This is a genomic window from Bradyrhizobium sp. McL0615, assembly GCF_049993905.1.
In the GTDB taxonomy this organism is placed as follows: domain Bacteria; phylum Pseudomonadota; class Alphaproteobacteria; order Rhizobiales; family Xanthobacteraceae; genus Bradyrhizobium.
On record NZ_CP188254.1, the window covers coordinates 2,868,066 to 3,096,241 of the forward strand.

General features: G+C 63.0%; 197 protein-coding genes and 1 pseudogene (2 of these 198 cut by a window edge). 121 read left to right on the forward strand and 77 right to left on the reverse strand.

Annotated features, from left to right (window positions below; genetic code table 11):
- On the reverse strand, nucleotides 1–979 hold the 5' portion of the coding sequence (locus ACPPVP_RS13665) for a DJ-1/PfpI family protein (RefSeq protein WP_426534999.1). It extends 173 nt beyond the left edge of the window; only the first 979 of its 1,152 coding nucleotides appear in the window; the start codon lies at nucleotides 977–979; the stop codon falls past the left edge of the window.
- 878 nt (nucleotides 980–1,857) lie between these two features.
- A complete protein-coding gene (locus ACPPVP_RS13670) occupies nucleotides 1,858–2,319 on the reverse strand; it encodes an Lrp/AsnC family transcriptional regulator (protein WP_426535001.1) in 462 nt (153 codons plus the stop codon).
- A 137-nt stretch (nucleotides 2,320–2,456) separates the two neighbouring features.
- On the opposite strand from ACPPVP_RS13670, the gene ACPPVP_RS13675 reads away from it, so the two are divergent.
- Nucleotides 2,457–4,823 (forward strand): transketolase, encoded by a 2,367-nt coding sequence (locus ACPPVP_RS13675; protein ID WP_426535003.1) that lies wholly within the window; start codon nucleotides 2,457–2,459, stop codon nucleotides 4,821–4,823.
- A gap of 328 nt (nucleotides 4,824–5,151) precedes the next feature.
- Complete coding sequence (locus ACPPVP_RS13680; RefSeq protein ID WP_426535005.1) at nucleotides 5,152–6,582, forward strand: aldehyde dehydrogenase family protein; 1,431 nt, start codon at nucleotides 5,152–5,154, stop codon at nucleotides 6,580–6,582.
- Here the strand turns inward: ACPPVP_RS13680 and ACPPVP_RS13685 are convergent.
- Nucleotides 6,567–6,743, reverse strand: coding sequence for a hypothetical protein (locus tag ACPPVP_RS13685; RefSeq protein WP_426535007.1), 177 nt, complete (start codon nucleotides 6,741–6,743; stop codon nucleotides 6,567–6,569). The two genes, ACPPVP_RS13680 and ACPPVP_RS13685, sit on opposite strands and share 16 nt — an antisense overlap.
- Between ACPPVP_RS13685 and bla the strand changes: the two genes are divergently transcribed.
- Nucleotides 6,727–7,617: a subclass B3 metallo-beta-lactamase gene (bla, locus tag ACPPVP_RS13690; protein ID WP_426535009.1), complete on the forward strand. Its 891-nt coding sequence runs from the start codon at nucleotides 6,727–6,729 to the stop codon at nucleotides 7,615–7,617. The two genes, ACPPVP_RS13685 and bla, sit on opposite strands and share 17 nt — an antisense overlap.
- A gap of 22 nt (nucleotides 7,618–7,639) precedes the next feature.
- Here the strand turns inward: bla and ACPPVP_RS13695 are convergent, their stop codons facing one another.
- On the reverse strand, nucleotides 7,640–8,608 hold the full coding sequence (locus tag ACPPVP_RS13695) for an SMP-30/gluconolactonase/LRE family protein (protein ID WP_426535011.1): 969 nt from the start codon (nucleotides 8,606–8,608) through the stop codon (nucleotides 7,640–7,642).
- Between the two features lie 93 nt (nucleotides 8,609–8,701).
- Here ACPPVP_RS13695 and ACPPVP_RS13700 point away from each other — a divergent pair, with 93 nt between their 5' ends.
- On the forward strand, nucleotides 8,702–9,526 hold the full coding sequence (locus ACPPVP_RS13700; RefSeq protein WP_426535013.1) for an NAD-dependent epimerase/dehydratase family protein: 825 nt from the start codon (nucleotides 8,702–8,704) through the stop codon (nucleotides 9,524–9,526).
- Between the two features lie 9 nt (nucleotides 9,527–9,535).
- On the opposite strand, the gene ACPPVP_RS13705 is transcribed toward ACPPVP_RS13700, so the two are convergent.
- Nucleotides 9,536–10,216 carry a GntR family transcriptional regulator gene (locus ACPPVP_RS13705; RefSeq protein WP_426535015.1) on the reverse strand — a complete coding sequence of 227 codons (681 nt, stop codon included), beginning with the start codon at nucleotides 10,214–10,216 and terminating at the stop codon, nucleotides 9,536–9,538.
- Nucleotides 10,213–11,220: a Gfo/Idh/MocA family protein gene (locus tag ACPPVP_RS13710; protein WP_426535017.1), complete on the reverse strand. Its 1,008-nt coding sequence runs from the start codon at nucleotides 11,218–11,220 to the stop codon at nucleotides 10,213–10,215. Before ACPPVP_RS13710 ends, ACPPVP_RS13705 begins: the two co-directional genes overlap by 4 nt.
- A 167-nt stretch (nucleotides 11,221–11,387) precedes the next feature.
- On the opposite strand from ACPPVP_RS13710, the gene ACPPVP_RS13715 reads away from it, so the two are divergent.
- The 4 genes from ACPPVP_RS13715 (at nucleotide 11,388) to ACPPVP_RS13730 (ending at nucleotide 16,320) form a co-directional block, all read left to right on the forward strand.
- Entirely contained in the window at nucleotides 11,388–13,094 is a 1,707-nt protein-coding gene (locus ACPPVP_RS13715; RefSeq protein WP_426535019.1) for an IlvD/Edd family dehydratase, read from the forward strand.
- A 150-nt stretch (nucleotides 13,095–13,244) separates the two neighbouring features.
- Nucleotides 13,245–14,246 (forward strand): TRAP transporter substrate-binding protein, encoded by a 1,002-nt coding sequence (locus tag ACPPVP_RS13720; RefSeq protein ID WP_426535021.1) that lies wholly within the window; start codon nucleotides 13,245–13,247, stop codon nucleotides 14,244–14,246.
- Nucleotides 14,247–14,398: 152 nt separating this feature from the next.
- A complete protein-coding gene (locus ACPPVP_RS13725) occupies nucleotides 14,399–14,983 on the forward strand; it encodes a TRAP transporter small permease (protein ID WP_426535023.1) in 585 nt (194 codons plus the stop codon).
- A 23-nt stretch (nucleotides 14,984–15,006) separates the two neighbouring features.
- Nucleotides 15,007–16,320 (forward strand): TRAP transporter large permease, encoded by a 1,314-nt coding sequence (locus tag ACPPVP_RS13730; protein WP_426537830.1) that lies wholly within the window; start codon nucleotides 15,007–15,009, stop codon nucleotides 16,318–16,320.
- Between the two features lie 140 nt (nucleotides 16,321–16,460).
- Here ACPPVP_RS13730 and ACPPVP_RS13735 read toward each other — a convergent pair whose 3' ends face one another.
- Nucleotides 16,461–17,042: a histidine phosphatase family protein gene (locus ACPPVP_RS13735; protein WP_426535025.1), complete on the reverse strand. Its 582-nt coding sequence runs from the start codon at nucleotides 17,040–17,042 to the stop codon at nucleotides 16,461–16,463.
- On the reverse strand, nucleotides 17,039–17,836 hold the full coding sequence (locus ACPPVP_RS13740) for an enoyl-CoA hydratase/isomerase family protein (protein ID WP_426535027.1): 798 nt from the start codon (nucleotides 17,834–17,836) through the stop codon (nucleotides 17,039–17,041). Before ACPPVP_RS13740 ends, ACPPVP_RS13735 begins: the two co-directional genes overlap by 4 nt.
- Before the next feature lie 267 nt (nucleotides 17,837–18,103).
- On the opposite strand from ACPPVP_RS13740, the gene ACPPVP_RS13745 reads away from it, so the two are divergent.
- On the forward strand, nucleotides 18,104–19,324 hold the full coding sequence (locus tag ACPPVP_RS13745; protein WP_426535029.1) for an NAD(P)/FAD-dependent oxidoreductase: 1,221 nt from the start codon (nucleotides 18,104–18,106) through the stop codon (nucleotides 19,322–19,324).
- Between the two features lie 117 nt (nucleotides 19,325–19,441).
- Nucleotides 19,442–20,428, forward strand: a complete 987-nt coding sequence (locus tag ACPPVP_RS13750; RefSeq protein WP_426535031.1) for a sialic acid TRAP transporter substrate-binding protein SiaP — start codon at nucleotides 19,442–19,444, stop codon at nucleotides 20,426–20,428.
- 61 nt (nucleotides 20,429–20,489) lie between these two features.
- On the opposite strand, the gene ACPPVP_RS13755 is transcribed toward ACPPVP_RS13750, so the two are convergent.
- Together ACPPVP_RS13755 and ACPPVP_RS13760 are read right to left on the reverse strand one after the other, a co-directional pair.
- Entirely contained in the window at nucleotides 20,490–21,398 is a 909-nt protein-coding gene (locus ACPPVP_RS13755) for a ribokinase (protein WP_426535033.1), read from the reverse strand.
- 2 nt (nucleotides 21,399–21,400) lie between these two features.
- A complete protein-coding gene (locus ACPPVP_RS13760) occupies nucleotides 21,401–22,312 on the reverse strand; it encodes a sugar kinase (RefSeq protein ID WP_426535035.1) in 912 nt (303 codons plus the stop codon).
- A 240-nt stretch (nucleotides 22,313–22,552) separates the two neighbouring features.
- On the opposite strand from ACPPVP_RS13760, the gene ACPPVP_RS13765 reads away from it, so the two are divergent.
- The 15 genes from ACPPVP_RS13765 (at nucleotide 22,553) to ACPPVP_RS13835 (ending at nucleotide 36,739) form a co-directional block, all read left to right on the forward strand.
- The gene (locus ACPPVP_RS13765; protein ID WP_426535037.1) at nucleotides 22,553–23,812 is read left to right on the forward strand and encodes a Glu/Leu/Phe/Val family dehydrogenase; all 1,260 of its coding nucleotides are present in this window, start codon (nucleotides 22,553–22,555) and stop codon (nucleotides 23,810–23,812) included.
- Nucleotides 23,809–24,651: a VOC family protein gene (locus ACPPVP_RS13770; protein WP_426535039.1), complete on the forward strand. Its 843-nt coding sequence runs from the start codon at nucleotides 23,809–23,811 to the stop codon at nucleotides 24,649–24,651. Before ACPPVP_RS13765 ends, ACPPVP_RS13770 begins: the two co-directional genes overlap by 4 nt.
- Before the next feature lie 223 nt (nucleotides 24,652–24,874).
- The gene (locus ACPPVP_RS13775) at nucleotides 24,875–25,582 is read left to right on the forward strand and encodes a TetR/AcrR family transcriptional regulator (protein WP_426535041.1); all 708 of its coding nucleotides are present in this window, start codon (nucleotides 24,875–24,877) and stop codon (nucleotides 25,580–25,582) included.
- Nucleotides 25,583–25,789: 207 nt separating this feature from the next.
- Nucleotides 25,790–26,599, forward strand: a complete 810-nt coding sequence (locus ACPPVP_RS13780) for an ABC transporter permease (RefSeq protein ID WP_426535043.1) — start codon at nucleotides 25,790–25,792, stop codon at nucleotides 26,597–26,599.
- 58 nt (nucleotides 26,600–26,657) lie between these two features.
- On the forward strand, nucleotides 26,658–27,656 hold the full coding sequence (locus ACPPVP_RS13785; protein ID WP_426535045.1) for an ABC transporter substrate-binding protein: 999 nt from the start codon (nucleotides 26,658–26,660) through the stop codon (nucleotides 27,654–27,656).
- A gap of 160 nt (nucleotides 27,657–27,816) precedes the next feature.
- Entirely contained in the window at nucleotides 27,817–28,665 is an 849-nt protein-coding gene (locus ACPPVP_RS13790; RefSeq protein ID WP_426535047.1) for an ABC transporter ATP-binding protein, read from the forward strand.
- Nucleotides 28,666–28,676: 11 nt separating this feature from the next.
- Nucleotides 28,677–30,080, forward strand: coding sequence for a hypothetical protein (locus ACPPVP_RS13795; RefSeq protein ID WP_426535049.1), 1,404 nt, complete (start codon nucleotides 28,677–28,679; stop codon nucleotides 30,078–30,080).
- Nucleotides 30,077–31,228, forward strand: coding sequence for a Gfo/Idh/MocA family protein (locus tag ACPPVP_RS13800; protein ID WP_426535051.1), 1,152 nt, complete (start codon nucleotides 30,077–30,079; stop codon nucleotides 31,226–31,228). Before ACPPVP_RS13795 ends, ACPPVP_RS13800 begins: the two co-directional genes overlap by 4 nt.
- Before the next feature lie 13 nt (nucleotides 31,229–31,241).
- Entirely contained in the window at nucleotides 31,242–32,435 is a 1,194-nt protein-coding gene (locus ACPPVP_RS13805) for a dihydrodipicolinate synthase family protein (protein WP_426535053.1), read from the forward strand.
- Nucleotides 32,435–33,298: a sugar phosphate isomerase/epimerase family protein gene (locus tag ACPPVP_RS13810; RefSeq protein ID WP_426535055.1), complete on the forward strand. Its 864-nt coding sequence runs from the start codon at nucleotides 32,435–32,437 to the stop codon at nucleotides 33,296–33,298. The genes ACPPVP_RS13805 and ACPPVP_RS13810 overlap by 1 nt, the downstream gene beginning before the upstream one ends.
- 230 nt (nucleotides 33,299–33,528) lie before the next feature.
- A complete protein-coding gene (locus ACPPVP_RS13815; protein WP_426535057.1) occupies nucleotides 33,529–33,831 on the forward strand; it encodes a hypothetical protein in 303 nt (100 codons plus the stop codon).
- Nucleotides 33,832–33,988: 157 nt separating this feature from the next.
- Nucleotides 33,989–34,381 (forward strand): hypothetical protein, encoded by a 393-nt coding sequence (locus ACPPVP_RS13820; protein WP_426535059.1) that lies wholly within the window; start codon nucleotides 33,989–33,991, stop codon nucleotides 34,379–34,381.
- A gap of 114 nt (nucleotides 34,382–34,495) precedes the next feature.
- Entirely contained in the window at nucleotides 34,496–34,996 is a 501-nt protein-coding gene (locus ACPPVP_RS13825; RefSeq protein ID WP_426535061.1) for a hypothetical protein, read from the forward strand.
- A gap of 81 nt (nucleotides 34,997–35,077) precedes the next feature.
- The gene (locus tag ACPPVP_RS13830; RefSeq protein ID WP_426535063.1) at nucleotides 35,078–35,851 is read left to right on the forward strand and encodes an MBOAT family O-acyltransferase; all 774 of its coding nucleotides are present in this window, start codon (nucleotides 35,078–35,080) and stop codon (nucleotides 35,849–35,851) included.
- Between the two features lie 12 nt (nucleotides 35,852–35,863).
- Nucleotides 35,864–36,739, forward strand: coding sequence for a hypothetical protein (locus ACPPVP_RS13835; RefSeq protein WP_426535065.1), 876 nt, complete (start codon nucleotides 35,864–35,866; stop codon nucleotides 36,737–36,739).
- A 51-nt stretch (nucleotides 36,740–36,790) separates the two neighbouring features.
- Here the strand turns inward: ACPPVP_RS13835 and ACPPVP_RS13840 are convergent, their stop codons facing one another.
- Together ACPPVP_RS13840 and ACPPVP_RS13845 are read right to left on the reverse strand one after the other, a co-directional pair.
- The gene (locus ACPPVP_RS13840; protein WP_426537832.1) at nucleotides 36,791–37,177 is read right to left on the reverse strand and encodes a c-type cytochrome; all 387 of its coding nucleotides are present in this window, start codon (nucleotides 37,175–37,177) and stop codon (nucleotides 36,791–36,793) included.
- A 134-nt stretch (nucleotides 37,178–37,311) separates the two neighbouring features.
- Nucleotides 37,312–38,544 carry a cytochrome P450 gene (locus ACPPVP_RS13845; RefSeq protein ID WP_426535067.1) on the reverse strand — a complete coding sequence of 411 codons (1,233 nt, stop codon included), beginning with the start codon at nucleotides 38,542–38,544 and terminating at the stop codon, nucleotides 37,312–37,314.
- Between the two features lie 305 nt (nucleotides 38,545–38,849).
- Between ACPPVP_RS13845 and ACPPVP_RS13850 the strand changes: the two genes are divergently transcribed.
- The 4 genes from ACPPVP_RS13850 (at nucleotide 38,850) to cnbZ (ending at nucleotide 44,821) form a co-directional block, all read left to right on the forward strand.
- A complete protein-coding gene (locus ACPPVP_RS13850) occupies nucleotides 38,850–39,551 on the forward strand; it encodes a TetR/AcrR family transcriptional regulator (protein WP_426535069.1) in 702 nt (233 codons plus the stop codon).
- A 1-nt stretch (nucleotide 39,552) separates the two neighbouring features.
- Nucleotides 39,553–40,746, forward strand: coding sequence for an efflux RND transporter periplasmic adaptor subunit (locus ACPPVP_RS13855; protein WP_426535071.1), 1,194 nt, complete (start codon nucleotides 39,553–39,555; stop codon nucleotides 40,744–40,746).
- Between the two features lie 100 nt (nucleotides 40,747–40,846).
- On the forward strand, nucleotides 40,847–43,942 hold the full coding sequence (locus ACPPVP_RS13860) for a multidrug efflux RND transporter permease subunit (RefSeq protein WP_426535073.1): 3,096 nt from the start codon (nucleotides 40,847–40,849) through the stop codon (nucleotides 43,940–43,942).
- A 135-nt stretch (nucleotides 43,943–44,077) separates the two neighbouring features.
- Entirely contained in the window at nucleotides 44,078–44,821 is a 744-nt protein-coding gene (gene cnbZ, locus ACPPVP_RS13865) for a 2-amino-5-chloromuconate deaminase CnbZ (RefSeq protein WP_426535075.1), read from the forward strand.
- A gap of 155 nt (nucleotides 44,822–44,976) precedes the next feature.
- Here the strand turns inward: cnbZ and ACPPVP_RS13870 are convergent, their stop codons facing one another.
- The 12 genes from ACPPVP_RS13870 to ACPPVP_RS13925 all read right to left on the reverse strand — a co-directional run bounded on the left by ACPPVP_RS13870 (nucleotide 44,977) and on the right by ACPPVP_RS13925 (nucleotide 58,762).
- Nucleotides 44,977–45,864: an ABC transporter permease gene (locus ACPPVP_RS13870; RefSeq protein ID WP_426535077.1), complete on the reverse strand. Its 888-nt coding sequence runs from the start codon at nucleotides 45,862–45,864 to the stop codon at nucleotides 44,977–44,979.
- Nucleotides 45,865–45,867: 3 nt separating this feature from the next.
- Nucleotides 45,868–46,809, reverse strand: a complete 942-nt coding sequence (locus tag ACPPVP_RS13875; protein ID WP_426535079.1) for an ABC transporter permease — start codon at nucleotides 46,807–46,809, stop codon at nucleotides 45,868–45,870.
- Nucleotides 46,810–46,834: 25 nt separating this feature from the next.
- The gene (locus ACPPVP_RS13880) at nucleotides 46,835–48,349 is read right to left on the reverse strand and encodes an ABC transporter substrate-binding protein (protein ID WP_426535081.1); all 1,515 of its coding nucleotides are present in this window, start codon (nucleotides 48,347–48,349) and stop codon (nucleotides 46,835–46,837) included.
- Between the two features lie 12 nt (nucleotides 48,350–48,361).
- Nucleotides 48,362–49,474 carry an ABC transporter ATP-binding protein gene (locus ACPPVP_RS13885; RefSeq protein ID WP_426535083.1) on the reverse strand — a complete coding sequence of 371 codons (1,113 nt, stop codon included), beginning with the start codon at nucleotides 49,472–49,474 and terminating at the stop codon, nucleotides 48,362–48,364.
- Nucleotides 49,471–50,460, reverse strand: a complete 990-nt coding sequence (locus tag ACPPVP_RS13890) for an ABC transporter ATP-binding protein (RefSeq protein WP_426535085.1) — start codon at nucleotides 50,458–50,460, stop codon at nucleotides 49,471–49,473. The genes ACPPVP_RS13885 and ACPPVP_RS13890 overlap by 4 nt, the downstream gene beginning before the upstream one ends.
- Complete coding sequence (locus ACPPVP_RS13895) at nucleotides 50,457–51,167, reverse strand: DUF1028 domain-containing protein (protein WP_426535087.1); 711 nt, start codon at nucleotides 51,165–51,167, stop codon at nucleotides 50,457–50,459. The genes ACPPVP_RS13890 and ACPPVP_RS13895 overlap by 4 nt, the downstream gene beginning before the upstream one ends.
- A 16-nt stretch (nucleotides 51,168–51,183) precedes the next feature.
- Nucleotides 51,184–52,989: a gamma-glutamyltransferase family protein gene (locus tag ACPPVP_RS13900; RefSeq protein WP_426535089.1), complete on the reverse strand. Its 1,806-nt coding sequence runs from the start codon at nucleotides 52,987–52,989 to the stop codon at nucleotides 51,184–51,186.
- Between the two features lie 103 nt (nucleotides 52,990–53,092).
- Nucleotides 53,093–54,091 (reverse strand): ABC transporter ATP-binding protein, encoded by a 999-nt coding sequence (locus tag ACPPVP_RS13905; RefSeq protein ID WP_426535091.1) that lies wholly within the window; start codon nucleotides 54,089–54,091, stop codon nucleotides 53,093–53,095.
- Complete coding sequence (locus tag ACPPVP_RS13910; protein WP_426535093.1) at nucleotides 54,088–55,086, reverse strand: ABC transporter ATP-binding protein; 999 nt, start codon at nucleotides 55,084–55,086, stop codon at nucleotides 54,088–54,090. Before ACPPVP_RS13910 ends, ACPPVP_RS13905 begins: the two co-directional genes overlap by 4 nt.
- Nucleotides 55,083–56,054, reverse strand: coding sequence for an ABC transporter permease (locus ACPPVP_RS13915; RefSeq protein ID WP_426535095.1), 972 nt, complete (start codon nucleotides 56,052–56,054; stop codon nucleotides 55,083–55,085). The genes ACPPVP_RS13910 and ACPPVP_RS13915 overlap by 4 nt, the downstream gene beginning before the upstream one ends.
- A 13-nt stretch (nucleotides 56,055–56,067) precedes the next feature.
- Nucleotides 56,068–57,048, reverse strand: coding sequence for an ABC transporter permease (locus tag ACPPVP_RS13920; protein WP_426535097.1), 981 nt, complete (start codon nucleotides 57,046–57,048; stop codon nucleotides 56,068–56,070).
- Nucleotides 57,049–57,154: 106 nt separating this feature from the next.
- Complete coding sequence (locus ACPPVP_RS13925) at nucleotides 57,155–58,762, reverse strand: ABC transporter substrate-binding protein (protein ID WP_426535099.1); 1,608 nt, start codon at nucleotides 58,760–58,762, stop codon at nucleotides 57,155–57,157.
- A gap of 198 nt (nucleotides 58,763–58,960) precedes the next feature.
- Here ACPPVP_RS13925 and ACPPVP_RS13930 point away from each other — a divergent pair, with 198 nt between their 5' ends.
- From ACPPVP_RS13930 to ACPPVP_RS13960, 7 genes are all read left to right on the forward strand, one after another.
- Entirely contained in the window at nucleotides 58,961–60,214 is a 1,254-nt protein-coding gene (locus ACPPVP_RS13930) for an NAD(P)/FAD-dependent oxidoreductase (RefSeq protein ID WP_426535101.1), read from the forward strand.
- Nucleotides 60,215–60,312: 98 nt separating this feature from the next.
- Nucleotides 60,313–60,567, forward strand: a complete 255-nt coding sequence (locus ACPPVP_RS13935) for a DUF6489 family protein (RefSeq protein WP_426535103.1) — start codon at nucleotides 60,313–60,315, stop codon at nucleotides 60,565–60,567.
- 21 nt (nucleotides 60,568–60,588) lie between these two features.
- Complete coding sequence (locus ACPPVP_RS13940) at nucleotides 60,589–61,365, forward strand: esterase/lipase family protein (protein WP_426535105.1); 777 nt, start codon at nucleotides 60,589–60,591, stop codon at nucleotides 61,363–61,365.
- 154 nt (nucleotides 61,366–61,519) lie between these two features.
- Nucleotides 61,520–63,067 carry a WS/DGAT/MGAT family O-acyltransferase gene (locus ACPPVP_RS13945; RefSeq protein ID WP_426535107.1) on the forward strand — a complete coding sequence of 516 codons (1,548 nt, stop codon included), beginning with the start codon at nucleotides 61,520–61,522 and terminating at the stop codon, nucleotides 63,065–63,067.
- A gap of 9 nt (nucleotides 63,068–63,076) precedes the next feature.
- A complete protein-coding gene (locus ACPPVP_RS13950) occupies nucleotides 63,077–64,072 on the forward strand; it encodes an alpha/beta fold hydrolase (protein WP_426535109.1) in 996 nt (331 codons plus the stop codon).
- Between the two features lie 159 nt (nucleotides 64,073–64,231).
- The gene (locus ACPPVP_RS13955) at nucleotides 64,232–67,468 is read left to right on the forward strand and encodes a bifunctional cytochrome P450/NADPH--P450 reductase (protein WP_426535111.1); all 3,237 of its coding nucleotides are present in this window, start codon (nucleotides 64,232–64,234) and stop codon (nucleotides 67,466–67,468) included.
- Nucleotides 67,469–67,607: 139 nt separating this feature from the next.
- Nucleotides 67,608–68,282, forward strand: a complete 675-nt coding sequence (locus ACPPVP_RS13960) for a spermidine synthase (RefSeq protein ID WP_426535113.1) — start codon at nucleotides 67,608–67,610, stop codon at nucleotides 68,280–68,282.
- Here the strand turns inward: ACPPVP_RS13960 and ACPPVP_RS13965 are convergent.
- Nucleotides 68,279–69,193, reverse strand: a complete 915-nt coding sequence (locus tag ACPPVP_RS13965) for an alpha/beta fold hydrolase (protein WP_426535115.1) — start codon at nucleotides 69,191–69,193, stop codon at nucleotides 68,279–68,281. The two genes, ACPPVP_RS13960 and ACPPVP_RS13965, sit on opposite strands and share 4 nt — an antisense overlap.
- 165 nt (nucleotides 69,194–69,358) lie before the next feature.
- Here ACPPVP_RS13965 and ACPPVP_RS13970 point away from each other — a divergent pair, with 165 nt between their 5' ends.
- The 16 genes from ACPPVP_RS13970 to ACPPVP_RS14045 all read left to right on the forward strand — a co-directional run bounded on the left by ACPPVP_RS13970 (nucleotide 69,359) and on the right by ACPPVP_RS14045 (nucleotide 83,850).
- The gene (locus tag ACPPVP_RS13970; RefSeq protein ID WP_426535117.1) at nucleotides 69,359–69,739 is read left to right on the forward strand and encodes a hypothetical protein; all 381 of its coding nucleotides are present in this window, start codon (nucleotides 69,359–69,361) and stop codon (nucleotides 69,737–69,739) included.
- Nucleotides 69,736–70,818: a PHA/PHB synthase family protein gene (locus tag ACPPVP_RS13975; RefSeq protein ID WP_426535119.1), complete on the forward strand. Its 1,083-nt coding sequence runs from the start codon at nucleotides 69,736–69,738 to the stop codon at nucleotides 70,816–70,818. The genes ACPPVP_RS13970 and ACPPVP_RS13975 overlap by 4 nt, the downstream gene beginning before the upstream one ends.
- Complete coding sequence (locus tag ACPPVP_RS13980; protein ID WP_426535121.1) at nucleotides 70,815–71,408, forward strand: N-acetyltransferase family protein; 594 nt, start codon at nucleotides 70,815–70,817, stop codon at nucleotides 71,406–71,408. The genes ACPPVP_RS13975 and ACPPVP_RS13980 overlap by 4 nt, the downstream gene beginning before the upstream one ends.
- Nucleotides 71,409–71,696: 288 nt before the next feature.
- On the forward strand, nucleotides 71,697–72,173 hold the full coding sequence (locus ACPPVP_RS13985) for a phasin (protein ID WP_426535124.1): 477 nt from the start codon (nucleotides 71,697–71,699) through the stop codon (nucleotides 72,171–72,173).
- A 254-nt stretch (nucleotides 72,174–72,427) separates the two neighbouring features.
- Complete coding sequence (locus ACPPVP_RS13990; RefSeq protein WP_426535126.1) at nucleotides 72,428–73,714, forward strand: DUF445 domain-containing protein; 1,287 nt, start codon at nucleotides 72,428–72,430, stop codon at nucleotides 73,712–73,714.
- A gap of 190 nt (nucleotides 73,715–73,904) precedes the next feature.
- On the forward strand, nucleotides 73,905–74,675 hold the full coding sequence (locus tag ACPPVP_RS13995) for an esterase/lipase family protein (protein WP_426535128.1): 771 nt from the start codon (nucleotides 73,905–73,907) through the stop codon (nucleotides 74,673–74,675).
- A gap of 205 nt (nucleotides 74,676–74,880) precedes the next feature.
- Nucleotides 74,881–75,750 (forward strand): phenylacetic acid degradation operon negative regulatory protein PaaX, encoded by an 870-nt coding sequence (gene paaX, locus ACPPVP_RS14000; RefSeq protein ID WP_426535130.1) that lies wholly within the window; start codon nucleotides 74,881–74,883, stop codon nucleotides 75,748–75,750.
- A gap of 76 nt (nucleotides 75,751–75,826) precedes the next feature.
- A complete protein-coding gene (gene paaA / locus ACPPVP_RS14005) occupies nucleotides 75,827–76,819 on the forward strand; it encodes a 1,2-phenylacetyl-CoA epoxidase subunit PaaA (protein ID WP_426535132.1) in 993 nt (330 codons plus the stop codon).
- Between the two features lie 11 nt (nucleotides 76,820–76,830).
- Nucleotides 76,831–77,118: a 1,2-phenylacetyl-CoA epoxidase subunit PaaB gene (paaB, locus tag ACPPVP_RS14010; RefSeq protein ID WP_027539035.1), complete on the forward strand. Its 288-nt coding sequence runs from the start codon at nucleotides 76,831–76,833 to the stop codon at nucleotides 77,116–77,118.
- A gap of 110 nt (nucleotides 77,119–77,228) precedes the next feature.
- Complete coding sequence (gene paaC, locus ACPPVP_RS14015; protein WP_426535136.1) at nucleotides 77,229–78,005, forward strand: 1,2-phenylacetyl-CoA epoxidase subunit PaaC; 777 nt, start codon at nucleotides 77,229–77,231, stop codon at nucleotides 78,003–78,005.
- The gene (gene paaD, locus ACPPVP_RS14020) at nucleotides 77,999–78,499 is read left to right on the forward strand and encodes a 1,2-phenylacetyl-CoA epoxidase subunit PaaD (RefSeq protein ID WP_426535138.1); all 501 of its coding nucleotides are present in this window, start codon (nucleotides 77,999–78,001) and stop codon (nucleotides 78,497–78,499) included. The genes paaC and paaD overlap by 7 nt, the downstream gene beginning before the upstream one ends.
- A 103-nt stretch (nucleotides 78,500–78,602) precedes the next feature.
- Nucleotides 78,603–79,682, forward strand: a complete 1,080-nt coding sequence (paaE, locus tag ACPPVP_RS14025; protein WP_426535140.1) for a 1,2-phenylacetyl-CoA epoxidase subunit PaaE — start codon at nucleotides 78,603–78,605, stop codon at nucleotides 79,680–79,682.
- Between the two features lie 234 nt (nucleotides 79,683–79,916).
- Nucleotides 79,917–80,375 (forward strand): hydroxyphenylacetyl-CoA thioesterase PaaI, encoded by a 459-nt coding sequence (gene paaI, locus ACPPVP_RS14030; protein ID WP_426535142.1) that lies wholly within the window; start codon nucleotides 79,917–79,919, stop codon nucleotides 80,373–80,375.
- 18 nt (nucleotides 80,376–80,393) lie between these two features.
- Nucleotides 80,394–81,725, forward strand: coding sequence for a phenylacetate--CoA ligase PaaK (gene paaK, locus ACPPVP_RS14035; protein ID WP_426535144.1), 1,332 nt, complete (start codon nucleotides 80,394–80,396; stop codon nucleotides 81,723–81,725).
- A gap of 33 nt (nucleotides 81,726–81,758) precedes the next feature.
- Nucleotides 81,759–82,781, forward strand: coding sequence for a quinone oxidoreductase family protein (locus ACPPVP_RS14040; protein ID WP_426535146.1), 1,023 nt, complete (start codon nucleotides 81,759–81,761; stop codon nucleotides 82,779–82,781).
- A gap of 13 nt (nucleotides 82,782–82,794) precedes the next feature.
- The gene (locus ACPPVP_RS14045; protein WP_426535148.1) at nucleotides 82,795–83,850 is read left to right on the forward strand and encodes a YeeE/YedE family protein; all 1,056 of its coding nucleotides are present in this window, start codon (nucleotides 82,795–82,797) and stop codon (nucleotides 83,848–83,850) included.
- Here ACPPVP_RS14045 and ACPPVP_RS14050 read toward each other — a convergent pair.
- From ACPPVP_RS14050 to ACPPVP_RS14065, 4 genes are all read right to left on the reverse strand, one after another.
- Nucleotides 83,847–85,067: an alpha/beta fold hydrolase gene (locus tag ACPPVP_RS14050; RefSeq protein ID WP_426535150.1), complete on the reverse strand. Its 1,221-nt coding sequence runs from the start codon at nucleotides 85,065–85,067 to the stop codon at nucleotides 83,847–83,849. The genes ACPPVP_RS14045 and ACPPVP_RS14050 overlap by 4 nt on opposite strands.
- A 204-nt stretch (nucleotides 85,068–85,271) precedes the next feature.
- Nucleotides 85,272–85,937: a sulfite oxidase-like oxidoreductase gene (locus ACPPVP_RS14055; protein ID WP_426535152.1), complete on the reverse strand. Its 666-nt coding sequence runs from the start codon at nucleotides 85,935–85,937 to the stop codon at nucleotides 85,272–85,274.
- 12 nt (nucleotides 85,938–85,949) lie between these two features.
- On the reverse strand, nucleotides 85,950–87,272 hold the full coding sequence (locus ACPPVP_RS14060) for an MFS transporter (RefSeq protein ID WP_426535154.1): 1,323 nt from the start codon (nucleotides 87,270–87,272) through the stop codon (nucleotides 85,950–85,952).
- 150 nt (nucleotides 87,273–87,422) lie between these two features.
- Nucleotides 87,423–88,844, reverse strand: coding sequence for an amidase (locus ACPPVP_RS14065; RefSeq protein ID WP_426535156.1), 1,422 nt, complete (start codon nucleotides 88,842–88,844; stop codon nucleotides 87,423–87,425).
- A 106-nt stretch (nucleotides 88,845–88,950) separates the two neighbouring features.
- On the opposite strand from ACPPVP_RS14065, the gene ACPPVP_RS14070 reads away from it, so the two are divergent.
- Together ACPPVP_RS14070 and ACPPVP_RS14075 are read left to right on the forward strand one after the other, a co-directional pair.
- Entirely contained in the window at nucleotides 88,951–89,802 is an 852-nt protein-coding gene (locus ACPPVP_RS14070) for an alpha/beta hydrolase (protein ID WP_426535158.1), read from the forward strand.
- 114 nt (nucleotides 89,803–89,916) lie between these two features.
- Complete coding sequence (locus ACPPVP_RS14075) at nucleotides 89,917–90,600, forward strand: hypothetical protein (RefSeq protein ID WP_426535160.1); 684 nt, start codon at nucleotides 89,917–89,919, stop codon at nucleotides 90,598–90,600.
- Between the two features lie 43 nt (nucleotides 90,601–90,643).
- Here ACPPVP_RS14075 and ACPPVP_RS14080 read toward each other — a convergent pair whose 3' ends face one another.
- Nucleotides 90,644–91,420, reverse strand: coding sequence for an SDR family oxidoreductase (locus ACPPVP_RS14080; protein WP_426535162.1), 777 nt, complete (start codon nucleotides 91,418–91,420; stop codon nucleotides 90,644–90,646).
- A 176-nt stretch (nucleotides 91,421–91,596) separates the two neighbouring features.
- Here ACPPVP_RS14080 and ACPPVP_RS14085 point away from each other — a divergent pair, with 176 nt between their 5' ends.
- The gene (locus ACPPVP_RS14085; protein ID WP_426535164.1) at nucleotides 91,597–92,676 is read left to right on the forward strand and encodes a tartrate dehydrogenase; all 1,080 of its coding nucleotides are present in this window, start codon (nucleotides 91,597–91,599) and stop codon (nucleotides 92,674–92,676) included.
- 172 nt (nucleotides 92,677–92,848) lie between these two features.
- Nucleotides 92,849–93,772 carry an alpha/beta fold hydrolase gene (locus ACPPVP_RS14090; protein ID WP_426535166.1) on the forward strand — a complete coding sequence of 308 codons (924 nt, stop codon included), beginning with the start codon at nucleotides 92,849–92,851 and terminating at the stop codon, nucleotides 93,770–93,772.
- 51 nt (nucleotides 93,773–93,823) lie between these two features.
- Here the strand turns inward: ACPPVP_RS14090 and ACPPVP_RS14095 are convergent, their stop codons facing one another.
- The 5 genes from ACPPVP_RS14095 to ACPPVP_RS14115 are packed head-to-tail and all read right to left on the reverse strand — an operon-like array spanning nucleotide 93,824 to nucleotide 97,350.
- A complete protein-coding gene (locus ACPPVP_RS14095) occupies nucleotides 93,824–93,964 on the reverse strand; it encodes a suppressor of fused domain protein (protein ID WP_426535168.1) in 141 nt (46 codons plus the stop codon).
- A gap of 36 nt (nucleotides 93,965–94,000) precedes the next feature.
- Complete coding sequence (locus ACPPVP_RS14100; protein ID WP_426535170.1) at nucleotides 94,001–94,135, reverse strand: hypothetical protein; 135 nt, start codon at nucleotides 94,133–94,135, stop codon at nucleotides 94,001–94,003.
- Between the two features lie 51 nt (nucleotides 94,136–94,186).
- On the reverse strand, nucleotides 94,187–95,101 hold the full coding sequence (locus tag ACPPVP_RS14105) for an NAD(P)-dependent oxidoreductase (RefSeq protein WP_426535172.1): 915 nt from the start codon (nucleotides 95,099–95,101) through the stop codon (nucleotides 94,187–94,189).
- A 38-nt stretch (nucleotides 95,102–95,139) separates the two neighbouring features.
- Entirely contained in the window at nucleotides 95,140–96,390 is a 1,251-nt protein-coding gene (locus tag ACPPVP_RS14110) for a Zn-dependent hydrolase (RefSeq protein ID WP_426535174.1), read from the reverse strand.
- 42 nt (nucleotides 96,391–96,432) lie between these two features.
- On the reverse strand, nucleotides 96,433–97,350 hold the full coding sequence (locus ACPPVP_RS14115) for a LysR family transcriptional regulator (protein WP_426535176.1): 918 nt from the start codon (nucleotides 97,348–97,350) through the stop codon (nucleotides 96,433–96,435).
- 120 nt (nucleotides 97,351–97,470) lie between these two features.
- Here ACPPVP_RS14115 and ACPPVP_RS14120 point away from each other — a divergent pair, with 120 nt between their 5' ends.
- The 6 genes from ACPPVP_RS14120 to ACPPVP_RS14145 all read left to right on the forward strand — a co-directional run bounded on the left by ACPPVP_RS14120 (nucleotide 97,471) and on the right by ACPPVP_RS14145 (nucleotide 103,086).
- Complete coding sequence (locus ACPPVP_RS14120) at nucleotides 97,471–98,292, forward strand: putative hydro-lyase (protein WP_426535178.1); 822 nt, start codon at nucleotides 97,471–97,473, stop codon at nucleotides 98,290–98,292.
- 82 nt (nucleotides 98,293–98,374) lie between these two features.
- Nucleotides 98,375–99,619, forward strand: a complete 1,245-nt coding sequence (locus ACPPVP_RS14125) for an ABC transporter substrate-binding protein (protein WP_426535180.1) — start codon at nucleotides 98,375–98,377, stop codon at nucleotides 99,617–99,619.
- A 234-nt stretch (nucleotides 99,620–99,853) separates the two neighbouring features.
- Nucleotides 99,854–100,687, forward strand: a complete 834-nt coding sequence (locus ACPPVP_RS14130; protein WP_249129557.1) for a branched-chain amino acid ABC transporter permease — start codon at nucleotides 99,854–99,856, stop codon at nucleotides 100,685–100,687.
- Nucleotides 100,687–101,667, forward strand: a complete 981-nt coding sequence (locus tag ACPPVP_RS14135) for a branched-chain amino acid ABC transporter permease (protein WP_426535182.1) — start codon at nucleotides 100,687–100,689, stop codon at nucleotides 101,665–101,667. The genes ACPPVP_RS14130 and ACPPVP_RS14135 overlap by 1 nt, the downstream gene beginning before the upstream one ends.
- Nucleotides 101,664–102,398, forward strand: a complete 735-nt coding sequence (locus tag ACPPVP_RS14140) for an ABC transporter ATP-binding protein (RefSeq protein ID WP_426535184.1) — start codon at nucleotides 101,664–101,666, stop codon at nucleotides 102,396–102,398. The genes ACPPVP_RS14135 and ACPPVP_RS14140 overlap by 4 nt, the downstream gene beginning before the upstream one ends.
- Nucleotides 102,382–103,086, forward strand: coding sequence for an ABC transporter ATP-binding protein (locus tag ACPPVP_RS14145; RefSeq protein ID WP_426535186.1), 705 nt, complete (start codon nucleotides 102,382–102,384; stop codon nucleotides 103,084–103,086). Before ACPPVP_RS14140 ends, ACPPVP_RS14145 begins: the two co-directional genes overlap by 17 nt.
- Nucleotides 103,087–103,196: 110 nt before the next feature.
- On the opposite strand, the gene ACPPVP_RS14150 is transcribed toward ACPPVP_RS14145, so the two are convergent.
- A complete protein-coding gene (locus tag ACPPVP_RS14150; RefSeq protein ID WP_426535188.1) occupies nucleotides 103,197–103,787 on the reverse strand; it encodes a hypothetical protein in 591 nt (196 codons plus the stop codon).
- Nucleotides 103,788–103,794: 7 nt separating this feature from the next.
- On the reverse strand, nucleotides 103,795–104,457 hold the full coding sequence (locus ACPPVP_RS14155) for an aldolase (RefSeq protein ID WP_426535190.1): 663 nt from the start codon (nucleotides 104,455–104,457) through the stop codon (nucleotides 103,795–103,797).
- Between the two features lie 120 nt (nucleotides 104,458–104,577).
- On the opposite strand from ACPPVP_RS14155, the gene ltnD reads away from it, so the two are divergent.
- The 11 genes from ltnD (at nucleotide 104,578) to ACPPVP_RS14210 (ending at nucleotide 122,054) form a co-directional block, all read left to right on the forward strand.
- Nucleotides 104,578–105,492, forward strand: coding sequence for an L-threonate dehydrogenase (ltnD, locus tag ACPPVP_RS14160; protein ID WP_426535192.1), 915 nt, complete (start codon nucleotides 104,578–104,580; stop codon nucleotides 105,490–105,492).
- A gap of 11 nt (nucleotides 105,493–105,503) precedes the next feature.
- The gene (locus ACPPVP_RS14165; RefSeq protein ID WP_426535194.1) at nucleotides 105,504–105,812 is read left to right on the forward strand and encodes a hypothetical protein; all 309 of its coding nucleotides are present in this window, start codon (nucleotides 105,504–105,506) and stop codon (nucleotides 105,810–105,812) included.
- Between the two features lie 42 nt (nucleotides 105,813–105,854).
- Nucleotides 105,855–106,637, forward strand: a complete 783-nt coding sequence (gene otnI / locus ACPPVP_RS14170; protein WP_426535196.1) for a 2-oxo-tetronate isomerase — start codon at nucleotides 105,855–105,857, stop codon at nucleotides 106,635–106,637.
- On the forward strand, nucleotides 106,634–107,911 hold the full coding sequence (gene otnK, locus ACPPVP_RS14175; RefSeq protein ID WP_426535198.1) for a 3-oxo-tetronate kinase: 1,278 nt from the start codon (nucleotides 106,634–106,636) through the stop codon (nucleotides 107,909–107,911). Before otnI ends, otnK begins: the two co-directional genes overlap by 4 nt.
- Before the next feature lie 176 nt (nucleotides 107,912–108,087).
- A complete protein-coding gene (locus tag ACPPVP_RS14180; protein ID WP_426535200.1) occupies nucleotides 108,088–109,779 on the forward strand; it encodes a methyl-accepting chemotaxis protein in 1,692 nt (563 codons plus the stop codon).
- A 231-nt stretch (nucleotides 109,780–110,010) separates the two neighbouring features.
- Entirely contained in the window at nucleotides 110,011–112,041 is a 2,031-nt protein-coding gene (locus ACPPVP_RS14185; protein ID WP_426535202.1) for a methyl-accepting chemotaxis protein, read from the forward strand.
- Between the two features lie 255 nt (nucleotides 112,042–112,296).
- On the forward strand, nucleotides 112,297–113,997 hold the full coding sequence (locus tag ACPPVP_RS14190) for a methyl-accepting chemotaxis protein (RefSeq protein WP_426535204.1): 1,701 nt from the start codon (nucleotides 112,297–112,299) through the stop codon (nucleotides 113,995–113,997).
- A gap of 794 nt (nucleotides 113,998–114,791) precedes the next feature.
- Nucleotides 114,792–115,517, forward strand: a complete 726-nt coding sequence (locus tag ACPPVP_RS14195; RefSeq protein WP_426535206.1) for a helix-turn-helix domain-containing protein — start codon at nucleotides 114,792–114,794, stop codon at nucleotides 115,515–115,517.
- A 255-nt stretch (nucleotides 115,518–115,772) separates the two neighbouring features.
- Complete coding sequence (locus ACPPVP_RS14200) at nucleotides 115,773–117,524, forward strand: methyl-accepting chemotaxis protein (RefSeq protein ID WP_426535208.1); 1,752 nt, start codon at nucleotides 115,773–115,775, stop codon at nucleotides 117,522–117,524.
- Between the two features lie 161 nt (nucleotides 117,525–117,685).
- Nucleotides 117,686–120,865, forward strand: a complete 3,180-nt coding sequence (locus tag ACPPVP_RS14205; protein ID WP_426535210.1) for an efflux RND transporter permease subunit — start codon at nucleotides 117,686–117,688, stop codon at nucleotides 120,863–120,865.
- Nucleotides 120,855–122,054 (forward strand): efflux RND transporter periplasmic adaptor subunit, encoded by a 1,200-nt coding sequence (locus ACPPVP_RS14210; protein WP_426535212.1) that lies wholly within the window; start codon nucleotides 120,855–120,857, stop codon nucleotides 122,052–122,054. Before ACPPVP_RS14205 ends, ACPPVP_RS14210 begins: the two co-directional genes overlap by 11 nt.
- A 49-nt stretch (nucleotides 122,055–122,103) precedes the next feature.
- Here the strand turns inward: ACPPVP_RS14210 and ACPPVP_RS14215 are convergent, their stop codons facing one another.
- The 3 genes from ACPPVP_RS14215 to ACPPVP_RS14225 all read right to left on the reverse strand — a co-directional run bounded on the left by ACPPVP_RS14215 (nucleotide 122,104) and on the right by ACPPVP_RS14225 (nucleotide 126,577).
- A complete protein-coding gene (locus tag ACPPVP_RS14215) occupies nucleotides 122,104–123,639 on the reverse strand; it encodes a L,D-transpeptidase (RefSeq protein WP_426535214.1) in 1,536 nt (511 codons plus the stop codon).
- A gap of 114 nt (nucleotides 123,640–123,753) precedes the next feature.
- Complete coding sequence (locus ACPPVP_RS14220; protein WP_426535216.1) at nucleotides 123,754–125,274, reverse strand: acetyl-CoA acetyltransferase; 1,521 nt, start codon at nucleotides 125,272–125,274, stop codon at nucleotides 123,754–123,756.
- 169 nt (nucleotides 125,275–125,443) lie between these two features.
- Nucleotides 125,444–126,577 (reverse strand): nitronate monooxygenase, encoded by a 1,134-nt coding sequence (locus ACPPVP_RS14225; protein ID WP_426535218.1) that lies wholly within the window; start codon nucleotides 126,575–126,577, stop codon nucleotides 125,444–125,446.
- A gap of 347 nt (nucleotides 126,578–126,924) precedes the next feature.
- Here ACPPVP_RS14225 and ACPPVP_RS14230 point away from each other — a divergent pair, with 347 nt between their 5' ends.
- Nucleotides 126,925–128,583 carry a flavin-containing monooxygenase gene (locus ACPPVP_RS14230; protein ID WP_426535219.1) on the forward strand — a complete coding sequence of 553 codons (1,659 nt, stop codon included), beginning with the start codon at nucleotides 126,925–126,927 and terminating at the stop codon, nucleotides 128,581–128,583.
- 99 nt (nucleotides 128,584–128,682) lie between these two features.
- On the opposite strand, the gene ACPPVP_RS14235 is transcribed toward ACPPVP_RS14230, so the two are convergent.
- From ACPPVP_RS14235 to ACPPVP_RS14260, 6 genes are all read right to left on the reverse strand, one after another.
- Nucleotides 128,683–129,834 carry an aminotransferase class V-fold PLP-dependent enzyme gene (locus ACPPVP_RS14235; RefSeq protein ID WP_426535220.1) on the reverse strand — a complete coding sequence of 384 codons (1,152 nt, stop codon included), beginning with the start codon at nucleotides 129,832–129,834 and terminating at the stop codon, nucleotides 128,683–128,685.
- Nucleotides 129,835–130,047: 213 nt separating this feature from the next.
- Nucleotides 130,048–130,743, reverse strand: coding sequence for an ABC transporter ATP-binding protein (locus ACPPVP_RS14240; protein WP_426537835.1), 696 nt, complete (start codon nucleotides 130,741–130,743; stop codon nucleotides 130,048–130,050).
- Complete coding sequence (locus tag ACPPVP_RS14245) at nucleotides 130,743–131,510, reverse strand: ABC transporter ATP-binding protein (protein WP_426535222.1); 768 nt, start codon at nucleotides 131,508–131,510, stop codon at nucleotides 130,743–130,745. Before ACPPVP_RS14245 ends, ACPPVP_RS14240 begins: the two co-directional genes overlap by 1 nt.
- Complete coding sequence (locus ACPPVP_RS14250; protein WP_426535224.1) at nucleotides 131,507–132,817, reverse strand: branched-chain amino acid ABC transporter permease; 1,311 nt, start codon at nucleotides 132,815–132,817, stop codon at nucleotides 131,507–131,509. Before ACPPVP_RS14250 ends, ACPPVP_RS14245 begins: the two co-directional genes overlap by 4 nt.
- Complete coding sequence (locus ACPPVP_RS14255; RefSeq protein ID WP_426535225.1) at nucleotides 132,814–133,761, reverse strand: branched-chain amino acid ABC transporter permease; 948 nt, start codon at nucleotides 133,759–133,761, stop codon at nucleotides 132,814–132,816. Before ACPPVP_RS14255 ends, ACPPVP_RS14250 begins: the two co-directional genes overlap by 4 nt.
- A 65-nt stretch (nucleotides 133,762–133,826) precedes the next feature.
- Entirely contained in the window at nucleotides 133,827–135,074 is a 1,248-nt protein-coding gene (locus ACPPVP_RS14260) for a branched-chain amino acid ABC transporter substrate-binding protein (protein WP_426535227.1), read from the reverse strand.
- 233 nt (nucleotides 135,075–135,307) lie between these two features.
- Here ACPPVP_RS14260 and yghU point away from each other — a divergent pair, with 233 nt between their 5' ends.
- Together yghU and ACPPVP_RS14270 are read left to right on the forward strand one after the other, a co-directional pair.
- Nucleotides 135,308–136,186 (forward strand): glutathione-dependent disulfide-bond oxidoreductase, encoded by an 879-nt coding sequence (gene yghU / locus ACPPVP_RS14265; RefSeq protein ID WP_426537837.1) that lies wholly within the window; start codon nucleotides 135,308–135,310, stop codon nucleotides 136,184–136,186.
- A 183-nt stretch (nucleotides 136,187–136,369) separates the two neighbouring features.
- Complete coding sequence (locus ACPPVP_RS14270; RefSeq protein WP_426535229.1) at nucleotides 136,370–137,128, forward strand: alpha/beta fold hydrolase; 759 nt, start codon at nucleotides 136,370–136,372, stop codon at nucleotides 137,126–137,128.
- Between the two features lie 81 nt (nucleotides 137,129–137,209).
- On the opposite strand, the gene ACPPVP_RS14275 is transcribed toward ACPPVP_RS14270, so the two are convergent.
- The 4 genes from ACPPVP_RS14275 to ACPPVP_RS14290 all read right to left on the reverse strand — a co-directional run bounded on the left by ACPPVP_RS14275 (nucleotide 137,210) and on the right by ACPPVP_RS14290 (nucleotide 141,401).
- Nucleotides 137,210–137,830, reverse strand: a complete 621-nt coding sequence (locus tag ACPPVP_RS14275) for a flavin reductase family protein (RefSeq protein WP_426535231.1) — start codon at nucleotides 137,828–137,830, stop codon at nucleotides 137,210–137,212.
- Nucleotides 137,831–138,009: 179 nt separating this feature from the next.
- On the reverse strand, nucleotides 138,010–139,284 hold the full coding sequence (locus ACPPVP_RS14280; RefSeq protein ID WP_426535233.1) for an acyl-CoA dehydrogenase family protein: 1,275 nt from the start codon (nucleotides 139,282–139,284) through the stop codon (nucleotides 138,010–138,012).
- 268 nt (nucleotides 139,285–139,552) lie between these two features.
- Nucleotides 139,553–140,887, reverse strand: coding sequence for an amidohydrolase (locus ACPPVP_RS14285; RefSeq protein WP_426535235.1), 1,335 nt, complete (start codon nucleotides 140,885–140,887; stop codon nucleotides 139,553–139,555).
- 133 nt (nucleotides 140,888–141,020) lie between these two features.
- The gene (locus tag ACPPVP_RS14290; protein WP_426535237.1) at nucleotides 141,021–141,401 is read right to left on the reverse strand and encodes a VOC family protein; all 381 of its coding nucleotides are present in this window, start codon (nucleotides 141,399–141,401) and stop codon (nucleotides 141,021–141,023) included.
- A 322-nt stretch (nucleotides 141,402–141,723) separates the two neighbouring features.
- Here ACPPVP_RS14290 and htpX point away from each other — a divergent pair, with 322 nt between their 5' ends.
- Nucleotides 141,724–142,665, forward strand: coding sequence for a zinc metalloprotease HtpX (htpX, locus tag ACPPVP_RS14295; RefSeq protein WP_426535239.1), 942 nt, complete (start codon nucleotides 141,724–141,726; stop codon nucleotides 142,663–142,665).
- Nucleotides 142,666–142,913: 248 nt separating this feature from the next.
- Here the strand turns inward: htpX and ACPPVP_RS14300 are convergent, their stop codons facing one another.
- Nucleotides 142,914–143,693, reverse strand: coding sequence for an SDR family NAD(P)-dependent oxidoreductase (locus tag ACPPVP_RS14300; RefSeq protein ID WP_426535241.1), 780 nt, complete (start codon nucleotides 143,691–143,693; stop codon nucleotides 142,914–142,916).
- A 166-nt stretch (nucleotides 143,694–143,859) separates the two neighbouring features.
- Between ACPPVP_RS14300 and ACPPVP_RS14305 the strand changes: the two genes are divergently transcribed.
- The 3 genes from ACPPVP_RS14305 to ACPPVP_RS14315 are packed head-to-tail and all read left to right on the forward strand — an operon-like array spanning nucleotide 143,860 to nucleotide 146,011.
- Nucleotides 143,860–144,651, forward strand: coding sequence for an enoyl-CoA hydratase/isomerase (locus tag ACPPVP_RS14305; RefSeq protein ID WP_426535243.1), 792 nt, complete (start codon nucleotides 143,860–143,862; stop codon nucleotides 144,649–144,651).
- The gene (locus ACPPVP_RS14310; protein ID WP_426535245.1) at nucleotides 144,648–145,634 is read left to right on the forward strand and encodes a phosphotransferase family protein; all 987 of its coding nucleotides are present in this window, start codon (nucleotides 144,648–144,650) and stop codon (nucleotides 145,632–145,634) included. The genes ACPPVP_RS14305 and ACPPVP_RS14310 overlap by 4 nt, the downstream gene beginning before the upstream one ends.
- 2 nt (nucleotides 145,635–145,636) lie before the next feature.
- Nucleotides 145,637–146,011 carry a DUF6285 domain-containing protein gene (locus ACPPVP_RS14315; RefSeq protein WP_426535247.1) on the forward strand — a complete coding sequence of 125 codons (375 nt, stop codon included), beginning with the start codon at nucleotides 145,637–145,639 and terminating at the stop codon, nucleotides 146,009–146,011.
- 181 nt (nucleotides 146,012–146,192) lie between these two features.
- On the opposite strand, the gene ACPPVP_RS14320 is transcribed toward ACPPVP_RS14315, so the two are convergent.
- Complete coding sequence (locus ACPPVP_RS14320; protein ID WP_426535249.1) at nucleotides 146,193–146,972, reverse strand: enoyl-CoA hydratase-related protein; 780 nt, start codon at nucleotides 146,970–146,972, stop codon at nucleotides 146,193–146,195.
- Nucleotides 146,973–147,195: 223 nt separating this feature from the next.
- Here ACPPVP_RS14320 and ACPPVP_RS14325 point away from each other — a divergent pair, with 223 nt between their 5' ends.
- Nucleotides 147,196–148,470: an acyl-CoA dehydrogenase family protein gene (locus ACPPVP_RS14325; protein WP_426535251.1), complete on the forward strand. Its 1,275-nt coding sequence runs from the start codon at nucleotides 147,196–147,198 to the stop codon at nucleotides 148,468–148,470.
- Nucleotides 148,471–148,584: 114 nt separating this feature from the next.
- On the opposite strand, the gene ACPPVP_RS14330 is transcribed toward ACPPVP_RS14325, so the two are convergent.
- Nucleotides 148,585–150,165 (reverse strand): fatty acid--CoA ligase, encoded by a 1,581-nt coding sequence (locus tag ACPPVP_RS14330; RefSeq protein ID WP_426535253.1) that lies wholly within the window; start codon nucleotides 150,163–150,165, stop codon nucleotides 148,585–148,587.
- A gap of 223 nt (nucleotides 150,166–150,388) precedes the next feature.
- Complete coding sequence (locus ACPPVP_RS14335) at nucleotides 150,389–151,261, reverse strand: SDR family oxidoreductase (RefSeq protein WP_426535255.1); 873 nt, start codon at nucleotides 151,259–151,261, stop codon at nucleotides 150,389–150,391.
- Between the two features lie 99 nt (nucleotides 151,262–151,360).
- Here ACPPVP_RS14335 and ACPPVP_RS14340 point away from each other — a divergent pair, with 99 nt between their 5' ends.
- From ACPPVP_RS14340 to ppc, 3 genes are all read left to right on the forward strand, one after another.
- Nucleotides 151,361–152,173 carry a crotonase/enoyl-CoA hydratase family protein gene (locus tag ACPPVP_RS14340; RefSeq protein ID WP_426535257.1) on the forward strand — a complete coding sequence of 271 codons (813 nt, stop codon included), beginning with the start codon at nucleotides 151,361–151,363 and terminating at the stop codon, nucleotides 152,171–152,173.
- 136 nt (nucleotides 152,174–152,309) lie between these two features.
- A complete protein-coding gene (locus ACPPVP_RS14345) occupies nucleotides 152,310–153,854 on the forward strand; it encodes an acyl-CoA synthetase (RefSeq protein ID WP_426535259.1) in 1,545 nt (514 codons plus the stop codon).
- A gap of 234 nt (nucleotides 153,855–154,088) precedes the next feature.
- Nucleotides 154,089–156,881: a phosphoenolpyruvate carboxylase gene (gene ppc, locus ACPPVP_RS14350; RefSeq protein ID WP_426537839.1), complete on the forward strand. Its 2,793-nt coding sequence runs from the start codon at nucleotides 154,089–154,091 to the stop codon at nucleotides 156,879–156,881.
- Between the two features lie 124 nt (nucleotides 156,882–157,005).
- On the opposite strand, the gene ACPPVP_RS14355 is transcribed toward ppc, so the two are convergent.
- From ACPPVP_RS14355 to ACPPVP_RS14370, 4 genes are all read right to left on the reverse strand, one after another.
- A complete protein-coding gene (locus ACPPVP_RS14355) occupies nucleotides 157,006–158,169 on the reverse strand; it encodes an SMP-30/gluconolactonase/LRE family protein (RefSeq protein ID WP_426535261.1) in 1,164 nt (387 codons plus the stop codon).
- 200 nt (nucleotides 158,170–158,369) lie between these two features.
- Nucleotides 158,370–159,284 (reverse strand): SDR family oxidoreductase, encoded by a 915-nt coding sequence (locus ACPPVP_RS14360; RefSeq protein WP_426535263.1) that lies wholly within the window; start codon nucleotides 159,282–159,284, stop codon nucleotides 158,370–158,372.
- Between the two features lie 107 nt (nucleotides 159,285–159,391).
- A complete protein-coding gene (locus tag ACPPVP_RS14365) occupies nucleotides 159,392–160,531 on the reverse strand; it encodes a thiolase C-terminal domain-containing protein (protein ID WP_426535265.1) in 1,140 nt (379 codons plus the stop codon).
- Between the two features lie 5 nt (nucleotides 160,532–160,536).
- The gene (locus ACPPVP_RS14370) at nucleotides 160,537–160,950 is read right to left on the reverse strand and encodes a Zn-ribbon domain-containing OB-fold protein (protein ID WP_426535267.1); all 414 of its coding nucleotides are present in this window, start codon (nucleotides 160,948–160,950) and stop codon (nucleotides 160,537–160,539) included.
- 204 nt (nucleotides 160,951–161,154) lie between these two features.
- Between ACPPVP_RS14370 and ACPPVP_RS14375 the strand changes: the two genes are divergently transcribed.
- The 6 genes from ACPPVP_RS14375 to alkB all read left to right on the forward strand — a co-directional run bounded on the left by ACPPVP_RS14375 (nucleotide 161,155) and on the right by alkB (nucleotide 166,445).
- A complete protein-coding gene (locus ACPPVP_RS14375) occupies nucleotides 161,155–162,495 on the forward strand; it encodes an acyclic terpene utilization AtuA family protein (protein ID WP_426537841.1) in 1,341 nt (446 codons plus the stop codon).
- A gap of 2 nt (nucleotides 162,496–162,497) precedes the next feature.
- A complete protein-coding gene (locus ACPPVP_RS14380) occupies nucleotides 162,498–162,818 on the forward strand; it encodes an AtuA-related protein (protein ID WP_426535269.1) in 321 nt (106 codons plus the stop codon).
- A 21-nt stretch (nucleotides 162,819–162,839) separates the two neighbouring features.
- Entirely contained in the window at nucleotides 162,840–164,192 is a 1,353-nt protein-coding gene (locus tag ACPPVP_RS14385; protein ID WP_426535271.1) for an amidase, read from the forward strand.
- Complete coding sequence (locus ACPPVP_RS14390; RefSeq protein ID WP_426535272.1) at nucleotides 164,185–164,871, forward strand: DUF2848 domain-containing protein; 687 nt, start codon at nucleotides 164,185–164,187, stop codon at nucleotides 164,869–164,871. Before ACPPVP_RS14385 ends, ACPPVP_RS14390 begins: the two co-directional genes overlap by 8 nt.
- Before the next feature lie 164 nt (nucleotides 164,872–165,035).
- The gene (locus tag ACPPVP_RS14395) at nucleotides 165,036–165,779 is read left to right on the forward strand and encodes a 2OG-Fe(II) oxygenase (RefSeq protein WP_426535274.1); all 744 of its coding nucleotides are present in this window, start codon (nucleotides 165,036–165,038) and stop codon (nucleotides 165,777–165,779) included.
- 12 nt (nucleotides 165,780–165,791) lie between these two features.
- Nucleotides 165,792–166,445, forward strand: coding sequence for a DNA oxidative demethylase AlkB (gene alkB / locus ACPPVP_RS14400; RefSeq protein WP_426537843.1), 654 nt, complete (start codon nucleotides 165,792–165,794; stop codon nucleotides 166,443–166,445).
- Nucleotides 166,446–166,486: 41 nt separating this feature from the next.
- On the opposite strand, the gene ACPPVP_RS14405 is transcribed toward alkB, so the two are convergent.
- Nucleotides 166,487–168,670 (reverse strand): hypothetical protein, encoded by a 2,184-nt coding sequence (locus ACPPVP_RS14405; protein WP_426535276.1) that lies wholly within the window; start codon nucleotides 168,668–168,670, stop codon nucleotides 166,487–166,489.
- Between the two features lie 142 nt (nucleotides 168,671–168,812).
- On the opposite strand from ACPPVP_RS14405, the pseudogene ACPPVP_RS14410 reads away from it, so the two are divergent.
- A pseudogene (locus tag ACPPVP_RS14410) lies at nucleotides 168,813–169,071 on the forward strand (MFS transporter); the annotation flags it as partial.
- On the opposite strand, the gene ACPPVP_RS14415 reads toward ACPPVP_RS14410, so the two are convergent.
- From ACPPVP_RS14415 to hpaH, 7 genes are all read right to left on the reverse strand, one after another.
- Entirely contained in the window at nucleotides 169,068–170,696 is a 1,629-nt protein-coding gene (locus tag ACPPVP_RS14415) for a thiamine pyrophosphate-dependent enzyme (RefSeq protein ID WP_426535278.1), read from the reverse strand. The pseudogene ACPPVP_RS14410 and the gene ACPPVP_RS14415 sit on opposite strands and share 4 nt — an antisense overlap.
- A gap of 28 nt (nucleotides 170,697–170,724) precedes the next feature.
- Nucleotides 170,725–171,594, reverse strand: a complete 870-nt coding sequence (locus tag ACPPVP_RS14420) for a fumarylacetoacetate hydrolase family protein (RefSeq protein WP_426535280.1) — start codon at nucleotides 171,592–171,594, stop codon at nucleotides 170,725–170,727.
- An 11-nt stretch (nucleotides 171,595–171,605) separates the two neighbouring features.
- A complete protein-coding gene (gene modA / locus ACPPVP_RS14425; RefSeq protein ID WP_426535282.1) occupies nucleotides 171,606–172,370 on the reverse strand; it encodes a molybdate ABC transporter substrate-binding protein in 765 nt (254 codons plus the stop codon).
- A 32-nt stretch (nucleotides 172,371–172,402) separates the two neighbouring features.
- Nucleotides 172,403–173,386: a 3,4-dihydroxyphenylacetate 2,3-dioxygenase gene (gene hpaD / locus ACPPVP_RS14430; protein ID WP_426535284.1), complete on the reverse strand. Its 984-nt coding sequence runs from the start codon at nucleotides 173,384–173,386 to the stop codon at nucleotides 172,403–172,405.
- A gap of 114 nt (nucleotides 173,387–173,500) precedes the next feature.
- Complete coding sequence (hpaE, locus tag ACPPVP_RS14435) at nucleotides 173,501–175,051, reverse strand: 5-carboxymethyl-2-hydroxymuconate semialdehyde dehydrogenase (protein ID WP_426535286.1); 1,551 nt, start codon at nucleotides 175,049–175,051, stop codon at nucleotides 173,501–173,503.
- A gap of 15 nt (nucleotides 175,052–175,066) precedes the next feature.
- A complete protein-coding gene (locus ACPPVP_RS14440) occupies nucleotides 175,067–175,477 on the reverse strand; it encodes a 5-carboxymethyl-2-hydroxymuconate Delta-isomerase (protein ID WP_426535288.1) in 411 nt (136 codons plus the stop codon).
- Between the two features lie 34 nt (nucleotides 175,478–175,511).
- On the reverse strand, nucleotides 175,512–176,318 hold the full coding sequence (hpaH, locus tag ACPPVP_RS14445) for a 2-oxo-hept-4-ene-1,7-dioate hydratase (RefSeq protein ID WP_426535290.1): 807 nt from the start codon (nucleotides 176,316–176,318) through the stop codon (nucleotides 175,512–175,514).
- A gap of 135 nt (nucleotides 176,319–176,453) precedes the next feature.
- Between hpaH and hpaR the strand changes: the two genes are divergently transcribed.
- From hpaR to ACPPVP_RS14505, 12 genes are all read left to right on the forward strand, one after another.
- Entirely contained in the window at nucleotides 176,454–176,990 is a 537-nt protein-coding gene (gene hpaR, locus ACPPVP_RS14450) for a homoprotocatechuate degradation operon regulator HpaR (RefSeq protein WP_426535292.1), read from the forward strand.
- A gap of 295 nt (nucleotides 176,991–177,285) precedes the next feature.
- Entirely contained in the window at nucleotides 177,286–178,434 is a 1,149-nt protein-coding gene (locus tag ACPPVP_RS14455) for an ABC transporter substrate-binding protein (RefSeq protein ID WP_426535294.1), read from the forward strand.
- Nucleotides 178,435–178,510: 76 nt separating this feature from the next.
- A complete protein-coding gene (locus ACPPVP_RS14460) occupies nucleotides 178,511–179,386 on the forward strand; it encodes a branched-chain amino acid ABC transporter permease (protein ID WP_426535296.1) in 876 nt (291 codons plus the stop codon).
- Entirely contained in the window at nucleotides 179,383–181,158 is a 1,776-nt protein-coding gene (locus tag ACPPVP_RS14465; RefSeq protein WP_426535298.1) for an ABC transporter permease subunit, read from the forward strand. The genes ACPPVP_RS14460 and ACPPVP_RS14465 overlap by 4 nt, the downstream gene beginning before the upstream one ends.
- Nucleotides 181,159–181,887, forward strand: coding sequence for an ABC transporter ATP-binding protein (locus ACPPVP_RS14470; protein ID WP_426535300.1), 729 nt, complete (start codon nucleotides 181,159–181,161; stop codon nucleotides 181,885–181,887). It begins immediately after the preceding gene.
- Between the two features lie 19 nt (nucleotides 181,888–181,906).
- Entirely contained in the window at nucleotides 181,907–182,992 is a 1,086-nt protein-coding gene (locus ACPPVP_RS14475; RefSeq protein ID WP_426535302.1) for a malate/lactate/ureidoglycolate dehydrogenase, read from the forward strand.
- Nucleotides 182,993–183,035: 43 nt separating this feature from the next.
- Nucleotides 183,036–183,815, forward strand: a complete 780-nt coding sequence (locus ACPPVP_RS14480) for an HpcH/HpaI aldolase family protein (RefSeq protein ID WP_426535304.1) — start codon at nucleotides 183,036–183,038, stop codon at nucleotides 183,813–183,815.
- Between the two features lie 187 nt (nucleotides 183,816–184,002).
- Nucleotides 184,003–185,526 carry a UxaA family hydrolase gene (locus ACPPVP_RS14485; RefSeq protein ID WP_426535306.1) on the forward strand — a complete coding sequence of 508 codons (1,524 nt, stop codon included), beginning with the start codon at nucleotides 184,003–184,005 and terminating at the stop codon, nucleotides 185,524–185,526.
- Nucleotides 185,527–185,738: 212 nt separating this feature from the next.
- The gene (locus ACPPVP_RS14490; protein WP_426535308.1) at nucleotides 185,739–189,008 is read left to right on the forward strand and encodes a DUF2126 domain-containing protein; all 3,270 of its coding nucleotides are present in this window, start codon (nucleotides 185,739–185,741) and stop codon (nucleotides 189,006–189,008) included.
- Between the two features lie 29 nt (nucleotides 189,009–189,037).
- On the forward strand, nucleotides 189,038–191,548 hold the full coding sequence (locus tag ACPPVP_RS14495; protein WP_426535310.1) for a circularly permuted type 2 ATP-grasp protein: 2,511 nt from the start codon (nucleotides 189,038–189,040) through the stop codon (nucleotides 191,546–191,548).
- Nucleotides 191,545–192,423, forward strand: a complete 879-nt coding sequence (locus ACPPVP_RS14500) for a transglutaminase family protein (RefSeq protein ID WP_426535312.1) — start codon at nucleotides 191,545–191,547, stop codon at nucleotides 192,421–192,423. Before ACPPVP_RS14495 ends, ACPPVP_RS14500 begins: the two co-directional genes overlap by 4 nt.
- A gap of 123 nt (nucleotides 192,424–192,546) precedes the next feature.
- Entirely contained in the window at nucleotides 192,547–193,341 is a 795-nt protein-coding gene (locus ACPPVP_RS14505; protein ID WP_426535314.1) for a transporter substrate-binding domain-containing protein, read from the forward strand.
- A gap of 103 nt (nucleotides 193,342–193,444) precedes the next feature.
- Here ACPPVP_RS14505 and ACPPVP_RS14510 read toward each other — a convergent pair whose 3' ends face one another.
- Entirely contained in the window at nucleotides 193,445–195,151 is a 1,707-nt protein-coding gene (locus tag ACPPVP_RS14510; RefSeq protein WP_426535316.1) for a methyl-accepting chemotaxis protein, read from the reverse strand.
- A 442-nt stretch (nucleotides 195,152–195,593) separates the two neighbouring features.
- On the opposite strand from ACPPVP_RS14510, the gene ACPPVP_RS14515 reads away from it, so the two are divergent.
- The 7 genes from ACPPVP_RS14515 to ACPPVP_RS14545 all read left to right on the forward strand — a co-directional run bounded on the left by ACPPVP_RS14515 (nucleotide 195,594) and on the right by ACPPVP_RS14545 (nucleotide 206,194).
- The gene (locus ACPPVP_RS14515) at nucleotides 195,594–196,193 is read left to right on the forward strand and encodes a hypothetical protein (RefSeq protein ID WP_426535318.1); all 600 of its coding nucleotides are present in this window, start codon (nucleotides 195,594–195,596) and stop codon (nucleotides 196,191–196,193) included.
- A 128-nt stretch (nucleotides 196,194–196,321) separates the two neighbouring features.
- Nucleotides 196,322–197,704 carry an ethanolamine ammonia-lyase subunit EutB gene (locus ACPPVP_RS14520; RefSeq protein WP_426535320.1) on the forward strand — a complete coding sequence of 461 codons (1,383 nt, stop codon included), beginning with the start codon at nucleotides 196,322–196,324 and terminating at the stop codon, nucleotides 197,702–197,704.
- A 149-nt stretch (nucleotides 197,705–197,853) separates the two neighbouring features.
- A complete protein-coding gene (locus ACPPVP_RS14525; protein ID WP_426535322.1) occupies nucleotides 197,854–199,443 on the forward strand; it encodes a B12-binding domain-containing radical SAM protein in 1,590 nt (529 codons plus the stop codon).
- 6 nt (nucleotides 199,444–199,449) lie between these two features.
- A complete protein-coding gene (eutC, locus tag ACPPVP_RS14530) occupies nucleotides 199,450–200,223 on the forward strand; it encodes an ethanolamine ammonia-lyase subunit EutC (protein ID WP_426535323.1) in 774 nt (257 codons plus the stop codon).
- A gap of 80 nt (nucleotides 200,224–200,303) precedes the next feature.
- On the forward strand, nucleotides 200,304–202,322 hold the full coding sequence (locus tag ACPPVP_RS14535; protein ID WP_426535325.1) for an acyltransferase family protein: 2,019 nt from the start codon (nucleotides 200,304–200,306) through the stop codon (nucleotides 202,320–202,322).
- A 360-nt stretch (nucleotides 202,323–202,682) separates the two neighbouring features.
- On the forward strand, nucleotides 202,683–205,061 hold the full coding sequence (locus tag ACPPVP_RS14540) for an efflux RND transporter permease subunit (protein ID WP_426535327.1): 2,379 nt from the start codon (nucleotides 202,683–202,685) through the stop codon (nucleotides 205,059–205,061).
- 74 nt (nucleotides 205,062–205,135) lie between these two features.
- A complete protein-coding gene (locus ACPPVP_RS14545; RefSeq protein ID WP_426535329.1) occupies nucleotides 205,136–206,194 on the forward strand; it encodes a hypothetical protein in 1,059 nt (352 codons plus the stop codon).
- Between the two features lie 58 nt (nucleotides 206,195–206,252).
- Here ACPPVP_RS14545 and ACPPVP_RS14550 read toward each other — a convergent pair whose 3' ends face one another.
- Nucleotides 206,253–206,756 (reverse strand): hypothetical protein, encoded by a 504-nt coding sequence (locus ACPPVP_RS14550; RefSeq protein WP_426535330.1) that lies wholly within the window; start codon nucleotides 206,754–206,756, stop codon nucleotides 206,253–206,255.
- 437 nt (nucleotides 206,757–207,193) lie between these two features.
- Between ACPPVP_RS14550 and ACPPVP_RS14555 the strand changes: the two genes are divergently transcribed.
- The 6 genes from ACPPVP_RS14555 to ACPPVP_RS14580 all read left to right on the forward strand — a co-directional run bounded on the left by ACPPVP_RS14555 (nucleotide 207,194) and on the right by ACPPVP_RS14580 (nucleotide 213,503).
- Nucleotides 207,194–207,433, forward strand: coding sequence for a cysteine rich repeat-containing protein (locus ACPPVP_RS14555; protein WP_426535332.1), 240 nt, complete (start codon nucleotides 207,194–207,196; stop codon nucleotides 207,431–207,433).
- Nucleotides 207,434–207,623: 190 nt separating this feature from the next.
- Complete coding sequence (gene hpnC, locus ACPPVP_RS14560) at nucleotides 207,624–208,502, forward strand: squalene synthase HpnC (RefSeq protein ID WP_426537845.1); 879 nt, start codon at nucleotides 207,624–207,626, stop codon at nucleotides 208,500–208,502.
- Complete coding sequence (gene hpnD, locus ACPPVP_RS14565) at nucleotides 208,499–209,338, forward strand: presqualene diphosphate synthase HpnD (protein ID WP_426535334.1); 840 nt, start codon at nucleotides 208,499–208,501, stop codon at nucleotides 209,336–209,338. The genes hpnC and hpnD overlap by 4 nt, the downstream gene beginning before the upstream one ends.
- A complete protein-coding gene (gene hpnE, locus ACPPVP_RS14570; protein WP_426535336.1) occupies nucleotides 209,338–210,591 on the forward strand; it encodes a hydroxysqualene dehydroxylase HpnE in 1,254 nt (417 codons plus the stop codon). The genes hpnD and hpnE overlap by 1 nt, the downstream gene beginning before the upstream one ends.
- 168 nt (nucleotides 210,592–210,759) lie before the next feature.
- Entirely contained in the window at nucleotides 210,760–212,757 is a 1,998-nt protein-coding gene (shc, locus tag ACPPVP_RS14575) for a squalene--hopene cyclase (RefSeq protein WP_426535338.1), read from the forward strand.
- 26 nt (nucleotides 212,758–212,783) lie between these two features.
- Nucleotides 212,784–213,503, forward strand: a complete 720-nt coding sequence (locus tag ACPPVP_RS14580; protein WP_426537847.1) for a phosphorylase — start codon at nucleotides 212,784–212,786, stop codon at nucleotides 213,501–213,503.
- A 78-nt stretch (nucleotides 213,504–213,581) separates the two neighbouring features.
- Here the strand turns inward: ACPPVP_RS14580 and hpnH are convergent, their stop codons facing one another.
- Both hpnH and ispH read right to left on the reverse strand, forming a co-directional pair.
- Entirely contained in the window at nucleotides 213,582–214,751 is a 1,170-nt protein-coding gene (gene hpnH / locus ACPPVP_RS14585; RefSeq protein ID WP_426535340.1) for an adenosyl-hopene transferase HpnH, read from the reverse strand.
- Between the two features lie 65 nt (nucleotides 214,752–214,816).
- Nucleotides 214,817–215,743: a 4-hydroxy-3-methylbut-2-enyl diphosphate reductase gene (ispH, locus tag ACPPVP_RS14590; RefSeq protein WP_426535342.1), complete on the reverse strand. Its 927-nt coding sequence runs from the start codon at nucleotides 215,741–215,743 to the stop codon at nucleotides 214,817–214,819.
- 445 nt (nucleotides 215,744–216,188) lie between these two features.
- Between ispH and ACPPVP_RS14595 the strand changes: the two genes are divergently transcribed.
- Complete coding sequence (locus tag ACPPVP_RS14595) at nucleotides 216,189–218,777, forward strand: MMPL family transporter (protein WP_426535344.1); 2,589 nt, start codon at nucleotides 216,189–216,191, stop codon at nucleotides 218,775–218,777.
- Here ACPPVP_RS14595 and ACPPVP_RS14600 read toward each other — a convergent pair.
- Complete coding sequence (locus ACPPVP_RS14600; RefSeq protein WP_426535346.1) at nucleotides 218,745–219,431, reverse strand: DUF2147 domain-containing protein; 687 nt, start codon at nucleotides 219,429–219,431, stop codon at nucleotides 218,745–218,747. The two genes, ACPPVP_RS14595 and ACPPVP_RS14600, sit on opposite strands and share 33 nt — an antisense overlap.
- Before the next feature lie 102 nt (nucleotides 219,432–219,533).
- Here ACPPVP_RS14600 and hpnO point away from each other — a divergent pair, with 102 nt between their 5' ends.
- From hpnO to ACPPVP_RS14615, 3 genes are all read left to right on the forward strand, one after another.
- The gene (gene hpnO / locus ACPPVP_RS14605) at nucleotides 219,534–220,925 is read left to right on the forward strand and encodes an aminobacteriohopanetriol synthase HpnO (RefSeq protein ID WP_426535348.1); all 1,392 of its coding nucleotides are present in this window, start codon (nucleotides 219,534–219,536) and stop codon (nucleotides 220,923–220,925) included.
- A gap of 111 nt (nucleotides 220,926–221,036) precedes the next feature.
- Nucleotides 221,037–221,444, forward strand: coding sequence for a GFA family protein (locus ACPPVP_RS14610; RefSeq protein WP_426535350.1), 408 nt, complete (start codon nucleotides 221,037–221,039; stop codon nucleotides 221,442–221,444).
- Between the two features lie 299 nt (nucleotides 221,445–221,743).
- Entirely contained in the window at nucleotides 221,744–221,986 is a 243-nt protein-coding gene (locus ACPPVP_RS14615) for a hypothetical protein (protein ID WP_426535352.1), read from the forward strand.
- 67 nt (nucleotides 221,987–222,053) lie between these two features.
- On the opposite strand, the gene ACPPVP_RS14620 is transcribed toward ACPPVP_RS14615, so the two are convergent.
- From ACPPVP_RS14620 to ACPPVP_RS14635, 4 genes are all read right to left on the reverse strand, one after another.
- Nucleotides 222,054–222,812 (reverse strand): anti-sigma factor family protein, encoded by a 759-nt coding sequence (locus ACPPVP_RS14620; RefSeq protein WP_426535354.1) that lies wholly within the window; start codon nucleotides 222,810–222,812, stop codon nucleotides 222,054–222,056.
- Nucleotides 222,809–223,369, reverse strand: coding sequence for a sigma-70 family RNA polymerase sigma factor (locus ACPPVP_RS14625; protein ID WP_426535356.1), 561 nt, complete (start codon nucleotides 223,367–223,369; stop codon nucleotides 222,809–222,811). The genes ACPPVP_RS14620 and ACPPVP_RS14625 overlap by 4 nt, the downstream gene beginning before the upstream one ends.
- A gap of 91 nt (nucleotides 223,370–223,460) precedes the next feature.
- Entirely contained in the window at nucleotides 223,461–223,784 is a 324-nt protein-coding gene (locus ACPPVP_RS14630) for a cupredoxin domain-containing protein (protein ID WP_426535358.1), read from the reverse strand.
- A 14-nt stretch (nucleotides 223,785–223,798) separates the two neighbouring features.
- Complete coding sequence (locus ACPPVP_RS14635) at nucleotides 223,799–224,737, reverse strand: metallophosphoesterase family protein (protein WP_426535360.1); 939 nt, start codon at nucleotides 224,735–224,737, stop codon at nucleotides 223,799–223,801.
- Nucleotides 224,738–224,924: 187 nt separating this feature from the next.
- Here ACPPVP_RS14635 and ACPPVP_RS14640 point away from each other — a divergent pair, with 187 nt between their 5' ends.
- Nucleotides 224,925–225,656, forward strand: a complete 732-nt coding sequence (locus ACPPVP_RS14640; RefSeq protein WP_426535362.1) for a hypothetical protein — start codon at nucleotides 224,925–224,927, stop codon at nucleotides 225,654–225,656.
- Between the two features lie 38 nt (nucleotides 225,657–225,694).
- Here the strand turns inward: ACPPVP_RS14640 and ACPPVP_RS14645 are convergent, their stop codons facing one another.
- Together ACPPVP_RS14645 and ACPPVP_RS14650 are read right to left on the reverse strand one after the other, a co-directional pair.
- A complete protein-coding gene (locus ACPPVP_RS14645; RefSeq protein WP_426535364.1) occupies nucleotides 225,695–226,597 on the reverse strand; it encodes an alpha/beta fold hydrolase in 903 nt (300 codons plus the stop codon).
- A gap of 8 nt (nucleotides 226,598–226,605) precedes the next feature.
- Nucleotides 226,606–228,176: the 3' portion of a GMC family oxidoreductase gene (locus ACPPVP_RS14650; RefSeq protein WP_426535366.1), read on the reverse strand. Its footprint extends 49 nt past the window's final position; 1,571 of the gene's 1,620 nt are visible here — the last part of the coding sequence; its start codon lies beyond the right edge, outside the window — the gene reads right to left on this strand; its stop codon occupies nucleotides 226,606–226,608.

The following is a 228,176-nucleotide window of genomic DNA, read 5'->3' on the forward strand; positions in this document are numbered from 1 at the left end:
CGGGCAGGATGCGAATGCCGTTGCGGCTTTGCAGGGCGTCTGCTGTGTTCGCAAACGTCACCGCCTGCGAGCGATAGGTCCGCGACCACGCATCGGTGACGAGCGCCAGTGAAACTTCGTCGACGCCCTCCTTGAGTTCGATGCCGAGCCGCTCGTGCGCCCAGAACGCGGCCGTGTTGCGGATTGCGGTCAGCGCAAACGGGCGCGTGAACTTGAACGCGTCGCTCTCGTGCCGCGCGTCCCAGTCGGCGAGGCCGATGTCCCGGCCGACCGCGCGGGCCTTGTCCCGTCCGGCGATGGCCTCGACCAGCGTCAGCGACATCGGCATCGACGCCGAAATGCCGGTCGTGGTCGCGACGCCGTCATCGACCACCAGTCGCCGGTCTTCGATGTAGCGCATCGTCGGATGCTTCTCGCGTAACTCCTTGACGGAATACCAGTGCGTGGTCGCCCGCTTGCCGTGCAGCAGCCCGGCGTCGCCGACCACCTTGGCGCCGGCGCAGATGCCGACGATGATCGCACCTTTGCCCGACTGGTTCCTGATCCATTGCAGCGCGGCGGGATCGTCGTCGCGGGTCATGGCGGGAACGATGACGTAGTCGGCGCCGTCGGGATGCCGCGCATCGAACTCGGCGATGGTCGCCTGCGGTTCGACCTTCAGCGTCGGAAACAGAGTTACGGGACCGGGCTGGGTTGCGAGCGTGACGACATCGGCGACGTCGGCGCGCGTGAGGATGCCGTAGGGCATCAGGTAATCGGTGGTTTCGGTGGCATTGTTGATGCCGATGATGGCGATCAGCGGGCGCTGCCGCTTCGGCGGCTTCAGCGCCGCGATCGTCGCATCGCGCTCGTCTTGCGCAATCGCCGGGGGAGCGGCGACGGAAGGCGCCGCCGGCAGCGAAAGGATCCAGGCCCCTGCGATCACGACGAAAAGCACGATCGCGCCGAGCGCGCTCCACAAGATACGTCGCGAATTCATGGTTGATTGCTCGATGTTGATCGGAATCGAGTCTACTGCCGTTATGTTCTGATCGAAATGACGCAAATCCCGCGAAAACGGTCATGCGGCGAGAGCGATCGGTAGGGTGGGCAAAGGAGCGTTAGCGACGTGCCCACCATCTATCAACGGCGTTCGTTTTGGTAGGCACGCTTCGCTTTGCCCACCCTACGGACCTGCGCTCGCAATGACGATGTGAAAGCAATGTATGCGATCAATTGGCACGACGGGCAAATCACTTCTGATTTTCAGAAATCGTGTCAAGCCGGGGAATCGAAAATATTCCGCTTTCGTTCTCACGCAAATCAGCCGCATAACTCCGCGTGTCTCACGGCAGATGAGGGGCGCTCGCGATCGTCACGAACGTGCGGTGAGATGCGGTGGACGCTGAAGGCGCGCTAGACGTACGCGCCGGATGCGTACGGTGAAGTCGTGTGGTTCGGGCGCCGCGGTGCTGGCGTTAAGCGCGCGATAAGAAGCGCGGGCGACGGAGGCAAAAGAGCCGTTCTCCGGGAAGAGCACGAAGTAAGCCGTAAAGCCATTGCGCAGGGAAGGCCGGAGTGTTTCCCGCTGCCCTGTATGCTCGTGTGCCGTTTTGTTTGCGCAAATTGCACGCGAGACCGCGGGTGCAGCAAGCACCCGGTCTTCCCTGCGCCCTCTATTTCGAAGGGGGCCAAACGAAAATGCAAACCTCGGGCGCAATGCGCCGCGAGAAGGCCACCCCGCATTCAGTTGTCATCGTCCGCGAAGGCGGACGATCCAGTATTCCAGAGAAAGTAATGATTGAATCGATAGGCCGCGGCGTACTGGATCCCCCGCATGCGCGGGGGATGACAGCCGTTGGCGCTGCGCAAGGTCTGCTACACCGGCAGCGCGATCGAATACTTCACCTGGCTCAGCGCAAAACTCGACTCGATCGAGGCAATACCGTCGAGCCGCGTCAGCTTGTTCTTCAGGAACGCTTCGTAGGAGGAGAGGTCGGCGGCGACCACGCGCAGGAGATAATCGCGGTTGCCGGTCATCAGATAGCACTCCAGCACCTCGTCCCATTTCGAGATCGCTTTCGCAAACCGGTTGAGGTCCTCTTCCTTCTGCCGCGCCAGCTTGATCGAGATGAAGACGCTGACATGGAGCCCCAGCGATTTCTGGTCGACGGTTGCGATGTAGCGCGTGATGACGCCGCGCTCTTCCAGAAGCTTGACCCGGCGATGGCAAGGCGACACCGACAGGCCGACCTTCTCGGAAAGCTCCTGCATGGTCATGCGGCTGTCGGACTGCAGCAAAGCGAGGATCTTGCGGTCGATGGCGTCGAGTGCCGGCATTGGTATGAACTCATGGTTTGGTGGATAATCGTGGTATTTTATCCCAATATTTGGCTGTATGTCGCGAGGATTTGAGATTTTTGGCACCGGCATGCCCGCTAAAATCTGTTCATACTGACCCTGTCCGGAGCATCGCCATGCCCATCGAGCCCGCACGTCTCGAATTGCTGTCCGCGCTGGCGCGCAAAGTCCTCTGGCTGTCGTCGTGGACGATCCATCACGCCAACCATATCCGGCCCAATGTAGACGGGCTGAAGGTCGGCGGCCATCAGGCCTCATCGGCCTCGCTCGCCAACATCATGTCGGCGCTGTACTTCTCGGTGCTGCGGCCGCAGGACCGCGTCGCGGTGAAGCCGCATGCAAGCCCGGTGTTTCACGCCATCCAGTATCTGTTCGGGCACCAGACCCGCGAGAAGCTGGAAAATTTCCGCGGCTACAAGGGCGCGCAATCCTATCCTTCGCGCACCAAGGATGCCGACGACGTCGATTTCTCCACCGGCTCGGTCGGTCTCGGCGTCGCGCAAACCCTGTTCTCCTCGCTGGTGCAGGATTACGTCACCGCGCATGGCTGGATGAAAAATCGTCCCGAGGGGCGGATGATTGCGCTGGTCGGCGACGCCGAGATGGACGAGGGCAATATCTTCGAGGCGTTGCTCGAAGGCTGGAAGCACGGGCTGCGCAACACCTGGTGGGTGGTCGACTATAACAGACAGAGCCTCGATGCCGTGGTGCGGGAAGGGCTGTGGGCGAAGTTCGAGTCCATGTTCCGCAATTTCGGCTGGGAGGTGGTGATCGTGAAATACGGCCGCCTGATGCAGGCGGCGTTCGCCGAGCCGGGCGGCGAAGCTTTGCGGCGCTGGATCGATAATTGCCCGAACCAGATGTATGCGGCGCTGTGCTTCCAGGGCGGCGCCGCCTTCCGCAAACATCTGCAGGACGACATCGGCGATCAGGGGCAGGTGTCGCAACTGATCGACCGCCGCAGTGACGACGAGCTGCTGGCGCTGATGTCCAATCTGGGCGGACACGACATGGCGAGCATGATCGAAGCCTTTGAGGCGATCGATCACGATCGCCCGGTCTGCTTCATCGCCTACACCATCAAGGGCGTCGGCCTGCCGATGCAGGGCCACAAGGACAATCACGCCGGCTTGATGACGGTTACGCAGATGGAGAAATGGCGCGGCGCGCAGAACATCCGCCCTGGCCATGAATGGGAAATGTTCGAAGGCCTGTCGCAGGCGCCGGCCGAACTCGAAGCATTTCTGGCGGCGGCGCCCTTCAATCAGGAAGGCCGCCGTCGTCTCACCGCTGATGTCATCGACGTTCCGCAACAGCTCGCCTTCAAGGCGGCGGCGCAGATGTCGACCCAGCAAGGTTTTGGGCTGGTGCTCAATGAACTCGCGCGCGGTGACAGCGAACTGGCTTCGCGCATCGTCACCGCGTCGCCCGATGTCACCGTGTCGACCAATCTCGGCGCCTGGGTCAACCGCCGCGGCCTGTTTGCCAAGGCCGAAAACCACGATCTGTTCCGACAGGAGAAAATCCCGTCGACCTTCAACTGGGATTATTCGCCCAGGGGGCAGCACCTCGAACTCGGTATTGCCGAGATGAACCTGTTCATCATGCTCTCGGCGCTCGGGCTGTCGCATGCGATCAACGGCGAGCGGCTGCTGCCGGTCGGCACGCTGTACGATCCCTTTATCGAGCGCGGCCTCGATGCGATGAACTATGCCTGCTACCAGGATGCGCGCTTCATGGTGGTGGCAACGCCGTCGGGCATCACGCTGGCGCCGGAAGGCGGCGCGCACCAGTCGATCGCCACGCCGCTGATCGGCATGGCGCAGGATGGGCTGGCCTCGTTCGAACCGGCCTTTGTCGATGAACTTGCCGTGATCATGGGCTGGGGCTTTCGCCACATGCAGCGCGAAGCCGGCGAGGGCGGTTCGGTCTATCTGCGCCTTTCGACCCGCACGCTGGACCAGCCGCAGCGCATCATGGCGCCGGAGTTGCAACGCGACATCACCGAGGGCGCTTACTGGCTGCGCGAGCCGGGGCCGAACTGCGACATCGTGATCGCCTATACCGGCGCGGTGGCGCCGGAGGCGATCGAGGCGGTGGGATTCATCGGCGAAAGCCACCGCGATGTCGGCCTGCTGGCGGTAACCTCGGCCGACCGGCTGCATGCGGGGTGGTCCGCGGCGCGGAATTTGCGGCGCGAGCGCCGTGGCATCCAGTATCTCAGCCATGTCGAAAAACTGCTGGCGCAGCTCACCCGCGACTGCGGCATCGTGACCGTGATCGACGGCCATCCGGCCGCGCTTGGCTGGCTCGGCAGCGTGCGCGGCCACCGCCTCGAAGCGCTCGGCGTCGAACAGTTCGGCCAGACCGGAACTATTGGCGACCTCTACCGCCACTACGGCATCGACGCCAACGCCATCATCGATGCGGCCGAAAGCCTCACGGTGGGAGCACCGGTGCGGCACCGCAAGATGGCGGTGTAAGGGGTGTTTGGGTGTAGCGGGAGCGGGCGGTGCTAGCCGGATGTCGTCCCTGCGAACGCAGGGACCCATAACCACAGGGAGCAGTTGTTAAAGGAAGTGTCTGCCCGCGTGCCCCCAAGACAGGACACGGCGTATGGGTCCCTGCGTTCGCAGGGACGACGATGCAATGAGGTACACCTTGCCACCGTCGCATCCCTGATCTTATATCCAGCGCCTGCCGCATCCCGGCACCCCGCATATGGCGGGTTCAACTGCCCCGGCTTTCGTGCAAGGATGCCTGCCGAACGCTACCGTTCCCCCTCATTACTCCCTGATAAAGAGGTTTCCGATGGTCAATCGCATGCAATTCTACATCGACGGCGCCTGGGTCGATCCTGTCGTCAAGAAGTCCACCCCCGTCATCAATCCGGCGACCGAAGACGCGTTGTATGAAGTTGCGCTCGGCTCCAAGGCCGACCTCGACAAGGCCGTGGCCGCCGCCAAGCGCGCCTTCGTGACCTATTCGCAGACCAGCCGCGAGGAGCGCATCGCTCTGCTGGAGAAAGTCATCGAGATCTACAAGGGCCGCATGAAGGAGATCGGCGCCGCCGTATCCGACGAAATGGGCGCGCCGCTGCCAATGGCCGAACGGCTGCAGGCCGGTGCCGGTCTTGGCCACATCGCCTCCACTTTGGAAGTCCTCAAGAACTATCATTTCGAAGAGACAGTCGGTTCGGCCGTCGTCGTGCGCGAGCCGGTCGGCGTCATCGGCATGATCACGCCGTGGAACTGGCCGCTCAACCAGATCGCTTGCAAGGTCGCGCCCGCGCTCGCCGCCGGCTGCACCATGATCCTCAAGCCGTCGGAATTCACCCCGAGCTCGGCGTTGATCTTCGCCGAAATCCTCCATGAAGCGGGTGTGCCGAAGGGGGTGTTCAACCTCGTCAACGGCCTCGGCCCCGAAGTCGGCGCTGCGATGAGCGAGCATCCCGACATCGACATGATCTCGTTCACCGGCTCGACCCGCGCCGGCGTCGACGTCGCCAAGCGTGCGGCTCCGACCGTGAAGCGCGTCAGCCAGGAACTCGGCGGCAAGTCGCCGAACGTCATCCTCGAAGGCGCCGACCTCACCAAGGCCGTCACCGGCGGCGTGATGCACATGTTCAACAACTCCGGACAGTCCTGCAACGCGCCGTCGCGGATGATCGTCCCGCTGTCGAAGATGAAAGAAGTCGCTGCGATCGCGAAGGGCGTCGCCGACAAGACCAAGGCGGGCGATCCCCGCGCCGAAGGCACCACCATCGGCCCGGTCGTGTCGCGTATCCAGTGGGACAAGATCCAGGCGCTGATCAAGAAGGGCATCGACGAAGGCGCGACGCTCGTGGCCGGCGGTCCCGGTCTCCCCGAGGGCGTCAACAAGGGCTTCTACGTGCGCCCGACCATCTTCGCCGACGTCACCAACGACATGACGATCGCCCGCGAGGAAATCTTCGGACCCGTGCTCACCATCCTCGGCGCCAAGGATGAAGCTGACGCCGTAAAGATCGCCAACGACACGCCCTATGGTCTTGCCGGTTACGTCACCGGCGATACGGTGGAAAGCGCGCGACGCGTCGGCAAGCAGATCCGCGCCGGCAACGTCAACCTGCAGGGCGTGCCGAACGACCGCACCGCGCCGTTCGGCGGCTACAAGCAGTCCGGCAACGGCCGCGAGTGGGGCAAATACGGCCTCGAGGAATATCTCGAGGTCAAGGCGGTCGCCGGCTACAACGCCGCGTAAATCGCTGCGGCGCTCGCGCCGTTCATGAAAGATGCCGGCTGTCGAAGGACGGCCGGCATTTTTTTGACCAAAATCATCGTCAGGCTAGCCCTCACGTCGATGCCGACGCGGCGACGACGCAACAAGAAAAGATGGAGGATGCCTGTGAAGAAAATCGTCATTGCACTGGTCGCGCTATTGCCGCTTGCCGGCGCAGCACAGGCCCAGACTCCCAAAGATCTGATCGAGGCCCTCAAGGTAAAATGGAACACGCCGACCGAGCCGTTCAAGATGATCGGCAACGTCTATTATGTCGGAACCGACGGCCTGGCGTCCTACCTGATCACGTCGCCGCAGGGCCATATCCTGGTGGATACGGTGATGCCGGAAGCAACGTCGCAGATCAAAGGGAACATCGAGAAACTCGGCTTCAAGGTCACCGACATCAAATACCTCGTCAACACCCACGCGCATATCGATCACACCGGCGGCCTTGCCGAAATGAAACAGGCCAGCGGCGCCCAGATGGTTGCGGGCGAGGCCGACAAGCCGCTGCTCGAAGGCGGTTATTATCCGGGCGCGCAGGAAGACACCGCGCTGGCGTTTCCGCCGGTGAAGGTCGATCGCACGGTGCGCGAAGGCGACAAGGTCACCGTGGGTGATGTGACGCTGACCGCGCATGAAACGCCCGGCCATTCGCCTGGCTGCACGAGTTGGGAATTCTCGGTGAAGGATGGCGACGCCACGCGTTCCGTGCTGATCTTCTGCAGCGGCACCGTGGCGCTGAACCGGCTCGTCGCCAACCCGACCTATTCCGGGATCGTTACCGATTACAGGAAGACGTTCGCGCGCGCCAAGGACATGAAAGTGGATGTGCTGCTGGCGCCGCATCCGGAAATGTACAGGATGCAGGACAAGCGTGCCATGCTCTCGGATGGCGCGCCCAATCCGTTCGTCAATCCCGGCGAGTTCACCGCCTACGCCGCGACGCTGGAAAAGGTGTTTGAAGACGCGCTCGCCAAGCAGACCGCCGACGCACAGGAAAAGAAGGGGTGAATTGGCGCTGAGGCGCGCGGACTTATCCGCCCGGCGCGCCTTGCGTGTTCACATACAGCGCGTAGATCGACTGGCTCGCGGCCATGAACAGGCGGTTGCGCTTCACGCCGCCGAAGCAGAGGTTGGCGCAGCGCTCGGGCAGGGCGATGCGGCCGATCATGACGCCGTCGGGCGCGAACACCACGACACCGTCTAGTTCGGGATCGCCCATGCCCCAGCCGCACCACAGATTGCCGTCGATGTCGACGCGAAAACCGTCCGGCGTGCCTGGTCCGGCATCGACAAACACGCGCTTGTTGGAAAGCTTGTCGCCGGAAGGCGAGACGTCATAGGCGAGAATCTTGCGGGTCGGCACGCCGCGGGACTCGATGACATAGAGAATCTTCTCGTCGGGCGAGAAGGCGAGTCCGTTCGGTCCCAGCACGCCCTCGGCGACGACAGTTGCTTTGCCGGTCGCGCCGTCGATCCGGTACACGTTCATGTCGAGCTCGGGCTCGGCCTTGTAGCCCTCGTAATTGCCGAGCAGGCCGAACACCGGATCGGTGAACCAGACCGAGCCGTCGGACTTCACGACGACGTCGTTCGGCGAGTTCAGCCGCTTGCCGTCGAAGGAGTCCATCAGCACCGTGATCGACCCGTCATATTCGGTGCGGGTGACGCGGCGGCCGCCATGCTCGCAGGTGACCAGCCGTCCTTGCCGGTCGCGGGTGTTGCCGTTGGCAAAATTCGACGGCTTGCGGAAGATGCTGACGTGGCCTGTCTCCTCCTCCCACTTGAGGATGCGCTGGTTCGGGATGTCGCTGCAGAGCAGATAGCGCCCGTCGCCGAACCACACCGGGCCCTCGGCCCAGCGCAGGCCGGTGGTCAGCCGCTCCACGGCTGAAAGCTTCAGCCAGTATTTCTCGAAACGGGGATCGAGGGCATGGATGGCCGGATCGGGATAATAGGTGGCTGGGCGCCAGCCGGCTGAATGCGATGCTGCATCGGACATTTGCTGTTCTCGTTGTTGCGTTCCCTGAGCGTTTGAGTTTGCTATCATTCCCGGCTAATGACCGCAAATCGGTCGAGAGATAAGAGGAACGAAATGCCACGCATATTGATGACCGGCGCCGCCGGCGGGATCGGCACATCCTTGCGCAAGCTGCTGCCGCCGATCTATCCGGACCTGGTGCTGAGCGATCTGAAGGCGCCGGCCGATCTGGCTAAGGACGAGAAGTTCAAGGCGGCCGATCTCGCCGACATGTCGCAGGTCGAGGCGATCTGCGAAGGCGTTGACGGCATCCTGCATTTCGGCGGCTATTCGGTCGAGGGCTCCTGGGACGACATCCTGCAGGCCAACATCATCGGTGGCTACAATCTGTTCGAGGCCGCGCGCAAGAAGGGTGTCAAGCGCGTGGTATTCGCCTCGTCGAACCACGCGGTCGGCTTCTATCCGCGGCACCACCGGATCGGCACCGACGTCACCGTGCGCCCCGACAGCCGCTATGGCGTCAGCAAGGTCTTTGGCGAGGCGGTCGGCGCGCTCTATGCCGACAAGCATGGGCTTGGCGTGACCTGCATCCGGATCGGCAATTTCGGCGAGATGCCGCTCGACCACCGCCGCCTGTCGATCTGGCTGAAGCCGGAAGATCTGGTGCAGCTCTGCCGCATCGGGCTCGATCATCCCGGCATCCATTACGAGATATTCTACGGCGCCTCCTACAACGAGCGCGCCTGGTGGGACAACCATCGCGCCTACGAGCTCGGTTATCGCCCGACCGGCCGCGGCGAAGATTTCCGCGAACACGCGACGGCCGAGCAGGCCAAGCTCAAACCGGACCCGGTCGGCGACTTCTATCAGGGCGGCACGTTCTGCAGCATGGAGTTCGACGGCGATGAAGAAAGGATCGTGGACTGGAGCAAGCGCTAGCGCTTGCCCTCATCCCCCAGCGATCCGCCCCAGATAATCCGACTTGCTGAACTGCATGTGATCGACGCAGAGCTGCGCCAGCGCCCAGCTGTCGCGGCCCTTCAACAGCTCGATCATCAGTTCGTGCTGGCGGCGGGATAGCGCGAGCCCCTCTGTGTCCGCGAGATTCTTGGCGCGCATCGGCAGCGTCAGGTTCATGTAGTCCTGCAGCGACTGAACGAGATAGGGGTTGCCGCAGGCCGAGAACAGCGCGACGTGAAAGGCGTCGTTGGCCTCATGGATGCCGCGCAAATCCTGCGCGTCGGCCTTCGCGCAATATTGCCGCTGCAATTCGCTGAGCTGCTCGATCAGGCCGGGCGAGGCGGGCAGGGCAATCATCAGCGCCGCCTGCCGCGTCAGCATTTCCCGCACCTCGTAGATCTGGCGCACTTCCTCGGCCGAATAGAACCGCACCGTGGCGCCGATGTTTTTCTCGCGCAGCACGATGCCCTGGCGTTCGAGCTGGAACAGCGCCTGCCGCACGAAATGCCGGCTGGCGCCGTAGCGCGTCATCAGCGTGTCCTCGACCAGCCGCGAACCCGGCGCGAAGCGGCCGAAGATGATGTCCTCTTCCAGCCGGCGGATGACCTCCGCCTGCTCCTCTTCGCGGGTCGGCGTGGAAGTCTCGGTCAGCGATTCCTGCGGCTTCATCGCGAGGCCTCCCAGCCCGACAGCCGATAGCAATCCTCGACCAGGCGCAAGGTCTCAAGATTGTCCGCCGATGCCGTCTCGAAGGGCTTATTGTCGCGGAGCGCGTTGACGAAATGCGCGATCGTCCGGTTATAGGAACCCTGATATTCGGCGGCGAGATCGTAGCTGCTCTCGCCGGGCGACGCGCCCGAGCATGTTAGCGATGGCCCGTCGAGTTTGAGTGTTCCCTTGTCGCCGAGAATCTCCAGCCGGTCGACCTGCGCGGCCGGATGCCCGTGGGCGGCAAAACTTGCAAAGATCACAACGCCCGCGCCGTTGCCGGTCGCAAGCTGGATTACCGCGCCGTCTTCGCCGACGAGGAGATCACTGGAACGGGAAAGTTGCGCCGCGGTCACTTGCAGCGGCCCGAGCAGCATGCGCAGCGTGTCGAGATGATGGATCAGGACCTCCGCGACCAGCATGCGCCGTTCGCGGCGCATGAAAGGCTGCCGTTCCAGCGCCGGACAAAGTCCATCCGGCCCCGGCAATACGCCCGATGTCAGCAGCGTCAGTTGCGCTTGCTTGACGTTACCGATGCGTCCCTCGCGCAGCCATGCCGCAGCATCCCGGTAATAACCGCGAAAGCGCCAGTTCTCGTGCACCATCAGGCGCGTCACCCCATCGACCTCGGCGGCGAGGTCGGTCGCCTCCTGCAGGTTGGGCGCGAGTGGCTTCTGGCAAAGCACCGGCAATCGCTTCGCAGCGGCGAGCCGCACCAACGGCGCGTGCATCTCGCGGGGCGCTGCGATATCGATGGCGTCGAGCTCGCATTCCGCCAGCATTGCCTCGGCGCTGGCGAAGGTCCGCGGGATTTCAGACTCGCTCGCGCGCCGCGCGGCATTTTCGCTGGAGGGATCGGCGACCGCCACGACGCGGGCTTGATCTGATAGGCTCGCCCAGGCGATGAGATGATGACGGCTCACCATGCCGGCGCCGATCAGCCCAATGCGCAACGGTTGGTTCATGAGTGCGCGGTTCCGGTCATGGCCGGAAATCAGCACGCACCTGTCTTATTGTCAATAATATTGCTTTATCGCCGCCCGAATTTCGCTGTTTGGTGCGGGATAATCAAATATTGACAATAATCCAGTGGGCTCCTTAAGTGCCCACCTACAACGACAAGGAAGAAAAAATGGCCGACGGACTTCGCAAGGGACTGGCAAGTTATGGCGACGCTGGCTTCTCGCTGTTCCTGCGCAAGGCCTTCATCAAGGCGATGGGCTATTCCGACGACGCGCTCAATCGCCCGATCGTCGGCATCACCAATACCTACAGCGACTACAATCCCTGCCATGGCAATGTGCCGCAGATCATCGAGGCGGTGAAGCGCGGCGTCATGCTGAGCGGCGCGATGCCGATGGTGTTTCCGACCATCTCGATCGCCGAAAGCTTCTCGCATCCGACCTCGATGTATCTGCGCAATCTGATGGCGATGGATACCGAGGAGATGATCCGTGCGCAGCCGATGGACGCCGTGGTCGTGATCGGCGGGTGCGACAAGACCTTGCCGGCGCAGATCATGGCAGCCGTCTCCGCCGATCTGCCGACCGTCGTCATTCCTGTCGGGCCGATGGTGGTCGGACATCACAAGGGCGAAGTGCTGGGAGCGTGTACGGATTGCCGGCGGCTGTGGGGTAAATATCGCGCCGGCGAAATTGACGACGTTGAAATCGAAGCCGTCAACGGCCGGCTCGCGCCTTCGGTCGGCACCTGCATGGTGATGGGCACGGCCTCGACCATGGCGTGCATCACCGAGACGCTGGGGCTCTCGCTGCCGATGAGCGCGACCATCCCGGCGCCGCATGCCGAGCGCTTTCGCTCGGCGGAGGCCAGCGGCAGGGTGGCGGCCGTGATGGCCAAGGCGAAGGGACCAAAGCCGAGCGAATTGCTGACAGCCAGTTCGTTCCGCAACGCGCAAGTGGTGCTGCAGGCGATCGGCGGCTCGACCAACGGGCTCATTCATCTGACCGCAATCGCCAACCGCACCCAACACCGCATCGATCTCGAAGCGTTCGACGGGCTCGGCCGCGAAGTGCCCGTGCTGATCGACTTGAAACCTTCGGGCGAGCATTACATGGAGCATTTCCATCATGCCGGCGGCGTGCCCAAGCTGATGGCGCAGCTCGGCGATCTCATCGACCTCGATGCCAAGACCATCACCGGCCAAACGCTGCGCGATGTCGTTGCCGACGCCGAGGAGGTGCCGGGACAGGACGCCATCCGTCCGCGCGACAATCCGATCAAGGCAGAAGGCGCGATGGCGGTATTGCATGGCAACCTCGCGCCGCGCGGCGCCGTCATCAAGCACTCGGCGGCGAGCCCGAAGCTGCTGCAGCACACCGGCCGCGCCGTGGTGTTCGAATCCGTCGAGGACATGACGTTGCGGGTCGACGACCCCGATCTCGATGTCAACGCTGCTGATGTGCTGGTGCTGCGCAATGCCGGCCCCAAGGGTGCGCCCGGCATGCCGGAGGCGGGCTATCTGCCGATCCCGAAGAAGCTTGCGCGCGGCGGCGTCAAGGACATGGTGCGGATATCGGACGCGCGCATGAGCGGCACCGCGTTCGGCACCATCGTGTTGCACATCACGCCGGAATCCGCCGTGGGCGGCCCGCTGGCGCTGGTCAGGAACGGCGACATGATCCGCCTCGATGTCGCGAAGCGCAGTATCGAGCTCCTGGTCGATGCTGCCGAGCTGGAGAAGCGCCGTGCAGCGCTGTCGCCCGCCGTCACGCCTGAATGGGCCAGGCGCGGTTACGCGCACCTGTTCAACGAGACGATTTTGCAGGCCGATGAGGGCTGCGACTTCGATTTCATGCGCGGGCAGGGCAAGGATTAGCGCCGGATGCGAGCTATGAATTATCGACAATTATCCTCCGCTGGGCCGCGGTATAGGCTGAGCCGGCGGAAAATTACGATACTTTATTGACAATCTCGCTACCCGGGTGGTTTGATTGGTGAAAATCAAACCAAACGGGGGAAGTGCGTCATGGGGAATCCAGGGAAATCAATGCTCGCGGCGATCGCCGCAGTGGCAGTCATGTTCGCCACCAGCGCAGGTGCTCAGGAAGCAAAACGTTACCGCTTTGCTTACGATCAGCCCCGCAACACCGGCTATTCCGTTGCAGGCGACCTGTTTGCCGACAAGCTCAAGGAATTGAGCAAGGGCACGATGTTGATCGATCAGTATCCTGGCGCACAGCTCGGACAGGAGCCGCAGCTGTTGCAACTAATCAAGGCCGGCGACATCGATTTTGCGATCATTTCCTCGGCCAACACCGCGACGATTTCGCCGCAGGCCGGCGTGATGTCGCTGCATTTTCTGTTCCGCGACGAAAATCATGTGATCAAGGGGCTGGCCGACCCCAAGGTGTTCGAAGCGCTCAAGACCATGATCGACGAGACCACGCAGGGCCTGCACGTCATCGCGACCGGCTCGCAAGGCGTCCGCCACATGTACTCGAAGAAAGAAATCCGTAACGTCGGCGACATCAAGGGGCTGAAAATCCGCGTGCAGGCCACGGCCACCGAGGATCTGATGTTTCCAGCCTACGGCGCGCAGACCGTTCACATGCCGTTCGGCAGCGTCTACACCTCTTTGCAGACCGGTGTGATGGATGTCGCCGAAAACAGCATCAACGTCTATCTCGTCAACAAGCATTACGAAGTGGCGCCGGTGCTTAACCTCACCGAGCATGAAGCCAACAACGCGCTCGTCTTCATCAGCGACAAGCTGTGGCAGAGCCTTTCCGCCGAGCAGAAGAAGTGGGTGTTGGCGGCGGGCGATGAAATCAGCCAGAAGGAGCCGGGGAAGGCCTTCGAACTGGAGCGGTCCGCGGCGACCAAGCTGAAATCGATCGGGGTCAAGATCGTCACCGACATCGACAAGAAGAGCTTTACGACGATCGCCGATCCCTATCTCGACAAGCTCGCCAAGGATCTCGGTCCGCATGCCGAGAAGATCAAGAATCTGATCCGGGCGGTGAACTAGGCGCTCCCCCGCGTCGTCCCTGCGAACGCAGGGACCCACACGCCGCGGCCTTTCGGTGGAGCGTTTGGTCAGCCGGCTTTTGCAAACAATGAACCCCTGTGGCTATGGGTCCCTGCGTTCGCAGGGACGACGACAGAGAGTGTGAAGTCAAAATGTCCATCGCCGACAAACTGGTGCTGCAGCGGCAGCGTCATCTGAAATGGCAGGCGTTCGACCGGCTGGAACTGGCGTTGATGATTGTCTGCGGCGTGCTGTGTTTCGGCTTCTCGCTGTTTGTGACCTGCGACATCGTCACTCGGACCATCGGTCATCCCTGGCTTTGGCTGCAGGAGGCAACCTCCACGCTTTTCATCTACGCCATCTTCATCGGCTCCGCCGTCGCCACCCGCCGCAACGATCACCTGTATCTGACCGCGATTTCCGAGGCGATGCATGGCACGCCGCGCCTGATCGTCGAGATCATTATTCGTATCGCGGTGCTCGCAGTAGCCTTTGTCCTGATCTGGTTCGGTTACCTCAACTATCTGCGGGGATTCGGTAGCTTCCGCCTGCCGTCGGGCACGCCGATCGCCTCGCTCTACGCCGCGATCCCGTTGTCCGGCGTACTGATCGCACTGTTCACGGTCGAGCAACTGGTCAATGGTATCCGCAACGGATTTGACCATCCCGAACCGCCAGAGATCGACCGCGATATCCCGCCGGTCGCGACCGCCGCCCAGACGAGGGCGCAGCCGTGAGTCCGCCTCTCATCCTCGGCGTAATGACGTTCTGTTTCCTGTTCTTCGGCTATCTCGGCGTCCCCGTGCCGTTCTCGCTGATGGCGGGCGTGTTCGTCGGCGCGATACTGGCCGACGTGTCGCTGGCGGCCATCATTCAGAAAGTGTTCGACGGCGTGGATTCCGAAGCGCTGCTGGCGATACCCTTCTTCCTGCTGGTCGGGGAGTTGATGAGTTCGGCCAATGTCGTGGTACGAATAGCCAATCTCTCGCTATCGCTAGTCGGGCACATCAGGGGCGGGCTGTCGCAGGTCGTCGTCGTGTTCTCGATGTTCTTCTCGGAAATGTCGGGCTCGACCACCGCCGACGTCGCGGTCATGAGCCGCGCGCTCGGCGGCCCGATGAAGAGGGAGGGATATAGCCCCGCCTTCATCGCGGCCATCATCGCCTCCGCCTCCACCATTGCCGCGCTGGTGCCGCCGAGCATCACCGCGGTGGTCTATGGTGCGGTCGGCAATGTCTCGATCGCCGGACTGTTCATGGCCGGTGTGGTGCCCGGTTTGATGATCGGCTTCGGCCTGATGATCTATTGCTATTTCTTCGGCCCCACCGGCATGCAAAAGCCGCGTGCGCCGCTGCGCCAGGTGATATTCGCGGCCGGAGATGCCGCGCTGCCGCTGATGATTCCTGCGATTTTGTTGGGCGGCATCCTCACCGGATATTTCACACCGACGGAAGCCGGCGTCGTTGCCGTGATCTGGATCATCGTCGTGGTAATCCCGGCGCTCAACCGCGGGCATATCAAGAACATTCCCTATGATTTCTGTCTGGCAGGGCTGATCTTCTCATTGCCGCTGATCACCATCGGCGCCGCCAACGCCTTCGGCTGGATGCTCGCCTATCTGCACGGCGCCTCCGTGATCGCCGAATGGATCACTTCGTTGGCCGGAAACGATCCGCATCTGATGATGCTGTTGCTGGTGCTGCTGTTCACCGTGGTCGGCGATTTTATCGAGCCGGTGCCGACCATCATCATCTTCATGCCGCTGGTGAACACGCTGACCCAGGCCGGCGACATCAACGCCGTGCATATGGGCGTCGTGCTGATCGCGACCCTGGCATTCGGGCTGATCACGCCGCCATATGGGTTGGTGCTGTTGATGGCCGCGAAATTCGTCGGTGTCCCGTTCTCCAAGGCGCTGCGGGCGGCGCTGCCGATCTATGTGGTGTTCCTGGTCACCATAACTTTCACCATCTATTTTCCGAAGGTGGTGCTGTGGCTGCCAAAGCAGGTGATCCCTGAATCGGTCGGCTGTTTCAAGGCGCCAGGAGGCACGGGCTATATCTGCCCGAATTGATCGTCGTCCCTGCGAACGCAGGGACTCATCCCGCGTTGTGCTCTCGGTTGAAACGAGATGGCTGACGCCTTGCGAAACAATTGCTGCCGCGGCGTATGGGTTCCTGCGTTCGCAGGGACGACACCGAAGGCGCGGCGACGTTAACTCACCTCATCAATGCTCCAAACATCGCTCGCTCGGTCAAACCTGAACGGCGTGCCGTGGCGGTTGTCGAGCCACCGGCGGCAGAGCGTTTCCGATAGCGACTGCATCACGCCATCGTGGCAGACGAACAGGATCGATGCCTGAGGATGCCGGTCGAGCCATTCGCTGATGCAGCGCAACGACCGCGCCGAGACGGAGGCCCAGGGCTCGCCGTCCGGCGGGAGGATGGTTGCGAGGTCGTCCATCGCGGTGATGCCATGCTCCTTCATCACCTCGGCGACCGAGCGTCCCTCGAGGCTGCCGAAATCGCATTCGATGATTCCGTCGTCGATGGCGAGTGGCGCCGGGGATGACGCGGCGACGATTTCCGCGGTCTTCAACGCGCGAATGAGCGGGCTGGCGACGATATGGTCGAGCCGGGTGTTCTGCAGGCGGAGGGCGGCTGCATGCGCCTGCAAAATGCCTTCGTCGTTGAGCGGTACATTCGTGCGGCCCTGAAACCGCCCTTGCGCGTTCCAGTCGGTGACGCCATGGCGAAGGCAGAGGAAGGAGCGCGACGGCGCCGCCAATTGTGTCACTTCGGCTTGCTGGTGAACTTCTTCACCGCGACCCGAAAATCTTCGGTGAGCATGGCGTCGATGATCCCCTTTTCCTCGGCATCGAGTTGCTGCCGGGTCGGCGTGACTGCGGCCTGATAGACCAGCGACTTGGTGCCTGCGATCGCTGCCGGCGGGTTCTGCGCAAGCCGCTCGGCGAATTTGCGCGTCTCTGCCTTCAGCTCGGCTGCCGGAACGACGCGGGCGACCAGGCCCCATTGATGGGCCTGCTGCGCGGTAAAACTGTCCTCCGCCAGGAATATCTGCAGCGCGCGGCGGGTGCCGACGGTGCCGACCATGCCGACCGTGCTGCCGCCGTCCGGCGAGACGCCGATCTTGGCATAGGCCGGCGTGAAGCGGGCGTCATCGGCGGCAATGCAGAGATCAGTGACGAAGGCCAGCCCCATGCCGGCACCGGCGGCAGAGCCGTGGACGCTGGAGAGGACGATCTTCGGCATCCGCCGCACCGTCTCGATAAAGGCGTGGTAGTGCTTCAGCAACTCACCGACCACGGGTGCGATGGTATCGCTGGCGGCGGCGGCTCCAATGGTCTGCAGATCGCCGCCGGCCGAGAAGGCGCGGCCTTCGCCCTCGATGACAAGCACGCGGATAGCGTCGTTGCCCTCGACCTCCGCGCCGAGCTGCTCGAGCTTTTGCGCGATCGACAGATTGATCGAATTGAAGGCCGCGGGCCGGTTCAGGGTGATGGTGGCAATCGGACCCTCGATCCGGAGCAGGGCGGGGGCGCTGGCAGCGGTATCATCTGACGTTGGCATGGCTGGGCCTCGGCTCGGAACGGAGGCCAGCATTTAAATAACAGAAGGCAGGGGGTGACAATCCCCGTGGGCTTGCAAAATATCCGGCAATCCTTCCTTGCGGGCGTTGGCGCTCTTGCGTCTGTTCGCGCCATGAGGTCAGATAGGGCCTGTCATCGTTCGGAACGGACACGAGCGCCGCTTCCAAAGGACGAGACAGGCAAGCCAAAATCAGTGGAGCGGAAACGACATGGGTCATTCCCGTGCGCTCGAACGTAGGATGTTCCCATGACGGCAGGACCGGTTGTCATCATTGGCGCGGGCCACGCAGGCTTCCAGCTTGCGATGTCGCTGCGCCAGCACGGCTTTTCCGAACGCATCGCGCTGTTGAACGATGAAGGCCATCTGCCCTACCAGCGGCCGCCGCTATCCAAGGCCTATCTGAAGGGGACCGGCGGACCCGACAGCCTGATGTTCCGCCCGGAAAAATTCTATTCCGACCAGAACATCGATCTGATCTCCGATCGCGCGGTGTCGATCGACCGCGCCGCACGCAAGGTGTTGCTCGCCTCCGGTACTTCGCTCGATTACGGCCACCTGGTGCTGGCGACCGGCGCGCGCAATCGCCTGCTCGATATTCCCAACGCCAACCTCGACAGTGTGCGCTATCTGCGGACGCTCGACGAGAGCCAGTCGTTGCGCGACGACATCGCTCCGGGTCAGCGCGTCGTCGTGATCGGCGCCGGATTCATCGGCCTCGAATTCGCGGCGACGGCGCGTGCCAAGGGCCTCGAAGTCGACGTCATAGAGCTCGCGCCGCGGGTGATGGCGCGTGCGGTGACCGCAGAAATCTCGGAACACTTTCAAGCGCGGCACGGCGCGGCCGGTATCCGGATTCATCTCGGCGTGCAGGTCACCAGCATCGAGAACGACGGCAGCAAGGTCACCGGTGTAAGCCTCAGCGACGGGCGGCATATCAAGGCCGATCTGATCGTCGTCGGCGTCGGCGTCCTGCCAAACGTCGAACTGGCAGCGGAGGCAGGGCTGAAGGTCGCGGCCGGCATCGTGGTCGACGAGCATTTGCTGACCTCCGATCCTGATATCTCGGCGATCGGCGATTGCGCGCTGTATGCGAGCCCACGGTTCGGCGGCTCGCTGCGGCTGGAATCCGTGCAGAACGCCACCGACCACGCGCGCTGCGTCGCGGTCCGGCTGACCGGCGACGCCAAGCCCTACGACGGCTTGCCCTGGTTCTGGAGCGATCAGGGCCCCGACAAGCTGCAGATGGTGGGACTGACCACCGGCTATGACAGCGTGGTGGTGCGTGGCGATCGTGCCGCGGGCGCGTTCTCCGCGTTCTGCTACAAGTCTGGACGGCTCGTCGGCATCGAGTCCGTCAACCGCGCCGGCGACCACATGTTCGGACGGCGGCTGCTTGCCGCTCACGGGTCGATCACGCCCGAGCAGGCGGCCGACAGCGGCTTCGATCTCAAGAGTGCCCTGACTTAGAACCTACCCCGACTTAAATCGGGCCAACCGCGGCGCCAGTCTGCTTGCGTCTGCCGATCATTTCGGCAACGTTGGCGCTGGTGAAGAGGTCTCCGGCAGTCAGATTTCGGAGGGTATATGTCCGTTTGGACGTGCTATCTCAGGTTGATAGGCGCCACCATCATGGCCCTGGCTATTGGTGGCCCGGCTTCAGCGCAGATCAAGCTGAAATGGGCGCATGTCTACGAGGTCACCGAACCCTACCACACCGAGGCATTGTGGGCCGCCAGCGAGATCAGGAAGCGCACCGGCGGCAAATACGACATCGAGGTGTTTCCGGCTTCCCAGCTCGGCAACGAGAACCAGATCAATAAAGCGCTCGGCCTCGGCGCCATCGATATCGTCTACGTCGGCATCAACTTCGTTGCGGCGACCTACGAGCCGCTTGGCATCACCGGCGCGCCGTTCATGCTGCGCGACTTCGATCACTGGAAAGCGTATCGCGGCAGCAGGCTTTTTGCCGAGCTGGCCAGGGGCTACGAGGACAAGACCGGGCACAAGATCGCAGCGCTCACCTATTACGGCCAGCGCCATGTCACCGCCAACAGGCGCATCAATAAGCCCGAGGACATGCGGGGCATGAAGCTGCGCGTGCCGCCGGCGCCGCTGTTTCTGATGTTCACCAAATCCGTCGGCGCCGACGCAACGCCGATCGCCTTTTCCGATGTCTACACGGCGCTCCAGCAGGGGCTGGTCGACGGCCAGGAAAATCCGCTACCCACGATCATGGCCAAGAAATTCTACGAGGTGCAGAGCCACATCGTGCTGACCGGCCACATCACCGAGTCGATGGTGACGGTGATCGGCAGTCACGTCTGGAACAAGCTGACGCCGGACGACCAAAAGGTCTTTGCGGATACGTTGAAGGAAGCAGCCTCAAAGGCGACGGAGTCGATCGAGGCGTCCGAGAGGATTTTGGCCGGCGAGTTCAGGAAGCTCGGCGTGACCGTGGTCGAGCCTGATCGCGAGGCGTTCCGAAAGGCGGCGATCCCGCTGCACAATGATGCATCCGTCGGGGCCGGCTGGACCAGGGCGCAATACGACGAGCTGCAGGCGTTGAAGTAGGCATGGCGTTTTTGAGCGAAGTCGACACCGGTTCGCGTAAAGAAAACGCGTCAGAAAAAATCTAGAGCAACGCCGCCACTTCGGCTGCCGTCGGCATCGACGGCGCGGCGCCCATCCGCTGCACGCAGATCGATGCGGCGGCATTGGCATATTCGAGCGCGTCGCGGATCGGCTTTCCATTGGCAAGCTGGGCTGCGAGGGCGCCGACGAAGCAGTCGCCGGCGCCGGTGGTGTCCACCGCCTTCACGGCGCGCCCCGCAATCAGCAAGGGCTCGCCGCCGACCAGCGCGAGCACGCCGCGCTTGCCCAGCGTGACGCAAATGATTTTTTCAGCGCCGATTGGCAGACGTCGCGCCGCTTCAATGAAACGGGCAGGGGCGTCAGTATCGGCGAGCGTGGTGCCCGTGAGAAACCCCAATTCGGTCTCGTTGAGGATCAGGATGTCGACCAGTTCGAGCAATTCCGGGCCGCAAGCCATCGCCGGCGCCGGATTGAGGATGGTGGTCGCGCCTGCCGCGCGCGCCCGCCTGAAGAAGGCGCCGATGGTCGCTTGCGGAATTTCGAACTGGCTCACGGCGACGTCGCCCTTGGCGAGCACGGGGGCGGCGACGTCCTCGCCGCTGACCAGCGCGTTGGCGCCGGGCACGACCACGATGGTGTTGTCGGCGTCGGCGACGGTGATCACGGCGGTCCCGGTATGGATATAAGCGGTGTCCTTGACGAGCGCGAGGTCGACGCCTTGCGCAGCGAGGAACGTCCGTAATTGCTGGCCGAAGGCATCTGTGCCCAGCCGGCCGATCAGCGCGGTCGATGCACCCAGCTTCGCCGCGGCGACCGCCTGGTTTGCGCCCTTGCCGCCAGCAAAATAATGCACGGCCTGGCCTGCGACAGTTTCACCGACCTTGGGATGCCTGGTGGCCGTCGCCACCACATCCATGTTGATGCTGCCGGCGACAAAGACGCGTCCCATATCTAGTCCCAAAATTCCTTCTTGCGCCCGATCTGGAATTCCTGCTTGACGGCATCGATATCGGCAAGCGTCGGCAATCCAGCCTCGTTGCCGAGGCGCTGGATCTTGTAGGTCGAGGCCGCGCGCGCAAACTCGAAATGGTCCTGCCAGCTTTTCGACGGATTGTTGAGGTACGAAAACACGTAAGCGCCATGAAATACGTCACCGGCGCCGTTGGTATCGATCACGCGCTCGCCTGCGATTGGCAGCGCTGGCAGCTTGCGGACCGCGCCGGTCTCGTCATACCAGAGCAGGCCTTGCTCTCCCATGGTGACGCCGCCGACCCGGCAGCCGCGGCTCTTGAGATAATCGAGCATGGCATCCGGCGTCTTGTCCATCTGCTCGCACAGCCGCTCGGCAACGATGGCGACGTCGATGAATTCAAGCAGTTCATGGGTATTGGTCCGCAGGCCGCCGCCGTCGAGCGACGTCAGGATGCCGTCCTCGCGGCACAGCCTGGCGTAGTGGATTGCAGCATCCGGCTGGTGGCCGTCGACATGCAGCGCGCGGCAACCCTTTAAATTGAGGATCGGGAACGGGTGGATATGCTCGTCGTCGCGGCAGCGCACGATGGCGCGCTTGCCGTCCTTCGGCATGATGAAGGACAGCGAGGAGGCGTTGACCTTGCGCGGATGGATCGAGATTCCATACTTCGCGCTCATGTCCTGAAACATGCGGCCGAGCCAGTCGTTGGCGACGGTCGCGATCAGGTCGGGCACGATCCCGAGCTTGGCGCAGCAGAATGCCGCCGTGACGGCGTTGCCGCCAAAGGAAACCGCATAGGCGGAGGCCACGTGCTTTTCGTCGCCGGTCGGCATGTGGTCGGTGATGAAGGTAACGTCGATATAGGTCTGTCCAATGAAGAGAGCCTGCATTCGTTTTCCGTCATGAGCTTAAGGGGTGGTCCCGGCCCGGCGCACACACATTAGCACCGGTTATCGGATGCATTCGCTGAAATTATTCGCACCCGTGCCGTCTTTGCAGCTTGAGATGGGAGTATGAGGAGAATACGACCGTCCTTGGGGCCTTGTCCTTAGAGGTCTTGGGCATCTTGCCGTATAACGGCTGACGGCTGCCCGGGTTTCCCGGCGGTGGCGACAAAAGTGGAGGGAATGATGACCGTTTATTCCGGTCCGGTGTTCGACATGGCGGTTAACCAGTTTGGCGTCATCGCCAACCATCTCGAAATCCCGATGGACGAGCGCGACCGAATCCTGATGCCGAAGCGGGCCATCACCGTTTCCTGTCCAATTCATCGCGACGACGGCACGGTCGCGGTGTTCGAGGGCTACCGGGTGCAGCATCACCTCACCCTCGGCCCGACCAAGGGCGGCACGCGATTCGCGCCCTCCGTCGACATCGGCGAGGTCGCAGCCCTTGCGATCTGGATGAGCTGGAAATGCGCGCTGGTCGGGTTGCCCTATGGCGGCGCCAAGGGCGGCGTCAATGTCGATCTCTCCACCATCTCCAGGCGCGAACTGGAGGCGCTATCGCGCCGCTACATGCAGGAGATGATTCCCTTCGTCGGCCCACATACCGACGTCATGGCGCCCGACATGGGCACCAATGAGCAGGTGATGGCCTGGTTCATGGACACCTATTCGATGTACCAGGGCCGCACCGTGACCGAGATCGTTACCGGCAAGCCGGTATCGTCGGGCGGCACGCTCGGCCGGCGCGAAGCGACGGGGCGCGGCGTCGCCTATCTCGCCAGGCGCGTGCTGAAGGAGCTGTCGATCAATCCGGGCACCGCGACCGCCGTCATCCAGGGCTTTGGCAATGTCGGCTCCTATGCGGCGCTGGAGCTGCATCAATATGGCTTGAAGATTATCGCCGTCAGCGATCACACCGGAGCGCTGCACGATCCGGCCGGGCTGGATATTCCCGCGCTGATGCGGCACGCGGGCACGCATGGCAGCATCGCCGGCTTCTCCAACCAGATGACGTTCGACCCCGAACAAATCCTGACGCTGCCCTGCGACGTGCTGGTGCCGGCGGCGATGGAGCGGGTGATCGACGCCAAGATCGCGGAAAATCTCAAATGCCGCGTGCTGGCCGAGGGCGCGAATGGCCCGACCACGCCGGATGCCGATCTGGTGCTGGAGAAGCGCCAGGGCGAAGTGTTTTTGATCCCCGACATTCTCTGCAATTCCGGCGGCGTCGTGGTCAGCTACTTCGAATGGGTGCAGGATTTGCAGCAATTGTTCTGGGAGGAAGAGGAGGTGACGCGGCGCGAATACGCCATCCTCGATCGCGCTTTCGACACCATGGTGCAGCGGGCCAACGCCGACAAGATCCCGCATCGAACCGCGGCGATGGCGATCGGCGTGGAAAAGGTCCGCGCCGCCAAGAACACGCGAGGCCTGTTCCCGTGATCACCAGCCTCGACCACGTCGTCGTTCTCACCGGCGACATCAACGCGGCCTCCGCCGCTTACCAGACCTTGTTTGCCCGCGCGCCGGCTTGGCAGTACAGCGGCGATGGCGCCGATCGCGTCCTGTTCACGCTCGACAATACGACGCTGGAATTGGTGGCGCCGAACAGTGATGGCGCCAATGCGGACCGCATTCGCGCGGTGCTGACCGCACAGGGCGAGGGGCTCGCAAGCATATGCTTCCGGACCAGCGACATCGCCAAGATGTATCGCCGGCTGGACCGGCTGACGCTGAAGCCCGATGCCGTTGCCGAGGTCGAAAGCCGCGATGCGATCTCGGGCGCGACGCTGTCATGGAAGCGCACGCGAACGGCGACGGAGGCTTCGCGCGGCGTCCGCCTGTTCTTCCTCGAGCGCGACAAGGAGCGTCCGCTGTCGGTGCGAACCACGGCCGGATCGATCACGGCGATGGACCATGTCGTGGTCTCGACATCAGACCCCGAACGGGCCGCCGCCCTTTATGGCGCCCGGCTCGGCCTCGACATGGCGCTTGATCGCTCGCATCCGGATTGGGGCCGGTTGATGTTCTTCCGCTGCGGCGACGTGATTGTCGAGGTCACGCACCGGCCGGGCAAGCTAGCTGACACGTCGCAGGATCGGCTGAGCGGGATCTGCTGGCGTGTGGCCGACATCGACGCCACCCATGCCCGGCTGGCGCAGGCCGGCGTCGACGTGTCGGAAGTCCGCACCGGTCGCAAGCCGGGGACGCGGGTGATGACGGTGCGCAGCAGCACGTGCAGCGTCCCGACGCTGCTGGTGCAGCCGTCGGCTGCGCCGTGATCTTTCCCTTCTCCCCTTGCGGGAGAAGGTGGATCGACGGCGCGAAGCGACGGCGAGACGGATGAGGGGTCTGTCTCCGCGGATAGCAACCCCTCATCCGCCTTCGCTTTCGCGAAGGCACCTTCTCCCACAAGGGGAGAAGGGGGAAGGGCAGTCCCGCCTCATTCTCAAACGCTTCCCTGCGTGCTACAGCTTGTCGCGTACAGGCATTGAGCGAGCTGATTTGGCAAAGGCAAAACGCGTTCAGAAATGGCAGCGCGACCCTGAGGGGATGCGGATCCGCATTCTCGAGTCCGCCAAGCAGGAGTTCGCCGCCCATGGCCTGGCCGGCGCGCGCGTCGATCGCATTGCGGCAAACGCCGGCGCCAACAAGCGCATGCTGTATTACCACGTCGGCAACAAGGAAGACCTCTACCTCGCGGTGCTCGAAGGCGCCTATGAAAAAATCCGTTTCGAGGAGCGCGGGCTCGATCTTGAACATCTCGATCCGCCCGACGCGATCGAACGGCTGATCGACTTCACCTGGAACTACTTCCTGCGTAACCCCGAATTTCTGGCGCTGCTGAATACGGAAAATCTCGCCAAAGCACGCCATCTGAAGCGCTCGACCAAGGTCAAATCGATGCATTCGCCGTTCGTCGAGATGATCCGCACGGTGGTGACGCGCGGCGTCGAAAGCGGCGATTTTCGCGTCGCGGTCGATCCGGTGCAGCTGTACATTTCCATTGCGGGGTTATGCTTCTTCTATCTCTCCAACAGCGCCACGCTTTCGGTGATCTTCGGTCGCGACCTCCTGAAGAAGGATGCGCGGGATGAACGCCTCGCCCACATGGTCGCACTGGTGCTGGCGGCGTTGACGGGGAAATCGACGGCGGATTTCGGCAAGACTGAGTTGCCGGGCGTGCGGTCCCCGGCGCATCAGCCGGTGTAGGCTGTCGTTCCTGCGAACGCAGGAACCCATACGTCGCGGCCCCACGGTTTTCGGACGGTAGTCGTTGATTCCGCTGCAACAATGAGCCCCGGGGTTATCGGTTCCTGCGTTCGCAGGAACGACAAAATACCGCACGAAAACCCGCTTGCCAGTATTTATCCAACGGGTTAATTTCTCCCCCGAAAAGACGATCACAGGGAGCGGGACGTGGCCGAGTTGAAGCGCGAGAGCGGCTTGTCGAAAGCGCTGAATGCTGCGTGGGTGCGGCCGTTTCTTTTCCTGCTGTTCATCGTGGTGATGTGGGACCTCACCATCCGCCTGTTCCAGATCCCGGCCTACCAGATCCCTGCGCCCGGCGATGTCGTGGCGGTGCTGCGGACGGAGTGGCCGGAATTGTTGCGGCAGGCCTGGCCGACCACCTACGCCACCATCTGCGGCTTCCTGCTGTCGGCGGTGTTCGGTATTCCCGTCGCGATGCTGATCGCGGGGTCGAAGACGGTGGAAAGCTACGTTTATCCGCTGCTGGTATTCTCGCAGTCCGTGCCAAAGATCGCGATCGCGCCGCTGTTCGTCGTGTGGTTCGGCTTCGGCATCATTCCAAAAGTGATCTCGGCGTTCCTGCTTGGCTTCTTTCCCGTGGTCGTGTCCGCCGTGCAGGGTTTCAAGTCGGTCGATCCCGACATGGTCGATCTTGCCCGCGCCATGCAGGGCAGCCGCTTCCGGGTATTTTGCGCCGTCAACCTGCCGCACGCGATGCCCGCGATCTTCTCCGGACTGAAGGTCTCCATCACGCTCGCGGTGGTCGGCGCCGTGGTCGGCGAGTTCGTCGGCTCCAATTCCGGTATCGGCTATGTGATGCAGCGCTCGATCGGGACGTTCGACCTGCCGACGATGTTTGCCGCGCTGGTGATCCTGGCGCTGCTCGGCGTGGTGCTGTTCTGGGTGGTCGACCGCATCGAGCGCCTCGTGATCCCCTGGCACGTCAGTCAGCGCGACGACATCATTTTTGCTTCGTAAATCCAACCATCAAGCGGCCTGTCCAAGGGCCCGCACCAACACCAACGGGAGGAAGACAATGATACGAACGATGACGGCGATTTCTGCCGCCTTGATCTGGACCGCGCTTTCGGTGCTTCCGGCATCGGCCGCCGACAAGGTCGTGCTGATGCTGAACTGGTACGTCTATGGCGAGCACGCGCCGTTCTATTACGGCAAGGCCAAGGGCATCTATGCCGCCGAGGGCATCGATCTCGAAATCCAGGAAGGCCGCGGCTCGGCGGCGACCACGCAGGCGGTTGCGGCCAAGACCGCCAATTTCGGCTATGTCGACGTGCCGACCATGATGCGCGCCGCCGTGAAGGGCGCCCCGATCACAGCTACCGGCGTGCTGCTGCAGACCAGCCCGATGTCGGCGATGGGTTTTGTCGAAAAGAACATCAAGAAGCCCGAGGACATCAAGGGCAAGACGGTGGCGATCACGCCGGCCGACTCGATGACCCAGATCTGGCCGCTGTTTTTGAAGAAGACCGGACTGAAGGAAAGCGACTTCCAGACCGTGGCGGGTGACGGCCAGACCAAGCTGAACGCCGTCATCAACGGCCAGGCGGATCTGCTGCTCGGTTATGTCATGGACCAGTCGATGAAGATCAAGGACGCCACCGGCAAGGACGTCAACGCGATCAAGTTCGCCGACTACGGCATCAACATGGTGTGCTCGGGCATCGTCGCCAACACCGAGTTCGTCAAGGCCAATGCCGATTTGGTCAAGCGCTTCATGTCGGCCACGACGAAAGCGGTCGAAGCGGCAGAGAAGGACGCCAAGGGCGCGGCGCAGTCGATCCTCGATGCCAACCCGAAGGGCGGCAAGATCGAAACGTTGACGCAAGGCTTTGAGCTGACGATCCCGCTCTACCGGACGCCGGAAACCAAGAACAAGCGGCCGTTCCAGGTCACCGACCAGAACATGACCGACACGGTCAATCTGATGGTCGAATATGGCGGGCTGGACGCGAAGGCCAAGGACAATCCCAAGGCGTTTTACACCAACGACTACCTGCCGCAGGGCGGTTCGTGAGCGGACGCGTGACAAATCTATCGTCGTCCCCGCGCACGCGGGGACCCATAACCCCCGGCCTTGGTTGTTGCAGCAGGTCTCCATCCCCGTGCCCTTACGAAAGGGCACGGCGTATGGGTCCCTGCGTTCGCAGGGACGACGGGTGGAGTGGAGCTCTGCAATGAATCCCGCGACCAAGCAAACCGAGACCAATCAGCCGGGTGCGCATCTGCGCCTGGTGTCGGATCGCGCCGGCGGCGCCGCGTCGGGCATCACGCTGTCCGGCGTCTCAAAAACCTATCGTTCGCGCGACGGCGACGTGCCGTCGTTGCGGCCGCTGGATTTCCACATCAACGAGGGTGAGTTCTTTGTCGTGGTCGGCCCGTCCGGCTGCGGCAAGTCTACGCTTCTGAAAATGATCTCCGGGCTATTGGCGCCCTCGACCGGCGAGATCCTGGTCGAAGGCGAGCAGGTGACGAAGCCGCACGGCAATGTCGGCATCGTGTTCCAGAACGCGCTGCTGCTGCCCTGGCGCAACATCCTGTCCAACGTGATGTTGCCGATCGACATGAAGAAGCTGTCGCGCGAAAAATATCTGCCGCGGGCGAAAGCGCTGCTGAAGCTGGTCGGCCTCGAAGGGTTCGAGAAGAAACTGCCATGGCAATTGTCCGGCGGCATGCAGCAACGCGCCTCGATCTGCCGGGCGCTGGTGCACGACCCCAAGATCATGCTGATGGACGAGCCGTTCGGCGCGCTCGACGCCATGACGCGCGAGAAGATGAATGTCGAGCTGATGCGGATCCAGCGCGAGACCGGCAAGACCGTGCTGCTGATCACGCATTCGATTCCCGAGGCCGTGTTCCTCGCCGACCGCGTGCTGGTCATGACCGAGCGGCCTGGCGCGATCGCGGCGATCTACGACGTACCGCTGCCGCGCCCGCGCTCGCTGGACGCGATGGCCGACCCCGCCTTCACCGAACTGGTGCAGCGGATTCGCAAACATTTTTTCACCCAAAGCGCGCTGGATTGAAAGCTGGCCTGATGCCGTATCGTTTGGCCGTACGAGACATCTCCTTCTTTGAACGACCGGTCACTTTCGCCCGGCCGTTCCGGTTCGGTGCGGTCGTCATCAACGCGACGCCGCAGGCTTTCGTGCGCGTCGAGATCGAGGTCGAAGGCAAGGACAGGGCGACCGGAGCCAGCGCCGAATTCCTGGTGCCAAAATGGTTCGACAAGCGCCCGCATCTGGCGCCAGAGGAGACGGTCACGGAATTACGTCGCTCGCTGCTGATCGCGCGCGAACTCTATCTGGCGCATTCCGGCTTCGAGACCGCATTCGGCCTGCACGCGGCCTGTATCGGCGCGCAGATCGAGGCCTGCGCCAGAGAAGATATCCCGCCGCTGGCAGCAGGCTATGGACCCGCCGAAATCGACAAAGCCGTCCTGGACGCGCTGCTGCGCTGTACGGGGGCCAACTTCTTTGATGGCATGGCGGCCAATGTCGCGGGCATCGATCCGCGCCTGTCGCGTGATCTGACGGAAGCCGACGTGTCGCAGTTTCTCGCAGGCCGCAAGCGGTTGGAGCGGGTAGCGATCCGGCACACGGTCGGCATGGATGACAAGGTCGAAGGCGAGGGTGGTGTCGCCGACATCAGAGAAAACGCCGGCGCGCGCTATTTCAAGCTCAAGCTCAACGGTGATCCCCAACATGACGCGGATCGCCTGATCCAAATCGGTAGGGAACTCGCCACGCTGCCCCATGATTACCGCGTCACGCTCGACGCCAATGAACAATATGCCGATCTTGCAGGCCTGAGCGCGTTGGTCGATCGGCTCGATCGTGACGCTGCGCTGCGGCCGATCGCGCAAAAGCTCCTGTACATCGAACAACCGATGCCGCGCGACATCACGCGCCAATCGCCGCTCGGAGGGCTGGCACGGCGCGATTTCATCGTCGACGAAGCCGACGACTCCTACGACGCCTTCCCGGTGGCGCGGGCGCTCGGCTATCGCGGCATTTCCTCGAAATCCTGCAAGGGCGTCTACAAGTCGGTGATCAATGCAACCCGCGCGGCCAAGTGGAGCGCGAGCGGCGAAAAGTGCTTCATCGCCGGCGAGGACCTGACCTGCCAGGCGGGCCTCGCCGTGCAGCAGGATCTCGCGCTCGGCGCGCTGATCGGCGTCACTCACGCGGAGCGCAACGGCCATCACTACGTAGACGGCTTTGGCGACACGCCGGCCGCCGAAGCGGAGGCGTTTCTATCTGCGCATCCTGATCTTTATGTCCGCGATGCCAGCAAAATCCGGCTCGCGATCCACGACGGCGATCTCCTGACGGGATCGCTAACGGCACCCGGCTTCGCCAGTTCGGTTCATCCGGACTGGTCCACGATGCAGCCGCTTGCGCGGCCCACAGTAAAAATTCCCCTGGAGAAAGCAGTATGACGACCAAACGCCTCGGCCTGATCATGAACGGTGTGACCGGCCGGATGGGGCTCAACCAGCATTTGATCCGCTCCATCATCGCGATCCGCGACCAGGGCGGCGTGCTGCTCGCAAACGGCGACCGCATGCGGCCCGATCCGATCCTGATCGGCCGCGATGCGGACAAGGTGGAACGCCTTGCCAAGCGTTTCAACGTCGAGCGCTGGTCGACCGATCTCGACACGGCGCTGGCCGACAAGAACGATACGATCTTCTTCGATGCCGCGACCACGCAGGCGCGTCCCTCGCTGCTGACCAAGGCGATCAATGCCGGCAAGCACGTCTATTGCGAAAAGCCGATCGCGACCAATCTGGACGAGGCGGTCGCGGTGCTGCGGCTCGCCAATGCCAAGGGCGTCAAGCACGGCACGGTGCAGGACAAGCTGTTCCTGCCGGGCCTGAAGAAGCTCGCCTTCCTGCGCGATTCCGGTTTCTTCGGCCGCATGCTCTCGGTGCGCGGCGAGTTCGGCTACTGGGTTTTCGAAGGCGGCTGGCAGGAGGCGCAGCGGCCGTCGTGGAATTACCGCAGCGAGGACGGCGGCGGCATCATCCTCGACATGGTCTGCCACTGGCGCTACGTGCTCGACAATCTCTTTGGCGAGGTCGAAAGCATCTCCTGCCTCGGTACGACAGATATTCCCGAGCGTTTCGACGAGAAGGGCAAGAAGTACACGGCGACCGCCGATGACTCCGCCTACGCGACCTTCCGCCTCAAGGGCGGCGTGATCGCGCATATCAATATGAGCTGGGTGACGCGGGTCTACCGCGACGATCTCGTCACCTTCCAGGTCGACGGCACGCACGGCTCCGCGGTGGCGGGCCTGACCGATTGCGTGATCCAGGCCCGGCAGGCGACGCCACGTCCGGTCTGGAATCCGGACGAAAAGCGCACCCATGATTTCTACGCCGACTGGCAGAAGGTTCCGGAAAATGTCGTCTACGACAACGGCTTCAAGGAGCAGTGGGAGATGTTCATCCGCCACGTCTGCGAGGATGCTCCCTATAAATACACGCTGCTGGAAGGCGCCAAGGGCGTGCAGCTTGCCGAATGTGCGCTGCAGAGCTGGCGCGAGCGCCGCTGGATCGATGTTGCCCCGATCAAGGTGTGAGGAGGCCTAACCAATGAACAAGCCTGTCCTGCCGATGTCGTCGCTGTCTGTGAGGCTGCCGACGGCTGATCGTTCGATCGAGACCTATCGCCTGGCGGCGTCGCGGACGTTTCCGGCGAAGCTAGACGGCACGCTCAACCGCGTGGCGTTTTCCGCCGCCCATGTGGTGGCGGATCCGCTTGCCGATAACGACCCGTGGCTGTCATCCGCGATCGACTGGGACCGCACCATCGCATTCCGCGAGCATGTCTGGGATCTCGGCCTCGGCGTTGCCGAGGCGATGGACACCGCGCAGCGCGGCATGGGGTTGGACTGGCCGACCTCGCTGGAACTGATTCAGCGCTCGGTGAGGGCGGCGAAGGCAAAGGGCAATGCGCTGGTGTTCTCCGGCGCCGGCACCGATCACCTCGCGGTTGAAGATGCAAAGTCGATCGATGACGTCATCCGCGCCTATGAGGAGCAGATCGCGTCGGTCGAGAAGGCCGGCGGCCGCATCATCCTGATGGCCTCGCGCGCGCTGGCAAAGCTCGGTCGTAGCGCTGACGATTATGCAAAAGTCTATAACCGCGTGCTCGGCCAGGTCCGCGAGCCCGTGATCATCCATTGGCTCGGCGACATGTTCGACCCGGCGCTGGCCGGTTACTGGGGCACGGCCGACCTCGACAAGGCGATGGACACGGCGGTTGCCATCATCAACGCCAATGCGGCCAAGGTCGACGGCGTCAAAGTCTCGCTGCTCGACAAACAACGCGAGATCGACATGCGCCGCCGGCTGGACAAGAACGTCAAGATGTATACCGGCGACGATTTCAACTATGCCGAACTGATTGCCGGCGACGACCAGGGCATTTCCCACGCGCTGCTCGGCATCTTCGATGCCATCGCACCCGCGGCGTCCTACGCGCTGTCGCGGCTGGCGGCCGGCGACGAGATGGGCTTCCACGATGTGCTAGGGCTGACGGTGCCGCTGTCGCGCCATATCTTCCGGGCGCCGACGCGGTTCTACAAGACCGGCATCGTGTTCATGGCCTGGCTCAATGGCCATCAGGACCATTTCACCATGGTCGGCGGGCAGGAGAGCACGCGCTCGACGCTGCATCTGGCCGAACTTTTTCGGCTGGCCGACAAGGCCGGGCTTCTGTCCAACCCTGAACTGGCGACGCGGCGCATGAAGACGATGCTGGCAACGCGCGGCATCGAACCTTGATGCGCGATTTTTCTTCCGATCATCGCTGGCTGTCTCTGAACACGGCAACCGTCCGCAAGCAGGGCGATCTGGTCGCCATCATCGAGGCCTGCGCGCGCCATGGCATCCGCGCCATCGATCCGTGGCGCGACCAGGTCGCTTCCGTAGGCCTCGACCGCGCCGCGCGCGCGTTGCGCGACGCCGGGCTCGAACTGTCGGGCTATTGCCGCGGCGGCATGTTCACGGCGGATGCGGCGCGCCGGATCGAAGCGCGCGACGACAATCGTCGCGCCGTCGACGAAGCCAAGGCGCTGGGCGCGCCCTGTATCGTGCTGGTCGTCGGTGGCCTGCCGCAATATTCGCGGCCGGGAAGTGCTGCTTCGAAAGATATCGCGGCCGCGCGCACACAGGTCCATGATGCCATCGCCGAGACGCTGGAATACGCGAAGCAGGCGAACATGCCGCTTGCGATCGAACCGCTGCATCCGGCCTATGCCGCCGACCGCGCCTGCGTGAATACGACGAAGCAGGCGCTGGACATCTGCGACGAGCTCGATCCCCAACGCACCGGCGCGCTCGGCGTGGCGCTCGACGTCTATCACATCTGGTGGGACCCGGAATTGATGCCGCAGATCGCGCGCGCGGGGAAAGATCGTTTGCTGGCGTTTCACGTCTGTGACTGGCTGGTGCCTACGAAAGACATCCTCAACGACCGCGGCATGATGGGCGATGGCGTCATCGACATCACATCTGTGCGATCAGCGGTCGAGGCGCAGGGCTTTGCCGGCTATTCCGAGATCGAAATCTTCTCGAACGACTGGTGGTCAAGGCCGATGGATGACGTTTTGCGGACCTGCATCGAACGACATCGGACCGTAGTCTAGCCGATTCCGGCCGGAGTCGCGCGTGGGTGTGCCAACGGCGGACGATGTTGTTTCGTCGCTGAACGGGTGTCCGCTTTTTGATAGCTTAACATGAAGCGACAGATTTCGGGTTCCAGATTTAACCTTTGTCCACGCTATTTAGCTTAACAATGGGTTAGCGTTGCCCTCCGCAGGCTCCGGCATTAGCTAAGTCGTACGGAGAACGTCTCCGAAAAGCGATGAGCGGCAACATGAAAATCCTTTACGCAATTGCGACCCTCGCCCTGCTGTCGACTTCGATGTCGACATCGGCGCAGGCATGGCAGATCGTGGAACGCTGCACCTACAGCAAGTTTTACGGCAGGGTGTGCACGACCTCCTACCTGGATGATCCGGTGCGCAACACGACGCAGGATCAGGAAGACGAAAAGGCAAGGCGCGCCAGCATCGAGAAGTGGGAAGCGTTCTGCAAGCCGACGCGCACCTATGACGATGAAGGTGTCACCCGCCTGGTTTACGCCCGCAAGGGCTGCGAGTTCGGCCGCAGCGAATAACTGCATCTTCGCTCGTCGCGACCCGCGAGGAGCACGCTCAAAGACCGCTAAATCTTTATCGACCAAATTGCGGCACGGTTAGTCACGCCGCTTTACACCGCCTCAATGCTTGTCCGTCATTCCTGACACGCGGCATTCATTTCAAGAGGCAGGCTCCATGCGCGTCTTCATCGCAATTTCGATTGTCGTCGCTTCGGTATCGTCGGCGTCCGCGCAATTTGCGATGGATCATGGCCGCGCGGCGGATGCCGCCCAGGCCGCCCAAGCCGCGCAGGCCGCCTCGGCGGCGCGGGCTGCCGCGGATGCCAAGGCCGCTGCCCCCGGCGCGCCGCTGCTTCCCAGCCAGCAAACCAATTTCTACATCGGCGGCGCCGGTATCGTGAAGGTCGTTTCCCGGACCGCGGAAGAGCTGAAGGTTGATGAAGCCGCCCAGTCCGCCTGGCGCGAGCGCTGCCAGCCGACCGTGGTCGAAGACCGCGACGGCCTGCGTCGCGTGAAATATGCCGAACGGGACTGCGATCTTTCCCGCTTCAACACCGCCGGGAATTAGACCTCCCGCGCGTTAGGCCCGAATCGAACGGCAGGCCGCGACCCGGCTGCCCGTTTTCGGCTAGGCCCTCCCAAGTCGAAATGCTAGAGGTTCCCCAACTACCGTTGGGGCGGCATGACTTTCACTTCCTGGCAGTTCGGCGTCTTCGCAGCGATCGTATTCGCGGCCTATTACCTGCCGGCCCTGCGAGCGTTTCAGGTTCAGCTGCTGGTCTTCGCCAGCCTGTTCTTTTACGGGTATGGCCAGCCGGAACTGCTGGCGGTCGCGGTTTTCGGAACGTACTTCTTCTTGATCCTGGCGTTGCGAAACCGGCAGGTCTGGCTTCCGGTCGGCGTCGCCTTCAATCTCGCGCTGCTCGCGTTCTTCAAATACAAGCTGCTGTTCATCGATCCGGCGTCCCCCAGCCTGGTGGACTTCGCGCCGCTTGATTTCCTGCTGAAACTACCGCTGCCGATCGGCATTTCATTTTTTGTCTTCCACAACATCAGCCTGCTGGTCGATCTGACCCGGCAGAAGGCGGCGCCGCCAACGCTGAGCGGCGTCTTCCTCTACATCATCTTCTTTCCGCAGCTCGTGTCGGGCCCGATCACGCGCGCGGAAATGTTCATGCCGTAGATCAGGCCGAAGTATTTCGCGGACATTCCGGTCGTCGAGGTTGCGAAATGGATCCTGACCGGGTTCTTCTTCAAGCTCTACGTGGCGAACAACCTCAATGAAATGACGTCTTACATGAGCTTCCCGCTCTACGAGACGCTGCAGACCCAGGATCGCCGGCTGCTGGTTTTCCTCAATAGCTATCAGATCTATGCGGACTTCTTCGGCTACTCCGCGATTGCGATCGGGCTTGGTCTTCTGTTCGGCTACCGACTGCCGATCAACTTCGATCTTCCTTACATCTCGACCTCGTTCTCCGAGTTCTGGACCCGCTGGCATATCTCGCTGTCGACCTGGCTGCGGACCTATCTTTACGTTCCGCTCGGCGGCAATCGCCATGGCCTGTGGCGGACCTATTTGAACCTGATGATCGTGATGGGATTGGGCGGCCTCTGGCACGGCGCCGGCCTCAGCTACCTGATGTGGGGGCTGCTGCACGGCCTGCTGCTGGTGCTTGAACGCCCCTTGCTGTCGCGACTGGCTTCGATCGACTCTGCGGCGTTTCGAGCGGCGCGGATGACCGTGGTCTTTGTCTGCGTCACCATGCTCTGGATTTTCTTCAAGCTGCCGAACTTCGATCATGCGGTCGGCTATCTCACGGGAATGTTTACGCCAAGCACGAATCCCAACCCGACCAAACTGTTCTACAGCCTGGCGCTGCTCTACTCGCTGCCGGTCATGATTCAGCACCTTGGTTTGCGTTCGCTGTTCGAGGGAAGGCTTCGCTGGGCGGAGCCGTATCTCTACGGCTCAATGGCCGCGCTGATGTATCTGGAGGCCGGCCCCGAAACGTCGTTCATCTACTTTCAGTTCTAGGGCGAGGGAAAAATGTCCGCCGTTCGGTGGTTGATAAAAGGCGGTGCGGCGGCGGCGATTGTCCTGATCGCCTGCGGCTTCGCCACCGTGCGTTTCGGCAGCGGGCTGCAAATGCCGGCGACGACGACGCGGGACGGCACGCTGATCACGCTGAGCCGATACCTGCGCGAGCCGGTGCCTGAGATTGTTCTGGTGGGAAGCTCGCTCACGTTCCGACTCAAGGAGGAATATTTTACGACGCGTGGCTTGCGAAATCTGGCGCTTGCGGGAGGCTCTCCGGTCACCGGACTGGAGATCGTTGCCAGCCAACCGCGGCTTCCGCAATACATTCTGGTCGAGGCGAATGTCCTCAACCGCTCTACCGATACCGCGCTGGTCGAACGTTACTCGCGCGGCGGCACTGAGCCGTTTTTCTTTCGTCCCGTGCGGGCCGCGGTAGCCGCCTATGAGCAGCGGCTTCACGCGCCGCTGACGCATGAGCAGGTCGTGCTCGACCTGCGCCGGTTGGTCGGTCAGCCGCCAAGCGATTTCGACAACCGGATCTATGTGGATCGCACGCTGCAGCAGTTCAATGCGGAAGATCCGACAGATGCCACTCGGCTCAACGCGAAACGAATTGAGGCGTTGATCCGGATGGTGGAAGAGCGCGGCGCGCAGGTGTTGCTGTTCGAACTACCTTATGCCGAACCAATTGAAGGCTCGCGGTTCGCAGCGACCACGCGGGAGATTGTTCGCGCGGCATTTCCGGATTCGAAGCGATGGTTGTCCATCGAGGTGAACCGAAGCGAGCTGCGCTGGGCGGACGGCGTTCATCTCGACGAACGCTCTGCGGTGATCGCAACGCAGGCGATGGAACGCGCTTTGGCATCGGCGCGGGGGGCGAATTGATGTCGGCGGCTAGCCGCCTTGTCTTCGCCGAATACGTCCGCGGCCGCGGCGTCATCGCGATTGAGCAAGGTAGGCGATGATCTGTTTTCTGTCGTCGCTCGATGCGAGGCCGCCATACGGCTTCATGCTGTTGCCGGGTACCACCTCATCGGGGTTTGCCATGAAGCGATCGAGCTTCTCCTCATCCCAGACGAAGCCCGCCTCCTTCATGGCGCTGGAAAACCTGTAATCAGGCAGCGAGCCTGCTTTCCGTCCGACAACCTTGTGCAGATTGGGGCCCAGCCGATTGTCGCCCTCTTTGACCATGTGACAGGTTCGACAGGCATTGTTGAACGCCTGTTGCCCCGAGAGGTCCTCGGTACCTTGCGACACCTGAGGCAGAGCGGAAGGCGCTGGAAGCATGAATGCCATTGCACTTAATGCCCCCACCAGGAGCATCCGGTTACGGCGCCGTGCAGATACGTCTCGCTCCGCAACGGGGACGACTCGCATGATCTCACTCCCTTGTGCTCCGCCGCCCGGCAATATCAACGCGCAAACGCAGAAATCGTTCGCCTGAAGTCGCCCTCAGCCTAGCCGACCTCGCAAGGCACGCTCAAAAAGCCGCGGAAACGCACCCGGCCGCCGCGCACCTGCTCGCCGGCGAGCGCGTAGTCCGGAAAGCGCGCGAGGAAGCGCGAGATCGCGATCGCGCCCTCGAGCCGCGCCAGCGCCATGCCGGCGCATTGATGCGCGCCGGTGCCGAACGCCAGATGCCGGTTCGGCGTGCGGCCGATATCGAAACGCTCGGGATCAGCAAACTGCGTGGGATCGCGATTGGCGGCGCCGATGCACAGCGTCACCGGCGTGCCCGGCGGCATCGCGATGCCGCCGAGTTCAAACGGCTCGACGGTCATGCGATTGCCGAGCTGGTTGGAGCTCTCGAACCGCAGCATTTCCTCGACCGCGGTCTTGATCAGCGCGGGATCATCGATCAACCGCCGTTTCTCGTTTGCGTTGTTCGACAGCGCCACCAGGCCGTTGCCGATCAGATTGGTGGTGGTCTCGTGGCCGGCATTGAGCAGGAAGATGCAGTTGTGCAGCAGTTCCTTCTCGGTCAGCCGCTCGCCATTGTCTTCGCCCTGAATCAGTCGCGTGAGCACGTCGCGGTCGGGATTACCGGGCTTGGCCCGCCGCCGCGCCACCAGCCCTTCGAGGTACGACAGGAAGTCCTCCACCGCCTTGTTGCCGCGGGCGAAGGCGTCCGGGCCGATCACCGGCTCCAGCGCGCCGAGGATGGCGAGCGACCAGTCCCGCAAGGGCTCGCGCTCGTCCGCGGGAACATCGAGCAGGTTGCCGATTACCTCGATCGGGATTGCGGCGGCGAAATCGTCGATCAGGTCCACCTTGCCCTTGACCTTGCTCTTGGCGGCGATGGCGTCGAGCAGGCGGTCGACCAGCCGGATCAGATCGGGTTCCATGCCGGCGATCGTGCGCGGCGAGAGCGCGCCCATAATCAGGCGGCGGACGCGGGTATGGGCGGGAGGATCGTTGAACACGAGGCTCGTGGTGTGATGCTCGAAGAGCAGGGAGGCGCCGTATTTCGGCGAGAACTCCTTCTTCTTGTCCGACGAGAAGGTTTTGGTGTTCTTGTAGGCGGCAACCAGGTCGTCGTAGCGGGTCAGGAAATACGAGCCGTTCGGCAGCCGCTTGACCGGATCGATCTCACGCAGCGCGCGATAGGTCGGGTAGGGGTTGGCATAGAACTCCGGCGTCAGCTGTTCGAGGTCGAACGTGGCCGCCAGTTCCCGCGCATCCAAATTCATGGGCCGCCATACTCTTTGGGAAGATTATGCAAGCGACATCAGAATTAGTCGCGTTTGCAACTATCTTAAATGCCTTGCCCAAGGCGTCAAGCCGGAGTGCAGCCTCCAGCTCCGCACCCTCAGCGGCGCGCGGGGGTTGCGGCCGACCGGGGATAAGCTGGCAAGGTGAGCGCTCGATTTCTGGAAAAGCCGTGCTCAAACAAGGCGATGAAGCTGTGCCTTTGACGTCACCCCGCGACAGAATCTACTTGGTGCGCTGCAATAGATCCTTGACTTCGTCAAGGTGAGTGATTACTCACGCCCTCATGTCTACCTTGCGCATGACCAGTGATTTACGGCGGCAATTGATCCTGAGCGCCGCAAAGCGATGCTTTGCCCGCAACGGCTTTGCCGGCACCACCACCAAGAGCGTGGCGGCGGCCGCGGCTATTTCGGAAGGGCTGTTGTTCAAGCACTTCCCCTCCAAGGCCGCGCTCTATGCCGAGATCCTCGCGGAGGAGTGCGAGGCCGATCCGGATTTCGCGCACCTGCTCGGCCAGGAGCCCTCAACTGCCACACTGGTGGAACTGGTCAAGGGCATGGTTGGTCATTTCATGGAAGTATCCGACGGGTCGGATCAGGAGGAAGCGCAGCGGCTTCGGCTGATGACGACGAGCCATCTCGACGACGGCGAGTTCGCCCGTCTGCTCTACGACAAGATCGGCGGCCTGATCGGGCCGGTGTTCACGGCGTCGATCGAAAGCGCGATCGCTTCCGGTGACGCGGCGCGAGTCGGCAGCGATCCGCTTAACCTGTTCTGGTTCGCCCACCACACCGTGCTGATGGCGGCGCTCTCGCGGCTTCCGGCCGTACCCTGTCTTTCCTACGGCAATGCCGCCGATCTGGAGCGGCAGCTCTCTCAATTCATCCTGCGCGGCATCGGACTTACCGAGGCCGCAATTGCTTCTCATCTGGGCGGCGAGCTGTCACCGAATTCGGGACAATCGGTAACTGCAGAAAGTGCATGACATGAATATCGTGACTGAACCCAAACTTTCGGGCAAACCGATTGCGGACAAGCCGCACAAGCGGCCAGTGCGACTGGTGCGCTGGTTCCTTATTGTTGGGCTGCTGCTTGCTGCCGTCGTAAGCGGCTTGGGATTCTTCAAGTTCGTCTTTCTGCCCAATCTGTTCAAAGAGATCTTCAGCAAGCCGCCGCCGCCGGCCAGCGTCAATATCGCCACGGCCAAGTCGGAAACCATTCCGAACCTCCTGACCGCGGTCGGCGATCTCGCCGCCGTGCATCAGGTCAACGTGACCTCTGATGTGAACGGCCGCATCACCGATATTCACTTCACCGCCGGCGCCAGCGTGAAGCAGGGCACACCGCTGATTCAGCTGTTCGACGCTCCGGAGCAAGGGGACCTTGCCAACTTCAAGGCCCAGCAGCGGGTGGCGCAGATATCGCTGGACCGCGCCAAGCAGCTGGCCGAGCGCCAGTTCGGACCGCAGGCGACGGTGGATAATGCGCAGGCTGCGTACGATCAGGCCAGCGCCGGCATCGCCAAGACGGAAGCCATCATCTCTCAGAAGCTGGTGCGGGCGCCGTTCGACGGCGAGCTCGGCGTTCGCAAGGTCGAGGTCGGACAATACCTGACCGCGGGCACGCAGATCGTCTCGTTGACCGATCTGTCGGTGCTGTATGCCAACTTCACCGTGACGGAAAAGGATTCCGCCCAGCTCAAGGTCGGCCAGGTCGTTCGTATCGGGGTCGACGCCTATCCGGGCCGCACCTTCGAGGGCAAGATCACCACCATCGAGCCGCAGATCGCGACCGAGACGCGCAACATCCGCGTGCAGGCGACGATGCAGAATCCGGACAAGATCCTCAAGCCCGGCATGTTCGCGACCACCACCGTTGTCCTGCCGGACAAGCCGCCGGTCATCACCGTGCCCGAAACCGCCGTCGACTACACGCTCTATGGCGACTCGGTCTACCTCCTCACTGAGAAGAAGGAAGAGGATGGCAAGACCAAGCTCACGGTGACGCGGACCTTCGTGCAGACCGGCAACCGTGTCGAGGGCCGCGCGGAAATCCTGAAAGGGTTGAAGGATGGCGACCGCGTCGTGGCCGTGGGCCAGCTCAAGCTGCAATCGGGGTCAGCGGTGACGATCTCGAACGACCCGGTGCCGCCGATTCCGGCGAAGCCGCCGCGCTATTGACATGTGACGCGGCCCCACAGGGACCGCGCTGACGAAAGACGGGCGGCGGTCTTCGAGACCGCGCCCGGAAAAATGCTGAACTCAGCGGGATAATTTTGCGATGGCCTTAACCGATATTTTCATCAAGCGCCCGGTCCTGTCGGTCGTCGTCAGCCTGTTGATCCTGCTGATCGGTCTGCGGGCCGCCAGCGTATTGCCGATCCGGCAATATCCGAAGCTGTCGAACACGGTGGTCAACGTCACCACCGTTTATCCGGGCGCATCGGCCAACCTGATTCAAGGCTTCATCACCACGCCCATCGAGCAGGCGGTCGCCTCCGCCGAAGGCGTCGACTACATCACTTCGTCCTCCGTGCAGGGCACCAGCACGATCCAGGTCTACGTCAAGCTGAACTTCGATCCGAACCAGGCGCTGACCGAAGTTCTCGCCAAGGTGAACTCGGTCAGGTACCTGATCCCCAAGGAATCCAACGACCCGATCGTGACCAAGACCACCGGCCAGACCACGGCCGTGATGTATCTCGGGTTTTCCAGCGACGAGCTCTCCGGATCTGCGATCTCGGATTATCTGACGCGCGTGGTGCAGCCGGTGCTGTCGACGGTCGACGGCGTGGCGTCGGCCGATATTCTCGGCGGGCAGACGTTCGCGATGCGGCTGTGGCTTGATCCGGTGCGGATGGCGGGCCGCGGCGTGTCGCCAAACGACGTCTCGGCGGCGATTGCCGCCAACAACTTCCAGGCCGCGGCCGGTCAGACCAAGGGCTACTTCATCGTCTCGAACATCCAGACCAACACGGACCTGCGAAACCTCGATGAATTCAAGAAGATGATCGTCAAGTCCAAGGAAGGCGGCTTCGTGCGGATCGAGGATGTCGCAACCGTCGAACTTGCCGCCCAAAGCTCGGATGCGAGCGTCGCCTTCAGCGGCGAGCGCGCGATCTTCATCGGCGTGCAGGCGACGCCGCAAGGCAACCCGCTGACGCTGGTCAAGGGCGTCCGCGCGCTGTTTCCGGAGCTCGAGCGCAACCTGCCGCCGTCGATGAAGATGAAGGTGGCTTATGATTCCACCAAATTCATTCAGTCGTCGATCGACGAGGTGAAGAACACGCTGATTGAGGCGGTGGGGATCGTGGTGGTCGTGATCTTCCTGTTCCTGGCCTCGTTCCGCTCGGTCATCATTCCGGTCGTCACGATTCCGCTGTCGCTGATCGGCGTCTGCAGTTTGATGCTGGCGCTGGGCTTCAGCTTCAACCTGCTGACGCTGCTGGCGATGGTGCTGGCGATCGGGCTCGTGGTCGACGACGCGATCGTGGTGGTTGAGAATATCCATCGACATCTGGAGGAAGGAAAAACGCCGGTGCAGGCGTCGCTGCAGGGCGCGCGCGAAATCGTCGGTCCCGTGATCTCGATGACGATCACGCTGGCGGCGGTCTACGCGCCGATCGGCTTCCTCGGCGGCCTGACCGGTTCGCTGTTCCGCGAATTTGCCTTTACGCTGGCAGGCTCGGTGATCGTATCCGGCGTGATCGCGCTGACGCTGTCACCGATGATGTGCTCGGTGCTGCTCAAGAGCGCGGATGAGGGGCGGTTCGCCAAACTCGTCAACCGGGTGTTCGGCGCGATGACGCGCTGGTATGGCCGTCAGCTCGACCGCTCGCTCGACTATCGTCCGGTGACCTTCCTGTTCGCGGTGACGATGCTCGGTATGGTCGGCTTCCTCTACATGAACACGGCCAAGGAACTGGCGCCCGAAGAAGACCAGGGCATCGTGTTCTCGGTGACCAAGGCGCCGAAATACGCCAACATCGACTATGTCGACTTCTATGGCGAAAAGCTCGACAAGGCGTTTGCCAAATTCCCGGAAACCGACCTGCGCTTCGTCCTGAACGGTATCAACGGCCCGCAGGGCGGTATTGCCGGCATGCTGCTCAAGCCATGGGACGAGCGTACGCGCTCCTCGATCAAGCTGAAGCCGCTGGTGCAGGCTGAGATCAGCAAGATCGAAGGCGTCCAGGCGTTTGCGTTCAATCTGCCGCCGCTGCCGGGCGGACCCGGCGGTCTGCCGGTGCAGATGGTGATCAATTCGACGTCCGGATTCCAGGCCGTCTACGATCAGATGGCCAAACTCAAAGACGCTGCGCGCAAGAGCGGCCTGTTTATCGTGTCCGACTCCGACCTCGACTTCAACCAGCCGGTGGTGCGCATCTCCGTAGACCGTTCCAAGGCCAGCGATCTCGGCATCAACATGGCGCAGGTCGGCGCCACGCTGCAGACGCTGCTGGGCGGCAATTACGTCAACCGCTTCAACCTCGAGGGACGGTCCTATCAAGTGATCCCGCAGGTGCCGCGCGGCATGCGGCTGTCGCCGGAATCGCTCGGCGGCTACTATGTCCCGACCAACACCGGGCAGCTGGTGCCGCTGTCGACCATCGTGTCGATCGAGACCGCTACCGATCCGAACTCGCTGACCCACTACAACCAGCTTAACTCCGCGACCTTCTCGGCGGTGCCGATGCCGGGCGTGACGGTAGGTCAGGCGGTGGACTTCCTGGAGGGCGAAGCGAAAAAGCTGCCCGCCGGCTTCGGTCATGACTACCTGGCCGACTCCCGGCAATATGTGCAGGAAGGCAACCAGCTTGCGATCACCTTCGGCTTCGCGCTGGTCATCATCTTCCTGGTGCTGGCGGCGCAGTTCGAAAGCTTGCGCGATCCGCTGGTCATCATGATCAGCGTTCCCATGGCGATCGTTGGCGCCTTGATCCCGCTGTTCTTCGGCGTGGCGACCATCAACATCTACACCCAGGTCGGGTTGCTGACGCTGGTCGGTCTCATCACCAAGCACGGCATCCTGATGGTTGAGTTCGCCAACGAGTTGCAGCTCAAGGAAGGTCTCGACAAGCGTTCGGCGATCGAAATGGCGGCCCGCATCCGGTTGCGTCCGATCCTGATGACGACGGCGGCGATGGTCACCGGCCTGATTCCGCTGCTGACGGCGAGCGGCGCAGGCGCGGCCAGCCGCTTCTCGATCGGTCTTGTGGTGGTCGCGGGCATGTCGATCGGCACGCTGTTCACGCTGTTCGTGCTGCCGGCGGTGTATGTCTGGATGGCCACCGACCACCAGGCGAAGGCGGGCTCGGAGCGGACCAAGGAGATCGACGATTTCGATCTCGGGAGGACGGGGCTCAAGCCGACCTGAGCCTTTCGCGCGCTGGACGAAGTTACGGGCGACGGCAGCGGACATCGCTGCCGTCGCTTTTTTGCGCCGGGCATCATGCGGCCTCGCGACGGCTCCGGCTCTCCATGCTAGAAGCAAGAAAAACAGGGAGCCAACATGACGAGCGACTTTCCCGTCGGCAACTACCGCTTCATCCCGGCCGTGTTTCAGTATTCCGGCGGGGTGGCCGCCAACCCCGGCTATGAGATCGAGCGGGTGCGGTTCGACAAATGGGTGCCGCTGGCCGAAGGCTTTGCGCAAATCGCAAACTACATTCAGGCGGCGGGCAGGCCGCTGACGTCGTTCTGCGCCTGCGAACTGCGCTCGCCGGCCGCCTTCACCGACGAAGGATTTCGAAATTTCAACCTGCACTACGTCAAGACGCTGGCGGAGTGGGGCGTCTATGACGGCAAAACCAATCCGGTGGCCCGCAGCAATGTCTGTCCGGAGATCGATCCGCCGGCCGAGCCTTCATTTTATGCGTTTTCATTCACGAGGCCGAGCCAGGGCACGACGCCGAGTTTTGTCATCGCAGGCAGCGGTGAATCGCAGGAGGGCAACGCCAGCTATGCGGAGCGCACGGTGCGCTATCGAGATGTCAGCCCCGAGGGCATTGCAGAGAAGGTCCGCTACGTCGCGGGTGTGATGGAGCGGCGCATGGGTGAATTCGGGTTCGGCTGGAAGGATGCGACGGCGGCGCAGACCTACACCATCCACGATTTCCACCACGTCTTTGCCGATGCGCTGGTTCGCCGCGGCGCCGCGCGGGCCGGATTGACCTGGCACTTTGCCCGGCCGCCGGTGATCGATCTGGAATATGAGATGGATTGCCGGCGGGTAATGCGGGAATTGGTGATTTAGAATTCTGCGCGTGCGCTCCCTCGCCCCGCGCTTGCGGGGAGAGGGGCTCTCTCCGCGAATGCTGCGGATAGTTGATGGACCGGTACCCCCTCACCCGGATCGCGAAGGGCGATCCGACCTCTCCCCGCAAGTGGGGCGAGGTTAAGGAAGCACCATCACCTCTCCCTCGGATCCAGCGCATCGCGCAGGCCGTCGCCGACCAGGTTGAACGACAGCACCACCAAGAAAATCGCCAGCCCCGGCCAGACCGCCATCCAGGGCGCGTTGGTCAGGAAGCGTTGCGCGGCGTTGAGCATGCTGCCCCAGGATGGCGCCGGCGGCTGCTGGCCGAGGCCGAGGAAGGATAGCGCGGCTTCGGCAATGATGGCGGCTGCGATCGACAGCGTTGCCTGCACCAGTAGCGCCGGCATGATGTTGGGCAGGATGTGAAACAGCGCGATGCGCCAGCGCGGATTGCCCATGGCGCGCGCGGCCTCGACATAATCCTCGACCTTGACGCTCATCACCTGGCCTCGCGTGAGCCGTACGAAGATCGGCGTCGCCGATATGCCGATCGCAATCATGGCGTTGCCCAGGCTTGGCCCCAGGAACGCGGCCAGCGCGATGGCCAGGATCAGGAACGGGCAGGCCAGCATCGCGTCCGTCATGCGGCTGATCAGGGCGTCGATAAAACCGCCGCGATAACCCGACAGGAGGCCGAGCGGAACGCCGATGGAAAGTGCGATCCCGACCGAGATCGCGCCGGCCAGCAGCGAAGCCCGCGCGCCGTAGATCACGCGGGCAAGAATGTCGCGGCCGAGCTCGTCGGTGCCGAACCAGTGCAGCACGGAAGGCGGCTTGCGCACCAGCGACCAGCTCGTCGCGATCGGCTCATAGGGCGAGATCAACGGCGCAAACGCCGCGAGCAGGATGAAAGTTGCGATCACGACCAGGCCCGCGACCGCGCCCTTGCGCTTGAACAGCCGGCGCAGCGCGCGCCGCGCCGGGCTCTCCAGTTCGTCGGAAGCGGTCAGCTTGATCGTGCCGAGGGCCGCGTCGGTCATGGCCTAGGCCCTCAGCCGCGGATTGACGAGGACATAGGCGATGTCGGCGATTAGATTGAGCGTGATGTAGATCGTCGCTGTCGTCAGCACGACGCCTTGCACGACCGCATAATCGCGGTTGAAAACCGCATCGACGATCAGCTTGCCAAAGCCCGGAATCGAGAAAATCTGTTCGGTCAGCACCGCGCCCGACAGCAGCGTGCCCAGTTCGAGCGCGCCCAGGGTAATGATCGGCGTCAGCGCGTTGCGCATGGCGTGCTTGAGAATGACGGAACGTTCGGAGAGGCCCTTGGCGCGGGCGGTGCGGACGTAGTCGCTTTCAAGCACCTGCAGCATGGCGCTGCGGGTATGCCGCATCAGGATCGCTGCGATCGCATTGCCCAGCACGAAGGCCGGCATGATGGTGGAGGCGATGCTGGCGCGCCAGTTCTCGGTCAGCGGCACATAGCCCGATGCCGGCAGCCAGCCGAGTTTGATCGAGAACAGGAAGATCAGCATGATCCCGAGCCAGAAGTTAGGCGTCGAGATGCCCCACAGCGCAAAGAAATTCGCGCCATAATCCCAGGCCGTGCCCTTCTTGACTGCTGATATGATGCCCGCGGGGATGCCGATCAGGAAGGCGATGATGATCGCCATCGACGCCAGTTGCATCGTCACCGGCAGTTTCTGCCCGATCAACTCGCGCACCGGCACCTTGTTGCGCAAGGACTCGCCGAAATCGCCCGAAAGTACGCCCTTGACCCAGTAGACATATTGCACGGGCACAGGCTGATCGAGCCGGTACTGCTGGCGGATCTGCGCGATCACGTCAGGGTCGCGTTCCTCGCCCGCCATGACCAGCGCCGGATCACCGGGCAGCAATTGCTGCAGTGAAAAAATCAGGATCGAGACAAAGAATAGCGTCGGGATCAACTGGACCACACGCCGTGCGAGGAAGTTCAGCATGGCGCGACTCCGGGTGCCGCAGCGCTCACTTCAGCTTCAGCCCGACCACGCGCACCAGCCCGTCCGGCATCTGCTTGTAACCTTCGAGCTTCGTCGTATGCGCGATCAGGATACGGCGGTGATAGATGTAGAGCAGCGGTTTCTCTTCGAGCACGGCCTTCGTCAGCTTTTCATAGATCGCCTTGCGCTGCGCCGGATCGGTCACAAGACGGCCGTCATCGAGCGCCTTGTCGGCCTCCGGATTGGACCAGGCACTGTAATTTTGCGGCGCCTCGGTCTTCTGGAAGATGTAGGAATTGCCGTCCGGATCGATCCGGCCGCTCCAGGCCAGCAGATAGGCCTGGTACTCTCCAGCTTCAGCCTGCTTCAACGATGTCGCGAACTCGGTGACCCTGAGCTTCATGTCGAAACCGGCCTCCGCCGCCATCGCCTGGATCACCTGGGATGCCGCTTCGGTTTCCGCGCCTTTCGACACCATGAAGTCGACGCTGACCGGCGGCGTGACGCCCGCTTCCTTCAACAGCGCCTTGGCTTTGGCGACGTCACGCTTCGGTACCGGAAAAGCCTTTTGGTAATAGGGATGATCGGGATTGACCCACTGGTTTCCGGGTTTGAATTCGCCGTTGGACACCACCTGGCTGATCGCGTCGCGGTCGAGCGAGAGGTCGAGCGCCTGCCGCACCTTGGCAGACTGGCTGAGCGGCCCCTTCGCCTTGTCCTTGCCGATGTTCAACGTCACGCCCTGATAGCCCAACTCGATCGCGCTGGATAATTTCAGCTTCGAATCCGACTGCACCTCCTTGAGGTCGGTCGCGAGCAGGCGCTCGATCAGGTCGAGGCCGCCGGATTTCAGGTTGGCAAGGCGTACCGTTGCATCCACCAGCGGCAGATAGACGATGCGGTCGATGTGGATATTGTCCTTGTTCCAGTAATCGGCGAATTTCTCGAACACCATGCGGTCCTGCTGCACGCGCTCGACGAATTTGTAGGGACCGGCGCAGACCGGGCGCAGCCCGAACTTGTCGCCGGCCTCCTTCGCGGCCTTGGGCGACACCATCATCCCCGCGCGATCGGTGAGCTGCGCGACCAGCGGCGAGTAGGGCGCCTTCAATGTCAGCTTGATGGTGAGGGGATCGACGACATCGATATGGTCGACGGCGGCGAGCTCCGGCTTTCGGAACGAGCCGGGAAATGTCAGATGCCGCTCCAGCGAAAATTTCGCAGCTTCCGCATTGAAGGCCTCGCCGTCGTGAAACTTGACGCCCGGCCTGAGCTTGATGGTGACTTCCTTGCCGTCGGCCGAGGTTTCGTGACTCAGCGCGAGCTGCGGCACGATGTTGAGCTTTTCGTCGATGTCGAACAGCTTGTCGCAGAAGGCTGCGAACACGATGCGGCCCACATAAGTGCGCGCCATGGTTGGATCGAGGATATCGGGATCCTCGGCCAGTCCGATCCGGAGTGTGGTCTGGGCCTGAACGGTTGCGCTGAGCGGCAGCAGCAGCAGCGCCGCTGCGGTGACTGCCAAACGAAAGATTTTCATTGCTGCCATCCTCTATCCACCGGCCGCTGGCCGTGTCCCTGATACATTAACCCCACCGCGGGCTGCACCTTCCGTGCCACTGCTGAAAGCCGCGACCAATTTTTCCAGTACCGGCGAAAAGCCGCCATCGGCGGGAACGATATTTTCGGGCGCCGGCAATTCCGCCGTGCGGTGACAGGCGGTGGCATGGCCCGTGCCGTCGGCGAGCAGCGGCGGAATCTCGGTGCGGCAACGTTCGATGACGTAGGGGCAGCGGGTATGGAAGCGGCAGCCGGCCGGCGGGTTGAGCGCACTCGGCATCTCGCCCTCCAGCACGATGCGGCTGCGCTTGGCCTGCGGCTTGGGGACGGGAATCGCCGACAGCAGCGCGCGGCTATAGGGATGCCGGGGTGCGGCAAACAGCGCGTCGGCGGCCGCGGTCTCGACGATGCCACCGAGATTCATCACGGCGACGCGGTCGGCGATGTGTTTTACGACAGCGAGATCATGCGAGACGAAGATGTAGGCGAGGCCGAGCCGGTCCTGCAGGTCGCGCAGCAAATTGAGGATTTGGGACCGGATCGAGACGTCGAGGGCCGACACCGGCTCGTCGCAGATGACCAGTTTCGGCTCCACCGCGAGCGCCCGCGCAATCGCGATGCGCTGGCGCTGGCCGCCGGAAAATTCATGCGGATAGCGGCGGGCGAAGCGTGGCTCGAGCCCGACCAGCCGCAGCAGTTCTTCAACCCGCTCGCGCCGGCGCGCTGCCGGCACTAGATCGTGCAGCGCCAGTGGTTCGGTGAGGATCTGGCTGACGGTCATCCGCGGGTTCAGGGACGCATAGGGGTCCTGGAAAATGATCTGCGCGTCGCGGCGGAAAGCGCGCAACGCATTGGCGTCGAGCGCGCCGAGGTCGCGGCCTTCGAAGCGCACCGTTCCGGCATCCGGCTCGATCAACCGCAGCACCAGCCGGCTCACGGTGGACTTGCCGCAGCCGGATTCGCCGACCAGCGCGAGCGTCTTGCCGGCCTCGACGGTGAAGCTGACGCCATCGACCGCTTTGACATACGCGGTCGGCCGGCCAAACACCGAACGCGCTGCGGCGAAATGCTTCACCAGACCGTCGACTTCGAGAAGGGCCGTCATGACACCAGCCGCTCCAGCGGCGCGCGGATGCAGCGCGATGTGTGGCCGGGACTGACTATCGCAAGCGGCGGTGGCGCGACGATGCACGTCTCAATCACAAACGGACAACGCGCGGCAAAGCGGCAGCCGGGCGGCGGGTTCGCCATGTTGGGCACCATGCCCTCGATGGTCGCCAGATGCGCGGTGCGGCGGTCGAGCCGCGGGATCGAGCCGAGCAGGCCGACGGTGTAGGGATGCTGCGGATTGGAGAAGAGCTCGTCGACCGGTGCGCGCTCCACGATCTCGCCGGCATACATCACCGCGACCTCGTCGCAGACTTCGGCGACCACGCCGAGATCGTGGGTAATCAGGATGATCGCGGCCCCGCTTGCAGCCTTCAATTCGCGCATCAGGTCGAGGATCTGCGCCTGCAGGGTGACGTCGAGCGCGGTGGTCGGCTCGTCCGCGATCAACAGGCGGGGGTCGCAGGCCAGCGCCATCGCGATCATCACGCGCTGGCGCATGCCGCCGGAAAGCTTGTGCGGATACTCGTCGATCCGCTTGTCGGGCGAGGAAATGTGGACGCGGCGCAGCAGCTCGATGGCGCGCTCGCGTGCCTGCCGCCGTGAACCGCCGCGGTGGCGCAAAATCGTCTCTACGATCTGATCGCCGATGGTAAAGCTCGGGTTCAGCGAAGTCATCGGCTCCTGGAAAATCATCGCCAGCCGGTTACCGCGCAGGTCGCGCAGGGTTTCGTCGGGCACGTCCAGCAGGTCGAAGCCGTCGAAGCGGATCGAGCCGGAGACCTCGGCGGAATGCTTTGACAACAAGCCCATGATGGCGAGCGAGGTCACGCTCTTGCCGCAACCGGACTCGCCGACCAGGCCAAGCGTCGCGCCGTTGGCGACGCTGAGATCGACGCTGTCGACCGCATGCGTCGTTCGGCCGTCATCGCCATGGAACACGACGCGCAGGCCCTCGATTTCGATCAGCGGGCTAGCCGTCATGTCTTGCGCGCCGTGGCCGCCTCAATGGTGGCGTCGATGACGGCACGGTCGGTGATCCCGGCTGGATTGCTGCGCGTCGGCATGAATTGGCGGAAATGCACCCAGCGCTCGCGGCTGACCTGCTCCAGCCGCTCGAGTTCGGCAAGCGGATCGGTATGGTCGTCGACGCGCAGGTCGAGATCGGACCACTCTTCCTCGCCCTGGATCACCAGCGCCGCCGATTGCTTGCCGCGCTTGTCGCCGCCTGCGGCTTCGCCGGCCTTCATCGCCACGATCAGCCGCTGCGCAAAGGGCAGGGCGGCGCTGTCGGAAAAGGCTCGCGCCGTATCTGACAGTACCGCCTCGCCGGCCAGCATGTTGCCGGCGAGCGAGAAGCCGTCGCCCTGGATGTTTCCGCACCAGTCGATGCACTCGCGCCCCGTATGCGCGGCGATGCGCCCCTTGATGTCCATGACATGCAATTGCCGGCTCTCGCGGCCGGCGTCCGTGGCGATCATCGTATCGATCACCTCACGCGGCGATTTGCCTTCGCGAAGCAGCTTTACGCCGTCGATGCCGTAATAGGGGTTGACCAGCGCCTGGGTCGCGACGCCGCCAAGGCCGGGGGCTATATGCGGCACGCGCGCGCCGACCGCGAAAAATCTGGTCGCGACGGCGATGCCGATTTGGCCGGTTAACGAATCGCGGGCGATGATCGACCAGGTCATCTTGTCTCTTCTCTGACTATCGTCCGGCCGCGTAGCCCTGCATGCCCCGCGGATTGGCGGCGGCGCGGCGGCGGCGGCCAACTTTGGAGGCTGCCGTCAGGCGGCCTTCCGACCAGTCGGGGCCGATCTCGACGACGTGGCCGCGGCCCTTGAGGGTCTCGACAGTCGCCTTCGGCACGCGGTTCTCGACAACCAGCACACCCGGGCGTGCGGTGCGCGGCCAGAATGAGATCGGGAAGTGTTCGGAATGCCACGCCGGTGCGTCGATCGCTTCCTGCAGGTTCAGTTTGGCATGGACATGGCGCAGGAAGAATTGCGTGGTCCATTGATCCTGCTGGTCCCCGCCCGGTGATCCCCAGGCCATGTACGGTTCGCCGTCGCGATAGCACATGGTGGGCGAGAGCGTGGTGCGCGGGCGTTTTCCCGGCGCGAGCGCCGCCGGATGATCTTCCTCCAGCCAGAACATCTGCGCGCGGCTGCCGAGGCAGAAGCCGAGTTCCGGAATGACCGGCGAGGATTGCAGCCAGCCGCCCGACGGCGTCGCCGAGATCATGTTGCCGGCCTGATCGATAATGTCGAAATGCACGGTGTCGCCGCGCACTTCGCCGAAGCGGCCGACCGTCGGCTCGCCCGCGCCCATGGCGCCGACCGCCTCGCGATGACCTTCTGCACGGCGCAGCTTTACCACTGAGCCGAAGCCCTCCACCGAACCGGGGAGGAAATCGAGCGAGGCCTTGTCCTTCGAAATCAACTTGCGGCGTTCGTCATTGTAGGCGTCCGACAGCAATGTCTCGATCGGGATGTCGGTGAATTTCGGATCGCCATAAAACTTCTCGCGATCGGCGAAGGCGAGTTTTGCGCATTCGATCTGCAGGTGGATGAATTCAGGGCCGGCGGGATCGAGCCCGTCGAGCTCAAAGCCCTTCAATAGCGCGAGCTGCTGCAGCATCACCGGACCCTGGCTCCAGACGCCGGGCTTGCAAACGGTGTAGCGGCCGTAGTCGTAGGTCAGCGGGGCCTCGACAGTCGGTTGCCAGCGCGCCATGTCATCGGCCGAAAGCACGCCGCGGTGCGGCGAACCGCTGACGTCCATCACTTCCTGTGTGCGGCAGAACTTGTCGATCGCTTCCGCCACGAAGCCGTGCGACCAGGATTTTCGCGCGTGCTCGATTTGCGCGACGCGGTCGGAGCCGGCGCTTTCGGCTTCCTTCAGGATGCGCGCGTAGGTTTCCGAGAGCTGCTTGTTGGTGAACAGCGTGCCCGGCCTCGGCACTTCGTTGTTCGGCAGATAGACGGCGGCCGATGTCTTCCAGTGATTGCGGAACAGTTTTTCGACGACCTGGATCGTCGCGGCCGCGCGCTCGACCAGCGGATAGCCGTCGCGGGCATAGGCAATCGCGGGCTCCAGCACATCGCGCAGCCGCATCGTGCCGTAATCACGCAGCAGCAGCATCCAGGATTCGAACGTGCCGGGGACGCAGGCGGCGAGGAGGCCGGTGCCGGGCACCATTTCCAGGCCTTCGCTCTTGTAGTGCGCGATGGTCGCCTTCGCAGGCGCGGGGCCCTGGCCGCAGATCACCTCGGTGCGGCCGCGTTTGGTGTCATGCACGATGATCGGCACATCGCCGCCGGGTCCATTCAGATGCGGCTCCACCACCTGCAGCGTGAAGGCGGTGGCTACGCCAGCATCGAAGGCGTTGCCGCCTTTTTCCAGGATGCCCATGCCGACGGCGGTGGCGATCCAGTGCGTCGAGGTGACGACGCCGAAGGTGCCTTCGATTTCCGGCCGGGTGGTGAACGGATCGGGGTTGATGTTGCTCATGGGAATCCAATGCCGTGCTGGGATCGCGATGCGGGCGCACTTGACCACAGGTGCGGCTGGATGCCAACCGCTGGGATGCCACGCATTGCACCCATCTTTGTGATCATACCAAGGCTGCGGTCTCAACCGGATGGTTGACCGCATGGCAGGCGACGCCGTCGATCAGGGCGGGGGCTTCCTTCCGGCAGAGATCGAACGCCAGCGGGCAGCGCGGGTTGAAGGCGCAGCCGGGCGGCGGATCGATCGGGTTGGGGATTTCGCCCTTGACCGGGATCCGCTGGCGGCCGGACATCGCCAGATCCGGAACCGCGCCCAGCAGCATCTTGGTGTAGGGCATGCGGGGATTGGCGAACAGCTCGCGCCCTTCCGCAATCTCGACGATGCGGCCGAGATACATCACCCCGATGCGGGTCGCCATATGGCGGACTACGGCGAGGTTATGGCTGATGAAGAGATAGGTCAGGCCGAACTTGTCCTGCAGGTCGCGCATCAAATTGAGGATCTGCGCCTGCACGGAAACGTCCAGCGCCGAGGTCGGCTCGTCGCAGACGATGAATTCGGCTTCAGATGCCAGCGCGCGGGCGATCGCGATGCGCTGGCGCTGGCCGCCGGAAAACTCGTGCGGGTATTTCAGGCCGTCGTCGGGATGCAGGCCGACGACGCTCAACAGTTCACCGACGCGCGCGCGGATGTCGCGCTCGCCCTGGATCAGGTCGAAGGCGCGGATCGGTTCGGAGACGATGGCATCGACCCGAAAACGCGGATTGAGGCTCGCATAGGGATCCTGAAAGATCATCTGGATGCGGCGGCGGAGCCGCTGCCGCGCCTGGGCCTGCCGCGCATTCGTCATCGAGATGCCGTCGATGATCACTTCACCCGAACTTGGCGGCAGCAGTCCCACCACCATCCGCGCCACGGTGGTCTTGCCCGAACCGGACTCGCCGACGAGGGCGAAGGTTTCGCCCTTTTTGATATCGAAGGTCACGCCGTCGACGGCTTTGAGGAATTCGAGATGGCCGCCTTCCAGCACGCGGTTGAGCCACGGCTTTGAGACGTCGAACACGCGGCGTAGATTTCTCACATCGATAAAGGAGGCCGTCATGCCGCGGTCTCCTTCGCGGTCTGATTTGGCGCGGTATCGAAGAGATGGCAGGCCACCGCGTGCGAGCCGTGCTTGAGCGGTTCCGGCCGATCGATGCGGCAGCGGTCGAACGCAAAGGCGCAGCGCGGATTGAACGAGCAGCCCGGCGGGATCGCCGACAGCCGCGGCATCGAGCCGGGAATCTGCACCAGCCGCTTGTCTTCGCCGCCGAGCGTCGGGATCGCGCCCATCAATCCCTTGGCATAGGGATGCAGCGGGTTCTGCACCACGTCCTGCACCGGGCCGATCTCGGCAATTCGTCCCGAATACATCACCGCGACGCGGTCGGAGGTCTCGGCGATCACGCCCATGTCGTGGGTGACCAGCATCACCGCGGTGCCGTGATCGCGCCCGAGGCGCTTGATCAGCGAAATGATCTGCGCCTGCACCGAGACGTCGAGTGCGGTGGTCGGCTCGTCGGCGATGATCAGTTCCGGTTCGGCACAGATCGCCAGCGCGATCACGACGCGCTGACGCATGCCGCCGGAGAATTCGTGCGGATAGGCGTCGATGCGTTTTTCCGGCGCGGGGATTCCGACCTCGGCCAGCAGGTCGATGGCGCGCTTGCGCGCCGCGGTCTCCGACAGATTCATGTGGGTCCGGATCGTCTCCACGATCTGGTCGCCGATCCGGTAGAGCGGATTAAGGCTGGTCAGCGGATCCTGAAAAATCATGCCGATCCGTTTGCCCCTGATACGACGGATTTCTTCCGGCGGCAGATGGTCGATCCGCGTCCCCGACAAATAGATCTCCCCGCCCGCGATGCGGCCGGGCGGATCGATCAGCCCGATCACGGCTAGTCCCGTGACGGATTTGCCGGCGCCGGACTCACCAACCACGCCGAGCACTTCGCCCTTGGCGATGTCGAAGGAAACGCCGTTGATCGCGTGCAGCGTGCTGCGGCGGGTGAGGAATTCCACCTCGAGGTTACGCACGGAAAGGACAGGTACGGTCATCGGAGCTTCGGATTGAGCGCGTCGCGCAGCCAGTCGCCGAGCAGGTTGATGGAGAGGATCAGCCCCGCCAGCCCGATGCCGGGGAAGGCGACGATCCACCATTCGCCGGCGAACAGATAATTGTTGCCGATCCGGATCAGGGTGCCGAGCGAGGGCATGGTGTCGGGCATGCCGGCGCCGAGGAACGACAGCGTCGCCTCGGTGATGATGGCGAGCGCGAGGTTGATGGTCGCGATCACCAGGATCGGGCCCGTCGTATTCGGCAGCACATGCCGGAAGATGATCTTGGACGCGGGCAGGCCGATCAACTGCGCGGCCGCGACATAGTCCTTGTTCTTCTCGACCATGACCGAGCCGCGCACGGTGCGGGCATATTGCACCCAGAAGCTCAGCCCGATCGCGACCACCAGCACCGCCAGCGTACTCATGGCGTCCAGCCGGTTGCCGAATACGGACTTGGCGACGCCGTTGACCAGTAGCGCGATCAGGATCGCGGGGAAGGTGAGCTGCACGTCGGCGATGCGCATGATCAATCCGTCGACCGCACCGCCGACATAGCCCGCGATCAGCCCGAGCGTGATGCCGAGCGCGCCGGCAAAGATGACGCCGAGCACGCCGACGACGAGCGAAATCCGCAAACCGTAGAGAATGGCGGAAAACACGTCGCGGCCCTGTTCATCGGTGCCGAGCAGGAACGGGCTCTGGCCGTCGGCGGTCCACAGCGGTGAGATCCGCGAATTCATCAATTGCAGCTGCGCCGGATCGAACGGGTTCTGCACCGCGAGCTGGGAAGCAAAGATCGCCAGCAGGAAGAACAGCAGCGTCACCGCGGCCGCCACCATGGTCATTCGGGAGCGGCGGAACGAATAGAAAATATCGCTGTCGAGCGCGCGCTTCAGCCAGCCCGTACCGGCGCGCGTTCGCGGCGCGCTCGGCTCTACTCGGTGGGGGACGACGGCGTCGGACATTGGGCGTCTCGCTTTAGGCCGGACGGCTGATGGTCGAGCGCAGGCGCGGATCGACGATGGTGTAGAGGATATCGACCACCAGATTGATGGTGACGAAAATCAGCGACACCATCAGCAGGTAGGCCGCCATGATCGGGATATCGACATTTTGCACCGCCTGCACGAACAACAACCCCATCCCCGGCCACTGGAAGACGGTTTCGGTGATGATGGCAAATGCAATTACCGAGCCAAACTGCAGGCCCGCGACGGTGATGACGGGCACCAGCGTGTTCTTCAGCGCATGACCGAAATGGACCGCGCGCGTGGTCAGGCCGCGGGCGCGGGCGAAGCGGATGTAATCGGTGCGGAGCACCTCGAGCATTTCGGCGCGCACCAGCCGCATGATCAGGGTCATCTGGAACAGCCCCAGCGTGATCGAGGGCATGATCAGCGCCTTGAGGCCGGAAAGCGTCAGCAGGCCGGTGGTCCACCAGCCGATCCGCACCACGTCACCGCGCCCGAACGAGGGCAGCCAGCCCAGCGTCACCGAGAACAAATAGATCAGCAGAATGCCGATCAGGAACGTCGGCAGCGAAATTCCGATCAGCGATACCGCCTGGAAGAATTTGGTGAGAAGGGTGTCACGTCGCAACGCCGAATAGACCCCCATCAGGATGCCGAACACCATGGCGAACACGGTGGCGCAGGCGGCGAGCTCCAGCGTCGCCGGCATCCGCTCCATCAACAGGTTCGAAACCGGCTGGCGGAATTGATAGGAGACGCCGAACTTGAATTGCGCGGCATTAACGAAGTAGCGGGCGAACTGCACCGGCACGGGATCGTCTAGGCCGAGCGACTTGCGCACCGCCTCGCGCTCGGCGGCCGGCGTATCCAGGGAGACGATCTGGTTCACGGGGTCGCCGGCGAAGCGGAACATCGAGAACGCGATGACGCCGACCGCGATCATGACGCCGACGGCCTGGATAGCGCGGCGAAGAGTGAAAGCGAGCATGTATTCCTTTCACTGCAAACTGGATACGGCGGCGGACGTCGTTGTCGCATCTTAAAAAGAAAGTCCCGGAAGCCGCGAAGCCGCCGGGACCCGTGTTGAAGCCTGACTAGTCCTGTTTGGTCGCCCAGTAGAGCAGGACCTGGTTGTCGGCGCGCTGGCTCAGCTTGACTTTTTTCGACACGCCCCACGCCAGCGCCTGCTGGTGCAGCGGGATGTATCCAAAGTCCTTGGCGCCGACTTCGTAGGCCTGCTTGATCAGGATGTCGCGCTTGTTCGTGTCGGATTCCTGCAGCACCTGGTCGGCGAGTTCATCGAGCTTCTTGTTGCAGTAGCCAGCGAGGTTAGCCTCGCCGCGGCTGGATTTCGGATCGTCGCGGCAGCCCATGATGTCGTACAGGACGTTGTGGGAATCGAGCGTACCGGGCGTCCAGCCGAGCAGGTAGAACGAAGTCTGGTAACCGCCAGGCTTCAGCACCTTGGCGAAATACTGCGCCTTGGGCTGGGCCAGCAACGTCACCTTGACGCCGATGCGGGCGAGCATGCCGACCACGGCCTGACAGATCGCGGAGTCGTTGACATAGCGATCATTCGGGCAGTCCATCGTGACTTCGAACCCGTCCGGATAGCCGGCTTCGGTCAGGAGCTTCTTGGCGCCGTCGGGATCGAATTTCGGACGCGTGAAGTCACCGGACAGCTTGAACAATTGCGGCGCGATCATCAGTGCCGAGGGCGTCGACAGGCCGCGCATGACGCGGGTCTTGATCAGTTCGATATCGACGGCCTTGAAGAAGGCCTCGCGCACCTTGACATCCTTGAACGGGTTCTTGCCCTTGATGTTGGAATAAAGCAGTTCGTCGCGCACCTGGTCCATGCCGAGGAAGATGGTGCGAAGTTCCGGCCCTTTCAGCACCTGGGCATTCGGGCTGGAGTCCACCCGCGAAATATCCTGGATCGGAACCGGCTCGATGACGTCGACTTCACCCGAGAGCAAGGCGGCGACGCGCGTGGCGTCCGAGCCGATCGGGGTGAAGATGATTTCCTTGAGGTTATGCTCCGCCTTGCGCCACCAATTCGGGTTGGCCTTGTAGACGGTCTTGACGCCGGGCTGATGGCTCTCGACGGTAAAGGGGCCGGTGCCGTTGGCGTTGAGCGAGGCAAAGCTCGGCGTCGTTGCTGCGGCGGGCGTGGGCTCGACGGCGTTGTTCGCCTCGGCCCACTTCTTGTCCATGATGTACCAGGTATCCCATTGCGAATTGAGAATGGGATTGGGCGTTGGCAGGACGAAGTCCACCGTGTAGTCGTCGACCTTGACGACCTTGGTGCCGCTGGGAATGCGGGTCTGCAGGTTCGAGCCCTTCTTCTGGACGCGTTCCGCCGAGAAAATCACATCGTCCGCAGTGAAGGGGTCGCCGTTCTGGAATTTCACGCCCTTGCGCAAATGGAACCGCCAGCGGGTCGGCTCCGGTATTTCCCAGCTTTCCGCCAGCGCGGGGATGATCTTCAGGTCCCTGTCGCGTGCCACCAGGCCTTCGAAGACATGTCCGAGATGGGCGTGGGTGGTGCTTTCGTTCAGCGTGTAGGGGTCGAGTGACTTGAGGTCGCCCTGGTTGGCGTAACGCAGGGTCTGGGCCGACGCCGGCGCCATTGCCAAGGCTGTGGTCAAGGCGATGATTGAAGCCGTGGCCGTTACAAGCAAACTCCGACGTACCGACATTTGTTCGATTTCCCCGCTGTGATCAGCCATTTCCGCGAACTAGCGGCGGATATTGCCGAGCCATGTTGCCAGAGTCCAGCCACCGCGCAAGCATCATTATCCCGCATTGCATGCCGGTTTGCGCGGCGGTGCGGTATTGACTAGTTTCACCCTAAGCCGTGCGCGCAAGCACGCGACATTGAACTTTCGGAGTGCCAGATGGCGGAACTGAAGGCCGACGTACTCGTCCTGGGTGCGGGCATGGTCGGCGTGAGCGCCGCCTTGCACCTGCAGAAACGCGGCCGGGGCGTCGTTCTGATCGACCGGCACGAGTTGGCCGGCGAGGAAACCAGTCACGGCAATGGCGGACTGATCGAATGCGCCTCGGTCTTTCCCTACATGTTTCCGCGTGATCTCGGCCAGATCCTGCGCTACGCGTTCCTTCGCGCGCCGCAGGTGCGTTACCACTTCAAGGATTTGCCGGCCTTCCTGCCGTGGCTGGTACGCTATTTCCTCGCCTCGTCACCCGAGCGTGCACTGCACAGCGCGATGGCCGAATTGCCGTTGATCCAGCGCAGCCTGATCGAGCATGAGGCGCTGATCGCGGAAGCCAACGTGCCGGAGCTGTTGCGGCGGAACGGCTGGATCAAGCTGTTTCGCTCCGAGGCGACGCTGGCGGGCGCCGTGAGGGAGCTGGAGCGCGCCAGGCAGTATGGAGTCGCGGGCGAGATCCTGGACACGGCGGGCATAACTGCCCGCGAGCCGCATCTGACCGGTGATTTCAGCGGTGCCATCCATTTTCCGGCGCCGGGCTTCGTGCCGGATCCCGGCGGCCTGGCCAAAGCCTATTCGGCGCTGTTCGGCCGCAAAGGCGGGCGATACCTTGTCGGTGACGCACGAACGCTCGAACAGTCCGGCGGACGGTGGCGGGTGGCGACGCTGGAAGGCACGATCACCGCGCGCGACGTCGTGGTGGCGATGGGACCGTGGTCCGATCAGATTTTTGCGCCGCTCGGCTATTCGATCCCGCTTCAGGTCAAGCGTGGTTACCATTTGCACCTCAAGCCGCGCGGCAATGCGGTCTTGAACCATCCCGTGCTGGACACCGATCTCGGCTATCTCCTGGCGCCGATGAACCGCGGCATTCGCCTGACGACCGGCGCCGAGTTTGCTCACCGCGACGCGCCGCCGACGCCGGTCCAGGTCGAGCGAGCCCTGCCGCGGGCGCACCGGCTGTTCCCGCTGGGAGAGGCGGTTGACGCCGCACCGTGGAAGGGCGCGCGCCCCTGTTTGCCCGATATGTTGCCGGTGATCGGCAAGGCCCCCCGTCATAGCGGGCTATGGTTCGATTTCGGCCACCAGCACCACGGCCTGACGCTCGGACCCGCCACCGGCCGCCTGCTGGCGGAAATGATGACCGGCGAGACCCCGTTTGCCGATGTCAGGCCTTTTGCCGTCGAACGTTTTGGTTGACCATACCAGGCGATTGACGGGGGTGGGGGCGCGGTCTTGTCCTTGCGCGACGCGGGACATCGTGGCGATACTGTCACAAGCCAGCAAGAGGAGCGGTCATGAAAGTTAACGTCGAAGTGGATTGCACGCCGCTGGAGGCCAGGCAGTTTTTCGGCCTTCCGGACGTGCAGCCGATGCAGACGGCGGTGATGGACAAGATGCAGCAGCAGATGATGGCCAACATCGAAAAGGTTTCTCCGGAGTCGCTGATCCAGAGCTGGTTCACGTTCGATCCCAAGATCGCCGAGCGGTTCCAGGACATGTTCGTGACCATGGCCGGCCTTGGCGGCATGGGTCAGAAGGACAGGAAGTAAGTGGCTGTCGCGGAGGACGGGATGGCGGAAGAGCAAAAGCTACGCCCGCCGAGCCTGTTCCTGATGCTGGCCGAGGCGAGGGGACTGTTTGAGCTGAACTCGAGCCTCCTGCTGTCGCCGCTATTGTTGCGCGCCCCCAAGGGCGACGGGCATCCGGTGCTGACGCTGCCGGGTTTTCTCGCCAGCGATCTTTCGATGGCGCCGATGCGGCGCTACCTCAAGGAGCTCGGCTACGACGCCCATGCGTGGAACATGGGCCGCAATCTCGGCGGCGTCGCTTCCAAGCGCGTCGCGTTGCGCGATCTCCTGCAGCGCATTCACGACCAGAGCGGCCGCAAGGTCAGCCTGATCGGCTGGAGTCTCGGCGGTGTCTATGCGCGCGATCTCGCTTTGCAGGCGCCGGACATGGTGCGCTCCGTGATCACGCTCGGCAGTCCGTTTGCCAACGACATCCGGGCGACCAACGCCACGCGGCTCTATGAGGCGCTGTCGGGGGAGGCCGTCGACGACAATCCGGAGATCCGGGAGGCGATCGCCGGTGACCTGCCGGTGCCGGCGACCTCGATCTATTCGCGTACCGACGGCATCGTGAACTGGCACACCAGCCTGTTGCGTCCCTCCAGCACGGCCGAAAACATCGAGGTGTACTTCGCCAGCCATATCGGGCTCGGCGTCAACCCCGCAGCATTATGGGCGGTGGCCGACCGTCTGGCGCAGCCCGAAGGGGAATTTAAGCATTTTGACCGATCAGGACCTTTTGTCATTGCCTACGGCCCCCCTGAAAATGCACAATCCTGAGCAACGCCCTGAGCTTAGGGCGTGAACCCGAAAGATCCCGCCCTGCAATTGATGCGGGATGGTGAGAGGTTTTCGGATATGCTCCAATAACAAATACATTCTAGACGCCAGAAGCGCCGCCAAGGCGTCGCGTTTTCTACTGCGGGAGGAATATATGGCGGACGCCAAGAAACTGTCTTCGATGGACGCGTCGTTTCTGTATCTGGAAACGCCGGAGATGCCGATGCATGTCGGCAGCATGGCGATCTTCCGCCTGCCGGAGAATTACAACGGCAACTTCTTCGAGGACTTCAAGGCGATGATCGCCTCGCGGTTGCATATCGCGCCGATCCTCAAAGCCCGCCTGGAAAAGGCGCCGCTCGACATCGATCATCCGTCCTGGGTCGAGGACGACCAGTTCGACATCGACCGGCACATCTTCCGCGGCAGCCTGCCGGCGCCGTATGACCGCGCCACGCTGGAACGCATCGTCGGCTGGATGCATGCCAAGCTGCTCAACCGCGCCCGGCCGCTGTGGGAGTTCTATGTCTTCGAGGGCATGAAGGACAACGAGATCGGGCTTTATTCCAAGATGCATCACGCCTGCATCGACGGCGGCGCCGGTGCTGCGCTGACCAACATGATCTATGACGTCACCCCGGTGCCGCGCGTGGTCGAGCAACCCATACCGCAGGCCAAGGGCGGCAACGAGCCGCGCGACATCGCCGCCAACCTGATCGATTCCTACCAGCAGCTCTGGCGCCAACCCTTCGACGGCTCGTCGACGCCTAAGACCCTCGACCTGCCGCGTTCCGGCAAGAGCGATCTCGGATCGATCCTGTTCGACAACGCGATGTTCCAGATCGAGAGCGCGGTAAAGTTCGCCGGCAGCATTCCGGCGATGCTCAAGAGCGTCTCCGACGTGGTCGGCAAGATCTCCGATCCGAAGTCGCGCGACAGCATCGCCAGCATGGTTTCGCCGCCGACGATTTTGAACAAGGCGATTTCGTCGGAACGCAGCTTTGCCGGCACCTCGATCTCGCTGTCGCGGGCCAAGGCGGTCGCCAAGGCATCTGGCGGCAAGCTCAACGACGTGGTGCTGGCGCTATCCTCGGGCGTGGTCCGGCGCTATCTGCTGGAGCGCGGCGCTCTACCCGCCAAGTCGATGACGGCAGCGGTGCCGATCTCGCTGCGCGAGGAGGGCAACACCGAGGCCAACAACCAGGTGTTCGGCATGATCTGCTCGATCGCCACCAATATCGAGGACCCGAAGGCGCGGCTGGAGGCGATCATCGCGCAATCCACCAAGTCCAAGGAGATGTCGCATCCGTTGCGGGCGTTCATGCCGCAGGTCTCCAATATCTCGATGCTGGGTGCGCCGATCCTGGTGCAGATCCTGGCGCTGCTCTACAGCCGCTCGGACCTGTCGAACGTGTTGCCGCCGTCCGCCAACATCACGGTGTCCAACGTGCCGGGGCCGCGGCAGACGCTGTACGCGGCGGGCGCGGAATTGCTGCACATCTTCCCGGTGTCGATCTCGACCCACGGGATCGCGCTCAACATCACCGTGCAGAGCTATCGCGACCAGCTCGATTTCGGCTTCATCGCCGGCGCCAACATCATTCCGCATGTCCAGGTGATGTGCGACATGCTGCCGGTCGAATTTGAAGCGCTGGAGGCGGCGTTCGCGCCGCCGCCGAGCATGACCAGCGCCGCTGAATAGGGTTTTGTGATGATTGAAATGCCGCCGCTGCAGTTCGCCCAGGTGAACGGTATTCGCATGGGCTATTACGAGGCGGGGTCGGCCTCCGACAAGCCACCGGTCATCCTGTGCCACGGCTGGCCGGAAATCGCGTTCTCCTGGCGTCACCAGATCAAAGCCTTGAGCGAGGCAGGCATCCGGGTGATTGCGCCAGACCAGCGCGGCTATGGCGCGACCGACCGGCCCGAGCCGGTCGAGGCCTACGATATGGAGCACCTGACCGGCGACCTCGTCGGTCTGCTCGATCATCTCAAGATCGACAAGGCGATCTTCGTCGGCCACGACTGGGGCGGCTTCATCGTCTGGCAGATGCCGCTGCGGCATCCGTCACGCGTTGCCGGCGTCGTCGGCGTCAACACCCCGCATTGGGATCGCGCGCCGGCCGATCCGATCGAGCTGTTTCGCCAGCGTTTCGGCGACAAGATGTACATTGTGCAATTCCAGGACCCCGGCCGCGAACCGGACAGGATTTTCGGAGGCCGCGTTGAGCAGACTTTCGATGCGTTCATGCGCAAGCCGGTGGCACGCCCCGAAGGGACGCCGGAGGAACAGCCGATCGCCGGCGTCGGCGCCTCGCCGCGGCTCAATCTCGCGTTTCCGCAGATGATCGCGAATTACGACGCCAAGCACGATCCGCGCACGCCGATCCTGTCGCCGGAGGAAAAGAAGGTGTTCGTCGATACCTTCACCAAAACCGGATTCACCGGTGGCATCAACTGGTACCGCAACTTTACGCGCAATTGGCAGCGCTCGAAGGGGCTCGATCATCACGTACACGTCCCGTCGCTGATGATCATGGCCGAGAACGATGCGGTGCTGCCGCCATCGGCCGCCGACGGCATGGAGAAGCTCGTCCCCGATCTGGAGAAATATCTGGTGCGCGGCAGCGGCCATTGGACGCAGCAGGAAAAGCCGGACGAGGTCAGCGCCAAGCTGATCGAATGGCGTAAGAAAAGATTTGGGTAGAAAGCTAACGCGTCGTCATTGCGAGGAGCGAAGTGACGAAGCAATCCATTCTTTCTTTTCGCCGAGCGATGGATTGCTTCCGCCTTCGCTCCTTGAGCTACGGCGGACAAGTCGCTTCGCTCGCAATGACGGTTTAGGCAGGCAGGAGATACTTCGACAATGGCGTCCCCCAATAAACTGAATCCGATACCGCATCCGCCGAAGAAGCCTGTCGTCGGCAATATGCTGTCGCTGGATCCGAATGCGCCGGTGCAGCATCTGGTGCGGCTGACCAAGGAGCTGGGGCCGATCTTCTGGCTCGACATGATGGGCGCGCCGCTCGTCATCGTTGCCGGCCACGATCTGATCGACGAACTCTCCGACGAAAAGCGCTTCGACAAGGCGGTGCGCGGTTCGCTGCGCCGCGTCCGCGCCGTCGGCGGCGACGGGCTGTTTACCGCCGATACCAGCGAGCCGAACTGGAGCAAGGCGCACAACATCCTGCTGCAGCCGTTCGGTAACCGCGCGATGACGTCCTATCATCCGAGCATGGTGGATATCGCCGAGCAGCTCGTGAAGAAATGGGAGCGGCTCAACGGCGACGAGGAGATCGACGTCGTCCACGATATGACCGCGCTGACGCTCGACACCATCGGGTTGTGCGGCTTCGACTATCGCTTCAATTCGTTCTATCGCCGCGATTATCACCCGTTCGTGGAATCGCTGGTGCGGTCGCTCGAGACCATCATGATGACGCGCGGTATTCCGCTGGAAGGCCTGTGGCTGCAGAAGCGGCGCAAGACGCTCGCCGAGGACGTCGCCTTCATGAACAAGATGGTCGACGAGATCATCGCCGAGCGCCGCGGCAATGCCGAGGCGGCCGAGGGCAAGAAGGATATGCTCGGTGCCATGATGACCGGCGTCGATCGCGCCACCGGCGAGCAGCTCGACGACGTCAACATCCGCTACCAGATCAACACATTCCTGATCGCGGGCCACGAGACCACCAGTGGATTGTTGTCGTGCACGATCTATGCGCTGCTCAAGCACCCCGACGTGCTCAAGAAGGCCTATGAGGAAGTCGACCGCGTGCTCGGGCCTGACATCAACGCAAGGCCGACCTATCAGCAGGTTACGCAGCTCACCTACATCACGCAGATCCTGAAGGAGGCGCTGCGGCTGTGGCCGCCGGCACCGGCCTACGGCATCGCGCCGCTGCAGGACGAGACGATCGGCGGCAAGTACAAACTAAGGAAGAACACGTTCGTTACAGTGCTCGTGATGGCGTTGCATCGCGATCCCAGCGTCTGGGGACCGAACCCGGATGCCTTCGATCCCGAGAATTTCAGCCGCGAGGCCGAGGCCAAGCGGCCGGTCAACGCCTGGAAGCCGTTCGGCAACGGCCAGCGCGCCTGCATCGGACGCGGCTTTGCGATGCATGAAGCGGCACTCGCCATCGGCATGATCCTGCAGCGCTTCAAGCTGATCGATATCAATCGCTACCAGATGCACCTGAAGGAAACGCTGACGATCAAGCCCGACGGCTTCAAGATCAAGGTTCGGCCGCGCGCCGACAAGGACCGTGGCGCGTTCGCCGGTCGGGCGGCCGTGGCTGCCGCCGCCTCGAACGCGGCAGCACCGCAGGCGCGGACCCGTCCGGGGCACAACACGCCGCTGTTGGTGCTCTACGGCTCTAACCTCGGCACGGCGGAAGAACTGGCAACACGGGTAGCCGACCTCGCCGAGGTCAACGGCTTTGCGACCAAGCTCGGCGCGCTCGACGATTATGTCGGCAAGCTGCCGGAAGAGGGCGGGCTGCTGATCTTCTGCGCCTCCTACAATGGCGCAGCCCCTGATAATGCCACGCAGTTCGTCAAATGGCTGGACAGCGGCCTGCCAAAGGATGCGCTCGCCAAGGTGCGCTATGCCGTGTTCGGTTGCGGCAACAGCGACTGGGCCGCCACCTATCAATCCGTGCCGCGCATGATCGACGAGCAGTTGGCGGCGCACGGCGCGCGCAGTCTCTATGGCCGCGGCGAGGGCGATGCGCGCAGCGATCTCGACGGCCAGTTCGAAAAATGGTTCGCAGCGGCCGCGCCCGCCGCGATGAAGGAGTTAGGCGTCGATTCCAGTTTCGCCCGCAGCGCCGACGACGCGCCGCTCTATTCGATCGAGCCGGTGGCGCCCTCCGCCGTCAACGTGCTCGTTGCGCAGGGTGGCGTTTCACCGATGAAAGTGTCGGTCAATTCCGAGCTGCAGAGCAAAAGCGGCGCCAATCCTTCCGACCGCTCGACCCGGCACATCGAGGTGCAGTTGCCACCCGGCATCACCTATCGTGTCGGCGACCATCTCAGCGTCGTCCCGCGCAACGATCCCGCGCTGGTGGATTCCGTCGCGCGCCGTTTCGGTTTCCTGCCGGCCGATCAGATCCGGCTGCAGGTCGCGGAAGGCCGCCGCGCGCAATTGCCGGTGGGCGATGTCGTGTCGGTCGGGCGATTGCTCACCGAATTCGTCGAGCTGCAGCAGATCGCGACCCGCAAGCAGATCCAGATCATGTCGGAACAGACGCGCTGTCCGGTCACCAAACCAAAACTGCTCGCCTATATCGGTGACGATGCGGCTTCCGCGGAGCGCTATCGCTCGGACGTGCTGGCCAAGCGCAAATCGGTGTTCGACCTGCTGGAGGAATATCCGGCCTGCGAACTGCCGTTCCACGCCTACCTCGAAATGCTGTCGCTGCTGGCGCCGCGCTACTACTCGATCTCGTCGTCGCCCTCGATCGACGCGGCGCGCTGCAGCGTCACGGTCGGCGTCGTCGAAGCGCCCGCCAGTTCGGGCCGCGGCGTCTACAAGGGCGTCTGCTCGAACTATCTCTCCGGCCGCCGCGTCGGCGACAGCGTGCATGCCACCGTGCGCGAGACCAAGGCCGGCTTCCGCTTACCGGACGATCCTGCCGTGCCCGTGATCATGATCGGTCCCGGTACCGGGCTGGCGCCATTCCGCGGCTTCCTGCAGGAGCGGGCGCACCGCAAGGCGCAAGGGGCCACGCTGGGGCCGGCGATGCTGTTCTTCGGCTGCCGACATCCCGAACAGGATTTTCTCTACGCAGACGAACTGAAAGCCTTCGCTGCCGACGGCATTGTCGACCTGCACACCGCATTCTCGCGCGCCGACGGGCCGAAGACCTATGTGCAGCATCAGGTGACGGCGCAGAAAGCGCGCGTCTGGAGCCTGATCGAGCAGGGCGCAATCGTCTATGTCTGCGGCGACGGCGGCAAGATGGAGCCTGATGTCAAGGCCGCGCTGGTTGCGATCTACCGTGAAAAGTCCGGCGGCGACGCCGAGGCCGGCCTGCGCTGGATCGACGATCTCGGCACCAAGAACCGTTACGTGCTGGATGTATGGGCGGGTGGGTAGGCTGGCCCCCGCTGTCGTCCTCCGCGAAAGCGGGGGACCCAGTACGCCGCGGCCTCTCGTTTCAATCACTGGCGTCTCTGGAATACTGGATCGTCCGGTCGAGCCGGACGATGACAGCGTTTGGTGCTAAAGCAGTTGCATGATTCCTTGGGAAAAACTCGACACCGCGCGCATTCCCGGCACCGAGGATGAACTCCGCCTGATGCGCCGCGGCAAGGAGTTCTCCATCATGCTCGGCACCAACGAGCTGATGAACAGCCGCCTCTCGGGCTCGGAAGCCGCGCTCGCGACGCTTGCGGCGAAGAAGATCGAGAAGGTTGCAAAACCCCATATGCTCGTCGGCGGCCTCGGCATGGGCTTTACGCTGCGGGCAGCGCTGGGGGCGCTCGGCAACAAGGCGCAAATCGTGGTGGTTGAACTCGTCCCGGCCGTCGTCGCCTGGGCGCGCGGCCCGATGGCGGAAATTTTTGGCGACAGCCTCCGCGATCCCCGCGTCAGCATCCGGGAAGCCGACGTTACCGAAATCATCCGCACCCACCGTTCGAAATTCGATGCCATTTTGCTCGACGTCGATAACGGTCCGGAAGGCCTGACCCGCAAGGCCAATGATGCGCTCTACAGTTCAGCAGGATTGAAAGCGGCGCACACCGCGCTGCGACCGGGCGGCGTGCTGGCGGTCTGGTCGTCCGGGCAGAACCCGGCATTCGCAAAACGCCTGCGTGGCGCAGGCTTCGACGTCAACGAAGTCAACATCCGCGCCACCGGCAAAGGCGGCGGCGCCCGCCACATCATCTGGATCGCGACAAAGAATTAAGCCGCCTTTGCCGCCGCGCGATGGGCGTGCTCGTCGATCGCGCCGATGATCTGCGGCCACATCGGAATCGGGAGCGCGTGGCCCATGCCTTCGATCATCAGCAACTTCGCGCCGGGTATTGACGCCGCGGTGTCCTTGCCGCCTTCGGGACGGACCAGCGGATCGACGGTGCCGTGAATGACCAGCGTCGGAATCTTGACCTGCGCCAGCCGTTCCTTGCGGCTGCCGGAGGCCAGTACTGCGCGCAGTTGGCGCCCGACGCCGGCCGGATTGAGGCCGCGATCGAAGGTGCGGGCGGCGCGTGAGGGATCGAGCGCCTCGTCTTCCGGGAACGAGCCGACGCGCAGCACCTTCCAGGTCTTGGCAAACCGAGCGAAATACTCTTCCTTGGTGGTGGGCGGCGGCGCCATCAGTACAGCGGCAGCCTCGCGCGTCGGCGGCGGAACTTTCGGGTTGCCCGTGGTCGACATGATCGAGGTGAGCGAACGCACCCGCTGCGGGAACGACAGCGCGACTTCCTGGGCGATCATGCCGCCCATCGAGGCGCCGACCAGATGCGCGGACTTGATGCCGAGCACGTCCATCAGGCCCACCGTGTCCTTGGCCATGTCGATCAGTTGGTAGGTCGCTGCGACCGGGATCTTCAGGAACCGCAGCTTGAGCAGCTCGAATGGGGTGAGACGCTTGCCGCCCGAAAGATGCGAGGATTTGCCGATGTCGCGGTTGTCGAAGCGGATGACGCGAAAGCCGCGCGCGGCGAGCTGGCGACAGAAATCGTCATCCCAATGGATCATCTGGGCGCCGAGGCCCATGATCAGCAACAGCGGTTCCGCGGCCGGATCGCCGAAAATTTCGTAGCAGATGTCGATGCCGTTGGCGCGAGCGGTCTGTGGCGGCTGATGGGCGAGCATCGCGTTTGTCTTCCCTTGGGTGACCTGAGCTTTGAGCAACTATGGCACGGTTTCCCGCACCGCAGAAGGCTTTGCAGTGGTTGACCGGCCAGCCGCAACGGTGTGGTATGGGCCAACACAAGCGAAGCGTGGCAAGCGCTCGTGACCTTTCGGGAGAGGGCGCCTATGGCCGACAAAGGCAACGATCCTGCCGTGATCTGGCAGACCATGCTCGGAGAAATGGAGAAGGGCTTCAACTCCTTCGCCAACCAGGCGATGGCATCGCCTGAATTCTCAAAGGTGATGAACCAGGTCGGCGGCGTGTCGGCGGGCGCGCAAAAGCAGCTCGGCGAGCTGATGGAGAAATACCTGCTCGCGATGAACCTGCCGAGCCGGGCGCAGATGGTCGGCATGGCCGAACGGCTGCAGTCGATAGAGGGCCAGCTCAACGAGATCAAGGCGATGCTGCACCAGGTGCATCATAACTCGCTGGCAACGGACGGCGGCGCCGGCACGCCGCGGCCGCCGCGCACCAAGCGTCCGCCAACGGAGGGAGAGCCAAAATGAATGCTCCCGCAGGCCTCGATCTGGCGTCGATCCCGGAGCGGATCCAGTCCGAGGTGCAGCGCGCGATCCAGCGCAGCATCAAGGGCGTCGAATACATTGCTTCATCGGGTCCATCGCTCGGCTCGACGCCAAAGGACATTCTGGCCGTTCGCGGCACCATGAACCTCTATCACTATCGCCCGATGGCGGATGAAATCTACCGCATTCCGATCCTGATCGTGATGGCGACCACCAACCGCGGTTACATCCTCGACCTGGTGCCGGGCCAGAGCTTTATCGAGTTTCTGCTGAAGCGTGGCTACGACGTCTACATGCTGGACTGGACCGCGCCGAAGCCGGAGGAAAAATCCCTGCGCATGGAGGACTACGTCCTCGATTTCATCCCGGATTGCGTTCGCCGCGTGCAACAGGATTCCGGCGAGCAAGACGTCAACGTGATCGGCTATTGCTTCGGCGGCGTGCTGTCGCTGCTGTACGGCTCGATCTTCAACGACGGGCCGATGAAGAACCTGATCTGCTTCACCACGCCGATCGACTTTCGCGAGATGAAGCTGTTTTCGAATTTCTCCGATCGGCGCTATTTCGATGTCGATCGCCTCGTCGACAGCGTCGGCAATGTGCCGCCGGAAATGATCCTGTCGTCATTCGAGATGCTGCGGCCGGCGTCGCGCGCGGTCAGCCAGGTGCAATTGTGGGAGAACATCTGGAACGACGAATACGTCAAGGCCTACCGGATGATGGATCGCTGGGGCACGGATACCTTGCCGTTGGCCGGCGAGTACTTTCGCACCATTACCAAGGACCTGATGTGGGACAACAAGCTTTACAACGACACCATGACGGTCGGCGGGCGCGCGGCTGACATCGCCGACATCAAGGTGCCGATCCTGCATGCGGTCGCCGAGCACGATCACATCGTGCCCTATGATGCCGCAAAACACCTGATTACCAAGGTCGGCTCGACCGACAAGGAAGAGGTGATGCTGAAGGGCGGCCACGTCAGCCTCGTCGCCGGCGCCAACGCCATCAAGCGGCTGTGGCCGAAACTGGATTCCTGGTTAGGTAAGAGATCAACATGAGCGAAACACGTTCCTATCCGCGCCACGTCAAGACCGACGCCGGCGACATCGAATTCCGCCTGATGGCGCGCAGCGACGAAGCCGCCGTGCTGGCCTTCGCGCAAAAGCTCCCGACGCACGATCTGCTGTTTCTGCCGCGCAACATCAGCCAGCCCAAAGTGCTGTCGGCCTGGATCAACGAGATCGAGCGCGGCGCGATCGTGAGCCTGGTGGCGATCAAGGGCGGGGCGGTGGTCGGCTGCGGCACGCTGGTGCGCGACCCGCATTCCTGGTCGCCCCATGTCGGCGAAATCCGGATGGTGGTGTCGCTCGATGTCCGCGGGCAGGGGGTTGGACGGGCGCTGTCGCAGGAGACCTTCGCACTGGCCTTGGGCGCCGGCCTGGAAAAGCTGTCGGTGCAGATGACGGTCGACCAGCAGGCGGCGATCGGGCTGTTCGAAAGCCTCGGCTTCAAGGCCGAAGCGCTGCTGCGGGATCACGTCCGGGACGTCGACGGCAAGAAGCACGACATCGTCGTGCTCGGGCATAATGTGGCGCAGGTGCGGGCGCAGATGGAAGCCTACGGGTTGCCGGGAGCGGTCCAGCACTGACCGGCCGGACACCGCCCGGACAACTGATCGGCCGGACACCGCCCGGACAAAAACTCGCAAAACAACCCCATGCAAAGTAGGTGGGGTTTGCTCCGGCATTAGACTAAAGTGGAAATTTTGCCGGTTCTGCGGGCAAAGCGCCTATCCATCGGTCCGTTCACGGATTCGTGATATCGCGCTGCAACATTGATGTTGCGCCGCACCATTAACTATGGCACAACGATCTCGCCCCGGGCCAATCCGGACGGGGTGAGCCCATAGCTCAAACCTGAGGATGGAGAAACCCCAATGACCACCGAAACCAATTCCGTGCTGAACACCGTCAAGGAAGCCTTCGCGCCCGTCACCGAGGCGTTCACCAAGCTCCGGAACCTGGAAGTTCCGGAAGCTGCCCGTGACTTCGTGAAGAAGCAGGCCGAGACCGCCAAGGTTCGCGCCGCCGACATGCATGCCGGTTCTGAGAAGGTCACCGCTGCCATCGAGACCGCCGTTGCCGGTTCGGTCACCGAGGCCGCCAAGATCAGCCGCAACATCCAGCAGGCGTTCTATCAGGACGCGGAAGCGTTCTTCGCCGGCATCGACAAGCTCGCTTCGGCCAAGTCGCTGAGCGAAGCTGCCCAGATCCAGTCGGACATGGTCCGTGCGCGTGGCGAAGTGTTCGTCTCGCGGGCGAAGGCCACCACCGAATATCTCGGCAAGCTCGTCACCGAGGGTGCCAAGAACGCGCAGGACAACTTCTCCAAGGTCTACTCCAAGACCGCCTGATCGCGATCCGCCTGACAACTGCATTTTCGAAGGCCCGCTTAGGCGGGCCTTCTTTTTGTCCGGCGTCGGCATAGATCAATGTTGCATCCTCCGCCGTCATTGCGAGGAGCGTAAGCGGACGACTTGTCCGCCGAAGCTCAACGGGCGAAGGCGGAAGCTATCCATCTCTTCGCTCGCGGTGAGATGGATTGCTTCGCTGCGCTCGCAATGACGGGGTACGCTGACACAGGCGCGAATCTTCTTCGAAAGCCGTCATGAGCCTTCCCGGCACCTTCGTCATCGACACTCCCGGCGACGCCGCCCGCGCCGCCGAGCTGCGGCGCGTGAAACTGCTGGCGACGTCGGTACTGGCGGCGACGTTTGCGATTTTTCTCGGCGCGAAGGCGTTGCTGCCGTTGCATCCGGTGTTCGGCTTCATCGCAGCCTTTGCCGAGGCCGCGACCATTGGCGGTCTGGCCGACTGGTACGCCGTGGTCGCCTTGTTCAAACGGCCTTTAAGCCTGCCGATCCCCCACACCGCGATCATCCAGAGCAACCAGCAGCGCATCGCCGACAAGCTAGGCGAATTCATCGAGGTGCACTTTCTGGAGTCCGCTCCGGTCGAAGCAAAACTGCGGCAGATCGATTTCGGCTCGTTCATCGCCGACTGGCTGCGCGACCGCAAGCGCAGCGAGGATCTCGCGCGCTTCGCGCTGCGGCTGTTGCCGGAGGCGGTCGCGGCCACGGAGAATTCCGGGCTGATGACCTTCGTCAGCCGCCGCATCACCGCGCAACTGATGGCGATCGATCTGGCGCCGCTCGCCGCCGGAACGCTGCGCGCCTTCGTGAAGGAGGGGCGGCATCAGGGCTTGCTCGACGATCTCCTGCGCGGCGTGCATCAGACCATGACGCAAGCCGAGACCATGGCGATGATCCGCGAAAAGATCCGCGCCGAATTGCCGACGCTTTTGAAGCTGTATCGCGCCGACAAGTTTTTGGTGAACAAGATCGTGGCGTCAGCCAGCGCGTTCTTCGAGGAAGTCCGCAACGATCCCGCGCATCCGTTCCGCGGCGAATTCGACCGCATGGTGCTGACCTTCGTCGATCGGCTCGGCACCGATCCGGCCTATGCCGAGCGCATCCAGGGCCTGAAGCGCGATCTGTTGGCGCGCCCCGAACTGTCCGATCTCGCGCGCCACATCTGGGCGAACGCGCGCTCGTTCTTCGAGCGCAGCGCTTCGGGCGAGACGCAGGTGCTGGAGCAATATCTGGTGCGCATGTTCGTGACGGCGGGCGAGGCGCTGGCCGGTGACGTCGAACTGCGCACCGAAATCAATCAGGGCCTGGTGGCCGTGCTGCGAACGGTCGTCGCCGAACAGAAGAGCGGCGTCTCGACTTTCATCTCCGACCAGGTGAAATCGTGGGACATGGGGCAGTTGATCTCGCTGATCGAAATCAACATCGGCCGCGACCTGCAATACATCCGCTTCAATGGCTCGCTGATCGGCGGCCTTGCAGGACTGGCGCTCTACACGCTCGAATATCTGCTGCGGCTGTTGTGACTAATTAATCACGTCAATGTTTTTAGTTGGCCCAGTCCGTACTGGGCCGGCTTGCAAGACGAAAATCGGTTCCCTAGCTTTTTATGGAACCATGTTGCGTTGCGGAACGATTCTGCTGCGTTTGCGTCTACTTAACTGAACCAGTGGCCGGCTGCCGCGACGTAAAGGGGCCGACCCGAGAGGAGACATAATGTCCGTTGCTGCACAGACGCTTTCGCCGCCGTCCAGAACCCTGATGTTTCTGGAGGGGCGAGCCATTTCCGAGTTGGGTGCGTTTCTCGGCGCATTGCCGCTGCTGAGCCTCGCGCCGCGTGGCGATGGTCATCCGGTGCTGGTGTTGCCCGGGCTTGTTGCGTCCGACACTTCGACGCGTCCGCTGCGCAGCTTCCTGAAGAGCCGCGGCTACGCCGTCTCGGGCTGGCGCCAGGGCCGCAATCTTGGCCTGCGCCATGGCGTGCAGAACGCGATGGTCGATCTGGTGCACGAGTTGAACGACACGCACGGCCGCAAGGTCTCGCTGGTCGGCTGGAGCCTCGGCGGCCTCTACGCCCGCCAGCTCGCCAAGATGATGCCGGAGCGCGTGCGCTCGGTGATTACGCTCGGCAGCCCGTTTGCATCAGGCCCGAAGGCGACCAACGCCTGGCGCGTCTATGAGATGGCGAGCGGCCGCCGCGCCGACGAGGAGGACGCCCGTTTCGGCGGTGCGCTATCGGCGACGCCGCCGGTGCCGACCACCGCGATCTTCAGCCGCACCGACGGCGTCTGCGCCTGGCAGGGCTGCATGGAAAAGACCTCGGCGACATCGGAGAGCATCGAGGTCGAGAGCAGCCATTGCGGCATGGGTCATCACCCGGCCGCGGTCTATGCGGTGGCCGATCGTCTGGCGCAGGCGGAAGGCGAATGGACGCCGTTCGATCGAAGCGGCTGGCGGAGTTTGGTTTATCCGAACCCGCATCGCTGAGGACGCGCGGCGAACTCCGACAGCCTCGCCCCGCGTGCGGGGAGAGGCCGACGCGAAGCGGCGGGTGAGGGGACTCTCCGCGAACTCCTCTCCATCGAATTTGCTGAGGCAGCCCCTCATCCCAACCTTCTCCCCGTAAAGAACGGGGAGAAGGAGAAGATACCGCCGTTGTCGCAGATCCAAAAAACGCGCTATGCCTTGACGCATGCCGTTGCCGCTCACCCGTATTATCCAGCAATTGAAGCGCGAACCGTCGCGCACCGGTTCGATCGTCATCACGATGTTCGGCGATGCCATTGTGCCGCGCGGCGGTTCGGTCTGGCTGGGCACGCTGCTCGAGTTCTTCGAGCAACTCGACATCGACGCCAGCGTGGTGCGCACCGCGATGTCGCGGCTGACTGCCGATGGCTGGTTCGAACGGAATAAAATCGGCCGCAACAGCTTCTACCGCTTGGTGCAAAGCGGGCGGCAAACTTTTGATATCGCAACGAAACACATCTACGGTCCGCCGGCCACCGACTGGACCGGCCGGTTCGAGCTGCTGCTGATCGGCAATGGCGGCGATCGTGACGCCGCGCGCGAGGCGCTGAAGAACGCCGGCTTCGGCAGCCCCCTGCCGGGGGTGTGGGTGGCGCCATCGGGAGTGCCGGTGCCGGAGGAGGCAGCCGGCGCGATCCGTCTCGAAGTTTCGGCCGAGGACGACAGCGGGCGGCGCTTGCTCAGCGAAAGCTGGCCGCTCGATCGCACCGCCGACGCCTATCTAAAATTCATGAAAACCTTTGAGCCACTGCATCTCTGGATTCTCAGCGGCGAGCGGCTGACGGAGGCGGACGCCTTCACCGCGCGCGTGCTCCTGATCCACCATTACCGCCGCGTCGTGCTGCGCGATCCCTTGCTGCCGACGTCACTGTTGCCTTCGGACTGGCCGGGCAGGGCGGCTCGAGCGCTGTGCGGCGGAACCTATCGCGCGTTGCTTCCTGCGTCCGAACAATGGCTTGACCGCCACGCCACCAACGAAAACGGGCCTTTGCCGAAGCCCGGCGCGGAACTTGGGAAGCGTTTTGGCAATCCGTAGATATGTTACAGAAATATATTGCATATCGAAATTTGTGTTATATATTTGCTCCCAACAAATTCAGAGGAGGTCCGCCATGTATACGCAGGCGCTCAATTCGTCCGAGGGCGAAGACCGCAACGTTGAGGACGCCGCGCGGGCCGCGCAGTTTCAGGCGCGCATCGATGCCGAGGAACGCATCGAGCCGAACGACTGGATGCCGGCGGCCTATCGCAAGACGCTGACGCGGCAGATCTCCCAGCACGCGCATTCCGAAATCGTCGGCATGCTTCCCGAAGGCAACTGGATCACGCGGGCGCCGTCGTTGCGTCGCAAGGCCGCGCTGCTCGCGAAAGTGCAGGACGAGTGCGGCCACGGACTTTATCTCTACGCCGCCGCCGAAACGCTCGGCACCTCGCGCGAGGAACTGGTCGACCTGATGCTGGCCGGCAAGGCAAAATATTCTTCCATCTTCAACTATCCGACGCTGACCTGGGCTGACATCGGCACGATCGGCTGGCTGGTCGATGGCGCCGCCATCATGAACCAGATCCCGTTGTGCCGCTGCTCCTACGGCCCCTATGCGCGCGCGATGATCCGCGTTTGCAAGGAAGAATCCTTCCACCAGCGCCAGGGCTTTGAGATCATGCTGACGCTGTGCCGCGGCACCGCCGAGCAGAAGGCGATGGCGCAGGAGGCGTTGAACCGCTGGTGGTGGCCTGTGCTGATGATGTTCGGCCCGCCCGACCAGGCGAGCCAGCACAGCGACACCTCGACCAAATGGAAGATCAAGCGTTTCTCCAATGACGAGCTACGGCAAAAGTTCGTCGACGCCACCGTACCGCAGGCGCAATTCCTGGGGCTTACGATTCCCGATCCCGGCATGAAACAGAACGACAACGGCAACTGGGAATACAGCGCGATCGACTGGGAAGAGTTCAAGCAGGTGCTGGCCGGCAACGGCCCCTGCAACCGCGATCGTCTCGCGGCGCGGCGCAAGGCGCATGACGATGGCGCCTGGGTGCGCGAGGCCGCGCTGGCCTATGCCGAGAAACGCAGGCAACGCGCCGCCTTGCAGGCCGCAGAGTAGGGAGACGACTGATGGCAACGCCGAACATTCCGCTCTGGGAAGTTTTTATCCGCAGCCGCAACGGGCTGGCGCACAAGCATGTCGGCTCGCTGCACGCGACCGACGCGACGCTGGCGCTTCAGGCCGCGCGCGACATCTACACCCGCCGCGGCGAGGGACTTTCGATCTGGGTGGTGCCGTCGAACGCGATCACCGCGTCCGACCCATCCGAGAAGGGCATGATGTTCGAGCCGGCGGAATCCAAGATCTACCGGCACCCGACGTTCTACGACGTGCCGGATGAAGTCGGGCATATGTAGGTTTCTCCGTCATTGCGAGCGCAGCGAAGCAATCCATCGCGCCGCAAAGGAAGTCTGGATTGCTTCGTCGCTTCGCTCCTCGCAATGACGACTGTTAGCAGGTGATCGATATGACCGTCGCCAACATCACCGTCTCCGAAACGCCGCTGGTGCTCTACACGCTGCGCCGGGCCGACGATGCCCTGATCCTGGGCCATCGGCTGTCGGAATGGTGCGGCCATGCGCCGATGATGGAAGAGGACATGGCGCTCGCCAATATGGGCCTAGATCTGCTCGGCCAGGCCCGCGAGCTCTATTCCTATGCGGCCAAGGTCGAGGGCAGGGATAACGACGAGGACAAGCTCGCCTATTTGCGCGACGTCAGGCAGTACCGCAATCTGCTGCTGCTGGAACAGCCGAACGGCGATTTCGCGCGCACGATGGTGCGGCAATTCTTCTACGCGGCCTTCGCCGATCTCTATTGGCGCGCGATGATGCGTTCCAGCGATGCGACGCTGGCGGCGATCGCGGCGAAGTCGGAAAAGGAAAGCGCCTATCATTTGCGCCATTCCTCGGAATGGATCGTCCGCCTCGGCGATGGCACCGAGGAAAGCCACGCCCGCGCGCAAGGAGCGATTGACGAACTCTGGGCCTTTACCGGCGAGATGTTTGCCGTCGACGACAGCGAGCGCGGCCTGATCGATGCCGGGATCGCGGTCGATCCTGCACCGTTGCGTTCGCAATGGCTCAAGATCGTGTCTGGCGTCGTCAGCGAGGCGACTCTGGCCTTGCCGAAGAATGACTGGATGCAGCAGGGCGGCCGCAGCGGCCGGCACAGCGAGCATCTCGGCCATCTCCTCAGCGAACTGCAGTCGATGCAGCGGACCTTTCCGGGGGCGACATGGTAGCGGTCCTCGACGATACCGATCTGCGCCGCCGCGCCTGGGACGCGGCCTCTACGGTGGTCGATCCGGAAATCCCCGTGCTGACCATCGCCGATCTCGGCGTGCTGCGCGAGGTCGAGGTCCATGACGGCCGGGTCGAGGTTGCGATCACGCCGACCTATTCCGGCTGTCCCGCCATGAACATGATCGCGCTGGAAATCGAGCTGGCGCTGGAACGCGCCGGCATTGCGCGGCCGACCATCCGCACCGTGCTGTCGCCGGCCTGGACCACGGACTGGATGAGCGAGGGCGGCCGCAACAAGCTCCGTGCCTACGGCATCGCGCCGCCGCAAGCGTCAAGTTCGCGCCGCGCGCTGTTCGGCGAACAGCAGGTGGCGTGCCCGCAATGCGGCTCGCAAGATACCGAGCTGCTGTCCGAATTCGGCTCGACCTCCTGCAAGGCGCTGTGGCGCTGCAAGGCCTGCCGCGAACCGTTTGATTATTTCAAGTGTCATTGAGGATCTCTATGCCGTCATTGCGAGCGCAGCGAAGCAATCCATCGGGCAGCAAAGGAAGTGTGGATTGCTTCGCTGCGCTCGCAATGACGGTGGGGAAACACTGATGTCCCACGCACCGCGCTTTCACCGTCTGGCCGTCAACGATCTGCGCCGCGAAGCCGCGGACGCGGTGTCGATGACGTTTGCGATCCCTAAGGAGCTGGAGAACGACTACAGCTTCGCTCCCGGTCAATACCTTACCTTGCGTACGACGATGGACGGCGAGGAAGTACGGCGTTCCTATTCGATCTGCTCCGGCCCTGACGATGGCGAACTGCGCATCGCCGTGAAGAAGGTCGACGGCGGCGCGTTCTCGAACTGGGCGGCCGACGAACTGAAGTCCGGCGACGAACTCGACGTCATGACGCCGACAGGCCGCTTTGGTATCGCGCACGCGCCCGGTGAGGCGCGGGTCTATGTCGGTTTTGCCGCCGGAAGCGGCATTACGCCGATCCTGTCGATCGTGAAAGGCGTGCTGGCGCGCGAGCCGAACAGCCGCTTTTTTCTGTTCTATGGCAACCGCTCGACCTCGAGCATGCTGTTCCTCGAAGAGCTCGAGGAATTGAAGGACCGCTTCATGCAGCGGCTCTCGCTGTTCCATGTCATCTCGGGCGAAGAACAGGATATCCCGATCCTGCATGGCCGGCTCGACGGTGAAAAAGTCCGCGTGCTGCTGCGCTCGCTGGTGCCGGCCGCAAGCGTCGATCACGTCTTCGTCTGCGGTCCCCTGGGCATGAGCGAGGACATCGAGGCGACCTGCCGCGACATCGGCATTGCCGAGGATCGCATTCACGTCGAGCGCTTTGTCTCGGAGTTCGGCGGCAAGCCGCGCCCCAAGAAAATCATAGAGGTAACCGCGCCTCCGAAGGCGATGGCCTCGCTGATCATCGACGGCAAGCGCCGCGAGGTACCGGTCGCCGAGGAGGAATCCATTCTAGATGCCGCGTTGCGCGCCGGCATGGATCTGCCGTTCGCCTGCAAGGGCGGCATGTGCTCGACCTGCCGCGCCAAGCTGGTCGAGGGCGACGCGCAGATGGAAGTGAATTATTCGCTGGAGCCATGGGAGCTGAAGGCGGGCTTCATCCTGACCTGCCAGGCGAGGCCATGTTCGGACAGGGTGGTAGTGGACTACGACCATGTCTAACAACGCCGTCCTTCCGGGATGGTCCGCAGGACCAGACCCGGAATCTCGAGATTCCGGGTTCGATGCTTCGCATCGCCCCGGAATGACGGAAGATGTTGGACCAAGAATTCGCGGGATCGTTGACACCTCAGGTGCCCCGTCCCAACACTGACTACGTAATGAGGCCTGCTCAACAGGCCCGTGCATACATGGAGAGAACGTCGTGGAACCGTCTCGCAGAGCGGGCAACCCGCAATGAACGTCGTGCTCTCGCCCGACGATATCGCCCGCGCCTGCGCGGATGCGATGTGGAAGGAGGACGACGCCAGCAAGGGCCTCGGCATGAACATTGTCGAGGTGAAGCCCGGCTTCGCAACGCTGACGATGACGGTCGAGCGGCACATGGTCAACGGCCAGCGCATCGCCCATGGCGGCTTCATTTTCCTGCTGGCCGATTCCACCTTCGCTTTTGCCTGCAACTCGCGCAACGAGCGTGCAGTCGCCGCGCAATGCGACATCACCTTTATCCGGCCGGGCAAGCTCGGGGATGTGCTCGTCGCGACCGCGCGGGAAATCTCGCGCAGCGGACGGTCCGGGATTTATGACGTCCGTGTCACGGCAGGCGATGTTGTGATCGCCGAGTTTCGCGGTCACTCGCGCACCATCGCCGGCACGTGGCTGCCGCGTGCGGACAACGCGGCCACACAAAGATAGCGAGAAGGGAAACGCGTCATGGCCATGGCAAGATTGAAATCCAGCGGAAGCGGTTACAGCGCTGAATTGGATGAGGCCGAGCGCGCCTCGCGCGACGAGATCATGGCGCTGCAGACCAGGCGCCTCGCATGGTCGCTCAAGCATGCCTACGACAATGTCGCGCATTACCGGAAGGCATTCGATGCGGCCGGCGTGCATCCGTCCGATTTCAAACAGCTCTCCGATCTCGCCAGATTCCCGTTCACGGTGAAGACTGACCTTCGAGACAATTACCCCTTCAACATGTTCGCCGTACCGCGCGAAAAGCTGGTCCGCGTCCACGCCTCCTCGGGCACGACCGGCAAGCCGATCGTGGTTGGATATACCCAAGGCGATATCGACATCTGGGCCGACGTGATGGCGCGCTCGATCCGCGCGGCCGGCGGTCGCACCGGCATGCTGATGCACAACGCTTACGGCTACGGCCTGTTCACCGGCGGCCTCGGCGCGCATTACGGCGCCGAAAAGCTCGGCTGCACGGTGGTGCCGGTCTCCGGCGGCATGACCGAGCGCCAGGTGCAACTGATCAACGACTTCAAGCCCGATATCATCACGGTGACGCCGAGCTACATGCTGGCCATTCTCGACGAGTTCAAGCGGCAGGGGCTCGATCCCAGAAAATCGTCATTGAAGTTTGGCATCTTCGGCGCCGAGCCCTGGACCAACGCGATGCGGGCCGAGATCGAGCACGCCTTCGATATGGACGCGACCGATATCTACGGCCTGTCGGAAGTGATCGGCCCCGGCGTGGCGCAGGAATGCGTGGAGACCAAGGACGGCCTGCACATCTGGGAGGATCATTTCTATCCCGAGGTGATCGATCCCGAGACCGGCGCGGTGCTGCCCGACGGTGAGAAGGGCGAGTTGGTGTTCACCTCGCTGACCAAGCAGGGCTTTCCAATCATCCGCTACCGCACCCGCGACCTGACGCGGCTGTTGCCCGGCACCGCGCGGCCGGGCATGCGGCGCATGGAGAAGGTGACGGGGCGCTCCGACGACATGATCATCCTGCGCGGTGTCAACGTATTCCCGACCCAGATCGAGGAGGCGCTGCTCGCGACCGACTGGTGCGGCGGCCATTTCATCATCGAGTTGACGCGGGAAGGGCGGATGGACGAGATGACCGTGCTCGCCGAAGCCCGCCCCGAAAGCTGGGACGGCAGCGGATTGCCCGCGCATGCCGAAAGGGTGTCCGTCTTCATCAAGAACACCATCGGCATCACCGCCCGGATCAAGGCCGTGGCGCCGGACACGCTGGAACGTTCGCTCGGCAAGGCAAAACGTGTTTACGACAAGCGGCCGAAAGGGTAACTCCTGCTGCTCAGAAGCCAGCAGGAATGCCTGATGTCATTTGCTGAGAAGCCCGACCTTCGATCTGCCACGGTCCAGGCGCGCTGTGTCCGCCTGCCCGCGAAGGCAGTCGATGCCGCGTCGATCTCGCCGGTCATCGAAACGCACGCGTTGTCGCGCGGCGAAAATGATCTGCTGATCGAGGTCAAGGCCGCAGCCGTCAATCCGTCCGACGTGAAGGCCGCGACCGGGCTGATGCCCTATGCGGTGTTTCCGCGCACGCCGGGCCGCGACTATGCGGGCGTCGTGATCGACGGCCCGCAGGGCTGGATCGGCCGCGAAGTATTCGGCTCCTCCGGCGATCTCGGCATCCGCCGCGACGGCACGCATGCCACGCATCTGGTGGTGGAAGCGGACGCGGTGGTCGAGAAGCCGAACGGCATTTCATGGGAAGAGGCCGCCGGCATCGGCGTGCCCTTCGTCACCGCGATGGAAGGCCTACGCCGCGCCGGCATCCCCAAGGCCAGCGAGACCGTGCTGGTGATGGGCGTCAACGGCAAGGTCGGGCAGGCGGCGACGCAAATCGCGACCTGGCACGGCGCGCGCGTGATCGGCGTGGTGCGCAAGGCCGAGCCGTATGACGGCCACGCTAATGCGCAAGTCGAGGTCATCGACGCCTCCGCCACCGACGTCGCTTCGCGCGTGCGCGAACTCACCGGCGGCAAGGGCGCCGACATCGTATTCAACACAGTCGGCGATCCCTATTTCGAGGCCGCGCACAAATCGCTGGCGTTGCGCGGGCGGCAGATCCTGATCGCTACGGTCGATCGCATCGTGCAGTTCAACATCCTCGAATTCTATCGCGGCCAGCACACGTACGTGGGCATCGATACGCTCGGCCTGTCGTCAGTTGCGACCGGTACGGTCTTAAGGGAACTCGGCGCCGGCTTTGCCGACGGGCATCTTAAACCGTTCCCGATCAAGCCGAACGCGATCTATCCACTGGAACAGGCCAAGGCTGCATTCGTCGCGGTGGCCGGTTCGTCACGCGACCGCGTGATTTTGCGGCCGGCGTGACAGGAGCGAAGTCATGGATAGCGCCAGCATCGTCATTCTCTCTGCGCTCGTGATCGGCCTCGTCTATGGTTCGGTCGGCCTGTTGAGCGGCTTCTGCCTGATGAGCGGCATGCGTGGCTGGCTGGCGGAAGGCGATGGACGACTGGTCCGCACCTATGCGCTCGCGATCGGTGTGGCCGTCGCCGCCACGCAATTGCTGGCGGCGTCCGGCCTCGTCGATATCGGCAAGTCGATCTATCTGCAGTCTTTGTTCTCCGCGCCGGTAATGTTCTTCGGTGGCCTCTTGTTCGGGTACGGCATGGTGCTGTCGAACGGTTGCGGTTCACGCGCGCTGGTGCTGCTGGGGCGCGGCAATCTCCGGTCCTTCGTGGTGGTCGTGGTGCTGGCGATATCAGCGCAGATGACGCTGAAAGGCCTGATTGCGCCGCCGCGCATTGCAATGGTCGCTGCGTCCCAGACCACGACAACGGCAAACTCGGTGCCGGCGCTGCTTGCCGCAGCGGGCCTGAGCGCAACGGCCGCGCGCATGCTGGCGGCCTCGATCATCTCGGCGGCGTTGATCATCTTCGCTTTCGCGCATCCCGCGTTTCGGCGCTCGCCGGGGCAGATGGCTGCCGGCGTTGTGGTCGGCCTGCTGGTCGCGGCCGGCTGGTTCGCCACCGGCTATCTCGGCGCCGACGATTTCAACCCGACGCCGGTCACCTCGCTCACCTTCATCGCGCCGATCGCGGACGCGCTGCAATATGTCATGCTGTCGACGGGATCGACGCTGAATTTCGGCATCGTCACGGTGTTCGGCGTGTTCGCGGGCAGCCTCGTCACCGCGCTGGCGACCGGGCGCTTCCATCTCGAAGGCTATCAGTCGCCACGCCACATGCTGCGCTCGGGCGGCGGTGCCGCGCTGATGGGCGCGGGCGGCGTGATGGCGCTCGGCTGTTCGATCGGGCAGGGCCTGACGGGATTTTCGACGCTGGCGCTGGCGTCGCTGATCGCCTTCGCCGGCATTTTGATCGGCACCGCTGCGGGCCTGCGCGGCGCGCTCCGCGTCCGCCCGCTCGCCACGGCCTAATCCGCCGCCTTGGTCACGATCCGGATTTCCGACGTCAGCGTCCGGTGCACCGGGCACTTGTCGGCGATTTCCATCAATCGCTTGCGCTGATCGGCATCGAGTGCGCCCTCGATCGAGATGACGCGGTCGATCTGATCCAGCATGCCCTCCCGCGTTTCGCATTCCTCGCAGTCTTTTGCGTAAATCTTGCTGTGCTTCAGCGTCACCGTGACGCGATCGAGCGGCAGCGATTTGCGGTCGGCATACATCCGCATCGTCATCGAGGTGCAGGCGCCGAGGCCCGCCAGCACGAAATCATACGGCCCAGGTCCGCTGTCCTGGCCGCCGGCGGCGACAGGCTCGTCCGCCAGCATCTGGTGCGGACCCGTAGTGACGGTCTGCTGGAATTTTCCGTTGCGGGTTTCGCGCACCACGACGCTGCGCGGCGCTTCGCCTGCGGCATCGGGCTGCGCGGCGGCGGGCTCGATATAGCGTTCGGCCCAGGCGGCGATGACGTCGGCGACATAGGCCGCATCGCGCTTGCCGGAGAGCAGATGGTCGGAGCCCGCCAGCGACACGAAACTCTTGGGATGTTTCGCCGCGACGAAAATCCGGGTGGCGTTGTCGATCCCGACCGTGTCGTCGGTCGGCGACTGCATGACCAGCAGCGCCTTGTGCAGCTTGGCGACCTGCGACATCAGATTTTGCTCGGCGATGTCGTCGATGAATTCGCGCTTGATGTGAAACGGCCGTCCGGCCAGCTGAACTTCCACTTTGCCTTGCGCGCGGATGTCCTCGATCTTGTCCTTGAAGAGGTGCGTGACGTGCACGGGATCGGAAGGTGCAGCGATGGTGACGACCGCCTTGGCTTCCGGAATCTGTCCGGCGGCGGCAAGGATCGCCGCGCCGCCGAGGCTGTGGCCGATCAGGATCGCGGGGGCATTGCGGGTTTCGCGCAGATGATCGGCGGCGCGGACCAGATCGGCGACGTTGGACGAGAAGGTCGAATTTGCAAATTCACCTTCGCTGGCGCCGAGACCGGTAAAGTCGAAACGCAATACCGCGATGCCCTTGGCGGCCAGCGCTGCCGCGATGCGTTTAGCGGCCAGCACATCCTTGCCGCAGGTGAAGCAATGCGCAAACAGCGCGTAGGCCTGCACCGGTCCATCCGGCGTATCCAGCGCGGCGGCAAGCTGATGGCCGCCTTCGCCGGTGAATTGGAAGCGTTCCGTCGGCACGGGCGTTCTCCTTGGTTGGGCGCGAGTCTGTCGGCTGCTGTTCGGCCTACATGGTTCGAGACGCGCGGCGTCGCCGCACTCCTCACCATGAGGGTCTAAGACCTCATCTCAGGAATAAGCGCAACTGCGCTTATTCCGAAGGAGCATCGCAAAGCGATGCGTCTCGAAGGATGAAGCCCCGACCTAGAGAAGGTTAAACCATCCTCAATCGCCTGAATATCTCTGTTCCTGCCACGGGTCACCGCGATTGTGGTAACCGCGGACTTCCCAATAGCCCGGCGCATCCTCTGCCAGAAATTCGATGCTCTGCAGCCATTTTGCGCTTTTCCAGAAATAGAGATGCGGCACCACCAGCCGCACCGGGCCGCCATGCTCCTGCTCGAGCGGCGCGCCCGACCAGCTATGGACGAGAATGGAATCCTCGGCGGCAAAATCCTCCAGCGCCAGATTGGTGGTGTAGCCGTCATGGGAATGCAGCACCACGAACCGTGCGTCCTCGCGCGGCCGGCAGGCGTCGAGCAGGTCGCGGGTCGCCAACCCCTCCCATTGATTGTCGTAACGCGACCAGGTCGTGACGCAGTGAATGTCGGATACGAACTGGCTCTGCGGCCGTGTGGTAAACTGCGCGAAATCCCAGAACAGCGGATGTTCGACCGCGCCATACACATCGAGCCGCCAGCGCTCGCGCGAGATGTTCGGCGTCAGGCCGAGATCGAGCGTCGGCCAATCCTTGGTGAGATGCTGGCCCGGCGGCAGACGCGCTTCGTCGGGCCGTGAAATCCTGCCGGTGAGGAATTTCCCTTCGCGCGCCCAGCGCGCCTTGCTGCGCGTCAGCTTGCTCTCCGGTGGCGGCTCGTTCTCGTCGGCCATTATCTCGACCAGTCACTCGTGGCGATGCATCGCGGACGCATGTTTGGTGTCGCGCATCGTCGCATAGATGATGAGCGAGAGGAAGATCATGCCGCTGAGATAATAATAGAACCAGTCCTCATGCCCCATTGTCTTGAAATAGAGCGCAACCGCGGGCGCGGTGCCGCCGAACAGCGATACCGTGATGGCATAGGGCAGGCCGACGCCGAGCGCGCGGACATTGGTCGGGAAAAGTTCGGCCTTCACGACGGCATTGATCGAGGTGTAGCCGGCGACGAAGATCCACGCGGCGCAGATCAGCAGGAAAGCCATGAACGGCGATTTTGTGTCCTTCAGCGTGGTCAGGATCGGGACCGTCGCCAACGTGCCGACGACGCCGAAGAAGATCAGCAGCGGCTTGCGGCCGATGCGATCCGAGAGGCCGCCATAGATCGGCTGCAACAGGGTCGCGAAGACCAGCGAGCCGAAGATCACGAAAGTGGTCTGGTCCGCGGTGAGTCCGACGGACAGCTTGACGAAAGTCTGCATGTAGGTGGTGAAGGTATAGAACGCCGCGGTACCTCCGGCGGTGAGACCGACCACCAGCAGCAGCTCGCGCGGATATTTCAGAAGTCCGCGGATCGAGCCCGTCGGCTTTGTCAGCTTCTTGGCTTCCTCGAACGCCTCGGTCTCATGCAGGTTGCGCCGCATGACCGCGGCAAAGACTGCGAGCAGGGCGCCGATCACGAACGGGATTCGCCAGCCCCAATCGCTAAGCTGTTCGGGCGTCAAAAACACCTTTTGCAGCAGCAGCAGCACGATGATCGCGGTGAGCTGGCCGCCGATCAGCGTGACGTATTGAAAGCTCGAATAGAAGCCGCGGTGTTTGGGATCGGCGACTTCGGTGAGATACGTGGCGCTGGCGCCGTATTCTCCGCCCAGGCTCAATCCCTCGATGATGCGCGCCAGCGCCAGGATGGCGGGCGCGGCGATCCCGATCGTGGCATAGGTCGGCGTCACCGCGATGATCAGCGAGCCGAAGCACATGCAGACCACGGAAAGCGTGAGCGACAGCCGCCTGCCGTGGCGGTCGGCGATGAAGCCGAACAGCCAGCCGCCGAGCGGGCGCATCAGGAACGTCGCCGCGAACAGCACCGCCGCGTTGAGCTGCTGCACGACCGGATCGCTGTTCGGGAAGAATGCCGGCGCAAAATACAGCGCGAACGCGGTGTAGGCGTAAAAATCGTACCATTCGACGAGGTTGCCGATCGAGCCGATAAAGATCGCCTTGAGCCGCCGCTCCACATCCTGGATGTCGAAACTGGTGTCGGCGGCCTTGATGGCTTGATCGGTCATGATCGGTCTCCAGGCGGGCGAGGTATGATCCTGTTCTCCCGGATCAGCTCGCCGCGTATAACTGCGGGTAACGACGACGGGCCGCGCCGGGTTCCCGGCGATGAACCAGAGAACGCCGCGCCAGAACGAGGCGGCGGCGTTCGATCGCGACTACTTCGGCGCCCGTGGATCGATCGGAGTCGTGTCGCGCACGCCCAGAATGTCCTCGAGCACCCTCGACCCCGCGAGCAACTTCGCCTCGCCGCGCGGCGGCGCCACCACCTGGAGCCCGACCGGCAGGCCCGAGGCGGTAAACCCGCACGGCAGCGACAGCGCGGGGCAACACACCAGCGTGATGGCGTAGACGATGCCAAGCCATTCGACGTAATTGTCGAACTTCTTGCCGGCGCATTCGGCGACGTAGCGGTTCTCGACCGGGAAGGGCGGCACGATGGTGGCGGGGCACAGCAGCAGGTCGTACTTCTCGAAGAATTCCAGCGTACGCGCGGTCATGGCGACGCGCTGCGCTTCGGCGCGTTCGAGCTGCTCGACGGTCAGCTTCAGGCCTTCCTCGATATTCCAGATCACCTCGGGCTTGAGCAGGTCGCGCTTGGTACGCAAAAGCGCCGCCTTGGAGAGCGCAAAGTCGAACGCGCGCAGCACGTGGAAGCATTCATGGGCCTCGCGCAGGTCGGGATGGGCTTCCTCGACGACGGCGCCAGCTTCCGCAAAGCGCTGCGCGGCCTTGCGAGTGATGGCCGCGACTTCCGGATCGACCGGGGTGATGCCGAGATCGGGCGAATAGGCGACGCGCTTCGGCTTGCTGCCGGAACGGGCAGCGGAAAGAAACGAATTCGGCAGCACCGGCAACGACAGCGGATCGGCGGGATGCTCGCCGCTCATGGCATCGAGCAGCAGCGCGACGTCTTCGACATTGCGCGCCATGGGCCCTTGCTGGCCGAGATTGCGATCGATCGCTGCGGCTATCGTATGCGCGACGCGGCCGATGCTCGGCCTCAATCCGACGATGCCGCAGAAGCTGGCGGGGTTGCGAAGCGAGCCGCCCATGTCGGAGCCGTGTGCCAGCCACGCGGTGCCGGTGGCGAGCGCGACCGCCGCGCCGCCCGAGGAGCCGGCGGCGGAGCGGGACGTATCCCAGGGATTGAGGGTCGGGCCGAACACTTCGTTGAAGGTATTGGCGCCGGCGCCGAATTCCGGCGTGTTCGACTTGGCGTAGACCACCCCGCCATTGTTTTCGAGGTGCTCGACCATGATGTCCGACTTCGCCGGGATGTTATCCTTGTAGATCGGCGACCCCTGTGTGGTCAGGACGCCGGCGACGCTGGTGAGGTCCTTGATCGGGATCGGCAGGCCGGCGAGCAGCCCGCGCTCGGAGACCGGCTTCTTCATCAGTGCGGTGGCGTGCTTGCGGGCACGGTCGAAGCACAGCGTCGGCAGCGCGTTGACCTGGCCGTCGACCTCGGCGATGCGCTTTTCCAGCACGTCGAGCAGGTCGAGCGGGGTAACTTCGCCCGACTTCAGTTTGCCGACGATGGCACACGCTGTCTCACGCACCAGTTCTTGATCAGCCACTTCGCACTCTCCGCTTGTTACCCGTTTCTTGATCACATGTGGTGCTGTAGAACATTTTCCGGCAAAGTGGAATGTGCGCAAGCCGTGGCCGACCGGAGATATCTGCATGACGACATTGTTTTCCGCGCTGGACTGGCGTGCGATGAGCCAGGAAGCGCGCGACCTTGGCCTCAATAACGGCGTCGCCGTGCCCGGCAGCGTCGATATGGTGGCCGGCTGGGAGCAGCGGTCTGCCGACATGCGCAAGCGCTTCCCGGCGCACATCGACTTGCGGTATGGGCCGCGCGAGCGCAACCGGATCGATTTCCTGAAAGCGGCCGACGGCGCGCCGACGCTGCTGTTTATCCACGGCGGCTACTGGCAGGCGCGGGCAAAGGAGGTTTTTACCGTTATGGCCGAAGGGCCAATGACGCACGGCATCAATGTGGCGCTGGTCGGCTACACGCTGGCGCCCGAAGCCACGCTGGACGAAATCGTCGCCGAAATCCACGCCGGTATCGATTACCTCACCGGACAACTGCCGGCGCTTGGCGCCGCTTCCGGCGACATCGTGGTATCAGGCTGGTCGGCCGGCGGGCACCTGACCTCGATGGCGCTGTCGCATCCGAGGGTGAGGGCGGGGATGGCGATCTCGGGCATCTATGATCTCGAGCCGATCCGCCACTCCTATCTCAACGAGAAACTGCGGGCCGATGAAGCAACCTCCCGCCGCAACTCGCCGATGATGCAGGAGGGGGGCCCGCCAAAGCCGCTGTCGCTGGTGGTCGGCAGCGCCGAACTGCCGCTGCTGCGCAAGCAGACCGCCGATTTTGCCGGCCACCGCGCGCGATATGGATTGCCGGTGACGTACGAGGAAATTCCCGACGCGAACCATTTCACCATCATGTACGAGATGATGTCGCCGAAGGGGAGGATCACCACGCTGATCCGGCAGTTGTTCGAGCGGACGACGGGTTAGGCCTGTCAGACCGCACGGTGAGATGGGCTAAGCGACAGAACAACTCCACAAGATTGAGTTGCAAATCGGAAGTTATCTACCTATCCTCCAAGCGCGTTCGAGCGGAGCTCCCGAATGAACGACGATCTCCAGAACATCTGGTTGCTTGGCTCCAGTCATACGGTTGCCGCCATTGCGGTTCTGCAGATCGCCGATCTTGCGTTGACGCTTTTGCACTCCTTGCAAGAGCGCAAAGGTCGGTTGTGGCGTTATTTCGGTGCGATCGCCGGGGTCAAGATACCGGATAGTTTCGGACGGCTCGTATTCTTCGGCGGCCTAACCATTTCACTGTGGATCGTAGGGCTACTTGGAATAACCGGTACAGTGCTCTGGCACGCGCCGCTTGCGTTCGTTTGCCTCGGCGCACTCATCGGATGCCGGATATCGGATGGATTGTTTTCGCACATCTTGCCGAACAACGCAGGTTATCGGCCCAATCCGGGATTGACGTCGGTGCCACTCTACTTTGTCGAGGCGCTGGTTCTTGTAGCCATATTCTTCCCAACCATACGCATGCATACTTTCGACGCGCTGATTGGATTCATCATCGGTACACTTGCCTTCTATGTGGTTATTCCGGGCTTGAGATCTTTGGACCCTTGCTGTTCGAGCCGATCAAGCGTTGGGAGAAGGGCAGTCCGCAGCCGTCGTGGTGAGACTTGGTCTGCGTCCTGCAGGCCGTCATGCGACAAGCCAATGGGTCGCGCGAACGCGCGCCCGATGATAGTCTCCGAGACGGGGCAATCCGGGGGGTCCTAGCAAGGATATGGATTGCTTCGCTTCGCTCGCAATGACGGGGGGCCTAACCCCACCCCGCCGTATGCCCGCCGTCCACGGTAAAGATCACGCCTGAAGTATATCCAGACCGGTCCGAGGCCAGGAACGCCATCAGGTCGCCGATCTCGCGCGCATGCGCGGGTCGGCCCAACGGCAAGCCTTTCTGGAATTCCTTGTAGCGGTTCTCGTCGCCGAACTGGCTCTTGGCGCGCGTCTTCAGCAGCGTGACGTGGCGGTCGGTGCCGACGGGGCCCGGATTGATGCCGACCACGCGGATGTTGTCGGCAAGACTCTTGCCGCCGAGCGCGCGGGTGAACGCCATCAGCGCGGCGTTGCCGGCGCTGCCGCAGATGTAGTTGGCGTCGAACTTTTCACCGGCCGCGCCGATGTCGTTGACGATGACGCCGTGCCCACGCGCCTTCATCTGCGCATAGATGGCGCGGGTGAGGTTGATATAGCCGAACACCTTCAGCTCCCAGGCGTGACGCCAGGTCGCCTCGTCGATCTTGTCGATCGAGCCGCCCGGGATGTCGCCGGCATTGTTGACGAGGATGTCGATATCGGCGGCTTCCTTGACGAGTCTGGCGATGTCCTCGCCCTTGCGCAGGTCGACGACATGGGCGGTGGCGCCGATCTGGTGCGTCGAGCGCAGCCGCTCGGTCAGCGCCTTCAACTGCTCGCCGTTGCGGGCGGCCAGCATGACGTCGCAGCCTTCTTCGGCAAAGGCTTCGGCCGCAGCCGCGCCAATGCCCTTGGAGGCGCCGGTGATCAGGACGCGCTTGCCGCGCAGGTGCAGATCCATGGGATTTCTCGCTTGGGTGAGGGGAGGTAGAAACAGGGGGCCGCAAATTGTTAGGCTTGTGGCGCCATGGCGGTCAACATTGCAGTGCAGCGTTGCGCAAGGGGCAGGTTTGGTCCATTGCAAGGCAATCAAATAACCGGCATTAGCCGGCTGACAAACAGCCAAGGAAACCCTCGATGAGCAGTGCCAAAAAGCAGTATCGGATCGCGGTCATTCCCGGTGACGGCATCGGCAAGGAAGTGATCCCGGAAGGCCTGCGCGTGCTGGAGGCGGCGGCGAAAAAGCACGGGGTATCCGTGCATTTCGATCATTTCGATTTCGCGTCCTGGGATTATTACGAAAAGCACGGCGAGATGATGCCGGAGGACTGGAAGGCCAGGATCGGCAAGCATGACGCGATCTATTTCGGCGCGGTCGGCTGGCCGGCGAAAATCCCGGATCACATTTCCTTGTGGGGTTCGCTGATCAAATTCAGGCGCGAGTTCGATCAATACGTCAACCTGCGTCCGGTGCGGCTGATGCCCGGCGTGCCGTCGCCGCTCGCCAACCGCAAGCCCGGCGATATCGATTTCTGGGTGGTGCGCGAAAATACCGAAGGTGAATATTCCTCCGTCGGCGGCCGCATGTTCCCGGATACCGACCGCGAATTCGTGACGCAGCAGACGGTGATGACGCGCGTTGGCGTCGACCGCATCCTGAAATTCGCATTCGAGCTGGCGCAGTCGCGTCCGAAGAAGCACTTGACCTCGGCGACCAAGTCCAACGGCATCTCGATCACGATGCCCTATTGGGACGAGCGCGTGGAGGCGATGGCGAAGAATTTTCCCAAGGTGAAGTGGGACAAGTACCACATCGACATCCTCACCGCGAATTTTGTGCTGCATCCGGACTGGTTCGACGTCGTGGTCGGCTCCAATTTGTTCGGCGACATTCTTTCCGATCTCGGCCCGGCCTGCACCGGCACCATCGGCATCGCGCCGTCGGGCAACATCAACCCCGAGGGCAATTTCCCGTCGGTGTTCGAGCCCGTGCACGGCTCGGCGCCCGATATCGCGGGGCAGGGCATCGCCAACCCGATCGGCATGATCTGGTCGGGTGCGATGATGCTGGAGCATCTCGGCGAGAAGGAAGCCGCGGCCTCGGTCGTCGGCGCGATCGAACGCACGCTGGGCGAACGCACGCTGCGCACGCGGGATCTCGGCGGCAACGCGGATACGACCGCTTGCGGCAAGGCTGTGGCTGAGATGGTGGACTAATTCTTTCCTTCTCCCCTTGTGGGAGAAGGTGGAATAGGCGGCCTTTGGCCGCCGTCACTTGGAGCGCCGTGCTTTGCATCGGCGCTGGAGGCGCAGCGGCAGCGACACGGACAAAGGCTCGGTCTCCGTGGATAAATGATTTGCGCTCGGCCAATCGGGGCGGCGAGGTGATATGCGTACAGTCCTCCGGCCCTCTATTGATAAACGACATCTGCTTACGGTGAGTGCCAGGTTGACGCTGGCGGCTTTCGCTTCGGTGACCATTTGGCCGCACCCGGGCGCATGTCAAACCAGCCCGGTGGAGGGCTACGCCGACGGCGACGAAGTGAAGCTGTACTTTGTCCGGGAAGGCGAAGGCGAGCTGATGTTGTTTCTGCACGGCGCCCCGGACTCTTGGACGATTTACGCAAGCCAGCTCGCCGAGTTTAGCCGAGACCACATGGTGGTAGCTCCCGCCTTGCGAGGGTTCGCGCCATCAGGTCAACCGGAGGCAGTCGAGGCTTACGCCATGCCGAGATTGCTGGGTGACGTGCGTGCCCTGCTTCGGCATTTTGGCCGTGAGCGGTGCATTCTGGTGGGCAATGACTGGGGTGGTTACATTGCCTGGGTGTTTGCTTCTGCCTATCCAAATCTTGTTGAACGGTTGGTCATTCTCAATGCGCCGCACCCTGCGATATTGCTCCGTGAGATTCGCAATAGCCCGGCGCAAATTCAGGCATCGCAATACGAACGCGATTATTACGCTGCTATTGCCCCTTATCCGACGTGGTACAATTACTACCGCGCCGATCCCATCAAGGTGCCTTCTTCCGTCTCCGATGCAGCTCACACAGAAGTGCCGGACCTTGCTGTCCGGTTCTTTGCCGGTGTAGCAGAGCCTCCCGCTACCACATCACTTCGGGTCGATGTTCCAACTCTGGTTCTGTGGGGAATGCAAGACCCTGTGGGCTTGCCCGGTCTGCTGGATAAACTCCACGACTATGCACCGAATGCAGTCGTGGTCCGGATCGATGACGCTGGTCACCTCCCGATGCAATCCCATTCGACATTGGTAAATCGTGAAATCCGGGACTTCCTGCGGCGTGCACCTCGCTGAACGGGTCGGATTACTCCGCGCCCTACCGGCCATTTCGCGGCTCGCGATGAATCACACGTAAGATTTTCGCGCCGGGTCGAAAATCGCCGGGTAATCGTTCTCGTCGAGCAGGTCGAGAAACGTGTCCAGCCCGTCGCGCTTGATCAGTTCATACTCGCGGTCAGAAATCAGGTTGACGGTGAGGATCTCCACCGGATCGCCCGCAACCGCAAGCGTCTCCGCGATGCGCTAGTCCGGGGCGATGATCGGCGTCAGGAACAGGAACGTCTTGAAATCCGTGCCAGCGACCGGCGGTGCCGGCATCGGCAGGGGATGTCCGAACCCGAACCAGATGTCGTCGATCGACGGCACCTTCTCCCACATCCGCCTTCGCCAAGGCTTCGGCGGACATGAGGAGAGAAGGGAAGGCCGCGTCTACTTTCCCTTCACGATCCGCCGGCAATGCTCCCACGCAGCGCTCATCAAATTCTCGCTCGCTTCCGGCGTGCGAAACGCGGAGTGCGCTGACAGCGTCACGTTGTCGAGTTTCGTCAGCGGATGATCCGCCGGCAGCGGCTCGATGTTGAAGACGTCGAGGCCGGCATGACGGATCTGGCCGGATTGCAGCGCGTCGATCATCGCTTCCTCGTCGACGATGGCGCCGCGGGCGGTGTTGACGAGGATGACGCCGGGCTTCATCGCCTCGATGCAGGCGCGCGTGATCATGCCGCGCGTCTCGTCGTTGAGCAGCAGGTGGATCGAGATTACGTCGCTCTCGGTCAGCACCTCGTCGTAATCGAGAAACTCTACTTTCGGGAATTTCTTCTTCGACCGGTTCCAGGCGATGACGCGCATTCCGGAGCCGAGCGCGATGCGCGCGACTTCAGCGGCGATGCCGCCGAAACCGATCAGGCCCAGCGTCTTGCCCGTGAGTTGCATGCCGTCGTCACGCAGCCAGTTGCCGGCGCGGATGCCGCGGTCCATCTTGGCGAGCCCGCGTGCGCCTTCCCACATCAGCGAGATCGCGCATTCAGCGACGGCTGTATCGCCATAGCCCTTGATCAGGTGCACGTGAATGCCGGTCTCGGCAAGTTCGTCCGGGTTCATGTAGCTGCGCGCGCCGGTGCCGAGAAACACGACGTGCTTGAGCCCGGCGCACTTCTTCGCAATGTCGGTCGGCAGCGCGGTGTGATCGACGATCGCGATCTCGGCGCCATCAAGGATCGCAGGATAATCCTCCGGCTTGATATCGGGATCGCGGTTGATCCGCACCTCGGGATCGCCTTGTTTGTGAAGCCGCTCAAAAATCACGGCTAGCGATTCATTGGCGTCGACGAAAACTCCACGCATGGCACTTCCCCAACTATGTTTATCAGCCAGTCTGTTACTCAGGACGCGACGCCGGCCAGCGCCAGCACGGTATGCATCAGCACATTGGCGCCCGCCGCGCAATCGGCCTGCGTAGCGTCTTCCAGTTCGTTGTGGCTGATGCCGTCCTTGCAGGGCACGAACACCATCGCCGCCGGGATCACGGTGTTGAGGTTGCAGGCATCGTGGCCGGCGCCCGAGGTGATGCGGCGATGCGACAGCCCGAGCATTTTCGCCGCGCTCTCCACCGCATCCACCAGCTTGGGATCGAAATGCGTCGGCGGCTTGCGCCAGATCAGGTCGAACTGGACGTCGACCTTGCGCCGCGCCGCGATCTCGGCAATGGCACTACGCAAATCCTTGTCCAGCGCATCCATGATGGCGGCATCCGCGCTGCGGCAGTCGACCGTAAAGGCGATTTCGCCGGGAATGACGTTGCGCGAGGGGTTGGCAATAACAGCCTCGCCGACGGTGCCGACGGCCTTCGGGCCGTGCTTGCTGGCAATGGCCTCCATCGCCAGCACGATTTCCGACAGCGTCGCCAGCGCGTCACGCCGCAAGGGCATCGGTGTCGAGCCGGCATGGCTCTCGAAGCCGGTGATCTTGCCGTCATACCACAGCACGCCCTGGCCGGAATCGACGACGCCGATGGTCTTGTTTTCGGCCTCGAGAATTGGCCCCTGTTCGATGTGCAGTTCGACGAAGCCGGAGAATTTCTGCGTTCCCACCGCCGTCGCGCCGCGATAGCCGATGCTGTCGAGCGCCTGCGCGACCGTGACGCCCTCGGCATCCTTCCGCGACAAAATGTCGTCGGTAGTGAAATCGCCGACATAAGCTGCCGATGCCATCATCGCCGGCGCAAACCGCGAGCCTTCCTCGTTGGTCCAGTTGCAGATGCAGATCGGTGTCTCGGTCTCGATCCCGGCATCGTTGAGCGTACGCACCACTTCCAGCGCCGCCAGCGTGCCGAGCACGCCGTCATATTTGCCGCCGGTCGGTTGCGTGTCGAGGTGGGAGCCGAGGCCGACAGGCGCTTTCGACATGTCGCGGCCCTTGCGCAGCCCGAACATCGAACCCAGCGCATCGACATGGACTTCCAGCCCCGCGGCCTCGCAGGCGTTGCGGAACCAGTCGCGCACCAGCTTGTCCTCAGGCCCGAGTGTCAGCCGCCGCACGCCGCCTTTCGGCGTGGCGCCGAATTTGGCGGTTTCGTGAATCGTGCCCCACAGCCGGGCGGAGTCGATTTGCAGGTTGGAGGCGATTTTTGTCATTGGCCGTTCCGAAGTTCAGACGATAGGCGAGGGCGCGCTTTTTCAATGACGCGCCTCGCGCGGCGCGTCAACAATGACGCCGCCCTGCGCGAGATTGGCGGCGAGTTCGGCCACGCGCTCGACCGCGACCGTATCCGGGGAGGCCAGCCAGCTCGCCGAAAACGTCAACAACGGTATCTGCAGGTTGGTCGACAGCAATTGCAGTCGTCCATCGGCCATTTCGCTTTCGACAATGGCTGTCGGAATGACGGCGATGCCGAGGCCTTCGATCGCCATATGGATAACGGTGCCCAACGAGGCGCTGGCGTGCAGGCGCATCGGCGGCAGGTCGGGTCGGTTGAACAGTGAGCGCACGATTTCGTAAGGCGGCGTCTTGCGCGGAAACGTGATGATCGGAAACTTCGCCAGATCGTGCACCGTCAACCTGCCGTTGCCAAGGCCGAGCGACGGACTGGCCAGAAAGCCTACTTGATAATCGCATAATACGCGGTTGCTGACGGTCGGCGCCGTCACCGGGCCAAGCATGAAGGCGAGTTCGATCTCCTGCGCCAACAGTCGCGTCCGCAAATTCGACGTGATGTCGACCTCGATTTCGAGTGTCAGGTTGGGATAAGTGTGATTGACGCTCTTGATGAGCTGCGTCAGCCAGGTGTGTACGATGGTCTCGGCGACGCCGAGCCGCAGCACGCCGCGCATCGCCGAGCGGTCGCCGACAACAGCCAGCATTTCCGAGCGCAGCCCGATCAGCTTCTCGGCATAGACCATCAACTGCCGGCCGCTCGGCGTCGGCAGCACCATGCGGCGGTCGCGCTGCAGGAGTTTTACGCCCACCTCGCGTTCGAGCCCGGCGATCCGTTGCGAGATCGCGGGCTGGGTGGTGTTGAGCTTCTGGGCGGCGCCGCGGAAGCTGCCGAGCGTCACCACCCACATGAAGGTCTCAATTGCCTTGAAATCAGTCATGCACCCTCTGCCCGCAGATTGATAACTTTAATTTATCGAAATTGATTAGAAAAGACGATTAGACATTATCTTAGCCATATGCGGGAGTAGATGTCGACAAGAATGGACGCGGGGACAACGATGACCAGCTTGGCGAGGACGGAGCAACCCGGCCACGATACGGCGGATTTATCGCCGAGCGTCGCCGCCCGGCACGCCTGTCGCAGCGGCATGGCTGATACCACCGCCGGCGTCGCCGACGGTTTTGTCCAAGGCAATCTCGTGATCCTGCCCGAGAAGCTCGCGGGTTCGTTCCACCGGTTCTGCCAGCTCAATCCCAAGCCGTGCCCGATCATCGGCATGTCCGATGCCGGCGATCCCAGGATCCCCGCGCTCGGCATCGATCTCGACATCCGCACCGACCTGCCGCGCTATCGCGTCTGGCGCGACGGCGAAGTGGTGGAGGAGCCGACTGACATCATGGCGCACTGGCGTGATGATCTCGTCGCCTTCGTGATCGGCTGTTCGTATTCCTTCGAAGAGGCATTGCTGGCGGAGGGGCTGCCGATCCGCCACATCGAGCGCAAGCTGCGCGTGCCGATGTACCGCACCAATATCGCCTGCGGTTCCGCGGGGCCGTTCGCGGGGCCGATGGTGGTGTCGATGCGGCCGTTCAAGCCGGCGGACGCAATCCGCGCGGTGCAGATCACCACGCGCTTTCCCTCCGTGCACGGCGCGCCGGTTCATCTCGGCCATCCGCATGCGATCGGCATCGCCGACATCAACAAGCCCGATTACGGTGATGCGGTGCCGGTCGGGGCCGACGAAATTCCGGTGTTCTGGGCGTGCGGCGTCACGCCGCAATCGGTGATCGCGGCCGCCAGGGTGCCGTTTGCCATCACGCACGCGCCCGGGCTGATGCTGGTGACCGATCTCCTGAACAAACAGCTTGCCGTGCTTTGATGCAGTTCCTGCTGATCATTAAGGCTTTACCGTAACCTTCGCCCGTTTCATCGATAGCTGCCGACCAACAGAGGATACAATCATGAACATCTCGCGCCGAAATGTGCTGCTTGGAGCTACCGCCGCCGCAGCGCTCGGACCGATCGCCGCCCGCGCGCAGACTTCCGAAGTGGTGATCGGCGTGATCTATCCATTCTCCGGCGCCAGCGCCCAGATGGGCGTCGATGCGCAGAAGTCGTACGAGACCGCGCTCGACATCATCAACAAGGACCACGATTTCGATCTGCCGCTGGCAAAGGGCGAAGGCTTGCCCGGCCTCGGCGGCGCCAAGATCCGCCTCGTCTTCGCCGACCACCAGGCCGATCCGCAGAAGGGCCGCGCCGAGACCGAACGCCTGATCACCCAGGAAAAGGTCTGCGCCGTCATCGGTACCTACCAGAGCGCGGTCGCCGTTACCGTCAGCCAGATCTGCGAGCGCTACCAGATCCCGTTCATCTCGGCGGACAATTCCTCGCCGAGCCTGCACCGCCGCGGTCTCAAGTACTATTTCCGCGCCGCTCCCCATGACGAGATGTTCTCGGCCGCCATGTTCAACTTCTTCGACGCGATGAAGAAGAAGGGCGCCAAGATCGACACGCTGTCGCTGTTCCACGAGGACACCATCTTCGGCACCGACTCCGCCAACACCCAGCTCAAGCTGGCGGCCGATCGCGGTTACAAGATCGCCACCGACATCAAGTATCGCTCCAACTCGCCGTCATTGTCGGCCGAAGTGCAGCAGCTCAAGACCGCGAATGCCGACGTGCTGATGCCCTCGAGCTACACCACCGACGGCATCCTGCTGGTCAAGACCATGGCCGAACTCGGCTACAAGCCGAACGCGATCGTGGCGCAGGACGCCGGCTTCTCCGAAAAGGCGCTGTATGACGCGGTCGGCGACAAGCTCGAAGGCGTGATCTCGCGCGGCAGCTTTTCGCTCGATCTCGCCGCCAAGCGGCCGATGGTCGGCAAGGTCAATGCGATGTTCAAGGAGAAGTCGGGCAAGGATTTCAACGACCTGACGTCGCGGCAGTTCATGGGTCTGCTGGTGATGGCGGAAGCCATCAACCGCGCCAAGTCGACCGACGGCGAAAAGATCCGCGAGGCGCTGGTGGCGACCGACATTCCGGGCGAGCAGACCATCATGCCCTGGAAGCGCGTCAAGTTCGACGAAATGGGCCAGAACAACGACGCCGACCCGGTGCTGCTGCAATATATCGGCGGCAAGTTCGTCACCATCTTCCCGCCGCAGGCTGCGATTGCCGAAGCCGTCTGGCCGATGAAGTAGCCGTCACTCTTTGGCGAGACATCACAAACGCAGCGTCGTCCCTGCGGACGCAGGGACCCATACGCCGAGGAGCATCGGATTCATCGTGGCCTCACGTCCTTCGTTCAAATGCGACTCCGGTGGTTATGGGTCCCTGCGCCCGTGCGCAATGCGCACTAGGCAGGGACGACGTGCGATGGGGGGATCCCAGTGACCGCCGAAACCATCATCCAGAGCCTGGCGAGCGGCCTCCTGATGGGGCTGCTCTACGGCCTGATCGCGGTCGGCCTGGCGCTGATCTTCGGCCTGATGGACGTCGTGAACTTCGCCCATGGCGAATTCCTGATGATCGCGATGTATGCGACGTTTTTCCTGTTCGCCTTCTTCGCGATCGACCCCTTGCTGTCCGCGCCGCTGGTCGCGGCCGCGCTGTTCGTGTTTGGCGCCGTGGTCTATCTATTGATCGTGCGCTTTGCCGTGCGCGCAAAAGCCAATGCCGGCATGGTGCAGATCTTCTCCACGTTTGGACTGGCGATCGTCATGCGCGGCCTGGCGCAATACTTCTTCACGCCGGACTACCGTAGCGTCACGCATTCATGGCTTGGCGGCAAAACCGTCTCGGTCGCCGGCATCTTCCTGCCGGTGCCGCAACTGGTCGGCGCCCTGGTCGCGATCGCCGCCTTCGGCGCGCTCTATCTCTTCATCAACCGCACGGACTTCGGCCGCGCGCTCGAAGCGACCCGCGAGGACGCCGGCGCCGTGGCGCTGGTCGGCATCGACAAGAACAGGGTGTTTGCGCTGGGCTGGGGCCTTGGCGCGGCGCTGGTGGGGCTGTCCGGCGCGGTCATGGCGATGTTCTTCTACATCTATCCGGACGTCGGCGCTTCGTTCGCCCTGATCGCCTATGTGACGGTGGCGCTTGGCGGCTTCGGCAGCGTGTTCGGCGCCTTTGCCGGCGGCATCATCGTCGGCCTCGTCGAGGCGACCACCGCATTGCTGCTGCCGCCCTCGCTCAAGGCGGTCGGAATTTACGCGGTCTATCTCCTTGTCGTCTTCGTCCGGCCGCGCGGCCTGTTCGGATCGATGTGATGGATACGGATTTCGCCAGAAGCCGCCGCCGCGACCTCGTCGTCGCATTTGTTCTCGCCGCGATTGCAGCCGTGGTGCCGCTGTTCGTCAAGGACGTCTATGTCCAGAACATCATGGTGCTGACGCTGATGTGGGGCGCGTTGTCGCAGAGCTGGAACATTCTCTCCGGCTATTGCGGACAGATATCGCTCGGTCACGCGCTCTATTTCGGGATCGGCGCCTATACCACGGCATTGCTGTTCACCAAGTTCGGCGTGTTGCCGTGGTTCGGCATGATCGGCGGCGGCGTGATCTCGGCCATCATCGCGATGGCGCTCGGCTATCCCTGCTTCCGCCTGCGCGGACATTACTTCGTCATCGCCACCATCGTCATCGCCGAGATCGGGCTGCTGCTGTTCCACAACTGGGACTGGGCGGGCGCGGCCATGGGCATCGATATTCCCGTGCGCGGCGATAGCTGGCTCAAGTTCCAGTTCACCCGCAGCAAGCTGCCGTACTTCTACTTCGCGCTGGCGCTGGCCTGCGTCGCCTGGTTCGTGACCTGGTGGCTGGAAGATTCCAAATGGGGCTATTGGTGGCGCGCGGTAAAGGACAATCCGGACGCCGCCGAAAGCCTTGGCGTCGTGGTGTTCAATTCCAAGATGGGCGCAGCCGCGGTATCCGCGTTTCTGGTCGCGGTCGGCGGCAGCTTCTACGCGCAGTTCGTCTCCTATATCGATCCTGAAAGCGTGATGGGTTTCCAGTTCTCGCTGCTGATGGCGTTGCCCGCGGTGCTGGGCGGCATCGGCACATTGTGGGGACCGATGCTGGGCGCGGTGATCCTGATCCCGCTGACCGAGCTGACGCGCTCCTTTATCGGCGGCTCGGGCCGCGGCGTCGACCTGATCGTCTATGGCGGGTTGATCATCCTGATCTCGCTGGCGCGGCCGCAGGGCCTGGTCGGATTGTTCGCGCCCAGGCGCAAGGAGGCGGCGCGATGACGACGCAGCTTCTGGAAACCCGCGGCGTCTGGCAGCGTTTTGGCGGCCTGATCGCCAACAGCGATGTCTCGATCTCGGTCGGACGTGGCGAAATCGTCGGGCTGATCGGGCCGAACGGCGCCGGCAAGTCGACGCTGTTCAACCTGATCGCGGGCGTGCTGCCGCCCACCCAAGGCTCGATCGTCTTCGACGGTGAGGATGTCACGGCGCTGCCGGCGGCCGAACGCTGCCAGCGTGGCGTCGGCCGTACGTTCCAGGTCGTGAAGAGCTTTGAGACCATGACGGTCATCGACAATGTCATCGTCGGCGCCCTGGTCCGCACCACCGTGATGCGCGATGCCCGCCGCAAGGCGCATCAGGTGCTGGAATTTTGCGGGCTCGGCCCGCGCGCCAACGTGCTCGCGGCCGACCTGATCCCGTCGGAAAAGCGCAGGCTCGAGGTTGCCCGCGCTCTGGCAACCGAGCCAAAGCTGCTGCTGCTCGACGAAGTGCTGACCGGGCTGACGCCGATCGAAGCGAAGACCGGCGTCGAGCTGGTGCGCAAGGTCCGCGACACCGGCGTCACCGTGCTGATGGTCGAACACGTGATGGAAATCGTGATGCCGCTGGTCGACCGCGCGATCGTGCTCGACCTCGGCAAGGTGCTGGTCGAGGGCAAGCCTGCCGACGTCGTCCGCGATCCGAAAGTCATCAGCGCCTATCTGGGGGATCGTCATGCTGTCGGTGCATGAAGTCACCACCGCCTATCAGGGCCTGGTCGCCATATCAGCGGTCAGTATCGAAGTGGAAAAAGGCGAGATTGTCTGCGTCGCCGGCGCCAACGGCGCCGGCAAGTCGACATTGCTGAAATCGATTGCGGGTGCGGAACGCCCACGCTCCGGCACCGTGTCGTTCGACGGCACCAGGATCGACGGCATGGCGCAGCACGTCATCACCTCGCACGGTATTGCCTATGTGCCGGAAAACCGCCGGCTGTTTCCGCGGCTGTCGGTGCGCGACAATCTGCGGCTCGGCAGCTATCTCTTTCGTGGCCAGGCCGATCGCGAGGCGCCGCTCGATCTCGTGTTCCAGCTGTTCCCGCGCCTCTCGGAGCGGCTGGAGCAGCGCGCCGAAACGCTAAGCGGCGGCGAGCAGCAGATGCTGGCGATCGGCCGCGCGCTGATGACGCGGCCGCGGCTGTTGATGCTCGACGAGCCGTCGCAGGGCATCATGCCAAAGCTGGTCGATGAAATTTTTCAGGCCGTGAAACGCATCCGTGACGCCGGCATGACCGTGCTGATCGTCGAACAGCGCATGGCCGAGTGTCTGGAGATCGCCGACCGGGCCTACATCCTGCAAACCGGGCGCGTGCTGATGCAGGGAAGTGCTGCCGACATCCGCGTCAATCCGGATGTGCGGAAGGCGTATCTGGGATTGTGACGCTCGTTGCCCCGGACGCGGTGCAGCAGTCGTAGCCCGCACGAGCGCAGCGATATGCGGGGAGAAATGCTGGATGTCGCTGCGCTCATCCGGGCTACGACTGCAGGGAGTTACGGCGTTTCCGTATTTCGCTTTGCCGCGGATGCGGCCATCAACATCTGTTCCACGAGCCCTTCAAACTCGCTCTTGGCGATCGGATCCGTCTTGGCAAACTCATCGTACGGTGCAATGGTTTTAGGCCACCAATGATGGTGGCGCCCCGCTTTATCAAGGACACGAGCCGCCGCTTCGACCTCAGCGTCCGTTGGCCTTGCCGCTAGGGCCAGGCCTACATGATTTGCAGCAGCGAACGCACTTGGTGCCATGAAATCGGCTTCATCTTCATGGACGCAAAGCTTTCCACCAAGGATGAATCCTTGCCACCCTTTGCCGGAGATGGCGTACACATTGAGTCCTGGTTCCATCATCTCGGCGGGGCAGCTTCGCAAATCTCGTAGATAGGCCTGATCAACCAGCGCGATCTCAAATCCTTCGGACCAGGATCTAATTTCCATCGCACGTATGTCGAGAATTAGCAGGTCGATGCGGGTATGGTGTTCGTCGGTCTTTCCACTTCTCAGCAGAAGGGGACCGTGGCCTGCCCCATAGCCAATCACCCAGAACTTTCTATCGGACTTGAAGTATTTGAGATTGGTTTGCATGGGATGACTATGTGTGATCGTGAGTTTCGGGCAGCGTCAGCCCAAACACTTTCGTCAAATCCTTTACCTGATCCGGCGACAGATACCGCGGGTTCAGCCCGCGCAGCAGCAGATAGAGTTTTGCCGTCTCCTCCAGTTCCTCGATCGCGTAAACGGCAGCCTCCAGCGTATCGCCTGAAACCACCGGACCGTGGTTGGCGAGCAGCACGGAAGAGTATTTCCCGGCCAGCCCCTTGATCGCCTCGGCCACTGCCGGGTCGCCAGGGCGGTAGTAGGGCACGAGCGCGGTCTGCCCGCATTTCATCAGATAATAGGGCGTCATCGGCGGCAGCGCGGCGCGGGGGTCGATCTCGGGCAGCATCGACAACGCCACCGAGTGGGTCGAATGCAGATGCACCACAGCGCGTGCGGCGCTGCGGGTCTGGTAGAGGGCGGTATGCAGCGGCACTTCCTTGGTCGGCGCATCGCCGGATACCAGCTTTCCGTCGGGCCCGAGCCGCGACATCCGCGCCGGGTCGAGTGAGCCGAGCGAGGCGTTGGTCGGCGTCACCAGCCAGCCGCCGTCGTCGAGTTTCACGCTGATATTGCCCGAGGAGCCCGGCGTCAGGCCGCGCTCGAACAGCGAACGGCCGAGGCGGCAGATTTCCTCGCGAATCCTTGTTTCGCTCATGCACATAGCCCAGTTTCCTGAACCTTTTCTCACGCTTTGGCAGCGCGGCCAAGCCGTGATACCCAGAGACAAGCCGCCGCCGGATAGTGGCCGGAACAGAAACCATTGAGGGACCGCCGCATGCCAGAATCCGCCAAACCGCGCGTTGCCGTCATCGGGCTGGGCTCGATGGGGTTCGGCATGGCGACCTCGCTGCGCCGCGCCGGGCTCGAAGTGACCGGCTGCGACGTCTCGGCGGACTCCGTGGCGCGGTTCGTGGCCGATGGCGGCAAGGGGGCCAGCACGCCGGCGGAGGCTGCGAAATCGGCCGACATCGTCGTCAGCGTGGTCGTCAACGCGGCCCAAACCGAGACCATTCTGTTTGGCGCCAATGGCGTCGCCGAAACCTTGGGGAAGGGCGCGGTGTTCATCTCTTCCGCTACCATGGACCCCGACGTCGCGCGGCGACTGGCGAAACAGCTCGAGGCCACTGGGCGGCACTACCTCGACGCCCCGATTTCCGGCGGCGCGCAGCGCGCGGCGCAGGGCGAACTCACCATCCTCGCCTCCGGCAGTCCGGCGGCCTTTGCCAAGGCGCGCCCGGCGCTCGATGCGATGGCCGCAAAGCTTTACGAGCTCGGCGATGACGCCGGCCAGGGCGCCGCGTTCAAGATGATCAACCAGCTGCTTGCCGGCGTCCACATCGCCGCCGCCTCGGAAGCGATCGCGTTCGCCGCCAAGCAGGGCCTCGACATAAGAAAGGTCTATGAGGTGATCACAGCGTCCGCCGGCAATTCCTGGATGTTCGAGAACCGCATGCCGCACGTGCTCGACGGCGATTACAGTCCGCGTAGCGCGGTGGAGATCTTCGTCAAGGACCTCGGCATCATCCAGGACATGGCGCGCTCGCAAAAGTTCCCGGTGCCGGTTGCCGCCGCTGCGCTGCAGATGTTCTTGATGACGGCCGCATCCGGCATGGGCCGCGACGACGACGCCTCGGTGGCGCGGATGTATGCCAAGGTCACCGGCACGCATCTGCCGGGTGAGCCAAAGTAGGAGCAGACAGATTGACAGTTGAAGCCACCAACCCTGCTCTGTTCATCAATGGGCCAAATCCTTTCTACAGCCAGACGGATGAGGATCATTTCTTCGCGTGGCTGGAGTCGATTCCTGCGATCAAGAAAGTGACCGGTAGGGGACGCGACTTGGAGCTGATTGTTGAGCGTCCAATCGACAAGGAAAGCCTGCGCGACTTAATTGCGCTCATGACGCGATATGAGGTGAACCGGCGCCCCCTTAAGCCTCTTTGTGATGAGCAAGAAGACGAATATTTTCGGGATGGGGGGAGGTATTGGCACTCGGCTGTCTACGGCTGAGTCCAGTCAGGTCACAACAACGAATTGAAAAGAGAACAGTGCATGCCCCGCTTTGCCGCCAATCTCTCCATGATGTTCACCGACGTTCCGTTCCTCGACCGCTTCGACGCTGCGGCGAAGGCCGGCTTCACCGCGGTGGAATTCCTGTTTCCCTATGATCACCCGGCCGAGGCCGTCGGCGAACGGCTGAAGCGCAACGGCCTGACGCAGGCACTATTCAATCTGCCGCCCGGCAATTGGGACGCCGGCGAAAAGGGATTTGCGGCGCTGCCGGAGCGTTTTGACGATCTGAAGCGAAGCCTTGAGACGGCGTTGCCTTACGCGACGGCGACCGGGGTCAAGCGGCTGCATCTGATGGCCGGCATCGCCCACCGAAGCGAACCAAAAGCGGTCGAACAGTTTTATAAATCGGTGGCGTGGGCCGCGGAATTCTTCGCGCCCCACGGCCTCGACGTCGTGATCGAGCCAATCAACTCGCGCAACGTGCCCGGCTACTTCCTCAACGATTTTGGCTTCGCGCGCGACCTGATCACCGAGCTGAAGATCCCGAACCTGAAACTGCAGTTCGACATCTATCACTGCCAGATCATTCATGGCGACGTCACCATGCGGCTGCGCGAGATGATGCCGATCACAGGCCACGTCCAGATCGCCAGCATTCCCTCGCGCAACGAACCCGACGGCGAGGAACTGAACTATCCGTTCCTGTTCGCCGAACTCGACCGGCTCGGCTATGGCGGCTTCGTCGGCTGCGAATATAACCCGCGGGCCAAGACCACCGACGGCCTCGGCTGGTTCAAGCCCTATGCCGGAGTAAAGCCGTGAAACTGTCTCTTGGCTGCATCGCCGACGACTACACCGGCGCCTCCGACCTCGCCAACACCCTGACCCGTCAGGGCCTGCGCACGGTGCAGACCATCGGCGTACCGTCGGACGACCTCGTGCTGCCGGAGGTCGACGCGGTCGTGGTGTCGCTCAAGAGCCGTTCGATCGCGGCTGATGTTGCGGTTGATCGCTCCCGCGCGGCCGAAAAATGGCTGCGTGGCCGCGGCGCCGGTCACGTGCTGTTCAAGATCTGCTCGACCTTCGATTCCACCGAGGCCGGCAATATCGGCCCTGTCATGGATGCGCTACGCGCCGATTCCGGCGATGCGATCGTGCTGGTGACGCCGGCCTTTCCGGAAACCGGCCGCACCGTCTATCAGGGCAACCTGTTTGTCGGTTCCGTGCCACTGAATGAAAGCCCGCTGAACGATCACCCGCTCAACCCGATGCATGATTCCAATCTGGTGCGGGTGCTGGCGCGCCAGAGCCGGACCAAGGTCGGGCTGGTCGATCTCGCCACGCTGTCGCGCGGCACCGATCCGGTTCGCGGACGGCTCGCCGATCTCGCGGGCAAGGGTCTCGGCGCCGCGATCATCGACGCGGTGTTCGACCGCGATCTGGAAACCATCGGCGCCGTCGCGCTGGATCATCGGCTGTCGGTCGGCGCGTCCGGCATTGGCCTTGGCCTCGCCCGGGCGCTGGTCGCCTCCGGCAAGGTCAAATCGGCTTCGGCTGGCGCGGTGGCCGGCGCCCCGCTTGGCGGACCGGCGGCATGTCTGGCGGGGAGCTGCTCGCAGGCGACGCTGGCCCAGATTGCCAACGCCGAAAAGGCCATGGCCGTGCTGCATCTCGATCCCGAACAGGTCGTTGCAGGGCCCGCCGAGGTGCAGCGCGGGCTGGCCTGGGCGAGCGAGCGAATCAGCGATGGACCCGTCCTGATCGCCTCAAGCTCGACGCCGGACCAGGTGGCAGCTCTGCAATCTCGTCATGGCCGCGATGCAGCTGGGCATGCCATTGAGCAGGCGATGGCGGACATTGCGGAAGGTTTGGTGCGCTCCGGCGTGCGGCGGCTGGTGGTCGCCGGTGGTGAAACTTCAGGCGCCGTGGTCGATCGCCTGCACATTCCCGGATTCCTCGTAGGCGCAGAAATCGCTGCAGGAGTGCCGGTTTTGCGTGCCGTCGGCGCCGACCAGGGCGACATGTTGCTTGCCCTGAAATCAGGCAATTTCGGCGGGGCGGAGTTTTTCTCCGATGCTCTGAAGCTGATGCGCTGATCGCCGCGCCGGCGTTCATGGCCCGGCGCCATCCGACGCGTACGTATTTTTACCCCGACGTCGTTAACTCAACCTGAGGACGTGTCGGGTTCTATTTCGCAACGCGATCCTTTTGATTCCCCGCTGCCTCGTCACGTTCGGCGTTCCCTCACGCCCAAAACCAAGAGATTCCCGCCATGCTCGCCAAATACTCCATCCGCACCAAGATCATCACCGTCGTGGCATTCCTGCTCGTCGCAATGACGGGAATGGGCCTGCTCGCGGTCAGGAACATGCGCGCCATCAACGCCAATACGGTGGATATTTCGACGAGCTGGCTGCCGAGCGTCCGCGTGCTCGGCGATCTGCGCGCCGGCGTCATCACCTACCGCAACGTGATCCGCGAGCACATGCTGTCCGAGACGCTGGAAGAGAAGCTGGCGCAGGAAAAGACGCTCGCCACCGTCGTCGAGAGCAACGCCAAGATCCGCGCCACCTATGAGCCGCTGATCACCACGCCGGAAGAGCGCGTCCTGTACAATGAATGGGTCAAGCTGTGGGAAAGCTACAAGAAGGGCACCGAGGAGGTCATGGCGCTGTCCCGCAAGGCGGTCGGCCAGATTGCCCGTGAGGCCCATGAGCTGAACACCAAGACGGTCAACAAGATCGGGCTGGATGCCGATGCCGTCCTGAGGAAGGACATCGACCTCAACAACGCCGGCGCCGACAAGGCGGCAAGCGATGCGGCCGACAGCTACGCCTCGGCGCTTATGATGCTGGCCGTGATCCTCGGCGCGGCGGTCATCGCCGGTATCACCGTCAGCGCCTATCTGGTTCGCGACGTCTCTAGCGGCATCGCCTCCATCGTTGCTCCGATGCAGGCGCTGGGCAAAGGCGATCTGAACGCGGACGTGCCGCATCAGGGCGAAAAGACCGAAATCGGCGCCATGGCGGATACGCTGCAGGTGTTCAAGCAGGAGCTGATCGCCAAGAAGGCCGCCGACGAGGCCGCGGCGCTCGACGCCGAAGCCAAGATCGAACGCGGCCGCCGCGTTGACGGCATCACCCGCAATTTCGAAAGCGTGATAGGAGAGATCGTGCAGACGGTATCGTCGGCTTCGACACAACTCGAAGCCTCCGCCGGCACGCTGTCTGCGACGGCCGAACGGTCGCAGACGCTGACGTCAACGGTGGCGTCGGCTTCCGGGGAAGCCTCTGCCAACGTGCAGTCGGTGGCATCGGCGACCGAAGAGCTGTCCTCCTCGGTCACCGAGATCGGCCGTCAGGTGCAGGAATCGGCGCGGATGGCAACCGATGCGGTGGGCCAGGCCCGCGTCACCAACGATCGGGTCAGCCAGCTGTCCAAGGCGGCGAGCCGTATCGGCGACGTGGTCGAGCTCATCAACACCATCGCTGGCCAGACCAATTTGCTGGCGCTCAACGCCACCATCGAGGCGGCGCGCGCCGGCGACGCCGGCCGCGGCTTTGCGGTCGTGGCGTCGGAAGTGAAGGCGCTCGCCGAGCAGACGGCAAAAGCCACCGGCGAGATCAGCCAGCAGATTACCGGCATTCAGGGCGCGACCCAGGAGTCGGTCAATGCGATCAAGGAGATCAGCGGCACCATTGAACGGTTGGCAGAGATTTCCTCGGCCATCGCGGCTGCCGTGGAAGAGCAAGGCGCGGCGACGCAGGAAATTTCGCGCAACGTCCAGCAGGCTGCCCGCGGAACCCAGCAGGTTTCCTCCAACATCTCCGACGTGCAACGCGGTGCCGGAGAGACCGGCGCCGCCTCCTCGCAGGTGCTCTCGGCGGCGCAGTCGCTGTCGGGCGACAGCCATCGCCTGAAGCTCGAAGTCGGCCGGTTTCTGGATTCGGTCCGGGCGGCCTGACGAACGGGTCGGCGGCAGACAAAGGGCCCGTCTTCCGGAAGGGAGCCGGGCCTTTTCTCGTCTGACGCGAATCTGGCGGGACTGCAACCCGATACCTCCGCGCAAGCGGAAATTAACCGGTCCCGGCTACGCTGCCGGTAATTTCGGGACCGCGCGCGCAGGTTGCTGGTTCCGCTGCCGAGCAAATTCCGCTTCCGGAAAACTTGCTTCAGAAAATTTGGGGTCGTCGACATGATCAAGCTCAACCGCATCGGAAACAAACTGGGCTTGGCCGGGGCGGTCGGCGTCTTGCTGGCGATCGGCATGGTGGCCAACCAGATAATCACCGAATCTGCGGTCACGGCTGCCAATGATCGGGCTGCCCGCTCGCAGAAGGTGGCCGATACCTCGCTGGAGGCACATCTCGAACTTCGCAAGATACAGCTCGCCGCCCGCGATATCAGGCTGGCGCGAACTCCCGCCGATGTCGAAAAGACTGTCGCCGACCTGCAGCGGCACAAGGCCGCCATGGCGAAGGACATCGAGGCCGCGCTCGAAACGGCAAAGATGACGGCCACCCAGGATCGGCTGCAGAAGACCAAGGCCCTGATGGAAGGCTTTACGGCTGCCGTGGAAGATCTCGCCAAGGCGCAGATCACGCTGCTGGCGCAGATCGACAAGCGCTCGGCCGTCTCGGATGAATGGACCAAGGCCGTCGCGGCGCAGCTGGGTTCGCCCGCCATGGCGAAGCTGGACAACCGCCTTGAGATCGAACGTCTGCTGTTTCAGGCCGATGCAAGGGTGAGCACGCTGCGGGCGGCGGCCTGGAAGCTCGGCGCCACCGGCGATGCCAATTTGGTCACCGAGATGGCCAAGACCGAGGCCTCGCTGAAGGATGTCTTCAACAAGCTGCGCGGAGAGGCGGACGACCGCGAGTTGCTGGTCGTGGTCAGCAACCTGTCTTCGATCGTCAAGCGCTTCCTGGCCTCCAACGAGGAAGCCGTAAAGACCGAGCAGGTAAAGAACGACATCATCATCAACCGCACCACCAAGTCCGCCGCCGATGCCGCCGATCTGATGGAAGCAACGGTCGAGAATTCCAAGAAGAATGCGCAGACCTCCAAGGAAGAGGTGGTCGCCGAAACAGCGCAGGCCAACCGGATCAGCCTGGTCATGGCCCTCGTCGTCGTCGTGTCGCTGATCGGGTCGGTGGTGTTTTCCTTCCTTGGCGTCGCACGTCCGATGACGCGCCTGAACGGTGCGTTGGGCAGGATGGCCGGCGGCGATCTCGACGTCGAGATTCCGGGCGCCGGCCGCGGCGACGAAATCGGCGACCTCGCCAAGACGGTGACCGTCATTCGCGAGAACGCCGAGCACAAGGCGCGCGAGGAAGCCGAGACCAAGATCAACCAGGACCAGGTCGCGGCGCAGCGGCGCAAGGCCGAAATGATCAAGCTCGCCGACGATTTCGAAGGCGCGGTCGGCAAGATCGTGGAGACCGTGTCCTCGGCGTCGACCGAACTCGAAGCCTCCGCCGGCACGCTGACGGCAACCGCCGAACGGGCCCAGGAGCTGACCACGATGGTGGCCGCGGCTTCCGAGGAAGCCTCCACCAATGTGCAGTCGGTGGCCTCCTCCACCGAGGAGATGGCCTCGTCCATCACCGAGATCGGCCGGCAGGTTCAGGAATCGGCGCGGATGGCCAATGAGGCCGTCGATCAGGCCCGCACCACCAATGATCGCGTCAGCGAATTGTCGAAGGCGGCAGCCCGCATCGGCGCGGTGGTCGAGCTCATCAACACCATCGCCGAGCAGACCAATCTGCTTGCGCTCAACGCCACCATCGAGGCGGCGCGCGCCGGCGATGCCGGCCGCGGTTTTGCCGTCGTGGCGTCCGAGGTCAAGGCGCTGGCGGAACAAACCTCGAAGGCGACCGGCGAGATCGGCCAGCAGATCACCGGCATCCAGGCCGCGACCGAGGAGTCGGTCGGGGCGATCCAGGCGATCAGCTCCACGATCGAGAAGCTGTCGGAGATCTCCTCGACCATTGCGGCCGCCGTGGAAGAGCAGGGCGCCGCGACCCAGGAAATCTCCCGCAATGTGCAGCAGGCCGCCCGCGGCACCCAGCAGGTCTCTGCCAACATCACCGATGTGCAGCGCGGCGCCGGCGAGACCGGCACGGCTTCTTCGCAGGTGCTCTCCTCGGCCCAGTCGTTGTCGTCGGACAGTGGCCGTCTCAAGCGCGAGGTCGGCAAGTTCCTCAATTCGGTGCGGGCGGCATAAGCAGCCGATCGATCCTGCCCAGGATAGCCCGTCACTGAACAAGGGGCGGGCTTTTTGCCGTTCGGGACCCGAGGCAAAGCCGGCTCCGACGCCGGCATCGTCCCGCTGAATCACCGCCTTGCTGGCGCCGGCCGCGCAGGGCGTAGTTAACAGAAACTCGGTATATCTACTGAGTAGCAATTAACGGGAAGAGAGCAGGCTGACATATACGATTCCGCGCAATGGGACCGACAACCCCTGTCGCGGAGATCACACATGTTTGGAATGATAGGCCGGGCCAGGATGACGGTTGGCCGAAGGATCTATGCCCTGATCTGCCTCAGCTTTATCGGGCTGCTGGGCGTTGCTTTTCTCGGCTCGCGCGAGCTGGCATCGAGCCTCGATCAGCAGAAGCAGATCGAATTGCAGCACCTCGGCGAGCTCGCGCTTGGCATCGTCAAGGAAGAGCATGCTGCGGCACAGAAGGGCGGCGTTTCGGACGCCGACGCCCAGAAGCGCGCGATGGCGCGGCTCGCGGCGCTCCGCTACGGCAACAACGACTATTTCTGGATCAACGACATGCATCCGAAGATGGTGATGCATCCGATCAAGCCGGAAATGAACGGCAACGATCTGTCGTCCTACAAGGATCCGAACGGCAAGCTGTTGTTCGTCGACTTCGTCGATACGGTCAAAAAGAGCGGCTCAGGCTTCGTTCCCTATGAGTGGCCCAAGCCGGGCTTCGACAAACCGCAGCCGAAATTGTCCTACGTGGTCGGCTTCGCGCCGTGGAACTGGGTCGTCGGCACCGGCGTCTATATCGACGACCTGAAGGCGCAGGCCTGGGCTTCGACCCAGCGCTCCCTGATCGTCATCGGCGTGATCCTGCTGTTCATGCTCGCTGTCTCGATCTTCGTGGCGCGCAGCGTCACCGCACCGCTGCAGCTTATGACCGTCACCATGAACGACCTTGCCAGCGGCAACCTCGCCGTCGAAGTGCCGGGCATCGGGCGCGGCGACGAGATCGGCGAGATGGCCAAGGCCGTCGAAGTATTCAAGAGCAACGCCGTTGCCCGCCAGTCGCTGGAGGCGGAGCAGCGCGCCGCAGAGACCCGGGCTGTCGCGAGCCGCAAGGCGGACATGAACAAGATGGCCGACGATTTCGAGGCGGCGGTCGGCCGGATCGTCGAAACGGTGTCGTCTGCGTCCGGCCAGCTCGAGGCCTCGGCGGGTACGCTCACGGCGACCGCGGAACGCGCGCAGGAACTCGCGACGACGGTCGCGGCGGCCTCCGAGGAAGCCTCCACCAACGTCCAATCGGTGGCCTCCGCCACCGAGGAGATGGCTTCATCCGTCACCGAGATCAGCCGCCAGGTGCAGCAATCGGCGCGGATGGCCAATGACGCCGTCGATCAGGCGCGGTTCACCAACGAACGCGTCAGCGAATTGTCGAAGGCGGCAACCCGCATCGGCGACGTCGTCGAGCTGATCAACACCATCGCGGGCCAGACCAATCTGCTGGCGCTCAACGCCACCATCGAGGCGGCGCGCGCCGGCGAAGCCGGCCGCGGCTTCGCGGTCGTGGCGTCCGAGGTCAAGGCGCTGGCCGAGCAGACCGCAAAGGCCACCGGCGAGATCGGCCAGCAGGTCACCGGCATCCAGGCGGCGACCCAGGAATCGGTGAACGCGATCCAGGCGATCAGCGGCACGATTGAAAAACTGTCGGAGATTTCGTCGACCATCGCAGCCGCCGTGGAAGAGCAGGGCGCCGCGACGCAGGAGATTTCCCGCAACGTGCAGCAGGCGGCGACGGGTACCCAGCAGGTGTCCTCCAACATCGGCGACGTGCAGCGCGGCGCCAGCGAAACCGGATCTGCGTCCTCGCAGGTGCTCGCGGCCGCGCAATCGCTCTCGGGCGACTCCAACCGCCTCAAGCTCGAGGTCGGCAGGTTCCTCGACTCGGTACGGGCGGCATGATCGTAGCGTTTTCGAGCGAAGTGGATGCCGGTTCGCATAGCAATCAAGCTTGCGCAGATTGCGTAGACTTATCTGCGGTAGAAAACGGTCAAAACAAGAATCTAGCGCCGACAATTCGGTCCGAAGCCGGCGTCTGATACCGCTTTGCGACCGGCAATGATTCGAATCAGAAGCGCAGGCTGCCTTCAGGAAGCCGGTTGTTCGGCTGTATGAGGAACAGGAAACATCCCTAGATCGTAAAATAGCGATTGCGGCATCAGCCGACCAATCGCGTTGCGTGAAACTTGTGGCGAATGTGGCCAACGAATTTCCGAAATCGGGAAAACTCGGTAATATACAAAGGCATCGTGAAGGTCTGATGCCAGAATCTGATGCCATATGTTCCGCGTCAATGAAGACGCGCCAGGACTCAAGACGCTTCATCCGATGGCAGGGCGCATCGAGGCACCCATCCGCCATGGTCAAGTTGCGCGTACGATCCCTCTCATTTCCGGCTAGCGCTTTTTTTCGTTGTTGCGACGATCGCTACCGACGGCTCGGATGACCGCCGCGTGTCGTTGCTTGATGAACTAGTTGACTCTGACTTCGTGAAGATCAGCCGGTCTCCGGATTTCGATCATTTTCGGAGCATCGAAGGATTGGGCGAGGCAAACAGCATTCCGCTCGATTGCCGGGACTTTGCCGCGTCATTCGCCTCGCTGCGGCTGAAGGCCTGCACGATCTATCTGCAGCGCACATTTCCGCGAATCCTTCAGGTGCAATATTCCACGACCGGGGCGATCGTCGGTCTGCTGATGGACGATGCGGCGTCGCTGATCCTGAACGGTGTGGAGGCTCGCGCGCCAGCCTTCCTGCTGGTCAAAGGCAGCGCAAAATGTGAGATCGTGGAGCAACAGTCCAATCTGGTCGCCTTCGTGAACTTCGATTCCATCGACGATCGCGGCTGGCCGGGCGAGTTCGACCGCGCTCAGGTGATTGCGACGGAACCTGCCAAATCCGATGCGCTTCGCACGACGTTGCGCGATGTCCTGACACTCGCATCGCATTCGCCTGAAACTCTGGTTCAGCCTGCTGTGATCGAGAGTATCGAAGAATCGATCCTGCAGGCGGTCGATCTGGCGATGGCTGCCGCATCGCCGGCATCCGAAGCCAAGCGCCTCAGTCTGAACCACTATCTGTCGCTGGTCCGGAAATTCGACGAGTTCGTCGCCGTCAACGCCGGCAAGACGCTGTACAGCGCCGACGTGGCACGACAGCTCGGGGTCTCGGTCCGGACGCTGCATAACGCCGTGGTTGCGATTCGCGGCATGAGCATGCATCGGTATATGCGGCTGCGGCGGCTGTGGAGCGTGCGTCAGCAACTGCTGCGGGGGGCGTCGCTGCAATCGATCAAGGCGGTCGCACTAGTGAACGGCTTCTGGCACATGGGCGAGTTCACCGCGCTGTACCGCGAGTTGTTTGGCGAAACGCCGCAGCAGACCTTGTCGGCGGCACGTAAGAATACGGATAGTCAGTCGTAATACCGGCGAAGCGAGCGACGGCACCGTAGTTCTACGATTTGCCCGAGTCTCTCTGCTTAGCCCCCGATTAACCATCGTATGAAACCTTAGCGACATGAGTGCCGCTCTGTGGCTTCGCCGCAGGAGCCCTTCGTTCGCAACGAACGGCTCGTCCAAATGTTCGGCCCGGCGCTTTTCAACCGTGATCCCGCAGGGCGGGAAACAACGGCATAGCTGCGATTTCAGTGACCCAGGTATTTTTTAAGGACGCCTATCATGTCGAGCATCACACGTTTCCTTCTCAATCTCTCGATCGGCGCCAAACTTGGCATCGCCTCGGGCCTCGGTGTGCTGCTCGTCGCCACGATGGTGATTGTCCAGATCCGGTCCAACACGGCGACGCGCGATCTCGACGCGCGCATGGCCGGACAGCAGACGATCGCCCGCGACGCGGTGGACGCCAAGGCCTCGCTGCGCGGCATGCAGATCGGCATCCGTGACCTGCGCCTCGCCGATAACGCGGCGGACCTGCAGAAGGCAAAGGACTACGTGTCGGCCCGACTGACGTCGCTCAACAAGTTTGCCGACGAGATGCAACAACTGTCGAAATCCACCGAAAACCGCGCGCGCATCGAACACCTCAAAGCGAGAGCGGCGGATTATGGGAAAGGTGCCGAGCAGATCGCGAAGGTTCGCGGCGAGGCGGTTGCTGCGGCTGGCGGCGGCGCCGATGCTGCGGCGCGGGTTGCCAAGCTGAATGAAGAAGTCATGCGCATCGCGCGCGCGGTAACGCTGCCGATCGTTGCAGAAATCGAGCCGCTCAGCGACCAGATCGCCAATTTCGCCAAGCACAACGTGGAAGAACAGGCTGCGCAGGGAGCACGGGAAATGGCAACGTCCGAGTGGGAATCCCTGGCACTCGGTATCGGCACGGTTCTGTTGCTGATCGTAACCAGCATTTTCTCCTTCTTCACCATCGCCCGCCCGATGCGCGCATTGAGCGTATCAATGGAAGAACTCGCCGGCGGCAATTTCGCCGTGGTGCTGCCGGGCCTCGGCCGCAAGGACGAACTCGGCGCGGTCGCCGGCGCCGTCGAGAAATTCAAGGTCGTCTCGGAACAGAAGGCGCGCGAGGAGGCGGAGGCCAAGATGAAGCAAGATCAGATCGCGGCCCAGCAGCGCAAGGCCGACATGGTCAGACTGGCGGATTCCTTCGAGGCCGCCGTCGGCGAGATCGTCGAGACCGTGTCATCCGCGTCGACCGAACTCGAAGCTTCCGCCGGCACGCTGACGGCGACCGCCGAGCGCGCGCAGGAAGTGACGACCATGGTGGCAGCGGCTTCGGAAGAGGCATCCACCAACGTGCAGTCGGTGGCGTCGGCGACGGAGGAACTGTCCTCCTCGGTGAACGAGATCAGCCGCCAGGTGCAGGAATCGGCGCGGATGGCCGGCGAGGCCGTCGACCAGGCCCGTCACACCAATGACCGCGTTAGCGAATTGTCGAAGGCGGCCGCCCGCATCGGCGACGTGGTCGAACTCATCAACACCATCGCCGGCCAGACCAACCTCCTGGCGCTCAATGCCACCATCGAGGCGGCGCGCGCCGGTGAAGCCGGCCGCGGTTTTGCCGTCGTGGCCTCAGAAGTGAAGGCGCTGGCGGAACAGACCGCGAAGGCCACCGGCGAGATCGGGCAGCAGATTACCAGCATCCAGGGCGCGACCCAGGAGTCGGTAGACGCGATCCAGGCGATCAGCGGCACCATCGAAAGGCTGTCCGAGATCGCCTCGACTATTGCGGCGGCGGTGGAAGAGCAGGGCGCGGCGACGCAGGAAATCTCGCGCAACGTGCAGCAGGCGGCCCAGGGCACGCAGCAGGTCTCCTCCAACATCACCGACGTGCAGCGCGGCGCCAGCGAGACCGGCTCGGCCTCGTCGCAGGTGCTCTCCGCGGCGCAGTCGCTGTCGTCGGACTCCAACCGCCTCAAGCTCGAAGTCGGCAAGTTCCTGGATTCGGTGCGGGCGGCTTGAGGCAGGCCCGCCCGAGCCGAGCTATGCCGGGGAAGTGAAGGGCGGCTGCGCTGCCGGAATTGGCCTTTTGGCCGCGCTTCGGCTAAATCAGCGCAGTCGACTGGGCTTTTTGCAGCGCCAGTTCCCATCCGGCTGTGGGGCCCTCGGGGAATGCTTCTTACATGATCGCGCTGGTCCGTATTGCACTGAGCCGGCCGTATACGTTTGTCGTGCTCGCCCTGCTGTTGTTGATCATCGGGCCGCTGGCTGCACTGCGCACGCCGACTGATATCTTTCCGGACATCCGGATTCCCGTCATCGGGGTAGTCTGGAATTATACCGGCCTGCCGCCGGACCAGATGTCCGGGCGCATCATCCTGCCGTTCCAGCGGGCGTTGACGACGACCGTCAACGATATCGAGCATATCGTCGCCAATTCCTATAACGGCATCGGCATCGTCAAGATCTTCTTCCAGCCCAACGTCGACATCCGTACCGCCAACGCCCAGGTGACGGCGATTTCGCAGACGCTGCTGAAGCAGATGCCCCCAGGAGCGACCCCGCCGCTCGTCCTCAACTACAGCGCATCCACCGTTCCAATCATCCAGGTGGCGCTGTCGGGCGAGGGGCTGACCGAGCAAAACCTGGCTGATATCGGCATCAACCAGCTGCGGACTCCGCTTGTCACCGTGCCGGGCGCCGCCATTCCCTATCCGTTCGGTGGCAAGCAGCGCCAGGTCCAGATCGACCTCATCCCCGCCGCGCTGCAGGCGCGCGGCCTGTCCGGGCAGGACGTCGCCAACGCGCTTGCCGCGCAGAACCTGATTACCCCCGTAGGCACCCAGAAGATCGGCCAGTTCGAATACAACATCCAGCTCAACAACTCGCCGCTCAAGATGGAAGAGCTTGGCAACCTGCCAATCAAGACGGTCAACGGTGCGATGGTCTATGTCGGCGACGTCGCCACCGTCCGCGACGGCAATCCGCCGCAAACCAACATCGTTCACGTCGACGGCAACCGCTCCGTCCTGATGATGGTGCTGAAGGCGGGCGCGACCTCGACGCTCGATATCATCGCCGGCATCAAGCAGAAGGTGATCGACGTCAAGGACCAGCTTCCTGACGCGCTCAAGATCGGCTTCATCGGCGACCAGTCGGTGTTCGTCCGCGGCGCGATCGAGGGCGTTGCCGTTGAAGGTGTCATCGCGGCGCTCCTGACCAGCGTGATGATCCTGCTGTTTCTCGGCAGCTGGCGTTCCACCGTCATCATCGCCATCTCGATCCCGCTGTCGGTGCTCGGCGCCATCATCATGCTGTCGGCGATCGGCGAGACGCTCAATATCATGACGCTCGGCGGCTTGGCGCTTGCGGTCGGCATCCTCGTCGACGACGCTACGGTCACCATCGAAAACATCAATTACCATCTGGAGCAGGGCAAGCCGGTCGAGCAGTCGATTCTGGACGGCGCCAACCAGATCGTGACGCCGGCGTTCGTGTCGCTGCTCTGCATCTGCATCGTGTTCGTGCCGATGTTCTTCCTGCAGGGTGTCGCGCGCTTCCTGTTCGTGCCGATGGCCGAAGCCGTGATGTTCGCAATGATCTGGTCGTTCATCCTGTCGCGCACGCTGGTGCCGACGATGGCGAAATATCTGCTGCAGCCGCATGTCCACCACGAGGGCGGACCGCCGAAGACGTACAATCCGCTGGTGCTGTTCCAGCGCGGCTTCGAGGCGCGGTTCGAGCGCATTCGCGGCACCTATCACGATCTTCTGTCGATGGCATTGCGGCGACGGCCGCTGTTCGTCACCGGCTTCCTCGGGGTAGTTGCGCTCTCGTTCCTGCTGGTGCCCTATCTCGGCCGCAACTTCTTTCCGGCCGTCGATGCCGGCAACATCCTGATGCATGTCCGTACCCAGATCGGCACCCGCGTCGAGGAGACCGCCAACCAGCTCGCCGACGTGCAGAAGGCGATCCGCAAGATCCTTCCGCCCGGCGAGATCGAGACGATGACCGACAATATCGGCATGCCGATCTCGGGCATCAACATGACCTACAACAACACCGGCGTGATCGGTCCGGCGGACGGCGACATTCAAATCAAGCTCAAGGAAGGTCACAAGCCGACAGAGCAGCACGTGCAGTTGCTTCGCGAGCAGTTGCCGCGGCAGTTCCCCGGCATGAGCTTCTCGTTCCTGCCGGCCGACATCGTCAGCCAGATCCTGAATTTCGGCGCCCCGGCGCCGATTGACCTGCAGATCCGCGGACCCAATTCGGAAGGTAATTTTTCGTACGCCAACAAGCTGCTGAGCCGCATCAAGAAGATTCCCGGGATCGCCGATGCGCGCATCCAGCAATCGCCGAACGCGCCCACCTTTAATATCGAGGTCGATCGCACCCGGGCACAGTATGTCGGCCTGACCGAACGCGACGTCACCAACAGCCTCGTGGTCAATCTGGCCGGCAGCGCGCAGGTGGCGCCCACTTATTATCTCAACCCCGACAACGGCGTGTCCTATTCGATCGTGATGCAGACGCCGCAATACAAGATGGACTCGCTCAGTGCGCTGCAGGGACTGCCGATCACGGCGACGGGCAATCCACAGGCGCCGATCCTGGGTGGCATTGCGGACCTGAAGCGCGCGACATCCAGCGCGGTTGTGTCCCAATACGACATCCAGCCGTTGGTGCAGATCTTCGCGACGCCGCAGGGCCGCGATCTCGGCGCGGTCTCCGCCGACGTCCGGGCTGCGATGGCAGACACGGCCAAGGACGTGCCCAAAGGCTCGTCGGTGGTGCTGCTCGGCCAGGTGCAGACCATGAACAGCTCCTTCTCCGGCCTGCTGTTCGGCCTGCTCGCTGCGGTGGTGCTGATCTATTTCCTGATCGTGGTGAACTTCCAGTCCTGGTCCGATCCTTTCGTGATCATCACGGCGCTGCCGGCGGCGCTCGCCGGCATCGTCTGGATGTTGTTCACGACCCAGACCACGCTGTCGGTGCCGGCGCTGACCGGCGCGATCATGTGCATGGGCGTGGCGACCGCCAACAGCGTACTGGTCATCAGCTTCGCGCGCGAGCGCTACGAAGAGCTCGGCGATCCCGTCGCCGCCGCTCTCGAAGCCGGCTTCGTCCGCTTCCGTCCGGTGCTGATGACGGCGCTTGCCATGATCATCGGCATGGCGCCGATGGCGCTGGGTCTCGGCGAGGGCGGCGAGCAGAACGCCCCGCTCGGGCGCGCCGTGATCGGCGGCCTGATTTTTGCAACGATCGCCACCCTGATGTTTGTTCCAGTGGTGTTCAGTATGGTACACAAGAAACAAGGCGCCAAAGCCGCCGCCTCACCGGAGATGCCGCATGCCCACTGAACCGAGCCCGCCGGTCTCACGCCGGAAGCTGGGCCTATTCGGGGTAGCGGCCTTGATCGGCGCGGGGCTGATCGTCGCCACCGGCATCCGTGCCCGCGAGGATTCCAGCGCGAAACTCAAGGAATGGACCGATGCGCAGGCGATTCCCTCGGTCGCCGTCGCGCTTCCGAGCGGGAGGGCGCTCAGCCCTACCATCGACCTGCCGGGCCGGCTGGAAGCCTATTCGCGCGCACCGATTTTTGCGCGTGTCAGCGGTTATCTCAAAAGCTGGAATGCGGACATCGGCGCGAAGGTCAGGGCAGGCGATGTGATCGCCGAGATCGAGGCGCCGGACCTCGATCAGCAGTTGCTGCAGGCGAGGGCCGATCTCGTCAGTCAGCAATCGAGCGCACAACTGTCGGAAGCAACGCTGACGCGCCGCAAATCGCTGCTCGCCTCGAACTTTGTCTCGATGCAGGAAATCGATGAGCGCACGGCGGACCTCAACAACAAGAAGGCCGCCGTCAAATCCGGCCAGGCCAACGTCGAACGGCTGGAAGCGCTCGCTGGCTACAAGAAGATCACGGTCCCCTTCGATGGCGTGGTCACTTCGCGCGACACGGACGTGGGCGCGCTGATCAATGCCGGCGGCGGCTCGGGTCCCCCGATGTTCGTGGTATCCGACATCGCCAGACTCCGCGTCTACGTCAACGTACCGCAGAACTATGTGCCCGCGATCAAGATCGGTGCGAAGGCTGCGCTGACGATGCCGGAATATCCGAACCGCACGTTTGCGGCGACGGTGGAGGCCTCCTCGCAATCGGTCGATGTATCTTCCGGGACGACCCGCATGCAGCTCGCACTCGACAATGCGAACGGCGAATTGATGCCGGGCGGCTATGCCAGCGTCCGCCTGCCGCTGCTGCGCGACGCCGTGCCGCTGCACATTCCCGCCAGTGCGCTGATCTTCAACAAGGATGGCCTGCGGGTCGCCACTGTCGGTCCAAACGACAGGGTGCTGTTCAAGACCGTGACGATCGCGCGCGATCTCGGCAAGGATATCGAGCTGGCCTCCGGCCTCGCAGCCGACGACCGCATTATCACCGCGCCGCCGGACGGTATCGCCGATGGCGACCAGGTCCGCGTGGTCGGTAGCGATGCCAAAGGCAAGCCCGCGACGGCGTCGGAGAAGCAGGACGTGAAGGGGTAGGGCTTCCCTTCATCTCGCGCTTATCCGAGCAGTGGATGCGCGTCGCTCCTTACCACCAGCGCGGTTGCACCGGCTGATACTCTTGGCCACCACGCCGGCGCGTATTGACGGCCTGAGGGTTCCAGGCCTGGAAAAAAGGGTTGAAGCCGTCGTCGTTGGGGCCGTCGACGAGGATATCCGGCGGCGTGGGCTTGCGCGTGATGAAGCCGCCTTGCGGCTGATTGCTCAGCACCGTGACGAACTCGGTGCGATAGTTGGTTTCTTTGCTCAGCGGCTCATCCGAGATGATGATCGAGGATCGCGGCAGCGCCGTCGGCGCGATGCGATCGAGCACCTCCTGCGGGATGGTGATGCGGTCGAGTGCGGACTTGGCGTCGTCTCCGTGGTCGATGGTGACCGCGGTCCAGCGCAGGCCCGATTCGTTGCGCGCCACCGCCGTGAACACATGCGTACCGATCGGCCTTTCGGGATTGCTGATCTTGACCGGAACCTCGATCGTTGCGTCGAACACCACGCCGCCGCCGTCGGGCGCCGGCTTCTGCGTCTGGCGGCGCACGTAAAGCTTTTGCGTCGCGCGGCTGACATAGATCGAGACCGGCTCGAGCGCGAGCTTGGCCTCGCTCGCCGCCTTGGCGGTGGCGGCCTTCCGCGCCTGGGCCACCTTGGCCGCTTCTTTCGCGGCGGCCGCGGCGTCGAGCTTCGATGTCGCGTCGGCCTTGGCGGCGTCGAGCTGCGTTCCCAGTTCCGCGGCCTTGGCGGTGGCCTTTTGCTTGAGGTCCTCGGCCCGCGCCCTGGTCTCGTCGGTCTTGGCTGAAACGAGCGCCTTCTCGGCGGAGGCGAGTTCCGCCTCAGCGCGGGCTTTCTGTCCCTCCAGCTTGCGCAGCGATGCCGTTAGCGAAGCCGTCTCGCGCGCGGCTGTCGCTGCGGCCTTCTTGGTCTCATCGGCCGCTTTGGCCGCCTCGCCCGCCTCGCGGGGCAGCGCCTCCGCCCTGGCCGGCGCGGCCGCGATGGCCTCCGCCTTCGGCACCAGCAGCGCCGGATGCGAGAATTCCACCGGCTCGGCGTTCTCGGGCGAGATGATCACTCGCATTCCGATTCGCGTCTTGTCGAACAGCTTTTCGGCAAAGCCGAACGGCATCCGCACGCAGCCGTGGGAGGCCGCGTAGCCGGGCAGGGGCCCGCCGTGCAGAGCGATGCCGTTCCAGGTGATGCGCTGCATGTTCGGCATCGAGGCATCGTCATACATGTTCGAGTGGTGATCTTTTTCCTTGTCGACGACCGCAAAGACGCCGGCCGGCGTCTCGCGTCCCGTGGTTCCGGTCGACACCGGCGCGCGCAGGATCCACCCTTCGGTATCGTATAAAGTGACGTGCTGGGTCCTGATCGACACGATGGCCATGATCGGCTCGCCGGCATCGCGCGCGGCGGTCGTCTCCTTGATAGCGGCTGGACGCGGTGCCTGTCTCGCCGCGGCGTCGGCGGTCAGCGCCGTCAGGGCGGCCATCGCCGCGAACGTCATGATGGCAGGAGGAACCCAACGCCGCGCCGCCGCAGTGGTTCGCGCGGTCCTGGATCGATTTGCCATGTCATTCCCTGGTCGAGATGCCTGTCGGTGCTTCGTTAACTCATACACGACAGTCCGCGCGGGGCGAAGTGCGGTTAGCTGACGCAAGCGGGGACGGGAACCGGGGGCGTGTGGCTATCCCACCCGCCACTCCAGCACGCCATCCTCGGCCGTCACAACCTTGCCCACCGAGCCTACCGGCGTACGGTCCAGGTTCAGCAAATGCTCGAGCGTCGCACCGTCATTGGCGGGGATGCGGGCCAGCGCCCGCGCGTCGGCCTCGGTACGCATCATCACTACGCCGTGCTCGACCTCACCCTTGCCCTTGTAGATCACGGTGAACGCCTCGACCTTGCCCTTACCGTTGGCTTCGGTGACGAAGTCCGGCACGGCCCGTTTACGCCGGTCGGCCTCGGCCTGCACGCTGGTCTCCTGCTCAAGGGACTGCTTCGGCGCCTCGCGTGACAGCACCAGGCCATGATGCTTGGTAACAAACCCGCCCTGGCCGTAGAGCAGGCCGAGCTTGCCCTTGTTGCGCAGGCTGCGCACCATCGCGATGGCGGCGTGCGTCATATAGGTGTTGAGCGGCGCGCCGAAGAAGGTGAGGCCGCCGGTTACCGTCGGCTGCACGTCGGGGCCCAAGCCCAGCGTCCGCCGCGCCATCTTGGGCACGCAGGGGAAGCAGCTATAGAGCTCAATGGCGTCAAATTTCTTGCCGTCGCCTTCGACCAGATCCATCACTGCCTTCAGTACCGCGTTCTGCGGATGGCTTTCGTAGAACTGGTCGCGCACCAGATAATCGCGCGGCTCTTCCGCCGAGGCGCCGCCGATCGGATAGATCAAGCGGTCTTCGGGTACGCCGGCCGCGCGGGCTTTTGCGAGCGACGTCAGCAGCACTGCGCCGCCCATGTTCACGGTCGGATTGGCTACCATCAGTTTTGTGTAGGGCCAGGCAATCAGCCGGTTCTCAGGCGTCGGCGTGGTGATCTCGTCAGCCGTAAAGCGCTTCTTCAGCCATGAATTTTCATTTCCGGAAGCGACGCGCGCATAGGTCGACCACAGCGCGCCGGATTCGGCGAGCGCCTCGCGCGGGGTCTGGCCCCAATGCGCTGATGTGGCGGATTCATACAGCGGATAGACCGTAATGGGGCGGAACACGCCGAGCTTCACCGCCATCGGCTTCTGGAACGCCGCGCCGCGCTTCGGCTCCTCGACGTCATGGGCGAACGGCGTCCACGGCAGCGTGATGCCGCCGCGCTCGGCCTTGGTTGCGGTGGATTGCGCTTCCGCGCCGCAGACCACCGCCACGCTGCATTCGCCGCGGGCGATGCGCTTTGCGGCTTCGTGGATGTAGCGGATCGGGCTCTCGCCGCCGACCGGACCGTAATAACAATGCGCCGGATTGGCGCCGAGCCGCGCCGCGAGCTGCTTCTCGGGATCGCGGTAACGCCAGCTCAGGAAATTGACGACGTCGAGCGAGCCGAGTTCCCCGAGCAGTTTTGCCCCGCTATCCGCCTCCGCCCGCCGCACCGCTGCTTCGAGCAGTGCCAGTGGTTCGAGGCCGGCGGCGATGTCCTTGGGTCGGTCGGCGATTTCGCCGACGCCGACGATGACGGGAATGCGGTCTTCGGGGAGGGGGGAGTTGTTGTTCGGCATTTTTTCTTGTTTCGCTTTCTAGAGAGTCAATTCGCAGTTCGCTATTCCGTCATTGCGAGCGAAGCGAAGCAATCCATGGTGCGGCAAAGGAAGTATGGATTGCTTCGTCGCTTACGCTCCCTTGCGCAAACGCTTCGCGTTTGTCGCAGGCAATGACGTGGAGAGGCCTTCACTCCTCCATCAGCATATTCATATGCTCCACCGCGTCGGCGAAATCTTCCTTGAATTCCTGCACCACGGCGCCGGCCGACTTTACGCTGTCAATCAGTCCGACGCCCTGGCCGACAAAGTAACTCACGAGATCGCGCGCCTGTGCATTCCCTGCGGCGGCGGCGCGGTCGATCGAGTTGAAGGCGTCGCGGCTGATGATGCTCTGCAGCGGCATCGGCAGCGCGCCAGGGCTGTCCGGTCCGCGGTCCCACGCGTCGGTCCACACCGAGCGCAATTGCCGCGCCGGCTTTCCGGTGCGGCCCTTGGAGCGGATCGCGTCGCGTGAGGAAGCCGCGATCATTTTCTCGCGGAAGATTTCGGTGGTCTCGGATTCCACCGTCGCCAGCCACACCGAGCCGGTCCACGCACCGGCTGCGCCCATCGCCATGCAGGCCGCCATCTGCCGCCCGGTCATGATGCCGCCGGCGGCCAGCACCGGCGCGTCGCAGATCGGCTTGATCGCCTTGATCACTTCGGGCACCAGCACCATAGTCGAGACCTCGCCGCAATGGCCGCCGGCCTCGGTGCCTTGGGCTACCAGGATATCGACGCCGGCCGCGACCTGCCGCAGCGCATGTTCCTTGGAGCCGATGAGGGCTGCAACCGGCACGCCATGCTTGCGGCCCTTGTCGATCATCGCCTTCGGCGGCACGCCGAGCGCGTTCGCGATTAGCTTGATCGGATGGCGAAAGGAGACGTCGAGCACATCGAGCGCGCGCTGCGCGTCGAACGGCTGCGGCTGGTTGTCGGCGACGTTGGTCGTCGTCAGTTCGATGCCGTATTTCTTCAGGAGATTTCGGGTGAAGTCGCGATGCTGCGGCGAGATCCGCGCCTCCAGGCTTTTCCAGGTGACGTCCTTTTCGCCCGCGGTCGAAATGTTTTCCGGGATCAGCACGTCGAGCCCGTAGGGCTTGCCGTCGGTGTGATCGTCGATCCATTTCAGTTCCAGCTCGATGGTCTCCGGCGAGTGCGCGGTCGCGCCCAGCACGCCAAAGCCGCCGGCGCGGCTGACAGCCGCGACCACGTCGCGACAATGGCTGAAGGCGAGCAGCGGAAACTCAATTCCCAGCATGTCGCAGATCGGCGATTTCATGGTGTGTCCTCCCGTGGCCGCATTTCCGCTAGCTGCTCGGCGTTTCCGGCGACGCTAGCCCAAGCAAGGCTTGCATGCCAAGCACTACCAGTCCGCATAATGGATCGGCCTTCATCCTCATCCTGAAGAGCCGCGTTAGCGGCGTCTCGAGGGATGAAAGCCCGGCTGTCGCAATAGCGGGGCAACATGGTTCGAGACGGCGCTGACGCGCCTCCTCACCGTGAGGAACGGGCAATTCCATCTCGTAGAATATGCAATGCCATGCGGCCCATTTGCGTCTTGCGCTTTGGCGCTACGGAAGGAATGCTGTTTGCCAAATCAAAGAAAACATCAGGGAGCCCTTATTCATGTCCGCAATGCCATCTGCCGCCGCCAAATCTACCGAGACTTACGACGTCGTCGTGGTCGGTGCTGGCTTTGCCGGTATGTACATGCTGCACCGGCTGCGCGGGCAGGGCATGACGGCGCGGGTTTTTGAGCAGGGCTCGGGTGTCGGCGGCACCTGGTACTGGAACCGCTATCCCGGCGCGCGTTGCGACGTCGAGAGCATGCAATATTCCTATTCGTTCTCCGAAGAGCTGCAGCAGGAATGGGACTGGAGCGAGCGTTACGCGCCGCAGCCGGAGATCTTGCAATACGCCAACCATGTCGCGGATCGTTTCGACCTGCGTCCTGACATCCAGTTCAACACCCGCGTCGAAAGTGCCGTGTTCGACGAGACGACTTCGCTGTGGTCGGTCTCGACCTCGGACGGCAGGACGGTCGCCGCAAAATTTGTCGTGCTCGCCACCGGCTGCCTGTCGAATGCGCGGATGCCCGACATCAAGGGTCTCGATCAATTCAAGGGCAAGGTCTACCACACCGGTCACTGGCCGCACGAAGCGGTCGATTTCAGCGGCCAGCGCGTCGGCGTCATCGGCACGGGATCGTCGGCGATCCAGTCGGTGCCGGTCATTGCCGAACAGGCGAGCCAGCTGACGGTATTCCAGCGCACTGCGAATTTCTCCATTCCCGCCCGCAACGCTGCGCTCAGCGAGCAGGAGCGGGAGAAGTTTCGCGCCAACTATCCGGAGATCAGGCGCTTTGCGCGCGAGGTGGCGAAGAATGGCATCTATACCGAGGTGCCCGATCGCGGCGCGCTCGACGATGGCGACAACGAGCGGCGCTCGAATTACCAGGCGCGCTGGGACCGCGGCGGGCTCACCTTCATGTCGGTCTACAACAATCTCGGGCTCGACAAGACGGCCAACGACACCGCCGCGAATTTCGTCCGCGAAAAAATCGCCGAGATCGTCAAGGACCCGGAAACGGCAAAGCTGCTGCAGCCGAACAACCATCCGATCGGCTCCAAACGTATCTGCATCGACACCGATTATTTTGCAGCCTTCAATCGTCCCAACGTGGCGCTGGTCGACATCAGGTCCAATCCGATCGAGGAGATCACGGAGAATGCCGTGCGCGTCGGCGGCGAGGATTACGAAGTCGATGCGCTGGTGCTGGCGACCGGTTTTGACGCCATGACGGGGTCGGTGGCGAAGATCGATATTCGCGGCCGGGACGGCAGGACGCTGAACGACAAATGGTCCGCAGGTCCACGCACCTATCTCGGGCTGATGAGCGCAGGCTTTCCCAATCTCTTTGTCATCACCGGCCCGGGCAGCCCATCGGTGCTGTCGAACATGATTGTCTCGATCGAGCAGCATGTCGACTGGATCGCCGACTGCATGGCCTATATGCGCGACCAGGGTCTCGATACGATGGAGGCGAGCCAGGACGCCGAAGACAAATGGGTCACTCACGTCAACGAGGTCGCCTACACCACGCTCTATCCGACGGCCAATTCCTGGTACATGGGCGCCAACGTCCCGGGCAAGCCGAGGATTTTCATGCCCTATATCGGCGGTGTCGGCCCTTACCGGCAGATCTGCAATGACGTCGCGGCCAAGGGATATGAGGGCTTTGTGATGGAGCGGGTCGAACAGCCGCTGGAAGTGGCGGTGTCCTGACGTCTTCGTAGGGTGGGCAAAGCGCAGCTGCCCACCATCTTGCAGCGTGGCGTGAATATGGTGGGCACGGCGCAAACGCGCCTTTGCCCACCCTACAAGTCAGCCGCGCAGCCGCCGCGTCAGCACCTCAACGAACCGATCTACATCAGCCTCGTCATTGTACACGTGCGGCGAGATACGCATCCGGCCCAGGCGCGGCGCGACATAGACACCATCGCTTGCCAGTCCCTCAACGAGGCCCGGCGGCATCCCGCCCTTGAAGGCGAGACTCAAAATATGCGGCGCCCGCAGATGGGGCTCCGGAACGCTGACGCCGATGCCGCGCACGCCGGCTGCGATCCGCTCCGTCAGCATCGTGAGACGTTGCATGATAGCCGGTGCGCTCCATTCGGCCACCATCTCCATGCCGATCGAGGCCATTTCCATCGAGATGAAATGATCGCGTTCGCCCATGTCGAAACGGCGTGCATCGGGAACGTAACTGAGATCGGTGAAATACACCGCGTTCTCGGCGCGCACGTTGCGGCGCCCGGCAGACGTCTGCTCCAGCGGGATGCCGTTCTGGTGTCGTTTGGCGACATAGAGAAAGGCGCGGCCGTAGGGCCCGAGCAGCCATTTGTAGGTCGGGAAGATCATGAAATCCGGGTCGAGACGCTTCACGTCCATCGCCAGCACACCGGCGCTTTGCGTCGCGTCGATCAGGAAGGCAGCACCCCGCTGCCGGAGCGCCGTGCCGACCTTGTCGATATCGATCAGCCCGCCGTCCGACCAGTGCACCGAGGAGATCGAGGCCAGGCTGACCGGCGGTCCGCCTGTTCGTTCGATGCTTTCGAGAACTGCCGACGTCCAGTCGGCGTCGTCAGGTTGCTTGATGGTCTCGACGGTGAATCCTGCCGCATCGGCCCGCGTCTGCCATTCCAGCACAGGGGAGGAGTGATCGTTTTCCAGCACGAGGACGCGCGTGCCGCGGCCGGGCGTCAGAAGCTTCGCCGCCGTCGCGACGCCGTAACTGATCGAAGGAATCAACGCGATGTCGGAAGGCTCGGCGTCGATCAGCCGGGCGGCAGCGGTCCGTGCACGTTCGTGCTGCGCGTAGGCAAAACCAGCCTCGAGCGTCCAGGGCCTGCCCTTGCGCCCCACCGCGGTACGGCCTGCCTCCAATGTCCGGATCGGCAACGGGCTGTAGGAGGCGGCGTTGAGGTAGCAGATATCGCGGGGAATATCGAACAGGGCACGCTGTGACGGAAGCATCTGGATGGTCTCGTGGTGAGGACCAGTCCAATATGACTTATCCCGGCCGCACCAGCCACAAAGGCATTGCTCCGAGTTGTGGCCTGAAGCGTCCTAATCCGCAGCTGCCGTAGGGTGGGCAAAGCGAAGCGTGCCCACCATCTCACAGCGTACTCGGTGATGGATGGTGGGCACGTCGCTGCGCTCCTTTGCCCACCCTACGCACCGCGCCCGTTAAACCTCCAACCACTCCTTGCGCACTCCGGCATTGGCGGCGAGCTCGGTGGGCGTTCCCTCGAACACGATGCGGCCGTGGCCCATCACGTAGAGACGGCGGGAAATTCTCAGCGCGATGGTGAGCTTCTGCTCCACCAGCAGGATCGCGGTGCCGCGCTTGGCGATTTCGTCGAGCAGCGTGCCGACCTGTTCGACGAGTTTGGGCGCCAGTCCCTCGGTGGGTTCGTCGATGATGACCAGATCCGGGTCGCCCATCAGGGTGCGGCACATCGTCAGCATCTGCTGCTCGCCGCCCGACAGCACGCCGGCCGGATTGTCCTGGCGCGCGGCGAGATTGGGAAACAGTGCAAACACGTCCTCGAATTTCCAGCGCCCGACGACGCCGGCGCGCTTCAGCCCGAGTTCGAGGTTCTGCCGCACGGTCAATCCCGGAAACACCTGGCGGTCCTCCGGCACGTAGCCGATGCCGAGATGGGCGATCTGGTCGGGCCGCAGCCCTGCGATGGCGCGGCCCTTGAAGCCGATTTTGCCGACCGGCGCCACCAGGCCCATGATGGTCTTGCAGGCGGTCGAGCGGCCGACGCCGTTGCGGCCGAGCAGGCTGACGATCTCGCCCTGATCGACCCTGAGGTCGACGCCCTGCAGGATGTGGCTCTTGCCGTAGAAGGCATGGAGATCGCGGACCTCGAGCATCATGCCGCCACCGTCCCGAGATAGGCTTCCTGCACGGCGGCATTGCCACGGATGGCGGTCGGTGCATCGGAAGCAATGACTTCGCCATAGACCAGCACGGTGATGCGGTCGGCGAGGCCGAACACCACGCTCATGTCGTGCTCGACCATGATCAGCGTCTTGCCTTCCGTGACGCTGCGGATCAGCGCGACGGCTGAGTCGGTCTCGCTGTGGCTCATGCCGGCCGTCGGCTCGTCGAGCAGGATGGTTTCGGCGCCCCCGGCGATGGTGATGCCGATCTCCAGCGCCCGCTGTTCGGCATAGGACAGCAAGCCGGCCTGAAGGTTTCGCCGGTTCGAAAGCTTCAGCCGCTCGAGCAATTGGTCGGCGGCAGCGTTCAGCGCCTTCTGCCGCCCGAGCAGGTGCCAGAACGAGTAGCGGTATCCCTGCGACCACAACAGCCCGCAGCGGATGTTCTCGAACACGCTCATGCGCGGAAAGATCGACGTGATCTGAAAGCTGCGCGAAAGACCGAGCCGGTTGATCTCCTGCGGCGCCAGATCGGCGATCGATTGGCCGTTGACCGTGATCGAGCCGGAGCTGATCGGAAAGCGTCCCGAGATCAGGTTGAACAGCGTGGTCTTGCCGGCCCCGTTGGGGCCGATGATGGCATGGCGCTCGCCGCGGGGAATCGAGAGATTGACGCCGCGGATGATTTCGGTGGCGCCGAACTTTTTGCACACGTCGCGCAGCTCGACGGCGGGCACGCCTGCGGCATCGGCGCTCACGACATTGCCTCCTGCACTTTTACGCCTTGTATCTTGACGCCATCCTGGATCTTGGCGCCTTCCATCAGCGCGTCCCAGCGCTCGCGGAAACCGTGGGCCTCGCGGCGCAGCCACAACCCGCCAAGCACCAGGGCGGCGAGGGCGACGACCCATGGCAATGGCGCCGTGGTGTCAATGAGGTGCCCGCCAATCGAGAACTTCTTGCCCTGGGCGGCGCCAATCGTGGTGAAGGACGCCAGCTCGACCATCAACACAAAACCCAGCAACACCAATAGCGCCGGCGGAAATGCCCGCGCGTAAGGAAGCGCCAGTTCGCGCAGGCGCCCGGCGCGCCAGATCGGCACATGCATGAAGATCAGTCCGATCAGCCCGCCCGGCGCGTACATCACCATCACGATGAACAGCACGCCGACATAGAGCAGCCAGGCGTTGCTGAGCAGGCTGACCCCGCTCTGCAGCAGCACCACCACGATGGTACCGAGGATCGGTCCGAAGAACCCGCCGGCGCCGCCGATATAGACGGCGAGCAGCGCATTCGCAGACTTGCCCGCAGACACCGTGTCGAAGGTGACGATTTCGTAGATCAGCACGTATAGTCCACCGGCGATGCCGGCGAAGAAGCCCGAGAGAGCGAACTGGTAGAGCCGCACCACGCGCGGATCGTAGCCGACGAACTGGGCGCGCTCGAAATTGTCGCGGGTGGCGTTGGCGATGCTGCCAAGCGGCGTCTGGGTCTGCAGCCGCATCAGGGCCGCGGCGATAAAGGCCCAGGCCAACACCAGGCAGTAGACCTGCCAGGACGAGGCGTATTTGACGCCGAGCAGGCTGGTGTCCATCACGCGATCGATCGCGATGCCACCTTCGCCACCGAAGAAGCCCATGAACATCAGCGCCGCCGCGGAGACCAGTTCGCCGAGCCCCATCGTGATCATCGCAAACGCGGTGGCGCGCTGCTTGGTCACCAGCCAGCCGAAGACATAGCCGAAGAACAACCCGCCGAGCCCGCCGGCGAGCGGCACCAGTTCGGTCGGCAGCCAGAATGAGCCGGCCTTCACGAGAAGCACGACGTGCGCCGCGCAATAGGCGCCCATTCCGAGCAGCACGGCATGTCCGAACGACAGCAGCCCGGCCTGGCCCATCAGCATGTTGTAGGACAGCGCGAAGATCGCCATCACGCCGATCTCGCTCATCAGCGTCAGCACGAAGCCGGAATGGCGGCCCTTGCTCCAGTCGTAGAACAGGAACGGGAACGCCAGCAGGACGACGAGGACCAGCAACCAGGGCCAATGGCGGCGCAGCATGTTCATGTATCGCGCGTCCCCATCAGCCCGCGTGGCCGGAACACCAGGATCAGCACCAGCATCAGGAAGGGCAGCAGCGCGCCGGCCCGCGGCAAGGTCACGTTGAGGACTTCCGCAAACGGCGTAGTCGACGTCACGGTGAAGCCGAATTTCGCCAGCAGGTCAGCCAGCGAAACGTCGAACACCACGGCAAAGGTCTGGATCAGCCCCATCAGGATCGAGGCGATGAAGCAGCCGGTCAGCGAGCCGAGCCCGCCGAACACCACCACGACGAACACGATCGGGCCCATGGTAAAGGCCATCGCGGGCTCCGTGACCTGGTAATTGCCGCCGATGACACCGGCGAGGCCGGCCAGCGCCGTGCCGGCGGCGAACACCAGGGTAAAAATGCGCGGCACGTTGTGGCCGAGCGCGGACGCCATGTCGGGATGGGTCAGCGCGGCCTGGATCACCAGACCGACGCGGGTGCGGGTCAGACCGAGCCAGATCGCGCCGAACATCACCGCCGAGATCGCCAGCATGAAGGCGCGATAGGCAGGGAATTGCGTGCCGTAGATTTTGAACAGCGGGAAGTCGAGCAGCTCCGGCACCCTATAGGGCACCGGCAGCAGGCCCCAGGACATCTGCACGACCTTTTCGATGATTAGCGCAAGGCCGAACGTGAACAGCAGTTCGGCGATGTGGCCGTTGCGGTGAACGCGCCGCAGCCCCCACATCTCGATGGCCGCGCCGATCAGCCCGCAGAGCAGCGGCGCGATGATCAAGGCGGGCCAGAAGCCGATATAGGTGCTGATGGTGTAGGCGAAATAGGCGCCCAGCATGTAGGCGCTGGCATGAGCGAAGTTGAGCACGCCCATCATGCTGAGGATGAGCGTTAGCCCGCTCGCAAGCATGAACAACAGCATGCCGTAGACGAGACCGTTCAGAAGCGAGACGACAAAGACTTCCATGCTACCTGACCACTCAAAGCGCGACGCCTGCTCCCCGTTTGGGAAGCAGGCGACTGTTATGTTGGTCAGGAAGCGCTTGGACGCTTCATCTTGCAGGTATTGGGCTGGTCGATGTCCTTGGCGAGAATGGTTGCCGAGGTCGCCCAGCCGAGGCCGGTGCCTTCGGCGTCGTACTTCACGCCCTTCTTGAAGGTGCCGACGAAGTATTCGCTGATGATCTGGTGGTCTTCCTTGCGCATTTTGGTGTCGTAGCCAAGGAAGTCCTTGACCTGCAGGTCTTCCATCGCGGTTGCAATCTTGGCCGGATCGACCGAACCGGCCTTGTTCACCGCGGCCTGCAGATATTCAAAGATGGTGCGGAAGCCGGCCGCCGAGAAATCGAACTTGTGCTTCTCGCGGAAGCCCTTGGTGAACTCTTCGGCCTCCTTGTTGCCGGTTTCCGGCGCCACGTTTTCGCCGAACGACATCACCGCCAGCACGCGGTTGTCGCCGCCGACGCCGATGGCGGTCGGGCCGCCGGCCAGATGCGCATAGAAAGTGTAGTAGCGCAGATCAGCGCCGGCATCGACGCCGGCCTTGATCAGGAGGTTCATGTCCGGCCCCCAATTGCCGGTCAGAAGGGCCTGTGCGCCCGAGGCCTTGATCTTGGTGAGGTAGGGCGAGAAGTCCTTGATCTTGCCGAGCGGGATCAGCTCGTCGCCGACGACCTGAACGTCGGGTCGCAGCTTGGTGAGGTAGTTCTTCACCTCGCGCTGCACCGACTGGCCGAACAAATAGTCCTGGTTGATCAGGTAGACCTTGGTCGTCTCTTTCGGCAGGGCGCGAACCATCACTTCGGCCTTCATGCCGGCGTGCAGGTCGAAGCGGAAATGCCAGAAGCTGCACTGCTCGTTGGTCAGTTCGGGCGCCACCGCGCCGCAATTCAGATAGATGATGCGGTTATCTGGATTGCGGTCGTTGTGCTTGTTGACGCCGTCGATCAGGGCGGACGCGATGTTGGAGCCGCTGCACTGCATGATGAAGGGCATGTTCTGGTCGGTCGCGCTCTTCAGCGCGATCAGCGCGTCGGACGGCTGCGATTTGTTGTCGAACGGAACCAGTTCGAACTTCTTGCCGAGCGCGCCGCCCTTCGAATTGATGTAATCGATGATGTACTGCATCTGCTTCAGATTGGCGTCGCCGACTTGCGCGAACGGGCCTGAAAGCGGATCGGTGTAGGCGACCTTGATGGTCCCCTGCGCGAGAGCCTGACCGCCACACGCGATGGCCAGCGTCATACCAAAGAACGGCGTCAACCACTTGCTTCGCAGCATGGTGCATTCCTCCCCTGATCTAGCCCGCTTTTTGTTTTGTTGCGGTGCTGATACGAAACCGTAACATGGAGATTGCGCCGACCGCCACAACGAATTGTCCGGCGGCGATGCCCTTGTGGCGGTACCAGGTAGTGGCGATATAAGAGGCACGATAATTCCGCCGTGCGGCAGACCGCCCATCACAAGACATGGCCGAAAAGAAGCCCGGAGCCAAACTAATGACCGATGCCCCCATCACTGATCCCACCGAATACGTCCCGCCGAAAGTCTGGACCTGGAATAAGGAGAGCGGCGGCCGCTTTGCCAGCATCAACCGTCCGATCGCGGGGGCTACGCATGAGGCGGAGCTGCCGGTGGGCCGCCATCCGTTTCAGCTCTATTCGCTGGCGACGCCGAACGGCGTCAAGGTCACGGTCATGTTCGAGGAATTGCTCGCGGCCGGCCACAGCGGCGCGGAATACGACGCCTGGTTGATCAAGATCGACGGCAACCAGTTCGGCAGCGGCTTTGTCGCGGTCAATCCGAACTCGAAGATCCCGGCCCTGATGGACCGCAGCGGCCCGACGCCGATCCGCCTGTTCGAATCCGGCGCGATCCTGGTGCATCTCGCCGAAAAATTCGGCGCCTTCCTGCCGGCCGGCGGCGCGGTGCGGGCCGAATGCCTGTCGTGGCTGTTCTGGCAGATGGGCAGCGCGCCGTTTCTCGGCGGCGGCCTTGGCCATTTCTACGCCTATGCGCCGACCAAGATCGAATACGCCATCGACCGCTACGCCATGGAGGTGAAGCGCCAGCTCGACGTGCTCGACCGCCGTCTTGCCGATAACGAATTCCTCGCAGGCAGCGAATACACCATCGCCGACATGGCGACCTGGCCGTGGTACGGCGCGCTGGCCAAGGGCCTGGTCTACGGCGCCGGCGAATTCCTGTCGGTGCAGGAATACAAGAACGTGCAGCGCTGGACCGATGCGATCGCCAAACGCCCGGCGGTGAAGCGCGGCCGCATGGTCAATCGCATCTCGGGCGATCCAGCGAGCCAGTTGCACGAGCGGCATGAGGCCTCAGACTTCGACACGAAGACGCAGGACAAGATCGGCGAGCCCGCGAAGACGTGACACTCTTTCCTACCTCGCCCCGCTTGCGGGGAGAGGTCGACGCGCGCTTCGCGCGGCGGGTGAGGGGGTACAGGTCTATCGACAAAGCTCGCTCGCGGAGAGAGCCCCTCACCCTAACCCTCTCCCCGCAAGAGCGGGGCGAGGGAGCTAAAGCAGCGACGGGAACATGAGCAGGGAAACCGCATGAGCTTTTTCGAGAAGGGAGCCGTTCGCATCCATTATGAGGAGGCCGGCTCCGGTTTCCCGCTGCTCCTGATCGCCGGCGGTGGGCTGAATTCGAACATCTCGCGTATCACCGGCGACTATCCGCCCTTCAACGCCATGAAGGAGTTCGGCGACGAGTACCGCTGCATCGCCTTCGATCTGCGTAACGCGCCGCCTGGCCAATCCTCCGGTCCGCTCGAGATCGACCGGCCCTGGGACTCCCACACCGATGATCAGCTCGCGCTGATGGATCATCTCGGCTTCGACAAATTCATGGTGCTGGGCTTCTGCATCGGCGGTCCCCTGATCTGGAATCTCCTCAGGCGCGCGCCAGATCGCGTGGTGGCGGGCGTGCTGGCGATGCCGTCAGGCTCGCGTCCCGAGAAGCGCGACCTGTTCTACGACAACAACATCAATGGCTGGGCGCCACAGCTTGTCGAGCGCCGGCCCGACATCACGATGGAGCAGGCCGAAAAATTCCTGACGAAAATGTATCGCACCGACCCGGATTTCGTCTTCACGGTAACGCGTGATTTCGTGCGGCAGTGCCAGACGCCGGTCTTGATCCTGCCCGACGATATCCCGGCGCACCCCTATGCGGTCGCCATGGAGAGCGCGATGCTGGCGCCGAACGCGGAAGTGAGTTTATTTCCGTGGAAGGAGCCAAAGGAGAGGGTGCCGCTCGCGGTGCGCCAGATCCGCTCTTTCCTCCGCGCGCACCGGCCGGCCAATTCGTAGGACGTAGGATGGGTAGAGCGAAGCGAAACCCATCATTTCCTTGCGCTGAGGCGTGATGGGTTTCGCTTCGCTCTACCCATCCTACGATGACACCTTCGCCCCTTCCGCCGGCGGAAACACCACGCGATCATCGGTCCGGCAGTAACGGTCCGCGAACATCCGACCGATCGGGTGATAGCGCTCCATATGCACGCGCATCGCGGCGTGGTCCCACAATTCATCACGGATGTGGAAGTGGATGCCTTCGCCCATCACCAGCAGGCGGTCGCCGTTGACGTCGATTTCCTTCCAGGTCCTGCATTCCATCGAAAAGGGCGCATCCGCCAGCCGCGGCACGGCGATCTTCGTCGACGGCGCGAGCTTCAAGTTCAGGTAATCCGGCTCGCCGATATCAGGCGGAAAGTCGCCGCTGCTTTCGTGCATCGCCTGCGCCAGCGGTTCGTCGGTCATGTTGACGACGAACTCATTGGTACGCCGGATATTGATCACCGTATCCTTGACGCCGCCGTCAGGCCGCAGATTGGCGGCGAACATGCACAACGGCGGATCCTCGCAGAACACGTTGAAGAAACTGAACGGCGCCGCGTTGACCACGCCGGTCGGGCCGATCGTCGTCACCCCCGCAATCGGCCGCGGCAGCACGAAGGATGCGAGCACCTTGTAGCGCTCGCGAGGTTTCAGGTCGCTGGGATCGTATTGCATGGGGTGATTGCCTCTTGACCGGGATGCTTACCTCGCCCCGCTTGCGGGGAGAGGTCCGATTGCGAAGCAATCCGGGTGAGGGGGACTCTCCGCGAACTCGTTGCCTGTCGAATTCGCTGAAGCAGCCCCTCATCCCGACCTTCTCCCCGTAAGAACGGGGAGAAGGGGAAGAAAGAACCTTACGGCATGCTCAGCTCATGCCGTCCGACCACCATCCAGTGCACCTCGTCCGGACCGTCGGCGAAGCGCAGGTGACGGACGTCCTGGTACATCTCGCCAAGCGGGCTCCAGTGCGAAATGCCGGTCGCGCCGTGCATCTGGATCGCCTGGTCGATGATCTTGCAGGTGCGCTCCGGCACCATGGCCTTCACCATGCTGACCCAGATCCGCGCCTCCTTGTTGCCGAGCACGTCCATCGCTTTCGCAGCCTTCAGCACCATCAGCCGCATCGCCTCGATCTCGCAGCGCGCCTGCGCGATGATCTGCATGTTGCCGCCGAGATGGGCGATCTTCTTGCCGAAAGCTTCGCGGGTGAGGCCGCGCTGAACCATCAGGTCGAGCGCCTTCTCCGCCTTGCCGATGGTGCGCATGCAGTGATGGATACGGCCCGGTCCGAGGCGGACCTGCGAAATTTCGAAGCCGCGGCCCTCGCCGAGCAGCATGTTCTCTTTCGGCACCCGGCAATTGTTGAAGCGCAGATGCATGTGACCGCGCGGTGCGTGGTCGTGGCCGAACACGTGCATCGGGCCCAAAATCTCGACGCCGGGATTATCGATCGGGACCAGGATCTGCGACTGCTGCTTGCTCGGCGGCGCGTCGGGATTGGTCTTCACCATCACGATCATGATCTTGCAGCGCGGATCGCCGGCGCCCGAGATGTAATATTTTTCGCCGTTGATCACCCACTCGTCACCGACGAGCTTTGCGGTGGTCGAGATGTTCTTGGCGTCTGACGAGGCGACGTTCGGTTCGGTCATCGCATAGGCGGAACGGATCTCGCCGGCCAGCAGCGGCTTCAGCCACTTCTCCTTCTGCGCCTTGGTACCGACGCGCTCCAGCACCTCCATGTTACCGGTGTCCGGCGCCGAGCAGTTCATGGTTTCGGAGGCCATCGGATTTTTCGCAAGCTCGACCGCGATATAGGCGTAATCAAGATTCTTCAGGCCCTGGCCGGTTTCGTCATCGGGCAGGAAGAAGTTCCACAGGCCTTCTTCCTTGGCCTTGTCCTTGGCCTTCTGAAGGCACGCCAGCTGTTCCGGCGTGAAGCTCCAGCGGTCGGTCTTTTTCTCGCCGAGCTTGGCGAACTCGACCGACATCGGGTCAACGGTCTCGCGGATGAACTTCTTGACGTGCTCGTACAGCGGACGGACTTCGTCCGACATGCGCAGATCGTTGAGTTCTTCGCCCGGATTGAGGTTGTAGGTCGTCGTTCGCGGGATATAGGCGTGTTTCATGGATTATTTTCTCCCATTTGCGCAAGAACGTTGATCTTGCGGGTGCGCACTCGGCTCGTTGGCCGGCAATGTAGACGGGCGGGCAGGGCTTGCACAAGCACGCGCGAGAGGGGTGGGATTTTCCGCCTCGTGGGAAGACGCGCTGCGCGACCCTCATGGTGAGGAGGCGCTTTAGCGCCGTCGCGAACCATGCGGCTCGGCTGGTGCCATTCATCCTTCAAGACGGCGCTTCGCGCTCTTCAGGATGAGGTTCGGCAGATTAACTCGCTCATTTCCCCCTGGCCCTCTGCTCGAAGATGCCGAGCACCGCGAGCGTCATCGCGGTGACGCCGGTTTCGATGGTCGGCTTCGGCACCGGCGCGAACAGCGGCGAATGGTTGGACGGTATTGGCGCGCCGCCGCTGCGTGCGGCGTCGATACGTTCCTGGTCATAGACGCCGATGTTGAACATCATCGACGGCACGCCTGCGCCTGCGAATTCGGAGAAATCCTCGCTGGCGGTGCCCGGCGGTGAAACCCTGAACTTGTCGCCGAACGCCGCCTTCAACACGCCGGCGACGGCTGTGACCACGTCGGGATCGTTGATGACGGGATTGGTGCCCGCGAGGATCTTGATATCGGGCTCGGGTGCGCCTGACATGGCGGCAGCGGCCTTTGCCGTTCGCTCGATCCCGGCATGCATTTTGGCGCGGACCTCGGGCTTGAAGGAGCGAATGGTGCCGGAGAGTTGCACGGAGTCCGGGATGATGTTTCCAACGGTGCCGCCGTGAATGGCGCCGACGGTTACGACGCCGAATTCAGTTGGATCCTTTTCGCGGCTGATCACGCTTTGCACGTCGACGATGAACCGCGCCGCAATCGCAACGGGGTCGACGGTCGTGTGCGGCGCCGAGCCGTGACCGCCGCGGCCGTGGAATGTTATCTCGAGGCCGTCGGCGGCGGACGAGCCAACCCCGCTACGATAGAAGATCGTGCCATGAGGGAACGGGCCGTCATGCAGGGCAAGCGCGATGTCGGGCTTGGGAAAACGCGTGAACAGGCCATGCGCAAGCATGGCGCGGGCGCCGGACACAATCTCTTCCGCCGGCTGGGCGATGAACATCAGCGTGCCGCGCCACTGGTCTTTCAGGCCCAGCAGCGTCTTCGCCGTTCCGACCCAGCTCGCCATGTGGATGTCGTGGCCGCAGCTATGGGCGACGAACACGTCCCGCCCGTTCCAGTTGGTCTTGTCGCGGCTCGCATAGTCGAGGCCGGTTTTCTCTTCCATCGGCAGCGCGTCGAGTTCGGTGCGCACCATGATGGTTGGCCCGTCGCCGTTCTTGTAGATGGCGACCAGTCCGGTCATGCCGACTTTCTCGGTGACGTCGAAGCCGAGCGCGCGCATTTCCGCGGCGAGCCGGGCGGCAGTCTTCACTTCCTGAAACGCAAGTTCGGGATGGGCGTGGAGTTCCTTGTAGAGCGCGTCGAGTTTTGGATAGTCGCTCGCGAGCGACGTCTCGATCGCTTTCTTGAGATTGACGGGATCTAGCTCTGCGTAGGCCGGCAGCAGGCTGGCCGCGACCAGTGCGGCTGATACCGCCAGGGATCTGACACATGGGTTCATGACGTCGTCTCCCTTGATTGCGTCGCAGTGCTCGGTGCGTAGGGCGGATTAGCGCGTAGGATGGGTAGAGCGAAGCGAAACCCGTCATGACAGCCACCGGTCGCGGCTGATGGGTATCGCTTCGCTCCACGATCTATGCCGGTATCCGGTGCATCGCGCAGATCTTGTTGCCGTCAAGATCGCGCAAATAGGCGAGGTACAGTTTGCCCGCGCTGCCTTCGCGGATGCCGGGCGGATTTTCGCAAGTCTTGCCGCCGTTGGCGATGCCCGCCGCATGCCAGGCGTCGGCCTGTTCGGGAGAGTCGGCCGCAAAACCGATGGTGCCGCCATTGGCGTGTGTCGCCGGCTCGCCGTTGATTGGCTTCGACACCGAGAACACGCCGGTCTTGGTGAAATAGAAAATACGGTGGCCATCGACCCTGGCCGGCCGGACGCCCAGCGTGCCGAGCAGCGCGTCGTAGAACGCCTTGGCCTTTTCGAGGTCGTTGGTGCCGATCATGATATGCGAAAACATTCTTTCCTCCCCATTTTTTCAGACGAACAGTCGCGATTGCTGCTGCGCATTCGCAAGGAACAACCCTGCACGCTGCCCGTTGCCGCCAATGTAGACGGCACCATTGGCGCTGCACAAGCAGGCGATGGGCGCCGGGCAGGCCCGCGAGCCGCCCCCACTGCCGGCGGATTACGGTTCGGTAATCCGGGCTGAGAGGGGTGGTTTCCGCCGGCCAGCGCGGCGCCTCGACGCACCCCGGCATCTTGAAGCGCCGCCGGGGCAATTCTTACCTCTGGGATGCCAGCCCCCGGCGTCCGGCTGTGGGCGGGCTAGGGAGACCACAATGAGCTATTTCAAGACTGCCATTCTTCTGGCCGGTCTTACCGGCCTCTTCATGGGCGTCGGCTATCTGATCGGCGGCGCCGGCGGTGCCCTGATCGCGCTTGTGATCGCGGCTGCGACGAACCTGTTCGCCTACTGGAATTCGGACCGCATGGTGCTGTCGATGTACGGCGCCCATGAGGTCGACCGCAACAGCGCGCCCGACCTCGTCCATCTCGTGGCCGAGCTTGCGGGCCGTGCCGGCCTGCCGATGCCGCGCGTGTTCGTGATGGACGAGGCGCAGCCCAATGCGTTCGCCACTGGCCGCAACCCGCAGAACGCGGCGGTCGCCGTGACCACCGGCCTGATGCAACAGCTGAGCCGCGAGGAGCTTGCCGGCGTGATCGCGCATGAGCTCGCGCACGTCAAAAATCACGACACCCTGCTGATGACCATCACCGCGACCATTGCCGGCGCGGTCTCGATGCTGGCGCAGTTCGGCATGTTCTTTGGCGGCCATCGCGACAACAACAACGGCCCCGGCATCATCGGCTCGATCGCCATGATGATCCTGGCGCCGCTCGGCGCCATGCTGGTGCAGATGGCGATCAGCCGTACCCGCGAATATGCCGCCGACGATCTCGGCGCGCGCATCTGCGGGCAGCCGATGTGGCTTGCGTCCGCGCTGTCCAAGATCGCCAATGCCGCGCATCAGGTCCCGAACCCGGAAGCCGAGCGCAACCCGGCGACCGCGCACATGTTCATCATCAACCCGCTGTCGGGTCACGGGATGGACAATTTGTTCACGACGCACCCGGCGACCGAAAATCGCATCGCGGCGTTGCAGCAGCTCGCGGCGGAAATGGGCGCGCAGGGCGGGACGCCTTCCGTCAACGCCCGCGGCAACTATCCGCGCCGCAGCCCGTGGGGCCGGCCTTCCGCCTCGCGCGGACCGTGGGGGTGATGCTGTAGGGTGGGCAAAGGAGCGTAAGCGACGTGCCCACCATCCATCACCGAGCACGCCGCGAGATGGTGGGCACGCTTCGCTTTGCCCACACTACGGCAGTTGCTCACCGTCATCGTCCGCGAAGGCGGACGATCCAGTATTCCAGAGACATCAATCGATTAAGCGACAGGCCGCGGCGTACTGGATGCCCCGCCTTCGCGGGGCATGACGGCCTTCTGATTGATGATGCTATGCGTGCAACATCCTCAAAACGCCGTATACCCGCCATCGATCACAAAACAATCCGCCGTATGATACGACGACGCCTTGCTCATGATGTACACCGCGATGCCGCCGAAATCCGTCGGCTCGCCGAACCGGCGCACCGGAATGCGCGGCATCACATTGGCGACGAATTTTTCATTGCCCATGATGCCGGCGGTCATGTCGCTCTTGATCCAGCCCGGCAGGATCGCATTCGCCGTGACGCCGTGGCGCGCCAGTTCAACCGCAAGCGCGCGGCACAGCGCGTTCAGCGCCGCCTTGGTGCCGGCGTAGTGCTCGTTGCGGGCGGTGCCGAACAGCGACGCCAGGCTGGAGGTCGCGACCAGCCGGCCGAACTTGTCGCCGGCCTCGGCGCGTTCGGTCATATGGCGGGCGGCAACCTGAAACACGTGGAAGACGCCGTCGAGGTTGGTCGCGAACATGCGCCGCCATTCCTCCTCGGTGCGGTCGATAAAGGCGCGCCGTCCGCCGCCGCCGATGCCGGCATTGGCGAAGCAGCCGTCGACGCGGCCGAATGTATCGAGCGTCGCCTGCATCGCCGCCTTCACGGAGGCGGGATCGGAGACGTCGCAGACCTGGGTGTGCACCTTGCCGGGACCAGCCGACATGGTCGCCGCGGCGTTCGTGTTCTTCTCCGCGTTGCGGCCCCAGATCGAGACGTTACAACCTTGCGCGTTCAGCGCCTGCGCAATGCCAAGGCCGATGCCGCCATTGCCGCCGGTGATGACCGCCGTGCGGCCGGTGAGGTCAAAGATGCTCATTGGGGTGTTTCCATTTGCTTTGGGGCGCGATAAGTCGTGCGCCCAGTGGCGGGCAGATGTTCTGATGCAACCATGGACAAGCCTGCCCGGAAAATCAAATATGGGCCGAGACATCCGACCTTCCGCGCAGCGAAAATAGCGCATAAACACAAGTCACGAGGAAGCAATGCAGTTCAAGCACGTCACGCTCGATTTCGATGGCCCGGTCGCCATTCTCAAGCTCGACCATCAGGAGGTCATGAACGCGGTCTCGATGGACATGCTGGGCGGGCTCGGCGAGGCGCTCGATGCGATCGACGACAAGCGGGAGGAGGTGCGTTGCCTCGTGCTGACCGGCGCCGGCCGCGCATTCTGCACCGGTGCCAATCTGCAGGGCCGCAACAACCAGAAGCCCGGTAAGAGCAATGCCGGGCAATCGCTGGAAATCGGCTTTCATCCGTTCCTGCGACGGCTACGCCGGCTGCATTGCCCGATCGTGTCGGCGGTCAACGGCCCGGCCGCCGGCGCCGGGATGAGTTTTGCATTGATGGGCGACATGATCGTGTGCGCGCGCTCGTCCTACTTCCTGCAGGCGTTCCGCCGCATCGGCTTGGTGCCGGATTGCGGCTCGACCTGGTTGCTGCCGCGCATGATCGGCAAGGCACGCTCGGTCGAACTGTCGCTGATGGGCGAGCGGCTGCCGGCCGAGAAGGCGCTGGAATGGGGCCTCGTCAACCGCGTCTATGACGATGCGGTGCTGATGGAAGAGGCGATGAAGCTCGCGCATGACCTCGCCAACGGTCCGACCATCGCGCTGTCGCTGATCCGGAAACTCTATTGGGACAGCTCGGAAAACTCCTTCGAGGAACAGCTTAATCTCGAATTCGAATCGCAACGCATCGCGGGCGCGGCGGAGGATTTCAAGGAAGGCGTCACCGCATTCCTGGAAAAGCGCCCGGCCAAGTTCAAGGGCAAATGATCGAGGACCAACTCGGACGCTGCGTCGCCTCCTGGTATCCGGGGGCGACCGGCGTGACTGGCGCAGCAAAACTTTCCGGCGGCGCCAGCCAGGAGACCTGGACCTTCGACATCGTGCACCCGGGCGGCAATGTCGGCGCGATCCTGCGCCGGGCGCCGCCGGGCTATGGCGCGTCGCCGGGTCGGGCCGCAGGCCTCGATGCCGAGGCGACGCTGATGCAGCTCGCGCATGACGCCGGCCTGCCGTCACCGCGGGTGATGCATGTGCTCAAGCCCGAGGACGAACTCGGCACCGGTTTCATCATGCAGCGTATCGAGGGCGAGACCATCGCGCGCAAGATTTTGCGCGATGAGCAATTCGCCAAGGCACGGCCGATGCTGGCGGGTCAGCTTGGACGTGTAATCGCCGGCATTCACAGCCTGCCGCCATCCAAACTGCCAAAACTGCGGGAGATGAGTGCGACAAAGGAAATCGCCGACCTCGAACGGGAATACCGCAGCTTTGACTGGCCGCGTCCGGTGTTCGAACTGGCGCTGCGCTGGCTGCGCGGGCGCGATCCCGGACCATCGCAAGAGGTGACGCTGGTGCATGGCGATTTTCGCCACGGCAACCTCATCATCGGCCCCGACGGCGTGCGCGCGGTGCTGGACTGGGAGCTCGCGCATTTCGGCGACCCGATGGAAGACCTCGGCTGGATCTGCGTCAACTCCTGGCGCTTTGGCGAGATCGACAAGCCGGTCGGCGGCTTCGGCTCCCGCGAGGAATTGTTCGCGGGCTATGAAGAGGCCGGCCGCAAGGTCGATGCGGATCGCGTGATGTTCTGGGAAGTGATGGGCACGCTGCGCTGGGGCATCATGTGCTGCGGCATGATGCAGCGCTTTCGCAAAGGCCCGGATCATTCGATGGAGCGCGCCATGATCGGCCGCCGCTCGTCGGAGACGGAAATCGATTTGCTGCGGCTGCTGGCTCCGAGAGGAGGGTAAAGATGCAGGACGAACCGACACCCACTGAACTGATCAAGGCGGTCGCGGATTTCCTCCGCAACGAGATCACGCCTCAGATCAAGGGCCACAATGCCTTCAAGCTCCGCGTCGGCATCAACGCGCTCGACCTTGTCACGCGGCAACTGGCGCTGGAGCAGGGGGGCGATGCGGCGGAGCACGCGCGGCTGAAAGAGTTGCTCGGCTCTGACGGCTCGCTGATCGAGCTGAACGGCGCGCTGTCGGAGAAAATTGCAGTAGGTGAGGTCGATCTCCAGACGCCCGGGCTCGCGGAACATCTGTGGCAGACGACGATGGACAAGCTCGCCGTCGATCAGCCGAACTACGCGTCATACAAGAGGGAGCTGGGGAATAAGTAGGATCGGTAGAGCGAAGCGAAACCCATCATGCGCCGTAGCCCACAGCATGGGTTTCGCTTCGCTCTACCCATCCTACAAGGCTAGCGCCAATCGCGAAAGCGACGAGGCAATCCATGTCACCGCAACGGATAGATGGATTGCTTCGCTGCGCTCGCAATGACGGGACAGAGCGTCGAGGACCTTACTTCCCCAGCCATTTCGGTGGGCGCTTCTCCGAAAACGCCTTCGGCCCCTCGATGTAATCCTGCGAGGCCGCCATCGCCTTCACCGCCGGGTATTCCCGCTGCTCGGCGATCGCCTGCTCGAGCGACCCGTCAAGCCCCCTCTGGATCGCCTGCTTGGAAGCGCGGATCGACATCGGCGAATTCTTGCAGATCGTCTCCGCCCAGCGTTCCGCTGCCGCCAGCGCTTCGCCGGCGGGAACCACCTCGTTCACAAAACCCAATTCGAGGCCTTCCTTGGCCGAGACGTGGCGGGCGGTGAGGATCATGCCCATGGCGCGCTTCAGACCGATCTGCCGCGGCAGCCGGTGCACGCCGCCGGCTAAAGCCGCGAGGCCGACGCGCGGTTCGGGCAGGGCGAAGGTCGCATTTTCCGACGCGATGATGAGGTCGCAGGCCAGTGCGATCTCAAAACCACCGCCCATTGCGACGCCGTTGACGGCGGCGATGATCGGCTTGTCGCAGTCGAAACGCGAGGTGAGGCCGGCGAAGCCGCCCTTGTCCCAGCCACGCTTGCCGCCTGCCGCCTGCCACTTCAGATCGTTGCCGGCGCAGAACGCCTTGTCGCCGGCGCCGGTGACGATCGCGACCCATTGCTCAGGATCGGCGGAGAAATCGTCGAACACCTTGTTGAGTTCGAAATGCGCGTCGATATGCAACGCATTGTACACTTCGGGCCGCGACAGCGTGATGATCGTGATCGGCCCCTTGCGCGTCACCTTGGAGAATTTCAGATCCATGTTGGCTCCCGTCTAGATTTTCTGCGGAGAAGAATATTGGCTGCGATCATAGCGCCGGCACGGCGTCCGATACCATCCAATTACGCAAGGCCCCCGCGCGTGCCAAGGTCGATTCCGTTGCTTGACTTGGGCGTGGTCTTCTCACCTAAATCGATCGGAGCAGGAGCGCTCTCGTAGCGCCTAAACGCAAATCAAGAACAAACGACATTTCCGGGAGATTGCTTTGGATTTCAACCTGCCTGCCGACCTCACGGCCTATCTCGACGAACTCGATGGCTTCATCGCCCGCGAGATCAAGCCGCTGGAAGAAGCCGACGACAACATCCGCTTTTTCGATCATCGCCGCGAATGGGCGCGTACCGATTTCGAGAACGGTGGCTTGCCGCGGCATGAATGGGAAGCGCTGCTGCGCAAGGCCAAGAATCTCGCAGACGCCGCCGGGCATCTGCGCTTTGCGATTCCAAAGCGTTATGGCGGCAAGGACGGTTCCAATCTCTGGATGGCCGTGATCCGCGAGCACTTTGCTTCAAAAGGCCTCGGCCTGCACAACGATTTGCAGAACGAGCATTCGATCGTCGGCAACCTGCCCATCGTCACCATGCTCGACCGCTACGGCACCGACGATCAGAAGGCGATGATCGACGGTTCGATCACGGGCAAGTATCGCATCACCTTCGGCCTCACCGAGCCGGAGCACGGTTCCGACGCGACGCACATGGAAACCCGGGCGGTCCCGGCGACCCGCGACAACGTCAAGGGCTGGATCGTCAACGGCCAGAAGATGTGGACGACCGGCATGCATGTCGCCACCCATTGCGCGCTGTTTGCCCGCACGTCGGGCAACGACGGCGATGCGCGCGGCATAACCTGCCTGCTGGTGCCGGCCAAGAGCCCGGGCGTCAAGGTCGAGGAATATATGTGGACCTTCAACATGCCGACCGATCACCCGCGCGTCAGCTTCACGGACGTGTTCGTGCCTGACGATGCGCTGTTCGGCGAAGTCGGCCGCGGCCTTTCGCTGGCGCAATGCTTTGTGCACGAAAATCGCATCCGGCAGGCGGCGAGCTCGCTGGGCGCGGCCGTCTACTGTATCAACGAAAGCGTCAAATACGCGCGCGAGCGAAAGCCGTTCGGCAAGGCGCTGGCCGAGAACCAGGCGATCCAGTGGCCGCTGGTGGAACTGGCAACGCAGGCCGAAATGCTCCGGTTGCTGATCCGCAAGACCGCGTGGGAGATGGACCAGCTGACGCAGGCGCAGGTCGAGCACACGCTCTCCGACCGGGTCTCGATGTGTAACTTCTGGGCAAACCGCCTGTGCTGCGAAGCCGCCGACCGCGCCATGCAGGTCCACGGCGGCATGGGCTATTCGCGCCACAAGCCGTTCGAACACATCTACCGCCACCACCGCCGCTACCGTATCACCGAGGGCAGCGAGGAGATTCAGAAGCGCAAGGTCGCGGGATTTTTGTTCGGGTATATGGGGGCGGGGAAGCATTGAGGAGTTTGAAACCGTAGGGTGGGCAAAGGCGCATTTGCGCCGTGCCCACCATCTATCGAGATCATGACGGTGAGTGGTGGGCACGCTTCGCTTTGCCCACCCTACGAAGCGAGATCAATTCACCTGACGATCTTTCCCGGCCCAATAGGGATCCCGCAAATTCCGCCGCAAGATCTTTCCTGACGGGTTGCGCGGCAGCGCCTCGAGAAAGTCGACCGATTTCGGCGTCTTGAAGCCGGCGATGCGCTCGCGCGTAAAGTTGATGATGTCGGTCGCCGTCGCCTGCTTGCCCGGCTTCATCACCACGACCGCCTTGACCGCTTCGCCCCATTTGTCGTCGGGGATGCCGATCACGGCGGCTTCGGCGACGTCGGGATGATCGCAGAGCGCGCTCTCCACTTCGGCCGGATAGATGTTCTCGCCGCCGGAGATGATCATGTCCTTGATGCGGTCGTGGATATAGAGGTAGCCGTCCTCGTCCATGTAGCCGGCGTCGCCGGTGCGCAGCCAGCCGTCACTGCCGAGCGTTTTGGCGGTCGCTTCCGGCAGGTTCCAGTAGCCGGCCATGTTGGAACCGGAGCGGGTGGCGATTTCGCCGACCTCGCGCGGCGGCAATGGCTTGCCGTTAGGATCAAGGATCGCAAGCTCGATGCCGGCCAGCGCCTTGCCGGCGGAGCGCATGCGCTCCAGCCCATCGACGTGGTCCTCGGGCGGCAACGCCACGATGGTGCCTGTCGTTTCGGTCATGCCGTACATCTGCACGAAACCGCACTTGAACACCTCGATGCATTCCTTCAGCAGGGCGGCAGGAATCGGCGAGGCGCCGTAGAGCATGTATTTCAGCCGGGAAAAATCCACCTGTCGCGCGCGGGGCTGGCGCACCACGAACTGCATCGCGGCAGGCACCATAAAAAGCTTGGTGATGCCGGACTGCTCGAAAAAGTCCAAAACCTTGGTCGGGTCGAACTCGCGCGCGATCACGCCCTTGGCGCCGTGATAAAGCCCCATGACGCCCCAGCCGGAGCCGCCGATATGAAAGATCGGCATCGCCACCAGCGAGACGTCGTCGGTCGACCATTTGTTCCAGTCGGGCTTCTCGGCCTCATTGCCGGTTTGCACCAGATTGAGGAAGTTGGCGTGCGACAGCATCGCGCCCTTGGGCTTGCCCGTGGTGCCCGAGGTATACAACTGGATCGCGATGTCCTTCGGGCTGATCGGCACCTTCGGATCGTCACTGCTGGCCGCATCGCGCCAGGCCGTAAAGTCCTGCCATTCCGGCTCACCGCCTTCGGTGGTGATGATGGTGCGGACATCAGGCAATTGCGGCTTGATGTTGCGAACCTGGGTGATGAACTCAGGCCCGACGAACAGCACCGGCGCCCTGCAATCGCCGACGATGAAGGCGACCTCGGGCCCGGCGAGGCGCCAGTTCACCGGCGCCATCACCACATTGGCCTTCATCGCGCCCATCAGCAGTTCGAAATAGATGTCGCTGTTCTTGCCGAGATAGGCGATACGCTCGCCGGGCTTGACGCCGAGCGCTACAAGCGCGTTCGCAACGCGGTTGGTCTTGATGTCGAACTCGGCGAAGGTGGTCTGGCGTCCCTCGAATTCATAGGCCAGCGCGTTGCCGCGTGTCTTGGCGCGGTTGCGCACCATGTCGGCGAGATCAGCCGGCTGTTGAGAAGTGGACATGTCTCTCCCGTAGTGTCTTGTTTTCGTTACGCGGAGTTTGGCGTCATCCGGCAACAAAGACAATACGGGGTGTTGGTCGCAAACGTTTCAATGCCGTCGTTCCTGCGAACGCAGGAACCCATACGCCGCGGCCTATCGGTGAGACGATGACGCCAGTTATCTTCGCAAAACGAGCGACGGTGGTTATGGTCCCTGCGTTCGCAGGGACGACAACCGAGACAGCCTACCCCCTTGCCGCGCGGTCCTTCTCGTTCTGCGCCTTGATCGAGTCGCGCGCCGTGTTCCAGTCATCGTCGCTCCAGTCGCGCAACTGATAGAAATTGCCGCCCATCGCGAGCGCCTGCGCGCCGTCCATGGCGATGGTCTCGCCGTTGATCCAGTCGCAGCCGCCGGAGATCAGGAACACGGCGAGGTTCTGCAATTCCTCCATGGTGCCGACCCGGCCCATCGGGTTCTGCGCCCTGGTGCGCGCGCCGGCCTCGTCGCCGGGCTTGATGCGCTTGCTCATGCCCTCGGTCGGGATTTCGCCGGGCGCAATGGTGTTGAGGCGGATGCCGTGCTTGCCCCATTCGACCGCCAGCGACATCGTCATGGCGTGGATCGCCGACTTGCTCATCGCCGACGGCACCACATAGGGCGAACCGTTGCGCACCCAGGTCACGGTGATCGATACCACATTGCCGGGTAGCTTGGCGGCGATCCAGCGCCGGCCCACCGCATGCGTCACGTAGAAGGTGCCGTGCATGACAATGTTGGCGACGGCATCGAAGCCGCGCGGCGAGAGCTCTTCCGAGCGCGAGATGAAATTGCCGGCCGCGTTGTTGATGAGATCGGTGAGAGGGCCGGAGGTCCAGATCGCCTCGATCATTTCGTCGACGGCCAGCGCGTTGCGGATGTCGACGCCGTGGCTGACCACGCGCCCGCCATACTCGCCCATCAGTTCGGTCGCGGTCTCATCGCACACGATCTTGCGGCGGCCGCAGATATGAACCTCGGCGCCGAGTTGAAGAAACCGCGCCGCCATGGATTTGCCGAGACCGGTGCCGCCACCGGTTACGAGGATGCGCCGCCCGGCGAGAAGCTGATCGTTGAACATCGTTTCCACCCACGGGAATGTCTGTTAATTGGTCGATTGACTAAATCTCGCCAACGCCGTTCTGTAAAGCGTCAAGCAATCAAGAGTGGAGGATTTCTCATGGAGCAACGCGTCTCGATATCGATTTCGGACGGCATCGCTGACGTCCGGCTGGTGCGGGCGGACAAGATGAACGCGCTCGATGCCGCGATGTTTGAGGCGCTGGTGGCCGCGACCGAACGGCTTGCCCATGAGAAAGGCGTCCGGGTGGTAGTATTGTCCGGGGAGGGGCGAGCGTTCTGCGCCGGTCTCGATATGGGACGCTTCGCCGCGATGAAGGAGAGCGGTGGTAACGGGATCGCCGGTGGCGAGAAACGCGACCTCGCTGCACGCACGCATGGGTTGGCGAATTTCCCGCAACAGGCGGTGTGGGGCTGGCGGCAGCTTCCGGTGCCAGTCATCGCCGCGATCCAGGGCGTGGCCTTCGGCGGCGGGTTCCAACTCGCGCTCGGCGCCGACATGCGCTTCCTGACGCCGGATGCGCGGATGTCGATCATGGAGATCAAATGGGGCTTGGTGCCTGACATGGCCGGCACGCCGATCCTCGCAAGCCTGGTCCGCGACGATATTTTGCGCGACCTCACCTATACCGGGCGCATCTTCTCGGCGCCGGAAGCCATGAGCTATGGCTTAGCTACGCGGATCTGCGACGACCCGCTGGCTACGGCCTTGGAGGTCGCGCGCGAAATCGCCGCCAAGAGTCCCGACGCGATCCGCGCCGCCAAGCGCATGCTGAACAAACTGTCCGTCGATCCCGCCCCGGCGCTGCTTGCCGAATCCGTCGAGCAGCAGAAATTGCTCGGCAGCCCCAACCAGACCGAGGCCGTCCGCGCCAATATGGAAAAACGCGCGCCGAAGTTCGCGGAGGCTTGACTCCGACCTCATCCCGAGGAGCCGCGCAAGCGGGGTCTCGAGGGATGGGCCACGGGCCTCATGGTTCGAGACGCGCGAAGACGCGCTCCTCACCATGAGGGTCACCTAAAACCCGACGACAGATCGGAACGCAACAATGTCTACCTCATCTCCCTTCCTCGGCGTCATCAGCGGCCCGCGCAGGCGCGGCCACGACGAGATCGCCGATCGCTCTGAGCGTATCGCCAGCGGCTTGCAAAAGCTCGGCGTCAAGCAGGGCGACAGCGTCGCCATGCTGATGCGCAACGACATCGCCTTCATCGAGGCAGCCTATGCGGCGATGCGGCTCGGCGCCTATGGCGTGCCGGTCAACTGGCACTTCAAGCCGGAGGAGATCAATTACGTGCTGAAGGATTCCGGCACGTCGGTGCTGATCGCACACGCCGACATGCTGCATCAGTTGCGCGAGGCGATCCCGCAAGGCGTCACCGCGCTCAGCGTGCCGACGCCGCCGGAGATTCTAGCCAACTACAAGATCAATCCGGATCACCTCACGACGCCCGACTTCGCGATCGATTTCGAATCCTGGCTCGAGCAGCACCCCCGCTATGACGGGCCAGCGGTGCCGCAGCCGCAGAACATGATCTACACCTCGGGCACCACAGGCCATCCCAAGGGCGTGCGCCGCTTCGCACCGACGCCGGAGCAGACCGCGAATGCCGAACGCATGCGCGGGATGATCTATGGCCTCAAGCCGGGCGCCCGCGCGTTGCTTCCCGGGCCGCTCTACCATTCCGCACCGAACTCGTTCGGCCTGCGCGCCGGCCGTCTCGGCGGCGCGCTGGCAATCATGCCGCGCTTCGACGCGGAAGAATTTTTGCGTGTGGTCGAGACCGAGAAAATCGACACCATCTTCATGGTGCCGACCATGTTCATCCGCCTGATGAAGCTGCCGGAGGAAGTGCGCAGGAAATACGACATGTCGTCGCTGCGCCACATCATTCATGCCGCCGCGCCCTGTCCGGCCGACGTCAAGCGCGCGATGATCGAATGGTGGGGGCCGATTATCTACGAATTCTACGGCTCGACCGAATCCGGCGCCGTCACCTTTGCCACTTCAGAGGACGCGCTGAGGAAGCCCGGCACCGTCGGCAAGATTTCGCCCGGCGCGGAATTACGCTTCATCGGCGACGACGGCAAGGAGTTGCCGCAGGGCGAGATCGGCGAAATCTATTCGCGCATATCAGGCAACCCGGACTTCACCTATCACAACAAGCCGGAAAAGCGGTCCGAGATCGATCGCGACGGCTTCATCACCTCGGGCGATGTCGGTTACATCGACGCCGACGGCTATGTCTTCATCTGCGACCGCAAGCGCGACATGGTAATTTCGGGCGGCGTCAACATCTATCCGGCCGAGATCGAGGCCGCGCTGCATGCGATTCCGGGCGTGCATGATTGTGCGGTGTTCGGCATTCCCGACGCGGAATTCGGCGAGGCGCTGATGGCGGTGGTGGAGCCCCAGCCGGGCGTGACGCTGGACCTGGCCGCCATCCGCAGCCAGCTCAAGGTGTCACTGGCCGACTACAAGGTGCCAAAACACATCGAAATCCAGGCCAACCTGCCGCGGGAAGATTCCGGCAAGATCTTCAAGCGACGTTTGCGTGATCCCTATTGGGAGCGGGCGGGGCGGAGGATTTAGGTATCTCGTCGTCCCTGCGAACGCAGGGACCCATACTCCGTGTCTTCTCGGATGGGCACGCTGGCTGAGACCTTGTGCGAACCCCATGGGCGGTGGCTATGGGTCCCTGCGTTCGCAGGGACGACGGCGGACTGGTGAACGCCTCTCCATCTTTATCTTGCACTGCGGCAAAAAACTTGCACACTCGGAATTGCCGGGCAATTTCTGAGGTAGCCAGCCATGTCTTCCCAGGAAGTGTCTTCCCAGACCATGCCCTCCGAGACCGAGACCCGGTCCAATCGCAGTGATGACGCGCTGGCACTGGAGGAAGACGCGCGGCTGCGGACTGATATCCGCCTGCTCGGGCGCATCCTTGGCGATACCGTGCGTGACCAGGAAGGCGCCGAAGTGTTCGACCTGGTCGAGCGCATTCGGCAGACTTCGATCCGGTTCCACCGTGACGAGGACAAGCTGGCGCGGCGGGAACTGGAAACCATCCTCGACAGCATGTCGACCAGCGACACCGTGCGGATCGTTCGCGCCTTCAGCTATTTCTCGCATCTCGCCAATATCGCCGAGGACCAGAACAACATCCGCCAGATGCGCGGTCGCGGCCCCGGCGGGCCGCAGCCAAGCGCGCTTTCGCAAACCTTGTCGCATGCAAAGATCGCCGGTCTCAGCGCCGCCGACCTGCGCCGATTCTTTGGGCAGGCCCAGGTCAGCCCCGTCCTGACGGCGCATCCGACGGAAGTCCGCCGCAAGAGCACGATCGACCGCGAGATGGAGATCGCAGCCCTGCTCGACCGGTGCGAGCGGGTGCAGCTCACGCCGGACGAGGTTGAGGCCAGTGACGAACAGCTGCGCCGCGCCGTGCTGACGCTGTGGCAGACCAACCTGCTGCGCCGGACCAAACTGACCGTGCTGGATGAGGTCGCGAACGGCCTGTCATTCTACGACTACACCTTCCTGCACGAGGTGCCCCGGCTGCATTGCGCGCTGGAAGATCGGCTGAACCGGGAGGAGGGCGGTGAGCCCGGCGAACTGGCGTCGTTCATGACCATGGGAAGCTGGATCGGCGGCGACCGCGACGGCAATCCGTTCGTCACCGCCGACGTGATGCGCGGCACCTTGCGGCTGCAGTCGAGCCGGGTGATGAACTTCTATCTGGAGGAGTTGCACGTCCTCGGCTCGGAACTGTCGCTGGCGGCACATCTTGCCGACGTCTCCGACGAATTGCGCGCGCTGGCCGGGCGTTCGCCGGACACCTCGCCGCATCGAAGCGGCGAACCCTATCGCCTCGCGGTATCAGGCATCTATGCCCGGCTGACCGCAACCGCGGTGCGGCTGGAGGTCGAAACCACCCGCCGTCCGGTGGGCGCGGCTGCTCCTTACGCGAGCGTGAAGGAATTCAAGGCCGATCTCGACGTGCTCGAGCGTTCGCTGATTGCGAACAATTCCGGCGTGATCGCGCGCGGGCGGCTGCGGTCGTTGCGCCGGGCTGTGGATTGTTTCGGCTTCCATCTCGCCCGGCTCGACATCCGGCAGAATTCCGCGGTGCATGAGCGCACGGTGGCGGAACTGTTCGACGCGGCGATCCCTGGAATGTCCTATCTGGACCTCAACGAAGAAGCCCGCATCAATCTGCTGCTGAGCGAGCTGCGCAGCGCACGGCCGCTCAGTTCGGCCTTCGTCAAATACAGCGAGGAGACGCTGGGCGAACTCGCCGTGTTCCGCGCGGCCGCCGAGGCCCATGCCAGGTTTGGCACCGATGTGATTCACCAATGCATCATCTCCATGTGCAAGGGCATGTCCGACATGCTGGAGGTGGCGGTGCTGTTGAAGGAGGTCGGGCTCATCAATCCCTCCGGCCGCAGCGCCATCAACATCGTGCCGCTGTTCGAGACCATCGAGGATCTGCAGGCCTCGTCCGGCATCATGGACCGGATGCTGTCGCTGCACGATTACCGCAAGCTGGTGGATAGCCGCGGCGGCGTCCAGGAAGTGATGCTCGGCTATTCCGACAGCAACAAGGATGGCGGCTTCGTCACCTCGGGCTGGGAGCTCTACAAGGCCGAGATCGGGCTGGTCGAGGTGTTCGAGCGCCACCATGTGCGCCTGCGGCTGTTCCATGGCCGCGGCGGCTCGGTCGGCCGCGGCGGCGGCCCGAGCTATGACGCCATCATCGCGCAGCCCGGCGGGGCGGTGAATGGCCAGATCCGCATCACCGAGCAGGGTGAGATCATCTCCAGCAAATATTCGAATCCCGAAGTAGGCCGCAGCAATCTGGAAATCCTGGCGGCCGCCACGCTGGAGGCGAGCCTCTTACATCCGCGGCAGAGCGCGCCGCGCAAGGAATACCTGACTGCGATGGAGCAGCTCTCGGCGTTGGCGTTCAAGGCCTATCGCGGGCTGGTCTATGAGACCGAAGGTTTTGCCGATTATTTCTGGGGCTCCACCGTCATCACCGAAATCTCGACGCTCAACATCGGCAGCCGCCCGGCCTCGCGCAAGAAGACCCGCGAGATCGAGGATTTGCGCGCGATTCCCTGGGTGTTCAGCTGGGCGCAATGCCGGCTGATGCTGCCGGGCTGGTACGGTTTCGGCTCCGCGGTCGAGGCCTGGATCGCAGAGCATCCGGAGCAGGGGATGCCGTTCCTGCAGGAACTCTACCGCGAATGGCCGTTCTTCCGCACACTGTTGTCGAACATGGACATGGTGCTGGCGAAAAGCTCGATCGCGATCGCCTCGCGCTATGCTGAGCTGGTGCCGGACGTGAAATTGCGTGAAAGCATTTTTGGTCGCATCCGGCGCGAATGGCATTCCTCGATCGAGACGCTGCTCGACATCATGGAGCACGAACGATTGCTGCAGGGCAACCCGCTGCTGGATCGCTCGATCCGCAACCGCTTTCCCTATCTCGATCCGCTCAACCATGTGCAGGTCGAATTGCTCAAGGAGCATCGCGCGCAGAACCCGGACGAACAGGTGCTGCGCGGAATTCAGCTGACGATCAACGGGATCTCGGCGGGGCTAAGAAATAGCGGGTGAAGATGGGCCGCGGCCTCACCCGTCATTGCGAGGAGCGAAGCGACGAAGCAATCCATGCCTCCACTTGGAGCGCGATGGATTGCTACGCTTCGCTCGCAATGACGTACCGAAGCCTCGGCGCTTCTTACGGCTTCATCGCGCCCTGCACACTCGTGTAGACCGCATAGAGCGACGTCGAACCGCAGATATAAAGTCTATTCCGTTGCTGGCCGCCGAAGCACAAATTGGCGACGGTCTCCGGGATGTGGACCTTGCCGAGCAGTTCGCCGCCGGCGGTGTAGCAGCGCACGCCGTCCTCCTTCGGGTCGCCCCAGCCCACGGAGCACCAGACGCGTCCTTCGGTATCGCAACGGACCCCGTCGGTAATGCTGGGCTTGGGCATGTCCGCAAACACCTTGCTGTTCGACGCCTTTCCGCCGGCCACATCCAGGTCGAACACCCGGATGTGTGAGGGATTGTCCGGGCCGTCGGTGAATCCGGTGTCGCAGACATAGAGCTTCTTCTCGTCAGGCGAGAGGCAAAGGCCGTTGGGTTCTACGAAGTCGTCGACGATAACCTTGACGTCACCAGATTTCGGATCGACCCGGTAGACATTCTTCTTCTCCTGCTCGGGCTGGGCTTTGATGCCCTCATAAAAGCCGCCGATGCCGTAGGCTGGATCCGTGAACCAGATCGCACCATCTGATGTCACAATGGCGTCGTTTGGCGAGTTCAGCTTCTTGCCGTTGTATTTGTCGGCGATGATGGTGATCGAGCCGTCAAGTTCGGTCCTGGTAACGCGCCGGCCCGAATGTTCGCAGGTGATCAGGCGTCCCTCCCGATCGATCGTATTGCCGTTCGAGTTCATCGATGGCTGACGATAGACGCTGAGATGACCGTCATCCTCCGAAAAGCGCATGATGCGGTTGTTGGGAATGTCGGAAAACAGCACGTAGCGTCCGGCCGCGAAGTAGACCGGGCCTTCGGCCCAGCGGAACCCGGTCGCGACGCGCTCAACCGCCATGGTGCCGGCGAAGGCCGGGAAATCTGATGGCCCGAACGAAACCTTGGGTTTTGCGGACTCCAGGTGAGAATCCGGATAGCGGCTTCCGGGAAGCGGACCCAAAGGCAGCGGTTCGGTGGATAGAGTTGGGGCACCGGTTTGGCCGAGCGGCGCCACGGAGGCGGCGGAGGCCGTTTTCATCGTCACGGCCGAGGCGGCGAGTGCTGCGGCGCCTGTCAGCATCTTGCGGCGGTTGAAACCACCGCGCTGTTGTTGAGAATCGGGAAAGGTCAGTGAGCTTGTCATGATTTCCTCCCATGTTTTTTTGTTGGGAGGAAATCATCTGCCCGCATTCAGGCATAAAGCGGGCGGGCTGAGCTGGAAACAACCGGAGATGGTCGCAAGAATTGTAGGATGGGTAGAGCGAAGCGAAACCCATCATCTCCGTGCACGCGATTGATGGGTTCGCTTCGCTCTACCCACCCTACGGCTGCGTCGTTCGCGGCTCAGATCGGATCCCAAGGGAAGATGTCCGCCGAGCGGTCGAGCTTGTAGAAGGACTCCTTGAGCGCCGGCATGCCGTGTTCGGCGATGGTCTGCGGCGTCCAGCCTTCTGCACGATGCACCGAGCGCAGCGGGCGGTTCTGGCTGAACAGAAAAATCTCGTTCATGCGTACGCCGAAGATTTGCCCCGAAACGTCCTTGGCCGCATCGGAGAGCAGATAGGCGCAAACGGGCGCGATCTTCTCCGGACCCATCTGCTTGATCTTCTCGACGCGGGCCTTCTGGGCGTCCGTCTCGGTCGGGATGGTGCCGATCATGCGGGTCCAGGCGAACGGCGAAACGCAGTTCGAGCGTACGTTGAAGCGACCCATGTCGAGGGCGATTGACTTCGACAGGCCGACGATGCCGAGTTTTGCTGCGGCGTAGTTGGCCTGGCCGAAATTGCCGATCAGGCCAGAGGTCGAGGTAAAGTGCACGAAGGAGCCGCTTTCCTGTTCGCGGTAAATCCGCGCCGCGGCGTGAGAGACGTAGAACGAGCCCATCAGGTGCACCTTGATGACGGCCTCGAAGGCTTCCACGCTCATTTTGTGGAAGATCATGTCGCGCAGGATGCCGGCATTGTTGACGACGCCGTCGAGCCGGCCGAAATGATCGGTCGCGGTCTTCACGATCTTGCTCGCCGGGATCGCTTCGGCCACCGACTCGAAGTTGGGAACCGCAGTGCCGCCGCGCTTCTTGATCTCCTCGACCACTTCCTCGGCGGGCGCCGCACTCGAGCCGGCGCCGTCAGCGGCGCCGCCGGGATCGTTGACGACCACCTTGGCACCTTCGGCGGCGCAAAGCAGCGCAATCTCGCGCCCGATACCGCGGCCTGCGCCGGTGACGATGATGACCTTGTCTTGCAGTGATTTTGTCATGGGAGTTCTCCTGTTGTGTCCGTCATTCCGGGATGGTGCGCAGCACCAGACCCGGAATCTCGAGATTCCGGGTTCGCGCTTTGCGCGCCCCGGAATGACGGAAAGGGTTATTTCTCGTTTGTAAAAATAATCGTGCCTGACGCGGCGAACATGCCGCCGACGCCATGGCAGACCGAGATTTTCGCATCCTTAACCTGCGCCGGCGCGATGCCGCGCATCTGCCGCACGCTCTCCTGCAGCGCGTACATGCCGTACATGCCGGAATGCATATAGCTCAATCCGCCGCCGTTGGTGTTGAGCGGCAGCTTGCCGCCGGGGCGGGTGTTGCCTTCGGCAATGAACTTTCCGGTCTCCTCGTGCGGCATGAAGCCGAGATCGCCGAGGCCATAGAGCGGCAGATGCGCAAAGGCGTCGTAGATCATCAAATGATCGACGTCCTTGTGGGCGATGCCGGCTTCCTTGAAAGCCAGGGGCCCTGCGACCTTGAAGGCGCGCGAGGAGTTGAACGTCTCCATCTGGCTGACCATCGGCGTTTCCACGCTCTCGCCGGTGCCGAGGATGTAGACCGGCTTCTTGGGGAAATCCTTGGCGCGGTCGGCGGAGGTGAGGATCAGCGCCCCGCCGCCGTCGGTGACGAGGCAGCATTGCAGGATGCGGAACGGGTAGGCGATCATCCGCGAGTTCAGCACATCCTCGACCGTGATCGGCGCCTTCATGGTGGCGCGCGGATTCTTCGCGGCCCATTCCCGCTGCACCACCGCAACCATGGCGATCTGCTCATGGGTGATGCCATAGGTCTTCATGTAGCGCAGCACGGGAATCGGGAACATGCTGGGCGGGCCGTAGACGCCGAACGGCGACTCGAACTGGCCGTTCAAACTGTCGGGCGCCGTCGAACGCGGCAATTTGCCGATCATCGACTTGCCGCTTTCGGCATGCGTAATCAGCACGGTCTTGCAGAGGCCGGCCTCGATGGCGGCGGCCGCGTGACGGACGTGCAGCATGAACGAACAGCCGCCGACGGAGGTACCGTCGACCCAGGTCGGTGTGATGCCGAGATAATGGGCGATCTGCTGCGGGGTCTCCACGGCTGTGGCGATACCGTCGATATCGGACAGTTTCAGCCCCGCATCGGCGATGGCGTTGAGCGCGGCATCCGCGTGCAGCTGGATCTGCGACATGTTCGGGATGACGCCGAGCTCGGTGGTCTCGGCTGCGCCGACGACGGCGACTGCGTTTCTGCGCATGGTGCTTAGCCCTTCGCCGGACGGAACAGGGGAAGGGTGATCTTGTCGTCGAGTTTTTCGAATGCGACTTCGAGCTTCATGTCGAGCGCCAGCGCCTCCGGCGTCTGCGGACAGTCGATGATGTTGCTCATCATGCGCGGGCCCTCGTCGAGTTCGACGACCGCGATCGCGTAAGGCGGGGTGAAGCCGGGCGCCGCCGGGCGGTGGTTGATGACGTAGCTGTAGAGCGTGCCCTTGCCGCTGGCCTTGAAGATGCTGACCTTGCGCGAGGCGCAGGAGGGGCAGAACGGCCGCGGCGGGAAATAGACATTGGCGCAGGCGTCGCAGCGCTGCAGGCGCAATTCGCCGGCCTGCGTTCCATCCCAGAAATGTTGCGTTTCAGGCGTGGGTTTTGGTTTTGCGCGGGCGGGTTCGGCCATGTCGGCAATTCTCCTTGGAGGCGAGCTTTGGCCCGCATGTTGCGATCTTGATGCGACATTTGACCATTGCCCGTCAACGGTCCAGCAGCGGTTAAGCCGCATGGCTGCATTCCTGCGCTGGAGAGCGCTTGTATGCCAGCGATTTTCCGCGCTAGGGTATTTCTCACTGCGAAACACGATGCGCGCAACGGCGATGGAGATGAGGTGCGAACCATTCGAATAGGGTCGGGTGCCGGCTATTCGGGCGATCGCATCGAGCCCGCGATCGAACTCGCCGAAAAGGGTGATATCCAGTATCTCGTGTTCGAATGTCTCGGCGAACGCACGGTGGCGCTGGCGCAGCAGGCCCGGATGAAGAATCCGGAAAGCGGCTATGACCCGTTGCTCGAAGAGCGGATGCGCGCGGTGCTCCCGCTCTGCGCCGCCAAAGGCATCAAGATCGTCACCAATATGGGCGCCGCCAATCCGGAAGCCGCGGCGCGCAAAACCGCCGATATCGCGAAGTCGCTGGGATTGTCCGCGCTGAAGGTCGCCGCCATCGTCGGCGACGACGTGCTCGACGCCTGCAAGGACGGCGATCTCAGAATCATGGAATTCGACGGCACGATCCGGCAGCTCGGCAACCGGCTGCTGTCGGCGAATGCCTATCTCGGCGCCGAGCCGATGGCGCAGGCGCTCGCCGAGGGCGCCGATATCGTCATCACCGGGAGAGCATCCGATCCGGCGCTGTTCCTGGCGCCGATGATACATGCTTTCGGCTGGGCGATGGACGACTGGAATCGGCTCGGGCAGGGGACGGTTGCCGGACATTTGCTGGAGTGCGCCGGCCAGATCACCGGCGGCTATTTTGCCGATCCCGGCTACAAGGACGTGGCAGATCTGGCGCGGCTCGGCTTTCCCATTGGCGAAGTCGGCGAGGATGGCAGCCTTGTCATCACCAAGGTTGCTGGGTCGGGCGGCGCGGTGACGGCGCAAACCTGCAAGGAACAATTATTGTACGAGGTGCACGACCCGGCGAAATATTTGCAGCCGGACGTGGTTGCGGATTTTTCGCAAGTGACAGTCGAGGAGATCGGACGCGATCGTGTCCGGGTCAGCGGCGGGCGCGGCGCGAAGCGAACCGATACGCTGAAGGTCTCGGTCGGTTATGTCGACAGCTACATCGGCGAAGGGCAGATCTCCTATGCCGGCCCCGGCGCGCTGGCGAGGGGACGGCTGGCGCTGGAGATCGTTCGCGAGCGGCTGAAGCTGACCAATGTCGCCGCGAATGAATTGCGCTTCGAACTGGTCGGCGTCGATTCCTTGCACGGTCCGGAAATCTCCGCGCGCGCCGGCGAGCCATACGAGGTGCGTGTGCGTGTCTCCGGGCGCACGGAAAATCTGCGCGAAGCGATAAGGATCGGCAACGAGGTCGAGACGCTCTATACCAACGGTCCGGCGGCGGGCGGCGGCGCGTGGAAATCGGCGCGCGACGTCGTGGCGGTCGCGTCCGTGCTGCTGCCGCGCGAGCTGGCAAAGCCGCAAATCCGTTTCGTGGGGGCGTGACGATGAAGCTGCGCGAGATCGCCCACTCCCGCACCGGCGACAAGGGCAACATCTCCAATATCTCCGTCATCGCCTATGACGCAAAACACTATCCGTTGTTGCTCGAGCAGGTCACGGCCGCGCGGGTGAAATCGCATTTCGCAGGTGTTGTCCAGGGCAAGGTGGTTCGTTATGAACTGCCCAACCTGTCTGCGCTGAATTTCGTGATGGACCAGGCGCTGGGCGGCGGCGTGACGCGCTCGCTGGCCCTCGACGCGCATGGCAAATCGCTGAGCTCGGCGCTGCTCGATCTCGACATCTCAACCGCGCCGGATGGCAAATAACAAAGAGAGCGACCGACCATCATGTCTGCTGACCCGACACTCGCCAGCCTCGCCGCCGATCTCGACGCCGGACGCACCACTGCGCGGCAACTGGTCGATGAATGCCTCGCAAGGATTGCCGATCCCGCCGGCGAGGGCGTGCGGACCTTTATCCACGTCGACAAGGCCGCGGCAATCGCAGCGGCCGATGCGATGGACCATCTGCGTAAAGCCAAAGCGGCGCCGTCGCCTTACGCCGGCATTCCCGTCTCGATAAAGGACCTGTTCGACATCAAGGGGCAGGTGACCCGCGCCGGCTCGCGCGCGCTGGAGGCGGATTGCACGCCGGCGGAGGCAGATGCACCCGTTGTGGCGCGGCTGCGCCGGGCTGGCTTCATCGTCATCGGCCGCACCAACATGACCGAATTCGCCTATTCCGGCATCGGCATCAACCCGCATTACGGCACGCCGAAAAGCGTCTGGAATCGCAGCGTCGGCCACGTGCCGGGCGGTTCGTCCTCGGGCGCGGCGGTATCGGTCGCCGATCGTATGGCCCATGGCGCGCTCGGCACCGACACCGGCGGCTCCTGCCGGATTCCCGCGGCTTTCAACGGCATCGTCGGCTACAAGCCGACACAGTCGCGCGTGCCGCTCGACGGCGGCGTGCCGCTGTCGTTCTCGCTCGACAGTTTTGGACCGCTGGCGCGCACCGTGGGCTGTTGTGCCGTATTGGACGCCGTGCTTGCTGATGAGGCCGTGCAGCCGCTGCAGCCGCGGCCCGTCAAGGGCATGCGGCTCGCAGTGCCGACCACGATCGCCCTCGACGACCTCGACGAGGAGGTCGCGACGACGTTCGAGCGCGCGCTGGAAACGCTGTCACGGCAGGGCGCGTCGATCGAGCGGATCGAAGTGCCGGAATTCCACGATGTCGCCGTCATGAACAGCAAGGGCGGATTTGCCGCCGCAGAAAGTTACGCCTGGCATCGCTACCTGATCGTCAGCCATGGCGACGTCTATGATCCGCGCGTCCACGTCCGCATCCTGCGCGGCGAGGGCATCAGCGCGGCGGACTATATCGATATCCTCAACGCGCGCCGCTCGTTCATCGCGCGCACCGAAGCGCGCATTGCGCCCTACGACGCGCTGGTGCTGCCGACCACGGCGAATGCGCCGCCCAGAATCGCCGATCTTGCCGATGACAAGGCCTTCGCCACGCAAAATCTGCGCGCCTTGCGCAACTGCACGCTGATCAACATGCTCGACGGCTGCGCGATCTCGCTGCCGGCGCATCGCGAAGGCGAGATGCCCGTCGGGCTGATGCTGGCGGCGGCCGGCGGATCGGACCGCCGCATCTTCGAACTGGCCGCCGGAATGGAGAACATCATCCGTGTTTGATCTGACCTTCAACGTCGAAGACAAGGGCGCATTGACGCCGCTGACGCTTGCGATCGACCAGGCCGTCATCGCCGGCTGGACCGGCCGCGATCCGGTGGCGCGCGACAAGCATATCGCCGAACTCGAAGCGATCGGCATTGCGCGGCCGGCCTCGACACCGATCTACTATCGGTGCTCGGCGCGGCGGATCACCCTGGAGGACCGCATCGAGGTCTGCGGCGAAAATTCCAGCGGCGAGGTCGAGTTCGTGCTGATCGGCTGGCAGGGCCGCATCTTCGTCGGCTGCGGTTCCGACCATACCGACCGCAAGGTGGAAGCCTACAGCGTCACGGTGTCCAAGCAGATGTGCGACAAGCCGGTGGCCTCGGTGCTGTGGGAACTGGAAGACGTCATCGCCCATTGGGACAAGATGATCCTTCGCTCCTGGGCCGTCATCGATGGCGCTCGCGTCCTCTACCAGGAAGGCACGCTCGATGCCATGCTGCCGGTGAAGGACCTGATCGAGCGCGGCTTCGGCGGCAAGGACCTGCCCGACGGCTGCGCCATGTTCGGCGGCACCTTTGCGGCCAAGGGCGGCATTCGCCCGGCTGATCGCTTCGAGTTCGAGTTGGAGGATCCCGTGCTGAAGCGGAAGATCAGCCACGGCTATGATGTGATTACGCTGCCGGTGCTGGGCTGAGGCGGCGCTCTAACTACCGTCATTGCGAGGAGCGATAGCGACGAAGCAATCCATGGTTCCGCGGTTCCAGCTATGGATTGCTTCGCTTCGCTCGCAATGACGGGGATAGCACTTTCCCGGAAATCGGGTGGCGCACGGTTGCCTGATTTGCGAAGTTCCTCGCCATGAAAGCAACCGCAAAAATCCTTCACCATCCTTCGTCCACCATCGCCGCCCGCGTCGACGCCATCGACTGGGCGCAAGCGACAGCCGATCTCGATGCGCAGGGCTGCGCCGTCCTGAAGGAACTGCTGTCGCCGCAGGAATGCGCCGGGCTGGCTGCGCTCTATCCGGACGACAAGAATTTTCGCAGCCGAATCGTGATGGGCCGCCACGGCTTTGGCCGCGGCGAATACAAATATTTTGCCTATCCGCTGCCTGACCTGATCGCACAGTTGCGGCCGGCGCTTTACGCGCGGCTGTGCGGTGTCGCCAATCGTTGGAACGAGACCATGGGGATCGACATTCGCTATCCCGACCGGCACGAGGCGTTCCTGAAGCGCTGCCATGACGCCGGACAGACGCGGCCGACGCCGCTGCTGCTGCAATATGGCGTCGATGATTACAATTGCCTGCATCAGGACCTCTATGGCGAGCACGTGTTTCCGCTCCAGGTCGCCATCCTGCTGTCGGAACCGGGGCGCGATTTCGAAGGCGGCGAGTTCGTGCTGACGGAGCAACGGCCGCGGATGCAGTCGCGGCCTGAAGTGGTTCCGCTCAGGCAGGGCAACGCGGTGGCCTTTGCTGTGCATCACCGGCCGGTGCAGGGGACGCGCGGGCCCTACCGCGTTAATCTGCGCCATGGCGTCAGCCGGATCCGTTCCGGCCATCGCCATACCGTCGGTGTGATCTTTCATGATGCCAAATGAGTGCGGACTGAATTGACTGCGGATTTGTTCGAGACCATTCCGGATGTGCGTCCGTCCCGCGAAGCGATGGCGGAGGGCGCGGTATTGCTGCGCGGATTTGCGCGATCGTTCGAAGCCGAACTGCTTCTAGCACTTCGTGCGATCGTCAAACAGGCGCCGTTCCGGCATCTGATCACGCCGGGCGGCCACCGCATGTCGGTTGCGATGACCAATTGCGGCGGTGTCGGCTGGGTGTCGGACGACACCGGCTATCGCTATGACGCGATCGATCCCGAGTCCGGACAGCCATGGCCGGCGATGCCGGCTGTGCTGCGCAGGCTAGCGGCCGACGCGGCGTCGGACGCCGGGTTCAACGGCTTCGAGCCTGAGGCCTGCCTCATCAACCGCTATGTGCCCGGCGCAAAACTGTCGCTGCATCAGGACAAGGACGAGCTGGACTTCGCCGCGCCGATCGTCTCGGTGTCGCTGGGGCTGCCCGCGATCTTCCTGTTCGGCGGCGCCAAGCGCGCCGACAAGCCGAACCGTTACCGGCTGGAGCATGGCGACGTCGTGGTTTGGGGCGGCCCGTCGCGGCTGTTCTTTCACGGCGTAGCCCCCCTCGCCGACGGCGAACACGCGGTCATGGGCCGTCAGCGCATCAACCTCACTTTTCGTAAGACGCGGTGACATCGCTTGGAGAGTACCACAGTGTCTAAGTCGGCCAGTCGTTAGGCCGACTTCGCTTCATCCGCCACCAACAGGCTTACTTTGCAGTCTTTGTAGTCGAACTTCATGTATGATTGAAGGTAATCCATCTGGAGGCGCTTCAACTCAGCGCATGCCGCATCAGTGGCTCGGCGTTCGAAGTATCGATTGACGAGGTTCACCGGTCGGTTCCAAAAGAAAAATGCCATGGCGAATGCGCTCAACAATGAGCCAATCAGGCCTGTCGCCAATGCAATCCAGTGCAGACTGAAAAATAAGGGGACGAGAAATACGGTTGCAAGAAGAAGGAAGCAAACGGTCAGGACTAGCTTCTCATGCAACGCTACCTTCTTCATTGCACGTTCAGCAGCGAGCCTTCCGCTATCTAGCATTCGTTTGAATTCCAGCTTACGCCCTTCCTCTCTTTCGTTTTTTTCATTGGCAAGATCGCTCAACTGGCCTTCGAGCGCGACGATCCTTTCGGATATTGAACTCCGTTCTGTAAGCCCTTCCCGGCGCTCTTTTTCGAGCTGTTCCTTTTCTCTTTGAAATTCCGAAATCAACCTTTTGGTCTTCTCCTCAAGATTGCGTTCAGCCTCGGCGCGTTCCCGTTCAATTCGAGTTTCATATTCACGACGCACTTCCTCGGCCGAAACCCTTTTGACCGCCGAAATCAAATCCTCGATGTTTGAGGCGGAGATGGAGCGGCTTTTTCCAATCGTGTAATCCATGATAATTTCGGATGCCCGAGGCTGAGAAAGCAGCGCGTCGACAATTGCCCCGTCCTCGGGCCGATTTAAGAGTGCAATTTGCTGTCTCATGCGTTCCAGGATTTTTGGCCGTAGCATCACAACACGAGCGCATGTGGCTAATAGTTGTGTTCGTGAAATGTCTTTTTTTTCAACCAATCCGAAGTTTGCGAAAAGGATGCCGCCGACAATTCGATCCTGAATTGCGGGGCCAACTAACGATCTATCGGTGCCTAGGGCTTTGTACTCGCGCAGAATTTCATTTGAGCGTCTGACAAGCTCCGCGTTTGAGGTAATGAGAACAAATTTTGATGAACAGAAGTCGGACGTTTCAAACCCTTGCCGCCTTCGCATAATAATCGTGATTGAGTCTGCATCGCGCGCCCGAGCGAGGTCGGTTTGCGCTGGCATTTTCATGGAAAGCCGAAGTCGCAGATTGTCGTCGCAGAATTTTTCTACGCTTTTGAACTGCGAAACTTTTTGGGGCATTATCTGCACGCGGCCCAGCGTTTTGACGAAATGCTCAACGTTATTTTTGACGCTTGCTAGGAAGCTTTCTGTAACCGATCCGTCCCGCATGGCCTCGGCGCTCGGTCCGGTGCGCTCGTAAGGTGCGCGCGCGAGAACCGCCACCAAGTTATCTTTCACCTCGTCACAGCTGTGGCGGAAGCATGCGATAGTAGCACCAGCCTGCCTGAGTTTTTCTACCACATAGGAGGTGTTTTCCTTGGCTCGCTTTCCTGACAAGCCCAAATGGTTCATGAGGAGCGGCCCATCCAGAAAGACGACCAGCGTTCTTGCCTGAGCGATGCTCTCTGATGGGTTGCGGAGTTCGAGCAAGGCGTCTGTTAGTAGTGATATGCCTGATATCTTCTGAACAAACTCGAAGGTTTCTGGGTCGCGTCGGCTCAACGACGCAATGTATTTGGCGATCCAGTATTCAATCTGGCCGGCTTCGATGTTGGGGAACTCCGGTCCGTCCGGTTCGCGACCTTCTGATGCTGATTGGCGGCTCAGAAATCTGAGAAAGTGTTCCTCGATTTGTTCAGTGCTTGTAGTTTTCAGAGAGGCCGACGAGTCGGAAAGGTAGCGGCGAAATCCCTCGACGAGTTGGATCAATCGTCTTTCCGCGTCCGCATAGTCCTGCTTCTCGATGGAGGGGCCGGTAAATTTGCATCGATAAATTCGGGCGTCTACGTCTTCGGTGACGATTTGGAGCCAACCTACCTGCTCCATGCGGGCGATAAAAAGATCGGCAACGTCGTCGTTAAGCTGAAACATCAGTTTTGCTTCAGCGTAATTTTTTAGCGCGGCTACATCGAGAATCTTACCATCGTTGTCTTGGATATACGGTTCAAAAAACGGTATCAGCCCGAGATAAAAATCCGGTGCGGGTCGATCCGTGAAGACCGACGCGGAAACAAGCCCCCAAAGTGCAAGCGGGCGCGCTTGGTCCATATTCTTCTCTTTATCGGCAATTCTGTATGGTGTAATATTTCTATTACTAAACCAAGCATTGTGGCACTTCCAGTGCAAGCGGAAAATGGTGCTGCGGGTGCCCGGATTCAGCTGCGGTTGTTGTTACGGAGCGAACAGGTGCTGCATGCTGATGGCCGCGGTCTCGGCGGCGCTGGCGATCGGGGAGACCGGCGCCGAGGGCGAGGTCGTCGGGTTGGTCTTCTCCGCGCTGGCGCTTGTGACCTTTGCGTGGGTGGCGGCGGTCGCTGGCGGCCTGCAAAAGATGCCGGAATAGGCCGCTCTTGCAATGGGCGCCTGCGGTGGGCTGGTTGGTCGCCGGCGCGGGATTGCTGGTGATTGTGGCGTCGCGGATGCAGCGGAGTTTAGCGAGGCAGGTTTAGATATTCTTCGCCGGATGGATGAACGCCCACGGGCTCACTTCCGAATCCGTCGGTACCTCCACCGAGATCACATAAGGCCCGCCATCGGCCAGCGCCTTTTCCAGCGCGGGGCGGAAATGATCCGGTGAGGTGACGCGCGCGGCGCCAACGCCGAAGGATTCCGCGAGTTTGACGAAATCCGGATTGACGAGGTCGGACGCCACCACGCGGCCGTCAAAACGTTCGCGCTGGTCGCGGCGGACGTTGCCATAGGCGTTGTTGTTGAACACCAGCGTCACCACGCCGATCTTGAACTGCACGGCGGTCGATAATTCCTGCACGCCGAACATGAAGCCGCCGTCGCCGGTGATGGCGACCACCGGCCGGTCCGGGTTGGCGACCTTGGCGCCGAGCGCGGTCGGGAAGCCCGAGCCGAGCGTGCCTTGATAACCCGAGGTGATGAAGGTGCGCGGCTCGTAGATCGGAAAGCCGTACCAGGACGCGAAGCCGACCTGCGACAGCTCATCGGTGACGATCGCATTGGCCGGCAACACCTCGCGCAGGATTTTCAGATACGCCATCTGCGGCTGAACTTTTTGAATCTCCTGCTGCGCCGCCGCCGTGGCCTCGCGGATCTCGCCGCGCCGGCCGCTGCTCTTGCTGTAACCGGCCTTTTTCACCGCGGCCGCCAGATCGGCGGTGCCGGCCTTGGCATCCGCGATGACAGCGGTGTCGGGCACGTAGCGCCGCATCTCCACGGGATCGATATCGATGCGGACCGATTTCAGTCCGTCAGGGCGATAGGGCCAGCGCGACATCGTCGGTAGTTCCAGCCGGGTGCCGATCCCGATCATCAGGTCGGTGGTCGGCCACAGCCGGTAGGCCGCCGCCATGGTCAGCCCGAGCTCATGGGCGTTGGAGACGATGCCGCGGCCGCTGCGGAACGCGACCACCGGCGCGTCGATCATCTCGGCGAGTTCGAGGATTTCCTCGCGCGCATGGATCGCGCCGCTGCCGACGAAGATCATCGGCCGCTTGCTGCCCTTGATGAGAGCGGCGGCCGCCTTGATGCGGTCGGGGTCGGGCTGCGGGGCGGGAAGGGTGTCGAACACCTTTGAAGGGCCGACTTCGGCGCGCTGGGTAAAGACATCCCACGGCATCTCCAGCGACACCGGACCGCGGCGGCCCGACATCATTTCCTGAAACGCGCGCGACACCATCGCCGGTGCGACATCGGGATATTCGATGCGGTCGGCCCATTTGACGAACGTGCGCAGCGTCGCGAGCTGGTCCGGCATCTCGTGCAGATGGCCACGGCCCTTGCCGAGGAACTGCGTCGGTACCTGTCCGGTCAGGCACAGCACCGGCTCGTTCGATCCGAACGCGGTGAGAAGCGCCGCGCCGGCATTGAGCACGCCGGGGCCTGGCACCACGCTGAACACGCCGGGGCGCCCGGTCGATCGCGCATAGCCATAGGCCATGTAGCCACAAGCCTGCTCGTGCCGCGCGCCGATCACCTTCAACTGCGCCTGATGGAAGGCGTCGAACAGGCCGTAGATCTGCGCGCCGGGCAGGCCGAAAACCGTATCGACGCCATGCGCGACAAGGCCATTGACGATCGCTTCGCCGCCGGAAGTTGATTTCATTGTTCTTTCCACTCGCTTACAGGATTGATCAGGCTTCGTCGCCCACGCCGTTCTTCAGCTGGCCTACGCCCTCCGCTTCAACCTCGACGACGTCGCCGGGCTTGAGATAGCGCGGCGGGTCGAACCGCGCACCGGCGCCGGTCGGCGTTCCCGTCACGATGACGTCGCCGGGCACCAGCGTGGTGAAGGTCGAGAGATAGTTGATGAGATAGCGGAAGCCGAAGATCAATCGTCCGGTGCGGTCGTCCTGCCGCGTCTCTCCATTGACCCGCGTGGTGAGGCGGATATCGGCGATCTGGCTTTCTTCGGTGTAGGGCACGAGCCATGGCCCGAGGCTGCCGGTGGAGTCAAAATTCTTGCCCTGGGTGACGTTGAACTTGGCGTGCCGCACCCAGTCGCGGATGGTGCCTTCGTTGCAGAGCGTGATGGCGGCGATGTGGTCGAGCGCCTCGCTCTCCTTGATGTGCCGGCCGGGCTTGCCGATCACCAGCACCAGCTCGCCCTCGTAATCGAGCTGGGCCGAGGCGCGCGGACGGACCAGCGGTGTGTTGTGGCCGACAAAGGAGCGCGGCGTCCGCATGAACATGCTCGGATATTTCGGCGCGTCCTGGCCGTCCTTGTATTCGGCGTTGCGGTCCGGGTAGTTGACGCCGATGCAGATGATCTTTTCCGGCGAGGGGATCGGCGGCTGCCATGTAATCGCATCGAGCGCGTGGTCCGGCTGATGCCGCGCGCCTTCGTCGACGAGTTTTGTCAGCGCGCCGGCCGCGATGACCTCGCGCAGCGTCGGATATTCTTTCCCGAAACGCGCGGCGAGATCGACAATACCGGAATCGGTCACGGCGCCGTATTTGGTGACGCCGCCAATGGAATAGGTCGCGAGACGGGGAGTGGCCATGAAATGTCCTGTCAGCCCGGCATCATGCCGGCAGCCTTGATGATGGCGGTGGCTTCTTGTGTTTTGAGATAGTCGATCAGTGCCTTGGCGGCGTCGACCTCCCTGGCGTCGGCGGCGACCGCTGAAGTGAACACCAGTTCCTGCTGCAGCTCGCCCGGGAACGGGCCGACGAGTTCGACGCCCGGCGCGACGAGAACGTTCATCAGGAACACGCCAAGCTCCGCCTCGCCCTTGGCGACAGCGGGCGCGATCTGGGTCGGGGCTGCCTGCACCTTGGTCCTGGCCTTCATTTCCTCAGCGATGCCGAGGCGTTCGAACACCTTTGTCACGTAAGCGCCGGCGGCGCTCGCGGGCAGAAAGGCGATGGAAGGCGCCGCGAGCAGGGCGTTCTTGAAGGCGTCCGGCGTCGAGATGTCGGGTTTTGGCGCGCCGGCGCGAACGATGACGCCATAGCCGACGCGGGCAATATCGACGGCGGAGCCGGGGGCAAAGCGGGCTTTTGCCGCGGCGTCCTTGAAAACGTCGATGGGCACGACGACCACGTCGAACGGCGTGCCGGAGTTCACCCGCGCGATGATGTTGGGCGTGGAATCGAAATGGATCGATAGTTTATGCCCGGTCGCCTTCTCGAACGACGCGGCAAGGGCATTCATGGAGGCGGTCATCGATCCACCGGCGATGACCTTGAGTTCGGCGGCTTGAAGGGAGGTGGTGGAAGTCATGACGAACGCAGCAGACAGCAGGATTGCGACGGATTTCAGCAGCGACTTGCTCATGACGCGCCTCCCGGTGGTTTTCGGCCCAATCCCTAATCCGCAATCGTGACGTCGGCGACAAAGGCCGGTTCGCGCACTGCTTGGCCGGTGAAGGGTGTGCCCTCCTCGAACCAGGAGCGCGGCGCGGGCGCGCCCCACAGCGTCTGCCGGCGCGGGTCCTTCAGCGACCAGCGCAGCGGCTCATGGTCATGATCGCCCGTAAAATAGTCGCTGGTGTAGAGCTCGAGCCGGTGGCCGTCGGGATCCCGGACATAGAGGAAGAACGCGTTCGAGATGCCGTGGCGTCCGGGGCCACGCTCGATATTCTTCAGGTAACCGCTCGACGCCATCACGTCGCAGAGATGCAGGATGTTCATCGCCGTCGGCGTCCAATAGGCAAAGTGGTGCAGGCGAGGGCCGCGGCCATTGGTGATCGCGAAGTCATGGACATTGCCCTTGCGGTGCATCCAGGCCGCCGCGATGCGGCCGTTCGGTCCGTCTTCCTCGCCATATTCGGTCAGCCGGAAGCCGAGCCGGGCGTAGAAGTCGACGGTGTTTTGAACTTCAGGCGCGAAGACGTTGAAATGGTCGAGCCGCTGCGGATGACAGCCTTTATATAGGTCGTAGCGCCGCAGCAGATGCGGACGTTTTTCCATCGTTGCATAGAGTTCCAGCTGGAAGCCGGCCGGATCGGTGAACTGCAGGGTGCGGCCCTGGAACGGCTGATCGGCGAAGGCGTACGCGATGCCGTTCTCCGAAAAGAAGCTGGCGGCCTTGTCGAGGTCGCCGTCATTGCCGACCTTGAAGCCGAGCCGGCTGCAGGCCGCGACAGGGGCTTTCCTCAAGACCAGCGAGTGATGCTGATGCTCCTCGCTGCCACGCAGATAGACCGCCTTGTCGTCGCTATCCTCGACATGGAGGCCGACGGTGGTCTCGTAGAAGGCGCGGCTCTTGTTGAGATCGACGACATCGAGCACGGCATGGCTGCAGCGGATGATGTTGAACGGCGGATCGAAGATGTGTGTCGGAACGGGCATGTGCTTTTATCCAGTCCTCAATTGTTGGTCCTCATGGTGAGGAGGCGCGCAAGCGCCGTCTCGAACCATGTGGCCCGTGGCCCATCCTTCGAGACGCGGGCTTGCGCCCGCTCCTCAGGATGAGGGCAGGCCGAGCTTCTGAATCTTGTGCGTCCCGCGCGCGAGCGAGACGTGCTTGGTCTCCATGTAGAAGTCGAATGAATAGTCGCCGCCATCACGGCCAATGCCGGACGATTTCATGCCGCCAAACGGCGTGGGCAGATGGCGGACGTTTTCGGAATTGAGCCAGATCATGCCGGCTTCCAGCGCATCGGCGACGCGCAGCGCGCGGCCCATGTCGCCGGTCCAGACGTAGCCGGTGAGGCCGTATTGCACGCCGTTGGCGATCTCGATCGCGTCCTTCTCGTCCTTGAACGGGATCACGGTCAGGAACGGGCCGAACACTTCTTCCTGCGCCACCCGCATCTTTGAAGTCGCGCCGGTCACCAGCGTCGGCTGCACATAATGCCCACCGCCGGGCCCGTCATGCGGCTTGCCGCCGACCGCGATGGTGGCGCCGTCCTTTTTGGCGACGTCGAAATAGCTGCAGACCTTTGCCAGATGCCGCTCATGGATCAGCGGCCCGATCTCGGTGGCGGGATCGAGCGGATGGCCAACCTTCAGCGCCTTCACCCGCGCCGTGAGTTTTTCGATGAATTTTCCGGCGATGCCCTCCTGAACCAGCAGCCGGCTCGACGAGGTGCAGCGCTCGCCGTTGAGCGAGTAGATCATGAACACGACCGCATCCAGCGCCCGGTCGAGATCGGCGTCCTCGAACACGATCACCGGGTTCTTGCCCCCGAGCTCGAAATGGACGCGCTTCAGGGTAGGGGCGCCCTGCGCCATGATGGCCGAGCCGGTAGAGCTCTCGCCAACAAAGCCGATCGCCTTGATCGCGGGATGCTCGGTCAGCGCCTTGCCGGCTTCCTCGCCCATGCCGTGGACGGTGTTGAGCACGCCGTCGGGCAGGCCGGCCTGCTTCGCGAGTTTTGCCAGCAGGTCCGCCGTCACAGGCGACCATTCCGCCGGCTTGTGGACCACCGTGCAGCCGGCCGCCAGCGCAGGCGCAATCTTCCAGGTCGACAGCATGAACGGCGTGTTCCACGGCGTGATCACGCCGACCGGGCCGATCGGCACCCGGGTCGAGATGTTCCAGTGCTCTTCGGAGGGCGTGTTGAGCCCGTCCCGGGCCTCGGCGCATTTGTCGGCAAAGAAGCGAAAATTCTCCGCCGCCCGGATCGCGGCCTTGGCCATGAAGCGGTGGGCCTGGCCGGTGTCGATGCATTCCAGTACCGCGATGTCGTCAGCGTGGTCCTCGATCGCATCAGCCACGCGATGCAGCAATTTCTTCCGCACCGCCGCCGGCATCTCGCGCCAGGATTTGAAAGCCGTCGCGGCCGCGGTTGCGGCACGGTCGATGTCTTCGGCATTGCCGCGGGCGACGGATGCAAGCACCGCGCCGTCAACCGGGGATTTGGTCTCGAACGTCTGGCCCGAAGTCGAAGGCACCGTCTTGCCGTCGATCATATGCCCGATGCCGTCGCTCTTCAGCTTGGCGAGCAGGGGGGCAACGCGGTCGCGGTTGGCTTGAAACACATCGGATGATTTCGGCGTGACTTTATCCATGGGCGGCCTCCACTTTCAGGCGCGGTTCGTAGCGGGCGGGCGTGCCACGAAGGGCGGTGCGTGAATGTTGTTGCGCTTCCAGCTGGTTTCCTTGTCGTTGATCTGCATGTCGAACGACAGCGCGAATTTGCCGTTGGCAAAGACCGGATCAAGATAAGTGGACAGTGCCTGGAAGATATGTTCGCCGGCCTTCATGCGGGTCGCGAGATCGCGCCCCTCGCCGAGCCGCAGCACCATGTCAAGAAAGCCGAGGTTCGACCCGCCATCAGCGATGGCATAATACTCGCATTTGATGGCGCGGACGCGAATGCCGCCGAGCGGGAAGATGCCGGTTTCGATCGCGGCCACGCGGACCACTTCGACGACTTCGCCCATGTCGACGAGCACATCGATGTTGGCTGAATATTCGATCGTGAAATGCGGCATAGCCAGATCACTCCTGCGATTTGGGCTCAAGACATCAAGCGAAGTAGCAGCTCACGGAACCATAAGGTCCATAATCGGCCTGGATCGTGTCGCCCTTGCGGGTCTCGATCGGGCGGATGAACGATCCCGCCAGCACCACTTGCCCGGCTTCCAGCGCCAGCCCGTTCGGCGCGATCTTGTTGGCGAGCCAGGCCACTGAAGTGGCGGGGTGGTTGAGAACGCCGGCGGCAAGCCCGGTTTCCTCGAGTTGGCCGTTGCGGAAACACAGCGCGCCGATCCAGCGCAAGTCGGCGTCCATCGGCCGGATCGGGCGGCCGCCGAGCACGATGCCGGCATTCGCTGCATTGTCGGCGACGGTGTCGAAAATCTTCCGCGTCGCCTTGGTCTGCGGATCGATCCGCTCGACCCGCGTGTCCAGGATTTCGAGCGCAGGCACCACGAAGTCGGTGGCGTTGAGCACATCGAACATCGTGCAGTCCGGTCCCGACAGCCGCGACTTCATCACGAAGGCAAGTTCGGCCTCGATGCGGGTGGCGATGAAACGGTCCGACGGCACCAGCCCGCCATCGGCAAAGAACATGTCGTCGAGCAGGATACCGGAGTCAGGTTCGTCGATATTGAGCGCGCTCTGCATCGCCTTCGACGTCAGGCCGATCTTGTGGCCCTTCACGGTGCGGCCCGCGGCCACCTTCATCTCGACCCAGGCTTTCTGGATGGCGTAGGCGTCTTCGATCGTTATGCCGGGATGTTCGAGCGAAAGCTGCCGGATCTGTTTCCGGGTCTTTTCGGCCTGGTCGAGCCGTTCGGCGGACTTGCGGATTTCGTCCTGGAAAAGGGCCATATGCGTTCGCAAAAAGAGGGTGCTGAAATATGTTTAACATGTTAAGTTATATCGCGCAAACTGATTTGGTGCTTGTTGCAACGCAAAACTTTATCCTTCTCCAGATCAACGATTCCTGATGGCGGACGACTGAAGATGGCAGCCAAGAAATCGCCGGATGGATCGCACGGGGGCGCCGGCAAAGCGGGCGAGATGCGTGGCGTGCCGATGCGCGAATTCTCTCGCTCGCTGCCGATGTCGCTGTTGCGTGCGCGCGAGGCGGTGATGCGGCAGTTTCGTCCCTCCTTGCGCAATCACGGCCTGACCGAACAGCAATGGCGGATCCTGCGCGCGCTGACGGCGGTGGAGACCATCGAGGTCACCGAACTGGCGCGCGTCGCCTTCCTGCTGGGGCCGAGCCTGTCGCGCATCCTGCGCGATCTCGAAGCCCGCGATCTGGTCGAGCGCCGGACCGCCGAAGCCGACCTGCGCCGCGGCGTGGTCTCGATCTCCCCCAAGGGATTGAAGCTGATCGAAGCCGTTGCGCCGACATCGGAAGCGATCTACGCCGAGATCACCAGCCGCTATGGCGCGCGCAAGCTCGCTGAACTGCAGGACATGCTGGGCGAATTGGAGCGCAGTCTCGCCGCGATGGAAGTGGCCGGTGAGGGCGACGCCGAGGCGGATGAGTAATCACAAATCTGCATGATGATATGTGGCAGGACGCATAGCTTCGATTTTCTGCTCGCTGTTTGAGCAACGAAGCACTGGATGAATTGCGACTTTTGCCCGGAATAGTCGGGCTCGCCCGGCGTTATTCATGTCGGGACAGCGTATTGCACGACTGGTCTGCGTCGTTAGTCGAACTCACTGCGATATCAATTTACTCGGAAGGCGAGAGTCCGTAATACGCACGCGGTTATGCGTCCCGTGAGGATGCCAACACCAAGAAAGGCCGACAAAGAAGCCCGGCCTCAGGGAGAGATTGATGAAGCTGACGAGACGCGATTTCGCGGCCGGTATCGCTGCCGGTATTGCCGCACCCCACATCATCACCAGCATTGCAAAGGCACAGGGCGCCACCATCAAGATTGGCATGTGCGCGCCCGTCACCGGTCCGGCCGCCGAGTCCGGTGGATACGCCATCAAGGGCGCGAAGCTCGCGCTCGAAGCCGTCAACAAGGCCGGCGGCGTTCTCGGCAAACAGCTCGAACTGATCGTCGAGGACGATCAGACCACCAATCCAGGCATTGTGCTGGCGTTCTCCAAGCTCGCAGCCCAGTCCGACATCGTGGCCTTCCTCGGCTCGATCCGTTCGACCCAGGTGCACGCGATGGCGCCGGACGTGCTGAAACTCGGCAAGCCCGTGATGATTGGCGGTACCGATCCCAATCTGACGCATATGGGCAATCAGTGGCTGTTCCGTTTCCGACCCAACGACAGCTACTCCGGCCGCGTGATCGCCGACTACGGCGTCAATACGCTCGGCAAGAAGAAGTGGGCCGTGCTGCATTCGACCGACGCGTTCGGAACCGCCGGCGGCAAGGCCCTCAGCTCCGCGCTGGAGAAACTGGGTGCGCCTGCCGTGCTCGACCAGGGCTACGCCAACCAGAGCCAGGACTTCACGCCGGTCGTGCTCGCCATCAAGCAGTCGGGCGCCGAGATCCTTGGTTCCTACTTCACCTTCGAAAACGATCTCGGCATCTTTGCCCGCCAGTTGCGCCAGCTCGGCGTCAACATTCCCTGGGTCGGCTCGCCCTCGATCGTCAACATCACTGCGCTGAAGCTCGCGGGTCCGGCGCTCTACAATACCTATGGCGTCGCCGATTACGCCGAAGACAGCAGTGAGGCGTCAAAGGCCTTCGGCAAGCTCTATCGCGATGCCGTCAAGGTCGCGCCTGACAACCAGAGTTCCTGGCCCTTCGATGCCGTCACCGTGCTCGCGGCGGCGATCAACAAGGCCGGCTCTACCGACGCGACCAAGATCCGCGAGGCGATCCTCGCCACCAAGAAGTTCCCGGGCGCCGAGGGCGAATACAATTTCGACCAGAACGGCGACGGGCTTCACGGCTACAACATCGTGAAGAACGAGAAGGGCAGCATCGTCTTCGATAAGCACATCGAGTTCAACGACTGATCGTAGCTTTGGCCTCTCCGGTTTCACCGGGGAGGCCAAAACTTTGTCGAAGTGTTTCTCTTACCGATCGCGTGTCATGGATCTTGTCCTTCAATTGCTGTTTACGGGGATCGGCATCGGCGCCGTTTATGCGCTGGTCGCTTTGGGGATCGTGCTGATCTTCCGTGCCACGAATGTGGTGAATTTCGCACAAGGCGAATTCTCGATGGTCGCCGCCTATCTGATGGTGGTGTTCGCCGTTGATCTGGGCTGGCCTTACTGGCTGTCCTTCCTGATCGCGCTGGCCGGCATGGCGCTGCTCGGGGTTTTCTTCAACCTCGGGGTATATTATCCGCTGCGGCATCGCTCGTTCCTTCCCGTAATCATCGCCACCATCGGCGCGTCGATCCTGCTCGCCAACTCCGTCCTGGCCATTTACGGCCCGCAGCCGCAGGTGCTGCAGGGCTGGTTCGAAACGCCAGGCATTCAGCTCGGGCCGGTCTATCTCGACAGTCAGTACCTGCTGATCATCGCCGTGACGGTCGCGCTGGTGATCTTCAATTACTGGTTCTTCGAGAAGACCTTGCTTGGCAAGAAGCTGCAGGCGACCTCGCAGGACAAGGAGATGGCCTCGCTGCTGGGCATCTCCGTCTCCGCGATGATCATGATCACCTTCATTTACTCGGCCGTGCTCGGCGGTCTCGCCGGTATCCTCGTTGCACCCGTACTGTTCGTCTCGATCCAGATGGGGTCGACGATCGCGCTCAAGGCGTTTGCCGCAACCATCATTGGCGGCTTCGGTGACGTTGCCGGCGCCATCATCGGCGGTCTGGCACTGGGCATTATCGAGACCTTTGGCGCAGCCTACATCTCCGTACCCTACAAGGACGCCTTCGCGTTCCTGGCGCTGGTCTTGTTTCTGATGTTCCGGCCTCAGGGCATCTTCGGCGAACGTGTCGCGGAGAAAGCATGAGCGCTCCCAGCGAAAATATGCCGATCGCCGTATCGGCGCCAAAGCCGCTGCTGCTGCGTCACGCGCCGTATTTCATCGGTGCTGCAATCGTGGTGACGCTTGCTGCCACCGTTCAGTTCGACGGCTATGTGCATAATATCTTGATGCAGGCCACGACCTTCGCAATCGCGGTGTTCGGCCTCTCGGTCGTGCTTGGCCTGTGCGGGCAGATCAATCTCGCGCAAGCCGCGTTCTTCGGCTTCGGCGCCTACGCCGTCGGTATCGGCACCGCCGACTATCAGATCAGCTACTGGCTGTGCCTTGTCGCGGGTTGCCTGATGGCGCTGGTGGCGGGCGCGGTTCTGGGCATGTCGACGCTGCGGCTCGGCGGCCACTACCTCGCGATGGTGACGATCTCGTTCCAGCAGATCGTCACGCTGATCATGATCAACGCGATCTGGCTCACGCATGGGCCGGACGGCGTCTCGCGCATCGGCAGGCCGGCGCTGTTTCAATCCGCGCAGGCGTATCTTGCGTTCTGCGTGGCGGTGCTTGCGATCGTCGGTTACATCGTTTGGCATCTGCCGGATACCAGGCTCGGACGCGCCATGCGGGCGGTGCGCGACAATGAACTTGCTGCCGGCGTCATCGGCGTCGACGTGTTCCGCACCAAGGTTTCCGCCTTTGCGCTGAGTGCGGTGCTGGGTGGACTGGCCGGCGGCCTTTTCGCCGGCGGTTTCGCCTATGTAAGTCCGGATCAGTTTTCATTCGCCGAATCGGTGGTGTTCCTGACCATGTCCTTGCTCGGCGGCGTGGCGTCGCCGATCGGTTCGGCGATCGGCACGGGTCTCCTGATCCTGATTCCCGAATGGTTGCGGTTCCTCAAGAGCGTTCCCGGACTGTATCTTGCGATCTACGGTCTCGCGGTCATCCTCATCATCCGCTACATGCCTGACGGCATCTGGGGGTTCGTCAACACCGCGACGGCGCGCTGGCGCGCGCAGCTGAAGGCGCCGCCGGCCGCGGCCGCGCTGCAATTGAAGCCAGCGACACAAGGCGGCGACATCGTGCTGCAAGTCTCCGGGTTGTCGAAATACTTCGGCGGCCTCAAGGCAGTTGACGGCGTCGACATTCAAGTCAGACGTGGCGGCGTTCACGCGCTGATCGGGCCGAACGGCTCGGGCAAGACCACGACGCTCAACGTGCTTTCGGGCCTCTACAAGGCGACCGCCGGCAAGATCGTGCTTGATGGCATCGACATCACCGCGATGCCGCCGCATCAGCGCACGGCGGCGGGATTGGGACGGACGTTCCAGAACATCCGCCTGTTCCGCTCGATGACGGCGCTGGAGAACGTGGAGATCGGTGCCGAACGGCCCGGCAACACCATGATCGGTACCGGCGGTGACGCTGCGTTGACCGAGCGTGCGATGGAAGCGCTGACCTTCGTCGGTCTCGGCGCCCGCGCCAATGAATTGATCTCGAGCTTCTCCTACGGCCACCAGCGTCTGATCGAGATTGCGCGCGCCCTTGCAGCCAACCCCACCTTGCTGCTGCTCGACGAACCCGCCGCCGGGCTGAACTCGACTGAAAAGCTCGAACTTCACGCGTTGCTCAAGCGCATCGCGGCGCAAGGCCTCACCATCCTGATCATCGACCACGACATGACGCTCGTCTCCGAGGCGGCCCAGCATATCACCGTGCTCAATTTCGGACGCCGTATCGCGGACGGCGAATCCATGGCGGTGCTGCGCCATCCCGATGTCGTCTCCGCCTATCTCGGGACTGAATAGATGCCGTTGCTCGAAATTCGCGATCTCGTTGTCCGCTACGGCGAAATCGAAGCGCTGCGCGGCATTTCGCTTGGCGTTGACGAAGGGCAGGTGGTGACCCTGCTCGGCGCTAACGGCGCCGGCAAGTCGACGACCCTGCGTGCGATCTCTGGTCTCGCGAAACCGGCTTCCGGCGATATCCTGTTCGACGGCAAGTCGATCGCAGGACTGGGGCCTGAAGCGATCGTGCGGATGGGCATTTCGCACGTGCCGGAAGGCCGACGGGTATTTCCCGGCTTGACGGTGAAAGAGAACATCATGCTCGGCGCGTCCAACCGCAAGGTTGCAGCTTCACAGCTGTCGCGTGAAGCCGATGCCATGTTCGACCTGTTTCCCGACATCAGGCAGTTCTCCGGTGCGCTGGGCTGGACGCTGTCGGGAGGCCAGTTGCAGATGGTTGCGGTTGCCCGCGGCCTGATGGCGAGGCCGCGATTGCTGTTGCTGGACGAGCCTTCGCTGGGGCTAGCGCCCGTGATCGTGCAGGCCGTTTTCAGGATCATTTCAGAGGTCCGGCGCACCACCACCGTCTTGCTTGTCGAGCAAAATGCGCGCATGGGGCTTTCGGTCGCCGATCACGGGTTCGTCCTGGAAACCGGACGGATCGTGCTGGGCGGCAAGCCCGATGAATTGTGGGGCAACGAAGCCATTGCCGCCGCCTATCTCGGTGGTCACGCCAAGGTCAAAGCTTAAAGCAGCGAGTTAGCCATCCATGGTCACGATACAGGTTCCCAACCTCATCAATTTCGTTGCCGAGGTATTTTCGCACTCTGAATCCTCCCCTGACGAAGCCAGGCGTATCGCGACATATCTCACGACCGCCAATCTCACTGGGCACGACAGCCACGGCGTCATTCGCGTGCCGGTTTATGTCCGTTGGAAGAAAATGGGCTCGGTGGTGCCAAACCAGACGGCCGAGGTCATTGTCGATACGCCGTCGCTCGCGGTGGTAGACGGCAAGTTCGGTTACGGGCAGACGGTGACGCCGCAAGCTGTGCGGATCGGCATCGATAAATGCAAGAAAGCCGGACTTGCGGCTGTCGCGTTGCGCAACGCCGGACATATCGGTCGCGTCGGCGACTGGGCGGAAATGGCCGCCGCCGAAGGCCTCGTATCGGTGCATTTCGTCAATGCCGCCGGTTCGCTACTGGTTGCGCCTTTCGGCGGGGTCGAGAAGCGGCTGTCGACCGCACCGTATTGCGTCGGCATCCCGCGCCAGGGGCAGGATCCGATCGTGCTCGATTTCGCCACCTCCATCGTCGCCGAAGGCAAAGTGCTGGTGGCGAGCCGCGGTGGCAAGAAACTGCCGAAGGGCGCACTGATCGATCACGACGGTACGTTGAGCGAGGATCCGGCCGTGCTTTACGGCCCGCACACGGCCGAGGGGCCGCGTGACCATACCAAGGGGACGGGGGCGATCCGCGCTTTCGGCGAGCACAAGGGCTCGGGACTTGCCTTCATCTGCGAGTTGCTCGGCGGTGCGCTCACCGGCACCGGCGCCACCTCAGGCGGGCGTCAGTTCGCCAATGGCATGCTCGCCTTCTATGTCGATCCCAAGGTGATCGACACTAGTAATTTCTTTGACGGTGAAATTTCGCGCTACGTCGACTTCATCCGGGCGACCAAGCCGATCGCCGGCGTCGATACTGTGCTGATTCCGGGCGATACGGAGCGGAAGACGCGTGCCGAACGCACCAAGAACGGCATCCCCTTGCCTGACGACACCTGGGCGGCGATAGTGAATACCGCGCGCGAAGTAGGCGTCAGCGAAGTGAGCATCCAGCAGGCCGCCAGCTAGGCTGCCCGGTTCTAAGCAAGAGACAACAGGGAAAACGCACCCAATGACAACCAACAACGTCAAGAAAGTATGGGCCTCGGGCAAGGCCGTGGTGAACGCGTGGCTGGCGATTCCGTCCGGTTTTTCGGCCGAAGTGATCGCGCAATGCGGCTTCGACAGCGTTACCGTCGACATGCAGCACGGCGTGCAGGATTACCTCTCGATGGTGCAGTGCTTCCAGGCGATGAACGCCCACCCGGTTACCCCCATGGTCCGCGTGCCCTGGAACGAGCCCGGCATCATCGGCAAGGTGCTCGATGGCGGCGCCTATGGCGTCATCTGCCCGATGATCAACACGCCGAAGGAAGCCAAGGACCTCGTCCAGTTCGCCAAGTATCCGCCGAAGGGCACGCGCTCCAACGGCCCGATCCGCGCCGGCATGTACGGCAGCGCCGGTTCGTATCAGCAGACCGCCAATGACGAGATCGTGCTGCTGCCGATGATGGAGACCAAGACCGCGGTCGAGAACATGGAATCGATCCTCGACGTCGAAGGCATCAACGGCGTCTATGTCGGTCCGTCCGATCTCCGCTTCTCGTACGGGTTGACGCCGAAGCTCGACGGCGACGAGCCGGAAATCCTCAAGATCTACGAGAAGATCATCAAGGAATGCGGCAAGCGCAACCTCAATCCGGGCATCCACTGCTCCGGCTCAGAAGGCGCGGCGCGCGCCATCAACATGGGCTTCAAGCTCGTGACGCTGTCGAACGAAGTCGGCCTGATGTCGACCTACGCCAGGATGCAGGTGAACCAGACTCGCAAGGATTCGGCCGGCAAGGCGTAAGCTCTTACTTCTCCCTCGCCCCACTCTTGCGGGGAGAGGGTTGGGGTGAGGGGCCTCTATCCGGCGAGCACCATGTTTGCGTTTGGCATCGTGCCTCGCCCCTCACCCGGATCGCAAGGGCGATCCGACCTCTCCCCGTAAAGGACGGGGAGAGGTAAGAAAGACGCCGAACCACTGGAGATATCCCATGACCCCGGCACCCGTGATCCGCCTGCATCCTGACGACGGCGTGCTGATCGCGCGCTCGAGCCTGCCCCCCGGCATGGTGGTGGCCGATGGCGTGACCACGGTCGAGCGGATTCCGGCCGGCCACAAGGTCGCGATCAAGCCGATCGCCGTGGGCGAGCCGGTGCGCCGCTACGGCCAGATCATCGGCTTTGCCACAGTGCCGATCTTGCCGGGCCAGCACGTTCACACACAAAACTGCGGCATGGGCGATTTCGCCAAGGACTACGCCTATGGCGTCGACGTCAAGCCGGTGCCGAATTTCGATCTGCCGGCCACCTTCGACGGCATTCGTCGCGCCGACGGGCGGGTGGCGACGCGCAACTATATCGGCATCCTCACCTCGGTGAATTGCAGCGCCCATGTCGCCGGCATCGTCGCCGACATGTTCAAGAAGAATCCATTTAGCGGCGATAATCCGCTGGCCGATTTCCCGAATGTCGACGGCGTGGTGGCGCTGACCCACAAGACCGGCTGCGGCATGACGCAGGACGAGCCGCTGGCGCTGCTGCGCCGGACGCTCGGCGGCTACGCGCGGCATGTGAACTTTTCCGCCGTCGTGGTGCTGGGGCTCGGCTGCGAGGTCAACCAGATCGGCGGCCTGATGCAGGAGCAGAAGCTCGCCGGCCGGCTGCGCGCGATGGACATCCAGGAAGTCGGCGGCACCCGCAAGACGGTAGAAGCCGGCATCGCCTTCGTGAAGGAGGCGCTGACCGACGCCAATAAAGTGAAGCGCGAGCCGGTGCCGGCCAGCGAGCTGACAGTCGCCCTGCAATGCGGCGGCTCCGACGGTTACTCTGGCGTATCCGCGAACCCGGCGCTCGGCGCGGCGAGCGATCTTCTGGTCGCCCACGGCGGCACGGTGATCCTCTCCGAGACGCCTGAAACCTACGGCGCCGAACATCTCCTGACCCGCCGTGCGGTCAGCCGCGAAGTCGGCGAAAAGCTCGTCGGCCTGATGCGCTGGTGGGAGGAATACACCAAGCGCGAAGGCGCCGAGATGAACGCCAATCCGAGCCCCGGCAACAAGGCCGGCGGCCTCACCACCATCCTCGAAAAATCACTGGGCGCGATGGCCAAGGCCGGCAGCACCAATCTGGTCGACGTGCTCAATTACGCCGAGCCGATCACCAAGAAGGGTTTTGTCTTCATGGATACGCCCGGCTACGACCCGGTTGCGGCGACCGGGCAGGTGGCCGGCGGCGCCAACATGGTCTGCTTTACCACCGGACGCGGCAGCGTGTTCGGCTGCAAGCCCGCGCCCTCGATCAAGCTCGCGACCAACACGGTGATGTACAAGCGCATGGAAGACGACATGGACGTCAATTGCGGCACCATCCTCGACGGCGAGGAAACCGTGCAGCAATGCGGCCAGCGCATTTTCGAGCTGATGTTGAAAACGGCATCCGGCCAGCCGACCAAGAGCGAAAGCTTTGACTTCGGCGGCGCTGAGTTCGCGCCGTGGGTGCTCGGCGCGACGATGTGATTGTAGGCACACTGCCTCAACCGTCATTGCGAGCGCAGCGAAGCAATCCCTAGTTCCGCAAGTTGACGCATGGATTGCTTCGTCGCTGGCGCTCCTCGCAATGGCGGGGAGGGAGCTCCGCCCGCGCCGTGGGCAATCGCTGCCCGTTGTTAATGCTTGATCCCACCCGGAACCGGTGTTCTGCTTAAAAAAGCCGCTGGAGTTTCCGGTCCGTGTCGATCTTCGTCGCACTACATCACGTCACGCACTACAAATACGACCGACCGATTGATCTCGGCCCGCAAACCGTTCGCCTGCGTCCGGCGCCGCATACGCGCACGCCGATCCTGAGCTATTCGCTCAAGGTCACGCCCACAAACCATTTCGTGAACTGGCAGCAGGATCCGCAGGGCAACTGGCTCGCGCGTTTTGTATTCCCGGAAAAGGCGACCGAACTCAAGATCGAGGTCGATTTCTCCGCGCAGATGACGGTCGTCAACCCTTTCGACTTCTTCGTCGAGGGATATGCCACCTCTTTTCCGTTCCAGTACACCAACGATCTCAAGACCGAGCTGGCGCCTTATCTCGCCACCAGCGAGCAGGGGCCGCTGTTCGCGGCGTACTTGAACGATATTCCGCGCGAGGCCGATAGCACCGTCAACTTTCTGGTCGAGCTCAATGCGCAACTGCAGAAAAAGATCAGCTACGTCATCCGGATGGAGCCGGGCATTCAGACGCCGGAAGAGACGCTGGCCTCCGGTTCCGGATCCTGCCGCGACTCCGCTTGGCTGTTGATCCACATTTTCCGTCACCTTGGCCTCGCGGCGCGCTTCGTCTCCGGCTATCTGATCCAGCTGCGCCCCGATATAGACCCGGTCGAAGGCCCGCGCGAGGTCGAAAGCGATTTCACCGACCTGCACGCCTGGGCCGAGGTCTATCTGCCGGGTGCCGGCTGGATCGGGTTCGACGTCACCTCGGGCATGCTGACGGGCGAGGGACACATCCCCGTCGCCGCCACGCCGCATTACCGTTCGGCGGCGCCGATCTCGGGCAGTGCCGGCTTCGCCAATGTCGATTTCGGCTTCGAGATGAGCGTCCGGCGCATCCGCGAGGCGCCGCGGATCACGCGCCCCTTCTCTGATGAATCCTGGGCCCGTCTCGATGCGCTCGGCGAGCAGGTCGATGCCGATCTGAAGGCGGGCGACGTGCGGCTGACCATGGGCGGCGAACCCACTTTCGTCTCCATCGACGATCTGGAATCGCCGGAATGGAACATCGCCGCCGTCGGCCCGACCAAGCAGGCGCTGGCCGACGAGCTGATCCGCAAGCTGCAGGCGCGCTTTGCGCCGGGCGGGCTTTTGCATTACGGGCAGGGCAAATGGTATCCCGGCGAAAGCCTGCCGCGCTGGGCGTTCGGCCTTTATTGGCGCAAGGACGGCGTGCCGATCTGGAAGAATGCCGACCTGGTCGCGAAGATCGAGAATCCGCGCAAGGGGAAAACCGAAGACGCCAAAGCCTTTATGGGGGGCACCGCGAAGCGGCTCGGTCTCACCGCCGAATACGTGATGCCGGCTTATGAAGACCCTGCGCACTGGCTGCAGAAGGAAGCGGCCTTGCCGGTCAATGTCGATCCCGGCGACTCCAAACTCGCCGACGCGGAAGAGCGCTCGCGCATGGCGCGGGTGTTCGACGAAGGGCTCAACAAGGCCAAAGGATTTGTGCTGCCGATCCAACACGCGGGCGCCGACGCCAAGGGCTGGATGAGCGAACAGTGGAAACTGCGGCGGACCCATCTGTTCCTGATACCCGGCGATTCTCCGCTCGGGCTGCGGCTGCCGATGTCGTCGCTGCCCCATGTTCCTCCCGAAGAGTATCCTTATGTCGTCGAGCAGGATCCGATGGAGCCGCGTCTGGAGCTCGCGGCCGAAGACAAGGACGCCAAAGCAGGGGGGATGACACCTGAGCCCAAACCCAAGCGAAAGCTCAAACCGGTCCGCACGGCGATATCGGTTGAAATCCGCGACGGCGTGTTGTGCGTCTTCATGCCGCCGGTCGAAAAAGTTGAAGACTATCTCGAGCTGATTGCGGCGGTGGAGGCGACCGCCGAGGAGCTGCAGCTCCAGGTTCGTGTCGAGGGCTACGGGCCGCCCTACGATCCGCGCGTCGAGGTCATCAAGGTGACGCCCGATCCCGGCGTCATCGAGATCAACGTCCAGCCGGCGCAGAACTGGCGCGAGGCCGTCGATATCACCTTTGGCCTGTATGAAGACGCTGCAAAGGTTCGGCTCGGCGCCAACCGTTTTCTGGTCGACGGCCGTCACACCGGCACCGGCGGCGGCAATCATATCGTGGTCGGTGGCTCGACGCCGCAGGATTCGCCGTTCCTGCGCCGCCCCGATCTGCTCAAAAGCCTCGTGCTGTACTGGCAGCGCCATCCTTCGCTGTCGTATCTGTTCTCCGGCATGTTCATCGGCCCGACCAGCCAGGCCCCGCGCATCGATGAGGCGCGGCATGACGGGCTCTATGAGCTGGAAGTTGCGCTCGCGCATGTGCCGCCGCCGGATGTCGAGGCCCCGTTGTGGCTGGTCGACCGTCTGTTCCGGCACATCCTGGTCGACATCACCGGAAACACCCATCGCGCCGAAATATGCATCGACAAGCTCTATTCGCCCGATGGGCCGACCGGCCGCCTCGGGCTGGTCGAATTCCGCGCGCTCGAAATGCCGCCCGATCCCAGGATGTCGCTGGCGCAGCAATTATTGATCCGCGCGCTGATCGCAAAGCTGTGGCGCGAACCCCAACAAGGCAAGTTCGTGCGCTGGGGCACGGCGCTGCACGATCGCTTCATGCTGCCGCATTTCCTCTGGGAGGATTTTCTCGGCGTGCTCGATGAGCTCCGGCAATCCGGCTACGAATTCTCGCCGGAATGGTATTCGGCCCAGCTCGAGTTTCGTTTTCCGGCCTTCGGTCGCGTCCATCATGGCGGCGTCGCGCTCGAATTGCGGCAGGCGCTGGAGCCCTGGCATGTGCTCGGCGAAGAGGGCTCGGCCGGCGGCACCGTGCGCTATGTCGATTCTTCGGTAGAGCGGCTGCAGATCAAGGCGGAGGGCTTCGTCGAGGGCCGCCATGTCGTGACCTGCAACGGCAGGCGGATGCCGATGACCTCCACTGGCCGCGCCGGTGAGGCCGTTGCCGCCGTCCGCTTCAAGGCCTGGCAGCCGGCCTCGGGACTGCATCCGACCATTCCGGTCCACGCACCGCTAACATTTGACTTAATTGATACCTGGAATGGCCGTTCGCTTGGCGGCTGTGTCTACCACGTCGCCCATCCCGGCGGCCGCAGCTACGACACCAAGCCGGTCAACTCCTATGAGGCGGAAGCGCGGCGGCTGGCTCGTTTTCAGGACCACGGCCACACCCCGGGCAGAATCGACCCGCCGCCCGAAGAACGCACAAATGAATTCCCCTTGACGCTCGACTTGAGGACGCCGCTCCTGATCTAATCGGGCGCTACGGTCTTAAGGGAATCGGAATGACGAGCCAGGGCAGCAATCAGGAAAGCAAGGCCCGTCCGGGCCAGCGCCGGATCGCGCAATGGACGCGCGACTATGCGCGGCTGCCCGGCATTCCCGACGAATATATCGGCGAGGACGGCGCGCCCCGCGCAGCCTGGAGCCGTTTCTTCGATGCCTTCGCCGCATTGTCGCCGGCCGATATCGAGCGGCGATTCGCCTCCGCCGACCGGCATCTGCGCGAGGCCGGCGTCACCTATCGCGCGCCCGGCGAGACTGCCGACCGGCTGTGGCCGCTCAGCCATCTGCCGCTCATCATCGACGAGGCCGACTGGCAGCAACTGAGCACCGGCATCGCCCAGCGCGCCCAATTGTTCGAAATGGTGCTGCGCGATCTCTATGGCGAGGGCCGGCTGGTCACCGATGGCGCGGTGCCCGCGGCCGCGATTGCCGGTAGCAGCGAATATCTGCGCGCGGTTTGTGGCGTCAAACCGCCCGGGGGCCGCCATCTTCACCTCTATGCGGCCGATGTCGGCCGCGGCCCCGACGGGCGCTGGTGGGTGTTGAACGATCGCACGCAGGCGCCGTCGGGTGCGGGCTACGCGCTGGAAAACCGCCTGGTGCTGTCGCGCGCCTTTTCCAACCTCTACAAGTCGATGAATGTCGAGCGCGTGGCGCCGTTCTTCGAGGCGTTTCGCGATTCGCTGCGCGCCAGCGCCGACCGCGACGAGCCGCGGATCGGGTTGCTGACGCCGGGCGCCTTCAGCGAGACCTATTTCGAACACGCCACGCTGGCGCGCTATCTCGGCTTCCTGCTGGTCGAGGGCGACGATCTCGCCGTCAGCGGCGACCGCATTCATATCCGCACCGTCGCCGGGTTGAAGCGGCTCGACGTGCTGCTGCGCCGGGTCGATTCGAATTTTCTCGATCCGCTCGAACTCGATGCGTCGTCGCATCTCGGCGTGCCCGGCCTGATCGACGTGCTGCGCAAGAACGGCGTCGTCGTCGCCAACATGCCGGGCTCCGGCGTATTGGAGGCGAGGGCGCTGCTCGGGTTCCTGCCGAGCCTGTGCCGGCGGCTGCTCGGTGAGACTTTGATCATGCCGCACATCGCGACCTGGTGGTGCGGCCAGAAAGCCGCGCGCGAAGAGGTGCTGTCGCGGCTGGAGGATTTTGCGATCGAGGGCGCCTACGGCCGGGCTGTTCCCGGCTTTTCCAGTCACGAGCCGGTAATTGCCGGCGAGTTGCCGCCCGCCGAGCGCGACCGGCTCCGGCAGGCGATTGCCGATCGCGGCATCGACTTTGTCGGCCAGGAACTGGTGCGGCTGTCGACGACGCCGGTGTGGGAGCAGGGCCGGATCACGCCGCGCCCGTTCGTGCTGCGGGTGTTTGCCGCGGCAACGCCCCACGGCTGGACCGTTCTGCCCGGCGGTTTCTGCAGAATTGCCGAACAGCCCGATGCCCGTGCCGTCTCGATGGGCGATGGCGCGCGGTCGGCGGATGTCTGGATTGTCTCCGACAAGGCGGTGTCGGCTTCGACGCTGCTGCCGGCCGCCGAAGCCGTGCGCATCCGGCGCATCGCCGGCGTGGTCCCGAGCCGGGCTGCGGACAATCTGTTCTGGCTCGGCCGCTATCTCGAGCGCGCCGAGGCGACGCTGCGGCTGATCCGCGCGCTCGGGGCGCCGATGCGCGATCCCGTCAAGGGATCATCGAGCACACTGCCCTCGGTCGAGCGCATCCAGCGGCTTCTGGTGACCTGGGGCGCGACCTCGCAGGCGACGCGGTCTAACCCCGCAAGGGTTGTCGCCGAGGCGCTGCAGAGCCCGGAAAAATTCGGCTCGGCCCTGTCATTGGCAAAGTCCGCTCAGCGTACCGCGAGCTCGTTGCGCGAGCGGCTTTCGCCCGACGCCTGGCAGATCATCACCGAGATGGTGGAGCGCCTCTCGTTGCAGGTCGACGACGACGACAGCGTCGTCAGCGCCGCCGAACTGACGTTGCAGGAACTGGCAAGCCTTGCAGGTTTGGCGCAGGAAAACATGAATCGCGCCGCGGGCTGGCGCTTCCTCGACATGGGCCGCCGCGCCGAGCGCGCCATCAACACCGCCCGGTTCGCGCGGCAGTTCGCCTATGACGAAGCTGGAGAAGAAGACCTCGACGTGCTGCTGACGCTGGTGGATTGCCAGATCACCTATCGGTCGCGCTATCTGGTCGGCCCTGCGCTGGCGCCGGTACGCGATCTCGCGGTGCTCGATCCCTATAACCCGCGCTCGGTCGCGTTTCAGGTGGCGACGCTGAACGATCACATCGCCGCACTCCCGAGCCTGAAGGAGCACGGCCTGATCGAGCGGCCGCAGCGGCTGGCGGTGGCCTTGCAGGCAATGTTAACGACGGCCGAGGCCGCGAGCCTGGATGCCAAAACCCTGTTCGCGCTGGAGCAGGATCTGCTCAACCTCGCCGACGCCATCGGGCTGCATTATTTCCCGCACGGGCCCAATGCGAGCCGGCCGGAGAAACTCACGGGCCTCGCGTGATCTACGACATCCGTCACGTCACGACCTACGCGTACGAAAGCGCGGTGAGTTTTGCGCGCTGCTCGCTGCGGCTGGAGCCGAGGTCGGGCGACGGGCAGCAATTGATTTCCCATTCGGTCGAGATCCGGCCGCGGCCTGCGGACCGCGCCGTGCGGCGCGATTTTTTCGGTACCCATACCGAGAGCATCCTGATCGAAACCGCGCACCGCAATTTGCGGATCGATTCCCGCTCGCGCGTTTCGGTGTCGCGCAAGGCGCTCGACCGCGGGGCTCCTAGCCCGTCATGGGAGGATATCCGCGACGTGGCGTTCGAAGCCACCAGTCTCGGCCCGGTTTCGCCGGTCGGCTATGTTTTTGCGAGCGCGCTGGTGCCGGTACAGGCGCCGGTCACCGCTTATGCCGCAGCGAGCTTCAAGCCGGGCAGTGGCATTCTTTCAGGTGCCGCCGATCTGATGCGCCGTATCCGCAACGATTTCAGATACGACCCGAAGGCCACGGTGATCTCAACGCCGCTCAAGGAGGTGTTCGAGAAGCGTCACGGCGTCTGCCAGGATTTTGCCCATGTGATGATTGCGGGCCTGCGCGGGCTCGGACTGCCCGCGGCCTATGTCAGCGGCTATCTGCGCACCATCCCGCCGCCGGGAAAGCCGCGCCTGCAGGGCGCCGACGCCACCCACGCCTGGGTGTCGGTGTGGTGCGGCGCTGACCTCGGCTGGGTCGGGTTCGATCCGACCAACGACATCATGATCGAGAACGATCACATCGTTCTGGCCATCGGGCGAGACTTCTCCGATGTCTCGCCCGTCGACGGCATCATCGTCGGCTCGCGCAAGCAGAAGCTCGGCGTGGCCGTGGACGTGCTTCCGGTGGAGTAAGGCCGGCTGTTCGCAGCCTTGCCAGGCTTTCCCTTTCCGCGCGAACTGCCTTGTGACGTCTGCCAGGAACGGACTAGTCTAAGATTGTCCAGCGCAAATAGTCTCCACGTCGGAGGGCACACCATGTGGACACGGAGAGAGACGGTCGCGGTCGGAATCACGGCATTAGCCACAGGCTGGACGCACGCCAGAGCGCGGGCGCAAGCCCCGGCAGTCAACAGTACCTTGCTTCCGACCGGCAAACTGCGCGCAGCTCTGATCGCCTCCAATCCCGTTCTGGTAACGCGGCGCGCTGACGGCACTTTTGGCGGCGTTTCCGTCGTCGTAGCTCGCGCGCTCGCTACGCATCTCGGCGTTCCGGTCGACCTCAAGCCCTACGACAATCCTGCACGCTACAACGAAAGCCTCGCGACCGATGACTGGGACATCGGGCTTGCTGCGCGCGATCCCTCGCGCGCAGAGCACCTCGCCTTCAGCGCGACATTCATGGAGGTCGACAACGGCTATGTCGCGCGCTCCGGCGCGGCACCAACCAGCGCCGAGGAAGTTGACCGTCCCGGTGTGAAGATCGCGGTCGCGCAAGGCAGTGCACCCGACGCTGTACTGCGTCGCCTCATCAAGAATGCCGAGATCATTCCAGTGTCCGGTGGGTTCGAGCCGGCGCGCGAGGCGCTCGCGACAGGAAAGGCCGACGTCTACGGCGAGAACTTGCACCTTGCCCACCGTATCGCCGACGCCTTACCCGGCGCGCGCGTGCTGCCTGGACGCTTCAATGTCGTGCAAATGGCGATCGGAGTGCGCAAGCGCGCGGCCTCGGAGCTTCCAGCCATCGACGCATTCGTGAACCGAATCCGGTCCGATGGCACCGTGCAGACTGCCATCGCCGAAGCTGGCTTGCGAGGTGTGCGGGTTCCGTAGCCTATGGTCGAGAATAGTCGGCGACACGCCCGTGGCGTGCCAAGACCTGATCAGCGTGTCGCGGTCTCCTCACGCTTTGGCGCAATCGGAGATGCCGCCCGCCTTACGTGCCGGTCTTCCGCGTCTGCTTGGACGAATCTTCGCGCAGATTGCGGAAGAATTTTTCGACCTCGCGGGACAGCGTTTCGGCGGTAGCCGCGAGGTCGCTGGATCCGGTGAGAACGGACGCCGCGGCGGTGCTCGTCGTCCCGATCGCGTCGCTGAGCGAATTGATATTGACCACCAGCGTTCCGTTGCCCTGCGCCGCCAATTGCGCATTCGACGATATCTCGCGGGTTGCCGCATCCTGCTGCTGGATCGCGCTGGCAATGTTCGAGGTCACCTCGTTGATCTCGCGCACCGCGTTGCCGATCTCGCGAACCGCTTCCACGGAGGTTTTGGTCGAGGTCTGGATCAGGCCGACGTTCTGGCCGATCTCGGCGGTCGCTTTCGCGGTCTGCTCGGCCAGTGCTTTGACCTCGTGGGCGACGACCGCAAAACCGCGGCCGGCGTCGCCGGCGCGCGCGGCCTCGATCGTCGCGTTAAGCGCCAGCAGGTTGGTTTGCTCGGCGATCGCCTGGATCAGGCTGAGCACGCCGTCGATGCGCTGGGTCGCGGCGGCAAGTCCCTCGATTTCGGCGACCGATTTTTCGGTGCGCAAGCCCGCCTGTTCGACGGCGCTGGCTGATTGGCGCACCTGGCGGCCGATTTCCTCGACGGAAGTGGAAAGTTCCTCGGCGGCGCTGGCGACGGCAGAGACGTTGCTGGAAGCCTGCTCAGTGGCGCTTGAGGCCGCCACTGCGCGCCCGCTGGCGTCTGACGAGACGCTGGCGATGGTCTGGGCGGTACCGCGCATTGAGGCCGCATTGTCGGTGACCGCGCGCAGCACACCGCCGATTGCTTCCCTGAAGGCGTCGACAGAGGCTTCGATGTGACGGGTGCGCTCGTCGCGCGCCTTCGAATCCTCCACCACCTGCGAATTGAGGTTGCGGTTGCGATCCATCGCCTCCTGGAAGATCTTGATGGCGCGGGCGAGCGCGCCGATTTCGTCCGAGCGGCCGGTATGCGGAACCTCGACGCCTTCGGCGCCGTCGGCGACCTGCTTGATGGTTGCGGTGATCACCGAAAGCGGGCGGGCGATCGAACGGGCGATGATCATCACGCCGATGACGACCACCGCCAGCGCGATGACGCCGAGGAAAGTCAGCACAAGAGCCAGCATGTGGTTCGTGTCGGTCTGTAGCGCCAGTTTCTTGCTGCGTTCGGCATAGACCTTGGACAGCGCTTCCAGATCCTTGTTCAACGCGACACGCACTTCGCGGTTGGCGTCGTTGTCGCCCCATTCACGCCCAGCAGCGCCGTTGATCTCGACACCGCGGCGAACCAGCTCCTTGCGGAAGTCGATGAATTGCTCAATGCGCTTCTTGAAGGTGGCGAACTGCTGCGCGTCGTCGGCCTGTACCAGCGTTTGCCAGTTCTTGACGACCTCGAGAATGCGTTCGTTGAACTTCAGCAACCCGTCGCCGTATTTTTTTACGACGGCAGGTTCGGTTGACATGTAGACGCCACGGGATTCCATCACGACCGCATAGACCAGCGAATTGATGCGCTCGACGTTGAGCGCGCCGCGGCTGGCGATCGAGACCGCTTCGGTAAGCTCGGTGCTCTGCCGGCTGTTGTAGTCGGACAAGGCCGTGATGGCGGCGACCAGCAACGCGAACAGCGCAAAGATCGAGTACAACTTGGCTGCAAGCGAAAAACGGGATGCCATGGCGCCACCAACCGAATACGGATTTGACAATTCAGCCGTATCGGCACCCCGAAATGGTTTCCGGCGCTTGCCTTCGGCGTAGGCAAAGTGTGCTGAAGTTTGATGGAGATTGTCTTAACGCGGGAAGTTATAGGAACTGCAACCAGTTAAAATTATCTAGATATTTCAGATAATTAAGGGGATGTGGCAAGTTGCCTCGCCGGGAAAATCCGGCATCTCCGCGCGACCATAACGCGAAGGTGGCAGCTTTCGGTTGATTTTTCAGCGCCGAATACCACAACTAAAAATGGTTTTTCGTCACATCATACAACCAGATGTTCTCACCAAACCAATTCGTCCTCGTCAGACATCACATCACCGAATCAAGTTAGAAAACGAGCAGGGCAGCGGACGTGCTCAGACTTCGCTGCTCCGTTTTCGACCGTGGTGAGAACTGGAACTGATGGCTCAAAGTGCTGCGCTGCCGGGCAACGCCGATCTCTATCTTCACGTGCGGGTGCTGATCGGAATCATCCTCGGGCTCAGCGTAACGCGTCTCGTCAGCGGCATCGCGGCAATCGTCCAGCATCCCAAGCGCTATCAGATATGGCCGGTTCATCTCGGCTGGGTCGCTTGGGCGCTTGTGAATGTCGTCACGTTCTGGTGGTGGGAATTTCGCCTAAGCCTCATCCCGCACTGGACGTTCAGCCTTTACTTCTTCGTGTGCGTCTACGCATCGATGTATTTCTTCCTCAGCGCGCTGCTCTTCCCGCAGGATCTCGAGGAATATACGGGGTATCAGGACTACTTTCTGTCCCGCCGGCGCTGGTTCTTCAGCTTTGCGGCCCTCACTGAGGCACTTGATGTGGTCGACACCTGGATCAAGGGTGACGCGCATCTGCAGTCCTTTGGGCCAGAGTATCTTACGTCGGTCGGCATATTCATCATGCTCTGCGGCGTCGCCTCGATAACGCGCAATGTAAAATTCCAGATGCTGTTCGTGATCGGCGCGCTTGCCTATGAGATAAGCTTCTTTGCCCGCTACTTTCACACGCTGAACTAGCCGGAGACGGCCGCTGGAGCGGTCGCGCCGGGCTCGGGAAATCGCCGAACTCTTGTTCCGCCTTGCGGGCCGCGCGTGGTGATAGGCTGGCCTTGCCATCGGGTGGGTACGGGCGCAGGAATGTCAGCATGGTCTATCGTCAGGTCATCGGTGCCACCTCCTATGTATTCGCCGATTTGCGCGAACTGCTCGCCAAGGCGACGCCGCCGCGGTCCGGCGATCGTCTTGCCGGCGTCGCGGCCGAAAGCGCGGAGCAAATGATTGCGGCGCGGATGGCGCTTGCCGACGTGCCGCTCAAGCAATTCCTCACCGAAGCTGTCATCCCTTACGAGGAAGACGAGGTCACGCGGCTGATCCTCGATACCCATGTGGCGCAGGCTTTTGCGCCGATTTCCGCGCTGACCGTCGGCGGCTTCCGCGACTGGCTGTTGTCTGATGCCGCAACCAGCGAGACGCTGGCGAAAGTCTCGCGCGGGATCACGCCGGAAATGGCCGCGGGCGTTTCGAAACTGATGCGCAACCAGGATCTGATCCTGGTCGCCAAGAAATGCGCGGTGACCACGGCGTTTCGCAACACCATCGGCCTGAAGGGGCGGATGAGCGTGCGGCTGCAGCCCAATCATCCCTTTGACGATGCCAAGGGGATTACCGCCTCGATCCTCGACGGCATCCTGCTGGGGTCGGGCGACGCCTGCATCGGCATTAATCCGGCCAGCGACGATCCGGCCGTGATCGGCGAACTGCTGCGGCTGCTCGACGGCATCATCGCGCGGCTGCAGATTCCGACGCAGGGCTGCGTGCTCACCCACGTGACCACGACGCTCGGATTGATCGGGCAGGGGGCCCCGGTCGATCTGGTGTTCCAGTCGATCGCGGGAACGGAAGCCGCCAACCGCAGCTTCGGCGTCGATCTCGCGCTGTTGCGCGAGGCACGTGAGGCCGGGCTGTCGCTTCGCCGCGGCACGGTTGGTGATCATCTGATGTATTTCGAGACCGGGCAGGGTTCGGCGCTGTCGGCCAATGCCCATCACAATGTCGATCAGCAGACCTGCGAAGCGCGCGCCTATGCGGTGGCGCGCGCGTTCGATCCGCTGCTGGTCAACAGCGTCGTCGGCTTCATCGGTCCGGAATATCTCTATGACGGCAAGGAAATCATCCGCGCCGGCCTCGAAGATCACTTTTGCGGGAAGCTTCTCGGCCTGCCGCTCGGTGTCGACGTCTGCTACACCAACCATGCCGAAGCCGATCAGGACGACATGGACAATCTCCTGACGCTGTTGGCCGCCGCGGGCGTCACCTTCATCATGGGCGTGCCGGGCGCCGATGACGTCATGCTGAACTACCAGTCGACCTCGTTCCACGATGCGCTGTATATCCGCGACCTGTTCGGCCTGAAGCGGGCGCCGGAGTTCGACGACTGGCTGGTTCGCGCAGGCCTCGCGGATGGCGATTTCCGGCTTGCGGGCAGTGCGGGTCTGCTGCCCGAATTTGCCGCGCGGCTGATCGCTTGAACGCCGGCCACAGCCCATAACCCGCGGGCCGGCAGATTTTCCTGCAACCAATTGAACCTACAGCGAGTTAGAGCTGTCACAATGTTGAAGAATTTCTGGCCCAGCCTTCAATGTCGTGCTTAAATTCATGTCAGCCTTGAGGAAATTTGATGAGAGCTGAAGGCATCGAAACGGTACGGCGTATCCTGTGCGTCTTCCCGCGCTATACGTCTTCTTTCGGTACGTTCGAGTACGCCTATCCTCTGACCGACGGCGTGCAGGCGTTCATGCCGCCGCAGGGCCTGCTGCTGATCGCGGCCTATCTCCCGGAGAACTGGCCGGTCCGCTTCATCGACGAGAACATTCGTCCCGCCACCAAAGAAGATTTTGAATGGGCGGAAGCGGTGTTCGTCAGCGGCATGCACATCCAGCGCCAGCAGATGAACGACATCTGCCGCCGCGCGCATGCCTTCGACCTCGCGGTGGCGATCGGCGGACCCTCGGTCAGTGCATGTCCGGATTACTATCCCTCGTTCGACTATCTGCATGTCGGCGAACTCGGCGACGCCACCAATGAGCTGATCGCGCGCTTGGCGCGCGACCCGTCGCGGCCGGAGCAACAGGTCGTTCTGGAGACGGCCGACCGTCTGCCGATGACCGAGTTTCCGCTTCCGGCCTACGAGATGGCCGAGATGAAGAAGTACTTCCTCGGTAGCATCCAGTACTCGAGCGGCTGTCCGTATCAGTGCGAATTCTGCGACATTCCCGGTCTTTACGGCCGCAATCCGCGCCTGAAGACGCCGGAGCAAATCATCGCCGAGCTCGACAAATTGCGCGAATGCGGCGTCACTGGCTCCGTCTATTTCGTCGACGACAATTTCATCGGCAATCGGAAGGCCGCGCTGGATCTGCTGCCGCATCTGGTCGAATGGCAGAAGAGGACCGGCTACGTGATGCGGCTCGCCTGCGAAGCGACGCTAAATATCGCCAAGCGGCCTGAAATCCTGGAGAAGATGCGCGAGGCGTTCTTCGTCACCGTGTTCTGCGGCATCGAAACGCCCGATCCCGACGCGCTGAAGGCCATGCACAAGGACCACAACATGATGGTCCCGATCCTGGAAGGCATTCAGACCATCAACTCCTACGGGATGGAAGTCGTGTCCGGCATCATCATGGGACTCGACACCGACAAGCCCGAAACCGGGGACGCGTTGCTGCAATTCGTCGACGAGACGCAGATCCCGCTGCTCACGATCAATCTGCTGCAGGCGCTGCCGAAGACGCCGTTGTGGGACAGGCTGGAGCGCGACGGCCGGCTGGTCAATGACGACGATGGCCGCGATTCCAATGTCGAGTTCCTGCTGCCCTATGACCAGGTGGTGAAATCCTGGCGCAAATGCATGGAAGTCGCCTACCAGCCGGAGAAACTCTTCGCGCGTTACCAGTATCAATGCGATTACACCTATCCGAAGCGGATCAAGGTTCCGGTATCGCCCGAGCAGAAAAGCTGGGCCAACGTCAGGCGCGGCCTGATCATGCTGAAGAACATCTTCTGGAAAGTCGGGGTGCTCGGCGACTACAAAAAGGTTTTCTGGAAGTTTGCGCTGGGCCGATTGCGGCAGGGCGATATCGAGGGGCTGATAGCCTCCTCGCTGCTCGCCCATCACCTGATCATGTTCGCACGCGCCGCATCGGTCGGTCAGCAGAACGCGTCGAACTATTCGATCCGGCTGCGCGAGGCCTCGGTCCCTGCCGAGTAAAAGCCCATGAAAACCCCGGCGCCGCCGTCCCGCTCGCTCGAAGCCTTGCGGGAGTTAACGCCGGCGCGTGTCGGGCTCGGCCGCTCCGGCGCCAGCCTGCCGACCGATGCATTGCTTGCCTTCACGCTCGACCACGCGCGTGCGCGCGATGCCGTTCACACCGCGCTCGATGCGCCGCATCTGATTGCCGGATTGGCCGGCCTCGGCCTGCAGGTCAGCGAGGTTTCCAGCCAGGCGCAGAGCCGGCGCGACTATCTGCGCCGTCCCGACCTCGGACGCATGCTCGATAGGGATTCACGCCGCGCACTGGAGCAGCAAAGCGGGTGCGCGAGCGAGCTGGTGATCGTGATCGGCGACGGGCTGTCGCCGGCGGCCGTCAATGTCCACGCGGTCGAACTGGCTCGCCATCTTGTGCCGCGACTGACGGAGGCGGGGCTTCAAGTCGGCCATGTCGTGGTCGCATCGGGCGCGCGGGTGGCGCTGGGCGATGAGATCGGCGCCGTGCTCGGCGCGCGGATGGTGGTGATGCTGATCGGCGAGCGGCCCGGCCTGTCGGCGCCCGACAGCCTCGGCGCCTATCTCACCTTTGCGCCGCGCATCGGCCTCACCGATGAGAAGCGCAATTGCGTGTCCAACATCCACGGTGCAGGGCTGAGCTACGAGGAGGCCGCCTTCAAGATCGCATGGCTGGTGCGTGAAGGCATCGCGCGCCAGATCACCGGCGTGGCGCTGAAGGACGAAAGCGGAACCGCGCTGATCGCCGCCAGGCCGATCGATTGAGCCTGAACAGGCGGCCGCTTCGCCGTTGTGAGCCAACTCGCGCCTGATATAAGCGGGTGGGGAGCGGGCAGAGACAGGCGATGGGGAACACGGGGACAGCACCAGGCGCGGCAGGCAAGCAAGCGAGCCCGGACGGATTCCGTCTGGACATCAATGCGCTGCGGGCGCTTTCGGTGATCGCGGTCGTCGGCTTCCACTTCCAGATACCAGGATTCGCCGGAGGGTTTGTCGGTGTCGACGTCTTCCTGGTGATCACCGGCTACCTCATGACGACGAAGGTGCTGAACGACCTGAGGCGCGATCGCTTTTCGCTGTGGACCTTCGCCATGATGCGGATGCGCCGGATCTATCCGGCGCTGGCGGTCGCGGTCGCCGCGTCCGTCTTTATCGGCTGGTTCGTGACCTTGCCGGGCGAATATCTCAAGCACCTGCTGCAGGCGTTGTCGGCGCTGGCGTTCGTGTCGAATTTCGCCTTCAACAGCGACAGCGGCTATTTCGCCATGGCCGCGCAGACCAAGCCGTTGCTGCACACCTGGTCACTTTCGCTGGAGTGGCAGTTCTATGTCTGGATGCCTTTGATTGCATGGCTGGTGTGGCGGTTGGCGTCCCGCGCTACGTCCGGAATCCGCGCCGTGACAATTGCGTTGCAGGTCTTCGCCGTACTGTCGCTGGCGTGGTGTTTGTGGGTGAGCCAGCATGATGCGATGGGATCATCGTTCTTCTCTCTGCGCGCGAGAGCCTGGGAGCCCTTGGCGGGAGGATTGATCGCGGCCGCGGAGATCCGTCGCCGAGCGGAAGGCGCGAAAGCATCTCGGCTGGAATCGCCGCTCATCGCGCTCGCCGGCTGGGTGCTGATCGCCGGCTGCACGGTCTATCCTCTGCCCGAAGCTGGCTGGCCCGGCATGCTCACGATTTTGCCGATCCTGGGTGCGGCCATGGTCGTCGCGGCCCGGCAGGGGGCAGGCGAGGGCAGCCTGCTCGGACTGTCTCCGGTCCAGCGCATCGGCGACTGGTCCTATTCGATTTACCTGTGGCATTGGCCGATCTGGGTGTTCGCCCTGAGCTGGTTGGCGGTGCGCGGTTATGAGGTCGGCAGCGCGCAAAAAATAGCGATGGTGCTGGCCTCGCTCGCGCTTGGCGCGCTCTCTTACCGCTTTGTCGAGCAACCGGTCCGGACCCAGCGCGATTTCTGGACTCTGCGAAGGCTGCTGACGGCTTCCAGCGTTTCGTTTGCCGTGTTCGCCGGCTTTGTGTCGCTGGCTTTCCTCACCCACGGTTTTCCGGGCAGGCTGCCGGAATATTTGCTGCCGGCTGAACTTGCGCGAAGAACCAACACGCCGCGCGATGAGTGTTTCCGGAATGCAAACTCCACCAAGCAGACGACCGAGACCTATTGCAGTTTCGGCAGCACGTGGGCCGTGCGCAAGGTATCCGCGATCCTGTGGGGGGATTCCTTTGCCAACCAGTATCTCGAACCGATTTCGCAGGCCGCGCTCGGCAACGGAATCCACGGACTGATCGCGACGCAAAGCGGGTGCAGGGCTTTCATCGACGATGTGGCTGGCAATGCTGGCGACCCGCCGCCATGCCGGCAATTCAATCGCAGCACGCTTGATTTCGTGCTGGCGAAGGCGGAGCCGAGCATCGTCGTGCTCGGCAGCAACTGGGGCAGTGCGGTCGAAATTTCCGCCATCACCAGCAAGTTGCTCGCGGCGGGCAAGACCGTCGTCCTCATCATGCCGTTACTGAACTTCGGCTTCGACCTGCCGCAGCGGTGGATCGAAAACCAGATCCGCGCGGGCAAGGCGATCGACGAATGGAAGGTCGAGGCCGGCCCCGGGGTTACGATGCGCCCCTTGCGGGACGAGATTGCGCGCGTCCTCGATCGGTACCGGGATAATCCGCGTCTCGTTGTGGTGGACCCGCAGTCTGTCGTCTGCGAGCAGGGCTCTTGCTATCTGGTCCGGAACGGGCAGGCCAATTTCCGCGACACCGCGCATATTTCCAACGTCAATGCGAGTCAGTACCGCGGCCTGTTCGACGCGGCGTTCAGGGCGGCGCTGCGTGCCGGGACGGACGTGGAGGCGAAGAAGGACTGATCGCCGCACCACTTCAGAGCCGGTCTCCTCGCGGCAGCCGTTTCCCGAAAAATTGACTGAAATTGGTTGCGCCGCGCCGTTGCGACAGGCCGCGGCGGTGTCCGCCGGAACGCCCCAAAGCCGCGTCGGCGGTGTGGCAAATCAGAGACTTAACGCGCATTTTCGTCACCTTCGTGTCGATTTGCCCCGCCGCGCGCGCTTGCCGGATGGGGTTCGGCCCTGTAAAACGGCGCCGATTAATTTACCGCGTGATTTCAATGGCTAGCGCCGATCGGACGGGGCTGGCAACGCCGCATTCGCGCCACCAAACTGCATAAAACCAAGCTGCACAAACAGACCGACGTGAGAACTGGACAGGGTATGCTCGACAAGAACTCCGAAAGTCACGTCCACGTCGAAGCCATCGAGGAGCCGCCGCCGCCGGGCAAGAGCATCGCCTTCGGACTCGAGCGTATCGGCCTGATCGCGGTCAAGGCGCCGATCCTCTCGATGCTCATTCTCGCGGTGCTCATTGTGGCCGGGATCTTCGGGATCTACCGGATCAAGATCGACGACTCGCTGAGCCAGTTGTTCCGTTCCGATTCCAAGGACTACAAGCAATACGAGGCCGTGACCAAGCGCTTCCCGGCGACCGAATTCGACGTGCTGGTGGTGGTCGAGGGCAAGACGCTGCTGGCCCGCGAGAACCTCGAAAAGATCCGCGACATGGTCACCGACCTGCAGCTGGTCGAGGGCGTGCGCGGCCTGGTCTCGCTGTTTTCGGCGCGCCAGGCGCCGGAGCCCGGCAAGCTGCCGGCCGCGCTGTTCCCGCCCGAACTGCCGCAAGGCGCCGCCTACGACAAGTTCGCCGAGACCGTCAAATCCAACGAGATCATTCGCGGCAAGCTGTTGTCGGAGGACGGCACGCTGGCGCTGATCGTGCTGTCGCTCGAGCCGAGCGTCGTTTCCTCGAACGATCTCGGCAAGGTGGTCGGCGAAATGCGCAAGATCATGGCCGACGATTTGTCGGGCAGCGGTCTCAACGCCCAGCTCTCCGGCGTTCCCGTGATGCAGCTCGAGATCCGCAACGCGGTCAAGCGCGACGGGCTGACCTACAACATCCTCGGCATTCTGGCCGGCTGCATCATCGCGATCATCTTCTTCCGCAAGATATCGTTCATGGTGGTTGCGGCCTTTCCGCCGATCATCGCGATCCTGCTCGCGCTCGGCGGCCTCGGCTGGGCCGGTTTCAATCTCAACATGTTCCTGAACGTGATGACTCCGCTCATCATGGTGATCAGCTTCTCGGACTCGATGCAGCTGACCTTTGCCGCGCGCGACCGCCTGATCGCGGGCCAGGACAAACTGACCGCGTTCACCAACGCCGTGCTGGTGGTGGGCCCGGCCTGCGTGCTGACCCACGGCACCGCGGGCATCTCCTTCATCGCCCTGCAATTCTCCGATTCCGAACTGATCCGCAAATTCGGCGAGGCCGGCCTTGCCGCCACCATCATCGCGTTGATCGCGGTGCTCTCGCTGGTGCCGGTGTTCGGCGTGCTGTTCGTCCGCAACGAGAAGGTCTTCGCGGTAAAATTCCAGAGCGCGGATGCCGGCGTGCAGGCGCTGCGCAATTTCTGCTACTGGATCGCGGTGCGGATGGTCGGCCGCCCCGGGCTGTTCAGCCTGCTGGCGTTGCTGCTCGTCGCCGGCCTCGGCTTCATCTACGCCACGCTGGAGCCGCGCTACCGGCTCGCCGATCAGGTGCCGGACAAGCGGCAGGCGGTGGCGGCGTCAAGCCGCCTCGACGCCAAGCTCACCGGCGCCAATCCGATCGACGTGCTGATCGAATTCCCCAAGGGCGCCTCGCTCTATGCGCCGGACACGCTGAAGACGATCGCCGAGGTTCACTCGATGGTCGAGAAATCAGCGGGCGTCGGTAACGTCTGGTCGCTGGAAACCCTGCGCCGCTGGCTTGCCGAGAAGGCCGGCAGCAACGACGTCGCGACCCTGAAGGAATATGTCAGCGTCATCCCCGAGCATCTGGTGCGCCGCTTCATCTCGGCCGACCAGAACGCGGTAGTGGTTTCGGGGCGCGTTCCCGACCTCGATTCCAGCGAAATCCTGCCTGTGATCGACAAGCTCGACAAGGCGCTCGACACGGTGAGGGCCGAGCACCCCGGCTTCGAGATCGCGGTCACCGGCCTGTCGGCGATCGCCGCGCGCAACAGCGCCAACATGATCTCGAAACTCAACCACGGCCTGACGATCGAATTCCTGCTGGTGGCCGTCTTCATCGGCCTGGCATTCCGCTCGGTCGTGGTGATGCTGTCCTGCATCCTGCCCGGCATTTTTCCGGTCGTGGCGTCGGGCACCGTGCTGTGGCTATTGGGCGAGGGGCTGCAGTTCGCCAGCGTGGTCGCGCTGACGGTGTCGTTCGGCCTCGGGCTGAGCGCCACCATCCACTTCCTCAACCGGCTGCGGCTGGAGAGCAAGCCCGGCATCACGCCGGAACTCGCGGTCGAGCGCGCCACCGTGCTGGTCGGTCCGGCGCTGATCCTGACCACGGTGGTGCTGGCCTGCGGCCTCGTCGTCACCGTGTTCTCCGATCTGCCGTCGCTGCGGCTGTTCGGCTGGCTCAGCGCGTTCTCGATGATCGCAGCGCTGGTGGCGGATCTCTTCATCCTGCGGCCGACCTCGATGTTCCTGATCAACCTGTCGGAAAAGATCCGCGGCGTCAGTCACGTCAAGCCTGCGGACTGATGAAGCCTGCTGAATAACAGCGGCTGCCAAACAAAGAGGTTGCCGGGCAACGGCAGCCGAAGAGGGGCCTGGGAATGACGTCTGCAGGATCAGCGGTTCGCCCTGCGGCGGATGCCGCCGCCTACCGCGCCATCGAACACATCTATCATTCCTATCTCACCGGGCTGATCCTGATGCTGGCCTCGCGGGCAGGCGCGCCGCGCGCGGCCGAGGTGGTGTTCCGTACCTTCCGGCGGCAGCAACTGGCGCGCTTTCTGCCCGGATTGAAGAAGCTCGGCCTCGACCAGCTTCCGCATGCGGTGGCCTGCGCCCAGTATCATTATCTGTCGAACCAGGTCGGCGGCGTGAAGGTCGAGTATGTCTACGAGAGCGACACCAAGGCCTGGGTGCGCTATCCGCCGCCGCGCTGGATCTGGTCCGGCACCGCGATCTGCGGTATCCCGTCGGAGGTCTCGCGGGCGATGCTGCGCGGATGGCACGCCAACAACGGCGTCGTGCTCGGCAATCCCAGGCTCGGCTTTGTCTGCACCGGGCAGACTGTCGACGGCCAGCCCGGGCTGGAGGGCTACTACAAGGAGTGGGATCACGATCTCGCGCCCGAGGAGCGGCTGCAGTTTTCACCCGGCGAGCGCTGTCCGCCGTTCCAGGCTGATCTGGCGCCGCGCCTGCCCGGGAACACATGGCCGGAGGAACGGCTGCAGAAGGTGCTGCGCAATTATGCGATGGAATACATCACCTCGATCGTGCCGGAAACGATCGCTGTGCTCGGTCCGGAAGAGGGCGGGCATCTTGCCGGTGCCGCGGCGCGGCTCGTCGGGATGCATACGTTCGACGAGGTCGCGGCGTTGTTGGGCGGTGTGGACGCGGGGGCAGCCGGTTTCGCCAAAGCCTTTGCCCGGCTGGCCCGCGGCCAGGACGACGACGCGGAATTGCAGCTGGAAGGTTCGACCGCCACCGTGCGCCAGACGTCGTGGCGCCTGATGGCGGAACGTGAAGCGCTGTCGCCCACGGTGTTCGACGCCTGGAACGAATTATGGGTGGGGGCTGCGCTTGCGCATGACCGCTTCATGCGCGTCGAACTGGCGGAACGTCGCGACCGCGGCGACCCCTGCTGGCGCTGGAAATTCAGCTGATCAAAATGAAAAGGCAGCGCCGGGGCGCTGCCTTTCACACAATTTCAAAGAGCCCGCGTCAGGTCTTGGTCATCGTGATCTTGACGCCGCGGATTTCACCCTTGGAGTCGATCTGCACATTCTGCTTGTTGCCGTTGGTCCGCAAATTCAGGTTTGCGGCAAATCCGGAAGCCTCGACGAACACGTCGATCTGACCGCCGCCGGCAGTGCCCTGCAGATTGCCGAAGATATTCCGGCTCTTTTCACTCCAGTTGCCGGAGATACGGTCACCCTGGCTGGTGACGTCGCTCGACAGGTCGAACTTGTAGCTGTCGCTGGCGCAGTGCAGATTTTGCTTCAGGCCGAGCCCGTTGGCGTTGACCTTGTAGTCGGCCTTGCAACGGATGTTCTCGGTGCTGCCATTGGAAAGCACGACCGTGCCCGCGCCGCTCCAGTTTCCGTCAAAGCCGGCAAACGGGCCTCCCGCCTGGGCATGGCTTGCGGTGACCGACAACATGAGCGCGGCACTGATGCCAGCAGCTGCGAGAGCCTGACCGAACAAGCTGGAACCAAACAGTTTCATCGTGAGTTTTCCCATGAAATAGACGCCTCTTTTGCAAGATACGTCTCGCCGCATCGAAGATTTAGTGTTCCCGCAGTAGCTTAGGTTCAAATGACAGGGTGCTGTTTCAGGCGGCAGCGGTAGAAAAGGCCGCAGGTGACTGAGAAGAATCAACCGTTCACACCAGCCTCGTCGGCGCTGCATCTAGCTACGCGCCGCTTCATCTGCAACAACCAATTGCCACCGGAGGTGTGACAAAAATACACGTTAAATATCAGTCGGTTATTTAACGTGCTGAGGTCGCCGTAAATATCGCCGTAAATTTGGCCGCATTTGCCATGCTTGTCCTGTACTCGTCGCTGCGTTACGCGGCGCCTGCCCATCCAAACAAATCCGTTCCGGCAATGCCGAAGTGCAAATCGGGAACAGGATTTCTTGCCGCGAAATGAAGGAATACGATGCGTAAATTTCTCCTCGCACTCACCCTGTTGTCGATCTCGGTTTCGTCCGGAGCCCTTGCCCAGCAGCAGCAACGCAGCGGAACGCCGGAGGAGCAGAAGGCCTGTAACCGTGACGTGCAGAAGTTCTGCCGTCCGGTGATCGACCAGGGCGACTTCACCATCCTGGCCTGTCTCAAGGAGCACCGGGCCAAGATCAGCACCGCCTGCGATCAGGTTCTAAAGAACAACGGGCAATAAGCCGCGTTCGCGCCCGTTAGCCCGCGCGGAAAAGGCCATTTTCGGCTCCATGACGCGCGTCACGGGCGGGCCTAATCAGCCCATATAGCATTGGTTTTGGCGGCGTATTCCCCTATATGGGGCACGCGATTTCCTCGCGTCCGCCGAACATCGGCGCTTGCCGCCAATTCCAATGAGTAGCCAGTTCCTGATGACCAGCGCGAGCGACCTGCGATCCGGAAAGACCCACCGCGACGAGAATTTTCCGGTCGCGTCGTGGATCATTCATCCGCGCCACCGGGCGCTGATCCTGAGCTTCTATAATTTCGTCAGGACGGCCGACGACATCGCCGATCACGCGACCCTTAGCGCAGACGAGAAGCTGCATTATCTCGACCTGCTCGAGGCGGAACTGCTGGGCAAGGGCGACACCCAACCGGAGGCGGTCAGCCTGCGTCGCGCTTTTGCCGAGCGCGCGATGGCGCCGCGTCACGCGCTCGACGTGCTGGTCGCGTTCCGGATGGACGTCACCAAGCTGCGCTACGAGAACTGGGACGACGTCATTCATTATTGCCGCTACTCGGCGATGCCGGTCGGCCGCTTCATGCTTGACGTCCATGGCGAGAGCACCTCGACCTGGGCCGCGTCCGACGCGCTGTGCGCCGGCTTGCAGATCAACAACCATCTGCAGGATTGCGCCAAGGACTACAAAAATCTCAACCGCGTCTACCTGCCGCGCGACGCGCTGGCCTCAAGCGGCGCCACCGTCGAGATGCTGGGCGAGGCGAAGTCGCAGCCGGCACTGTTGCAATGCCTGCAGGCGCTCGCGGTGCGGACCGAGACGCTGCTCAATGAAAGCAAGTCGCTCAGCGCCGAGGTCAAGGATTTCCGGCTTGGGCTTGAGGTTGCCGTGATCCAGGCCTTTGCCGACAAGATCGTCGGCATGCTGAAGGAGCGCGACCCGCTGAGCGAACGCGTGCATTTGAGCAAGCCCGAATTGCTCGCCCAGAGCATCGGCGGCATGGTGGGCGAAATGATCAGACGCGCAGCGGGACGGCGTCCCCTGGCAAAACCGGCGGCCGGCGCATGACGTTGCAGACGGCGGCGGCCAACGCAGATTACGGCACTGCCGCGTCCGGCAGTTCGTTCTATGCCGCGATGCGCATCCTGCCGCGCAGCCAGCGTGAAGCGATGTTCCAGATCTACAGCTTCTGCCGGCAGGTCGACGACATTGCCGATTCCGACGGGCCGCGGCCCGAGCGGCTGGCGGCGCTGCAGCAATGGCGCGACGACATCGATGCGCTATATCACGGACATCCCCCGCCGCGCGTGCAGGACTACGCCGCCGCGGTGAAAACCTTCGGCCTCAGGCGCGAGGATTTTCTCGCGATCGTCGACGGTATGGAGATGGACGTGCCACAGGATATTCGTGCGCCGGATCTGGCGACGCTCGATCTCTATTGCGACCGCGTCGCCAGCGCGGTCGGGCGGCTGTCGGTCAGGGTGTTCGGCATGCCCGAGGAAGACGGCATCCTGCTCGCCCATCATCTCGGCCGCGCGCTGCAATTGACCAATATCCTGCGCGACATCGACGAGGACGCCGGCCTCGGCCGCCTCTATCTGCCGCGCGAAGGCCTGCTGCTCGCCGGCATCACCAGCGACAATCCGCAGAAGGTGACGGCCGATCGCGCACTTCCCAAAGTTTGCCTGCCGCTGGCCGAGCGGGCGAAGAAACATTTCGAAAAGGCCGACGAGATCATGAAGCGCAATTCGCGGCGCGTGGTGCGCGCGCCGCGGATCATGTCGAAATATTACCGCGCGATCCTGGACTTGTTGCTGGCGAGGGGTTTTGCCGCTCCGCGCGAGCCGGTCCGCGTCCATAAATGGGCGAAGATCGCCATCCTTCTCCGTTACGCGATCATCTGATGCAGAAAAACGCTCATATCATCGGCGCCGGCGTTTCCGGCCTCTCGGCGGCTGTACGGCTGGCCAACGCCAATTACCGGGTGCATGTCCACGAGGCCACGCAGCAGGCCGGTGGCCGCTGCCGGTCCTATTTCGACGCGGCCACAAATCTCACCATCGACAACGGCAACCATCTGCTGTTGTCCGGCAACCGCCATGCACTGGCCTACGCCCGATCGATCGGCACCGAGGCGGGGCTAGTCGGACCGAAGACTGCGCAGTTTCCCTTTGTCGACCTCATGACCGGCCAGCGCTGGCAGCTCGATCTCGGCGACGGCAAATTGCCGCTATGGGTGTTCGACGAAGCGCGCCGTGTCCCCGATACCAGGCTGCTCGATTATCTCGCATTGGCGCCGCTGGTTTGGGCAGGCACCGGAAAGCTGGTCGGCGACACCATCCCCTGCAAGGGCACGCTGTACGACCGGCTGGTGCAGCCGCTGCTGCTGGCTGCGCTCAATGTCGATCCGCCCGAGGGCTCGGCGGGCCTGGCCGGCGCGATCGTGCGGGAAACGCTGCTGGCGGGTGGGCAGGCCTGCCGGCCGCTGATCGCGCACGACGGCTTGAGCGCGGTTCTGGTCGAGCCGGCGATCAAGCTGTTGCAGGACAAGGGCGCCTCGATCCAGTTCGGCCATGAACTGCGCGAATTCGCGATGACGGGCGGCAATGTCGGCGAACTGAAATTCGGCAGCGATACGATTGCGCTCGGCCCCGACGACGTCGTGGTGCTGGCGGTGCCGCCGCGCCCGGCGGCGGCGCTGTTGCCGGGCCTGAAGACGCCGACGAAATTCCGCGCCATCGTCAACGCGCATTTCCGCTTCGATCCACCGCGCGATGCCGCGCCCATCCTCGGCGTCGTCGGCGGCCTCGTGGAATGGCTGTTCGCATTTCCGCAGCGGCTGTCGGTCACCATCAGCAATGGCGACCGCCTCGTCGACATGCCGCGCGAAGAACTCGCGCTGGCGATCTGGCGGGACGTCTGCAAGGCCGCGGGGCTGCAGGGCGATTTGCCGTTGCCGCCCTGGCAGATCGTGCGCGAGCGCCGCGCCACGTTCGAGGCCACGCCGGAGCAGAACGCGCTGCGCCCGGGGCCGGTGACATCGTTCAAAAACCTGTTTCTCGCCGGCGACTGGACTGATACCGGGTTGCCGGCAACCATCGAAGGATCGATACGGTCGGGCGACCGCGCCGCCGATCTGGTTCTGGCGAGGCCCTAGAGCATGATCCGGAAAAGTGGATACCGGTTTTCCGAAAAGATCATGCTCAAATAGTCAGTTGGAGCGTGATGACTATTCAAGGAATAGTCATCACGCTCCAGGCCTGACCGGACTTGTTGCGTGACCGGCTTCACAGAGCCCGCGCGCGAATAGAGGGATGTCTAGCGAATGCTTTCCATAGACAAAACAATTGCAGCCGATCCCGTCGCGACAGCCGACCCCGTCGCAACAGTCGATTCCGCCGCTTTGGAGAAGAGCATTTCTTCGGCGACCGAAGCGCTGCTCGGCTATCGGCAGTCCGATGGACACTTTGTGTTCGAGCTGGAAGCCGACAGCACGATCCCGTCGGAATATGTTCTGCTACGGCACTATCTCGCCGAGCCCGTCGACAGCGCGCTCGAAGCCAAGATCGCCAACTATCTGCGCCGCACGCAAGGCAATCATGGCGGCTGGCCCTTGGTGCAGGACGGCCCGTTTGACATGAGCGCCAGCGTCAAATCCTATTTTGCGCTGAAGATGATCGGCGATTCCGTCGATGCCCCGCACATGGTGCGCGCGCGCGAGGCGATCCGCTCCCGCGGCGGCGGTGCCCGCGTCAACGTCTTCACGCGCTTCCTGCTCGCTTTCTACGGCGTGCTGTCCTGGCGCGCGGTGCCGGTGCTGCCGATCGAGATCATGCTGCTGCCGATGTGGTCGCCGTTCCATATCAACAAGATTTCCTACTGGGCGCGGACCACGATCGTGCCGCTGATGGTGATGGCGGCGCTGAAGCCTTTGGCGAAAAATCCCAAGGGTGTCGGGATCGACGAGCTGTTCGTGCAGGATCCCAAGTCGGTCGGCATGACGCCGAAGGCGCCGCACCAGAGCTGGGGCTGGTTCACGCTGTTCAGCACGCTCGACAAGATCCTGCGCGTGGTCGAGCCGGTGTTTCCGAAAAAGCTGCGCCAGCGCGCGATCGATGCCGCGCTCGCTTTCACCGAGGAGCGGCTGAACGGCGAAGACGGCATGGGCGCGATCTATCCGCCGATGGCCAACATCGTCATGATGTATGAGGCGCTCGGCAAGGGACCGGATTATCCGCCCCGGGCGGTCACCCGCAGGGGCATCGACAAGCTGCTGGTGATCGGCGAGCACGAGGCCTATTGCCAGCCCTGCGTCTCGCCGGTGTGGGACACCGCGCTGACCTGCCACGCGCTGGCGGAAGCCGGCGGCGCAGACACGATCAAGAAGATGGAGCAGGGCCTCGATTGGCTGAAGCCGAGGCAAGTGCTCGACCTCAAGGGCGACTGGGCGGTAAAGGCACCCAACGTCCGCCCGGGCGGCTGGGCGTTCCAGTACAACAACGACTATTATCCCGACCTCGACGACACCGCCGTGGTGGTGATGGCGATGGACCGCGCGCGCCGGGCGTCCGGCAGCCAGGAATACGATCAAGCGATCTCGCGCGGCCGCGAGTGGATCGAGGGCCTGCAGAGCCGCGATGGCGGCTGGGCCGCCTTCGACGTCAACAACCTCGAATACTATCTCAACAACATCCCGTTTTCCGACCACGGCGCGCTGCTCGATCCGCCGACCGAGGACGTCACCGCGCGCTGCATTTCGATGCTGGCGCAGCTCGGCGAGACCGCCGAGACCAGCAAGGCGGTCGCGGACGGTATCGCCTATCTGCGCCGCACCCAGCTCGCGGAAGGTTCCTGGTACGGGCGCTGGGGCCTCAACTACATCTACGGGACCTGGTCGGTGCTGTGTGCGCTGAATGTCGCAGGGGTCGATCACCAGGATCCAGTGATTCGCAAGGCGGCGGATTGGCTGCTATCGATTCAGAACAGCGATGGCGGCTGGGGCGAGGATGCCGTCAGCTATCGGCTGGATTACAAGGGATTCGAGGACGCTCCGTCGACTTCCTCGCAAACGGCATGGGCCTTGCTTGGATTGATGGCAGCCGGCCAGGTCGAAAATCCGGCTGTAGTGCGTGGTGTGGAGTACCTAAAAGCCACACAGACCGAGAAAGGGCTGTGGGATGAGGCCCGTTACACCGCTACAGGCTTTCCGCGGGTGTTTTACTTGCGTTATCATGGCTACTCGAAGTTCTTTCCGCTCTGGGCGCTGGCGCGGTACCGAAATTTGAGAAGCACCAACAGCAGGGTGGTAGGGGTCGGGATGTGACTTTGGAGGCGGGGGCCGCCGCGCTCGTGGACAATTCGGTTGATCGCAATTCGAATGATCCACGACCGGTTTTGATCGTAACAGGATTAGTGCAGGAGGCCCGCATCGCGGCCGGGCCCGGCATGATCGTGATCTGCAGTTCCAGCGATCCGCAGCAATTGCGCGCACTGCTGGCGACGCTGGATTCTACCACTTTCAGGGGTGTCATCTCGTTCGGCGTTGCCGGCGGGCTCGATCCGTCGCTGAAATCGGGCGACGTGGTGGTGGCGACCGAGGTTCTGGCTGGCGATACCCGTTTTCTGGCTGGCCTGGCGTTGAACGAGGAACTGATCGCCCGTGCGGCACTGCATCGCCGGCGCGTGGTCCGCGGTGGCCTGGCCGGCGTGGAGCAGGTAATTGCGGCGACCGCCTGCAAGGCGGCGCTGCATTCAGAGACGGGCGCGGCAGCGGTCGATATGGAAAGCCATATTGCCGCAGCCTATGCGGCCGAGGCCGGCCTGCCGTTCGCGGCGCTGCGGGTCATCTCCGATCCCGCCAGCCGGGCGCTTCCGGCGCTGGCCAAGAGCGCCATCAAGCCGAACGGCGACATCGACCTCGGCAAGGTGCTGCGCGGGGTGGCGCGCAACCCCACCACGCTGCGTGCGCTGGTCTCCACGGGATTGGATTTCAATCGCGCGCTGCGCTCCCTGCGCGGCTGCCGCGGCTTCCTGCACGGCGAAGAGGGGCTCGCCACCGCTACGATCTGATCCCAGGCAAAGGGCGTCAAACAAAAAGAAGGGCCTCGGTTCCAAAGAACCGAGGCCCTGATCTTTTCGCCATCCGGCTCAGGCGGCGGTGGAGGTTTTTTCTTCTTTCGCTCGCTGCTTGGCGGCTGCGGCAGCGGCTTCGTCCTTGCGGATCTCGGACAGGCGCTTCTGCACCTCGGACGAGAAAATGTACTGCGCCGGGCGCTGCTTGGTGAGATCGATTTCGGGCGCCATCGGCCCCGTGGTGCGGACGCCGCGGAGCGCGACCCACATCGCCTTCAATGGATTGAGCAGTGCAGCGTTGGCAGCCGTCGGCTCGTAACCGCAATGCGCCATGCAGTCGGCGCACTTCTCGTACTTGCCGGTGCCGTAGGTGTCCCAGTCCGTGGTCTCCATCAGTTCCTTGAAGGTCTTGGTGTAGCCTTCGCCGAGCAGGTAGCAGGGCTTTTGCCAGCCGAAGATGTTGCGGGCCGGCATGCCCCACGGCGTGCATTCGTAGCTCTGGTTACCTGCGAGGAAGTCCAGGAACAGGCCGGAATGCATGAAGTTCCACTTCTTGCCTTTGCCGAGGGCGAACACGTCGCGGAACAGCTTCTTGGTCTTGGTGCGGTTGAGGAAGTGCTCCTGGTCCGGGGCGCGCTCATAGGCGTAGCCCGGCGACATCGAGACGCCGACACCGAGTTCGGTCGTGAGGTCGAGGAATTTTGCGATCTCTTCCGCCGGATGGCCGTCGAAGATCGTGGCGTTGACGTTGACGGTAAAGCCGCGCGCCTTTGCGGCCTTGATCGCGGAGACCGCGCGGTCGAACACGCCCTTCTGCGATACCGCCTTGTCGTGGTGGTCCTTCAACCCGTCGAGATGCACCGAGAAGAACAGATAGGGCGAGGGCTCGAACAGATCGAGCTTCTTCTCCAGCAGCAATGCGTTGGTGCACAGCGAGACGAACTTCTTGCGTTCCACGAGTCCGCGCACGATCTCGCCGATCTCCTTGTGGATCAGCGGCTCGCCGCCGGGGATCGCCACCATCGGCGCGCCGCATTCGTCGGCCGCGTCCCAGCACTCCTGCGCCGACATGCGGCGGTTGAGGATCGCGTCGGGATAGTCGATCTTGCCGCAACCGACACAGGCGAGGTTGCAGCGGAACAACGGCTCCAGCATCAACACCAGCGGATAGCGCTTCCGGCCAAGCAGCTTCTGCTTGATCAGATAGCCGCCGATACGCAGTTCCTTGAAAAACGGTATTGCCATTTGAGAGATTTCTTTCTGGACTTGGGTCTGGGCCTTGAGGCCCAGACTTGGAATCGTGAAGTGGATCAGCCCGCAGTCAGTTCGGCTGGAAGCCGGAATTCGATATTTTCTTCCCGGCCGGGAAGCACCGATACCTTGACGGGTCCGATACGCCTCAAAGCCTCGATCACGTCGTCGACCAAAACTTCGGGCGCCGAGGCGCCCGCCGTGATGCCGACGGCTTTCGCATCCTTGAGCCAATCGGGGTTCAACTCGCTCCCGTCGGCAATGAGATAACTCGCGACGCCGACCTCGGTGCCGATTTCGCGGAGCCTGTTTGAGTTGGAACTATTGGCGGCCCCCACCACCAAAATGACGTCCACTAGCTTACTTAAGTCCCTTACCGCAGATTGGCGGTTCTGTGTCGCATAGCAGATATCCCGGATGTCGGGGCCTTGAATATCTGTAAATTTGGTCTGAAGGGCGGCAATTATGTCCTTTGTGTCATCCACGCTCAGGGTGGTCTGGGTAATATAGGCCAGCGGGACGTCGGTCGGCAGGGTCAGGGCCGCCACGTCATCGACGTTCTGGACCAGCAGAACCGGCCCCGGAACCTGGCCCATGGTTCCCTCGACCTCGGGATGACCGGCATGGCCGATCAGTACCAGGGTACGGCCCTTGGACATATACCGCTTGCCCTGGTTGTGGACCTTGGTGACCAGGGGGCAGGTGGCATTGAGGACGGGCAGGCCGCGGGCGGCGGCCTCTTCCTCGACGCTGCGGGCCACGCCGTGGGCGCTGAAGACGGTCACCGCCAATGGTGGAACCTCCGACAGGTCCTCGACGAAGATTGCGCCCTTGGCCTTGAGGCTTTCGACCACGTACTTGTTATGTACGATCTCATGACGGACATAGACCGGCGGACCGTACTTCTTGAGCGCACGCTCAACGATTTCGATGGCACGTACGACGCCCGCACAAAATCCGCGGGGCTGCGCTAGATACACTTCCATGGGATGTCCATTACGATAGTTGCACTAGGTACTGAATTCGCAAATTCACCCGAAGGTCTCCGTGCAGCCGGTCACATCCGGATATTTGCAATATCCGCACCACGACCGGAACCGGTTGGTAATCCCCACCCAAGTAGATGGAAGCGCAGGACTATGTGTCAAAAATTGTGCGGCAAGAAAAGGTGCATCGCGCAATGGTTACCAGATGGTAGGTAATTAGATACCTAAAGCGGCGCTTATGGGAACCAGTGTTGCTCACCGGTTCGTCACTTTATCGCCCATCCGGACGGGCTATACCGGCGCCGAGCGCCTGTTGCGGTCCGTTTTTGCGGCTTCGCTTGAACCCCGCAGGAAGTAACCAAAACAACATTAGATCGGCTTCGGGAACTCCGCTAGACAGCGGGCGTTTTCGCCCAGCTCTCCTTGAGATTTAGAAAGAAACGAAGTGCTGACCAGTATTGTTGTCGCCATTGTCAGAACCTGTACGCGGTTTGCCACTCTCGTCGTCATCGCCGCCCTGCTTCTGGCCGTGGGAGCGAGCTACTATGCGGCCAAGCATTTTTCCATCAACACCGACATCAACACGCTGATTTCGCCCGACCTCGACTGGCGCAAGCGCGACAATCAGTTCGAGCACGCATTCGACCGCGAAAAACTGATTCTCGCCGTCGTCGAGGCGCCGACGCCTGAACTCGCCAGCGCCGCGAGCAAGGCGCTCGCCGCAAAACTCACCGGCGACACCCAGAATTTCGAATCGGTGCAGCCGCTGGGCTCCGGCGAATTCTTCGAAAAGAACGGCCTGTTGTTCCTGCCGGTGGAAGAGGTCGGCAAGGTTGCAGGCCAGCTCGAAGCCGCCGCCCCGCTGATCGAGATCATGGCCGGCGATCCCTCGATCCGCGGCCTGACCGGCGCGCTGGAGACCGGGCTTGCCGGCGTCAAGCGCGGGCAGGTCAAGCTCGACAATGCCGAACGGCCCTTCAACCTGATCAGCCAGACGGTCGAAGACATCCTGAACAAGGGGACGGCGACTTTCTCCTGGCGCGAACTCGTCAGCGACAAGCCTTTGACCGACGCCGACCGCCGCGCCTTCATCGAGTTCAAGCCGAAGCTCGACTACAACGCGCTTGAACCCGGCAAGGACGCCACCGACGCGATCCGGAAGGCCGCGATCGACCTCAATTTTGCGGGCCAATACAACGCGCGGGTGCGGCTGACCGGTCCGGTTCCGATCGCCAATGAGGAATATTCGACCGTTCAGGACGGTGCGATCCTCAACGGTATCGTAACCGTCCTGATCGTCCTCGTGATCCTCTGGATGGCGCTGCATTCCGCAAAAATCATCTTTGCGGTGTTCGTGAACCTGTTCATCGGCCTTTCGCTCACCACTGCGGTCGGCCTGATGATGGTGGGATCGCTGAACCTGCTGTCGATCGCCTTTGCCGTGCTGTTCGTCGGTCTCGGGGTCGATTTCGGTATTCAGTACAGCGTCCGCTACCGTTCCGAGCGTTTCAAGAACGAAGATCTGGCGCTTGCGCTGGAGAATGCAGCGAGACGGTCTGCGGTCCCGCTGTCGCTCGCCGCGATGGCCACCGCCGCCGGCTTCCTGTGTTTCCTGCCGACCGACTACAAGGGCATCTCCGAACTCGGCAAGATTGCCGGCGCCGGCATGCTGATCGCGTTCATCACCAGCATCACGGCCCTGCCTGCCATGCTGAAGCTGCTTCACCCGCCCGGCGAAAGCGAGGCTGTCGGTTACGCGTTTCTGGCGCCGGTGGACGAATTCCTCGAAAGGCATCGCGTCATCATCGTGGGGGGGACGCTGCTCCTCGTCGTGGCCGGCCTGCCGCTGCTCTATTTCATGAAGTTCGACTTCAACCCGATCAACCTGCGCAACCCCAAGGCCGAATCGATCGCGACCTTCCTCGACCTGCGCAAGGATCCCAATACCGGCGCCAACGCCATCAACGTGCTGACCACTTCGGAAGCGGAAGCCAGGAAGATCGAGGCAAAGCTGGAAAAGCTGCCGGAAGTCCTGCGCGTGATGTCGCTCGACAGTTTCGTCCCTGAGGATCAGCCGGCGAAGCTGCAGTTGATCGCGAAGGCGGCGAGGGTAGTGGGGCCCGCGCTGAATCCCGATTCTGTCGATGCCGCCCCCACCGATGAAGAGAATGTGGAGGCCCTGAAGAGTTCGGTCGACAGCCTGCGCAGGACCGCCGGCGACGGCAAGGGGCCGGGCGCGGTTGCCTCACGACGGCTGGCGGACGCACTGTCGAAACTGGCCGGAAGCGACCAGGCGATGCGCGTCAAGGCACAGAACATTTTCGTCGCCCCGCTCAAGATCGTGTTCGATCAGCTCAAGAACACGATGCAGGCAGGCCCTGTCACGTTGAAGACGCTGCCGCCGGAATTGGTGAACGGCTGGAAGTCGAAGGACGGATTGATCCGCGTCGAGGCGTTGCCGAAGGGCGATCCCAACGACAACGATAACCTCCGCCGCTTTGCCGATACGGTGTTGGCGGCGGAGCCGAATGCGATCGGCGGGCCGGTGTCGATCCTCAAATCCGGCGACACCATCGTGAGGGCGTTCATCCATGCCGGCATCTGGGCGCTCGTGGTGATCAGCCTGTTGCTCTGGTTGGCGCTGCGGCGGGTCAGCGACGTATTGATGACGATGGTGCCGCTGCTGGTGGCCGGCGCGGTGACGCTGGAGCTCTGCGTACTGATCGGGTTGCCGCTCAACTTCGCCAACATTGTCGCGATGCCGCTGCTGCTCGGCGTCGGCGTCGCCTTCAAGATCTACTACGTCACGGCCTGGCGCGAGGGCAGAACGAACCTGCTGCAGTCGAGCCTGACGCGCGCGATCTTTTTCTCGGCGCTGACGACCGCGACCGCGTTCGGAAGCCTGTGGCTATCCAGTCATCCCGGCACCGCCAGCATGGGCAAATTGCTGGTGCTGTCGTTCATCATCACGCTGGCCGCGGTGCTGCTGTTCCAGCCCGCGCTAATGGGTAAACCGCGCGATGTCGGGGAGTAGGCAGATATCGCCGATATCGGCGGGCTGAGCGGGTTGGCCGGCCGCCTGCTTCTGGGCGGGCGCAGCTTTCGGTGCAGGTGCAGGGCTGGCAGGTGCGGGATTTGCTGCACCGGTGGTCTTCGGCGCCGGCGCAGGTGCCGGTGCTGCAGTCTTGGGCGCCGCGCCAGGCGCTCCCTTCGGCGCACCCTTGGCCATGCTGTTGGCGGGGCTCGAGGGAATCGGCGGCCCGGCGCGGGTCCAGGTCTCACCGCCGCACAGGAACCCAAGCACGCAACCCTGGATCTCAAGTTGGTCGGCACCGACCGGCTTGATCGTCGAGCTGTAGAGCTGCCCGTCCTTGGCGTTGTAGACTTGGCCTTCCCAGGAATCGACGCCGGGCTTCTTCTTCATGTCGATCAGGATCGGCATGGCCAAGGTCGGCCGGCTCTGCTTGGCGGCATCCGGATTGTTCTTGTCCTTGCCGCCCGGGGTCTTTTCCCAGGCAACGACGCCCCACATGCTGCCGCTGCATTGGGCGACGCGAATATTGGCCACGCCATCGGCTACTTTCCAGTCACCTGTGGGATCGGCGGCAAACGCCGCGTTAAGACCTGTGGCTAAAAAAACTCCCGAATAAACTATTGTACGCGCGATGGTTCTTGGGCAGTGCAACATGGTTCAAACCTATGTTTAAGTAGATGATCCAAAGCGGGGGTCAAAACGCCGCATTGAGTGTTTTCAGTTGACGAAACAGCCATCAACCGACGTATGTAGCGAATGCCAAGTTCATATCTAGATGTTTCCGGGCTCTTTGTAGAGCGGCAGGCGCAGCGAAGTTCCATGCATGCGCGCCACCTGAACGAGCAGCTCGTCCGTGTGCTGAAGACCATCGGCTACGATGTGGGCTTTCAGAAGGGTCAAGGTCAATACCTGTTCGATCGGGACGGCGCCCGCTATCTCGATCTACTGAGCGGATTTGGCGTTTTTGCGATTGGCCGCAATCATCCGTCGCTGCGCCAGGCGCTGAAAAGCGTGCTCGACAGCGATTTTCCCAATCTGGTTCAACTTGATGTGTCCACGCTCGCCGGCGTGCTGGCGGAACGTCTGTTGGAACATGTGCCATATCTGGACAAGGTGTTCTTTGCCAATTCCGGCGCCGAGACCGTTGAGGCCGCGATCAAGTTCGCGCGTGGCGCGACCGGCCGCCCCGGCATCGTCTCCTGCTCGCATTCGTTCCATGGCCTGTCCTACGGCGCGCTGTCGCTGATGGACGATGCCAACTTCCGCTCCGGCTTCGAGCCGCTGCTGCCGGGATGCACGCAGATTGCCTTCAACGATCTCGCCGCCCTCGAGCAGGCGCTGTCCTCGCGCCAGGTCGCGGCCTTCATCGTCGAGCCGATCCAGGGCAAGGGCGTCAACCTGCCCACCGATGAATTCCTGCCGGGCGCCGCCGCGCTGTGCAAGAAATACGGCACCATCTTCATCGCCGACGAAATCCAGACCGGCATCGGCCGCACCGGAAAATTCCTCGCCGTCGAGCACTGGAATGTCGAGCCCGACATGGTGCTGCTGGCGAAGGCGCTGTCGGGCGGCCACGTGCCGGTCGGCGCGCTGCTGACGCGCAAAAGTATCTTCGACAAGATCTTCAACCAGATGGACCGCGCGGTCGTGCACGGCTCGACCTTTGCGAAGAACGATCTGGCGATGGCCGCCGGCATCGCTACCCTTGACGTGATCAAGCATGAAAAGCTGGTCGAGCAGGCCGCCAAGCGCGGCGCCGAGCTTCGCCTCGCGCTCACCCGCATGGTGCCCGGCTATGAATTGCTGAAGGAAGTGCGCGGCAAGGGATTGATGATCGGCATCGAGTTCGGTCCGCCGAAATCGCTGCGGCTGAAGGCTTCCTGGAATCTGCTGGAGACCGCCAACAAGGGCCTGTTCTGCCAGCTCATCACTGTACCGCTGTTCAAGGATCACAAGATCCTGACGCAGGTCTCCGGCCACGGCAGCCACACCATCAAGTTGCTGCCGCCGCTCGTGATCACCGAAGAAGACTGCAACTGGATCGAAAAGTCGTTCGACGACGTCATCGCCGCCAGCCACAAGGTCCCCGGCGCGATCTGGTCGCTCGGCAAGACGCTGGTCGACAACGCGGTCAGGAAGTCGGCCTAGTCACGCGACAGTAAGACGCAATGGCAAGGCCGTTGCGCCGTTGAACCGCCAATCTTCGAGCCTATCTCCGACGGAAGCGGCAACGACAGCCGCGTTGATTGGGAGAGAGGCATGGTCAACATCACCGGCGGCTGTCACTGTGGCGCAATCCGCTATCAGATCGAGGGCGACCCGATCGTTCACGCGCTGTGCCACTGCGCAGATTGCCGGCGTCACGCCGGCGCACCGATGGTCGGGTGGTCGATGTATGCGGAAGATGCGCTCAAGGTGACGAAGGGGGCGCCGAAAACTTATCAGTCCTCTGAACACGGCCGGCGGCAGTTTTGTGCCGACTGCGGCACGGGACTGTTCTACATCAATGCGAACGTGTTGCCCGGCATCGTCGATATCCAGAGCGCGACCTGTGACGATCCCGACGCCGTGCCGGCGATGGTACACATCCAGACGGCAGAGCGGATACGCTGGATGGAGCGCGCGCACGAACTGCCGACCTTCGAACGCTATCCACCGCAGACATAGCAGCTGTCCGGATTCGCGAGGTGGGCTAGCGGCAGCGTAATCCACCGCTAGTCCCACCAGTCAACGCAGCTAACACGCTCTACGGAGCTGCCGCGCAATAGCGAAAATGCTGCGCCGATCGTTTCATTTGTAGACGAATATTCCGCTGATTTGCCGGCGAAGATTTTGCGCGCATTCACGCCGTCGGGACTTTTGAGCACGGCTGTTCACATCGCGGTGAAACCATCGTCCGGCTATCCGCTTTTGCGCTGCGGTACCCAATTGGATGGGATGACTTCATCACAAAGAGGATCTCACCGATGACCAAATCGATCCCAACCCTCGCCGCCGCGCTTCTGATGACCGCGATCGCAACGCCCGTGCTCGCGCAAGCCGCGATCCAGGAGCCCGGCGCTTTCGCGTTCTATCATCCCAATGCCGACGTGCTCGGCGGCCGGCCGGCATATCGATCGTTCGATCAATCCAATGCCTATTACGTCGATGCCGTACCGATGCGCGATCAGCGGCAGCTCGCGCCGCGACATCATCGCAAGGCGCGATAAGGAGCCTGGCTTGGTGCCTGTTGCGTGAGGGGCGGGGGCTTCATCGTGCGCCCGCGCCCTCACCAACTTATCCGGCTACGCGTGTGGCGCTCTCGAACCTCTCGCCGAAATCCGCAAGCTCGTCCTTGCCGATGTCGCTGACCGCCCAGTAATTCAGCCCGCGTTCGCTCCAGTGCCGGATGTTGAAGCCCTGGATCGTGTCGATCTTCGCGGGGCGCCGTTCGGTGCTCGACGTCTGCGACACGAACAGGTTGATGACGTGCTGGCGGCGGCGATAGACCACCGCGCCGATGGCGCGGGCATCGATGTAATCGAGCCGGCCGCCGATCAGGGTAAAGCCCTGCGCGGTCAGGTCGATCACCGGCGGCGACACGTCGAGCTTGCCGTTGAACCACGGTTTTACCGTGTGCTGATCGGTGGAAATCACATCGGTGAGATGGCCTGCCTGCAACGAACGCAAATGCGCCGATACGACCTCCGACTGAATGCGGTCGACGTCGTCCTGGCGCAGCACGATCGCGACCAGGCCGGTTGCGGCCAGCGCCGATACCGCGGAGCCCATTGCAAAGCCGCGCAGCACGGCGCGGCGATTTGGCACCTGGCGCGGCTGCGGCAATGCCGCCTCGATACGCTGGCGCAACGCTGCTGGCGCGGTGTAACCCGCGCCGGCTTCCGCAATGGCCTTGCTCATCTCGCGATAATCGCGAAGCGCCGCCGCGCAGCGCGGGCAGCCGGCGATATGGCTTTCCACCTCGCGCGCGTGCCCGGCGTCGAGTTCGCCGTCGATCAATGCGTGAAGCAAAACTTCAGCCTCGTCGCAGGTCATTTGCATTGCTCCTCTTCCGCCAGCCACGCCGATCGCAGCATGGCGCGGGCGCGCGCCAGACGTGACATCACAGTGCCGACAGGCACTTCAGCGACTTTGGCAATCTCGCGGTACGACAGGTTTTGAATTTCCCGCAGCACAAACGTCTCGCGGAACGGTTCGGCCAGCGCCGCCACCAGCCGGCGGATGGTGTCGGAATCCCAGCGGCGCACGAGCTGCGCCTCCGGTGTCTCTTCGGCTTCATGCCACAGCGGCGTCTGCTCGGCGCTTTCGGGAGCGTCTTCTATCGCACTGGTCGGTGTGTGGGCGCGACGGGCATACTCGGCGCGGCAGACATTGCGCAGGATCGCAAATAGCCACGGCTTCATCGCCGGCCCGCGATAGCTGTCGAAATGCCTGAACGCTCGCAGATAGCATTCCTGCACCGCGTCCTCGGCGTCGGTGGCGTTGCGAAGCAGGTAGCGCGCCAGCGTATAGGCGTCGTTCAGATAAGGTAGCGCGGCGTCGCGAAAGCGCCGCGCCTTTTCGGGATCGTCGTCGACTGCTTTGATCGGCATCGCCTTTGGTCCGGCTGCTGCAGAACGGGATTGCGCCCGGCCGGGTTCGATCCACCGGCCGGGCAGGGCTGTGATGCCTTGGTTTGGCGCGTTACTCAACCTTCACCGCCCCTGTCATATGCGGGTGCAGCGAACAAAAATATTTGTATTCGCCGGGTGCCGTGAACGTGAACGAGAAGGTGCCGTCGGTGTCCATCGTCTTGGACCTGAACTTGCCGGCGCAGACCACGGTGTGGGGGATGTCGTCGCGGTTGGTCCAGGTCACGGTCTGGCCGACCTTGACCGTGAGCTGGGCCGGCTCAAACACGAAGTTATCGATGTGGACAGCCATGTCCTCCGCGCGGGCGGCGCCGACAGGGAGGAGCATGGCCGCGACCACGGCGATGCCGAAGTCGCGGCGATTGATCGAATGCATTGCCAATATCCTCTTCAGCCCTGCAGCGGCGTATCGATGATCGCAAGGCGTTCATTGCCCTGCTTGAAGTTGATGCTGGCAACCCCGAGCAAACTTCGCAGCTTGGCGTCCTCGACCTTCATCGGCCCGGGCGAGGGGGCTGTGCCCGGCGCCGGCTGCGGGAACGCGGTCGAACGCGCGGTGTGGAAGGTGACGTTGCCCTCGACCTTCTGCATCACCTGGTGAATGTGGCCGTTCAGCACCGTGACCGAGCCGAAGCCTTTGACGTATTCCAGCGCGCGCGCGCCGTCATCGGTGCCCCAGCCCCATTGCGGATAGACCGTCCATAGCGGGATATGGGCAAACAGCACGACCGGCGTGGATTTCGACTTCCCCTTCAGGTCGTCCTCCAGCCATTCGAGCTGGTCGTCGCCGAGACTGCCGAGGCCGCCGCCTTTGAGGTTTGCGACATTGACGAGGCCGACGAAATGCACGCCGCCGGCGTCGAAAGAATACCAGCCACCGCCCTTGGTGCCGCGGCCGTAGCGCTCCTTGTAGAGCTTGACCTCCTCGTCAATGATGTCGTGCTCGCCCGGCACGTAATGCACGTCGAGCTTGGCCTGCGAGATGATGCGATCGGCGTCGTCGAACTCCTTGACCTTCGACAGATGCGTGATGTCGCCGGTGTGGATCATGAACAATGGTTTCTTCGGCATCGCATTGATCTTGTTGATGGCTTCCTCCAGCGTGCCGATCGCATTGGGATTGGCCGGCTTGTCGAAGCCGACATGGCTGTCGCTGATCTGCAGGAAGGTCATCCCGGCGGGCTCGGCAGCCAGCGCCGAGTCGACAATGCCGAGCGAGCGCGGCACGCCGCCGGTAATGGTCCAGAGCACGCCGGTGCCGGCCCAGGTCATGCATTCCAGGACCTTGCGTCGGCTGACACCGTCCCCGTGGTGGTCGTGATCGCTCATGGCAAATCTCCCTGAGCCCTTGATTGGGCTTGCAGGGACGTGATCGGGGGGAGGCGGGGTTTATTCCCGGATGTTGCGGCGGACGCTCGCCGAGCGATAACGTCTTCGTGAATGTTTAATGCCTTAGTTTTACCGGCGGCCGGCGGAGCAGTGATGCATGCCAATTACCTATTGCGACGACTCGATGATGGCCTATCGGTCGGCGCGAAAGATATTTCAGCCCGACGAAGGTGTCGCCTTCGACGAGGGGTACCGGCTCGCGCACCTTCCGCTGATCAATGCCGGACATCCCGCCGTTATCAGCGCGGTTGAAGGTCACGACTATCGAAACGGCACCTATGAGAAAGCGCGCTATGCGCTGGTGATGCCAATTTCCGCGGACGCCTTTCTCGAATCGGATGAGGTTCAGGCGCTTGAGCTCGCCATGAAGTCATCGGGCTTTGCGCCAAAGATTGCGTGGGAAATCTGCGAATTGCGCCGATCAAGGTTGCACGCGACGCTTGCCAGCGGCATCTCGGAGGCAGACCTCGATCGTTGTGCGGCGGCGGTTCGAGATCGATTGGATGCGATTGGTTCGATATCCGTTTGCCTGAAAGGGCCTTTTCAGGGCACCAGGAATACCGGCCGTATCTATTTTCCGGTCTACCCGCAGAATATCCGGGGCGAAGACCCATTCGCGCTGATCCAAAAAAGCATCGGCGTAGCTCGGACGAAACTCTACCTCGTCGGATATTATCATATGAGCCAGGAACTCGATCCGCTGGAAACAAGGGAGCTGGCCGAACTGATCGATCAGTGGCGGGATCGGATTGTCGTCACGACAAACATTCCCTTCCTGGAATTGTACGCCACCAACGATGATCTTGCGCTTTCAGCGCGCGTGCATGCGAAAATTTCAGCCGGTGGGCGCCCTGCGTAAAGCGCTGACAAGAAGTTGGAGAACTGCGCCGGATGGATCTAGCGGTGTTTCGCTTCGAATATTTGCAGGGCACCAAGCAGGAGTTTTGGATCCTCCTGGCCGACGCAGTGACCGACGCCGGCAAAACTCCATTCGCTGACGTGCGGAATCAGCGCCACGGCCCGTGACGCCATCATTTTATAGATCGGCCATGATTGTTCGGTCGTCGCGACGCAGACCGGGCAGTCGATCTCAGTCAGCCACGCGAAAGGATTGCCGCGGTGATCTCCGGTGTAGACCTGCTCCATCGCCTCACAAATCGGAAGGGTAATGGCGGACTCGATCTCAGGCGTGCAGAGCAGCCGTACCCGGCCGTCCCCCACAGGGGCAAAGCCATGCCGGATGTAGGCCCGGAGCGAGGTCTCGGACCACGTCGCAAATGCAGGCGCAGCGCGATAGCGCTGGAACACCGTCTCGGCGCTGTCGAACTCGGCCTGGCGGCGCAGCACGCTCTGCACGGCGGCCGTCGACCTGTCGCTCAATCCGTCGGCGCGGGCAGCACGCGGATCCATGACGGTCGGCTCCATCACGAACAGGCGCGAAAAGCGCTTGGGCAAAAGTTTCGCCGCGAGCAGGAGATCGGTGGCGCCGGCGCTGTGGCCGATGCCAAATATGTCCGACAGGTCGAGCGCCTCGATCACCCGACACACATCCTCGGCGAAATCCTGGAAATGATAGCAGTCTGCCGCCGGCTTGTGACTGTCGCCATGGCCGCGGCGGTCGAGCGCATAGACGGTGTAACGCGACGCCAGTTCACGGGCGACCTCATCCCAGACCTCGGCGACAAAGCCGGTGCCGTGCAACAGCAGCGCGGGCGGTTTGCTCGAGCCGTCCTCGCCCCATCGGGCAAGTGTGATGTGTTCGCCGACAGGTCCGACCGAAATCCGTTTGGGGTTCGTCATGGGAGGGACTATCGCGCATCCTCCAGAATCATCGCCGCACCTTTCTCCGCGATCATCGCCGTCGGCGTGTTGGTATTCCCCGATGTGATCGTCGGCATGACAGACGCATCGGCGACGCGCAGTCCCGCGATGCCGTGGAAGCGCAGGCGCTCGTCGACCACGGCTGCGGGATCGGTGGCCGTCCCCATCTTCGCGGTCCCCACCGGATGAAAGATCGTGGTGCCGATATCGCCGGCGGCTTTCGCCAGTGAGGCGTCGTCGTCGCCGACGGCGGGGCCAGGGAGATATTCCTGCGGGTGAAATTGTTCGAGCCGCTTCTGCTTCATCAGCCGTCGCGTGGTGCGGATGGCGTCGGCGGCGACCTGGCGATCGTCGTCGGTCGAGAGATAATTCGGCGCGATCGATGGGGCCTCGTTCGCTTTCGCAGAGCGGATGCGCACGGTGCCGCGCGACGTCGGCCGCAGGTTGCAGGCGCTGACGGTGATGGCGGGAAAGCGGTGCAGGGGATCGCCGAACTTGTCGAGCGACAGCGGCTGCACGTGGAACTGGATATTGGCCCGCTCGCGGCGTGGATCGGAGCGTGTGAAGATGCCGAGCTGCGACGGCGCCATGGTCAGCGGTCCGCGGCGGCGGAAGGCATAATCGAGCCCCATCATGCCGCGCCGGATCAGATTGTAGTAGGTCTCGTTCAGGGTGCGGATACCCTCGACCTTGTAGATCGCGCGCTGCTGCAGATGGTCCTGCAGGTTGCGGCCGACGCCTTGCTTGTCGAGCACGACATCGATGCCAAGCGGCGACAGCCAGTCGGCCGGTCCGATGCCGGATCGCTGCAGCACCTGGGTCGAACCGATCGACCCCGCACACAGAACGACTTCGCCCCGGGTGCGCGCCTCGACCACCTCATTGCCTTGCATGAAGCGCACGCCGACGGCGCGGCCGTTCTCGATGATGAGGCGATCCACCAGCACGTTCTTTTCCAGCCGCAAATTGCCGCGGTTCAGCACCGGCTTGAGGAAGCCGCGCGCCGAAGACCAGCGCCGGCCGCGCTTCTGGTTGACGTGGAAATAGCTCGTGCCTTCATTGTCGCCGGTGTTGAAATCGGCGATGCGCTTGATGCCCATTTCCTCGGCGGCGTCGCCGACCGCGTCGAGAATGGCCCACGACAGCCGCGGCGCCTCGATGCGCCAGCCGCCGCCGGTGCCGTGATGTTTGCTGTCGCCCAGAAAATGGTCTTCGAGCCGCTTGAACAGCGGCAGTACGTCGTCATAGCCCCAGCCGGTGAGGCCGAGCTGCCGCCAGTGGTCATAATCGGCGGACTGCCCCCGCATCGAGATCATGGCGTTGATGGCGGAGGAGCCGCCGATCACCTTGCCGCGCGGATAGGCCAGTGACCGACCGTTGAGCCCGGGTTCCGCCTCGGTCCTGAACATCCAGTCCGAGCGGGGATTGCCGATCGCGAAGAGGTAGCCGACCGGGATGTGAAACCAGATCCAATTGTCGTTGCCGCCGGCCTCCAGGATCAGCACGCGATTTTTTGGGTCGGCCGACAGCCGGTTGGCCATGATGCAACCGGCGGTCC

What these genes read in the sequence shown, in the direction of transcription:
- ACPPVP_RS14495 (WP_426535310.1), top strand. Translation starts at nt 189,038, where the DNA reads ATGACGAGCCAGGGCAGCAATCAGGAAAGCAAGGCCCGTCCGGGCCAG.
- ACPPVP_RS14460 (WP_426535296.1), top strand. Translation starts at nt 178,511, where the DNA reads ATGGATCTTGTCCTTCAATTGCTGTTTACGGGGATCGGCATCGGCGCC.
- ACPPVP_RS13725 (WP_426535023.1), top strand. Translation starts at nt 14,399, where the DNA reads ATGTCCATCGCCGACAAACTGGTGCTGCAGCGGCAGCGTCATCTGAAA.
- ACPPVP_RS13670 (WP_426535001.1), bottom strand. Translation starts at nt 2,319, where the DNA reads ATGCCGGCACTCGACGCCATCGACCGCAAGATCCTCGCTTTGCTGCAG.
- ACPPVP_RS14360 (WP_426535263.1), bottom strand. Translation starts at nt 159,284, where the DNA reads ATGACAAAATCACTGCAAGACAAGGTCATCATCGTCACCGGCGCAGGC.
- ACPPVP_RS13795 (WP_426535049.1), top strand. Translation starts at nt 28,677, where the DNA reads ATGCCGTATCGTTTGGCCGTACGAGACATCTCCTTCTTTGAACGACCG.
- ACPPVP_RS14335 (WP_426535255.1), bottom strand. Translation starts at nt 151,261, where the DNA reads ATGTTCAACGATCAGCTTCTCGCCGGGCGGCGCATCCTCGTAACCGGT.
- shc (WP_426535338.1), top strand. Translation starts at nt 210,760, where the DNA reads ATGCTTTCCATAGACAAAACAATTGCAGCCGATCCCGTCGCGACAGCC.
- ACPPVP_RS13845 (WP_426535067.1), bottom strand. Translation starts at nt 38,544, where the DNA reads ATGAATTTGGATGCGCGGGAACTGGCGGCCACGTTCGACCTCGAACAG.
- ACPPVP_RS14105 (WP_426535172.1), bottom strand. Translation starts at nt 95,101, where the DNA reads ATGCGTGGAGTTTTCGTCGACGCCAATGAATCGCTAGCCGTGATTTTT.
- ACPPVP_RS14355 (WP_426535261.1), bottom strand. Translation starts at nt 158,169, where the DNA reads ATGACAAGCTCACTGACCTTTCCCGATTCTCAACAACAGCGCGGTGGT.
- ACPPVP_RS14180 (WP_426535200.1), top strand. Translation starts at nt 108,088, where the DNA reads ATGCTCGCCAAATACTCCATCCGCACCAAGATCATCACCGTCGTGGCA.
- ACPPVP_RS13765 (WP_426535037.1), top strand. Translation starts at nt 22,553, where the DNA reads ATGACCGTTTATTCCGGTCCGGTGTTCGACATGGCGGTTAACCAGTTT.
- ACPPVP_RS14150 (WP_426535188.1), bottom strand. Translation starts at nt 103,787, where the DNA reads ATGCAAACCAATCTCAAATACTTCAAGTCCGATAGAAAGTTCTGGGTG.
- ACPPVP_RS13800 (WP_426535051.1), top strand. Translation starts at nt 30,077, where the DNA reads ATGACGACCAAACGCCTCGGCCTGATCATGAACGGTGTGACCGGCCGG.
- paaI (WP_426535142.1), top strand. Translation starts at nt 79,917, where the DNA reads ATGAACGTCGTGCTCTCGCCCGACGATATCGCCCGCGCCTGCGCGGAT.
- ACPPVP_RS13785 (WP_426535045.1), top strand. Translation starts at nt 26,658, where the DNA reads ATGATACGAACGATGACGGCGATTTCTGCCGCCTTGATCTGGACCGCG.
- ACPPVP_RS14320 (WP_426535249.1), bottom strand. Translation starts at nt 146,972, where the DNA reads ATGGATCTGAAATTCTCCAAGGTGACGCGCAAGGGGCCGATCACGATC.
- ACPPVP_RS13985 (WP_426535124.1), top strand. Translation starts at nt 71,697, where the DNA reads ATGACCACCGAAACCAATTCCGTGCTGAACACCGTCAAGGAAGCCTTC.
- ACPPVP_RS14505 (WP_426535314.1), top strand. Translation starts at nt 192,547, where the DNA reads ATGTGGACACGGAGAGAGACGGTCGCGGTCGGAATCACGGCATTAGCC.
- ACPPVP_RS13860 (WP_426535073.1), top strand. Translation starts at nt 40,847, where the DNA reads ATGGCCTTAACCGATATTTTCATCAAGCGCCCGGTCCTGTCGGTCGTC.
- ACPPVP_RS14555 (WP_426535332.1), top strand. Translation starts at nt 207,194, where the DNA reads ATGCGTAAATTTCTCCTCGCACTCACCCTGTTGTCGATCTCGGTTTCG.
- ACPPVP_RS14645 (WP_426535364.1), bottom strand. Translation starts at nt 226,597, where the DNA reads ATGACGAACCCCAAACGGATTTCGGTCGGACCTGTCGGCGAACACATC.
- ACPPVP_RS13855 (WP_426535071.1), top strand. Translation starts at nt 39,553, where the DNA reads ATGAATATCGTGACTGAACCCAAACTTTCGGGCAAACCGATTGCGGAC.
- ACPPVP_RS13695 (WP_426535011.1), bottom strand. Translation starts at nt 8,608, where the DNA reads ATGTCCGATGCAGCATCGCATTCAGCCGGCTGGCGCCCAGCCACCTAT.
- ACPPVP_RS13925 (WP_426535099.1), bottom strand. Translation starts at nt 58,762, where the DNA reads ATGTCGGTACGTCGGAGTTTGCTTGTAACGGCCACGGCTTCAATCATC.
- ACPPVP_RS14550 (WP_426535330.1), bottom strand. Translation starts at nt 206,756, where the DNA reads ATGAAACTGTTTGGTTCCAGCTTGTTCGGTCAGGCTCTCGCAGCTGCT.
- ACPPVP_RS14465 (WP_426535298.1), top strand. Translation starts at nt 179,383, where the DNA reads ATGAGCGCTCCCAGCGAAAATATGCCGATCGCCGTATCGGCGCCAAAG.
- ACPPVP_RS14225 (WP_426535218.1), bottom strand. Translation starts at nt 126,577, where the DNA reads ATGAAATCGCCGATCTGCGACATGCTGGGAATTGAGTTTCCGCTGCTC.
- ACPPVP_RS14600 (WP_426535346.1), bottom strand. Translation starts at nt 219,431, where the DNA reads ATGTTGCACTGCCCAAGAACCATCGCGCGTACAATAGTTTATTCGGGA.
- ACPPVP_RS13960 (WP_426535113.1), top strand. Translation starts at nt 67,608, where the DNA reads ATGATTCCTTGGGAAAAACTCGACACCGCGCGCATTCCCGGCACCGAG.
- ACPPVP_RS13715 (WP_426535019.1), top strand. Translation starts at nt 11,388, where the DNA reads ATGGCCGACGGACTTCGCAAGGGACTGGCAAGTTATGGCGACGCTGGC.
- ACPPVP_RS14100 (WP_426535170.1), bottom strand. Translation starts at nt 94,135, where the DNA reads ATGTGGGAGAAGGTGCCGTCGATCGACGACATCTGGTTCGGGTTCGGA.
- ACPPVP_RS14340 (WP_426535257.1), top strand. Translation starts at nt 151,361, where the DNA reads ATGGAGCAACGCGTCTCGATATCGATTTCGGACGGCATCGCTGACGTC.
- ACPPVP_RS13720 (WP_426535021.1), top strand. Translation starts at nt 13,245, where the DNA reads ATGGGGAATCCAGGGAAATCAATGCTCGCGGCGATCGCCGCAGTGGCA.
- modA (WP_426535282.1), bottom strand. Translation starts at nt 172,370, where the DNA reads ATGAGCAAGTCGCTGCTGAAATCCGTCGCAATCCTGCTGTCTGCTGCG.
- ACPPVP_RS14540 (WP_426535327.1), top strand. Translation starts at nt 202,683, where the DNA reads ATGCTCGACAAGAACTCCGAAAGTCACGTCCACGTCGAAGCCATCGAG.
- ACPPVP_RS13750 (WP_426535031.1), top strand. Translation starts at nt 19,442, where the DNA reads ATGTCCGTTTGGACGTGCTATCTCAGGTTGATAGGCGCCACCATCATG.
- ACPPVP_RS14080 (WP_426535162.1), bottom strand. Translation starts at nt 91,420, where the DNA reads ATGGATCTGCACCTGCGCGGCAAGCGCGTCCTGATCACCGGCGCCTCC.
- paaK (WP_426535144.1), top strand. Translation starts at nt 80,394, where the DNA reads ATGGCCATGGCAAGATTGAAATCCAGCGGAAGCGGTTACAGCGCTGAA.
- ACPPVP_RS14070 (WP_426535158.1), top strand. Translation starts at nt 88,951, where the DNA reads ATGACGACATTGTTTTCCGCGCTGGACTGGCGTGCGATGAGCCAGGAA.
- ACPPVP_RS14630 (WP_426535358.1), bottom strand. Translation starts at nt 223,784, where the DNA reads ATGCATTCGATCAATCGCCGCGACTTCGGCATCGCCGTGGTCGCGGCC.
- ACPPVP_RS13730 (WP_426537830.1), top strand. Translation starts at nt 15,007, where the DNA reads ATGACGTTCTGTTTCCTGTTCTTCGGCTATCTCGGCGTCCCCGTGCCG.
- ACPPVP_RS13935 (WP_426535103.1), top strand. Translation starts at nt 60,313, where the DNA reads ATGAAAGTTAACGTCGAAGTGGATTGCACGCCGCTGGAGGCCAGGCAG.
- ACPPVP_RS13685 (WP_426535007.1), bottom strand. Translation starts at nt 6,743, where the DNA reads ATGACGATTTTCTTCACAGGCATCCTCCATCTTTTCTTGTTGCGTCGT.
- ACPPVP_RS14640 (WP_426535362.1), top strand. Translation starts at nt 224,925, where the DNA reads ATGGCCTATCGGTCGGCGCGAAAGATATTTCAGCCCGACGAAGGTGTC.
- ACPPVP_RS13790 (WP_426535047.1), top strand. Translation starts at nt 27,817, where the DNA reads ATGAATCCCGCGACCAAGCAAACCGAGACCAATCAGCCGGGTGCGCAT.
- hpnH (WP_426535340.1), bottom strand. Translation starts at nt 214,751, where the DNA reads ATGGCAATACCGTTTTTCAAGGAACTGCGTATCGGCGGCTATCTGATC.
- ACPPVP_RS14145 (WP_426535186.1), top strand. Translation starts at nt 102,382, where the DNA reads ATGCTGTCGGTGCATGAAGTCACCACCGCCTATCAGGGCCTGGTCGCC.
- ACPPVP_RS13835 (WP_426535065.1), top strand. Translation starts at nt 35,864, where the DNA reads ATGTCCGCCGTTCGGTGGTTGATAAAAGGCGGTGCGGCGGCGGCGATT.
- ACPPVP_RS13805 (WP_426535053.1), top strand. Translation starts at nt 31,242, where the DNA reads ATGAACAAGCCTGTCCTGCCGATGTCGTCGCTGTCTGTGAGGCTGCCG.
- ACPPVP_RS14230 (WP_426535219.1), top strand. Translation starts at nt 126,925, where the DNA reads ATGTCCGCAATGCCATCTGCCGCCGCCAAATCTACCGAGACTTACGAC.
- ACPPVP_RS13870 (WP_426535077.1), bottom strand. Translation starts at nt 45,864, where the DNA reads ATGACCGACGCGGCCCTCGGCACGATCAAGCTGACCGCTTCCGACGAA.
- ACPPVP_RS13755 (WP_426535033.1), bottom strand. Translation starts at nt 21,398, where the DNA reads ATGGGACGCGTCTTTGTCGCCGGCAGCATCAACATGGATGTGGTGGCG.
- ACPPVP_RS13910 (WP_426535093.1), bottom strand. Translation starts at nt 55,086, where the DNA reads ATGACCGTACCTGTCCTTTCCGTGCGTAACCTCGAGGTGGAATTCCTC.
- ACPPVP_RS13920 (WP_426535097.1), bottom strand. Translation starts at nt 57,048, where the DNA reads ATGCTCGCTTTCACTCTTCGCCGCGCTATCCAGGCCGTCGGCGTCATG.
- otnI (WP_426535196.1), top strand. Translation starts at nt 105,855, where the DNA reads ATGCCCCGCTTTGCCGCCAATCTCTCCATGATGTTCACCGACGTTCCG.
- ACPPVP_RS14075 (WP_426535160.1), top strand. Translation starts at nt 89,917, where the DNA reads ATGAACGACGATCTCCAGAACATCTGGTTGCTTGGCTCCAGTCATACG.
- ACPPVP_RS14190 (WP_426535204.1), top strand. Translation starts at nt 112,297, where the DNA reads ATGTTTGGAATGATAGGCCGGGCCAGGATGACGGTTGGCCGAAGGATC.
- ACPPVP_RS14305 (WP_426535243.1), top strand. Translation starts at nt 143,860, where the DNA reads ATGCAGTTCAAGCACGTCACGCTCGATTTCGATGGCCCGGTCGCCATT.
- hpnC (WP_426537845.1), top strand. Translation starts at nt 207,624, where the DNA reads ATGACCAGCGCGAGCGACCTGCGATCCGGAAAGACCCACCGCGACGAG.
- ACPPVP_RS14620 (WP_426535354.1), bottom strand. Translation starts at nt 222,812, where the DNA reads ATGACCTGCGACGAGGCTGAAGTTTTGCTTCACGCATTGATCGACGGC.
- hpnO (WP_426535348.1), top strand. Translation starts at nt 219,534, where the DNA reads ATGCCAAGTTCATATCTAGATGTTTCCGGGCTCTTTGTAGAGCGGCAG.
- ACPPVP_RS13675 (WP_426535003.1), top strand. Translation starts at nt 2,457, where the DNA reads ATGCCCATCGAGCCCGCACGTCTCGAATTGCTGTCCGCGCTGGCGCGC.
- ACPPVP_RS14085 (WP_426535164.1), top strand. Translation starts at nt 91,597, where the DNA reads ATGAGCAGTGCCAAAAAGCAGTATCGGATCGCGGTCATTCCCGGTGAC.
- ACPPVP_RS14610 (WP_426535350.1), top strand. Translation starts at nt 221,037, where the DNA reads ATGGTCAACATCACCGGCGGCTGTCACTGTGGCGCAATCCGCTATCAG.
- ACPPVP_RS14475 (WP_426535302.1), top strand. Translation starts at nt 181,907, where the DNA reads ATGGTCACGATACAGGTTCCCAACCTCATCAATTTCGTTGCCGAGGTA.
- ACPPVP_RS14115 (WP_426535176.1), bottom strand. Translation starts at nt 97,350, where the DNA reads ATGACTGATTTCAAGGCAATTGAGACCTTCATGTGGGTGGTGACGCTC.
- ACPPVP_RS14535 (WP_426535325.1), top strand. Translation starts at nt 200,304, where the DNA reads ATGGGGAACACGGGGACAGCACCAGGCGCGGCAGGCAAGCAAGCGAGC.
- ACPPVP_RS14220 (WP_426535216.1), bottom strand. Translation starts at nt 125,274, where the DNA reads ATGCCGAACAACAACTCCCCCCTCCCCGAAGACCGCATTCCCGTCATC.
- ACPPVP_RS14240 (WP_426537835.1), bottom strand. Translation starts at nt 130,743, where the DNA reads ATGCTCGAGGTCCGCGATCTCCATGCCTTCTACGGCAAGAGCCACATC.
- ACPPVP_RS13680 (WP_426535005.1), top strand. Translation starts at nt 5,152, where the DNA reads ATGGTCAATCGCATGCAATTCTACATCGACGGCGCCTGGGTCGATCCT.
- paaX (WP_426535130.1), top strand. Translation starts at nt 74,881, where the DNA reads ATGCCGTTGCCGCTCACCCGTATTATCCAGCAATTGAAGCGCGAACCG.
- ACPPVP_RS13760 (WP_426535035.1), bottom strand. Translation starts at nt 22,312, where the DNA reads ATGCAGGCTCTCTTCATTGGACAGACCTATATCGACGTTACCTTCATC.
- ACPPVP_RS14315 (WP_426535247.1), top strand. Translation starts at nt 145,637, where the DNA reads ATGCAGGACGAACCGACACCCACTGAACTGATCAAGGCGGTCGCGGAT.
- ACPPVP_RS14485 (WP_426535306.1), top strand. Translation starts at nt 184,003, where the DNA reads ATGACCCCGGCACCCGTGATCCGCCTGCATCCTGACGACGGCGTGCTG.
- ACPPVP_RS14385 (WP_426535271.1), top strand. Translation starts at nt 162,840, where the DNA reads ATGTCTGCTGACCCGACACTCGCCAGCCTCGCCGCCGATCTCGACGCC.
- ACPPVP_RS14200 (WP_426535208.1), top strand. Translation starts at nt 115,773, where the DNA reads ATGTCGAGCATCACACGTTTCCTTCTCAATCTCTCGATCGGCGCCAAA.
- ACPPVP_RS14040 (WP_426535146.1), top strand. Translation starts at nt 81,759, where the DNA reads ATGTCATTTGCTGAGAAGCCCGACCTTCGATCTGCCACGGTCCAGGCG.
- ACPPVP_RS14110 (WP_426535174.1), bottom strand. Translation starts at nt 96,390, where the DNA reads ATGACAAAAATCGCCTCCAACCTGCAAATCGACTCCGCCCGGCTGTGG.
- ACPPVP_RS14130 (WP_249129557.1), top strand. Translation starts at nt 99,854, where the DNA reads ATGGGGCTGCTCTACGGCCTGATCGCGGTCGGCCTGGCGCTGATCTTC.
- ACPPVP_RS14185 (WP_426535202.1), top strand. Translation starts at nt 110,011, where the DNA reads ATGATCAAGCTCAACCGCATCGGAAACAAACTGGGCTTGGCCGGGGCG.
- ACPPVP_RS14525 (WP_426535322.1), top strand. Translation starts at nt 197,854, where the DNA reads ATGAGAGCTGAAGGCATCGAAACGGTACGGCGTATCCTGTGCGTCTTC.
- ACPPVP_RS14270 (WP_426535229.1), top strand. Translation starts at nt 136,370, where the DNA reads ATGAGCTTTTTCGAGAAGGGAGCCGTTCGCATCCATTATGAGGAGGCC.
- ACPPVP_RS14330 (WP_426535253.1), bottom strand. Translation starts at nt 150,165, where the DNA reads ATGTCCACTTCTCAACAGCCGGCTGATCTCGCCGACATGGTGCGCAAC.
- ACPPVP_RS14045 (WP_426535148.1), top strand. Translation starts at nt 82,795, where the DNA reads ATGGATAGCGCCAGCATCGTCATTCTCTCTGCGCTCGTGATCGGCCTC.
- ACPPVP_RS14250 (WP_426535224.1), bottom strand. Translation starts at nt 132,817, where the DNA reads ATGAACATGCTGCGCCGCCATTGGCCCTGGTTGCTGGTCCTCGTCGTC.
- ACPPVP_RS14365 (WP_426535265.1), bottom strand. Translation starts at nt 160,531, where the DNA reads ATGCGCAGAAACGCAGTCGCCGTCGTCGGCGCAGCCGAGACCACCGAG.
- ACPPVP_RS14235 (WP_426535220.1), bottom strand. Translation starts at nt 129,834, where the DNA reads ATGCTTCCGTCACAGCGTGCCCTGTTCGATATTCCCCGCGATATCTGC.
- ACPPVP_RS14255 (WP_426535225.1), bottom strand. Translation starts at nt 133,761, where the DNA reads ATGGAAGTCTTTGTCGTCTCGCTTCTGAACGGTCTCGTCTACGGCATG.
- ACPPVP_RS13820 (WP_426535059.1), top strand. Translation starts at nt 33,989, where the DNA reads ATGCGCGTCTTCATCGCAATTTCGATTGTCGTCGCTTCGGTATCGTCG.
- ACPPVP_RS14155 (WP_426535190.1), bottom strand. Translation starts at nt 104,457, where the DNA reads ATGAGCGAAACAAGGATTCGCGAGGAAATCTGCCGCCTCGGCCGTTCG.
- ACPPVP_RS14215 (WP_426535214.1), bottom strand. Translation starts at nt 123,639, where the DNA reads ATGGCAAATCGATCCAGGACCGCGCGAACCACTGCGGCGGCGCGGCGT.
- ACPPVP_RS14635 (WP_426535360.1), bottom strand. Translation starts at nt 224,737, where the DNA reads ATGAGCGATCACGACCACCACGGGGACGGTGTCAGCCGACGCAAGGTC.
- ACPPVP_RS13815 (WP_426535057.1), top strand. Translation starts at nt 33,529, where the DNA reads ATGAAAATCCTTTACGCAATTGCGACCCTCGCCCTGCTGTCGACTTCG.
- ACPPVP_RS14135 (WP_426535182.1), top strand. Translation starts at nt 100,687, where the DNA reads ATGGATACGGATTTCGCCAGAAGCCGCCGCCGCGACCTCGTCGTCGCA.
- hpaR (WP_426535292.1), top strand. Translation starts at nt 176,454, where the DNA reads ATGGCAGCCAAGAAATCGCCGGATGGATCGCACGGGGGCGCCGGCAAA.
- ACPPVP_RS13850 (WP_426535069.1), top strand. Translation starts at nt 38,850, where the DNA reads ATGTCTACCTTGCGCATGACCAGTGATTTACGGCGGCAATTGATCCTG.
- ACPPVP_RS13990 (WP_426535126.1), top strand. Translation starts at nt 72,428, where the DNA reads ATGAGCCTTCCCGGCACCTTCGTCATCGACACTCCCGGCGACGCCGCC.
- hpnE (WP_426535336.1), top strand. Translation starts at nt 209,338, where the DNA reads ATGCAGAAAAACGCTCATATCATCGGCGCCGGCGTTTCCGGCCTCTCG.
- ACPPVP_RS13900 (WP_426535089.1), bottom strand. Translation starts at nt 52,989, where the DNA reads ATGAGCAACATCAACCCCGATCCGTTCACCACCCGGCCGGAAATCGAA.
- htpX (WP_426535239.1), top strand. Translation starts at nt 141,724, where the DNA reads ATGAGCTATTTCAAGACTGCCATTCTTCTGGCCGGTCTTACCGGCCTC.
- ACPPVP_RS14285 (WP_426535235.1), bottom strand. Translation starts at nt 140,887, where the DNA reads ATGAACCCATGTGTCAGATCCCTGGCGGTATCAGCCGCACTGGTCGCG.
- ACPPVP_RS14310 (WP_426535245.1), top strand. Translation starts at nt 144,648, where the DNA reads ATGATCGAGGACCAACTCGGACGCTGCGTCGCCTCCTGGTATCCGGGG.
- ACPPVP_RS13840 (WP_426537832.1), bottom strand. Translation starts at nt 37,177, where the DNA reads ATGCTCCTGGTGGGGGCATTAAGTGCAATGGCATTCATGCTTCCAGCG.
- ACPPVP_RS14370 (WP_426535267.1), bottom strand. Translation starts at nt 160,950, where the DNA reads ATGGCCGAACCCGCCCGCGCAAAACCAAAACCCACGCCTGAAACGCAA.
- ACPPVP_RS13705 (WP_426535015.1), bottom strand. Translation starts at nt 10,216, where the DNA reads ATGAAGCCGCAGGAATCGCTGACCGAGACTTCCACGCCGACCCGCGAA.
- paaE (WP_426535140.1), top strand. Translation starts at nt 78,603, where the DNA reads ATGTCCCACGCACCGCGCTTTCACCGTCTGGCCGTCAACGATCTGCGC.
- eutC (WP_426535323.1), top strand. Translation starts at nt 199,450, where the DNA reads ATGAAAACCCCGGCGCCGCCGTCCCGCTCGCTCGAAGCCTTGCGGGAG.
- ACPPVP_RS14510 (WP_426535316.1), bottom strand. Translation starts at nt 195,151, where the DNA reads ATGGCATCCCGTTTTTCGCTTGCAGCCAAGTTGTACTCGATCTTTGCG.
- ACPPVP_RS14420 (WP_426535280.1), bottom strand. Translation starts at nt 171,594, where the DNA reads ATGGCCACTCCCCGTCTCGCGACCTATTCCATTGGCGGCGTCACCAAA.
- ACPPVP_RS14120 (WP_426535178.1), top strand. Translation starts at nt 97,471, where the DNA reads ATGACCAGCTTGGCGAGGACGGAGCAACCCGGCCACGATACGGCGGAT.
- ACPPVP_RS14405 (WP_426535276.1), bottom strand. Translation starts at nt 168,670, where the DNA reads ATGGACCAAGCGCGCCCGCTTGCACTTTGGGGGCTTGTTTCCGCGTCG.
- ACPPVP_RS14290 (WP_426535237.1), bottom strand. Translation starts at nt 141,401, where the DNA reads ATGTTTTCGCATATCATGATCGGCACCAACGACCTCGAAAAGGCCAAG.
- ACPPVP_RS13885 (WP_426535083.1), bottom strand. Translation starts at nt 49,474, where the DNA reads ATGACGGCCCTTCTCGAAGTCGACGGTCTGGTGAAGCATTTCGCCGCA.
- ACPPVP_RS13905 (WP_426535091.1), bottom strand. Translation starts at nt 54,091, where the DNA reads ATGACGGCCTCCTTTATCGATGTGAGAAATCTACGCCGCGTGTTCGAC.
- ACPPVP_RS14515 (WP_426535318.1), top strand. Translation starts at nt 195,594, where the DNA reads ATGGCTCAAAGTGCTGCGCTGCCGGGCAACGCCGATCTCTATCTTCAC.
- ACPPVP_RS14380 (WP_426535269.1), top strand. Translation starts at nt 162,498, where the DNA reads ATGAAGCTGCGCGAGATCGCCCACTCCCGCACCGGCGACAAGGGCAAC.
- hpaH (WP_426535290.1), bottom strand. Translation starts at nt 176,318, where the DNA reads ATGGCCCTTTTCCAGGACGAAATCCGCAAGTCCGCCGAACGGCTCGAC.
- ACPPVP_RS14280 (WP_426535233.1), bottom strand. Translation starts at nt 139,284, where the DNA reads ATGAAACACGCCTATATCCCGCGAACGACGACCTACAACCTCAATCCG.
- ACPPVP_RS14275 (WP_426535231.1), bottom strand. Translation starts at nt 137,830, where the DNA reads ATGCAATACGATCCCAGCGACCTGAAACCTCGCGAGCGCTACAAGGTG.
- hpaD (WP_426535284.1), bottom strand. Translation starts at nt 173,386, where the DNA reads ATGCCCGTTCCGACACACATCTTCGATCCGCCGTTCAACATCATCCGC.
- ACPPVP_RS14480 (WP_426535304.1), top strand. Translation starts at nt 183,036, where the DNA reads ATGACAACCAACAACGTCAAGAAAGTATGGGCCTCGGGCAAGGCCGTG.
- ACPPVP_RS14520 (WP_426535320.1), top strand. Translation starts at nt 196,322, where the DNA reads ATGGTCTATCGTCAGGTCATCGGTGCCACCTCCTATGTATTCGCCGAT.
- ACPPVP_RS13740 (WP_426535027.1), bottom strand. Translation starts at nt 17,836, where the DNA reads ATGCCAACGTCAGATGATACCGCTGCCAGCGCCCCCGCCCTGCTCCGG.
- paaD (WP_426535138.1), top strand. Translation starts at nt 77,999, where the DNA reads ATGGTAGCGGTCCTCGACGATACCGATCTGCGCCGCCGCGCCTGGGAC.
- ACPPVP_RS14470 (WP_426535300.1), top strand. Translation starts at nt 181,159, where the DNA reads ATGCCGTTGCTCGAAATTCGCGATCTCGTTGTCCGCTACGGCGAAATC.
- ispH (WP_426535342.1), bottom strand. Translation starts at nt 215,743, where the DNA reads ATGGAAGTGTATCTAGCGCAGCCCCGCGGATTTTGTGCGGGCGTCGTA.
- ACPPVP_RS13965 (WP_426535115.1), bottom strand. Translation starts at nt 69,193, where the DNA reads ATGCTCGCCCATCAGCCGCCACAGACCGCTCGCGCCAACGGCATCGAC.
- ACPPVP_RS14260 (WP_426535227.1), bottom strand. Translation starts at nt 135,074, where the DNA reads ATGCTGCGAAGCAAGTGGTTGACGCCGTTCTTTGGTATGACGCTGGCC.
- ACPPVP_RS14055 (WP_426535152.1), bottom strand. Translation starts at nt 85,937, where the DNA reads ATGGCCGACGAGAACGAGCCGCCACCGGAGAGCAAGCTGACGCGCAGC.
- ltnD (WP_426535192.1), top strand. Translation starts at nt 104,578, where the DNA reads ATGCCAGAATCCGCCAAACCGCGCGTTGCCGTCATCGGGCTGGGCTCG.
- ACPPVP_RS13950 (WP_426535109.1), top strand. Translation starts at nt 63,077, where the DNA reads ATGATTGAAATGCCGCCGCTGCAGTTCGCCCAGGTGAACGGTATTCGC.
- ACPPVP_RS14140 (WP_426535184.1), top strand. Translation starts at nt 101,664, where the DNA reads ATGACGACGCAGCTTCTGGAAACCCGCGGCGTCTGGCAGCGTTTTGGC.
- paaC (WP_426535136.1), top strand. Translation starts at nt 77,229, where the DNA reads ATGACCGTCGCCAACATCACCGTCTCCGAAACGCCGCTGGTGCTCTAC.
- ACPPVP_RS13825 (WP_426535061.1), top strand. Translation starts at nt 34,496, where the DNA reads ATGACTTTCACTTCCTGGCAGTTCGGCGTCTTCGCAGCGATCGTATTC.
- ACPPVP_RS14345 (WP_426535259.1), top strand. Translation starts at nt 152,310, where the DNA reads ATGTCTACCTCATCTCCCTTCCTCGGCGTCATCAGCGGCCCGCGCAGG.
- ACPPVP_RS13710 (WP_426535017.1), bottom strand. Translation starts at nt 11,220, where the DNA reads ATGAACCAACCGTTGCGCATTGGGCTGATCGGCGCCGGCATGGTGAGC.
- ACPPVP_RS13700 (WP_426535013.1), top strand. Translation starts at nt 8,702, where the DNA reads ATGCCACGCATATTGATGACCGGCGCCGCCGGCGGGATCGGCACATCC.
- ACPPVP_RS14300 (WP_426535241.1), bottom strand. Translation starts at nt 143,693, where the DNA reads ATGAGCATCTTTGACCTCACCGGCCGCACGGCGGTCATCACCGGCGGC.
- ACPPVP_RS13895 (WP_426535087.1), bottom strand. Translation starts at nt 51,167, where the DNA reads ATGACCTGGTCGATCATCGCCCGCGATTCGTTAACCGGCCAAATCGGC.
- ACPPVP_RS13955 (WP_426535111.1), top strand. Translation starts at nt 64,232, where the DNA reads ATGGCGTCCCCCAATAAACTGAATCCGATACCGCATCCGCCGAAGAAG.
- ACPPVP_RS14395 (WP_426535274.1), top strand. Translation starts at nt 165,036, where the DNA reads ATGAAAGCAACCGCAAAAATCCTTCACCATCCTTCGTCCACCATCGCC.
- paaB (WP_027539035.1), top strand. Translation starts at nt 76,831, where the DNA reads ATGGCAACGCCGAACATTCCGCTCTGGGAAGTTTTTATCCGCAGCCGC.
- ACPPVP_RS14440 (WP_426535288.1), bottom strand. Translation starts at nt 175,477, where the DNA reads ATGCCGCATTTCACGATCGAATATTCAGCCAACATCGATGTGCTCGTC.
- hpaE (WP_426535286.1), bottom strand. Translation starts at nt 175,051, where the DNA reads ATGGATAAAGTCACGCCGAAATCATCCGATGTGTTTCAAGCCAACCGC.
- ACPPVP_RS13745 (WP_426535029.1), top strand. Translation starts at nt 18,104, where the DNA reads ATGACGGCAGGACCGGTTGTCATCATTGGCGCGGGCCACGCAGGCTTC.
- ACPPVP_RS14615 (WP_426535352.1), top strand. Translation starts at nt 221,744, where the DNA reads ATGACCAAATCGATCCCAACCCTCGCCGCCGCGCTTCTGATGACCGCG.
- ACPPVP_RS14195 (WP_426535206.1), top strand. Translation starts at nt 114,792, where the DNA reads ATGGACGATGCGGCGTCGCTGATCCTGAACGGTGTGGAGGCTCGCGCG.
- ACPPVP_RS14415 (WP_426535278.1), bottom strand. Translation starts at nt 170,696, where the DNA reads ATGAAATCAACTTCCGGCGGCGAAGCGATCGTCAATGGCCTTGTCGCG.
- ACPPVP_RS13995 (WP_426535128.1), top strand. Translation starts at nt 73,905, where the DNA reads ATGTCCGTTGCTGCACAGACGCTTTCGCCGCCGTCCAGAACCCTGATG.
- ACPPVP_RS13940 (WP_426535105.1), top strand. Translation starts at nt 60,589, where the DNA reads ATGGCGGAAGAGCAAAAGCTACGCCCGCCGAGCCTGTTCCTGATGCTG.
- hpnD (WP_426535334.1), top strand. Translation starts at nt 208,499, where the DNA reads ATGACGTTGCAGACGGCGGCGGCCAACGCAGATTACGGCACTGCCGCG.
- ACPPVP_RS13945 (WP_426535107.1), top strand. Translation starts at nt 61,520, where the DNA reads ATGGCGGACGCCAAGAAACTGTCTTCGATGGACGCGTCGTTTCTGTAT.
- ACPPVP_RS13975 (WP_426535119.1), top strand. Translation starts at nt 69,736, where the DNA reads ATGAATGCTCCCGCAGGCCTCGATCTGGCGTCGATCCCGGAGCGGATC.
- ACPPVP_RS14205 (WP_426535210.1), top strand. Translation starts at nt 117,686, where the DNA reads ATGATCGCGCTGGTCCGTATTGCACTGAGCCGGCCGTATACGTTTGTC.
- ACPPVP_RS14625 (WP_426535356.1), bottom strand. Translation starts at nt 223,369, where the DNA reads ATGCCGATCAAAGCAGTCGACGACGATCCCGAAAAGGCGCGGCGCTTT.
- ACPPVP_RS13890 (WP_426535085.1), bottom strand. Translation starts at nt 50,460, where the DNA reads ATGACGGCTAGCCCGCTGATCGAAATCGAGGGCCTGCGCGTCGTGTTC.
- ACPPVP_RS14545 (WP_426535329.1), top strand. Translation starts at nt 205,136, where the DNA reads ATGACGTCTGCAGGATCAGCGGTTCGCCCTGCGGCGGATGCCGCCGCC.
- ACPPVP_RS14125 (WP_426535180.1), top strand. Translation starts at nt 98,375, where the DNA reads ATGAACATCTCGCGCCGAAATGTGCTGCTTGGAGCTACCGCCGCCGCA.
- paaA (WP_426535132.1), top strand. Translation starts at nt 75,827, where the DNA reads ATGTATACGCAGGCGCTCAATTCGTCCGAGGGCGAAGACCGCAACGTT.
- ACPPVP_RS13810 (WP_426535055.1), top strand. Translation starts at nt 32,435, where the DNA reads ATGCGCGATTTTTCTTCCGATCATCGCTGGCTGTCTCTGAACACGGCA.
- ACPPVP_RS14060 (WP_426535154.1), bottom strand. Translation starts at nt 87,272, where the DNA reads ATGACCGATCAAGCCATCAAGGCCGCCGACACCAGTTTCGACATCCAG.
- ACPPVP_RS14210 (WP_426535212.1), top strand. Translation starts at nt 120,855, where the DNA reads ATGCCCACTGAACCGAGCCCGCCGGTCTCACGCCGGAAGCTGGGCCTA.
- ACPPVP_RS13915 (WP_426535095.1), bottom strand. Translation starts at nt 56,054, where the DNA reads ATGTCCGACGCCGTCGTCCCCCACCGAGTAGAGCCGAGCGCGCCGCGA.
- ACPPVP_RS13930 (WP_426535101.1), top strand. Translation starts at nt 58,961, where the DNA reads ATGGCGGAACTGAAGGCCGACGTACTCGTCCTGGGTGCGGGCATGGTC.
- ACPPVP_RS13980 (WP_426535121.1), top strand. Translation starts at nt 70,815, where the DNA reads ATGAGCGAAACACGTTCCTATCCGCGCCACGTCAAGACCGACGCCGGC.
- ACPPVP_RS13970 (WP_426535117.1), top strand. Translation starts at nt 69,359, where the DNA reads ATGGCCGACAAAGGCAACGATCCTGCCGTGATCTGGCAGACCATGCTC.
- ACPPVP_RS14455 (WP_426535294.1), top strand. Translation starts at nt 177,286, where the DNA reads ATGAAGCTGACGAGACGCGATTTCGCGGCCGGTATCGCTGCCGGTATT.
- ACPPVP_RS13880 (WP_426535081.1), bottom strand. Translation starts at nt 48,349, where the DNA reads ATGAAAATCTTTCGTTTGGCAGTCACCGCAGCGGCGCTGCTGCTGCTG.
- ACPPVP_RS13875 (WP_426535079.1), bottom strand. Translation starts at nt 46,809, where the DNA reads ATGCTGAACTTCCTCGCACGGCGTGTGGTCCAGTTGATCCCGACGCTA.
- ACPPVP_RS14090 (WP_426535166.1), top strand. Translation starts at nt 92,849, where the DNA reads ATGCGTACAGTCCTCCGGCCCTCTATTGATAAACGACATCTGCTTACG.
- cnbZ (WP_426535075.1), top strand. Translation starts at nt 44,078, where the DNA reads ATGACGAGCGACTTTCCCGTCGGCAACTACCGCTTCATCCCGGCCGTG.